The organism is Nocardioides zeae (assembly GCF_030818655.1).
GTDB classification, from domain to species: Bacteria; Actinomycetota; Actinomycetes; order Propionibacteriales; family Nocardioidaceae; genus Nocardioides; species Nocardioides zeae_A.
Genome location: NZ_JAUTAN010000001.1, coordinates 2395060 through 2625745, shown reverse-complemented (window position 1 = coordinate 2625745; position 230686 = coordinate 2395060). Strand labels below are relative to the sequence as shown.

211 protein-coding genes, 3 tRNA genes, 3 pseudogenes and 1 riboswitch (2 of these 218 running past the window's edge) are annotated in these 230686 nt (G+C 74.2%); of the genes and pseudogenes, 137 read left to right on the top strand and 80 right to left on the bottom strand.

Going from position 1 to position 230686, the window contains the following annotated elements:
• A protein-coding gene (locus QE405_RS12500; protein ID WP_307201186.1) for an ABC transporter substrate-binding protein crosses the window boundary here: on the top strand, positions 1-718 show its 3' portion. 338 nt of this gene lie to the left of the window's left edge; only the last 718 of its 1056 coding nucleotides appear in the window; its start codon lies off the left edge, out of view; its stop codon occupies positions 716-718.
• A 20-nt stretch (positions 719-738) separates the two neighbouring features.
• On the opposite strand, the gene QE405_RS12495 is transcribed toward QE405_RS12500, so the two are convergent.
• Entirely contained in the window at positions 739-1590 is an 852-nt protein-coding gene (locus QE405_RS12495) for a helix-turn-helix domain-containing protein (RefSeq protein ID WP_307201184.1), read from the bottom strand.
• A gap of 171 nt (positions 1591-1761) precedes the next feature.
• On the opposite strand from QE405_RS12495, the gene QE405_RS12490 reads away from it, so the two are divergent.
• A complete protein-coding gene (locus QE405_RS12490) occupies positions 1762-3378 on the top strand; it encodes an ABC transporter transmembrane domain-containing protein (protein WP_307201182.1) in 1617 nt (538 codons plus the stop codon).
• On the top strand, positions 3375-5120 hold the full coding sequence (locus tag QE405_RS12485; protein WP_307201180.1) for an ABC transporter ATP-binding protein: 1746 nt from the start codon (positions 3375-3377) through the stop codon (positions 5118-5120). The genes QE405_RS12490 and QE405_RS12485 overlap by 4 nt, the downstream gene beginning before the upstream one ends.
• Before the next feature lie 20 nt (positions 5121-5140).
• Here QE405_RS12485 and coaA read toward each other — a convergent pair whose 3' ends face one another.
• Complete coding sequence (coaA, locus tag QE405_RS12480; protein ID WP_307205797.1) at positions 5141-6124, bottom strand: type I pantothenate kinase; 984 nt, start codon at positions 6122-6124, stop codon at positions 5141-5143.
• 119 nt (positions 6125-6243) lie between these two features.
• Between coaA and glmS the strand changes: the two genes are divergently transcribed.
• The 6 genes from glmS to tsaE are packed head-to-tail and all read left to right on the top strand — an operon-like array spanning position 6244 to position 13194.
• Positions 6244-8088 (top strand): glutamine--fructose-6-phosphate transaminase (isomerizing), encoded by a 1845-nt coding sequence (glmS, locus tag QE405_RS12475; protein WP_307201177.1) that lies wholly within the window; start codon positions 6244-6246, stop codon positions 8086-8088.
• 4 nt (positions 8089-8092) lie between these two features.
• The gene (locus tag QE405_RS12470) at positions 8093-8449 is read left to right on the top strand and encodes a holo-ACP synthase (RefSeq protein ID WP_307201175.1); all 357 of its coding nucleotides are present in this window, start codon (positions 8093-8095) and stop codon (positions 8447-8449) included.
• Positions 8450-8477: 28 nt separating this feature from the next.
• Entirely contained in the window at positions 8478-9902 is a 1425-nt protein-coding gene (locus QE405_RS12465) for an NAD(P)H-hydrate dehydratase (RefSeq protein WP_307201172.1), read from the top strand.
• 43 nt (positions 9903-9945) lie between these two features.
• Positions 9946-11187 (top strand): alanine racemase, encoded by a 1242-nt coding sequence (gene alr / locus QE405_RS12460; protein ID WP_307201170.1) that lies wholly within the window; start codon positions 9946-9948, stop codon positions 11185-11187.
• Positions 11184-12278, top strand: coding sequence for an alpha/beta fold hydrolase (locus QE405_RS12455; RefSeq protein WP_307201168.1), 1095 nt, complete (start codon positions 11184-11186; stop codon positions 12276-12278). The genes alr and QE405_RS12455 overlap by 4 nt, the downstream gene beginning before the upstream one ends.
• Positions 12271-13194, top strand: a complete 924-nt coding sequence (tsaE, locus tag QE405_RS12450; RefSeq protein ID WP_307201166.1) for a tRNA (adenosine(37)-N6)-threonylcarbamoyltransferase complex ATPase subunit type 1 TsaE — start codon at positions 12271-12273, stop codon at positions 13192-13194. The genes QE405_RS12455 and tsaE overlap by 8 nt, the downstream gene beginning before the upstream one ends.
• Before the next feature lie 366 nt (positions 13195-13560).
• Here tsaE and QE405_RS12445 read toward each other — a convergent pair whose 3' ends face one another.
• Entirely contained in the window at positions 13561-14925 is a 1365-nt protein-coding gene (locus QE405_RS12445) for a hypothetical protein (RefSeq protein WP_307201164.1), read from the bottom strand.
• A 91-nt stretch (positions 14926-15016) separates the two neighbouring features.
• Here QE405_RS12445 and tsaB point away from each other — a divergent pair, with 91 nt between their 5' ends.
• Both tsaB and QE405_RS12435 read left to right on the top strand, forming a co-directional pair.
• The gene (gene tsaB, locus QE405_RS12440; protein WP_307201162.1) at positions 15017-15649 is read left to right on the top strand and encodes a tRNA (adenosine(37)-N6)-threonylcarbamoyltransferase complex dimerization subunit type 1 TsaB; all 633 of its coding nucleotides are present in this window, start codon (positions 15017-15019) and stop codon (positions 15647-15649) included.
• The gene (locus tag QE405_RS12435) at positions 15646-16113 is read left to right on the top strand and encodes a GNAT family N-acetyltransferase (RefSeq protein ID WP_307201160.1); all 468 of its coding nucleotides are present in this window, start codon (positions 15646-15648) and stop codon (positions 16111-16113) included. Before tsaB ends, QE405_RS12435 begins: the two co-directional genes overlap by 4 nt.
• 9 nt (positions 16114-16122) lie before the next feature.
• On the opposite strand, the gene QE405_RS12430 is transcribed toward QE405_RS12435, so the two are convergent.
• Positions 16123-17904, bottom strand: a complete 1782-nt coding sequence (locus tag QE405_RS12430; protein WP_307201158.1) for a DUF429 domain-containing protein — start codon at positions 17902-17904, stop codon at positions 16123-16125.
• Between the two features lie 25 nt (positions 17905-17929).
• Entirely contained in the window at positions 17930-18376 is a 447-nt protein-coding gene (locus QE405_RS12425; protein WP_307201156.1) for a VTT domain-containing protein, read from the bottom strand.
• A 106-nt stretch (positions 18377-18482) separates the two neighbouring features.
• Between QE405_RS12425 and QE405_RS12420 the strand changes: the two genes are divergently transcribed.
• The 3 genes from QE405_RS12420 to QE405_RS12410 all read left to right on the top strand — a co-directional run bounded on the left by QE405_RS12420 (position 18483) and on the right by QE405_RS12410 (position 21752).
• Positions 18483-19409, top strand: coding sequence for a hypothetical protein (locus tag QE405_RS12420; RefSeq protein WP_307201154.1), 927 nt, complete (start codon positions 18483-18485; stop codon positions 19407-19409).
• A 141-nt stretch (positions 19410-19550) separates the two neighbouring features.
• Positions 19551-20654, top strand: a complete 1104-nt coding sequence (locus QE405_RS12415) for a hypothetical protein (protein ID WP_307201152.1) — start codon at positions 19551-19553, stop codon at positions 20652-20654.
• Between the two features lie 123 nt (positions 20655-20777).
• On the top strand, positions 20778-21752 hold the full coding sequence (locus QE405_RS12410) for a hypothetical protein (protein WP_307201150.1): 975 nt from the start codon (positions 20778-20780) through the stop codon (positions 21750-21752).
• 41 nt (positions 21753-21793) lie between these two features.
• Here the strand turns inward: QE405_RS12410 and QE405_RS12405 are convergent, their stop codons facing one another.
• Positions 21794-22537 carry a FadR/GntR family transcriptional regulator gene (locus QE405_RS12405; RefSeq protein ID WP_307201148.1) on the bottom strand — a complete coding sequence of 248 codons (744 nt, stop codon included), beginning with the start codon at positions 22535-22537 and terminating at the stop codon, positions 21794-21796.
• A gap of 127 nt (positions 22538-22664) precedes the next feature.
• Here QE405_RS12405 and QE405_RS12400 point away from each other — a divergent pair, with 127 nt between their 5' ends.
• Positions 22665-23189, top strand: a complete 525-nt coding sequence (locus tag QE405_RS12400; protein ID WP_307201146.1) for a gluconokinase — start codon at positions 22665-22667, stop codon at positions 23187-23189.
• A complete protein-coding gene (locus QE405_RS12395) occupies positions 23186-24682 on the top strand; it encodes a GntP family permease (RefSeq protein WP_307201144.1) in 1497 nt (498 codons plus the stop codon). The genes QE405_RS12400 and QE405_RS12395 overlap by 4 nt, the downstream gene beginning before the upstream one ends.
• Before the next feature lie 28 nt (positions 24683-24710).
• Here QE405_RS12395 and QE405_RS12390 read toward each other — a convergent pair whose 3' ends face one another.
• Entirely contained in the window at positions 24711-25310 is a 600-nt protein-coding gene (locus QE405_RS12390) for a mismatch-specific DNA-glycosylase (protein WP_307201142.1), read from the bottom strand.
• Between the two features lie 103 nt (positions 25311-25413).
• Here QE405_RS12390 and QE405_RS12385 point away from each other — a divergent pair, with 103 nt between their 5' ends.
• From QE405_RS12385 to QE405_RS12370, 4 genes are all read left to right on the top strand, one after another.
• Complete coding sequence (locus QE405_RS12385; RefSeq protein WP_307201140.1) at positions 25414-26424, top strand: ABC transporter ATP-binding protein; 1011 nt, start codon at positions 25414-25416, stop codon at positions 26422-26424.
• Between the two features lies 1 nt (position 26425).
• The gene (locus QE405_RS12380; RefSeq protein ID WP_307201138.1) at positions 26426-27253 is read left to right on the top strand and encodes an ABC transporter permease; all 828 of its coding nucleotides are present in this window, start codon (positions 26426-26428) and stop codon (positions 27251-27253) included.
• 119 nt (positions 27254-27372) lie between these two features.
• Positions 27373-28593: a sensor histidine kinase gene (locus tag QE405_RS12375; RefSeq protein ID WP_307201135.1), complete on the top strand. Its 1221-nt coding sequence runs from the start codon at positions 27373-27375 to the stop codon at positions 28591-28593.
• Positions 28590-29210, top strand: a complete 621-nt coding sequence (locus QE405_RS12370) for a response regulator transcription factor (RefSeq protein ID WP_307201133.1) — start codon at positions 28590-28592, stop codon at positions 29208-29210. The genes QE405_RS12375 and QE405_RS12370 overlap by 4 nt, the downstream gene beginning before the upstream one ends.
• Positions 29211-29238: 28 nt before the next feature.
• Here QE405_RS12370 and QE405_RS12365 read toward each other — a convergent pair whose 3' ends face one another.
• Positions 29239-30483 carry a phosphodiester glycosidase family protein gene (locus QE405_RS12365; RefSeq protein ID WP_307201131.1) on the bottom strand — a complete coding sequence of 415 codons (1245 nt, stop codon included), beginning with the start codon at positions 30481-30483 and terminating at the stop codon, positions 29239-29241.
• 35 nt (positions 30484-30518) lie between these two features.
• Here QE405_RS12365 and QE405_RS12360 point away from each other — a divergent pair, with 35 nt between their 5' ends.
• Entirely contained in the window at positions 30519-31547 is a 1029-nt protein-coding gene (locus QE405_RS12360) for a glycosyltransferase family 2 protein (protein WP_307201129.1), read from the top strand.
• Between the two features lie 340 nt (positions 31548-31887).
• Here the strand turns inward: QE405_RS12360 and QE405_RS12355 are convergent, their stop codons facing one another.
• From QE405_RS12355 to QE405_RS12345, 3 genes are all read right to left on the bottom strand, one after another.
• Positions 31888-32721: an ABC transporter ATP-binding protein gene (locus tag QE405_RS12355; protein ID WP_307201127.1), complete on the bottom strand. Its 834-nt coding sequence runs from the start codon at positions 32719-32721 to the stop codon at positions 31888-31890.
• Positions 32714-33616 (bottom strand): ABC transporter permease, encoded by a 903-nt coding sequence (locus QE405_RS12350; protein WP_307201125.1) that lies wholly within the window; start codon positions 33614-33616, stop codon positions 32714-32716. Before QE405_RS12350 ends, QE405_RS12355 begins: the two co-directional genes overlap by 8 nt.
• A gap of 162 nt (positions 33617-33778) precedes the next feature.
• Entirely contained in the window at positions 33779-34372 is a 594-nt protein-coding gene (locus tag QE405_RS12345; RefSeq protein ID WP_307201123.1) for a hypothetical protein, read from the bottom strand.
• Positions 34373-34412: 40 nt separating this feature from the next.
• On the opposite strand from QE405_RS12345, the gene QE405_RS12340 reads away from it, so the two are divergent.
• The gene (locus tag QE405_RS12340) at positions 34413-34784 is read left to right on the top strand and encodes a hypothetical protein (protein ID WP_307201121.1); all 372 of its coding nucleotides are present in this window, start codon (positions 34413-34415) and stop codon (positions 34782-34784) included.
• Here QE405_RS12340 and QE405_RS12335 read toward each other — a convergent pair.
• A complete protein-coding gene (locus QE405_RS12335) occupies positions 34729-35262 on the bottom strand; it encodes a GNAT family N-acetyltransferase (RefSeq protein WP_307201119.1) in 534 nt (177 codons plus the stop codon). The two genes, QE405_RS12340 and QE405_RS12335, sit on opposite strands and share 56 nt — an antisense overlap.
• A gap of 55 nt (positions 35263-35317) precedes the next feature.
• Between QE405_RS12335 and QE405_RS12330 the strand changes: the two genes are divergently transcribed.
• Positions 35318-36505 carry a site-specific DNA-methyltransferase gene (locus QE405_RS12330; RefSeq protein WP_307201117.1) on the top strand — a complete coding sequence of 396 codons (1188 nt, stop codon included), beginning with the start codon at positions 35318-35320 and terminating at the stop codon, positions 36503-36505.
• Here QE405_RS12330 and QE405_RS12325 read toward each other — a convergent pair.
• Positions 36492-37889 carry a WS/DGAT/MGAT family O-acyltransferase gene (locus QE405_RS12325; RefSeq protein ID WP_307201115.1) on the bottom strand — a complete coding sequence of 466 codons (1398 nt, stop codon included), beginning with the start codon at positions 37887-37889 and terminating at the stop codon, positions 36492-36494. The genes QE405_RS12330 and QE405_RS12325 overlap by 14 nt on opposite strands.
• Before the next feature lie 164 nt (positions 37890-38053).
• Between QE405_RS12325 and QE405_RS12320 the strand changes: the two genes are divergently transcribed.
• The 7 genes from QE405_RS12320 to QE405_RS12290 all read left to right on the top strand — a co-directional run bounded on the left by QE405_RS12320 (position 38054) and on the right by QE405_RS12290 (position 43245).
• On the top strand, positions 38054-38743 hold the full coding sequence (locus QE405_RS12320) for an HNH endonuclease family protein (RefSeq protein ID WP_307201113.1): 690 nt from the start codon (positions 38054-38056) through the stop codon (positions 38741-38743).
• A gap of 158 nt (positions 38744-38901) precedes the next feature.
• A complete protein-coding gene (locus QE405_RS12315) occupies positions 38902-39324 on the top strand; it encodes a hypothetical protein (RefSeq protein ID WP_307201111.1) in 423 nt (140 codons plus the stop codon).
• Between the two features lie 59 nt (positions 39325-39383).
• Complete coding sequence (locus QE405_RS12310) at positions 39384-40481, top strand: FUSC family protein (RefSeq protein WP_307201110.1); 1098 nt, start codon at positions 39384-39386, stop codon at positions 40479-40481.
• Positions 40482-40601: 120 nt separating this feature from the next.
• On the top strand, positions 40602-41639 hold the full coding sequence (locus QE405_RS12305; RefSeq protein ID WP_307201108.1) for an intradiol ring-cleavage dioxygenase: 1038 nt from the start codon (positions 40602-40604) through the stop codon (positions 41637-41639).
• Positions 41640-41703: 64 nt separating this feature from the next.
• Positions 41704-41967, top strand: coding sequence for a Sec-independent protein translocase subunit TatA/TatB (locus QE405_RS12300; protein ID WP_307201106.1), 264 nt, complete (start codon positions 41704-41706; stop codon positions 41965-41967).
• Positions 41964-42740, top strand: a complete 777-nt coding sequence (gene tatC, locus QE405_RS12295) for a twin-arginine translocase subunit TatC (protein WP_307201104.1) — start codon at positions 41964-41966, stop codon at positions 42738-42740. The genes QE405_RS12300 and tatC overlap by 4 nt, the downstream gene beginning before the upstream one ends.
• Positions 42741-42747: 7 nt before the next feature.
• The gene (locus QE405_RS12290) at positions 42748-43245 is read left to right on the top strand and encodes a hypothetical protein (protein ID WP_307201102.1); all 498 of its coding nucleotides are present in this window, start codon (positions 42748-42750) and stop codon (positions 43243-43245) included.
• A gap of 10 nt (positions 43246-43255) precedes the next feature.
• Here the strand turns inward: QE405_RS12290 and QE405_RS12285 are convergent, their stop codons facing one another.
• Complete coding sequence (locus QE405_RS12285; protein ID WP_307201100.1) at positions 43256-44389, bottom strand: glutamate--cysteine ligase; 1134 nt, start codon at positions 44387-44389, stop codon at positions 43256-43258.
• Positions 44390-44463: 74 nt separating this feature from the next.
• Between QE405_RS12285 and QE405_RS12280 the strand changes: the two genes are divergently transcribed.
• Positions 44464-45795: a threonine/serine exporter family protein gene (locus QE405_RS12280; protein WP_307201098.1), complete on the top strand. Its 1332-nt coding sequence runs from the start codon at positions 44464-44466 to the stop codon at positions 45793-45795.
• Positions 45796-45903: 108 nt separating this feature from the next.
• Here the strand turns inward: QE405_RS12280 and QE405_RS12275 are convergent, their stop codons facing one another.
• Together QE405_RS12275 and QE405_RS12270 are read right to left on the bottom strand one after the other, a co-directional pair.
• A complete protein-coding gene (locus tag QE405_RS12275; RefSeq protein ID WP_307201097.1) occupies positions 45904-46443 on the bottom strand; it encodes a hypothetical protein in 540 nt (179 codons plus the stop codon).
• Positions 46440-46970 carry a DUF402 domain-containing protein gene (locus tag QE405_RS12270; RefSeq protein WP_307201095.1) on the bottom strand — a complete coding sequence of 177 codons (531 nt, stop codon included), beginning with the start codon at positions 46968-46970 and terminating at the stop codon, positions 46440-46442. Before QE405_RS12270 ends, QE405_RS12275 begins: the two co-directional genes overlap by 4 nt.
• Before the next feature lie 63 nt (positions 46971-47033).
• On the opposite strand from QE405_RS12270, the gene QE405_RS12265 reads away from it, so the two are divergent.
• The gene (locus QE405_RS12265; RefSeq protein WP_307201093.1) at positions 47034-48326 is read left to right on the top strand and encodes an O-antigen ligase family protein; all 1293 of its coding nucleotides are present in this window, start codon (positions 47034-47036) and stop codon (positions 48324-48326) included.
• On the opposite strand, the gene QE405_RS12260 is transcribed toward QE405_RS12265, so the two are convergent.
• Positions 48281-49105, bottom strand: a complete 825-nt coding sequence (locus tag QE405_RS12260; RefSeq protein WP_307201091.1) for an SDR family NAD(P)-dependent oxidoreductase — start codon at positions 49103-49105, stop codon at positions 48281-48283. The two genes, QE405_RS12265 and QE405_RS12260, sit on opposite strands and share 46 nt — an antisense overlap.
• Positions 49102-50679: a flavin-containing monooxygenase gene (locus QE405_RS12255; RefSeq protein WP_307201090.1), complete on the bottom strand. Its 1578-nt coding sequence runs from the start codon at positions 50677-50679 to the stop codon at positions 49102-49104. Before QE405_RS12255 ends, QE405_RS12260 begins: the two co-directional genes overlap by 4 nt.
• 71 nt (positions 50680-50750) lie before the next feature.
• On the opposite strand from QE405_RS12255, the gene QE405_RS12250 reads away from it, so the two are divergent.
• Genes QE405_RS12250 through QE405_RS12240 form a run of 3 tightly spaced genes read left to right on the top strand, consistent with a single transcriptional unit; the run spans position 50751 to position 53111 of the window.
• On the top strand, positions 50751-51392 hold the full coding sequence (locus QE405_RS12250) for a TetR/AcrR family transcriptional regulator (RefSeq protein WP_307201088.1): 642 nt from the start codon (positions 50751-50753) through the stop codon (positions 51390-51392).
• Positions 51393-51438: 46 nt separating this feature from the next.
• A complete protein-coding gene (locus tag QE405_RS12245; protein WP_307201086.1) occupies positions 51439-52371 on the top strand; it encodes an alpha/beta hydrolase fold domain-containing protein in 933 nt (310 codons plus the stop codon).
• Positions 52372-52403: 32 nt separating this feature from the next.
• A complete protein-coding gene (locus QE405_RS12240) occupies positions 52404-53111 on the top strand; it encodes an NUDIX hydrolase (protein WP_307201084.1) in 708 nt (235 codons plus the stop codon).
• A gap of 112 nt (positions 53112-53223) precedes the next feature.
• Here the strand turns inward: QE405_RS12240 and QE405_RS12235 are convergent, their stop codons facing one another.
• Positions 53224-53940 (bottom strand): dolichyl-phosphate beta-glucosyltransferase, encoded by a 717-nt coding sequence (locus tag QE405_RS12235; protein WP_307201082.1) that lies wholly within the window; start codon positions 53938-53940, stop codon positions 53224-53226.
• Entirely contained in the window at positions 53937-55901 is a 1965-nt protein-coding gene (locus QE405_RS12230; protein ID WP_307201080.1) for an ArnT family glycosyltransferase, read from the bottom strand. The genes QE405_RS12235 and QE405_RS12230 overlap by 4 nt, the downstream gene beginning before the upstream one ends.
• Positions 55902-56237: 336 nt before the next feature.
• Between QE405_RS12230 and QE405_RS12225 the strand changes: the two genes are divergently transcribed.
• Complete coding sequence (locus QE405_RS12225) at positions 56238-57335, top strand: IS30 family transposase (protein ID WP_307201077.1); 1098 nt, start codon at positions 56238-56240, stop codon at positions 57333-57335.
• Between the two features lie 116 nt (positions 57336-57451).
• Here QE405_RS12225 and QE405_RS12220 read toward each other — a convergent pair whose 3' ends face one another.
• Both QE405_RS12220 and QE405_RS12215 read right to left on the bottom strand, forming a co-directional pair.
• Positions 57452-58831: an MFS transporter gene (locus tag QE405_RS12220; protein WP_307201075.1), complete on the bottom strand. Its 1380-nt coding sequence runs from the start codon at positions 58829-58831 to the stop codon at positions 57452-57454.
• Between the two features lie 94 nt (positions 58832-58925).
• Positions 58926-59816, bottom strand: coding sequence for a LysR family transcriptional regulator (locus tag QE405_RS12215; RefSeq protein ID WP_307201073.1), 891 nt, complete (start codon positions 59814-59816; stop codon positions 58926-58928).
• Positions 59817-60003: 187 nt separating this feature from the next.
• Between QE405_RS12215 and mmsB the strand changes: the two genes are divergently transcribed.
• From mmsB to QE405_RS12200, 3 genes are read left to right on the top strand one after another with little or no spacing between them, the layout of a single operon-like run.
• On the top strand, positions 60004-60948 hold the full coding sequence (mmsB, locus tag QE405_RS12210) for a 3-hydroxyisobutyrate dehydrogenase (RefSeq protein ID WP_307201071.1): 945 nt from the start codon (positions 60004-60006) through the stop codon (positions 60946-60948).
• Positions 60945-62300, top strand: coding sequence for an MFS transporter (locus QE405_RS12205; RefSeq protein WP_307201069.1), 1356 nt, complete (start codon positions 60945-60947; stop codon positions 62298-62300). Before mmsB ends, QE405_RS12205 begins: the two co-directional genes overlap by 4 nt.
• 40 nt (positions 62301-62340) lie before the next feature.
• Entirely contained in the window at positions 62341-63825 is a 1485-nt protein-coding gene (locus QE405_RS12200; protein WP_307201066.1) for an aldehyde dehydrogenase family protein, read from the top strand.
• A 76-nt stretch (positions 63826-63901) separates the two neighbouring features.
• On the opposite strand, the gene rocD is transcribed toward QE405_RS12200, so the two are convergent.
• The 3 genes from rocD to QE405_RS12185 all read right to left on the bottom strand — a co-directional run bounded on the left by rocD (position 63902) and on the right by QE405_RS12185 (position 67552).
• Positions 63902-65155: an ornithine--oxo-acid transaminase gene (gene rocD, locus QE405_RS12195; RefSeq protein ID WP_307201064.1), complete on the bottom strand. Its 1254-nt coding sequence runs from the start codon at positions 65153-65155 to the stop codon at positions 63902-63904.
• Between the two features lie 140 nt (positions 65156-65295).
• Positions 65296-66837 carry a sensor histidine kinase gene (locus QE405_RS12190; protein ID WP_307201062.1) on the bottom strand — a complete coding sequence of 514 codons (1542 nt, stop codon included), beginning with the start codon at positions 66835-66837 and terminating at the stop codon, positions 65296-65298.
• A gap of 4 nt (positions 66838-66841) precedes the next feature.
• Positions 66842-67552: a response regulator transcription factor gene (locus QE405_RS12185; RefSeq protein WP_307201060.1), complete on the bottom strand. Its 711-nt coding sequence runs from the start codon at positions 67550-67552 to the stop codon at positions 66842-66844.
• Between the two features lie 120 nt (positions 67553-67672).
• Here QE405_RS12185 and QE405_RS12180 point away from each other — a divergent pair, with 120 nt between their 5' ends.
• Together QE405_RS12180 and hrpA are read left to right on the top strand one after the other, a co-directional pair.
• Entirely contained in the window at positions 67673-68050 is a 378-nt protein-coding gene (locus QE405_RS12180) for a hypothetical protein (protein ID WP_307201058.1), read from the top strand.
• 33 nt (positions 68051-68083) lie between these two features.
• Positions 68084-71953 (top strand): ATP-dependent RNA helicase HrpA, encoded by a 3870-nt coding sequence (hrpA, locus tag QE405_RS12175; RefSeq protein WP_444939698.1) that lies wholly within the window; start codon positions 68084-68086, stop codon positions 71951-71953.
• Positions 71954-72166: 213 nt separating this feature from the next.
• On the opposite strand, the gene QE405_RS12170 is transcribed toward hrpA, so the two are convergent.
• Positions 72167-73300 carry an IS30 family transposase gene (locus QE405_RS12170; protein ID WP_307198779.1) on the bottom strand — a complete coding sequence of 378 codons (1134 nt, stop codon included), beginning with the start codon at positions 73298-73300 and terminating at the stop codon, positions 72167-72169.
• A gap of 410 nt (positions 73301-73710) precedes the next feature.
• On the opposite strand from QE405_RS12170, the gene QE405_RS12165 reads away from it, so the two are divergent.
• Entirely contained in the window at positions 73711-74331 is a 621-nt protein-coding gene (locus QE405_RS12165; RefSeq protein WP_307201055.1) for a hypothetical protein, read from the top strand.
• 42 nt (positions 74332-74373) lie between these two features.
• Here the strand turns inward: QE405_RS12165 and QE405_RS12160 are convergent, their stop codons facing one another.
• Genes QE405_RS12160 through QE405_RS21080 form a run of 10 tightly spaced genes read right to left on the bottom strand, consistent with a single transcriptional unit; the run spans position 74374 to position 85202 of the window.
• Positions 74374-74895, bottom strand: a complete 522-nt coding sequence (locus tag QE405_RS12160) for a hypothetical protein (RefSeq protein WP_307201054.1) — start codon at positions 74893-74895, stop codon at positions 74374-74376.
• On the bottom strand, positions 74892-75530 hold the full coding sequence (locus QE405_RS12155) for a hypothetical protein (protein ID WP_307201053.1): 639 nt from the start codon (positions 75528-75530) through the stop codon (positions 74892-74894). The genes QE405_RS12160 and QE405_RS12155 overlap by 4 nt, the downstream gene beginning before the upstream one ends.
• Positions 75527-76741, bottom strand: a complete 1215-nt coding sequence (locus QE405_RS12150; protein WP_307201052.1) for an MlaD family protein — start codon at positions 76739-76741, stop codon at positions 75527-75529. Before QE405_RS12150 ends, QE405_RS12155 begins: the two co-directional genes overlap by 4 nt.
• Positions 76738-78141 (bottom strand): MCE family protein, encoded by a 1404-nt coding sequence (locus QE405_RS12145; RefSeq protein WP_307201051.1) that lies wholly within the window; start codon positions 78139-78141, stop codon positions 76738-76740. The genes QE405_RS12150 and QE405_RS12145 overlap by 4 nt, the downstream gene beginning before the upstream one ends.
• Complete coding sequence (locus tag QE405_RS12140; RefSeq protein WP_307201050.1) at positions 78138-79211, bottom strand: MCE family protein; 1074 nt, start codon at positions 79209-79211, stop codon at positions 78138-78140. Before QE405_RS12140 ends, QE405_RS12145 begins: the two co-directional genes overlap by 4 nt.
• Positions 79208-80176 carry an MCE family protein gene (locus QE405_RS12135; protein WP_307205795.1) on the bottom strand — a complete coding sequence of 323 codons (969 nt, stop codon included), beginning with the start codon at positions 80174-80176 and terminating at the stop codon, positions 79208-79210. Before QE405_RS12135 ends, QE405_RS12140 begins: the two co-directional genes overlap by 4 nt.
• A gap of 55 nt (positions 80177-80231) precedes the next feature.
• Positions 80232-81254 (bottom strand): MCE family protein, encoded by a 1023-nt coding sequence (locus QE405_RS12130; RefSeq protein WP_307201049.1) that lies wholly within the window; start codon positions 81252-81254, stop codon positions 80232-80234.
• The gene (locus tag QE405_RS12125; RefSeq protein ID WP_307201048.1) at positions 81251-82579 is read right to left on the bottom strand and encodes an MCE family protein; all 1329 of its coding nucleotides are present in this window, start codon (positions 82577-82579) and stop codon (positions 81251-81253) included. Before QE405_RS12125 ends, QE405_RS12130 begins: the two co-directional genes overlap by 4 nt.
• Positions 82576-83415 (bottom strand): MlaE family ABC transporter permease, encoded by an 840-nt coding sequence (locus QE405_RS12120; protein WP_307201047.1) that lies wholly within the window; start codon positions 83413-83415, stop codon positions 82576-82578. The genes QE405_RS12125 and QE405_RS12120 overlap by 4 nt, the downstream gene beginning before the upstream one ends.
• Entirely contained in the window at positions 83415-85202 is a 1788-nt protein-coding gene (locus tag QE405_RS21080; protein ID WP_444939685.1) for an ABC transporter permease, read from the bottom strand. Before QE405_RS21080 ends, QE405_RS12120 begins: the two co-directional genes overlap by 1 nt.
• 281 nt (positions 85203-85483) lie before the next feature.
• Here QE405_RS21080 and QE405_RS12105 point away from each other — a divergent pair, with 281 nt between their 5' ends.
• Positions 85484-86713, top strand: a complete 1230-nt coding sequence (locus QE405_RS12105) for a helix-turn-helix domain-containing protein (protein WP_307201045.1) — start codon at positions 85484-85486, stop codon at positions 86711-86713.
• 30 nt (positions 86714-86743) lie between these two features.
• On the opposite strand, the gene QE405_RS12100 is transcribed toward QE405_RS12105, so the two are convergent.
• Together QE405_RS12100 and QE405_RS12095 are read right to left on the bottom strand one after the other, a co-directional pair.
• A complete protein-coding gene (locus QE405_RS12100) occupies positions 86744-87280 on the bottom strand; it encodes a VanZ family protein (RefSeq protein WP_307201043.1) in 537 nt (178 codons plus the stop codon).
• A gap of 62 nt (positions 87281-87342) precedes the next feature.
• Entirely contained in the window at positions 87343-87894 is a 552-nt protein-coding gene (locus tag QE405_RS12095) for a TetR/AcrR family transcriptional regulator (protein ID WP_307201042.1), read from the bottom strand.
• A 132-nt stretch (positions 87895-88026) separates the two neighbouring features.
• On the opposite strand from QE405_RS12095, the gene QE405_RS12090 reads away from it, so the two are divergent.
• Positions 88027-89061 carry a DUF3533 domain-containing protein gene (locus tag QE405_RS12090; protein ID WP_307201039.1) on the top strand — a complete coding sequence of 345 codons (1035 nt, stop codon included), beginning with the start codon at positions 88027-88029 and terminating at the stop codon, positions 89059-89061.
• Here the strand turns inward: QE405_RS12090 and QE405_RS12085 are convergent.
• The 4 genes from QE405_RS12085 to QE405_RS12070 all read right to left on the bottom strand — a co-directional run bounded on the left by QE405_RS12085 (position 89048) and on the right by QE405_RS12070 (position 91895).
• A complete protein-coding gene (locus QE405_RS12085; protein ID WP_307201037.1) occupies positions 89048-89689 on the bottom strand; it encodes a hypothetical protein in 642 nt (213 codons plus the stop codon). The genes QE405_RS12090 and QE405_RS12085 overlap by 14 nt on opposite strands.
• Before the next feature lie 128 nt (positions 89690-89817).
• Positions 89818-90447 (bottom strand): hypothetical protein, encoded by a 630-nt coding sequence (locus QE405_RS12080; RefSeq protein WP_307201035.1) that lies wholly within the window; start codon positions 90445-90447, stop codon positions 89818-89820.
• An 86-nt stretch (positions 90448-90533) separates the two neighbouring features.
• On the bottom strand, positions 90534-91169 hold the full coding sequence (locus QE405_RS12075) for a hypothetical protein (RefSeq protein WP_307201033.1): 636 nt from the start codon (positions 91167-91169) through the stop codon (positions 90534-90536).
• Positions 91170-91250: 81 nt separating this feature from the next.
• Entirely contained in the window at positions 91251-91895 is a 645-nt protein-coding gene (locus tag QE405_RS12070; RefSeq protein ID WP_307201031.1) for a hypothetical protein, read from the bottom strand.
• Positions 91896-92127: 232 nt separating this feature from the next.
• Here QE405_RS12070 and QE405_RS12065 point away from each other — a divergent pair, with 232 nt between their 5' ends.
• The 4 genes from QE405_RS12065 to QE405_RS12050 all read left to right on the top strand — a co-directional run bounded on the left by QE405_RS12065 (position 92128) and on the right by QE405_RS12050 (position 97048).
• Positions 92128-93129, top strand: coding sequence for a hypothetical protein (locus QE405_RS12065; RefSeq protein WP_307201029.1), 1002 nt, complete (start codon positions 92128-92130; stop codon positions 93127-93129).
• Positions 93130-93281: 152 nt separating this feature from the next.
• Entirely contained in the window at positions 93282-94241 is a 960-nt protein-coding gene (locus QE405_RS12060) for an HAD family hydrolase (protein WP_307201027.1), read from the top strand.
• Positions 94242-94339: 98 nt separating this feature from the next.
• A complete protein-coding gene (locus QE405_RS12055; RefSeq protein ID WP_307201024.1) occupies positions 94340-95617 on the top strand; it encodes a helix-turn-helix domain-containing protein in 1278 nt (425 codons plus the stop codon).
• 135 nt (positions 95618-95752) lie between these two features.
• Complete coding sequence (locus QE405_RS12050) at positions 95753-97048, top strand: ABC transporter substrate-binding protein (RefSeq protein WP_307201022.1); 1296 nt, start codon at positions 95753-95755, stop codon at positions 97046-97048.
• 3 nt (positions 97049-97051) lie between these two features.
• On the opposite strand, the gene QE405_RS12045 is transcribed toward QE405_RS12050, so the two are convergent.
• Positions 97052-98377, bottom strand: a complete 1326-nt coding sequence (locus tag QE405_RS12045; RefSeq protein WP_307201020.1) for an HRDC domain-containing protein — start codon at positions 98375-98377, stop codon at positions 97052-97054.
• Positions 98374-98979, bottom strand: coding sequence for a DUF3000 domain-containing protein (locus QE405_RS12040; protein WP_307201018.1), 606 nt, complete (start codon positions 98977-98979; stop codon positions 98374-98376). Before QE405_RS12040 ends, QE405_RS12045 begins: the two co-directional genes overlap by 4 nt.
• Before the next feature lie 69 nt (positions 98980-99048).
• Here QE405_RS12040 and hemE point away from each other — a divergent pair, with 69 nt between their 5' ends.
• A complete protein-coding gene (gene hemE, locus QE405_RS12035; RefSeq protein WP_307201016.1) occupies positions 99049-100110 on the top strand; it encodes a uroporphyrinogen decarboxylase in 1062 nt (353 codons plus the stop codon).
• A 16-nt stretch (positions 100111-100126) separates the two neighbouring features.
• Here the strand turns inward: hemE and QE405_RS12030 are convergent, their stop codons facing one another.
• The 3 genes from QE405_RS12030 to QE405_RS12020 all read right to left on the bottom strand — a co-directional run bounded on the left by QE405_RS12030 (position 100127) and on the right by QE405_RS12020 (position 102785).
• Entirely contained in the window at positions 100127-100963 is an 837-nt protein-coding gene (locus tag QE405_RS12030) for an SDR family NAD(P)-dependent oxidoreductase (protein ID WP_307201015.1), read from the bottom strand.
• Positions 100960-101721 (bottom strand): SDR family oxidoreductase, encoded by a 762-nt coding sequence (locus tag QE405_RS12025; RefSeq protein WP_307201012.1) that lies wholly within the window; start codon positions 101719-101721, stop codon positions 100960-100962. The genes QE405_RS12030 and QE405_RS12025 overlap by 4 nt, the downstream gene beginning before the upstream one ends.
• Before the next feature lie 128 nt (positions 101722-101849).
• Entirely contained in the window at positions 101850-102785 is a 936-nt protein-coding gene (locus QE405_RS12020) for an MOSC domain-containing protein (protein ID WP_307201011.1), read from the bottom strand.
• A 74-nt stretch (positions 102786-102859) separates the two neighbouring features.
• On the opposite strand from QE405_RS12020, the gene QE405_RS12015 reads away from it, so the two are divergent.
• From QE405_RS12015 to QE405_RS11970, 10 genes are all read left to right on the top strand, one after another.
• Positions 102860-104593, top strand: coding sequence for an ABC-F family ATP-binding cassette domain-containing protein (locus tag QE405_RS12015; RefSeq protein ID WP_307201009.1), 1734 nt, complete (start codon positions 102860-102862; stop codon positions 104591-104593).
• A 439-nt stretch (positions 104594-105032) separates the two neighbouring features.
• A complete protein-coding gene (locus QE405_RS12010; RefSeq protein ID WP_307198779.1) occupies positions 105033-106166 on the top strand; it encodes an IS30 family transposase in 1134 nt (377 codons plus the stop codon).
• 590 nt (positions 106167-106756) lie between these two features.
• Positions 106757-107785 (top strand): rod shape-determining protein, encoded by a 1029-nt coding sequence (locus tag QE405_RS12005; protein WP_307201005.1) that lies wholly within the window; start codon positions 106757-106759, stop codon positions 107783-107785.
• 2 nt (positions 107786-107787) lie between these two features.
• Positions 107788-108852, top strand: coding sequence for a rod shape-determining protein MreC (mreC, locus tag QE405_RS12000; RefSeq protein ID WP_307201003.1), 1065 nt, complete (start codon positions 107788-107790; stop codon positions 108850-108852).
• The gene (gene mreD / locus QE405_RS11995) at positions 108849-109361 is read left to right on the top strand and encodes a rod shape-determining protein MreD (protein ID WP_307201000.1); all 513 of its coding nucleotides are present in this window, start codon (positions 108849-108851) and stop codon (positions 109359-109361) included. Before mreC ends, mreD begins: the two co-directional genes overlap by 4 nt.
• Positions 109361-111508, top strand: coding sequence for a penicillin-binding protein 2 (gene mrdA / locus QE405_RS11990; RefSeq protein WP_307200998.1), 2148 nt, complete (start codon positions 109361-109363; stop codon positions 111506-111508). Before mreD ends, mrdA begins: the two co-directional genes overlap by 1 nt.
• Positions 111505-112704 (top strand): rod shape-determining protein RodA, encoded by a 1200-nt coding sequence (rodA, locus tag QE405_RS11985; protein WP_307200997.1) that lies wholly within the window; start codon positions 111505-111507, stop codon positions 112702-112704. The genes mrdA and rodA overlap by 4 nt, the downstream gene beginning before the upstream one ends.
• Before the next feature lie 458 nt (positions 112705-113162).
• Entirely contained in the window at positions 113163-115178 is a 2016-nt protein-coding gene (locus QE405_RS11980; RefSeq protein WP_307200994.1) for a TIGR03960 family B12-binding radical SAM protein, read from the top strand.
• Between the two features lie 20 nt (positions 115179-115198).
• Positions 115199-115684 carry a GNAT family N-acetyltransferase gene (locus tag QE405_RS11975; protein WP_307200992.1) on the top strand — a complete coding sequence of 162 codons (486 nt, stop codon included), beginning with the start codon at positions 115199-115201 and terminating at the stop codon, positions 115682-115684.
• 194 nt (positions 115685-115878) lie between these two features.
• Positions 115879-117489 carry a hypothetical protein gene (locus QE405_RS11970; protein WP_307200990.1) on the top strand — a complete coding sequence of 537 codons (1611 nt, stop codon included), beginning with the start codon at positions 115879-115881 and terminating at the stop codon, positions 117487-117489.
• An 18-nt stretch (positions 117490-117507) separates the two neighbouring features.
• On the opposite strand, the gene QE405_RS11965 is transcribed toward QE405_RS11970, so the two are convergent.
• Positions 117508-118275, bottom strand: coding sequence for a DUF4190 domain-containing protein (locus tag QE405_RS11965; RefSeq protein ID WP_307200988.1), 768 nt, complete (start codon positions 118273-118275; stop codon positions 117508-117510).
• A gap of 28 nt (positions 118276-118303) precedes the next feature.
• Positions 118304-119023, bottom strand: a complete 720-nt coding sequence (locus QE405_RS11960) for a hypothetical protein (protein WP_307200986.1) — start codon at positions 119021-119023, stop codon at positions 118304-118306.
• A 72-nt stretch (positions 119024-119095) separates the two neighbouring features.
• On the opposite strand from QE405_RS11960, the gene QE405_RS11955 reads away from it, so the two are divergent.
• The 9 genes from QE405_RS11955 (at position 119096) to proB (ending at position 130868) form a co-directional block, all read left to right on the top strand.
• Positions 119096-120298 carry a winged helix DNA-binding domain-containing protein gene (locus tag QE405_RS11955; RefSeq protein ID WP_307200984.1) on the top strand — a complete coding sequence of 401 codons (1203 nt, stop codon included), beginning with the start codon at positions 119096-119098 and terminating at the stop codon, positions 120296-120298.
• Positions 120291-121013: a TIGR03936 family radical SAM-associated protein gene (locus tag QE405_RS11950; protein ID WP_307200982.1), complete on the top strand. Its 723-nt coding sequence runs from the start codon at positions 120291-120293 to the stop codon at positions 121011-121013. Before QE405_RS11955 ends, QE405_RS11950 begins: the two co-directional genes overlap by 8 nt.
• 246 nt (positions 121014-121259) lie before the next feature.
• Entirely contained in the window at positions 121260-124706 is a 3447-nt protein-coding gene (locus QE405_RS11945) for an Rne/Rng family ribonuclease (protein WP_307200980.1), read from the top strand.
• Positions 124707-124877: 171 nt separating this feature from the next.
• Positions 124878-126164, top strand: coding sequence for an O-acetylhomoserine aminocarboxypropyltransferase/cysteine synthase family protein (locus QE405_RS11940; protein ID WP_307200978.1), 1287 nt, complete (start codon positions 124878-124880; stop codon positions 126162-126164).
• Positions 126161-127237 (top strand): homoserine O-acetyltransferase MetX, encoded by a 1077-nt coding sequence (gene metX, locus QE405_RS11935; protein WP_307200976.1) that lies wholly within the window; start codon positions 126161-126163, stop codon positions 127235-127237. The genes QE405_RS11940 and metX overlap by 4 nt, the downstream gene beginning before the upstream one ends.
• Before the next feature lie 240 nt (positions 127238-127477).
• Positions 127478-127780: a 50S ribosomal protein L21 gene (gene rplU, locus QE405_RS11930; RefSeq protein WP_307205791.1), complete on the top strand. Its 303-nt coding sequence runs from the start codon at positions 127478-127480 to the stop codon at positions 127778-127780.
• A gap of 45 nt (positions 127781-127825) precedes the next feature.
• The gene (rpmA, locus tag QE405_RS11925) at positions 127826-128080 is read left to right on the top strand and encodes a 50S ribosomal protein L27 (RefSeq protein ID WP_163774770.1); all 255 of its coding nucleotides are present in this window, start codon (positions 127826-127828) and stop codon (positions 128078-128080) included.
• A 119-nt stretch (positions 128081-128199) separates the two neighbouring features.
• On the top strand, positions 128200-129759 hold the full coding sequence (gene obgE / locus QE405_RS11920; protein ID WP_307200974.1) for a GTPase ObgE: 1560 nt from the start codon (positions 128200-128202) through the stop codon (positions 129757-129759).
• Positions 129756-130868 carry a glutamate 5-kinase gene (gene proB, locus QE405_RS11915; protein ID WP_307200972.1) on the top strand — a complete coding sequence of 371 codons (1113 nt, stop codon included), beginning with the start codon at positions 129756-129758 and terminating at the stop codon, positions 130866-130868. Before obgE ends, proB begins: the two co-directional genes overlap by 4 nt.
• A 13-nt stretch (positions 130869-130881) precedes the next feature.
• Here proB and QE405_RS11910 read toward each other — a convergent pair whose 3' ends face one another.
• Positions 130882-131433 (bottom strand): helix-turn-helix domain-containing protein, encoded by a 552-nt coding sequence (locus tag QE405_RS11910; protein ID WP_307200969.1) that lies wholly within the window; start codon positions 131431-131433, stop codon positions 130882-130884.
• A gap of 59 nt (positions 131434-131492) precedes the next feature.
• Between QE405_RS11910 and QE405_RS11905 the strand changes: the two genes are divergently transcribed.
• From QE405_RS11905 to QE405_RS11885, 5 genes are read left to right on the top strand one after another with little or no spacing between them, the layout of a single operon-like run.
• Complete coding sequence (locus QE405_RS11905; RefSeq protein WP_307200967.1) at positions 131493-132668, top strand: benzoate/H(+) symporter BenE family transporter; 1176 nt, start codon at positions 131493-131495, stop codon at positions 132666-132668.
• Positions 132669-132715: 47 nt separating this feature from the next.
• Positions 132716-133882, top strand: coding sequence for a cysteine desulfurase family protein (locus tag QE405_RS11900; RefSeq protein WP_307200965.1), 1167 nt, complete (start codon positions 132716-132718; stop codon positions 133880-133882).
• A 7-nt stretch (positions 133883-133889) separates the two neighbouring features.
• Entirely contained in the window at positions 133890-135026 is a 1137-nt protein-coding gene (gene mnmA / locus QE405_RS11895) for a tRNA 2-thiouridine(34) synthase MnmA (protein WP_307200963.1), read from the top strand.
• Positions 135023-136045 (top strand): methionine synthase, encoded by a 1023-nt coding sequence (locus tag QE405_RS11890; RefSeq protein ID WP_307200961.1) that lies wholly within the window; start codon positions 135023-135025, stop codon positions 136043-136045. Before mnmA ends, QE405_RS11890 begins: the two co-directional genes overlap by 4 nt.
• Before the next feature lie 34 nt (positions 136046-136079).
• The gene (locus QE405_RS11885) at positions 136080-136625 is read left to right on the top strand and encodes a type 1 glutamine amidotransferase domain-containing protein (RefSeq protein WP_307200959.1); all 546 of its coding nucleotides are present in this window, start codon (positions 136080-136082) and stop codon (positions 136623-136625) included.
• A gap of 28 nt (positions 136626-136653) precedes the next feature.
• On the opposite strand, the gene QE405_RS11880 is transcribed toward QE405_RS11885, so the two are convergent.
• Genes QE405_RS11880 through QE405_RS11865 form a run of 4 tightly spaced genes read right to left on the bottom strand, consistent with a single transcriptional unit; the run spans position 136654 to position 140858 of the window.
• Entirely contained in the window at positions 136654-137838 is a 1185-nt protein-coding gene (locus QE405_RS11880; RefSeq protein ID WP_307200957.1) for a hypothetical protein, read from the bottom strand.
• Positions 137835-138506 (bottom strand): alpha/beta hydrolase, encoded by a 672-nt coding sequence (locus QE405_RS11875; RefSeq protein ID WP_307200955.1) that lies wholly within the window; start codon positions 138504-138506, stop codon positions 137835-137837. The genes QE405_RS11880 and QE405_RS11875 overlap by 4 nt, the downstream gene beginning before the upstream one ends.
• Before the next feature lie 46 nt (positions 138507-138552).
• Positions 138553-140196: an MFS transporter gene (locus tag QE405_RS11870; RefSeq protein WP_307200953.1), complete on the bottom strand. Its 1644-nt coding sequence runs from the start codon at positions 140194-140196 to the stop codon at positions 138553-138555.
• Between the two features lie 47 nt (positions 140197-140243).
• On the bottom strand, positions 140244-140858 hold the full coding sequence (locus QE405_RS11865; RefSeq protein ID WP_307200951.1) for a TetR/AcrR family transcriptional regulator: 615 nt from the start codon (positions 140856-140858) through the stop codon (positions 140244-140246).
• Between the two features lie 403 nt (positions 140859-141261).
• On the opposite strand from QE405_RS11865, the gene QE405_RS11860 reads away from it, so the two are divergent.
• Genes QE405_RS11860 through ligA form a run of 3 tightly spaced genes read left to right on the top strand, consistent with a single transcriptional unit; the run spans position 141262 to position 145594 of the window.
• Entirely contained in the window at positions 141262-142662 is a 1401-nt protein-coding gene (locus QE405_RS11860) for a hypothetical protein (RefSeq protein ID WP_307200949.1), read from the top strand.
• 9 nt (positions 142663-142671) lie between these two features.
• Entirely contained in the window at positions 142672-143427 is a 756-nt protein-coding gene (locus tag QE405_RS11855) for a class I SAM-dependent methyltransferase (RefSeq protein WP_307200947.1), read from the top strand.
• 40 nt (positions 143428-143467) lie between these two features.
• Positions 143468-145594, top strand: coding sequence for an NAD-dependent DNA ligase LigA (ligA, locus tag QE405_RS11850; RefSeq protein ID WP_307200945.1), 2127 nt, complete (start codon positions 143468-143470; stop codon positions 145592-145594).
• A 1-nt stretch (position 145595) separates the two neighbouring features.
• Here the strand turns inward: ligA and QE405_RS11845 are convergent, their stop codons facing one another.
• Together QE405_RS11845 and QE405_RS11840 are read right to left on the bottom strand one after the other, a co-directional pair.
• Positions 145596-146723 carry a hypothetical protein gene (locus QE405_RS11845; RefSeq protein ID WP_307200943.1) on the bottom strand — a complete coding sequence of 376 codons (1128 nt, stop codon included), beginning with the start codon at positions 146721-146723 and terminating at the stop codon, positions 145596-145598.
• On the bottom strand, positions 146716-147270 hold the full coding sequence (locus QE405_RS11840; protein ID WP_307200941.1) for a SigE family RNA polymerase sigma factor: 555 nt from the start codon (positions 147268-147270) through the stop codon (positions 146716-146718). The genes QE405_RS11845 and QE405_RS11840 overlap by 8 nt, the downstream gene beginning before the upstream one ends.
• A gap of 97 nt (positions 147271-147367) precedes the next feature.
• Here QE405_RS11840 and gatC point away from each other — a divergent pair, with 97 nt between their 5' ends.
• The 8 genes from gatC to QE405_RS11800 all read left to right on the top strand — a co-directional run bounded on the left by gatC (position 147368) and on the right by QE405_RS11800 (position 157106).
• Positions 147368-147679 carry an Asp-tRNA(Asn)/Glu-tRNA(Gln) amidotransferase subunit GatC gene (gatC, locus tag QE405_RS11835; protein WP_163773856.1) on the top strand — a complete coding sequence of 104 codons (312 nt, stop codon included), beginning with the start codon at positions 147368-147370 and terminating at the stop codon, positions 147677-147679.
• Positions 147676-149223: an Asp-tRNA(Asn)/Glu-tRNA(Gln) amidotransferase subunit GatA gene (gene gatA / locus QE405_RS11830; RefSeq protein ID WP_307200937.1), complete on the top strand. Its 1548-nt coding sequence runs from the start codon at positions 147676-147678 to the stop codon at positions 149221-149223. The genes gatC and gatA overlap by 4 nt, the downstream gene beginning before the upstream one ends.
• Positions 149220-150716 carry an Asp-tRNA(Asn)/Glu-tRNA(Gln) amidotransferase subunit GatB gene (gene gatB / locus QE405_RS11825; protein WP_307200935.1) on the top strand — a complete coding sequence of 499 codons (1497 nt, stop codon included), beginning with the start codon at positions 149220-149222 and terminating at the stop codon, positions 150714-150716. The genes gatA and gatB overlap by 4 nt, the downstream gene beginning before the upstream one ends.
• A 68-nt stretch (positions 150717-150784) precedes the next feature.
• Positions 150785-150887: riboswitch (cobalamin riboswitch) on the top strand.
• Between the two features lie 82 nt (positions 150888-150969).
• The gene (locus tag QE405_RS11820) at positions 150970-152646 is read left to right on the top strand and encodes a prenyltransferase/squalene oxidase repeat-containing protein (protein WP_307200932.1); all 1677 of its coding nucleotides are present in this window, start codon (positions 150970-150972) and stop codon (positions 152644-152646) included.
• Positions 152643-153587 carry a hypothetical protein gene (locus QE405_RS11815; RefSeq protein WP_307200930.1) on the top strand — a complete coding sequence of 315 codons (945 nt, stop codon included), beginning with the start codon at positions 152643-152645 and terminating at the stop codon, positions 153585-153587. The genes QE405_RS11820 and QE405_RS11815 overlap by 4 nt, the downstream gene beginning before the upstream one ends.
• A complete protein-coding gene (locus QE405_RS11810) occupies positions 153584-154690 on the top strand; it encodes an energy-coupling factor transporter transmembrane component T (RefSeq protein ID WP_307200928.1) in 1107 nt (368 codons plus the stop codon). The genes QE405_RS11815 and QE405_RS11810 overlap by 4 nt, the downstream gene beginning before the upstream one ends.
• Complete coding sequence (locus QE405_RS11805; protein WP_307200926.1) at positions 154687-156294, top strand: ABC transporter ATP-binding protein; 1608 nt, start codon at positions 154687-154689, stop codon at positions 156292-156294. The genes QE405_RS11810 and QE405_RS11805 overlap by 4 nt, the downstream gene beginning before the upstream one ends.
• On the top strand, positions 156291-157106 hold the full coding sequence (locus tag QE405_RS11800) for an ECF transporter S component (RefSeq protein WP_307200923.1): 816 nt from the start codon (positions 156291-156293) through the stop codon (positions 157104-157106). The genes QE405_RS11805 and QE405_RS11800 overlap by 4 nt, the downstream gene beginning before the upstream one ends.
• Positions 157107-157564: 458 nt before the next feature.
• Here the strand turns inward: QE405_RS11800 and QE405_RS11795 are convergent, their stop codons facing one another.
• Both QE405_RS11795 and QE405_RS11790 read right to left on the bottom strand, forming a co-directional pair.
• A complete protein-coding gene (locus QE405_RS11795; RefSeq protein WP_307200921.1) occupies positions 157565-158719 on the bottom strand; it encodes a PQQ-dependent sugar dehydrogenase in 1155 nt (384 codons plus the stop codon).
• Between the two features lie 62 nt (positions 158720-158781).
• Positions 158782-159747, bottom strand: coding sequence for an alpha/beta fold hydrolase (locus tag QE405_RS11790; protein WP_307200919.1), 966 nt, complete (start codon positions 159745-159747; stop codon positions 158782-158784).
• Positions 159748-159767: 20 nt separating this feature from the next.
• Between QE405_RS11790 and QE405_RS11785 the strand changes: the two genes are divergently transcribed.
• A complete protein-coding gene (locus QE405_RS11785) occupies positions 159768-161528 on the top strand; it encodes an alkaline phosphatase D family protein (protein WP_307200917.1) in 1761 nt (586 codons plus the stop codon).
• A gap of 20 nt (positions 161529-161548) precedes the next feature.
• Here the strand turns inward: QE405_RS11785 and QE405_RS11780 are convergent, their stop codons facing one another.
• The 4 genes and pseudogenes from QE405_RS11780 to gdhA all read right to left on the bottom strand — a co-directional run bounded on the left by QE405_RS11780 (position 161549) and on the right by gdhA (position 167130).
• On the bottom strand, positions 161549-162403 hold the full coding sequence (locus tag QE405_RS11780; RefSeq protein WP_307200915.1) for an EamA family transporter: 855 nt from the start codon (positions 162401-162403) through the stop codon (positions 161549-161551).
• 32 nt (positions 162404-162435) lie between these two features.
• Positions 162436-164941: pseudogene (locus tag QE405_RS11775) on the bottom strand (glycoside hydrolase family 65 protein).
• An 8-nt stretch (positions 164942-164949) separates the two neighbouring features.
• Positions 164950-165711 carry an HAD family hydrolase gene (locus QE405_RS11770; protein ID WP_307200913.1) on the bottom strand — a complete coding sequence of 254 codons (762 nt, stop codon included), beginning with the start codon at positions 165709-165711 and terminating at the stop codon, positions 164950-164952.
• Between the two features lie 86 nt (positions 165712-165797).
• A pseudogene (gene gdhA, locus QE405_RS11765) lies at positions 165798-167130 on the bottom strand (NADP-specific glutamate dehydrogenase).
• A gap of 153 nt (positions 167131-167283) precedes the next feature.
• On the opposite strand from gdhA, the gene ilvD reads away from it, so the two are divergent.
• A complete protein-coding gene (ilvD, locus tag QE405_RS11760) occupies positions 167284-169005 on the top strand; it encodes a dihydroxy-acid dehydratase (RefSeq protein WP_307200911.1) in 1722 nt (573 codons plus the stop codon).
• A gap of 335 nt (positions 169006-169340) precedes the next feature.
• Here the strand turns inward: ilvD and QE405_RS11755 are convergent, their stop codons facing one another.
• From QE405_RS11755 to QE405_RS11740, 4 genes are all read right to left on the bottom strand, one after another.
• Complete coding sequence (locus QE405_RS11755) at positions 169341-170858, bottom strand: DHA2 family efflux MFS transporter permease subunit (protein WP_307200909.1); 1518 nt, start codon at positions 170856-170858, stop codon at positions 169341-169343.
• Complete coding sequence (locus QE405_RS11750) at positions 170846-171403, bottom strand: PadR family transcriptional regulator (RefSeq protein WP_307200907.1); 558 nt, start codon at positions 171401-171403, stop codon at positions 170846-170848. The genes QE405_RS11755 and QE405_RS11750 overlap by 13 nt, the downstream gene beginning before the upstream one ends.
• Before the next feature lie 77 nt (positions 171404-171480).
• Positions 171481-172104 (bottom strand): class F sortase, encoded by a 624-nt coding sequence (locus tag QE405_RS11745; RefSeq protein WP_307200905.1) that lies wholly within the window; start codon positions 172102-172104, stop codon positions 171481-171483.
• Complete coding sequence (locus QE405_RS11740; RefSeq protein WP_307200902.1) at positions 172097-172813, bottom strand: CHRD domain-containing protein; 717 nt, start codon at positions 172811-172813, stop codon at positions 172097-172099. The genes QE405_RS11745 and QE405_RS11740 overlap by 8 nt, the downstream gene beginning before the upstream one ends.
• Before the next feature lie 162 nt (positions 172814-172975).
• On the opposite strand from QE405_RS11740, the gene QE405_RS11735 reads away from it, so the two are divergent.
• Together QE405_RS11735 and QE405_RS11730 are read left to right on the top strand one after the other, a co-directional pair.
• Complete coding sequence (locus tag QE405_RS11735; RefSeq protein WP_307200900.1) at positions 172976-173497, top strand: RNA polymerase sigma factor; 522 nt, start codon at positions 172976-172978, stop codon at positions 173495-173497.
• Positions 173494-174165 (top strand): hypothetical protein, encoded by a 672-nt coding sequence (locus tag QE405_RS11730; protein ID WP_307200898.1) that lies wholly within the window; start codon positions 173494-173496, stop codon positions 174163-174165. The genes QE405_RS11735 and QE405_RS11730 overlap by 4 nt, the downstream gene beginning before the upstream one ends.
• Positions 174166-174259: 94 nt before the next feature.
• Here QE405_RS11730 and QE405_RS11725 read toward each other — a convergent pair whose 3' ends face one another.
• Positions 174260-177502, bottom strand: coding sequence for a S8 family peptidase (locus QE405_RS11725; protein ID WP_307200896.1), 3243 nt, complete (start codon positions 177500-177502; stop codon positions 174260-174262).
• Positions 177503-177724: 222 nt separating this feature from the next.
• Between QE405_RS11725 and QE405_RS11720 the strand changes: the two genes are divergently transcribed.
• The 4 genes from QE405_RS11720 (at position 177725) to ilvC (ending at position 182174) form a co-directional block, all read left to right on the top strand.
• Positions 177725-178423 carry a VOC family protein gene (locus QE405_RS11720; protein WP_307200894.1) on the top strand — a complete coding sequence of 233 codons (699 nt, stop codon included), beginning with the start codon at positions 177725-177727 and terminating at the stop codon, positions 178421-178423.
• A gap of 329 nt (positions 178424-178752) precedes the next feature.
• A complete protein-coding gene (locus QE405_RS11715) occupies positions 178753-180519 on the top strand; it encodes an acetolactate synthase large subunit (RefSeq protein ID WP_307200892.1) in 1767 nt (588 codons plus the stop codon).
• Complete coding sequence (ilvN, locus tag QE405_RS11710; RefSeq protein WP_307200890.1) at positions 180519-181064, top strand: acetolactate synthase small subunit; 546 nt, start codon at positions 180519-180521, stop codon at positions 181062-181064. The genes QE405_RS11715 and ilvN overlap by 1 nt, the downstream gene beginning before the upstream one ends.
• Positions 181065-181148: 84 nt before the next feature.
• Positions 181149-182174, top strand: a complete 1026-nt coding sequence (ilvC, locus tag QE405_RS11705; protein ID WP_307200888.1) for a ketol-acid reductoisomerase — start codon at positions 181149-181151, stop codon at positions 182172-182174.
• An 86-nt stretch (positions 182175-182260) separates the two neighbouring features.
• Here ilvC and QE405_RS11700 read toward each other — a convergent pair whose 3' ends face one another.
• Both QE405_RS11700 and QE405_RS11695 read right to left on the bottom strand, forming a co-directional pair.
• A complete protein-coding gene (locus QE405_RS11700; protein ID WP_307200887.1) occupies positions 182261-183082 on the bottom strand; it encodes an ABC transporter permease subunit in 822 nt (273 codons plus the stop codon).
• Positions 183079-184020 (bottom strand): ABC transporter ATP-binding protein, encoded by a 942-nt coding sequence (locus QE405_RS11695; RefSeq protein WP_307200885.1) that lies wholly within the window; start codon positions 184018-184020, stop codon positions 183079-183081. Before QE405_RS11695 ends, QE405_RS11700 begins: the two co-directional genes overlap by 4 nt.
• Positions 184021-184151: 131 nt before the next feature.
• On the opposite strand from QE405_RS11695, the gene QE405_RS11690 reads away from it, so the two are divergent.
• Complete coding sequence (locus QE405_RS11690; protein ID WP_307200882.1) at positions 184152-184862, top strand: DsbA family oxidoreductase; 711 nt, start codon at positions 184152-184154, stop codon at positions 184860-184862.
• A 21-nt stretch (positions 184863-184883) separates the two neighbouring features.
• Here QE405_RS11690 and QE405_RS11685 read toward each other — a convergent pair whose 3' ends face one another.
• The gene (locus QE405_RS11685) at positions 184884-185720 is read right to left on the bottom strand and encodes a glycosyltransferase (RefSeq protein WP_307200880.1); all 837 of its coding nucleotides are present in this window, start codon (positions 185718-185720) and stop codon (positions 184884-184886) included.
• Positions 185721-185755: 35 nt separating this feature from the next.
• Positions 185756-186076 carry a DUF6907 domain-containing protein gene (locus tag QE405_RS11680; RefSeq protein ID WP_307200878.1) on the bottom strand — a complete coding sequence of 107 codons (321 nt, stop codon included), beginning with the start codon at positions 186074-186076 and terminating at the stop codon, positions 185756-185758.
• Positions 186077-186233: 157 nt separating this feature from the next.
• Between QE405_RS11680 and QE405_RS11675 the strand changes: the two genes are divergently transcribed.
• From QE405_RS11675 to QE405_RS11640, 8 genes and pseudogenes are all read left to right on the top strand, one after another.
• On the top strand, positions 186234-186488 hold the full coding sequence (locus tag QE405_RS11675; RefSeq protein WP_163773816.1) for a helix-turn-helix domain-containing protein: 255 nt from the start codon (positions 186234-186236) through the stop codon (positions 186486-186488).
• Between the two features lie 239 nt (positions 186489-186727).
• The gene (gene efeU, locus QE405_RS11670; RefSeq protein ID WP_307200876.1) at positions 186728-187606 is read left to right on the top strand and encodes an iron uptake transporter permease EfeU; all 879 of its coding nucleotides are present in this window, start codon (positions 186728-186730) and stop codon (positions 187604-187606) included.
• Entirely contained in the window at positions 187603-188796 is a 1194-nt protein-coding gene (efeO, locus tag QE405_RS11665; RefSeq protein WP_307200873.1) for an iron uptake system protein EfeO, read from the top strand. Before efeU ends, efeO begins: the two co-directional genes overlap by 4 nt.
• A pseudogene (locus tag QE405_RS11660) lies at positions 188793-189152 on the top strand (Dyp-type peroxidase domain-containing protein); the annotation flags it as partial. The gene efeO and the pseudogene QE405_RS11660, both read left to right, overlap by 4 nt.
• A complete protein-coding gene (locus QE405_RS11655) occupies positions 189047-190060 on the top strand; it encodes a Dyp-type peroxidase (RefSeq protein ID WP_307205789.1) in 1014 nt (337 codons plus the stop codon). The pseudogene QE405_RS11660 and the gene QE405_RS11655, both read left to right, overlap by 106 nt.
• A 261-nt stretch (positions 190061-190321) precedes the next feature.
• The gene (locus QE405_RS11650; RefSeq protein ID WP_307200871.1) at positions 190322-190777 is read left to right on the top strand and encodes a hypothetical protein; all 456 of its coding nucleotides are present in this window, start codon (positions 190322-190324) and stop codon (positions 190775-190777) included.
• Positions 190774-191334, top strand: coding sequence for a hypothetical protein (locus QE405_RS11645; RefSeq protein ID WP_307200869.1), 561 nt, complete (start codon positions 190774-190776; stop codon positions 191332-191334). Before QE405_RS11650 ends, QE405_RS11645 begins: the two co-directional genes overlap by 4 nt.
• Positions 191331-192188, top strand: coding sequence for a hypothetical protein (locus QE405_RS11640; protein ID WP_307200867.1), 858 nt, complete (start codon positions 191331-191333; stop codon positions 192186-192188). Before QE405_RS11645 ends, QE405_RS11640 begins: the two co-directional genes overlap by 4 nt.
• Positions 192189-192194: 6 nt before the next feature.
• On the opposite strand, the gene yczR is transcribed toward QE405_RS11640, so the two are convergent.
• Entirely contained in the window at positions 192195-193694 is a 1500-nt protein-coding gene (yczR, locus tag QE405_RS11635; RefSeq protein WP_307200865.1) for a MocR-like transcription factor YczR, read from the bottom strand.
• Between the two features lie 62 nt (positions 193695-193756).
• Here yczR and yczE point away from each other — a divergent pair, with 62 nt between their 5' ends.
• Complete coding sequence (yczE, locus tag QE405_RS11630; RefSeq protein ID WP_307200863.1) at positions 193757-194431, top strand: membrane protein YczE; 675 nt, start codon at positions 193757-193759, stop codon at positions 194429-194431.
• On the opposite strand, the gene QE405_RS11625 is transcribed toward yczE, so the two are convergent.
• A complete protein-coding gene (locus tag QE405_RS11625; RefSeq protein WP_307200861.1) occupies positions 194405-194971 on the bottom strand; it encodes an O-methyltransferase in 567 nt (188 codons plus the stop codon). The two genes, yczE and QE405_RS11625, sit on opposite strands and share 27 nt — an antisense overlap.
• Before the next feature lie 444 nt (positions 194972-195415).
• Between QE405_RS11625 and QE405_RS11620 the strand changes: the two genes are divergently transcribed.
• The 8 genes from QE405_RS11620 to QE405_RS11585 all read left to right on the top strand — a co-directional run bounded on the left by QE405_RS11620 (position 195416) and on the right by QE405_RS11585 (position 204127).
• A complete protein-coding gene (locus tag QE405_RS11620; RefSeq protein WP_307200860.1) occupies positions 195416-195541 on the top strand; it encodes a hypothetical protein in 126 nt (41 codons plus the stop codon).
• 11 nt (positions 195542-195552) lie between these two features.
• Positions 195553-196635, top strand: coding sequence for a 3-isopropylmalate dehydrogenase (locus QE405_RS11615; RefSeq protein WP_307200859.1), 1083 nt, complete (start codon positions 195553-195555; stop codon positions 196633-196635).
• A gap of 122 nt (positions 196636-196757) precedes the next feature.
• On the top strand, positions 196758-197843 hold the full coding sequence (locus QE405_RS11610; RefSeq protein WP_307200855.1) for a branched-chain amino acid aminotransferase: 1086 nt from the start codon (positions 196758-196760) through the stop codon (positions 197841-197843).
• Between the two features lie 13 nt (positions 197844-197856).
• On the top strand, positions 197857-199389 hold the full coding sequence (locus QE405_RS11605) for a M16 family metallopeptidase (protein WP_307200853.1): 1533 nt from the start codon (positions 197857-197859) through the stop codon (positions 199387-199389).
• Positions 199386-199790: an MmcQ/YjbR family DNA-binding protein gene (locus QE405_RS11600; RefSeq protein WP_307200851.1), complete on the top strand. Its 405-nt coding sequence runs from the start codon at positions 199386-199388 to the stop codon at positions 199788-199790. Before QE405_RS11605 ends, QE405_RS11600 begins: the two co-directional genes overlap by 4 nt.
• A 38-nt stretch (positions 199791-199828) precedes the next feature.
• On the top strand, positions 199829-201628 hold the full coding sequence (locus QE405_RS11595) for a serine/threonine-protein kinase (protein WP_307200848.1): 1800 nt from the start codon (positions 199829-199831) through the stop codon (positions 201626-201628).
• A gap of 231 nt (positions 201629-201859) precedes the next feature.
• Complete coding sequence (gene cimA / locus QE405_RS11590) at positions 201860-203485, top strand: citramalate synthase (RefSeq protein ID WP_307200847.1); 1626 nt, start codon at positions 201860-201862, stop codon at positions 203483-203485.
• A 54-nt stretch (positions 203486-203539) separates the two neighbouring features.
• Positions 203540-204127, top strand: coding sequence for an NUDIX hydrolase family protein (locus QE405_RS11585; protein WP_307200845.1), 588 nt, complete (start codon positions 203540-203542; stop codon positions 204125-204127).
• Here QE405_RS11585 and QE405_RS11580 read toward each other — a convergent pair.
• On the bottom strand, positions 204111-204743 hold the full coding sequence (locus QE405_RS11580) for a TetR/AcrR family transcriptional regulator (RefSeq protein ID WP_307200843.1): 633 nt from the start codon (positions 204741-204743) through the stop codon (positions 204111-204113). The genes QE405_RS11585 and QE405_RS11580 overlap by 17 nt on opposite strands.
• Positions 204744-204860: 117 nt before the next feature.
• Here QE405_RS11580 and QE405_RS11575 point away from each other — a divergent pair, with 117 nt between their 5' ends.
• Positions 204861-205409: an NADPH-dependent FMN reductase gene (locus QE405_RS11575; RefSeq protein WP_307200841.1), complete on the top strand. Its 549-nt coding sequence runs from the start codon at positions 204861-204863 to the stop codon at positions 205407-205409.
• A gap of 4 nt (positions 205410-205413) precedes the next feature.
• On the opposite strand, the gene QE405_RS11570 is transcribed toward QE405_RS11575, so the two are convergent.
• Genes QE405_RS11570 through QE405_RS11560 form a run of 3 tightly spaced genes read right to left on the bottom strand, consistent with a single transcriptional unit; the run spans position 205414 to position 207390 of the window.
• Positions 205414-206025, bottom strand: a complete 612-nt coding sequence (locus QE405_RS11570; protein WP_307200839.1) for an energy-coupling factor transporter transmembrane component T family protein — start codon at positions 206023-206025, stop codon at positions 205414-205416.
• A complete protein-coding gene (locus QE405_RS11565; protein ID WP_307200838.1) occupies positions 206022-206741 on the bottom strand; it encodes an energy-coupling factor ABC transporter ATP-binding protein in 720 nt (239 codons plus the stop codon). The genes QE405_RS11570 and QE405_RS11565 overlap by 4 nt, the downstream gene beginning before the upstream one ends.
• Positions 206742-206772: 31 nt before the next feature.
• Positions 206773-207390 (bottom strand): biotin transporter BioY, encoded by a 618-nt coding sequence (locus tag QE405_RS11560; RefSeq protein WP_307200836.1) that lies wholly within the window; start codon positions 207388-207390, stop codon positions 206773-206775.
• Positions 207391-207484: 94 nt separating this feature from the next.
• Here QE405_RS11560 and QE405_RS11555 point away from each other — a divergent pair, with 94 nt between their 5' ends.
• Positions 207485-208069: a TetR family transcriptional regulator gene (locus QE405_RS11555; RefSeq protein WP_307200834.1), complete on the top strand. Its 585-nt coding sequence runs from the start codon at positions 207485-207487 to the stop codon at positions 208067-208069.
• Here QE405_RS11555 and QE405_RS11550 read toward each other — a convergent pair.
• The gene (locus QE405_RS11550; protein ID WP_307200831.1) at positions 208059-209114 is read right to left on the bottom strand and encodes a LacI family DNA-binding transcriptional regulator; all 1056 of its coding nucleotides are present in this window, start codon (positions 209112-209114) and stop codon (positions 208059-208061) included. The two genes, QE405_RS11555 and QE405_RS11550, sit on opposite strands and share 11 nt — an antisense overlap.
• A 126-nt stretch (positions 209115-209240) precedes the next feature.
• On the opposite strand from QE405_RS11550, the gene QE405_RS11545 reads away from it, so the two are divergent.
• The 16 genes from QE405_RS11545 (at position 209241) to QE405_RS11470 (ending at position 223166) form a co-directional block, all read left to right on the top strand.
• Entirely contained in the window at positions 209241-210491 is a 1251-nt protein-coding gene (locus QE405_RS11545; RefSeq protein ID WP_307200829.1) for an amino acid ABC transporter substrate-binding protein, read from the top strand.
• 7 nt (positions 210492-210498) lie between these two features.
• Positions 210499-211383: a branched-chain amino acid ABC transporter permease gene (locus tag QE405_RS11540; protein ID WP_307200827.1), complete on the top strand. Its 885-nt coding sequence runs from the start codon at positions 210499-210501 to the stop codon at positions 211381-211383.
• The gene (locus QE405_RS11535) at positions 211367-212530 is read left to right on the top strand and encodes a branched-chain amino acid ABC transporter permease (RefSeq protein WP_307200825.1); all 1164 of its coding nucleotides are present in this window, start codon (positions 211367-211369) and stop codon (positions 212528-212530) included. The genes QE405_RS11540 and QE405_RS11535 overlap by 17 nt, the downstream gene beginning before the upstream one ends.
• Positions 212527-213303, top strand: a complete 777-nt coding sequence (locus QE405_RS11530) for an ABC transporter ATP-binding protein (protein WP_307200823.1) — start codon at positions 212527-212529, stop codon at positions 213301-213303. The genes QE405_RS11535 and QE405_RS11530 overlap by 4 nt, the downstream gene beginning before the upstream one ends.
• Positions 213296-214048: an ABC transporter ATP-binding protein gene (locus QE405_RS11525; protein ID WP_307200821.1), complete on the top strand. Its 753-nt coding sequence runs from the start codon at positions 213296-213298 to the stop codon at positions 214046-214048. The genes QE405_RS11530 and QE405_RS11525 overlap by 8 nt, the downstream gene beginning before the upstream one ends.
• A gap of 31 nt (positions 214049-214079) precedes the next feature.
• On the top strand, positions 214080-215228 hold the full coding sequence (locus QE405_RS11520) for a Gfo/Idh/MocA family protein (protein ID WP_307200819.1): 1149 nt from the start codon (positions 214080-214082) through the stop codon (positions 215226-215228).
• Positions 215225-216430 carry a dihydrodipicolinate synthase family protein gene (locus QE405_RS11515; protein WP_307200817.1) on the top strand — a complete coding sequence of 402 codons (1206 nt, stop codon included), beginning with the start codon at positions 215225-215227 and terminating at the stop codon, positions 216428-216430. The genes QE405_RS11520 and QE405_RS11515 overlap by 4 nt, the downstream gene beginning before the upstream one ends.
• Positions 216427-217338: a sugar phosphate isomerase/epimerase family protein gene (locus QE405_RS11510; protein WP_307200815.1), complete on the top strand. Its 912-nt coding sequence runs from the start codon at positions 216427-216429 to the stop codon at positions 217336-217338. The genes QE405_RS11515 and QE405_RS11510 overlap by 4 nt, the downstream gene beginning before the upstream one ends.
• Before the next feature lie 57 nt (positions 217339-217395).
• Positions 217396-218124 carry a hypothetical protein gene (locus QE405_RS11505; RefSeq protein ID WP_307200814.1) on the top strand — a complete coding sequence of 243 codons (729 nt, stop codon included), beginning with the start codon at positions 217396-217398 and terminating at the stop codon, positions 218122-218124.
• A 141-nt stretch (positions 218125-218265) separates the two neighbouring features.
• Positions 218266-220575: a PQQ-dependent sugar dehydrogenase gene (locus tag QE405_RS11500; RefSeq protein WP_307200812.1), complete on the top strand. Its 2310-nt coding sequence runs from the start codon at positions 218266-218268 to the stop codon at positions 220573-220575.
• A gap of 138 nt (positions 220576-220713) precedes the next feature.
• Positions 220714-220786: transfer RNA gene (locus tag QE405_RS11495), tRNA-Thr, on the top strand.
• Between the two features lie 56 nt (positions 220787-220842).
• Positions 220843-220919: transfer RNA gene (locus QE405_RS11490), tRNA-Met, on the top strand.
• Positions 220920-220954: 35 nt separating this feature from the next.
• On the top strand, positions 220955-221125 hold the full coding sequence (gene rpmG / locus QE405_RS11485; protein ID WP_163773774.1) for a 50S ribosomal protein L33: 171 nt from the start codon (positions 220955-220957) through the stop codon (positions 221123-221125).
• Positions 221126-221270: 145 nt separating this feature from the next.
• Positions 221271-221675: an FAS1-like dehydratase domain-containing protein gene (locus QE405_RS11480; protein WP_307200810.1), complete on the top strand. Its 405-nt coding sequence runs from the start codon at positions 221271-221273 to the stop codon at positions 221673-221675.
• A 2-nt stretch (positions 221676-221677) separates the two neighbouring features.
• Positions 221678-222100: a MaoC/PaaZ C-terminal domain-containing protein gene (locus QE405_RS11475; RefSeq protein ID WP_444939697.1), complete on the top strand. Its 423-nt coding sequence runs from the start codon at positions 221678-221680 to the stop codon at positions 222098-222100.
• Positions 222093-223166: a UDP-N-acetylmuramate dehydrogenase gene (locus QE405_RS11470; RefSeq protein WP_307200806.1), complete on the top strand. Its 1074-nt coding sequence runs from the start codon at positions 222093-222095 to the stop codon at positions 223164-223166. The genes QE405_RS11475 and QE405_RS11470 overlap by 8 nt, the downstream gene beginning before the upstream one ends.
• Positions 223167-223184: 18 nt before the next feature.
• On the opposite strand, the gene QE405_RS11465 is transcribed toward QE405_RS11470, so the two are convergent.
• Both QE405_RS11465 and QE405_RS11460 read right to left on the bottom strand, forming a co-directional pair.
• Positions 223185-223736 carry a DUF4190 domain-containing protein gene (locus QE405_RS11465; protein WP_307200804.1) on the bottom strand — a complete coding sequence of 184 codons (552 nt, stop codon included), beginning with the start codon at positions 223734-223736 and terminating at the stop codon, positions 223185-223187.
• On the bottom strand, positions 223733-224779 hold the full coding sequence (locus tag QE405_RS11460) for an adenosine deaminase (protein WP_307200802.1): 1047 nt from the start codon (positions 224777-224779) through the stop codon (positions 223733-223735). Before QE405_RS11460 ends, QE405_RS11465 begins: the two co-directional genes overlap by 4 nt.
• Positions 224780-224936: 157 nt before the next feature.
• On the opposite strand from QE405_RS11460, the gene QE405_RS11455 reads away from it, so the two are divergent.
• The 9 genes from QE405_RS11455 to QE405_RS11415 all read left to right on the top strand — a co-directional run.
• Positions 224937-225009 (top strand) — tRNA-Trp (locus QE405_RS11455).
• Between the two features lie 68 nt (positions 225010-225077).
• Positions 225078-225344 (top strand): preprotein translocase subunit SecE, encoded by a 267-nt coding sequence (secE, locus tag QE405_RS11450; RefSeq protein ID WP_307200800.1) that lies wholly within the window; start codon positions 225078-225080, stop codon positions 225342-225344.
• Between the two features lie 41 nt (positions 225345-225385).
• Positions 225386-226201 (top strand): transcription termination/antitermination protein NusG, encoded by an 816-nt coding sequence (gene nusG, locus QE405_RS11445; RefSeq protein WP_307205788.1) that lies wholly within the window; start codon positions 225386-225388, stop codon positions 226199-226201.
• Positions 226202-226313: 112 nt separating this feature from the next.
• Positions 226314-226742, top strand: coding sequence for a 50S ribosomal protein L11 (gene rplK / locus QE405_RS11440; protein WP_307200798.1), 429 nt, complete (start codon positions 226314-226316; stop codon positions 226740-226742).
• A 104-nt stretch (positions 226743-226846) separates the two neighbouring features.
• Entirely contained in the window at positions 226847-227560 is a 714-nt protein-coding gene (gene rplA, locus QE405_RS11435; RefSeq protein ID WP_307200796.1) for a 50S ribosomal protein L1, read from the top strand.
• Positions 227561-227733: 173 nt separating this feature from the next.
• Positions 227734-228171: a hypothetical protein gene (locus QE405_RS11430; RefSeq protein WP_307200794.1), complete on the top strand. Its 438-nt coding sequence runs from the start codon at positions 227734-227736 to the stop codon at positions 228169-228171.
• A gap of 59 nt (positions 228172-228230) precedes the next feature.
• Entirely contained in the window at positions 228231-228971 is a 741-nt protein-coding gene (locus QE405_RS11425) for an ABC transporter ATP-binding protein (RefSeq protein WP_307200792.1), read from the top strand.
• The gene (locus tag QE405_RS11420; protein ID WP_307200790.1) at positions 228968-230260 is read left to right on the top strand and encodes a hypothetical protein; all 1293 of its coding nucleotides are present in this window, start codon (positions 228968-228970) and stop codon (positions 230258-230260) included. Before QE405_RS11425 ends, QE405_RS11420 begins: the two co-directional genes overlap by 4 nt.
• Positions 230257-230686, top strand: the 5' portion of a protein-coding gene (locus QE405_RS11415) for a hypothetical protein (RefSeq protein ID WP_307200788.1). It continues 134 nt past the right edge of the window; the window shows 430 of its 564 coding nt (coding positions 1-430); the start codon lies at positions 230257-230259; its stop codon lies beyond the right edge, outside the window. Before QE405_RS11420 ends, QE405_RS11415 begins: the two co-directional genes overlap by 4 nt.

Here is a 230686-nt window from a genome sequence, read left to right as displayed (position 1 = left end):
CGAGGAGCTTGGCGGCGTCCTCCCCGCCGTGGACCCCTCGCTCGAGCGGGGCGAGGTCGACATCGAGTACGTGCTGGAGCAGGACCCCGACCTCGTCCTGGCCATCGGGTCCGGCATCTCGGAGGTCGAGTACGAGCGGCTCAGCGAGATCGCCCCCACCGTGGCCTACCCCGACGGGCCCTGGGAGACGACGGTGCCGGAGCACCTCGCGCTCATGGGCGAGGCGCTCGGCCGCAGCGACCGTGCCGCCGAGATCGTCGAGGAGATGGACGAGCGCCTCGCGGCGTCGGCCGCGGCCCACCCGGAGCTGGACGGACTGTCCTTCCTCAACGCGAGCATCCCGGCGGAGGACGGCAGTGTCGTGGTGTTCTCCTCGGCGGACCAGCGCACCCACACGCTGGAGGCCCTGGGGCTGGAGCCGTTGCCACAGGCGGAGGCGCTGCTCGCGGCGAACGACGGGGCGAGCAGCTTCGTGCTGGGGCTCGAGGAGCTGCGGGAGCTGGCGCCGGACGTGTTCGTCACCGTCGCCACCGACGACGCGTGGCAGGCGGCCCTCGACGCGCAGCCCGTGTTCGCCTCCTGGGCTCCCGTCGCCGACGGCCGCGCGGCGCCGATCGCCGACCCCGCCGTCGGGCTCGCGTTCTCCACGGCGACGCCGCTGGCGCTGTCGTGGGGGCTCGACGAGATCGTGGAGGAGCTGCTGGACGCCACCGACTGAACCCCGGGCGCCGCGGCCGGCTAGCGCGGGCGCGGCGCCCCGGACCGCAGGTAGTGGTGGGGCGGGCTGCCCACGGTGCGACGGAAGGCCGCGGTGAACGCGCTGACGGTCGAGTACCCGACCCGGTGCGCGACCTGGCCGACCGTCGCTCCCGAACCGAGCAGCTCGACCGCGGCGCTCATGCGGGCGCACGTGCGCCACTGGGTGAAGGTCATCCCGGTGTCGCTGCGGAACGCCCGGGCGATCGTGCGGGCGCTCATGGAGGTGCGCCACGCCCAGTCCTCGATCGAGCGGTCGTCGGCAGGGTCGGCGAGGATCGCCCGCGCCACCGCGAGGATGCGCGGGTCCCGCGGGACCGGCAGCCGGAGCGCGTGCTCGCCCTCCTCCGCCAGCAGCTCGAAGCAGACCCGCTGTGCGCGGAGCCGCTGCTCGCGCGGCATGTCCTGCTCCGCGAGGTGCAGCAGCAGCTCGCGGAGAGCGAGGTTCACCGCCACGGGCCGTGGGCCACGGCCCGTGGCGGGGGCGCCCGCGCTGCCGGACCAGGCCGACCACGCCTCCGGCAGCACGTGGGTGCAGTTCGCCGGGCTGCCCGGGGAGCGGAGGGCGGCGTGCACCGTCCCGGACGGGAGCCACAGCCCCTGTCCCAGGGACAGGCGCCACGACAGGCCGTCGACCTCGACGGTCGTCGACCCCTGCTCCGGCCAGAGCACCACGTGCTCGGGGTGGGTGTGGGGGTCGGCGCCGCACCGGTCCGGCTCCGCGTCGTCGGGGAGGTGCACGTCCAGGGTGGTCATGAGGTAGCCGTCGGGGACGGCGCGGACGCACGCGCGCACCTCGTCGGTCGCCGTCGGCTCCTCCACCGCAACGCTCATCGTCGCCCTTCCTGTCGCTGACTTAGGGTCACCTTACTTCGTGTCACGGGTGGGTGCGGACGGTGTCCGATCGGCGACAACGGGCGTCCACCCGACCGGCCCGTCCCGGCCTAGCGTCGACGTCCGTGCAGCTCCCCACCGCTCCTCGAGCCGGACGCCACCGTGCGGACCGTGCTGGCCCTGGCGCTCCGTCGCGACGGCCGTGACCGCCGCCTCGCGCTCGCCACCGCGGGGCTGGTGCTCCACCAGGCGGCCGAGGCGGCGGTGCCGGTGCTCATCGGGGTCGTCATCGACCGCGCGGTCGAGCCCGGCGATCCCCGGGCCCTCGTGCTCTGGCTCGCCGTGCTGGGCGCGGTCTTCGTCGTGCTGTCGACCAGCTACCAGCGGGCCACCCTCGGGATGGTGCGCGTCTACGGGCACGCGGAGCACGACCTCCGGCAGCTCGCGGTGGGCCGGGTCGTGCACCCGCGCGGCACCGCGGGACACCGGCCGACCGGGGAGGTGCTCTCCGTCGCGACCTCCGACACCTACCGCGTCGCCGGCGTCGCGTGGAGCATCGCGCAGCAGGCCGCCACCGTCGCGGCCGTCCTGGTCACCACCGGGGTGCTGCTGTCGATCTCGGTGCCGCTGGGCCTGGGCGTGCTGGTCGGGACCGTGCTCGTGCTCGTCGGGATGCAGGCCCTCGCTCGCCCGCTGGAGCGGATCGGTCTCGCCGAGCAGAGCTCGGTCGCCGATGCCAGCACCGTCGCGACCGACGCCCTCGCCGGCCTGCGGGTGGTCCAGGGCCTCGGGGCGCAGGCGGAGATCGTGCGGCGCTACCGCGTCGCGAGCGCGGCGTCGCGCGCCGGCGCGGTCGCCGCCTCCCGCTCGGTGCTCGCGTACGGCGCGGTGAGCTCCGCGGTGTCGACGGTCTTCCTCGGCGCGCTGGCCTTCGCCGGTGCCGTGATGGCGTCCCGCGGCACGATCACCGTCGGGCAGCTGGTCACCGTCGTCGGGCTGGCCCAGTTCCTGCAGGGGTCGCTGGAGCACGTCGGGACCTTCGGCGCCAACTGGATGCACAAGCGCGCCTCCGCCCGGCGCCTGCGCGCCCTGGTCACGGCCGAGGTGGCGCTGCCGCCGGCGCACGCCGTCCCGCCGGACGCCCCGACCGACGACGCCCCGACCGACGACGCCACGCCCGCGCTTGCGTGGCATCCGGTCGGCGGCCCGGCGGTGTGCGTGCCGCACGGCGCGCTGGTCGGCGTCCGGGTCGGCTCGGCCGAGGAGGCGCGGCGGGTGGCGGCGCGGCTGGGCTACCGCGTGCCCGTCGCACCCGGGGAGCTGCTGGTCGACGGCCGGGACGCGGTCGCGCTCGGCCCGGAGCGCTACCGGGCGCTCGTGACCGCGCCGCCCCACGACGGTGCCGTGCTCACCGGGACGCTGGCCGAGAACGTGACCCTCGGCGCGGCGTCCCTCCAGCCGCGCCTCGTGCGAGCCGCCGCGCTCGACGACGTCGTCGAGCGGCTCGGCGGGCCCGACGCGGCGGTCGGGCAGGCCGGGCGCCGCCTGTCCGGGGGGCAGCGGCAGCGTCTCCTGGTGGCCCGAGCCCTCCACGTCGCGGGCGACGTGCTCGTGCTGGACGAGCCGGCGACGGCCCTCGACGCCATGACCGAGCGCGTCGTCGCCGAGCGGCTGCGCGCGCTGCGGCGCACGATCGTCCTCGTCACGACGAGCCCGCTGCTCCTCGCGGTCTGCGACGACGTCGTCGACGTGGCCGGTCGGCGTGCCGACGCGGTGGCGGCGTCGTGAGCGGGACCGCGACGCTGCTGCCCGTCGCGTCGGCGCGCGAGACGGCCCGCGTCGTCGGACGCCTGCTGGACCGGCGCCGCGCCCGGCTCGTCGCCACCGTGCTGCTGCTCCTCCTCGCGTCGGCGACGGCCCTCGCCGTGCCGCGACTGCTCGGTGAGGTCGTCGACGCCGTCGCGCGCTCGGCCCCCACGACCGAGCTCGCGGTGCTCGGCGGGGCGGTGGCAGCAGCGGGCGGCGTCGCGGCCGCGCTCGGACTGGCCGGCGGTCGGATCCTCGTCGCGTGCCTGCAGGAGGTGGTGGCCGAGCTGCGGGAAAACGTGGTCGCGGCCGCGATCGCGCTCGACGCCGGCACGGTCGAGTCCGCGGGCAGCGGCGACGTCGTCTCCCGGGTGACCCGTGACGTCGAGGCCGTGACGGAGGCGGCCTCGGACGTGCTGCCGCAGTTCGTGCGTGCGGGGTTCACGATCGCCCTGACGCTGGTGGGCCTGGCCGTGCTGGACCCGTGGCTCGTCCTCGCGGCCCTGACCGCCGCGCCGCTCCAGGCGGGCACCACGCGCTGGTTCGTGCGTCGCTCCCGTCCGCTCTACGAGCGTCTGCGCCGCGAGGAGTCGTCCCGCGGGCAGGCGATCATCGAGACGGTCGACGGTGCGGCGACGGTGCAGGCCCACGGCCGTCAGCAGCAGCACCTCGCGACGATCGCGGAGCGGAGCCTGCGCGCCGTGGAGACGGGCCGCGACGCCACCCGCGTGCGCAACCGGTTCTTCGCGGGGCTCAACACCGCCGAGTTCCTCGGGCTCGCGGCGGTGCTCGCCGTCGGCTTCTGGCGCGCGGACGCCGGGGCGCTCACCGTCGGAGGCGTGACCGCCGGGGCCCTCTACTTCCACCGCCTGTTCGGACCCGTCGGCTCGCTGCTCGAGAGCATCGACGACCTGCAGCGCGCCAGCGTCGGGCTGGAGCGGCTCGTCGGGATCATCGGCCCGGGACCCAGCACGCGCAGTCCCGGTCCGAGCGCGGTGGTCCGGGACGCCGCGGTCGAGGTGTGCGGCCTGAGCCTGGCGTACGGCGCGGGACCCGACGTGCTCCGCGACGTCACCCTCCGCATCGCCCCCGGCACGACGACGGTGCTCGTCGGGGCGAGCGGCTCGGGGAAGTCCACCCTCGCCCGCGCGGTGGCCGGCCTGCTGCCGGTGGAGCGCGGCGAGGTGCTCGTCGGGGGTGTCCCGGCGGCCCGGGCCCGGCGTCCCGACGGTCGTCCCGCCGTCCTGCTCGTCACGCAGGAGGTGCACCTGTTCACGGGCACGGTCGCCGACGACGTGCGGCTGGGTCGTCCTGCCGCGACCGACGCCGAGGTGCGGGGTGCGTTGGACCGGGTGGGCGCCGCCTGGGTCCACGACCTCCCCGACGGCGTGGCGACGGTGCTGGGCCCCGACACCGACGAGGGCCGCGCCCAGCAGGTCGCGCTCGCCCGGGCGCTGCTCGCCGATCCCCCCGTGCTCGTGCTGGACGAGGCGACGGCGTACGCCGGGGGGAGGGGGGCGGGGCTCGACGACGCCGTGGACGCGCTGCGCCGGGGCCGCACCACCCTCGTCGTCGCCCACCGCCTCGCGACGACCCTGCACGCCGACACCGTCGTCGTGCTCGCGGACGGCCGGATCGTCGAGCAGGGCACCCACGCCGAGCTCGTCGCCCGCGGCGGTGCCTTCGCCGCGCTGTGGGAGGCGTGGTCCAGCGTGCCGCGCTGAGACCCGGGGCCACCGTGCGGCTACAGCTTGCGCAGCCGCACGTACCGCACCGAGTGGTCGCGGTCCTTGCGCAGCACGAGCGTCGCGCGCGACCGGGTCGGCAGCACGTTCTGCACCAGGTTGGGCCCGTTGATCGCGCCCCAGATCCGCGTGGCCTCCGCGACGGCGTCCTCCACGGACAGCGTCGCGTACTTCCGGAAGTAGGACGCCGGGTCGAGGAACGCGGTCTCGCGGAGGCGGAGGAACCGCTCGACGTACCACCGCTGGATGTCGGACGTCGCCGCGTCGACGTACACCGAGAAGTCGAAGAAGTCGCTGACCGCCAGGCTCGTGCGGCCGTCGTCGCGCACGATCGCTGGCTGGAGCACGTTGAGGCCCTCGACGATGACGATGTCGGGGTGGCGCACCACGACCTTCTCGTCGCGGCGCACGTCGTAGGACAGGTGCGAGTAGATGGGCGCCTCGACCTCGTCGCGGCCCGACTTGATGTCGACGACGAACTTGAGCAGCTTGCGCCGGTCGTAGGACTCCGGGAAGCCCTTCCGGGTGAGCAGCCCGCGCCGCTCCAGCTCCGCGTTGGGGTAGAGGAACCCGTCGGTCGTCACGAGCGCCACGTTGGGGTGCTCCGGCCACCGGGCCAGCAGCTCCTGCAGCACGCGGGCCGTCGTGGACTTGCCGACGGCCACGGAGCCGGCGACGCCGATGACGAAGGGGGTACGCCGCGGCTGCGGCCGCCCGAGGAACTGCTCGGTCCGTCGGTGCAGCTGGCCGGCCGACTCGACGTACAGGCTGAGCAGGCGCGAGAGGGGCAGGTAGATCTGCCGCACCTCGTCGAGGTCGAGGTGGGTGCCGAGGCCGCGGAGGCGGCGCACCTCCTCCAGGGTCAGCGGCGACTCCGTCGCGCTCGCGAGGGCCGCCCAGGCGGACCGGTCGAGCTCGACGTAGGGCGACGTGGGGTCGCGGCCCTGGTCCAGAGCGGTGGCGAGGTCGCCCGCGGCAGACATGCTCGGCATTGTTGCAGCATGCCCGGACCGGGTCGGACCAGGGACGCGCGTCACAGGCGCGCGCGCCGCCGCGCGCAGGATCCGAGGACCGCCGCCGACCGGCCGTAGACTCGGCCGCTATGTGCGGAATCGTGGGTTACGTCGGAGCTCGCTCGGCCCAGGACGTGGTGATCGAGGGTCTGCGGCGGATGGAGTACCGCGGCTACGACTCGGCCGGCATCGCGCTCGTCGCCGACGGCACGCTGGCGGTCGACAAGCGCGCCGGCAAGCTGGCCAACCTCGAGAAGGCGATCGACGAGAGCCCCCTGCCGGCCTCGACCATCGGCATCGGCCACACCCGCTGGGCGACCCACGGCGCGCCCACCGACGTGAACGCCCACCCCCACCTCGGCAGCCACCGGCGGCTCGCGGTGGTGCACAACGGCATCATCGAGAACTTCGCGGCGCTGCGGGACCGGATCGAGGACGAGGGCATCACCGTCGTCTCCGAGACGGACACGGAGATCGCCGCCCACCTGCTCGAGCTGCAGCTGGAGTCGGGCGAGGACCTGACGACGGCCATGCAGCGCGTCTGCTCGCGGCTCGAGGGCGCGTTCACGCTCGTCGCCGTCGACGCGCAGGACCCCGACCGGGTCGTCGCCGCCCGCCGCAACTCCCCGCTCGTGGTCGGCCTCGGCGAGGGCGAGAACTTCCTCGGCTCCGACGTCGCGGCGTTCATCGAGCACACCCGCGAGGCCCTCGAGCTCGGCCAGGACCAGGTCGTCACCATCACCCGCGAGGGCGTCGAGGTGACCGGCTTCGACGGCAGCCCGGCGGAGGGCACGCAGTACCACGTCGACTGGGACCTCTCGGCCGCCGAGAAGGACGGCCACGACTGGTTCATGCGCAAGGAGATCTTCGAGCAGCCCCGCGCGGTCGCCGACTCGCTCCTGGGCCGCATGGGTGCCGACGGCCTCCTCCAGCTCGACGAGGTGCGCCTCTCCGACGACGAGCTGCGCGACATCGACAAGATCATCATCATCGCGTGCGGCACGTCGTTCTACGCGGGGATGGTCGCGAAGTACGCCATCGAGCACTGGTGCCGCATCCCCGTCGAGGTGGAGCTGGCCAGCGAGTTCCGCTACCGCGACCCGATCCTCAACTACTCGACGCTCGTCGTCGCGATCAGCCAGTCGGGCGAGACCGCCGACACGCTCCAGGCGATCCGCCACGCGCGCGTGCAGAAATCGAAGGTGCTGGCGATCTGCAACACCAACGGCTCGACCATCCCGCGCGAGTCCGACGCGGTGATCTACACCCACGCCGGCCCCGAGATCGGCGTGGCCTCCACCAAGGGCTTCCTCACGCAGCTCGTGGCCTGCTACCTCCTGGCGCTCTACCTCGCGCAGGTCAAGGGCACGCGCTACGGCGACGAGATCAACCAGATCGTCCGCCAGCTCGAGGCGATGCCGGCCCACATCCAGGACGTGCTCGACCGGGCCGACGAGGTCTACGCCCTGGCGCGGGAGTACGTTGACGCCACGTCCGTGCTGTTCCTCGGGCGCCACGCGGGCTACCCCGTGGCCCTGGAGGGGGCGCTCAAGCTCAAGGAGCTGGCCTACCTCCACGCCGAGGGCTTCGCGGCCGGCGAGCTGAAGCACGGCCCCATCGCCCTCGTCGACGAGGGGCTGCCGGTGCTGTGCGTCGTGCCGTCCCGCGGGCGCGACCAGCTGCACGACAAGATGGTCTCCGGCATCCAGGAGGTGCGGGCCCGCGGGGCGCGCACCCTGTGCCTCGCCGAGGTCGGCGACACGGCGATCGAGCCCTACGCCGACGTGCTCTTCCGGCTGCCCAAGGTGCCGACGCTGCTCCAGCCGCTCGTCGCGACCGTGCCGCTGCAGCTCTTCGCCTGCGAGCTCGCGACCGCCAAGGGCCACGACGTGGACCAGCCGCGCAACCTCGCCAAGTCCGTCACGGTGGAGTGACCCGGTGCCGATCGTCGGCGTCGGCGTCGACGTCTGCGACGTGGGGCGCTTCGCCGCGTCGCTCGAGCGCACGCCCGCGCTGAGGTCGCGCCTCTTCACGCCCGTGGAGACCGACGGCCGCTCGCTCGAGTCGCTCGCCGCCCGCTTCGCCGCCAAGGAGGCGCTGGCCAAGGCGCTGGGCGCCCCGGGCGACCTGGAGTGGCACGACGCCGCGGTGCTCCGCGAGGCCGGGGCGGCGCCGTACCTGCAGTTCACCGGCACCGTGCTCGCCCGGGCGGACGCCCTCGGCGTGCGCAGCAGCCACCTCTCGCTCACCCACGACGCGGGGATCGCCACGGCCTTCGTGGTGCTCGAGGGCTGAGCGGGCCGGCGCGGCTAGGGTCGATCCCATGCGTGCCGCCCACACCGAGGCCCAGGTCCGAGCCGCCGAGGAGACGCTGATGGCGGCGCTCCCGCCGGGGGCGCTGATGCAGCGGGCCGCGACCGGGCTCGCCCACGCCGTGCTGGCGCTGCTCGACGGCGCCTACGGCCGCCGCATCACCCTCCTCGTCGGCGGCGGGCACAACGGCGGGGACGCGCTGTTCGCGGGCGCGCTCCTGGCCCGCCGCGGTGCCGCGGTCGACGCGGTGCTCCTCACCGAGACGCCGCACGAGGCGGGCCTGGCGGCGCTGGAGGCCGCCGGGGGCCGGGTACGCCGCGGGACCGCCGCCCCCCGACGCCTGCCCGACCTGGTGGTGGACGGGATCGTCGGGATCGGCGGCCGGCCGGGGCTGCGCCCCGACGCGGTGGCGGCGCTCGAGGCCCACGCGCCCGCCGGCTCCGGGGTGACCGTCGTGGCCGTCGACGTGCCCAGCGGCGTGGAGGTGGACACGGGCCGCCTGCCCGACGACGCCCACGTGCGCGCCGACGTCACCGTCACGTTCGGCACCCACAAGGTCGCCCACCTCGTCGACCCGGCCGCCCGCGCGTGCGGCGTGGTGCAGCTCGTCGACATCGGCCTGGCGCCGCACCTGGCCGCCCCCGCCGTCGAGGCGCTGCAGGCGGCGGACGTCGCGGCGCTGCTGCCGCGGCCCACCCCGTCCTCGCACAAGTACTCCCGCGGCGTCGTCGGCGTGCGCGCCGGCTCCGGGCGCTACCCGGGCGCCGGGCTGCTGGCCGTCGCGGGCGCGGCGAGCGGGCTGGTGGGGATGGTGCGCTACGTCGGCGACCCCACCGTGCTCGACCGCGTGCGGGAGGCGCACCCCGAGGTCGTGGGCGTCGGCCGGGTGCAGGCCTGGACGGTCGGCTCGGGCGGGGACAACCGCGCGGGGGCCGCGCTCCGCGCCGCGCTGGCCGACGAGGTGCCGCTCGTCGTCGACGCCGAGGCGCTCCGCCACCTCGACGCCCCGGTGCGCCGCGAGGGCGGCCGGCCCGTCGCCGCCGTGCTGACGCCCCACGCCGGGGAGCTCGCCGCGCTGCTCGACGTCGAGCGCGCCGAGGTCGAGGCCGACCAGCTCGCCTCCGCGCGCCGCGCCGCGGAGCGGTACGACGCGGTCGTGCTCCTCAAGGGCAGCCACAGCGTGGTGGCCCATCCCGACGGACGGGTGCGCGTCACCACGAGCAGCACCCCCTGGCTCGCCACCGCCGGGGCGGGCGACGTGCTCGCCGGGCTCATCGGCGCCCTGCTGGCGGGCGGGCTCGCGCCGTACGACGCCGCGTCGGTCGGCGCGTGGCTGCACGGTGCGGCCGCGACGTACGCCAGCCAGGGCGGCCCGATCGTGGCCACCCAGGTCGCGGCGGCCATCCCGGAGGTCGTCCGCGCCCTGCTGACCTGACCGCACCGGATCGGGGCTCCGCCCGCCTGCCACAATCTCCTCCGTGAACGCCGTCGACCGCCCCGAGGTCGTCGTGGACCTCGCCGCGGTGCGCCACGACGTCGCCGTGCTGCGGGCGCGCGTCGCCCCCGCGCGGATGATGACCGTGGTGAAGGCCGACGGCTACGGCCACGGCATGGTCGAGGTCGCCCGCGCCGCGCGGCAGGCGGGCACCGACTGGCTCGGCGTCGCGACGCCCGTCGAGGCCCTGGCGCTGCGGGCCGCGGGCGACACGGGGCCGCTGCTCTGCTGGCTCTCCGTGCCGGCCGACGACCTCGCGCCGCTGGTAGCCGCCGGCGTCGACCTCACCGCGTACTCGCCCGCCGAGGTCGCCGCCGTCGTCGAGGCCGCCTCCCGGGCGGGCCGGCCGGCGCGGCTCCAGCTCAAGGTCGACACCGGCCTGCACCGCGGCGGCGCGCTCCCCGCGGACTGGCCCGACCTCGTCGCCGCCGCCCGCGCCGCCGAGGAGGCGGGCGCGGTGCGGGTGACCGGCGTCTGGTCCCACTTCGCGGCCTCCGAGGACCCGGCCCACCCCGCGAACGACGCGCAGGAGGCGGTCTTCCGCGCCGCGCTCGAGGTCGTCGCCGCCGCGGGCCTCGAGCCCGAGGTGCGTCACCTGGCCAACTCGGCCGCGGCCCTCCTCCGCCCCTCGGCGCACTTCGACCTCGTGCGGTGCGGGATCGCGTCGTACGGCATCGACCCCGCGCCCGACCTCCCCGACGCCGCCTTCCCGGGCGGCCGTCCCGACCTCGTGCCGGCGATGACCGTGCGGGCGCCGCTGGTGCTGAGCAAGTCGCTGGCCGCGGGCGACGGGGTCTCCTACGGGCACACGTGGGTCGCGCCCGCGGCGACGACGGTCGGGCTGGTGCCGCTGGGGTACGGCGACGGGGTGCCCCGCCACGCCGCCGCCGGCGTCGGCACGGACCAGGCCGCCGAGGTGCTCGTGGGCGGGCGCCGGCGGCCGGTCCGGGGACGCGTGTGCATGGACCAGCTCGTCGTCGACCTCGACGGCGAGACCTTCCCGCCGGGCACCCCCGTGGTGCTCTTCGGGCCCGGCCGCGACGGCGAGCCGACGGCCCTGGACTGGGCGCGGGCCTGCGGGACGATCGACTACGAGGTGGTCACCCGGTTCCGCGGCCGCGCGCGGCGGGTCCACGTGGACAGCGCGGCGGACGGCGCGGCGGACGGCGCGGCGGACGGCGCGACGGACGGTACGGCGGACGGTACGGACGGAGGCGACCGGTGAGGATCGGACGGGTGGTCGCGGGCCTGGCCGCGGGGGCGGCCGGTGTCGCGCTGGCGGGCGGCGCCGCCGGGCTGGTGCACCAGCGCCGCGTCATCGCCCACCGCGACGCCGGCGGGGCGGTGGAGCTCGGCTCCCTGCGCTCGCCCGCGCTGACGGTCGTGGCCGACGACGGCGTGGCGCTGCACGTGGAGGTCGACGAGGTGCCGCCCACGGTCCGGGGGACCGCGCCGACGCTGGTGTTCGTCCACGGGTACGCCCTCAACCTCGACTGCTGGCACTTCCAGCGCGCGGCCTACCGCGGCCAGGTGCGCACCGTGTTCTACGACCAGCGCTCCCACGGGCGCTCGGGGCGCTCGGACGCGGAGCACGCGACGATCGAGCAGCTCGGGGCCGACCTGCTGACGGTGCTCGACCACGCGGCCCCCGAGGAGGAGGTCGTGCTCGTCGGGCACTCGATGGGCGGCATGAGCATCATCGCGCTCGCCGAGGCGCACCCGGAGCTGTTCGGCGACCGCGTCGTGGGCGTCGGCCTGATCGCGACGACCGCGGGCGGCCTCGACCCGACCCGGGCGCTGCTGCCGATGGTGCCGAAGGCGTTCGGCGGACCGCTCTCGCTGCGGTTCGTGGCCGGTCTGTCGCGGGGCCACCGCGTCGTCGACGGGTTCCGGAGGATCGGCAAGGGGCTCGCCATGGTCGGCACCGACCGGTTCGCGTTCGGCAGCGACGTGCCGGAGACCTACGTGGCGTTCGTCGACGACATGCTGAGCCGCACGCCCTTCGAGGTGCTGGCGCAGTTCTTCCCGGCGTTCGGCAGCCTCGACAAGTTCTCCGTCGTGCACGCCCTCGAGGAGGTGCCGACGACGATCGTCTGCGGCACGGGGGACCGGCTGACGAGCATCGGGCACGCCCGCAAGCTGCACGCCCACATCGGTGGCTCGCGCCTCGTCGAGGTGGAGGACGCGGGCCACATGGTGATCATGGAGCGGCACGTCGTCGTCGACGAGGCGCTCGACGACCTCATCGCGGCGGTGCAGGCCCAGCGGTCGGGCCGGTCGGGCGAGTCGAGCCAGCCGGGGCGGCACCGTGCCTGAGTCCTCGCGGCCCGTGGGTCCCGTGACGGTGCGCCGGGTCGGCCCCGAGGGGGCCGCCGCGGTGCACGCCGTCGTCCGCGCCGCCTTCGCGGCGCGCCCGGCCCTCGACCCGCCGACGGCCGCGCTCGCCGAGACCGTCGAGTCGATCGCCGACGCGCTGACCGCCGGGGGAGGCCTGCTCGCCGAGGGCGACGGTCACCCCGTCGGGGCGCTCGTCCTCGACCCCGAGCCCGCGGGGGGCCGGGTCTGGGTGCGGCGGTTCGGCGTCGTACCGGCCTGGCAGGCCCACGGCGTCGGCGCCCGCATGGTCGAGACAGTGATCGCCACGACGCCCCGGGAGGAGATCGCGGTGCTCGCCCGCGAGGAGCTGCCGCGCGCCCAGGCGTTCTGGGCGGGCCACGGGTTCGTCGAGGTGGGACGGACGGCGCCGTACGTCGAGATGGTGCGCCCCCCCTCCCTCGTCGTGCCCGACACCGACGCCATGCGCGACCTCGGTCGCCGGCTCGCCGGGCTGCTCCGGGCCGGGGACCTGCTGGTGCTGACCGGCGGGCTCGGCGCGGGCAAGACGACGTTCACCCAGGGCCTGGGCGCCGGTCTCGGGGTGCGCGGCGACGTCACGTCGCCGACCTTCGTCATCGCGCGGGTCCACCCGTCGACGGTCGGGGGGCCGGAGCTCGTCCACGTCGACGCCTACCGCCTCGGCGGCGCCGCCGAGCTCGACGACCTCGACCTCGACACCTCGCTCGAGGACGCCGTCACCGTCGTCGAGTGGGGCGCCGGCCTCGCCGAGCAGCTCGCCGACGACCGGCTCGAGGTGGTCATCGAGCGCAACGACACGGACGACGTGCGGCTCGTCCGCGTGAACGGGTACGGCGCGCGCTGGGCCGACGTCGACGTGGCGGCCGCGCTGGGCTGAGGGCGGGGCGGGGGCCGGGAATGTGCGGCTGGGGCACTCCGGACCGGCCCGGACCTGTACCAACCGCACAGTTCCCAGCCCCCGGGAGGTGCCCACCGCCGGGCTGACCGGCGTCGGGCTGGGTGAACCCTGGTCGCCGCGGGAAATGTGCGGCTGGGGCATGCCCGACCGCGTCGGACCTGCCCCAGCTGCACAGTTCAGGCCCTTCCCGACCGGATCGTCAGGGCGCGACGGGCCGACAGGTGCGGCGCGGGTCGAGCCCGCCGCGGGAAATGTGCGGCTGGGGCATGCCCGACCGCGTCGGACCTGCCCCAGCTGCCCAGTTCGCGCCCTTCCCGGCCGGATCGTGAGGGCGCGACGGCCGACTCAGGGCGCGTCGGTCATGAGGGTGACGAGGCTGATCCCGCTGTAGCCGAACTGCAGGTGCAGGTAGCGGCCGCCGACGACGTACCGCACCCACGACCCCTCCTCCGTGTCCGCCCCCTCGGGCCTGCCCCAGGCGGCGACCACGGCGTCCGCGTCGGCGTCGAGGTCGATGCCGTCGAGGAGCTGCTGCGCCCGCGGGTACTGCTTGAGCTTCACCCAGATCGTCCGCGCCCCCGCCCGGCCGAGGTCGACCTCGACCCCGCTGAGGGCGAGGTCGCGCTGGGACGTCCCCGCCGGCAGCGCGAGCAGGTAGGCGATCCGCTCCACGGCGTCGGACGTGCCGAGCGCGTCGAGCAGCACGTCCACGTCGCCGCCGATGGCGCCCTCGGGCATCCCCGCCGGCGGCTCGGCGGGCGTCGTGTCCTCGCCGAGCACGCCGTCCATCCAGGCGCTGAACTCGTCGGGCCCGCCGGACACCCACGCCCGCGGCACGTCGACGCCGAAGGTCTCCTCGACCCAGGCCCGCAGCTCGGCCGCGCGCAGCACGCCGAAGGGCGTCACGGGCGGGCCGCTGGGCCGGTCCAGCTCCTCGTAGCCCACCGCCATGAGCCGCACCAGGTCGAGCACGGAGTCGGCGACGACGAAGCGGCCGCCCTCGCTGCCCAGCGCCACGACGAGGTCGCGCCCCTCGTCGTCCCGCCACAGCGCGCCGACCGAGCCGGTCCCGTCGAGCCGCACCAGCGGCGTGAGGCGTGCGACGGCGGCGGGGTCGGTGCCCGGGGGGAACCAGCCCTCGAGCGAGCCGCCGGGTTCCACGCCGACGGCGAGGCCGCGGCGTACCAGCCAGCGGAACGTGCGGGCCAGCTCGTCGGGGAGCTCGTCGAAGGTCAGGGCGCCGTCCCGCTCCGGGGGCAGCAACGCGGGCAGGGTGGCGGACGCGGCGGCCCCCTGCGCGGTCACCAGCCACACGTCGAGGGTGTCGCCCACGGCCACCCGCAGGAGGGCGACGGCCGCGCCGTCGAGCGACCAGACGAGCACCTGCCCGGCGCCGAGGGCGACGGCGACGGCGTCGATCCAGCCGGCGTCGGTGTAGCCGTGCACCGAGTCCCGCACCACGGGCGCCCCCAGGTCGTCGCGCAGGGCGGCCTCGGCGAGGTCCGCGAACGCGGTCGCCTCCTCGGCGTCGCTCGTGCGAGCCTCGACGAGCGGGACGATCCACCCCTCGGGCGCCGCGTAGGCGGGCACGTCCTCGACCATCGCGTCGTCGTCCCACCAGCCCTCCGACGGCGTGGCCGCCACGGCACGGGCGAAGGTGCCCACGTCCTGCGGCTCGGGCTCGAACGACGACCAGTCCCGCTCGCTCATGCTGCTCCCCTCGGTGTGCACGTCTTCCCGCGGCCGCCCTCCCGACGACCGCGTGCGTCCTTCCCCCGGGCGGGTGTCCTAACCTCGTCGGGTGCTCCTCGCCTTCGACACCGCGACCCCGCGGGTGTGTGCCGCGGTCTACGACGCCGACACCGACACCGTGCTCGCCTCGGGGGTGGCCGAGCGGCCCATGAAGCACGGCGAGCAGCTCGCCCCGCTCATCGACGGCTGCCTGCGCGACGCGGGTCTCGACCGCCGCGACCTCACGGCGCTCGTGGTCGGCGTCGGGCCCGGACCCTTCACCGGCCTCCGCGTCGGGCTCGTCACCGCCCGCACCCTCGGCTACGTGCTCGACCTGCCGGTGTACGGCGTGTGCTCGCTCGACGCGCTCGCCGTCGAGGCGATCGCCACGGGGGCCGTCGCCGAGCCCTTCCTCGTCGCCACCGACGCGCGGCGCAAGGAGGTCTACCTGGCCTCCTACGACGAGACCGGCACCCGGCTGAGCGGCCCCACCGTGACCAAGCCCGCCGAGGTCGCCACCGACCTGCCGGTGGTCGGTGCGGGCCCGTCGCTCTACCCCGACGCCTTCACCCGGCCCGTCGGTCCGACCGAGCCCGACGCCGCCTGGATGGCCCGCGCCGTGGCGGGGGAGCACGTCGAGCTGCTCGACCCGGAGCCGCTCTACCTGCGCCGCCCCGACGCCGTCGCCAGCGCCGAGCGGTGAGCGACCCGACCCCGCCGGGCCCCGTCCTGCGTCCGGCCCGGACCGCCGACGTCGCCCGGGTCGCCCTGCTGGAGCGCGACCTGTTCGGCCCCGACGCCTGGAGCGAGGAGCAGGTCGGGGCCGAGCTCTCGGTGCCCGGCCGCGCGATGCTCGTGGCGGAGGACCCCACCGACCGGTCCGCGGTGGTGGGCTACGCCGTCCTGGGCGTGCAGGGCGACGTCGCGGACCTCCTCCGCATCGGCGTGGACCCGACCCAGCGCCGTACGGGGATCGCCTCCGCGCTGCTCGCGCACCTCCGGGGCGCCGCCCGTGGCGCGGGCGCGGATCGGATGCTGCTGGAGGTGAGCGACGCCAACACGGGCGCCGCGGCGTTCTACGCGGCCCGCGGCTTCGCCGAGATCCACCGCCGTCCGCGCTACTACCGCGACGGCTCCGCCGCGCTCGTCCTCCAGCTCACGCTCTGAGGACGGGCGTCAGCCCGCCAGCTTCGCCAGCCGCGACGACAGCAGCGCCACCCGATGCGCGTTGCCGGGGAGCTCGACGTACCGCTCGCCGTACGTCGCCAGCAGGTCGTCGTCGAGCCGCCGCACCGCGCCCGCGGGGTAGCGGTAGTCCATCCGTGCCGTCACCGCCTCGCTGTCGACGTCCGCCATGGCGCCGGCCAGGTCGGCCGCCGACGTGATGCCGAGCTCGGCGAGCAGACCGGCGATCCACTCGTAGTGGTCGGTGCGGGACCAGCCGGCGCCGGGGTAGCGACCGGCCAGGTACGCCGCGAGGTCGCCCGGGCTGAGCCGGTGGCGGTCCGCGCGGGTCGGGTCCCCGTCCCCGTCGGCCACCCAGGCGCCGCTGGCCGCGCCCCCGGCCACCTGGTCGCCGCGCAGCTGGTCGCGGATCGTCGAGAACTCGCGGTCGGCGAGCTCGAGCAGCCCGGCGGCGAGGGTGAAGCGCCGGTCGAGCTCGGAGGCGTGCTCGGGCGGCACCTCGCCCTTGTAGCGGATGTCGTGCTCGAACTCGGCCCACGCGTGCTGCAGCGCCGTGCGGATCTGCACCTCGATGATGCGCCCGGGCAGCGCGTCGGTGGCGGGGGTCGGCGCGACGTCCTCGGGCAGCGCGAGGTCGAGGTGCCGGCTGGAGTAGCCCCAGCGTCCGGACCGCGCCGTCTCGAGCCCCTTGTCGCGGTCGCCGAGCACGGTCAGCTCGGCCCCGAGCACGTCGGCGACGGCCTCGACGTCGGACGACAGGTAGGTCACGACCCGCACGCCGATCTGGTCGGCCATCTCGGCCAGCGCGTCCTGGTAGCGCGGGTGCCCGTCCTCCAACGAGGCCGCCTTCGCGGCGAAGGAGGCGACCGACTTGGCCCGCGCCGTCACCGAGAGGTAGTTGAGGCCCGCGTCGTCGAGCGCGGCCGTGACGAGGGCCGCCGCCTGGTCGGTGGCGTGCTGCGTCGCGGGCAGGCGCGCGGCGTACGCCTCGACCTCCTTGGCCCGCGCCCGCTCCGCGCGCGTGCGCCGCGGTGCCGGCTCGAGGCCCTCGGGCAGCGTCGGGGTGACGATGACGCCGTCCTCGACGGAGCCGTAACGGGTCAGGCGCTCGGGCTCGCGCGCCGCGAGCAGCGCGACGTAGGCGCACACCACGGCGTCGAGCCGGTCCTCGGCGAGCCGCAGCTCCGACTTGCGCTGCGCGTTCTCGACGAGCGCGACCAGCTCCTCCCACACGGGGCGGCGGTGCAGGAGCAGCGGCGTGCGGGCCCGGCCGAGCTGCTCGAGGCCCTCGGCGAGGCGGAGCATCTCGGAGCGCATCTGGGAGAAGGTGCGGTCGCGGCTCTGCTTGTACTTCAGCGTGCGGCCCAGCCGCAGCAGCGCCACGGTCGCCGCGTGCGGGTAGACCTCCAGCGCCCGGCGGCCCGTCGCGTCCGGGTCGAGGTCGAGGCCCCAGCGGGCGGCCAGCCGCGCCGCTCGCGGACCGTCGGCGAACTCGGGCTTGCCGAGGTTGGTCGGGTGGGTGCCGGCCTCGAAGGCCCGGAAGTCCTTGTTCAGCGCCGTCTCTGCGGGGCGGGTGCCCGTGGCGTTGCGCACCACCAGCGGGGCGTCGAAGGCGACGACGCACTCCCCGGCGACGTACGGCGCGACGACCTCGTCGATCTCGTCGTCCGTGGTGACGGCGGTGGTGGACAGCAGGCGTCCGCGCTCGTCGAGCACGGCGATGCCGGTGGGAGCCCGCTCGCCCCACGCGAGGTCGACGCCGACGAGGTGCATGGGCACAGCCTGCCAGTCGGGGGGCTCAGAGGCGACGACGCACGGCGCGCGCCACCACGACGGCGAGCACCGCGACCACCAGCGCGACGAGCAGCAGCTCGGGGTGGCCGCCCCACACCGCGGTGAGCACGGCGATGCCGACGGTCACGTAGATCGTCGCCCAGAGCGCGGCGCCCAGCAGGAGGGCGGGCACGTAGCGCCGCAGCGGCATCCGCAGGAGCCCCGCCGCGACGTTGACCGCCGTCTGCACGCCCACCGTGAGGAAGCACAGCGTCACCGCGGGCGCCCCGAACCGCCGCACCGTGCCCTCGGCCCGCGCCACCTCCGGCCGCGCGAGCAGGCGCGCGGCCCGCTCGCTGCGCGCCGAGGCGCCGCGCAGCGCGCGCCCGAGCCCGTACGTCGCGCCCCCGCGCAGCGTGGCGATCAGCCACAGCAGGGCGAAGGCGATCGCGACGGGTTGGTCGGAGAACACGGACCAATCGAACCAGCCCCGGCTCCTGGGTCGCGCATCGGTGGGGCAGGTCACGGGGGACCGGTGGCGCCGGGGACGTTGAGCGACGGCGGCATAATCGATCGCGATGTCTGCTGCTGCTCCACCGCCCCGTCCCCCCGACGACCCGCCCCCGACGCCGGAGAAGCCCCGCATCCACCTCGACTGGGTGACGCTGGTCGCCGGCGCCCTTGCCGCGGTCTCGTCGGCCTTCCTGCTCTCCACGCTCGGCGCGGTCGGCACCCTCGCCGGCGCGGCCCTCGGCAGCGTCATCGCCTCGGTGACCTCGACGCTCTACTCGACCTCGCTCGAGCGCAGCCGCCAGAAGGTGCTCGAGGTGCAGGTGCCGCTGCGCCGCCGCGCCGAGGGCGAGACCACCACGCTCGTCGTGGACACCCCGGCGGAGGAGATCGTCGGGACCGCGGACCCCGTGCAGCCTCCCGCGCCGGTCGACCCCCGCAGCATGCCGACGGTGACGTTCGCAGCGGTCACGGCCGCGTCCGATCCCGGGCCCGAGGCCGCGTCCGCCGCAGCGGGCACGCCGACGGCGCCGACCGGGGCCGACCGGAGCGTCGGCTCGTCGTTGCGCTCCGTGCCCTGGGGCAAGGTCGGGCTCGCCGCCGCCGGGCTGTTCGTGGCCGCCATGCTCGTGCTCACCGTCATCGAGGGCATCGTCGGCAAGTCCGCGTCCGACATCACCGGGGGCTCCGACGGCGGGTCCCGCACGTCGTTCGGTCAGCTCGTCGGCGGCGGCAGCGGGTCGGGGGACACCGACCAGCGCGACCCGTCGCCGCAGCCGACGACGGACGGCACGACGGGGACGAGCGAGCCGGGCTCGGAGGGCTCGTCGAGCCCCACGACCACGGACGACCCCACCAGCCCCACGAGCGAGCCGACCACCGGCGCGCCCACGTCGGGGACGACGAGCACGCCCACCGGCGGGCCCACCGCGACGGCACCCACGGCGCCGCCGACCTCCGCCGCGCCCGGCGCAGCGGGCACCGTCAGCCCCTGAGCCGCGCCGGGTCCTGGCCCCGGCCCCGGTCCCGGCGCCGTGGCCTCAAGCCGCCGTCAAGATTGGGTCCAGGCTGCCCCGCGGCCCTCGCCGTGGCCCTGATGCCGGGCGCACGATGACGTGTGGGAAGGGAGAACCCACATGGACATCGACGACGCTGCCCTCCACGCCTGGGCGCCGGGTCTCGCACCGGCGGTCGCCGGGTTGCCGGCCGACCGGCGCACCTGGCGCATCAACCGCTCCGGTGTGCGCGGCTTGCTGGCGGCGTCCTCCGCCGGTCTCACGTGGAGCGAGCAGGGCGGCCTCGTGACGCGCCCGTTCACCGACGTGGCCTCGCTCGAGCTCGTCGGCGTCAACGGCGTGGTGCTCCACGTGCACGGACTCCTGCCCGCACGCCTCACCTTCCCCGACGTGCGCGACCGTGACGCGTTCGCACAGGTGCTCCACGCCCAGCGCGCCGCGGGTCACGGCCCCGCGCCCGCGGCGCCCGTCGCGCCGACGGTGCTGACGGTGCCGATCGAGCAGCTGCCCCCGCTGACCGTGGTGCCCGTCGCGCCGGGGCAGGCCCTCCCCGTGCCGCCCGTGGCCGTGCCGCCCGTGGCCGCGGCGCCGGTGGCCGCGCCCGCGGCACCCGTGGCCGCGCGCGGCCGCTCGGGGCCGAGCCCCTTCGGTCCGCCCACCGCACGCTCGGCCGCCCCTCAGGTGCCGCCGGTGCCGCCGGCGCTCGAGGTCCCGGTCGCTCCCGCGTGGCCGACGAGCTCGTCGTACCCGGCCCACCCGACCTACCCGACCTACCCGGCCTACTCGGGCCCCGCCCTCCCCCCTGCGCCGCAGGCTGCCGCGCCCCACGCCCCGCAGGCCCGCCCGTCCTCGCACCCTCCGTCGTCGTCGCGGCTCCGCGCGGCGCGCCTCGCCGAGGAGCGGCGTGCCGGGATGGTCCCGGGACCGACGGCGGCGCCCGAGGCCCCGCAGCACGCCCAGCACCCGCAGCACCCCCGGAGTCCAACGGCGGCGGCGCCGTCCGGCGACCTCGCGGTCACGCGGCTGCGGGACGGGCTCCTCGTCGCCGGCTTCCTCGCCGGCGTCGGTGTGCTGCTCGCCTTCTTCTCGAGCCAGGCGGCCTCCCAGTCCGTGCAGTCGACGGGCTCCCACGTGCTGACCTACGTGGGCATCGGCCTCGTCGTCCTCGGCGTCGCCACGGCGTTGGTCACGGCCGGCCGGGCACTGGGCGGCAGCCAGCGCTGAGCAGCGCGGTGGATCGCTGAGCACCCGTCTGCTCAGCGATCCACCGCACTGGTCGTCCACAGGCGCGCCGCTGCCCGTTCCCCGCCGGGTCGAGCGGGGAACGACGAGGGGGTGCCGTCACCGTTGCCCGCCCCGGTCCTCGCCCTGCTCGCCGACCAGGACTCCGTCGTCGCGCGCTCCCAGGTGCTGGACGACCTCACGGTTCCGCCCTGGCAGCTCCGCCGCTGGCTCGCCCGGGGGGTGCTCGTGCCGGTGCACCCGGGCGTGTACGTCGCGCACACGGGCCCGCTGACCTGGCAGCAACGGGCGTGGGCCGCGGTCCTGCACGCCCGGCCGGCAGCGCTCCACGGCGTCTCGGCGCTCCGCGCGGCGGAGGGGCCGGGTCGTCGCGGTCACGACGACGACGGTCCGGTGCACGTCGCGGTCGCCCGCGACCGCCCGGTGCGGGGGCTCCGCACGGCCGGAGGCGTCGTGGTCCACCGGGTCGCCCGGTTCGACGACGACGCCGTCCAGTGGAACCGGCAACCACCCCGGCAGCGCTACGAGGAGGCCAGCGTCGAGGTCGCCCTCCGCTGCGCCACCCGCACCGACGGGCTGGCCGTCCTGGCCGCGGGGGTGCAGGCGCGCCGTACCGTCGCCGCCAAGCTCGCCGACGCCCTCCAGGCACGGCGGCGCGTGCGGGACCGGGCGTTCTGGGTCGGCGTGCTCCGCGACGTCGCGGACGGGGCCAGCTCCGTGCTCGAGCAGGCCTACGTCGAGCGCGTCGAGCGCGCCCACGGCCTCCCGGCCGCCGAGCGGCAGCAGCGCGGCACGCTGCGGTGCGGCGTGGTCTACCGCGACAACGCCTACGAGGGGCTGCTCGTCGAGCTCGACGGGCGGCTCCACCACGACACGACCCGCCAGCGCGACGCCGACATGGAGCGCGACCTCGACAGCCTCGTCGAGGGTCGGGCGACGGTACGGCTGTCCTACGGGCAGGTCCTCGACCGTGCGTGCGTCACGGCGCAGCGGATCGGCACGCTGCTCTCGCAGCGGGGCTGGGAGGGCACCGTGACGCCCTGCGGTCCCGGCTGCGCCGCGGCGCGGGCGGCCGCCTGACGGCGACCATCAGCGCGGTGGATCGCTGAGCACCCGTCTGCTCAGCGATCCACCGCGTCCTCAGTCCGGCCCTCGCGCGCGCGGGCCTGCTGCGCCTCCTGGGCCTCGGCGATGATCCGCCGCATGGCGGCGTCGGCGTCGGCGGGTCGCCCGCGGCGCACGGCGTCGGCGACGTCCGCGTGCCACTCGATGGCCGCCGGCTCGGGGTCGGGCGGCATGAGGTCGTGGTGGGTGCGTCCGGCGAGGACGGCGTCGACGACGTGGGCGAGCGCGGCGTACATCTCGTTGCCCGACGCCGCCAGCAGCGTGCGGTGGAAGCGCTGGTCGGCCTCGAGGTAGGCCTCGAGGTCCCGGGCGCGCGCGTGCACCGTCATGTCGGAGACCGCGGCGGCGAGCGTGGCCGCCTGGGCCGCGTCGGCGCGTGCCGCCGCGAGCGCTGCTGCGGCCGGTTCGAACCCGACCCGCAGCTCCGAGAGGCACCGCAGCTGCTCGTCGCGCTCGGGTCCGTCGAGGCGCCACGCGATGAGGCGGGGGTCGAGGACGTTCCAGCAGCCACGCGCGGCGACCGTGATCCCGACGCGTCGCCGCGAGGTCACGAGCCCCATCGACGTCAGCACCTGCACGGCCTCGCGGGAGACCGACCGGGAGACGGCGTACGCCGCGTCCACGTCCTCCAGCCGCAGCACGGAGCCCGGCGGCAGGTCGCCGTGGGCGATGCGCCGGCCGAGGGCGTCGAGGACCGTCCCGGTGCGGGGCCCGACCGGGCGAGAGGGCTCTCCGCTCACGCGCGCTCCTCACAAATCAGATTTCTTTTGCTTCAGCCTTGTAAACGGCTGATGAATCATCCCACACTGGAGGGCAACTGGTGTGACGGCGCGCACGTAGGTGCGGGCCCGGGAACGGAGGAAGCGCATGAGCCAGCAGGACCAGCCGCCGCTCGTCGTGGTGATGGGTGTGTCGGGGTCGGGCAAGTCGACGGTCGGCGCGGCCCTCGCGCAACGGCTCCGCGTGCCGTTCGGCGACGCCGACGACTTCCACCCCCAGGCCAACATCGACAAGATGGCGTCGGGCCACGCGCTCGACGACGACGACCGCCGGCCCTGGCTCGAGGCCATCGGCCGCTGGCTCGCCGAGCGCGCCGGCACGAGCGGGGGAGTGGTGACCTGCTCGGCGCTCAAGCGGACCTACCGCGACCTCATCCGTGAGGCGGCGCCCACCGCCGTGTTCGTGCACCTCGAGGGCAGCCGCGACGTCATCGCGCGGCGCCAGGCCAGCCGGCCCGGGCACTTCATGCCGGCCTCGCTGCTCGACTCGCAGTTCGACACGCTCGAGGACCTCGGCGAGGACGAGACGGGCGTCGCCGTCGACGTGGCGCAGTCCGTCGACGACATCGTGGCCGAGGCGGCGTCCTGGGTCACCGACGGGAGCGCCCGATGAGCGCCGCGTTCACCAGCGCCGCCACCGGCGACCTCGTCGAGCCCATCAACGGCGGCGCCCAGCTCATCGGGGCCGGCCTCGCGGGCATCGCGGTCGTCGTGGTGCTCGTCGCCGTCGTCAAGCTGCACCCGTTCCTCGCCCTCGTGCTCGGCGGCTTCACCGTCGGCGGCATCGCGTCGATCGGTTCCGACGCCCAGGTCGACGGCGTGCCCTACGACCTGGCCCACGTCGTCACCGTCTTCTCGACCGGCTTCGGGTCCACGACCGCCAGCGTCGGGCTCCTCATCGCGCTCGGCGCGATGTTCGCGAAGCTCCTCGCCGACTCCGGCGGTGCCGACCAGGTGGTCGACACCATCGTCAGCCGCTCCTCGCGCCGGGCCCTGCCGTGGGCGATGGCCGGCGTGGGCGCGCTCATCGGCCTCCCGATGTTCTTCGAGATCGGTCTCGTGCTGCTGATGCCGGTCATCTACCTCGTCGCGCGCCGGGCCGAGCTCTCCCTGGTGGCCATCGGCATCCCGACGCTCGCGGGGCTCTCCGCGATGCACGCGCTCGTCCCGCCCCACCCGGGTCCGCTGCTGGCGATCGACAACCTCGGCGCCGACCTCGGCATCACGCTGGGCCTGGGCGTCCTGTTCGCGATCCCGGTCGTCATCGTCGCGGGACCGCTCTTCGGCATCCTCGCCGCCCGGTGGGTGCCCGTGCCCGCCCCCGCCGCCGTCGGAGCGCCCGCCGGCCCCGGCACGCAGGACGACGACGGCCCGGGCAGCGAGGGCCCCGGCGGGACCGGCGCCGGCACGGCGGCGGAGGGAGCCCCGGCGGGCGCCCGCCGTCCCGGCTTCGCCGTCACGGTCGCCACGGTGCTGCTCCCCGTGCTGCTCATGATGGGCAAGGCGATCTCCGACATCGCGCTGTCCGAGGACAACCCGGCCTACCGCGTGCTCGACCTCCTCGGCACCCCGTTCGTCGCCCTCCTCATCGCGGTGCTCGTCGCCATGTGGACCTTCGGCCTCGGCCTGGGCTGGAACCTCAAGCAGGTCGGCCGCAGCGTCGAGTCCTCCCTGCCGGGCGTCGCGGGCATCCTCCTCATCGTCGCCGCCGGCGGTGGCTTCAAGGAGGTGCTCGTCTCGACGGGCGTCGGCACGCTGCTCGCCGAGTGGGCGCAGGACGCCAACGTCTCCGTCATGCTCCTCGCCTGGGTGCTGGCGGTGCTCATCCGTCTCGCCACGGGCTCGGCGACCATCGCCACGGTCACCGCCTCGTCGCTCATGGCGGGCCTCGTGGACGGCCTGAGCGCCGGGGAGGTCTCCCTCATGGTGCTGGCGATCGGTGCGGGCTCGGTCTTCTTCTCGCACCTCAACGACGCCGGCTTCTGGCTGGTGAAGGAGTACTTCCGCCTCGACGTGCCCCAGACCATCAAGACCTGGTCGGCCATGGAGACGGTGCTGTCGGTGACGGGCCTGGTGCTCGTGCTGGCCGCCGACCTGGTGATCTAGCGCTCGGGCACCCCGCCCTGCCCGGACGTCACGACGAGCCCAGCACCCCGGCGGCGCGCGCGGCGGCGGCGTACTTCTCCGCCAGCGTCGCCGGGGTGTCGTGCGCGTTGAGCCCGCTCGGGTTCGGCACGACCCACACCTCGGTCCCGCCCCACGGGTCGGCCTGCCGGCCGCCGGTCGCGCGGGGCTGGTGGAACGCGCTGCGGTACGCCGTCAACCCGGCCACCGCCACCACCCGCGGGGCCAGCCGCTCCACGAGGTCGCGGAGGCGCTGCCCGCCCTCGCGGTACTCCGCCGTGGTCAGCTCGTCGGCGCGGGCGGTCGCGCGCCGTACGACGTTGGTGATGCCGATCCCGCGCGACCGCAGGTGGTCGCGGTCGGCGTCCGTCATGCCGGCCGCGGGATCGATGGGCCGCTCGATGATCCCGGCGGCGTGGAGCGCCGGGTAGAAGCGGTTGGTCGGGTGCGCGAAGTGCGTCTGCGTCGCCGCGGTCCACAGGCCGGGGTTGATGCCCACGAAGAGCAGCCGCAGCGGCGGGTCGTCCGGGCCCGGCAGCAGGTCGGGGACCTCCTGCCCCCGGTAGGTCTCGAGCTCGGCGCGGGTGAACGTACGACGCGGTGGGGCCACCCGCCGGAGCATGACAGATGTCATCGACGACCCGTGAGGGCTGCGGGTGAACCCGTGAGGTCGTGCACTGACCGCGGGGCCGGACCGCGGCCACGATGGAGGCATGACCACGACAGAGCAGATCCGAACGGCGTCCGCCGCGGGTGCCGGGACGGGGGCCGCGATCTCGGTCCGCGGCCTGCGACGCACCTACGGCAAGGGCTCCGCCGCCTTCGAGGCCGTGCGCGGTGTCGACCTCGACGTCCCGACCGGCACGATCACCGCCCTGCTCGGCACGAACGGCGCCGGCAAGACCTCGACGCTCGAGGTGGTCGAGGGCCTGGGCCGCGCCAGCGGCGGCACCGTGGAGGTGCTGGGGCTCGACCCCGTCGCCGACCGGGCCGAGGTGCGGCGCCGCACCGGCGTGCTGCTGCAGACGAGTGGCTTCTCCGGTGACCTGACCGTCGCCGAGACGGCCCGGCTCTGGCAGTCGACGCTGTCGACGCCGCGACCCGTCGACGAGGCGCTCGCGATGCTCGACCTGAGCGCCCGCGCCACGGTGAAGGTGAGCGCGCTGTCGGGGGGCGAGCGGCGCCGGCTCGACCTGGCGTGCACGCTCATGGGCCGGCCCGAGCTCGTGTTCCTCGACGAGCCGACGACCGGCCTCGACCCCGAGAGCCGCCGCGAGGTGTGGCGCCTGGTGCGCGGCCTGCGGGCGGCGGGGGCGACGGTGCTCCTCACGACGCACTACCTCGAGGAGGCCGAGACCCTGGCCGACCGGCTCGAGATCATGCACGGCGGTCGCATCGTGCGCAGCGGCACCGCCGGCGAGATCGCCGACGGCCACCCCTCGACCATCGCGTTCGACCGCCTCGAGCGGGCGCTGCCGCACCTGGCGGGCGGCGTGGTCGACCCCGCGTCCTACGGGCAGCCCCGCACCGTCGTCGAGACCGTCGACCTCCAGGCGACGCTCACGGCGCTGCTCGACTGGGCCCGCGACGAGAAGGTGCGCCTCGAGGGCCTCGACGCCCGCAGCGCCAGCCTCGAGCAGGTGTTCCTCGCGATCGCCGACTCCAGCACCGACGACCGGCGGGACGCGCCCGCCAGCCCGTCCACCAGCCCGAAGGGGGCCTGACATGAGCACGATCGACCTGACGCCCGCGTCGTACGAGGCCGCGCAGCAGGGGGCGAGCGCTCGACCGCAGGGGTCCGCCGCGCGGCGCGTGCTGGGCATGGCGCGCGCCAACACGGTGCTCCTCGTGCGCAACCGGATGACGTTCGTCTACGCGGTCGTGATGCCGCTGGGGCCGCTCGCCCTGCTCCTCGTCGGGTCGCGCGGCGAGACCGGCGCCGGCATCTCCGCGCTCACCAACGTGCTGATGCTGGCCGCGATCTTCCCGGTCTACTACAACCTGCTCTCGCTCACCGTGACCCGCCGGGACGAGCTCGTCCTCAAGCGGCTGCGCACCGGTGAGGCGACCGACCGCGAGATCATGGCGTCGATGGCGCTGCCCGGCGTCGTGGTGCTGCTCGCCGTGGTCGCGATCAGCGTGCCGGTCGCCGCGGCGCTCGGTCAGCCCCTGCCGCACAACGGCGTGCTCGTGGGCCTCGCCGCCCTGCTGGTGGCGGCGGCGTTCGCCGCGCTGGCGTTCTGGACGGCCGCCTGGACGAAGAACGCCGAGGCCGCCCAGCTGACCTCGATGCCCGTCATCCTCGTGGCCGTCGTCGGCTCGCTCGCGGCGATCCTCCCGGAGCGCGCGCAGTCGGTGCTCGCCTGGACGCCGGGTGCCGCGCTCGACGCGCTCGTGCGGATCGGGTGGTTCGGCCAGGACGCCGACGGCGCCGCGGTCTCGTTCGGCGACTCGTTCGCGGCGTCCGCGCAGCCGCTCGTGACGCTCGCGGTGTGGGCGGTCGTGGCCGCCTCCCTCGCGGCGCGGTCGATGCGGTGGGAGCCGCGCGGCTGACCCGCCTCCCGAACGGTCCCGGGCGCGTGGGGGACGCGCGGGACACCCGCGGGGCGCGGGCGGCCATGATGGTCGCCTGCGCCCCGCCGCACGCAGACCGAACGAGGGGAGGAGGGCCGATGGCACGGTGGAACGGCTTCTGGACCCGCCGCACGGACGTGCAGCGCGTCGAGCTCTACACCAAGGTCTCGCTCTACGTCCTCGTCTGGTGGGTCGGCTTCTCCGTCGTCGTGTTCCGGCCGGAGGCGCTCGCCTCGGTCCGCACCGCGCTGCTGCTGAGCGTGGTCGTCGTGGTCACCGCGCTCGCGGCCACGGTCGGCCTCCGGGTCGCGATGGCCCAGGTGCGGCCCCGTCTCGACGACCCGGCGGTACGCCGCGCGACCGCCGCCAACGTCGTCGCCGCGCTCGTCGCGCTGGGTCTCGGGCTCGCGTTGCCGCAGGACGACCGCGGCCTCGTCGTGACGGTGGTCGCCGGCACGGTCGCGTGGGGCGTCGGCGCCGTGCGCGGCCGGGCCGCGGTCGCCATCGGCCCGGTGCTCCTCGTGGGCGGCACGCTCGTGCTGTTCGGGGCGGCCGGGTCGCCCGCCGCCGTGGCCTGGCTCGGGGTCTACGCGTTCTTCGTCTTCACCCTCCGCTCGTCGTTGTGGCTGCTCGCGGTGGTGCGCGAGCTCGACCAGACGCGGCAGGCCCAGGGCCGGCTGGCCATCGCGGAGGAGCGGCTCCGCTTCTCCCGCGACGTGCACGACGTCCTCGGGCGGCACCTGTCGACGATCGCGGTGCAGGCGGAGCTCGCCTCCCGCCTCGCCGAGCGCGGGGACGAGCGCGCCGCCGCCACGATGCTCGAGGTGCGGGCCGCCGCCCACGAGGCGCTGCGCGAGGCGCGGGCGCTGGCCCGCGGCTACCGTCCGGTGGACCTCACCACGGAGCTCGAGGGCGCCCGGTCGCTGCTGCGGTCCGCGGGCATCGCCTGGCACGAGGACCTCGACGACCTGCCGCCCCGGTGGCGGGAGCCGGTCGGGTGGGTCGTCCGGGAGGCCATCACCAACGTGCTGCGCCACTCCACCGCGACCCGGGTGGCCGTGCGCTGGGAGCGGGACACGGAGGGCGCAGGCGGCGTGGGCGGCGTGGGCGGTGCGGGCGGTGCGGGGTCGCTCGTCGTGCGCAACGACGGCGCCCGGCCCGCCGACCCGGCCCACGCGGGCACGGGCCTCCTCGGTCTCGGGGAACGGCTCGCCCCGGCGGGTGCGACGCTCACCACCGCGCGGAGCGACGACGATTTCGTGCTCCGCGTCGACTTCCCGGCCGACACCGCGGCCGGACGAGGGGAGGAGCCCGCATGATCCGGGTGCTGCTGGCCGACGACGAGAACCTCATCCGCGAGGCGCTGGCCCAGATGCTCGCGCTGGAGGACGACCTCGACGTCGTCGCGCAGGCCGCGAGCGGCGAGGAGGCCCTGGCGATGGCGCGCAAGACCAGCCCCGACGTCGCGGTGCTCGACCTGCAGATGCCCGGCCGCGACGGGCGCGGTCCCGACGGGATCGAGGTCGCGGAGGGCCTCGCCACGGCGGCCCCCGGGTGCGTGGCGGTCATCGTCACCAGCCACGGGCGGCCCGGCCACCTCAAGCGGGCGCTCGCCGCCGGCGTACGGGGGTTCCTGCCCAAGACGACCTCGGCGGCGACGCTCGCGGGGGTCGTGCGCACGGTCCACGACGGTGGGCGTCACGTCGACCCGGAGCTGGCGGCGGAGGCCATCAGCGCCGGTGACAGCCCGCTGACGCCGCGGGAGGCGGACGTGCTCGAGCTCGCGGCGGACGGGGCGCCCGTCGAGGAGATCGCCCGCCGGGCGTCGCTCTCGCCGGGGACGGTGCGCAACTACCTGTCGAGCGCCGTCACGAAGCTCGGGGCCGCCAACCGCCACGACGCCTGCGCCACCGCGCGCCGCATGGGCTGGATCTGAGTCCGGCGAGGCGGCGGTGGGGCACCCGTCAGGGGTAGCCCACCTGGATGCCGTTGGGCACGGGCCGCTTGCTGCCGTCCGAGGGCTGGTTCACGGTCACCATCCGGCCGCCGACACGGGCCAGCATCGTGGAGGAGCCGCCGCCGTCGAGGTTGAGGGCCTCGTCCGCGCCGAGCCAGAGCGCGATCTCGGCCGCCTCGAGGTGGGTGATGCCGCGGCTGCGCTCGGAGCGACCGTCGACGACGAACAGCAGCAGCCGGTGCGTGTCGCGGTCGTAGGCGACGACGGTGCGCGGGGCGAGCGTCGTGTCGCTGCGGTTCGCGACCTGCCCGTCCCGCACGAGGGGACCGCTGGCCCCGACCGCGAACGCCACGTTGCCCGGCACGGCGACGCGGGGGGTGACGAGCGTGCCGTAGGGCATCTGCGCGGCCTGCGTCGCCGCCGTGCCGCGGGCGACCAGCACGTAGCCGCCCCGCGGGACCGTGCGCACGGGCGCGGAGGAGTTGAGCACGACGCGGCCGTCGCGGACGACGACGGTGCGCACGTCGCTCGCGCCCGCGGTCACGGGGCGCGCGTCGATCGAGGTGCCCCACGCCGACGAGTAGACGCCGACGGAGTCGGCCGCGACCGCGCCCGAGTTCCAGGCGCTGACGGCGAGACCGGGGAACTCCACGAGGCGGGCCTGCAGGTCGAGCTGACCGAGACCGACGCTGCCCCCGCGGGTCATCCAGACCGCGTAGTTCCAGCCGCTCTCCCGGCCGTTGAGCACGCCGGCGCTCCGGCTGATGCCGAACCCGCGGGGGGCGCCCGTCGTGTCGATGTCGAAGAAGTCGCCGTTGATCGCGGCGACGGCGTTCGGCCCGACGAGGCGGTCGAGGGTGGCACGCGTCGCGACCTGGCCGCTCCAGGCGTGGTCGGGGCGGACCTTCGTCGACCCGCCGAGGTCGATGGCGACGAGCTTGCCGACGTACCCCCCGCGCTCGTCCACCTCGCTGAACGTCTTGAGGTAGACGCCCGTGGCGAGCCGCACGGTGTCGCCGGTGCGGAGCGGGTGCGTGGCGGCGGTGCGCGCCCGCTCGCCGGGCCGGGCGGTGGGCGGGACCGGGACGACGGACGGGTCCTCGGTGTCGGAGGAACCGTCGTCGGTCGTGGACGGGCCGGCGGTCACGGTCCACGTGATCGGCACGTCGGTGGCGGCGGGCGAGGGCGCGGCGGCGCCGAGCAGGAGGAGGAGGGATCCGACGCCGGCCGCCGCGCTGCGGCGGAGGGACATGGGAGCACGGTAGGGCGATCGGTAACATTCCGCCGGTGCATCCCGAGACTTCACCCGAGACCGCTCCGTCCCTGACCCTTCCGGGTGTCTCGGTCGTGATGCCGGTGCTCGACGAGGAGCCCTACCTCGCGGACTCGGTGGACCGGGTGCTCGCCCAGGACTACGACGGCCCCGTCGAGGTCGTCCTCGCCGTCGGGCCCTCCTCCGACGCCACCGAGGCGATCGCCGCGGACATCGCGGCCCGGGAGGCGCGGGTGCGCGTCGTACCGAACCCCACGGGACGCACCCCGCAGGCCCTCAACGCCGCGCTCGCCGCGACCACGCAGCCCTACGTCGTGCGGGTGGACGCCCACGGCTTCCTGCCCGACGGCTACCTGCGGCGCGTGGTCGAGCTGCTCGAGTCGACGGGTGCGGCCAACGTCGGCGGTCGGATGGATGTCGTCGGCGAGGACGACTTCGGCCGGGCCGTCGCCGTGGCGATGAGCTCGCGGCTCGGCATCGGCGGCTCACGCTTCCACGTGGGTGGCGAGGCGGGGCCGGCGGAGACGGTCTACCTCGGCGCGTTCCGGCGGGCGGTCCTGGAGCAGCTGGGCGGGTACGACGAGCGCTACCGCCGCGCGCAGGACTGGGAGCTCAACCACCGCATCCGGGCGGCCGGCGAGGAGATCTGGTTCGACCCCTCGATCGCCGTCACCTACCGCCCGCGCCGCAGCGTGCGGGCCCTCGCGCAGCAGTTCCACGGCTCGGGCCGGTGGCGTCGCCGCGTGGTCGAGCACTACCCGGAGACCGCGTCGCTGCGCTACCTCGCCCCGCCGGTCGTCACGGCCGCCGTCGCGCTCGGCACGGCCGCGGGTGTCCTCGGCGCCGTCACGGGCTCGCGCGTGCTGCAGGTCGGTTGGGCGGCGCCGGTGGGGTATGCCGCGGCCGTCACTGCCGCGTCCGTGCCCGAGGGCCGCGACCTGCCGCTGCGGGCCCGGGCGTGGCTGCCCGCGGTGATCATGACGATGCACCTGTCGTGGGGCGCCGGGTTCCTCCGCAACGTCGAGCGGGCCGAGCGGGCCTGAGTCCGTCCGCGCGCTCGGGGGCGAGGAAAGTGCGCGCTGGACGAAGGAAAACGCGGACCGGAGGTGGCCCGGCATCGGCGTGTCGCGGGCTCCGGTCCGCGTTTTCTTCAGCGGGGCCCGGAACGCGTCCGCGTTTTCTTCACCGGGGCGGTCGGTCCGGTGCAGGACGGTGGCGTGTCCCGCCGCACCCGGGACGTCATGCGGTCCGGTGCCCGGGGCGACCGCCGCGCATGACGTCCGACGGGCCGGAGCCGGTCCGGGGCCAGGACTGTGCGTCTGGTGCAGCTCGAACGGTGCCGGACCTGTCCCAGCCGCACATTTCCGCCCCCCGGACCGGGCCCTACTTCTTCGACGCCTCGACCTTGGCGCGCTGGGTCTCCATGTAGGCCTCGATGACCTCGTCGGGCTTGCCGTCGGCGCGCAGCACGCCCGAGTCGAGCCACAGCACGCGGTCGCAGGTCTCCTTGATGGTGCCCATCGAGTGGCTGACGAGCAGCACGGTGCCGGCACGCTCGCGGATCTCGTCGATCCGGCGCTGGGAGCGCGCCTTGAAGGACGCATCACCGGTGGCGAGGGCCTCGTCGATCATGAGGATGTCGGGGGAGGCGGCGGTCGAGATCGCGAACCGGAGCCGCGCGCCCATGCCGGAGGAGTAGGCCTCCATCGGCAGCCGCACGAAGTCCCCGATGTCGGCGAACTCGACGACCTCCTCGTAGTGCGCCGCCACCTCGTTCGGCTTCAGCCCGAGGGCGAGGCAGCCGAGGATGATGTTGCGCTCGCCGGAGAGGTTCTTGATGAGCGCGCCCGAGACGCCGAGCAGCGAGGCGACGCCGTCGGTGTAGATCGCCCCGCTCGTCACCGGCATCGCGCCCGCGACGGCGCGCAGCAGCGTCGACTTGCCGGAGCCGTTGTGCCCGATCAGGCCGATCGACTCGCCGTGGTGGGCCACGAAGGAGACGCCCTTGACGGCGTGCACGACGTCGACCGCGCCGACGCCCTGGGAGAACCCGCGCGCCCAGCCGGGCAGCCGCGACGACCCGGTACGGCGCTTGCCGCCGAACGTCTTGTACTTGAGGTGCACGTCGTCGACGACGAGCACCGGGCGCCCCTTGTCGGGGGTCGTGGGGGCCACCGGAGCGGCCGGGGTGTCGTTCTCGGGAGTCTGCTCAGCCACGGCCGTACTTCGCCTCCGCCCGCCAGAAGAAGAGGAACCCGACCACCAGGGTGACCACCGCCCACCCGAGCGCGGCGAGCCACAGCGTCGCCGACGGCTCCGCCTCGACCATGAGGCAGGTGCGCGCCAGCTGCAGGTAGACCGCCACCGGCTGGTAGGCCAGCGCGGTGCCGATCAGGCCGGAGCCGGCGTAGGTGGTGATGGAGAAGAAGACGCCGGAGAAGTACATGAGCGCCCGCATGATGAACGGGATCAGGTTCGCGACGTCCCGCACCTCGACCACGAGCCGCGCCAGCAGGAACGCCATGCCGGTGCCCCAGACGTGCATGAGCGCGATCGCCCCGGGCAGTGCGAGCCACCACCACGTGAACGGCTCCCCCGACAGCGGCACCAGCACGAGCAGCACGACGGTTGCGGGCAGGAACGTCAGGAGCTCGGTGAGCACCGTCGAGATGGGCAGCAGCGCCCGGGGGAACTGCAACGAGTTGACGAGCCCGGTGTTGCCGACGACCGCCTTCGAGCCCAGCGTGATGGCCCGGGTGATGAACTGGAAGAAGAAGATGCCGATGAGCAGGTAGGCGATGTAGTTCTCGATGCCCCGGTCGGTCTTGAGCACGTAGCCGAAGATCGCCAGGTAGACCGCCGCGTTGATGAGCGGGTTGAGGATGTTCCACGCCTGGCCGAGGTAGCTGCCCTGGTTCTGGCTGTAGGCCTGCGACTTGGCGAGCATCCACGCGAAGTGGCGCCGGCCCCAGAGGCCGGAGAGGTAGGTGCTCAGGCGCGGTCGTCCCCCGACCTGGCGCAGCCCGTTGCTCTCGGCGATCTCCTTCAGCGAGAGGCCGACCTCGTCGGGCAGGCGGCCCTGCCCGTCGGCGACGGGCTCCGCGGACGTCACGCGGGGACCTCGCGGAGGCGGCGGGTCATGCAGGTGCTCCTCGGGGATCGGGGCGGCCGGCGGCCGGGTCGTGCGGACAGCATCGGGCAGGGTACCTCCCTCAGCCGCAGGGGACGGCACCGAGACGGCCGAGCCCCTCGAGGTCCCCGGGCCCGAACTCGGTCATGGCGCCCCGCCCAGGTCGGGCTGCTCGTCCTCGTCGGCCCACAGCACGAGGACCGGCTGGGGCACGCCGGCGTCGTCGATGCGGTCGGTGTCGCGGTCGTCCGTCTCGCCGACCACCCGTAGGTCGAGCCCGGTGGCGGCGCCGACGCGGGCGAGCGCCGTGTCGACGAGGTCGCGGTGGTCGCGCGGGGCGCCCTCGGGGTTGACGAGCACCTCGACCGTCCGGCAGGGGTCGTAGCCGACGGGCGCGTCGCTGCCGGGCTGCGTGGCGAGGAACGCGTAGGTGCCCTCGCCGGCGACGTACGTCGGACGCTCGCCGTACCGCTGGAGCCCGAGGAGGTCGCGCAGCGGCGCGGCCTGCGGTGCGAGCGCCACGACGACGCCCATGAGCAGGACCAGGACCGAGGACCCCATGAGCACGGTGACCCAGCGCCGACGCGGCGGGGGCCGCCGCGAGCCGGCGGGCACGCCGTAGGGCAGCGCCCCCAGGCCGAGCGCAGCGTCGACGCGGTCGAGCTCCTCGAGACGCCGCAGCATCTCCGCCTCGCGGCGTCGGCGCTCCCGTCGCTCGCGCCTGCTCCCCTCGTGCACGCGCCCATCATGGCCGGGTACGGCGCGGCATCATAGCCACATGGCACGAATCGACCCCAAGAAGGCGGCGACCCTCGCGACGACGGGGGTGACGCTGGCCGTGAAGTACGGCCCCCAGCTGAAGCTCGCCTGGGACAAGGGCGGCAAGCAGGCCGCGCAGGCAGCGGCCCGGCGGGCCGGGCTCGTGCGCGCCAAGCGCCAGGCCCACGCCCACGCCGCGGGGCTCGTCGACGCCTCCGTGCTGCAGCTGGCGCCGGGCGGCGACACGGTCTACGTCGTGCTGAGCGGCAGCACGCCGGTCGCGGCGTACCCGCCCGTCGCGACCCCGCTCGCCGAGCTCGTCGCCCACGCGGACCTCACGCGGGCGGTGCCGCCGGAGCAGCCGCGCTCCCTGCGACGGGGCGGGTCATGAACACGCTGTTGGGGTCGGGGGCGTAGTCGGCGAACGGCCCGCACTCGACGAACCCGTGCCGCGCGTAGAACCGCCGCGCCGGTGCGAAGAACGGCTCCGCCCCCGTCTCCAGGCTCACGCGGGCCAGCCCGCGCGAGCGGGCGAGGTCGAGCAGGTGGGCGAGCAGGTGGGAGGCGACGCCCGTGCGGACGGCCGTCGGCGCCGTCCGCATCGACTTCACCTCGCCGTGGCCCCCGGGCTCGGTCGGGTCGTCGAGCTCCTTGAGCGCCCCGACGCCCAGGAGCGTCCCGTCGGCGGTGCGGGCGACGCAGAAGGTGATCGCGGGGTCCCGCAGCTCGTCGAGGTCGAGCGCGTGCACGGACTCCGGCGGCGAGACGGCGCGCATGTCGGCGAGGTGGGCCTCGAGCAGCGCCCGCACGTCGCGGGCGGTGAGGTCGGGATCGACGGACACGGTGACGGGAGGTGGGGCGGGCGACACGGTCGTCGAGGCTAGCGGCCCGTGGCGGGGGCCGTCCGCTTGGCATGATGACGTCGTGCCGGCGCCCCGCAACACCTTCGTCGAGGGCGACAACCTCGACGTGCTCGCCGGCCTGGCCGAGGGCTCCGTCGACGTCGCCTACCTCGACCCGCCCTACAACCGCGACACCGCGCTCCTCTACCGCGACCGCAGCGCCGTGGCCCGGGCCGGCGCCGCCGACCGGCACGCCGCGTGGGTGGCGATGATGCGCCCGCGCCTCGCCGAGGTACGCCGCGTGCTCGCCCCCGAGGGCGCGGTGTTCGTCAGCATCGACGACCGGGAGGTCGCGCACCTCCGGCTCCTGCTCGACGAGGTCTTCGGCGAGGCCGCGTTCGTCGCCCAGGTCGTCGTCAACCTCAATGCGAAGGGCCGCCAGCTGGGCGGCGGCTTCGCGGTGAGCCACGAGTACCTCCTCGTCTACGCCCGCGACGCCCGCCGCTGCCGCCTGGACCCGACGAGCCCCGATGCCGTCGACCCGGCCGACTTCGGGCACACCGCCGAGGACGGCCGGCGCTACCGCCTGCTGCCGCTGCGCAACACCAACAAGCGCTTCCGCCCGTCGACCGCCCCGACGCTGCACTACCCGCTCCACGGCGACCCGGGGACGGGCCGGGTCTCCTGCGTCCCCTTCGACGGCGCGACCGAGGTGCACCCGGTGTTCGGCGACGGCGCGCCCGCGGTGTGGCGGTGGTCCGCGCCCCTCGTGGCCCAGCGGTCCGACGACCTCGTCTGCCGCACGGTCCGGGGACGTCTGGGGGAGCGGGTCGACGTCTTCCAGCGCGACTGGCTCACCCCTGAGCGCCGCAAGAAGCTCACGACGATCTGGCTGGCCGAGGAGATCGGCTCGACCGACACGGCCGTCGCCGAGGTGACGGCCCTCGTGGGCAAGGCCTTCGACTCGCCGAAGCCCACGGGTCTCCTGCGGCGCGTGGTCGCGACGTACCCCGCCGACGCCCGGGTGCTCGACCCCTTCGCCGGGAGCGGTACGACGGGGCACGCGGTCGCGCTGCTCAACGCGGCCGACGGCGGCACCCGCACGTGCCTCAGCATCAACGCGGGCGAGCCCGTGCGGCCCGGGTCCGCGGCGGCGGAGGCCGGCTTCGCGACCGTCGCCGACGTCACCCGCGCCCGGCTGCGGGCGGTGGACGCGACCCTCGGCGGGGGCTACGCCGAGGGCGTCGGGGAGGGCTTCACGCCCCGGTGACGCCGGTGGCCTTCTCGAGGGCCGCGACCTCGTCGTCGAGGAAGGTGAGGAGGCGCTGCAGCCGCGGGACCGTCCGGCGGCAGCCGGTGAGGCCGAACCCGAGGCGCCCGTCGTAGGACGTGCAGGTGATGTTGAGGGCGATGCCGTGGAGCGGGATCGACAGCGGGTACATCCCCACCATGCGCGCACCGTCGAACCAGCGCGGGCCGTCCGGGCCCGGGACGTTGGAGATGATCAGGTTGAACGGTGGCCGGACCAGGCCCTGCATCCGCAGCAGCGGCAGCACGACCGCCGGCGCGAGCCCGAGCGCCGTCATCGCCAGCGCCTGGGTGTTGGTCATCGACCCCAGCGCCTCCTTGCCCTCCAGCATCGAGCGGCGCACCGAGCGCAGCCGGTCGGCCGGGTCGGCCAGGTCGGTGCCGAGCTTCACCATGACGGCGCCGACCGCGTTGCCGCCCTCGGCGGACGCCACCGCCGCCTGGCCCCGCCGGAACGACACGGGCACCATCGCGGTGAGCGTGGTGTCGGGGAGGGCGTCGAGCTCGGCGAGGTAGGCCCGCAGCGCCCCGGAGCACATGGCCAGCACGACGTCGTTGATGGTCGTGCCCGACGCCCGCCCGATGGCCCGCAGCCGCTCGAGCGGCCAGTCGTCCGCGGCGAACCGTCGGGCGCCGGTGATCCGGCGGTTGAGCAGGGTGCGCGGCGAGTAGAAGCTCACGGCGGACGTCTCGTCGCGCACGCCCCGGCTGATCGTCCGCACGAGGGAGGCGGGCATCCCGGCCGCCTCGCCGGCGACGGCGAGCGCGCCGTTGAGCGCCTGCACCGGCAGCGCCGGGCGGGCGTGGGTCGACGGGTGGGACGGCCGGTCGCGGCGGGCCCACGGCGCCGGCATGTCCCGCAGGTCGGGATCGTCGGTGAGCACGCTCTGGAGCAGGCGCATCGCCCCGACGCCGTCGAGGAGGGCGTGGTGCATCTTCGAGTACATCGCGACGCGACCGTCGGCGAGGCCCTCGATCAGGTGCCACTCCCAGAGCGGGCGCTCCCGGGCCAGGCGCGTGCCGTGCAGCCGACCACAGAGGTCGAGCAGCTCGCGGATGCGGCCGGGCGCGGGCAGCGCGTTGTGGCGCACGTGGTGCTCCACGTCGAACTCGACGTCCTCCCGCCACGTCCACGCCCCGCCGGTCGCGAGCGAGCGGTGGGGGTGCTGGAGGAACAGCGGCGACATGTCCGGGGTCGCCCGCACCCGCTGCACCAGCTCGCGCGTGAACTCCGGCCCGGCCTCCGGGGGCATCTCGAACAGCTGGAGACCCCCGACGTGCATCGGCATGCTGCGGCTCTCCGCGAAGAGGAACGCGGCAGCGGTCGGGTCCAGCGGTGCGCCCACGGGAGGCCTCCAGACGGGGTGAGGTACGACGGCGTGTCGTGGCTCACAACGTACTCGCCCCCCAGGCGTTACCCAGGTTTTCCTCCCCAGGCCTTCCGCCGACGCACACGGGCGTCGCAGGGTGGGCCCGCACACGTCGGCCACTCCATCTCGGGAGCACCACCATGCGCGATGTCGCCCACCCCTGTCCTCCTGCCGCCCACCGGGCGACCTCGTACCTCCTGGCCGCCGCGCTGGCGGCCCTCCTCGCGATCGCCAGCCTGCTCGTCGCGCCGTCGCCGGCCCACGCCGCGACGTACTCGGCGCCGGTGACGCAGGCCGTCGCCGACCTGCCGGTCGCCACCGAGAACCGCACCGGCTACAGCCGCGACCTCTTCCGGCACTGGATCGACGCGGACGGCGACGGCTGCAACACGCGCAACGAGGTGCTCCTCAGCGAGGCGGACTCGGCGCCCAGCGTCGGGTCGGGCTGCTCGCTGTCCGGCGGCCGCTGGTACTCCTACTACGACGCGACCAGCTACACGAGCGCGTCGTCGCTCGACATCGACCACATGGTGCCGCTCGCCGAGGCCTGGGACTCGGGGGCCTCGCGCTGGTCGGCGAGCCGCCGGGAGGCCTTCGCCAACGACCTCGGCTTCTACGGGTCCCTCATCGCCGTCAGCGCCTCCTCCAACCGGTCGAAGAGCGACCAGGACCCCGCGGAGTGGATGCCGTCCGGCTCGCGGTGCCGCTACGTCACCGAGTGGGTCTCGGTGAAGCACCGCTGGGGCCTCGCCGTCGACTCGGCCGAGAAGCAGGCGCTGACGTCGTACGCCGCCGGCTGCTCCCAGACCGTAAGCGTGACCATCTACTGATCGGCCCGCTACTGATCGGCCCGCTCGTCGTCCCCAGCCGCAGGGCGGGGGACCGCTGTCCCCAGGCCCCGTCCGGGTACCCCCGGGCGGGGTCGCGGCGTCCTAGCGTCGTCCTCGTCCGCACCGGAGGGTCCGGTGCGAGCAGGACGGGGGACGAGATGGCACGTCGAGCAGCAGGGATCGTGGCGGGGACGGTGGCGGGCACCGTGACGGGAGCGGCGGTGGGGGCCGTGGTGGCCCTCGGGGTCGCCGGGGGCGGCGCGGCGGCCGCGGTGGGTGCGCCCGCGCAGGCCGCCGACCGGGCACCCGGCTGGGTGCCGCCGGGCGACACCGTGGTGGCGGTGGAGGGCGACGCGGACAACGGGTTCACGATCGAGCACCACGACGGCACCACGCTGCACCCGCCCACGCTGTCGGAGGCGACGGCGGAGTGCGGGGAGTACGACGCGGAGGTGCAGGTCGCGGTGTGCGTCGCCGAGGTGGAGACGTGGTACCGGGACCTCGCCGACCTCCAGGTCGCCATCGCCTGGGCCCGTCACGACGCGGGCGGGGGAGGCCGGGGCACGGTGCACGTCGGCTGAGCGCCCCGCGGTCGTCGTCACAGGTCGGGGCAGCGCCTCCTCTGGCATGATCGGGCCTCGTGGAGGCGCTGCCCGTCGATCGGATCTGGGCCAAGGGCCGGCTGTCGGCGAGCGCCCGCGTGGCGCGGTGGCGCTCCAAGCGCTTCCAGGTCGCGCAGTGCGCGATCGCGGCCGGCGTGGCCTGGTTCCTCGCCTCCGACGTGCTCGGCCACGACCACCCGTTCTTCGCGCCCGTCGCGGCCGTCCTCGGTCTCGGCACGTCCTACGGCCAGCGGCTGCGGCGGGTGGCCGAGGTGGCGGTCGGCGTCGCGGTGGGGGTGCTCATCGCCGACCTCCTCGTGCTGCAGATCGGGTCGGGCTGGTGGCAGCTGATGCTCATCGTCGTGCTGTCGATGTCGACGGCGCTGCTCCTCGACGGTGGGCAGCTGCTCGTCACCCAGTCGGCGGTGCAGGCCATCTTCGTGGCCACGCTCGTGCCGACGCCGGGCGGCGCCTTCGTGCGCTGGACGGACGCCCTCGTCGGGGGTGCGGTGGCGCTGGTGGCCGCCACGCTCGTGCCTTCGGCGCCGCTGCGGCGGCCCCGGGAGCAGGCGGCCGTGGTGGTGCGCAAGATCGCGGCGCTCCTGCGAGCGGCCTCGGAGGTCATGGTCGACGGCGACACGGAGCGGGCCTTCGACGTGCTGGCCGACGCCCGGGCCACCGACTTCCTCATCCGCGAGCTGCAGGACGCGGCCGACGAGGGCATGTCGGTCGTGGCGTCCTCCCCGTTCCGGTTCCGGCACCGTGACGCGGTGCGGCGCATGAGCGAGCTGGTCGAGCCGCTGGACAAGGCCCTGCGCAGCACCCGCGTGCTGACGCGGCGCACGGCGATCGCGGCGTACCGCCGACGGCCGGTGCCGCCGGGGTACGCCGTGCTGTGCCGGGAGATCTCCGAGGCGGCGGAGGCCGTCGCGGGGGAGCTCGCGCACAACCGCATGGCGACCGACGCGCAGCCGCTGCTGCTCCGGGCGGCCCGCGGCTCCGCGCAGCTCGAGCGCACCGACGAGCTGAGCATCGAGGTGCTCCTGGCGCAGATGCGCTCGGTGATCGCCGACCTGCTGGAGGTCACCGGCATGGAGGCGCTGGAGGCGACGGACGCGCTGCCGCCGGTGGGGTAGCGCCGGCGGGCGGCGGGCGGCGACGCGCTCACAGGAGGCGCACAGCCGACCCACACGACCCTCCCCGCCTCCGCGGGCACGGTGTGACTCGTCCACCAGTCGCCCCGAGGAGCTCCCACCATGAGCAACACGCCCCCACCTGACCAGACGCCCGACGGCCCGGCCTACGACGGCCGGCTGCTGGCCCGCCCCGACGAGGACGTCGTCGACCAGGGTGCGGGCTTCGACGCCACCACCCTGCTGACCCGCCGCCGCGTGCTCGGCGCGGCCGGCGTCGGCGCGGGCGCGCTCGTCCTCGCCGCCTGCTCGTCCGGATCGAGCACGTCGAGCGGCGGCTCCGGGGGCTCGTCGGCGACGTCCGACGGCGGCACCGGCACGTCGACCACCATGACCGCCGACGGCGAGATCCCGCAGGAGACCAACGGTCCCTACCCGGCCGACGGCACCGCGGACCTCAACGTGCTGCAGGAGTCCGGGATCGTGCGCAGCGACGTCACCTCCAGCCTCGACGGGTCGGTCGTCGCCGACGGGGTGCCCCTGGAGATGTCCTTCGCCCTCACCGACATGGCCGGCGGTGACGTCCCGTTCGCCGGTGCCGCGGTCTACATGTGGCACTGCGACGCCAACGGCGAGTACTCGATGTACTCCGAGGGGCTCGAGGACGTCACCTACCTCCGGGGCGTCCAGGTCGCGGACAGCGAGGGCCGCGTCGCGTTCACGACCATCGTCCCCGCGTGCTACTCCGGCCGGTGGACCCACATCCACTTCGAGGTCTATCCCGACCTCGACTCGGCGACCGACGTCGAGAACGCCATCGCCACGTCACAGGTGGCGTTCCCCGAGGACATGCTGACGCCGATCTACGCCCTCGACACCTACGCCGGGTCCACGCAGAACCTGTCCCAGGTGACGCTGGAGACCGACAACGTCTTCAGCGACGGCTACGAGCTGCAGATGGGCACGTTCACCGGGGACGTCGCGTCCGGTTACGTCGGCTCGCTCGCCGTTGGCGTCGACACGACGACCGAGGCCGGCGCCGGCAGTGCCCCCGGTGGTGGGGGCGGCGAGGGCGGCGGACCCGGCGGTGAGGGCGGCCCCGGTGGCGGCCAGCCGCCGAGCGACGGCCAGACGCCGCCGGACTCGTCCGCCACCGAGTAGCGGCTGCCCCCACCCCGTCCCACCCGTCCCACCCCACGCACCCACCCACCCCAGGAGAGACCCCATGCTGCAGAACCTCACCGGATGGCACGCCCTCGTGATCCTCGCGATCGTGCTGCTCGTCTTCGGATCGTCCAAGCTGCCCGCCCTCGCGAAGAGCGTCGGCCAGTCCGTGCGGATCCTGAAGGACGAGACCCACGACGGGTCCTCGTCCGCCGCGGCCGACGCGCCGGTCGCCCCGGCCGCCCCGGTCGCGCCGGTCGCGCCGGTCGCGCCGGTCGCGCCGGTCGCGCCGGTCACCTCGGTGGCCGACCGCCGCGTGCCGTGAGCGCGACCGCCGTCGCGCCGGAGGCTCCGACCCGGGGGGCGATGCCCCTCGCGGACCACCTGCGCGAGGCCCGGAGGCGCACGATGCGCGCGGCGGCGGCGCTCGTCGTGGGGGTCGTGGTCGGCTACCTGCTCTCCGACCACGTCCTCGACGTGCTGCGCGCCCCCATCGAGGAGCTGGGGGAGTCGCGGCAGGCGAGCCTGAACTACGACACCGTCACCGCGGCGTTCGACCTCAAGCTGAAGATCGCGATCTTCGCCGGGATCGTGCTGTCGTGCCCCGTCTGGCTCCTCGAGCTGCTCGCCTTCGTGACCCCGGGTCTCACCGGGCGCGAACGGCGGGCCACCACGGGCTTCCTGCTCGCGGCGGTGCCGCTCTTCGCCGGGGGCTGCGCGTTCGGCTTCTGGCTCTTCCCCCACATGGTGCGGGTCCTGGCGGGGTTCTCCTCGACGGAGGACACGACCATCCTCACGGCGTCGTACTACGTGGACTTCGTGCTCCGGGTCGTGCTCGCGACCGGCATCGCCTTCGTCCTCCCGGTGTTCCTCGTGGCGCTCAACCTGCTGGGCGTGCTGCCCGCCCGCACCCTGCTCCGCGGGTGGCGCGCCATCGTCGTCGTCATCGTGCTCTTCAGCGCCCTGGTCACGCCCGCGGCCGACGTCATGTCGATGTTCTTCGTCGCGGCCCCCATGACCGTCCTCTTCGGCGCGGCACTCGTGGTCACCCAGGTCCACGACCGCCGAGCCGCCCGATCCCTGCCGACCAGCGAGTGAGGCCCCCGTGTTCGGACTGACCTTCGAGAAGCTCTTCGTGGTGGCGGTCGTCGCCGGTGTGCTGATCGGCCCGCAGCGCCTCCCGGCGTACGCGCACCAGGTGCGCGCGACCGTCCGCGGCTTCCGTGCGTTCGTCGAGGCCTCCCGGGCCCGCGCGCAGGTGGAGCTCGGCGACGTGCTGACCCGGGCCGAGTGGGAGGCGCTCGACCTGCGGCAGTACGACCCCCGCCGGATCGTCCGCGATGCCCTCGACGGCGCACCCGCGGTGACGCCGACCCCCGCCGACCCCGACGGCTCCGTGGAGGACGCCGCGCGCGCCGAGCTGGTGGAGCAGGCCTCGCGGGTCCGACCGGGCCAGCGCTTCCTCGTCGCCGGGTCCGCCGCGCACCCGAGGCGGGTGGCGATCGCCTCGCTCCCGCACGACGACCCCCGGCGGCTGGCCGCGGAGGGACTCCCGGAGCCGCCCGGGGACGGCGCCGTCGTCGACGCCGAGGAGGAGGGCTGAACGCGGCGCGTCAGGCGGGAGGCACGCCGTCGCGCAGCTCGCGCACGACGGAGTCGACGACCGCGACGAGGTCCCCGCCGGCGGCGGTGATGGCCCGCTGGCGCTGGTACGACGCGCCGCGCCGCGGGATGTCAGCGACGCTGCGGAGCTCGTCGGCGCACCCGAGCCGCCGGGCCACGGGCTCGAGCCGGGTCAGCAGGTCGTCGAGGTCGTCGGTCACCAGGCGCTCGTTGGAGGCCGCGTCGAGGATGATGATCGCGTCGAGGCCGTAGCGCGCGGTGCGCCACTTGTTCTCCTGCACGTGCCACGGCGGCAGCACGGTGAGGGTCTCCCCGGCGGCGAGCCGGGTGTCGAGGTCGACGACGAGGCAGTGCACGAGCGCCGTCAGCGCGGCCAGCTCGTCGAAGTTGGAGACGCCGTCGCACACGCGGTTCTCGATGGTGCCGAGGTGGCTGGCGGGGCGCACGTCCCAGCGGATCTCCGAGAGGTCGTCGATGACCCCGGTCGTCATCTGGTCGTGCGCGAAGGCCTCGAACTCCTCCCAGCGCTCGAACTGGAAGGGGAGGCCGGCAGTGGGCAGCTGCTGGAACATGAGGGCCCGGTTGGAGGCGTAGCCGGTGTCGGTGCCCGCCCAGACCGGAGAGGACGCCGAGAGGGCCTGCAGGTGGGGGTAGTAGGTGAGCAGCCCCGACAGCACCGGCATCACCCGCGCCTGCTCGGGCAGGCCGACGTGCACGTGCACGCCCCAGATGAGCATCTGGCGGCCCCACCACTGGGTGCGGTTGATGAGCTCCTCGTAGCGGTGGCCCGGCGACAGCTGCTGGGTCGACCACGACGCGAAGGGGTGCGTGCCCGCACCGAACAGGTCGGCGTCGTGCTCCGCGGCGGCGGCGGCCACGACGTCGTACGTCGTGCGCAGGTCGGCCATCGCCTCCCCGACGTCGTCGCAGACCCCGGTCACGAGCTCGACGGTGTTGCGGAGCAGCTCGGCGTGGAGCAGGTGGGGCTGCTCCAGCCGTCCGTGGGCGGTGGTGAGCACCTCCTGGGCCCGGCTGACGAGGTCGCGGGAGGTCCGGTCCACGAGGGCCAGCTCCCACTCGACGCCGAGCGTCGGGCGAGGCGACCCACGGAAGTCGATGCGCACGGGAGGAGCCAACCACAGGAGGCCCCTGGTACGCCCGTTTCGGTCGCGGGCGAGCGGCAGGCATCATGCGGGACGTGGCTGCCGAATCCCTCGACGCACGGACCCTCAACCTCACGCTGGACCTCAGCCTGCGGGTGGGGGAGGTGCTGCTCTCGTCGGGTGCGGGCGCCGCCGACGTGACGGCCACGATGCAGTCGCTGGCCCGCCACCTCGGCGTGCGGCACCCCGAGATCGACGTGACGTTCACCTCGCTCTCGATGTCCTACCAGGCCGATCCGGGCGAGCCGCCGATCGTGCAGATCCGCCAGGTGAAGCAGCGCGACATCGACTACGACGACCTCACCAAGGTCGACCGGCTGGTGACCGCCGTGCTGACCGACGAGATCGACCTCGTGGAGGCGCGGTCGCGGTTGGCCGGCATCGTCTCCTCCGGCCACGGGTCGCCGCGGTGGCTCGTCACCGTCGCCTGGGGGTTCATGTGCGCCGGGGTCACCCTGCAGCTCGGGGGCACCCTCGTGGTCGTCGGGCTCGCCCTCGTGGCCGCCGTGCTCATCGACCGGGTGCAGCTCGCGATGGCGCGGCGCCGGCTGCCGACCTTCTACCTCCAGGTCGCCGGCGGGCTCGTGGCCGCTGTGCTGGCCACGGGCATCGCCGCCGTCGTCCCCGACGTCGACGTGTCGCTCATGGTGACCGCCAACATCATCATGCTGCTCGCGGGGATCGGGTTCATGGGCGCCATCCAGGACGCCCTGACGGGGTTCTACGTCACCGCCAGCGCCCGCATCCTCGAGGCGCTGCTCGCGACGGCGGGCATCATCGCCGGCGTCAGCGGCGGTCTCACGCTGGCGTCGGTCGTGGGCGTCGAGATCACGAGCGTCGACCCCGGACGCGCGGGCTGGGTCGGCGTCGGCATGCTCGCCCTCGGGTCCGCGGTCTGTGCCGCGGCCTTCGCCGGGGCCACCTACGCGCCGCGCCGCTCGATCCTGCCGCTCGCGGTCGTGGCGTCGCTGGCGATCCTGCTCTACTCCGGCGTGCGGGAGGCCTCCGACAGCCGGGTCTGGGCCGCCGGCATCGCCGCCTTCGGCATCGGTCTCGTCGCCTACGGGGTCGCCGGCCGGGTGCGCGTGCCGCCGCTCGTCATCGTCGTCCCGGCGATCGTGCCGATGCTGCCGGGCCTCACGATCTACCGCGGCCTCTCCCTGCTCGCCGAGGGTGGCGGCTCCACCTCGCCCGGCCTGCTGGCGCTCGTGCAGGCGGCGTCGGTGGCCGTGGCCCTCGCCTCCGGCGTGATCCTGGGGGAGTACGTCGCCCAGCCCCTCAAGCGCGAGGCCGCCCGCCTCGAGAACCGGCTGTCCGGCCCCCGTCTCGTCGGGCCGCTCCGGGCCCGGGCCGCGCGTCGCGGCTGAGCGGTCAGCCCCGGCCGGCCCGGCTGAGGAAAACGCGGACCGGGTGCGCCCGGAGATCCGCGTTTTCCTCATCCTGGCCGGGCCCGGTCCGCGTTTTCTTTCCCCAGGTCAGCCCGGGGGCGGCAGGTCGGTGCGCGTCGAGCGCCAGCGCGGGTCGTGGCGCACGAGGCCGACCGCGGCGGCGAGCAGCAGCACGCCGCCTCCCCCCGCCAGGTACGGCGCGACCAGCGCCCAGCGCAGCAGCGCGGCCTGGTAGCCCGTGAACGCGAGGCCACCGGCGGCGTCCGACCCGGCCGCCCGCACCTCGCGCGCGTCCAGGGTCGCGCCCGGGCGGGGCTCGTCCCCGCCGTACCGGTTGCTGACCTCGCCCGTGACGGGCTCCCCGCCGTCGTACGCCGACCACGTGGCCGCGCAGGTCACCGGACGTCCGGGCGGGGGACCGGTGCGGCAGGCGGCGTCGGCCGGCACGGAGACCTGCACGACGTGGTGCTCCGTCCACCCGGCGGCGGTGCCGTGCATGAACCACCACACGGGCCCGCCGGCGAGGAGCAGGAGCGCCCCGAGGACCGCCACGCCCTCGAGGAGGCGGACCAGCCCGGGACGCTCCGGCGGGCGGAGGTGGACCGGCAGGTCCGGCGCGCCGCTCACCGCAGCCCCCGCAGCACCCCGAGCCAGTGCGCCACCGTGGCGCGGTCGAACGGCGGCTCCCCGTTCCGCACCGCGGCCAGCGTCGCGCTGCTCGAGGCCTCCGCGGCGGCGACGAGCTCGGCGGGGTAGCCGAAACGCACGCGGTGGTCGGCGAACTCGTCCTCGTCGTCGACGAACACCGTGCCGTCCGCCCGTCGGATGACGTCGAGGTCGAGGTCGACGGACCGCAGCACCGGCACCGCGCCGGACAGGTCCCACCGCGGCGGGGTCGCGACGTCGACGTACACGTCGCACCACAGGCCGCTGTCCAGCAGGGCCGCAACGCGGTGCTCGGCGGTGATCCGCACCACCTTGTCGACGGCCGAGTCGAAGACGGCGCCCGGGCGCTCGTGGTGGGTGCCGGCCGGCACCCCGAGCCAGGTGCCCTCGGCGTCGGAGCCCAGGATCACCGCGTCGTAGCGCCAGTGGGGCGTGCCGCCGTGCTTGCTCATCTCGACGCGCACCGCGTCGCCGGCAGCCGGGGTCATGGCTCCGTTCTACCCCCTCGGGTGCGCGCACGCTCGGGGGACCGGACAGGATGGCTCGACGTGGTGACCGACGAACGCACGCGGACCGTCCCGACCGGAGCGGTCCGACCGAGGAGGGGCGCCCTCGCCGTCGCCGTGGGGGCCGCGCTCCTCGTCGTCGTCGCCACGGTCGTGGTCCGCCTGTCGGCCACGCCGGTGGCCGCCCTCTCCGCGGCCGGGCTGCTCGCCCTCCTCCGCGGAGGCCTGCCGTGGCGGGCGCTCCGCACCCCCCTCGACCTCGCGGTCGCCGCCGGACTGGGGGCGGGCGTCCTGGCGTTCTGGATCAACGGCCACGGGGGCAGCCGGCTGTGGGCGCACCTCGCGTTCGCCCTGGCCTTCTACCTGCTCGTCGGCGTGCAGGTCGCCTGGCGACGCGGCCGCACCGTCCTCGCGCTCGCGGCGGCCGCAGCCGTCGGGACGACGGCGCTCGTGGCCGTCCTGCAGTGGGTGCTGGGGCTGGACACGGGCTACTGCCGCGCGGAGATCGTGGGCGGGGCGGACAGCTGCGAGCGCACCGTCACCGCGGTGCGGGTAATCGGCACGCTGACGAACCCCAACCTGCTCGCCCCCGTGCTGGTGCTGCTCGTGCCGGTCGGGTGCGTCGCGCTGCGGAGCACCCTCGGGCCCCGGGTCGGCCGGCGGTGGGCGCAGGCGGCGGCGCTCGCCCTGGGGGCGCTCGGCACGACCGCTCTCGTCATGACCCTGTCGCGCGGCGGCCTCGTGAGCCTCGTGGCGCTGACGGTGGCCGCGCTGGCGCTGCGGAAGCCCTCGTCGCGCACCCTCGTCGGCTCGGCGCTGGGCGTGGCGGCGGGCATCGCCGTCGCCCTCGGCACGCTGCTGGCCCGCTTCTCGCTGGGGCCGCGCACCGAGGTGTGGAAGGTGTCGCTGGAGCTGGTGCGCGAGCACCCGTGGGGCGTCGGCCTCGGCCGCTCGGGGCCGTTCATCGATGCGCGGATCCCGGGGGACCAGCGGTTCTACCACTCCCACAACCTGTGGCTGACGTGGCTGGTGGAGGCCGGGCTGCCCGGCCTCCTGGCGGCGGTGACGCTCTCCGTCGTCCTGGCCGTGCTGGTCGTGCGCGGGGCGCGCCGTCGGGACGCACTCAGCATCGCCGCCGGCGTCGGGCTGGCGGGCTTCGCGGTCATCAGCCTGTTCGACAACCCGTCGTTCCGCACGACGGTGGCGGTGCCCCTGTGGACGGTGGTGGCGATCCTCGTCGCCGGCGAGCTCGGCGCTCGCCGGCGACGGGAGTCAGCCGGTGGTGCGGTCGATCAGGGCAGCACGCGCTTGGCGCCGAACGCGAACACGTCCTGGTAGCGGGCGCCCAGCAGCTTGCCGATGTGGTGCAGCGCGTGGGCGTCGGCGCCGATGAGCAGGCGCGGCTGGTTGCGCAGCACTGCCTTCACGATCGCGGCGGCGGCGTCCTCGGGGGAGGTGCGGGCGAGCTTCTTGTCGAACAGCTTCGCGAGGGCCTCGAGGTCGTCCCCGTCGGTCACGCGACCGTTGCGCACGATGCCCGTCTTGATGCCTCCCGGGTGCACGGCGGTCACGCCGACCTTGTGCTTGCCGATGAGCATCTCCTCGCGGAGCGCCTCGGTGAAGCCGCGCACGGCGTACTTCGTCGAGTTGTAGAGCGTCTGGCCCGGCATCGAGATGAGCCCGAAGAGCGACGACAGGTTGACGACGTGGCCGTCGCCCGAGGCGATGAGGTGCGGCAGGAACTCCTTGGTGCCGTTGACGACACCCCAGAAGTTGATGTCGACGATCCACTCCATCTGCTCGTAGCTCATGTTCTCGAAGTTGCCCGTCATGGAGACGCCCGCGTTGTTGACCACGACGTTGACGCGGCCGAACTGGTCGGCCACGGCCGCGGCGTAACCGGTGATCTCCTCGCGCTTCGCGACGTCCAGCGTGTCCGAGCGCACGGCGCGGGCGCCGGCGGCCTTGACGAGCTCGACGGTCTCCGCCAGGCCGGCCTCGTTGACGTCGGAGATGGCGACGTGCGCCCCCCGACCGGCGGCGTTCACGGCCAGTGCGCGTCCGATGCCGGAACCGGCACCGGTGATCACGACGACCTTGTCGTCCAGGGACTTCATGCGGTCACGACCTCTCGATCGGGGGTGGTGGGGGTGGTGGTTCCGGTCTCCCGGGCCGGAGAGGCATCGGGAGCAGCAGTGGTGGCCGGCACCGGGCCGGTCACCGTGTAGGCGCGGGTGTCGAAGGTGCGCAGCCCGAGCCGGAAGCTGACGGTCGAGCGGGGCCAGAGGGTCGTGTTGCGGCCGTGCTCGTCGAGGTACCAGCTCGCGCAGCCGCCCGTGCTCCACACGGTGCGGCTCATCCGGCGGTGCAGCCGGCGGTTCCACTCGTCCTGCGCGTCGCGGCGGGGCTCGACCGCGGCGTACGAGTTCTGGGCCATGACGCGCAGGGCGTCGCGGATGTAGGCCACCTGCGACTCGATGACGAAGACCATGGAGGAGTGGCCGAGCCCGGTGTTGGGCCCGACGACCTGGAACAGGTTGGGGAAGCCGTGGATGGTCGTGCCCCGGTAGGCCTGCATGCCGCTCTCGGCCCAGACGTCGGCGAGGGTGCGGCCCTCCCGGCCCACGATCTGGTGCGCGATGGGCTGGTCGGTGGTGTGGAACCCCGTCGCCACGACGAGCACGTCGATCTCGCGCTCGGTGCCGTCGGCGGTCACGATCCCCGTCGGCGTGATCCGGGCGATCGGGTCGGTGACGAGCTCGGCGTTGTCGGCCGCGAGCGCCGGGTAGTAGGTGTTCGAGATCAGGATCCGCTTGCAGCCGATCTTGAAGTCGGGGGTGACCTTGCGGCGCAGCTCGGGGTCGGCGATGCCGGAGCGGATGTTGGCGCGGGCCATGAGCTCGGCCGGCTTCGCGATGTCGGGGAGCATCGTGAAGGCGGGCACGTAGGTCTCGCGGCCCCAGTAGATCGCCGTGCGGTAGAGCCGACGGAGGCCGGGGACCTTGGCCAGGGCGAGGCGCTCGAGCCCGGGATAGGTGCGGTCGTGCCGCGGGATGACCCACGGCGCGGTGCGCTGGTAGACGTCGAGGTGGCCCGCCACCTGCTGGAGCTGCGGCACGATCTGGATCGCGGAGGCGCCGGTGCCGATCACGGCGATCCGCTTGCCGGCGAGGTCGGCGTCGTGGTCCCAGCGGGCCGAGTGGAAGATCTGGCCGCCGAAGTCCTCGATGCCTGCGATCTCGGGGAGCTTGGGCTCCGAGAGGCCGCCGGCGCCGGAGACGAGCACGTCGGCGGTGAGCGACCCGGCGCTCGTCGTGACGTCCCAGCGCTGGTGGGCCTCGTCCCACGCCGCGTGCTCGAGCGACGTGGAGAACACGAAGCGGTCGAGCACACCGGAGGACGCGGCGACGCGGTCGAGGTAGGCCTTGATCTCGGGCTGCGGCGAGAACGAGCGCGACCAGTCGCCGGGGGCGAACGAGAAGCTGTAGAGCTGGCTCGGCACGTCGCACGCCGCGCCGGGGTAGGTGTTGTCGCGCCACGTGCCGCCCACGGAGTCGCCCTTGTCGACGACGAGGAAGTCGCGCCCGTCCTCGTCGAGGCGGACCGCGGTGGCGAGCCCGGCGAAGCCGGCCCCGACGACGAGGACGTCCACGTGCGCGGGGAGGGGTCCCCGGAAGCCCTGAGTGCTCATGGACCGAGCGTGGCACGCTGTTGAACGAAGGTCAATAGCCAATTGGAACGCAGTTCAGTAGAGTGCCGCCCATGTCCGCCGCGTCCGCCCCGTCCGGTTCGCCCCGCGTCCGCCTCGATCCCGCCACCCGCAAGGAGCAGCTGCTCGACCTCGGTGTCGAGCTGCTCTCGACCCGCGACCTCGACGAGCTCTCGATCGACCTCCTGGCCGAGCGGGCGGGCATCTCGCGCGGGCTGCTCTACCACTACTTCGGCAACAAGCAGGAGTTCCACGAGGCCGTCGTGCGCCGGGCCGCCGCCGACCTCATCGCCGTCACGGCGCCGGTCGAGGAGGGGGACATGGGCGCGCGCCTCCTCGTCTCCCTCGACCGCTACCTCGCGTTCGTCGAGGCCAACCACCGGGGCTACGTCTCCCTCGTACGGGCCGCCAACGGCAGCAACCCCGTCATGCGGGAGATCTACGAGGAGGCTCGCGCGGCCCTCACCGACCGCATCTTCGCGACCGCCGGCGAGCAGGGGCTCGCGGAGTTCGGGGTCGTCGACACGTCGGCCGTGCGCCTGTTCGTGCGGGGCTGGGCGGTCCTCGTCGAGGACGTCGTCATCCGCTGGGTGGAGGACCCGGCGGGCGTGGCCCGCGACGACCTGCTGCTGTCGCTGTCGGCGATCCTGGCGCAGGTGGCTGTCAGCGCGCCTCCGGTGCGACCGGAGGCCTGAGGGCCCGCGCTTCCCCGACGTCGCTCCCGGATGAGAGCCTGACGCGGTGTCCTGGCAGATGACCGCGGTCGGCGCCCTCATGCGCCTGACGCGCAAGCGCTCCTTCGCCGACCCCGAGGGTGGTGCCGCGCTCCTCGCGCGACCCAAGAGGACCCCGGTGCCGCCGCCCGCCGTCGTGCGCCGGGTCGACGTCGCCACCGAGGTGGTCGACGGGTTCGACGTCTACTCCGTGGTGCGGAGCGGCACGCCCGTCGGGCAGCGACCCGTCGTCGTCTACCTCCACGGCGGCGCCTACGTGAACGAGATCGTCAAGCAGCACTGGCAGCTCGTGGCCCGGATCGCCGAGGAGCTGGACGTCGAGGTCCAGGTCCCGATCTACGGCCTCGCCCCCCAGCACGACGCGGCTGAGGCCCGCGCGCTCGTCGCGATCGTCCTGCAGCGGCTCGTCGCGGAGGGTCGCGCGGCGTACCTGATGGGGGACTCCGCCGGCGGCGGCCTCGCGCTCGTCGGGGCCCAGGACGAGGTGGAGCGGGCGACGGCCTCGGCGAGCGCGCCCCCGTCGACGCTGCGCGGGCTGACGCTCATGGCCCCCTGGCTCGACCTGTCGATGGCGAACCCCGCGATCGACGCCGTCGAGGCGACCGACCCGTGGCTGGCGCGGGCCGCGCTGCGGGAGGTCGCGCGGGTGTGGGCGGCCGGCACGCCGCTGGACGACCCCGCGGTGAGCCCGTTGTTCGGGTCGACCGAGGGCCTGCCCCGCGTCGAGCTGTGGGTCGGCACGCGTGACGTGACCCAGCCCGACTGCCGCCTGCTCGCGCAGCGCCTCGCCGGCACGGGGGAGGTGGGCTACCACGAGGTGGCGGGCGCGATCCACGTGTTCCCGATCCTGCCGGTCCCCGAGGGGCGGCGGGCCGTGGTCGAGATCCTCGGCCACGTGGCGCGCGACCTCGGTGTCGCGGCGCCCGTCGGTCGCAGTTGACTTGTTGTCGGTCTGACAACTAGCGTCGCGGGGTGGCGTACCGCAGCGAGTTCCCCGTCTTCTACCTGACCGTCGACGTCGTGGTCTTCGCGGTGCTCGACGGTGTGCTCGCGGTGCTGGTGGTGCGCCGCGGCGAGGACCCGTACGCCGGGCGCTGGGCCCTGCCCGGCGGCTTCGTCGGCGACGGGGAGGAGCTCCTCGACGCCGCGCGGCGCGAGCTCGTCGAGGAGACCGGCATCGTCGGCGACGGCCTCGCCCTCGAGCAGCTGAAGACCTTCGGCGCTCCCGACCGCGACCGCCGGCCGCACCGCGTCGTCAGCGTCGCCTACCTGGCCGTCACCCCGCACGCGGAGGCCACGACCGCCGGGACCGACGCTGAGGAGGCCGTCTGGCGGCCAGTCGACGAGGTCGCCGGCACCCTCGCCTTCGACCACGACGAGATCCTCGCGACGGCGCGGGAGCGGGTGGCCTCCAAGCTCGAGTACACCCGCCTCGGCCGGTCCTTCCTCCCTCCGGAGTTCACGCTCGCCCAGCTGCGCGGGGTGTACGAGGCCGTGTGGGGCCTCGACATCGACCCCGGCAACTTCCAGCGCAAGCTGCGCTCGGCCCGCGACTTCCTCGAGTCGACCGGCACGTCGGCCAAGCCGGCCGGGGGCCGTGGCCGCCCCGCCGAGGTCTTCCGGCCCATCGGCGAGCCGTTCGACAAGCTCGCGACGCCCATCTTCCGCAGCGCGATGTGAGGTGGGGCGGGCGGCCCTTCGGGGGGCTGTGCGCACCCCCCAGCCCGTGTAACGCGGTGTCCGGGTCACTGTGCACGTGGTCTACCCCTTCCACAGTGACCCGGACACCGCGTTACACCCGGGGGAGGGCCGGCGCCCGCCGCAGCCGCCGCACCCCGCGCAGGTCCTCGACCGCCGTGCGCACGATGTCGACGCGGCTGTCGGGGTCGTCGACCCAGTCGACGGGCACCTCGTGGATCCGCAGCCCCGCCCGCTCGGCCAGCACGAGCAGCTCGGTGTCGAAGAACCAGGAGTCGTCCTCGACGAGCGGGAGCAGCGCCGTTGCCGCGTCGGCCCGCACCGCCTTGAACCCGCACTGCGCGTCGCGGAACCGCACGTGCAGCGCGTGACGGAGCAGGAGGTTGTAGCCACGCGAGATGACCTCGCGCTTCGGTCCGCGGCGTACCCGCGACGTCGGGCTCAGCCGCGACCCCACCGCCAGGTCGGAGTGCCCCGAGACGAGCGGCGCGACGAGGGGGAGCAGGGCGCGCAGGTCCGTCGAGAGGTCGACGTCCATGTAGGAGAGCACGGCGGCGTCGGACGCGCTCCACGCGGCCTTGAGCGCGAGCCCCCGGCCCTTCGCCTCGAGGCGGCGGTGCCGCACCCCGGGGTACGCCGCGGCGAGGCCCGCGGCGACCTGCGGCGTGGCGTCGGTCGACGCGTTGTCGACGATCGTCACCCGCCAGCTCCACGGCAGCGTCGCCAGGTGGGCGGTGAGCTGCGCGACGGCCCGGGGGAGCGCGCGCTCCTCGTCGTGCACGGGCAGGACCACCTCCAGCAGCGGGCTCACCGGACCCCGCCTGCGAGGTCATAGAGGGTCACGCCGTCCACGGTCGTGGCAGTGAAGTTCTCCTCCACCCACGCGGTGATCGCGCTGGCCGTGCTGTCGGTGTCCCCACCCCCGGCACCACCGCCGGCAGCACCGCCGGGACCTCCGCCGAGCCGGCCGCCGCCCGCGACGAACCAGTGCACCTGGCCGTTCGCGACGTACGTCTGGAACTCCTCCAGCGTCGGGCTCGGATCGGTGCCGTTGAACCCGCCGATGGCCATCACCGGCTCCTCGCTCGCGAGCTGGTAGCCCGACGCCGAGTTCGAGCCCACCGTCGCTGCGGCCCAGGTGAAGGCGTCCGCGTCCTGCTGGAGCAGCGCGGTGACGGCCGCCGTCGGCTCGCTGCCCTCGAGCAGGCCGCCGACGGCGCCGCCGCCTCCCGCGCCGGTCCTGCCGCGTCCGGCTCCGGGGCCCGTGCCGCCCGCCGTCGCGGGGCCGGCCGTGACGATGGAGCCGGTGTGGGGGGTGCCTGCGGTCGCGACGGAGTACGCCGCGGGCCCGGCCAGCGCGGCGACGACGGCGACGCCCGCCACGGCCGTGGCCACCCGACGGGGCAGGTGCCGCGCGCCGACGACGAGGAGCGCGGCGGCGAGGCCGACGACCGCCACCGTCCAGCGCAGCCACGGCATCCAGCCGCTCCGCTCGAGCAGCACGAACGCCCAGGCCGCCGTGAGCGCCAGCGTGCCGCCGAGCACGCCCGCCGCGACGAGGGAGGCGTGGGCCCGCCAGAGGACCCAGGCGCCGACGGCCGCGAGGAGGGCGACGGCGGGCGCCAGGGCGACGGTGTAGTACTCGTGGAAGATGCCCTGCATCAGGCTGAACGTGGTCCCGGTGACGAGCAGCCAGCCGAGCATGAGCACGAGCGCGGCCCGCACCGACCGCGCGCGCTCCAGCCCCCGCGCGAACCACAGGCCGGCGACACCGAGCACGAGCGCGGCCGGCAGCAGCCAGGAGGCCTGGTCACCGAGGGCGTCGGTGAACAGGCGCAGCGGGCCCGGTGTGCCCCAGCCGCCGCCCCCGCCGACGGATCCCTCCTCGTCGCCGTCGAGGCGGCCGAGCCCGTTGTAGCCCAGGGCCAGCTCGAGGATCGAGTTGTCCTGCGAACCGCCCACGTAGGGCCGCGACCCCTCCGGGACGAGCTCCACGATGGCGATCCACCAGCCACCCGCGACCACCATCGCGGCGAACGCCACGAGCAGGTGCCCGACCCGCTTCCACCAGGGCACGGTGGCGAACAGCGCGTACGCCGCGGCCAGTGCCGGCAGCACCAGGAAGGCCTGCAGCATCTTGGCGAGGAAGGCCAGCCCGACGAGTGCCCCACCGAGCGCGAGCCAGCGCACGGGGTGGGCGCTCTCCAGGGCGCGCAACGTCGCGCAGGCCGCGGCCAGCAGGAGCAGCACGAGGGCGGCATCGGGGTTGTCGAAGCGGAACATCAGGGTGGCGACCGGCGTCAGGGCGAGGGCCGCGCCCGCGAGCAGACCGGCCCCCGCCGAGCCGGTGGCCCGCCGGACCGTGGCGTGCAGCAGCGCCACGGCGCCCACGCCCATGAGAGCCTGCGGCACGAGCAGGCTCCAGGACGACAGCCCGAAGAGCCGGATCGAGAGGGCCATCGGCCACAGCGACAACGGCGTCTTGTCGACGGTGATCGCGCCCCCGGCGTCGGAGGCGCCGAAGAAGAACGCGGACCACGACTCCGAGCCGGCCTGGGCCGCCGCGGCGTAGAACGAGTTGGCCCAGCCGGACGCGCCCAGGTCCCACAGGTAGAGCAGCGCCGTCCCCACCAGCAGGACGGCGAGGCCGAGGCGCTCGGCGGTGCGGCCCGAGATCGGGCGGGTGGCCGTGCGGGGGACCGGGTCGTGCCGGGTCTCCGCGGGATCGGCCGACCGTGCGGCGAGGCCGGGCGAGGTGGCGGTCGAGTGCATGGCCCCGACCCTCGGGGCCCGTGCTGGGTGCCGCGTGGGCGCGGTCTGTGGGGAGGCTGTGAGCCGCGTGCGGCGTACGGGGGCGGTCGGCCCGAGGCGAGGAAAGTGCGCGGGGGTACGGCGCGGGCGAAGGAAAACGCGGACCGGAAGGCCTGCCTGGTCGGGGCGGTTTCTAGTGGTCGGTGCAACACGGCTGTGGGGGTTGTGTTGCGGGATCAAGAAGCGGCGCGTGCGCGGGGTCTGGGGCTGTTGGCGGCCGGGGTCCCGGCGAAGCAGGTGTCCGAGTTGCTGGGGTGGGATCGAGACACGGTGGCTTCATGGGCCACAGTCGCTGGCATGCGACTGCGCAAGGGCCGCCACGGCGGTGTTGTCGGTGCCCATCCACCCCCGCTGGACGGTGACTGGGTCGATGAGCACGGCCGGTTGAGCCAGGCCGGGCGGGCCTTGATCCAGATCCGTCGCAGCGAGGGACGGTGTCCAGCACGGATCGCTGCCGAGCTCGGGGTGCACCGCAGCACGGTGGGACGCGAACTGGCCCGCAACACCCGCCTGGGTCGCTACCACGCTGCTGCAGCGCAGGTGATGACCGAGCAGCGCCGGCCCCGGCCCCGCCCGTCCAAGCTCGCAGTTCGTGCAGACACCGGCGTGGATGCGGGTGTGGATGCGGGTGTGGATGGGGGTGCCGGTGAGGTGCTGCGCGCAGCGGTGCTGGTCCGGTTGAACAACCGGTTCTCACCCGTGCAGGTCAGCCAGGATCTGCGGCGGTGCTATCCGGGGCGCGACGATATGCAGGTGAGCCACGAGACGATCTACCAAGCGCTCTACGTGCAGGGCAAGGGATCGCTGCGTGAGGAGCTGAAGGTCGAGAAAGCGTTGCGCAGCGGCCGCACCAGCCGTCGGCCCCGCTCGGCGCTGCCCCCACGGTCCAACCGGTCCTGGATCGGTGCCGAGGCCCACATCAGCCACCGCCCACCCGAAGCCGCCGACCGCGCCGTACCCGGGCACTGGGAGGGCGACCTCGTCATCGGCGCCGGCGGGCGTTCGGCGTTGATCACCCTGGTCGAACGCTCGACCCGCTACGCCCTGATCCGACGGCTGCCGCTGACCCACGACGCCACCACCGTCGCAGCTGCCCTGGTCACGATGATGACCAACCTGCCCGAGTCGTTGCGCCGCTCGCTGACCTGGGACCAGGGCAGCGAGATGGCCGCGCACACCACCTTCACCCTGGCCACCGGATGCCCCGTCTACTTCGCCGACCCCCACAGCCCCTGGCAACGCGGCACCAACGAGAACACCAACGGACTCGTGCGCGACATCCACTCCCAAGGGCACCGACTTCAACCACGTCAGCGACGCCGACATCACCGAGACCGAACGCCTCCTCAACATCCGCCCCCGCCAAACCCTCAACTGGGACACCCCCGCCGATAGGCTCCAACAACTACTCAACGTTGCACCGACCACCTGAAGCCGCCCGGCGTGTCGCGTCTTCGGGTCCGCGTTTTCTTCCTCCGAGGTCGGGCGGCTCGCGCCGGCCCGGAGCTACCTCACCGGTCGATGTCGAGGTTCCGGGTGTCGCGGCCGACCGCCAGGGCGAGCAGCGTGATGAGACCCATCGCCGAGAGGTAGACCCCGACCAGGAACGGGCTGCCGTCGGCGGCACCCCACAGCCACACGGCGATGAACGGGGCGACGGCGGCGCCGAGGATGGAGCTGACGTTGTAGGACAGCCCCGAGCCCGTGTAGCGCACGTTGGTCGCGAAGAGCTCCGGCAGCAGGGCGCCCATCGGGCCGAAGGTCAGGCCCATCAGGCTGAACCCGAGCAGCAGCCAGGCCATGACGCCGACGTCGCCGGCCTCGAGGAGCGGCACCCAGCAGAGGCCGAAGACGATGATGCCGGTCGTCACGACGAGCAGGTGGGCGCGGCGTCCGAAGCGGTCGGCGACCGGGCCGGAGACCATGGTGAAGATCCCGAAGAAGACCACGCCGACGATCATCATGAGCACGAAGCCGTTGTAGGTGTAGCCCAGACCGGGCACCTCGGCGTCGGTCGCGGCGCGGCCGTAGCTCAGCGAGAACGTCGTCATCAGGTAGAAGAGCACGTAGGTCGCGAGCATGTAGAACGTGCCGAGCACGAGCTCGCGGCCGTGGGTGCGGACGACCTCGCCCAGCGGCAAGCGGGTGACGGTGCCCTTGTCGACGGCCCGCTGGAAGGCGGCGCTCTCGACGAGCCGGAGGCGCACGTAGAGGCCGACGACCACCATGACGGCCGAGAACAGGAACGGGATCCGCCAGCCCCACGACAGGAACATGTCGGACGGCGTCGACGGGTCGTCGGACGGCATGGCCGCGGCGATGGCGAGGAACAGGCCGTTGGCGAGGATGAACCCGAGGGGGGCGCCGAGCTGGGGGAAGGTGCCGTACCAGGCGCGCTTGCCCTCCGGCGCGTTCTCGGTGGCGACGAGCGCCGCACCGCTCCACTCACCGCCGATGGCGAAGCCCTGCGCGAGGCGCATGAGCACGAGGAGCAGCGGGGCGAGCCAGCCGACGAGCGCGTACGTCGGGAGCAGGCCGATCGCGAAGGTCGCGATGCCCATCGTCAGCAGCGACGCCACGAGGGTCACCTTGCGGCCGCGACGGTCGCCGAGGTGGCCGAAGAAGACGGCGCCGAGGGGGCGGGCGACCATCGCGGCGCCGAACACGGCGAACGAGGCCAGCAGCGCGGTCGTGTCGTTGCCCGCCGGGAAGAAGAGGTGCGGGAAGACCAGCACCGCCGCGGTGGCGTAGATGTAGAAGTCGTAGAACTCGATCGTCGTGCCGACGAGGCTGGCGACGAGCACCCGCGAGCGCGGGTTGGCGGGCTCGGACGTGGCGTCGGAGGCGCGCTCGGGGGTGGGCGGGGTGGCGGACTGCTGGGCGGTGGTCATCGTTCTTTCCGGCCGGGGAGGGGACCGGGGCACGCTACGCCCGACGTCTCGCTGAGCGGGAATCCGGTCTCGTCGGGCGACGGACCCGACCGGGTCAGGCCCCGCCCAGGTCGTCCAGCTCGTCGCGTCGCTCCGCCATCTCCCGCACGAGGGCCGACATGAACGCGATCGCCGCGGGACGTCGCAGGGCCCGCGGCGGCAGCAGCGCGACGAACGTCTTCGTCATGCGCACCTCGTCGGGGAGCAGGCGCACCAGGCCCGGCGTCGCGCGGGCGAGGAAGTCGGGAAGCAGGCCGACGCCGCCCCCGGCGACCGTCAGCTCGTGCTGCACCAGCACGCTCGTCGAGCCGAGCCGCACGGCGTCGACGGGGATGCCGGCCTCGGTGAGCCCGAGCTCGTCCACGCGCTGGAGGGCGTCGATGTAGTAGACGATCGGGTGCTCGGCCAGGTTCGCCGCGGTCACCTCGCCGGCGCGCTCGAGGTAGGACGGCGCGGCGTAGAGCGAGAGGCGGTAGTCGGTCAGCGGCGTGACCTCGAAGCCCCGCGACGGCGGCGTGCCCACCCCGATCTCGACGTCGACGCCCGTGGCCTGGCCGAGCGGGCGGGTGGCGGCGACGAGGTCGAGGCTCACCCCGGGGTGGGCCCGCTGCAGGCGCGCCATGGCGGGCGCGACGAAGACGGCGGCGAAGGCCTCGGTCGAGGCGATGCGCACGTGTCCGGCCACGTCCCGGTCCGGACGCGCGGCCTGGGCGGCGGCGTCCATGGCCCGTGCCACCTGCTCGGCAGCCGGCAGGATCGCCCGGCCGAGCGCCGTCAGCTGCACGCCCGAGAGCGACCGGTCGAGCACCCGGTCGCCGAGCTCCTTCTCGAGGCTGCCGATGCGCCGGGAGACGGTCGTGTGGTCGATGCCGAGGGCCACGCCGGCCTGCACGAACGAGCGCGCGCGGGCCACCTCGAGCAGGATCAGCAGGTCGTCGGCGCGCACGGTCCGGACCCTAGTCGAGGCCACCGGGGGTCGTGCATTTCCGCACAGGCACCCCGCCCGACCCGTCATTGCGCCCCCGTCGCGGAGCGCCCAGCATGGGCCGTCGAGTGGTCCGCGTCACGCGACGTCCGTCACGTCGCGGACCACCTCCACCCCCGTACGACAACCCTCGTAGAAAGCAGCACGCATGCGCATCGGCTGGATCGGACTGGGCAACATGGGCGCCCCCATGAGCGGGCGGCTCGCCGCCGCGGGCCACGACGTCCACGGCTACGACCTCGTGGACGAGGCACGCGAGGCCGCCGCCGCGCTGGGCGTGACGGTCGAGGACACGGTGGCCGCGACGGTCGCCGGGGCCGACGTCGTCGTCACGATGCTCCCCCACCACGACATCGTCCGCGCCGTCCTCGACGGCCCCGACGGCGTGCTCGCGCACGCCGAGCCGGGCGCGGTCGTCATCGACTCGTCCACGATCGACATCGACGCCGCGCGCTCCCTGCACGCGTCGGTCTCCGCCGCCGGCTTCCGCTTCCTCGACGCCCCGGTCTCCGGCGGCATCTCGGGCGCGGCCGCCGGCACGCTCACCTTCATGGTCGGCGGCGACGTGGCCGTGCTCGAGGAGGTGCGCCCCGTCATCGAGGTGATGGCGGGCCGCATCTTCCACACCGGCGGACCGGGCAACGGCCAGGCCGCCAAGCTGACCAACAACATGATGCTCGGCATCACCCTCGCCGCCACGGCGGAGGGCGCGGTGCTCGCCGAGCGCCTCGGCCTCGACGCGCGCACCTTCTGGGAGATCGCGCAGGTGTCCTCGGGCGACAGCTGGGCGCTGCGCACCTGGTACCCGGTGCCCGGCGTCGTCGAGACCGCCGCCGTCAACCGCGACTTCACGGGCGGCTTCGCCACCGCGCTGCTGCGCAAGGACCTCCAGCTCGCGCTCGCCGCGGGGGAGTCCACCGCGACCGCCCTCCCGTTCGCCACGGCCGTCCGCGACCGGATGGACCAGCTCGTCGAGCTCGGCCTCGCCGACCGCGACTGCTCCGTCCTCGTCAAGCTCGTCGGCGGCGAGCTGTCCTCCCCGGCGCGCGACGAGGCCGTCGCCGCCACCCTCAGCCAGGAGACCACCGCGTGACCACCAGCACCACCCCGACCAGCGCACCGAACGTCCCCCCGGCCGGTCGCTCCAACCTCCGCAAGGTCGTCGCCGCCTCCATGGCCGGCACGATCGTCGAGTGGTACGAGTTCTTCGTCTACGCGACCGCGGCCATCCTCGTCTTCCCCGCCCTCTTCTTCCCCGAGAGCGACCCGACGGTCGGCACGATCGCCGCCCTCGGCACCTACGCGGTCGGCTTCATCGCCCGCCCGATCGGCGGCCTCGTCTTCGGTCACTACGGCGACAAGTTCGGCCGCAAGCGCCTGCTCCAGCTCTCCCTCGTGCTGGTCGGCGTCTCGACGTTCCTCATGGGCGCACTGCCGACCCACGCCCAGATCGGGTACGGCGCGGCCGTGCTCCTCGTGCTGCTGCGCTTCGTGCAGGGCTTCGCCGTCGGCGGCGAGTGGGGCGGCGCCGTGCTCCTTGTCGCGGAGCACGCGCCCGACAACCGCCGCGGCTACTGGGCCAGCTACCCGCAGGCCGGCGTGCCGGTCGGCAACCTCATCGCCACGCTCGTGATGCTCGGCCTGTCGGCGGCGCTGAGCGAGGAGGCGTTCCTCAGCTGGGGCTGGCGCATCGCGTTCTTCGCCTCGGCGATCATCGTGCTCGTCGGCTGGTACGTGCGTACCAAGGTCGAGGACGCCCCGATCTTCAAGGCCGCCGTCGAGAAGGAGGAGGCCGAGAAGGCGTCCCGCTCGACCGTGCTCGACGCCATCAAGTACCGCCCGAAGCAGGTCGTCGTGGCCATGGGCCTGCGCTTCTGCGAGAACATCATGTACTACATGGTCGTCACGTTCACGATCTCGTACCTGCGCCAGGACCACATCGGGTTCGACGTCCAGCACGTCCTGCTGCTCCTGCTCGTCGGCCACCTCTCCCACGTGTTCGTGGTGCCGACCGTCGGCCTGCTCTCCGACATCTACGGCCGGCGCCCGGTCTACCTCGTCGGCGTGCTCGGCACCGCCACGTGGGGCTTCTGGGCCTTCCCGATGATGGACACCGCCAACGACCTGCTCGTCGTCGTCGCCATCGTCGGGGGCCTCGCCATCCAGGGCCTCATGTACGCCCCGCAGCCGTCGCTGATGTCGGAGATGTTCCCGACCCGCATGCGGTACGCCGGGGTGTCGCTCGGCTACCAGGTGACCGCGATCGTCGCGGGCTCGATGGCGCCGATCATCGCCGTCGCGCTGCTCGACGAGTACGACAGCACCACGCCCATCGCGATCTACCTCGCCGCCGCCGCGCTCGTCAGCCTCGTCGCGCTCGCCTTCGCGCAGGAGACGAAGGGCAGCTCGCTCACCGCCCTCGACGACGAGTACGACGCGCGCTGAGCGCTCCCGACCACCGATCCCGAACGACCCAGGAGTGAAGATGACCCAGACCATCGAGACGCCGTCCGGCGACCACCTGATGCTCATCGGCGGCGAGCGCGTCGCGGCCGCCGCCGGCGAGTGGATCGACGTCACGTCGCCCGGCCGTCGCGGCCTCTCGCTCGGCCGGACGCCCCGGGCCCGCGAGGAGGACGCCGACCGCGCCGTACGGGCGGCCCGCGCCGCCTTCCCCGCGTGGCGCGCGACCCACTTCAAGGACCGGCAGCTCGCGCTGCTCAAGGCGGCCGACGCGCTCGAGGCGGCGGCCGAGGAGCTGGCGCAGCTCACCGCCATCGACACCGGCAACGCGCTGCGCCCCCAGGCGCGCCCGGAGTCGCAGACGCTCGTCGCGCTGTTCCGCTACTTCGGTGGCGTGGCGGGCGAGTTCAAGGGCGTCACGCTCCCGGCGGGCGACGACCAGCTGCAGTACACGCGCCGCGAGCCGCTCGGCGTCGTCGCGGGCATCCTGCCGTGGAACTCGCCGCTCATGATCGCCGCCATGAAGGTGCCGGCGGCGCTCGCGGCCGGCAACACGATCGTGCTCAAGGCCGCGGAGGACGCGCCGCTCACCATCATCCGGATGGCGGAGCTCGTCGCGCCGTACCTGCCGGACGGCGTGCTCAACGTGCTCACCGGGTACGGCGCGGAGGTCGGCGAGGCGCTCGTGCAGCACCGCGGGGTCGACAAGGTCTCGTTCACCGGGTCGAGCCGCGTCGGCCACCACGTCGCCTCGGCGGCGGGGGAGCGGCTCGCGCACGTCTCCCTCGAGCTGGGCGGCAAGAGCCCCAACATCGTGTTCCCCGACGCGGTTGCGGGCGACCGCCTCGCCGCCACGGCGACCGGCGTGCTCACCGCGATGCGCTTCACCCGCCAGGGCCAGTCGTGCACCGCCGGCTCGCGGCTCTTCGTGCACCGCGACGTGTACGACGCGTTCCTCGCCGAGCTGGTCTCCCAGGTCGACCGGCTCGTCGTCGGCGACCCGCTGGACGAGGCGACCGACATGGGCGCGATCATCAACCAGAAGCAGTTCGACCAGATCAAGTCGTACATCGCGGACGGCCGCGCGCAGGCCGGCGTCGAGGTGCCGCTCGACCGGTCCGAGCAGGTGCCGGACGGCCTCGACGGCTTCTACCAGGGCCCGACGATCTTCTCGGCGGTCTCCAACGACTGGCGGATCGCGCAGGAGGAGATCTTCGGCCCCGTGCTCGTGGCCATCCCTTGGTCCGACCGCGACGAGGTCGTCCGGATGGCCAACGACTCGCACTACGGGCTGGCGGCCTACGTGTGGAGCCAGGACCTGACGGCCGCGCTCGACACGGCCCACCGGATCGAGTCCGGCTGGGTGCAGGTCAACCAGGGCGGCGGCCAGATGGTCGGCCAGAGCTACGGCGGCTACAAGTCGTCGGGCATCGGGCGCGAGTTCTCGATCGAGGGCGCGATGGAGTCGTTCACGCAGATCAAGCAGGTCAACGTGAAGCTGGGCTGACCCCGCCCCGCCCCGCGTGGGACCGTCACCGGCCCGCGGCCGCCCTCCGGGGCGACCGCGGGCCGGTGGCGTCGGGTCAGCCGCCCGTGACGACGGCCTCGAGCTGGTCGAGGCCCCAGTGCAGGTCCTCCTCGGAGACCACCAGCGGCGGCGCGAGCCGGATGGTGGAGCCGTGGGTGTCCTTCGCCAGCACGCCGCGGGCCAGCAGCGCCTCGCACACCGCGCGGCCGGTGCCGACGGTCGGGTCGATGTCGACGCCCGCCCAGAGGCCTCGCACCCGCACCGCGAGCACCCCGCGGCCGACGAGGGACTCGAGCCGGTCGCGCAGCACGAGGCCGAGGCGCTGCGAGCGCTCCTGCGGCTCGCCGCTCGCGAGCATCTCGACGACCTTGGTGCCGACCGCGCAGGCGAGCGCGTTGCCGCCGAAGGTCGACCCGTGCTGGCCCGGGTGCAGCACACCGAGCACCGCGCGGTCGGCCACGACGGCGGAGACCGGGACGATGCCGCCGCCGAGCGCCTTGCCCAGCACGTAGAGGTCGGGGACGACGTCCTCGTGGTCGCACGCGAAGGTGCGGCCCGTGCGGCCCAGGCCGGCCTGGATCTCGTCGGCGGCGAAGAGCACGTTGTGCCGCGTCGTGATCTCGCGGACCGCGCGCAGGTAGCCCGCCGGCGGGATGACCACGCCGCCCTCGCCCTGGATGGGCTCGATCAGCACCGCCACCGTGTTGGGCGTGATGGCGGCCTCGAGGGCCGCGGCGTCGCCGTACGGGACGCTGGTGAAGCCCGGCGAGAACGGACCGAAGCCGTCGCGCGCGTCGGGGTCGTCGGAGAAGCCGACGACGGTGGTGGTGCGGCCGTGGAAGTTGCCGGTCGCCACGATGATCTCGGCGCGGTCGACCTCGACGCCCTTGACGTCGTAGCCCCACTTGCGGCTCACCTTGATGGCGGTCTCGACGGCCTCGGCGCCCGTGTTCATGGGGAGCACGAGCTCCTTGCCGCACAGGTCGCCGAGCGCGGCGCAGAACTCGCCGAAGCGGTCGTGCACGAAGGCCCGGCTGGTCAGCGTGAGCTGGTCGAGCTGGGCGTGGGCGGTGGCCAGCAGCTCGGGGTGGCCGTGGCCGAAGTTGAGGGCGGAGTAGCCGGCCAGCATGTCGAGGAAGCGCGTGCCGTCGACGTCGGTCATCCAGGCGCCCTCGGCGTGGGAGACGACGACGGGGAGCGGGTGGTAGTTGTGCGCCGTGCGCTCCTGCGCCTGCTGGAAGAAGGCCTGGCTGCGCGGCACGCCGTTGCCGTCGGCGGTGGTGCGGCCCTCGTCGATCGTGCTGGTCATGCGTCGCCTCCTCTGGTTGCGGCAGGTCCGGATTGTCGGACAATCGGACCGGCGCTCACCCTAGCGTCTTCGCGCCGGAGCGCCACCTCCACCGTCGCAGGACCACGCGTGAAGTCAAGCCGGGGGCCGTGCGGGAGCGGTCAGCGCGGGAGGGCGACCGTGATGGTCGTGTCGCCCGGACGGCTGTCGAGGGCGACGGTGCCGCCGTGCGCCTCGACGATGGCGCGGACCAGGGCGAGCCCCAGCCCCGAGCCGCCGGCGGCACCGTCCTCCGGACCTCCCCCAGGGCCGTCGCCACGGACCCGGGCGGTGTCGCCGCGGACGAAGCGGTCGAACGCCGACGCCGCCAGCTCCGGGGAGAAGCCGGGGCCGTCGTCGTGCACGCGCAGCACGACCCGGTCGGCCTCGAGGGCCGCGGTGACCGTCACGGTCGTCCCGCCGGGCGTGTAGCGCCGCGCGTTGGACAGCAGGTTCGTCACCACCTGGTGGAGGCCGTGCCCGTCGCCCGTCAGCTCGACGGCCGCGTCGGGCAGGTCGAGCCGCCACCGGTGGCCGGGCGCCAGCACGCGGGCGTCCTCGACCGCCTCGAGGAGCAGCATCGTGAGGTCGACCGGCTCGGCGCCGAGCGGACGTCCCGCGTCGAGGCGCGCCAGCATGAGGAGGTCCTCGACGAGCCGGCGCATGCGGCCCGACTCGCCCTCCACCTTCGCCAGCGCCGTGCGGGCGGCGTCGGCGTCGTCGGGCCGTCGGCGGGCCAGCTCGGCGTACCCCACGATGGTCGCCAGCGGCGTGCGGAGCTCGTGGGAGGCGTCCGCGACGAACTGCCGCACCTGCTGCTCGCTGCGGTGCCGCGCCGCCATGGCGGCGTCGACGTGCGCGAGCAGGGTGTCGAGGGCGGCGCCCACCTGGCCCACCTCGGTGCGCTCGTCCCGCAGGTGGGCGGGCACCCGCCCGGCGAGGTCGACCTCGCCCTCGGCCAGCGGCAGCGTGGTGACCTCGTGCGCGGTGGCGGCGACGTCGCGGAGGGGGCGCAGCTGACGGCGTACGACGACGGTCGCGGCCCCGCCCGCCAGCAGCACCGCGGCGAGCCCGATGAGGAGCTCGTAGCCCACGAGCGAGCGCACGGCGTCGTCGACCGCGTCGGTCGGGAGGCCGGCGACGACCACCGTGCCGTCGTCCGCGCGGGTCGCGACCACGCGGTAGGAGCCGAGGGCGACGAGGTCGACGGCGTGGACGGCACCGTCCGCCGGCACGTCGGCGAGCTGCTCGAGCGCCGCCGTCGCCAGCGTGCGCTCGCCGCACACCTGCTCGGTCAGCACCCCGCCGCGCGCGCCGTCGGCCGTCGCGCTGCCGTCCGGCAGCACCGCGAGGAGCGTGCCGGGCCCCTGGTTGCCGGGCACGAAGCGGTCGCAGCCACCCGTCGTCGACCCCGCCGTCGACCCCGCCGTCGCACCCGGCGGCCGGTCGCCGTCCGGCGGCCGGAAGCTGCCGCCGCCCGCCCGCGGCACGACCGAGGTGACCTCGTCGTCGAGCCGGTCGGTGAGGTTGGCCCGCATCGCCAGGGTCGTCGCCGTGCCGATGGCGAGGGCCAGCAGGGTGGTGAGCAGCACCGTCGCGAGCACGAGCCGCGAGGTCAGCGTCGCGAGCCGGCGCCGCACCGGGGCCGGCGAGGTGGTGGGCACGGGCTCAGTCCGCCGGCTTCAGCACGTAGCCCGCGCCGCGCATGGTGTGGATCATCGGCGCGCGCCCGGCATCGACCTTCTTGCGCAGGTAGGAGATGTAGAGCTCGACGACGTTGGCCTGGCCGCCGAAGTCGTAGTTCCACACGCGGTCGAGGATCTGCGCCTTGCTCAGCACCCGCCGCGGGTTGCGCATGAGGAACCGCAGCAGCTCGAACTCCGTGGCGGTCAGCGCGATCTCGGTGCCGTCGCGCCGCACCTCGTGGCTGTCCTCGTCGAGCGTCAGGTCGCCGACGCTCAGCACGTTCTCGCGCTCGGCCGCGCGCGCCCCCGCGCGGCGCAGCAGCGCGCGCAGCCGGGCGACGACCTCCTCGAGCGAGAACGGCTTCGTGACGTAGTCGTCCCCGCCCGCGGTCAGGCCCGCCACGCGGTCCTCGACCGCGTCGCGCGCGGTGAGGAACAGCACGGGGACGTGGGGGTCGCCGGCGCGCATCCGGCGCAGCACCTCGAGGCCGTCGAAGTCCGGCAGCATCATGTCGAGCACCACGACGTCCGGCCCGAACTCCTTCGCCGCCGCGACCGCCTTGGCGCCCGCGTGGGCCATCCGGGTCTCGAACCCCTCGTAGCGCAGCGCCATCGCGACCAGCTCGGCGAGGTTGACCTCGTCGTCGACGACGAGGACGCGCAGGGGGGATCCGTCGGCGCGGGTGAGCTCCATGGCACGGGAGCCTGCCGGACGAACGTGTGAGTTTCCTGTGCGTCGCCTGTGGGTGGGTCCACAGTTCCTGCTGCCGGGACGCACAGCCGCAGCACAGCCACCGTCCGCACCGTCGTCGGCATGGACGACCAGCACCGCACCGCCCCGCCCCCGTACGCCGCCACCCCGCCCCCGCCGGGCCCGCAGCCCTCGCCGTACCCGCCCCTGCCGCCGGTGCCCGCCGCGACCCCGCCCGCCGCCGACCGCGCCCCCCGGCGACTGGGCCTCGTCGCGACGGCCGGCGTGGCCCTGGCCTCCGTGCTGCTGGGCGCCGGCGGAGCGCTCGCGCTCGGCGCCCTGAGCAGCGGCTCCGCGGCGGACGACGGGGGACCCGGCGGGTTCGGTGGTCCCGGCGGCTTCGGCGGGGCGGGCGGGCCGGGCGGCGGGTTCGCCCCGGGGCAGGTGCAGCAGGGGCAGCAGGGGCAGGTGCCGGGCCAGGTGCCGGGCCTGACCGGGTGATCGGTTCGCGGCCGCGTGGGGCCCTGGGGGATGATGGTCGGCGCTGTGCGCATCGACTACCCACCCCAGCTGCCGGTCTCGGCCCGCCGTGACGACATCGCGGCCGCGATCCGCGACCACCAGGTCGTCATCGTCGCCGGTGAGACCGGGTCGGGGAAGACCACCCAGCTGCCGAAGATCTGCCTCGAGCTGGGCCGCGGCCAGGTCACGGAGCACACGGGACGGGACGGGAAGGTACGCCGCCGGGGCGGCCTCATCGGCCACACCCAGCCCCGCCGGATCGCCGCCCGCTCGGTCGCGGAGCGCATCGCCGAGGAGACCGCGACCGAGCTGGGCGACCTCGTCGGCTACCAGGTGCGGTTCACGGACAGGACGTCGCGCAGCAGCCGGGTGAAGCTGATGACGGACGGCATCCTGCTCGCCGAGCTGCAGCGCGACCGCGACCTGCGCCGCTACGACACGATCATCATCGACGAGGCCCACGAGCGGAGCCTCAACATCGACTTCCTGCTCGGCTACCTCAAGCGGCTCCTGCCGCGGCGGCCCGACCTGAAGCTCGTCATCACGTCGGCGACGATCGACCCGGAGCGCTTCGCGGCGCACTTCAGCGACCGGCACGGGAAGCCGGCGCCGATCATCGAGGTCTCGGGCCGCACGTTCCCGGTGGAGGTCCGCTACCGCCCCCTCATCGAGCTGCCCGAGGAGGACGAGGACGGCGAGGCCGTCGTGCGCGACCAGACCGAGGCGATCGTCGACGCGGTGCAGGAGCTCTCCGGCGAGGGCCCCGGCGACGTGCTCGTGTTCCTGCCCGGCGAGCGCGAGATCCGCGACACCGCCGAGGCCCTCGGCGACCTGGCCAAGGTGCAGGGGCCGCGGGGCATCGACGTGCTCCCGCTCTACTCCCGCCTGTCCTCCGCCGAGCAGCATCGCGTGTTCTCGCCGACGGGCTCGCGGCGCCGCATCGTCCTCGCCACCAACGTCGCGGAGACGTCGCTGACGGTGCCGGGCATTCGGTACGTCGTCGACTCCGGCGTCGCCCGCATCTCGCGCTACTCGGCCCGCACCAAGGTGCAGCGCCTGCCGATCGAGCCCATCAGCCAGGCGAGCGCCAACCAGCGCTCGGGCCGCTGCGGACGCGTCGCGGAGGGCATCGCGATCCGGCTCTACTCCGAGGAGGACTTCGAGAGCCGCCCGGAGTTCACCGACCCCGAGATCCTCCGCACCAACCTGGCGAGCGTCATCCTGCAGATGACGAGCCTCGGGCTCGGCGACATCGGGCGCTTCCCGTTCGTGGAGCCGCCGGACAAGCGCAACATCACCGCCGGCACGCAGCTGCTGGAGGAGCTCGGTGCCCTCGGGGAGGGCCGGCTCACCGACGTCGGCCGCCGGCTCGCCCGCCTGCCGATCGACCCCCGTCTCGCGCGGATGATCCTCGAGGCCGAGCAGCGCGGCTGCGTGCGCGAGGTCATCGTCATCGCCGCCGCGCTCAGCCTGCAGGACCCCCGCGAGCGCCCCGCCGAGCAGCAGGCGCAGGCGGACCAGGCCCACGCCCGGTTCAAGCACGAGTCGGGCGACTTCCTCACGTGGCTGCAGCTGTGGCGCCACCTCAAGCAGCAGCAGCGCGACCTCTCCGGCAGCGCGTTCCGCCGGATGTGCAAGGCGGAGTTCCTCAACTACGTGCGGGTGCGGGAGTGGCAGGACTTCGAGTCCCAGCTGCGCCAGGTCTGCAAGGAGATGGGCGTCGAGATCGGTCAGCCCGCCGACCAGCCCGACGCCGACGGGATCCACCAGGCGCTGCTGTCCGGCCTGCTCTCGCAGATCGGCCTGCTCGAGGAGCGCGACAAGGAGGCGTCGCGGCCGAAGGGGCGTCGTCCCGGCGCGCGGGAATACCTCGGCGCCCGCTCCACCCGCTTCGCCATCTTCCCCGGCAGCGTGCTCAAGGGCCGCAACCCGCAGTTCGTCATGGCCGCCGAGCTCGTCGAGACCGGGCGGCTCTGGGCGCGGCAGGTCGCCGGCATCGACCCGCTGTGGGCCGAGCGCCTCGGCGCGCACCTCGTGAAGCGCACCTACGCCGAGCCGCGCTGGTCGAAGAAGCGCGGCAGCGCGGTCGCGAACGAGCGGGTGACCCTGTACGGCGTGCCCCTGGCCGCCGACCGCACCGTGCAGCTCGGCCGGGTCGACCCCGAGCTCGCCCGCGAGCTGTTCCTCCGCCACGCGCTCGTGCACGGCGAGTGGGGCGCCGCCGAGACCGGCCGGCACCGGTTCCTCGCCGAGAACCAGCGGCTGCTCGAGGAGGCGGAGGCGCTCGAGCACCGGGCGCGCCGCCGCGACATCGTCGTCGACGAGCACACCCTCTTCGACTTCTACGACGCACGCGTGCCGGCGAGCGTCATCAGCGCCGCGCACTTCGACCAGTGGTGGAAGCGCGAGCGCCAGAAGCGCCCCGACCTCCTCGTCTTCGACCCGTCGATGCTCACCCACGACACGGCGGCCGAGATCCAGGCCCAGGACTACCCGGAGGAGTGGCGCGCCACCGGCGCGGGCGGCGGGCACCTGACCTTCCCCATCAGCTACCACTTCGAGCCCGGCGCGGCCGACGACGGGCTCACCATCGACGTACCGCTGGCGTCGCTCAACCAGCTCGAGCCCGGGGACTTCTCGTGGAACGTGCCCGGGCTGCGCGAGGAGCTCGTGACGGCGCTGATCCGGTCGCTGCCCAAGCACCTGCGGACGTCGCTCGTGCCGGCGCCCGACCACGCGCGGCGCTTCCTGGCGGAGACGCCGCCGGGGGAGGAGCCGCTGCTGGACGCGCTGGAGCGGTACGCCCGCCACGCGTCCGGCGCGATCGTGCCGCGGGAGGCGTGGGACTGGTCGAAGGTGGCGCCGCACCTGCGGCCGACGTTCCGGGTCGTCGACCCCGACGGCGGGGAGGTGGCGCGCGGCAAGGACCTGGTGACGCTGGCCGAGCCCCTGCGGCCGTCGTTGGAGCAGGCGATCGCCGACGTCGCCGCCGACGCCGGGCAGACGGTGACCGGCGCGACGACGTGGGTGTTCGGGGCGATCGAGCCGTCGTTCACGCAGCAGCGGGCCGGCCACGAGGTGCGGGGCTTCCCGACGCTCGACGACGAGGGCGCGAGCGTCGCGCTGCGGGTCGTCGGGTCGAAGGACGAGCAGGAGGCGCGACACCGGCTCGGCGTGCGGCGACTGCTCCTGCTGGCGCTCGCCGCCGAGCAGCCGGGCCTGCTCAAGCGGGTGGCCGACGCGTTGAGCACCGCGGACAAGCTGGGGCTGGTGGGCTCGCCGTACCCCTCCATCCCCGACCTGCTCGAGGACTGCCGCACCGCCGTCGTCACCGAAGCCGTCGACGCGCGGCCCGCGGTGCGGGACGAGCAGGCCTTCGACGCGCTGCTCGCGGTGGTCCGCACCGACCTGGAGGCGCGGGTGCGGAGCGTCGTCGCCGACGTCGTGCGGGCGCTGGCCGCGCACCGGGCGGTCGACAAGCGGCTCACCGGCCGGGCCGAGATCCACCTGCTCGACGCGCTCACGGACCTCAAGGAGCAGCTCGCGGGGCTCGTGCACGTCGGGTTCGTGGCCGAGGCCGGGCCGGCGCAGCTGCGGCGCTACCCGACCTACCTGCGGGCGATGGAGGAACGGCACCAGCGCCTCGTCACCGGCGGGGTGCCGGCGGTGCAGAAGGACCGCCAGCTCATGGGCCAGATCGTGGACCTGCAGGGCTCGTGGGCCCACCAGGTCGCGGCGCTCCCGCCCGGCCGCCCGCCGGGCAAGGCGCTGCGGACGGTGCGGTGGCTGCTGGAGGAGTACCGCGTCTCCCTCTGGGCCCAGCAGCTCGGCACCGCCGTCGCCGTCAGCGACGCCCGTATCCGCAAGGCGCTCGCCGGCTGAGGTTGCGTCGAGTTGGGTCGAACGGCGCGGCTGGTGCGTCGAGTTTGGTCGTACGGCGTGGCGTGGGCGTCGAGTTGTCATGTACGCCGCGGCCGAGCCCACGGCGGGACCTCCGCGCTCGGCGGGCTCCCGCCCGGGGGAGGAAAGTGCGACAGGCGCCCGACCCGGAGAAAGAAAACGCGGACCGGAGGGGCCGCCCCCCTCGGGGCGGCTTCAGGTGGTCGGTGCAACGTTGAGTAGTTGTTGGAGCCTATCGGCGGGGGTGTCCCAGTTGAGGGTTTGGCGGGGGCGGATGTTGAGGAGGCGTTCGGTCTCGGTGATGTCGGCGTCGCTGACGTGGTTGAAGTCGGTGCCCTTGGGGTGGATGTCGCGCACGAGTCCGTTGGTGTTCTCGTTGGTGCCGCGTTGCCAGGGGCTGTGGGGGTCGGCGAAGTAGACGGGGCATCCGGTGGCCAGGGTGAAGGTGGTGTGCGCGGCCATCTCGCTGCCCTGGTCCCAGGTCAGCGAGCGGCGCAACGACTCGGGCAGGTTGGTCATCATCGTGACCAGGGCAGCTGCGACGGTGGTGGCGTCGTGGGTCAGCGGCAGCCGTCGGATCAGGGCGTAGCGGGTCGAGCGTTCGACCAGGGTGATCAACGCCGAACGCCCGCCGGCGCCGATGACGAGGTCGCCCTCCCAGTGCCCGGGTACGGCGCGGTCGGCGGCTTCGGGTGGGCGGTGGCTGATGTGGGCCTCGGCACCGATCCAGGACCGGTTGGACCGTGGGGGCAGCGCCGAGCGGGGCCGACGGCTGGTGCGGCCGCTGCGCAACGCTTTCTCGACCTTCAGCTCCTCACGCAGCGATCCCTTGCCCTGCACGTAGAGCGCTTGGTAGATCGTCTCGTGGCTCACCTGCATATCGTCGCGCCCCGGATAGCACCGCCGCAGATCCTGGCTGACCTGCACGGGTGAGAACCGGTTGTTCAACCGGACCAGCACCGCTGCGCGCAGCACCTCACCGGCACCCCCATCCACACCCGCATCCACACCCGCATCCACGCCGGTGTCTGCACGAACTGCGAGCTTGGACGGGCGGGGCCGGGGCCGGCGCTGCTCGGTCATCACCTGCGCTGCAGCAGCGTGGTAGCGACCCAGGCGGGTGTTGCGGGCCAGTTCGCGTCCCACCGTGCTGCGGTGCACCCCGAGCTCGGCAGCGATCCGTGCTGGACACCGTCCCTCGCTGCGACGGATCTGGATCAAGGCCCGCCCGGCCTGGCTCAACCGGCCGTGCTCATCGACCCAGTCACCGTCCAGCGGGGGTGGATGGGCACCGACAACACCGCCGTGGCGGCCCTTGCGCAGTCGCATGCCAGCGACTGTGGCCCATGAAGCCACCGTGTCTCGATCCCACCCCAGCAACTCGGACACCTGCTTCGCCGGGACCCCGGCCGCCAACAGCCCCAGACCCCGCGCACGCGCCGCTTCTTGATCCCGCAACACAACCCCCACAGCCGTGTTGCACCGACCACTAGAAACCGCCCGGCGTGTCGCCGACCGTGATCCGCGTTTTCTTTTCTCCGTGCCGGAACCCGTCCGCGTTTTCTTGCCCGAGCCCCGTACGCCGCGCCGTTCGACCCATCTCGACGCGTCCGCCGCGCCGTACATGACAACTCGACGCCCACGCCGCGCCGTACGACCCAACTCGACGTCCACGCCGCGCCGTACGACCCAACTCGACGCGCGACCCCGCTCGGAGCCGGGGCGTAACCTCGACGGCGATGCCTGAATCGACCACGCCTCGTCACCACCGTCCGACGCGTCCCGGGTCCGCGTTCTTCGAAGCACGCACCGGGGGCGTCGATCCCGCGCAGCTCGGCGCCGCCGCCGAGCGGGCCGCGACCGCCCTCGTGCGGGGGCCGCGCGAGGCGGAGGGGGAGACCGCGGCGCTCGCCGAGCGCGTCGTCGGACTGGCGGAGACGGAGGGCCTCGAGACGCTCGCCGAGCTGTGGTCGGGTGCCCCGGCCGACACGCTGTCGGGGTGCCTGTGGCGGCTCTACGTGCTGCGCGCCTGGGTGCACGCGGACCCGCACGAGGCGGCGCGGCAGTTCGAGGCGGGACGCCGCCTGGCCCCGGTCGCCCGCGTGGTGGCGGGGGTCGCCGAGCCCCCCGGTCCCGACGAGCTGCGCCGGATGATCGACGACGTGCTGCGCGGCATCGTCGAGCGGGAGTTCGCCGACGTGCTGCTCCGCGCCGCGGCGTTCGCCCGCGTCGTCGCCGCGGGACGCACCGAACCGGGCCACACCGTGCCCGGCGCGGCGTCCGAGGTCGAGCGCGTGCTCCTGATGTCGGAGCAGCTCGAGCACGCCGGCCACCTCGAGCTGGCCGGCGCGCTCGCCTGACCCGCCCCCCGCGCGGGTCAGGGTCTCGGGGAGCCCCGCCACTCAGAGCGGCGTGAGCTCCGTGACGGTCCAGCCGGAGCCGTCGCGCTCCAGCCCCACCGACAGCTGCGCTGCCGAGACGCTGGTCTCGGCGTCGCCCGCCCGCTGGCTGGTCTGGTCGAGGAACACGAGCACCCGGGCCGCGTCGTCGGTGAGCTCCTGCACGGCGACCGACGACACCCGCGCGGTCAGCACGAGCTCCTGGCCGGGCGCCTGCTCGGCGAGCCCGGCGTAGAGCACGTCGAACTCGTCGCGGGCCGCTCCCCGGAGCAGCTCGTCGGCGGCCGCGGTCGTGGCCTCGGGCGCCGCGTGGTCGTAGCTGAGCACCCGGGTCAGCGTCTGCGTCGCCGCGGCCTGCACCTCCGCCGTGCCGGTGGCGTCGACGAGCGCGTGGTTCTCGGCTGCCGGCGTCGAGCGGAGGCCGTCGGCCTGCGTGAAGGCGTAGACGCCGAACGCGACGAGCAGCACCGCCGCCACCCACGGCCCGAGCAGCGCCACGCGCTTCCCGATCGTCGCGGCGTTCACAGGGTCACCGCCACCTGCTGGAGGTTCTCCAGCAGCCAGGCGCCGTCCACCTCGCGGAGGTCGGCGGCGAAGCGGTTGCGCTTGATCGTCGGCTCGGTGCCGGCGTCGTCGTTCTCGGTGACGGTCACCTCGACCGACACGAGCACGGTCGCCGTCGCGCCGTCCAGCTCCAGCACCGCCGCGTCGACGACGCGTCCCACCGACGTCGTACCGAGCTCGCCGAGCATCCCGCGGCTCCCGTCGTCGACGTCCGTCATCTGGTCGTGGAGCATCCCGGTGGTCGCGGCGCCCCACGCCTCGAGGCCGCCGGCCACGTCGCGGCTGTCCATGGTGGTCAGCGTCGCGACGTGGGTGCGGGCCGCGACCAGCACGGCGTCCCGCTCCGCCGCGCGGTGCAGCCCGTCGTCGTGCTCCGCCAGCCACCACGACCGGCCGCCGAGGGCGGCGACCACGACGGCCACGACGAGCACCAGCCAGGGGAGACCGGCGAGCAGCCGCTGCCGCGTCCGCGCCGCGCCCCCGGGAGAGGCGGGACCCGCAGCCGTCCCCGAGTCCGTCCCCGAGTCCGCTTCCGAGTCCGACTCCGGGACCGTCTCCGGCTCGGCCTCCTGCTCCGTGCGCGTGTCGAGGGTCATCCGATTCCTCCCATGAGGTCCTCCAGGCTGGTGGCGTCGCGGATCACGACGGGTGCGCCCCCGGTGGGGCGCGCCGTACCGGGGTCCACCGGCACGGCGAGGTCGTCCAGGTTGCTGGGCACGGCACCGGGGCCGCGCACGTTCGACGGCCCGCTGGTGAGCGTGCAGCCGGCGTCCGTGTCGAACGCGCCGCCCCCGGTGGCGTCTCCGGCGCGGCGGGGCGTGCCCTCGTACCCCGTCGTGCAGGGCAGCGGGTTCGCGAAGTTGGGCACGAGCGACAGGTTCAGGCTGCCGGTGCTCGTGACGGCCCAGCCGGCGCTCACGGCGTCGGGCAGGCGGATCATCAGGTCCTCGACACCGGCGCTGTTGACGCCGAACACCTGGGCCGGTGTCACCAGGTTGGTGAGCAGCAGGCCGAGCGGACGACCGACCTCGGCGACGAGGTCCCGCAGCTGGAGGGCGGCGGGCGGGGTCGCCCCGATGAGGGCGCGCAGGTCGCCGTCGGAGTCGCGCAGGGTCGCGGCCAGCAGCTCGAGGTCCCCGCTGAACGACCGGATCGCGTCCGCGGAGGCGAGCTGGCGGTCCAGCACGGTCGCCGAGCTCTCGATGAGCCGCGTCGTGACGAGGAAGTTCGCGTCGGCGGTCTGCGCCCAGGCGAGCGACGTCTCCACGAGCTGGGCGACGTCGGGCGACACGCCGCGGGCCGCCAGGTAGGTCTCGTCCACGACGGTCCGCAGCGCGTCCTCCGGCACGGAGGCCACGAAGTCGCGCCCCGAGCGCAGGACGGCGTCGAAGGCGGGCGGCACCGTGGCGTCCGTCGCGACCACGCGGTCGCCGTCGGCCAGCACGGCGCGGTCGTCGTCCCCGGCCTCGCGAGGCACGAGGTCGAGGTACTGCTCGCCGATCGCCGACCGGTTCGCCACCGTGACGTCGACGTCGGCGGGCACGGGCGGCGCGTCGGCGTCGAGCACGACCTGCACGTCGGTGCCCGTGTCCGTCACCTCGAGCTCGTCGACCGTCCCGATCGACACGCCGCGGTAGGTCACCTCGCTGCCCTCGAAGAGCCCGGAGGCGTCGCTGAGCTCGACGGTCACCCGGGTGTCGTCGCGGAGCGGGTCGACCCCGACGTAGGTGCGCAGCAGGTAGCCCGTCGCCAGCAGCCCCAGCACGAGGAAGGCGACGACCTTGACCTTCACGGCGGTGGTGATCACGGCTCGCTCCTCGGCGTCGTGGGGGCGGTCGTCGGCGCCGGTCCGCCGGTGGGCTCGCGGTCCGGCGAGGTGGGTACGCCGGTGGGCCCGGTCGTCGAGGGCGCCGTCGGCGAGCCCGTGGGCCCGGTCGTGGGAGCCGAGGGGGAGGCCGACGGCGATGCCGACGGGGAGGCCGACGGCGAGCCGGAGGGGGAGCCCGACGGCGGAGCGGTCGTGGCGTCCGGGGTCGGCACGGTCACGGTCGGCGACGGCAGCCCGGGGGTGGCCGAGCTCGTCGGGGGCAGCAGGTAGGGGCGTCCCGCCGCGCCGCCGTCCGGTGCCGGGGGCTCCAGCGACGGCTGCGGCCAGGCGCAGCCCATGGCGTCGCAGTCCTCGGGCACGCTCGCGAACGCGGTGGTGACGAAGACGTTGAGGTAGTCGCCCCGGATCGCGCCCGTCACCGCGTCCGGGAACGGGTAGGTCAGCAGCAGGCCCAGCGCGTCGGGGAGGTCCTGGCCGGCGGCGGCCAGCTGCTCGAGCACGGGCGCGAGCGTCTGGAGGTCGGCGACGATGTCGTCCTGGGCGGCGTCGAGGGTGTCCACCGCGACGTCGGAGAGGCTGTCGAGCGCCTCCAGCATCGCGACGAGCTGGGGACGCTGCTCCTCCAATGCGGCGAGACCGGGGTGGAGGCCGTCGAGCGCGGTGGTGATGCGCTCCTCGTCGGCCTCGAGGGTCGTCGACAGGTCGGCGAGCGAGTCGATGGCCGCGGTGATGGACTCCTTGCGGGCGTCGAGCTGGCTGACGAAGCCGCCCAGCTGCTGGATGAAGGTGCGCACGCGCTCGGGGTCGTCGCCCGAGATCGCCTGCAGCTCCGTCGAGATCTCCTGGAACTGGGCGATCCCGCCGCCGTTCAGCACCATCGACAGCGCGCCGAGCACCTGCTCGACCTGCGCCGCCTCGTCGCTGTCGGCCCGCTCGATGGTGTCGCCGGAGACGAGCCGTGCACCCGACGAGCCCGAGCCACCCGACGAGCCCGAGGAGCCCGCCGGGCGCACGAGCGCGACGTACTTCTCGCCGAGCAGCGACGTCTGCTGGAGCCGCGCGGTCGTGCCGACGGGGAGCGCGACGTCGCCGTTGACGAGCAGGTCGACCTCGGCGCCGAGGCCGTCGTCGGCGAGCCGGACCGCGGTGACGCGGCCGACGGCCACCTCGTCGACCTTCACGGCCGACTGCGGCACGAGGTCGAGCACGTCGGTGAACTCGACGGTGAGGGTGACGGGGTCGTCGCCCACGTCGGCGCCACCCGGCAGCGGGGCCTCGTAGATCCCGTCGTCGAGGATGCCGCAGCCGGTGAGCCCACCGGCGGTCAGCGCCGCGCCGAGCGCGACGCCGACGGCCCGGGCCGCGAGACCGCGCCTCATCGGTCCGTCTCCCCGATGCCGGGCAGCAGCACGGGCGGTGCGTCGCTGGAGGAGCGGGCGCTGAGGCCGTCGGAGCTCCACAGGTTGGCCTCGTTGAGGTTGGCGCGGCCCTGCAGGCTGCCGGTCGCGGGGTCGTAGGCCTGCAGGAAGTTCTGCAGCGTCAGCGGCGCCATGCGCAGCAGCTCCTCGAGCGACGCGCGCTGGTTGACGAGCGTCTGGGTGGGGCCGACGAGGTTGTCCACGCTCGTGCGGAGCGCGGAGCGGTTGTCGGCGATGAAGTCGTCGAGCACGGCGAGCGCGGCCCCGAGCTCCTGCACGGCGGTGGCGAGGTCGTCGCGGTCGGCGGCGAGGTAGTCGGCCACCTCGGCGAACCGGGACGTGGCGGAGCCGACGGTCTCGTCGTTGACCTCGAGCATCTCGCTCAGCTCGGCGAGGTGGCCGATGGTCGCGAAGAGGTCGGCGTCGACCCCGGAGACCGTGGCGGAGAGGTCGCTGAACTCGCTGATCATCGTGTTGAGGTCGGCACCGGTGCCGTCGAGGTTCTCGGCCGCGACCTCGAGGAAGGCGGAGAGCGCGCCGTCGGCGTTGGCGCCGTTGGGACCGAGGCGGGTGCTGACGTCCTCGAGGCTGGTGTAGAGCTCGTCGATCTCGACGGGCACCGCGGTGCGGTCGGCGTCGATGACCGCCCCGTCGGCGAGCGCCGCGCCCTCGGTCCACGGCTCGGTGAGCTGCACGTAGCGGTCGCTCACCACGGTCGGCGCCACGATCACGGCGGCGGTGCCGGCCGCGACCTTGCGGCCGGGGTCGAGCCGCATCGTGACGCGGACGGCCTCCACGCCCGGCTCGATGTCGGTCACCTCGCCGACGGGGACGCCGAGCACCTGCACGTCGGACCCCACGTAGAGGCCGACCGCGGAGTCGAAGTCGGCGACGACGGTGGTGCTCCGCCCGTCGACGTACGCCGATCGTGCGGTGACCGCGAGCACGACGGCCGCCAGGGCGAGCAGGAGGGCGCCGCTGCGGAGCAGCCGCGCGCGACGGTCGCGGGAACGCTGGGCACGGGTGCTCACGAGCCACCTCCGGCGGTCGGGGCGCAGGTGCGCTCGATGTCGTTGTCGAGCTGGGGCGAGCCGTCGGCGGCGTAGAGGCCGCAGACGTAGGCGTCGACCCAGCGGCCGTTGCCGGTCGCCGAGGCGAGCAGGCGGTAGTAGGGACCGAGCCGCGCCAGCGACGCGTCGAGGCCCTCCTGGTTGCGGGTGAGGATCTCCGCGACCGCGTCGAGCTGCGCGAGCGCCGGGGCCAGGGTCGCCTCGTTGTCGGCGACGAGGCCCTGCAGCTGCTCGCCGAGCTGGGTGGTGCCCTCGAGCAGGGCGCTCACGGTGGCCCGCCGGGCGGCGAGCTCCTCGAGCAGCAGGTCGCCGTCGACCAGCAGGTCGGCGATCTCCTCGTTGCGGCTCGCCAGGGTGCCGGTGACCTGCTCGGCCGCCTCGAGCAGGCCGGCGAGCTCCTCGTCGCGGCTCGACACGGTGCGCGAGAGCTCGGCAAGCCCGGTCACGGTCGCGCGGACCGCCTCGGGGGTGTCGGCGAAGGCCGTCGTGAGCGCCTCGAAGCTGGCCTCGAGCTGCTCGGTGTCGATCTCGCCGACGGTCGTGGAGAGCTGCGAGAAGGCGGCCGTCACGTCGAAGGGGGTGCTCGTGCGCGCGACCGGGATGGTCTCGTCGAGGTCGCCGCGCCCCGCGGGCTCCACGGCCAGGTACTTCTGGCCGAGCAGCGTCTTCACCTTCACCGCCGCGCGGGTCTCGGAGCCCAGCTCGACGTCCTTCACGCGGAAGGTGACCTCGACGACGTCGCCGTCGAGCTCGAGGCCGGTGACCTCGCCGACGCGCACGCCGGCGACCCGCACCTCGTTGCCGGCGCGCAGCCCGCCCGCCTCGGCGAACTCCGCCGTGTAGGTGCGGCCCCCGCCGACGAGCGGCAGGGCCGCGGCGTTGAAGGTGAGGAGGAAGACCCCGACCAGTGCGAGCACGCCGACGATCGCGACGACGACGCGGTTGCGCTCCGCGAAGGCGGTGGGGTGGCGGCGCGCCGCATCACCGGCACCTCGCTGCCACCGGCTCGATGCCCAGGTCGCCCGTGTAGCCCTCCGGGAGGGGGATGAGCCCCTGCACCGAGCAGGCGTAGAAGTTGAGCCACGAGCCGTAGCTCCCGACCCGGCCGAGCGCGTCCAGCCGCCCGGGCAGGTTGGCGAGCAGCGTGTCGATGGTGTCGCTGGCGTCCGCGAGGTTCCCGGCGAGGTCGCCGAGCCCGACGATCGACTCCTGGAGCGGCGCCCGCCCCTCCTCGAGGAGGTCGGCGACGCTGACCGAGAGGGAGCCGAGCCCGTCGAGGGTGGCGCCGATCGTGTCGCGGTCGGCCGCGAGCCCGCTGACGAGCTGCTGGAGCGTCACGATCGTGGCGTCGACCTCGTCGGTGCGGCTCTCGACGGTCTCGAGCACGGATCCGAGGCTGGTGATGAGCTGGCCGATCACGGCGTCCTTCTGGGCGAGGGTGGTGGTGAGGCGTCCGGTGCTCTCCAGCAGCGTGTCGACGGAGGCGCCGTCGCCCTGGAAGACCGCGAGCACCTGGCCGGACAGGGCGTTGACGTCCTCGGGGTCGAGGAGCCGGAACAGCGGGTGGAAGCCGTTGAAGAGCAGCGTGAGGTCGAGCGCGGGCGAGGTGGCGTCGATCCCGAAGGCGTGGCCCGGGGCGATCGGGTCGCCACCCTCGGGCGTGGTCGGCGGCTGCAGCGCGATGTAGCGCTGCCCGACGAGGTTGCGGAACCGCAGCTCCAGCGTCGTCCCGGCCGGCACCTGGACCGCGTCGTTGACGGTGAAGGTGACCTCCGCGAGACCGTCGTCGGCGACCTCGATGTCGCGCACCGCGCCCACCTTCACGCCGGCCATGCGGATGTCGTCGCCCTCGTTGAGGCTCGTGGCGTCGGTGAACCGCGCGGTGAACTCCCCGCCGCCCCCGCTGCCGTTGCGGATCGTGGCGGCCAGCGCGAGCGTGGCGAGCACGGTGACGAGCGTGAACACGATGCTCTTCACCGCGATCGGGCCGAGTCCGTTCCTCATCGCAGCACCACCTCCGCGCCCCGGAGCGAGGGGCCGAGCAGCAGGCTCGCCCAGTCGGGGTACTCGTCCGGCGCCAAGCCCTGGCCGGGGGCCACGAGCTCGGCGATCAGCTGGTTCTCGGCCGGCGAGTTGGCGTCGCCCAGCCCGACCGCGAGGGCCTGCTGGGCCCGGCTCGCCGAGCCCTCGCCCGCGACGTACGACTCCAGGAGGTCCGCGGTCGGCGGTCGCACCCGGGCGGGCTCGGACCCGCCGGTCGCCGGGGCGGTCGACCGCGAGGAGACCGTGTAGGGGCAGCGCGGCTGCCCGTCGGTGCGGTAGGTCGGCCGGTCGACCCCGCGCTGGTAGGCGCCGCTGACGTCGCCGATGCTCAGCGTGACCTTGACGCCGGGCTCGGCGGTCCCCACCCCGAGCACCTCCTCCATGACCGGCTCGAAGTCGGCGACGGACCGCAGCACGCAGGGGAACTGCGCGGCGTACGGCGCGACCGCGGCCAGCGCCTCCCGGCTCTCCTCGGCGAGCACGACGATGGTCTGCTGGTTCGCGGTCAACCAGGCGTCGGTGCTGGTCGCGGCGCCCGTCACCCCGGCGTACAGGTCGTCCAGGGTCGTGCGCTCGTCAACGAGGGTGGTCGCGGTGACGGTGAGGTCCTCGAGCGCGGCGAGCAGGTCGGGCGCGGCGACGTCGTAGACGTCCGCCACCTCGGCGAGCCGCTGGAGGTCCTCGGTCAGGGTGGGGACGTACGGCGCGAGCTCGGTGAGGTAGGACCCCCACCGCTCCATCGACTCGCCGATCGAGGCGCCCTGGCCGCGGAGCGCCAACGTCAGCTCGCCGAGCGTCGCGGCGAGCTTCTGGGGCTGCACGGCCTGCAGCACGGGCAGGAGCTCGTCGAGCACCTCCTCGAGCTCGACGGCCTCGTCGGAGTCGTCCTGCCGGATGGTCGCGCCGTCGGCGAGACCGCCGCCGGTGCGGGCGCCCTTCGCGAGCAGCTGCACGTAGCGCTCGCCGAAGAGCGTCTTCGGCAGGAGCCGGGCCACGGTGTCCGCGGGCAGCCCGTCGGCGACGTCGGGCTCCAGGGCCAGCACGAGGCGGGCCCCGTCGTCGGTGGCCCGCACCTCGGTCACCTCCCCGACGGGCACGCCGTTCAGCTTCACGTCGGAGCCCTTCTGCAGCGCGTTGCCGACCGAGCCGGTCGTCAGCACGACCTCCGTGCGCGAGGTGAAGGCCTGGTCGTAGGCCAGCACCACGCCGCCCGCGCCGAGCGCGACGACGAGCAGGAGGACCAGGCCCAGCACGAGGTCCACGGGGCGGCGGGCGTTGTCGTTCATCCGGCCACCCGCACCGTCGTGGTGGTGCCCCACAGCGCCATGGAGAGCGCGAGGTCGAGGATCGCGACCGTCACGATGCTCCGGCGCACGGCGGTGCCCACCGCGACGCCGACGCCCGCGGGGCCGCCCGTCGCCGTGAAGCCGAGCCGGCAGTGGATGAGGATGATGAGCACGGCGAAGACGACGACCTTGACGAACGAGCCGAGGATGTCGGCCGGCGGCAGGAAAAGTCCGAAGTAGTGGTCGTAGGTGCCCGCCGACTGCCCGTAGAAGTAGACCGTCACCGCGCGGGAGCCGGCCCACGAGACCAGCAGGCCCACCACGTAGAGCGGCACGATGGCGACGACCCCGGCGATGACGCGGGTCGTCACGAGGAACGCGAGGCTCGATACGCCCATGACGTCGAGCGCGTCGACCTCCTCGTTGATCCGCATCGCGCCGAGCTGGGCCGTGAACCCGGAGCCGACCGTCGCCGAGAGCGCGAGCGCGGCGACGAGCGGCGCGATCTCGCGGGTGTTGAAGTACGCCGAGACGAAGCCGTTGAGGGCCGCGGTGCCGATCTGGTCGAGCGCCGAGTAACCCTGCATGCCGACGACCGTGCCGACGAAGAGGGTCATGCCGACCATCACGCCGATCGTGCCGCCGATGACGGCCAGCGCCCCGGTGCCGAAGCTGACCTCCGAGAGCAGACGCACGATCTCCTTGAGGTGGTGGCGCAGCGTGCGGGGCACCGAGGCCAGCACGGTGAGGTGGAACCGCAGGCCGGCGCCGAGCGACGCGAGCCGGTCGAGCGGCGTCGTGACCACCGAGGTCAGGGGGCCGAGGGAGAGCGCCATCAGGCCCCCTTGCCGGGCACGAGCTGCAGGTACAGCGTCGTGATGACGAAGTTGACGAAGAAGAGGAGCAGGAAGGTCACGACGACCGCCTGGTTGACCGCGTCGCCGACGCCCTTGGGCCCGCCGGCCGCGTTGAGGCCGCGGTGGCACGCGACGATGCCCGCGATGAAGCCGAAGATGACGGCCTTGAGCTCGCCCACCCACAGGTCGTTCAGCTGGGCCAGCGCGGTGAAGCTCGACAGGTAGGCGCCCGGGGTGCCGCCCTGCACGATCACGTTGAAGACGTAGCCGCCGATGACGCCGACGACCGACACGAGCCCGTTGAGCAGCACGGCGGCGAAGATGCAGGCGATGACCCGGGGCACGACGAGGTGCTGCACCGGGTCGACGCCCATGACCCGCAGGGCGTCGATCTCGTCGCGGGTACGGCGCGCGCCCAGCGCCGCGCAGATCGCCGCACCTCCGGCGCCGGCGATGACGAGGGTCGTGACGATCGGGGCGGCCTGCTGCACGACGGCGAGCACGCTGGCCGCGCCGGTGAACGACTGGGCGCCGATCTGGCGCGTCAGGGTGCCGAGCTGGAGCGCGATGACCGCGCCGAACGGGATCGCGACGAGCATCGCGGGCACCCAGGAGACGCTGACGACGAACCAGAACTGCTCGAGCAGCTCCCGCGCCGCGAAGGGCCGCCGGAAGGTGGCGCGCACGGTGTCGAGGGCCAGCGCGAACAGGTCGCCGGTCGTGCGGAGCGCCCGGGTGACCGCGGCGCTGCGGGGGAGGAGCGGCGGTTCTCGGTCGACCTCGTCGTCGGGGGCGACGTGGAGCCGGGCGGCACCGGAGTCGATGCGCTCGCGGTGGCGGGTCGTCGCCGCGCGGGGGAAGCCCGTGCGCGAGACCAGCTGCCGCGGCAGCACCTCGATCGAGCGCGCGCCGGCGTGGCGGGAGAGCAGCGCGGTGCCCGTCGGCCCCCCAGGCCCGACGGGTGCCGCGGGATAGGGGTCCGTCGTGTCGGTGCGGCGGTGGTCGGCCTCCTCGCTCATCCCGATCGGACCGTCCGGGTCGCCGCTCATGAACTGCGAGACGACGGGGTGGTCGGTGAGCAGGAACTGCTCGCGAGGGCCGAACATCACGAGCTCGCGCCGGTAGAGCATCCCGAGGTTGTCGGGGAGGGTGCGGGCGAGCTCGATGTTGTGGGTGACCACGAGCATCGTTGCGTCGGTGGCGGTGCTGACCTCCATCAGCAGCTGCGCGAGGTTGGAGGTGCGCACCGGGTCGAGGCCCGAGTCGGGCTCGTCGATGAGGATGATGGACGGGTCGGTGACCAGCGCGCGCGCCAGGCCGGCGCGCTTCTTCATGCCGCCGGAGATCTCGCCGGGCACCTTGTGCTCCTGGCCGACGAGGCCGACCATGTCGAGCTTCTCGAGCACCCGCTGCCGGATCTCGCGCTCCGGCAGCTTCGTGTGCTGGCGCAGCGGGAAGGCCACGTTGTCGTAGACGTTCATGGAGCCGAACAGCGCGCCGTCCTGGAACAGCACGCCGAAGCGGCGGCGCAGCTCGAGGCGCTGGGACTCCTTGGCGGAGACCATGTCGACGCCGTCGACGAGGATGCGGCCCGCCTCCGGTCGCACGAGGCCCATCACCGACTTGAGGAAGACGGACTTGCCGGTGCCCGACGGGCCCAGCAGTGCGGTGATCTCCCCGGGCTCGAGCGTCAGGCTCACGTCGCGCCAGATGTTCTGGCGTCCGTAGCTCTTCGTCAGTCCGGTGACCTCGACCGTGCCGCCCATCGCGGTTCCCCCTGTCGTCCTCGCGCCGCGGCCAGGGGGCCGCAGCGCGGCGAAACTATGTGTGGTGCCGGTCACCTGTCACCGCCCGGAGCGAATTGGAGGCGCCACCGGGGGCAGTCCGGGAAGAAGTTGTCACGGGCCTGACAACTTCTGCTCCGCCACCGGGTCCGTCGGCCCCCACCGGCGCCTCGGGGCTGGACCCACCGGTCCACCGACCGTTCACTGCGGACGTCAGGGGGAGCGCAGGTCGACGACCGCGCCGGGGGAGCAGGGGAGGTGCCGTGGTCGACGGTGACGCGGCGCCGTGCCCGCTCGCGCGCGCCCACGGCCTCGCGCCGGGGCTCGCCGCGGCGTACCGGCCCCGCGTGGCCGACTTCAGCCGCGGCCTGGCCGAGCAGGTGGTCGAGACGGTCGCGGGCTTCGCCCACCCCACCCTGCGCCCGGTCGTCACCGAGGCGGTGGTGCTGGCCGTGACGGCCTTCGTCGACGCGCTCGCGGGCGCGCCGGTGCGCACCGGCGAGCTGGCGCGCCACTTCGACCGGCTCGGCCGGCTGGAGGCCGCGGCGGGCCACGACCTCGACGCCATGCAGGCCGCCCACCAGGTCGCCACCCAGCAGGGCTGGACCGAGCTGCGCCGCCGCGCCGCCGAGCTCGCGGCGCCGTCGGCGCTGGTGGACGGGCTCACCGGTGTCCTCCTCGCCTACCAGCGGTGGCTGCACGACCAGGCGGTGCGCGGGTACGTCGAGGAGCGGCGGGCCGCGGCGCCCCGGGTGGCGGCGGAGGAGCCGCGCACCCGCCTGTTCGCGGCGCTCCTCGCCGGCGCTACACCCGCGCGGCTGGGCACGCTGGCGCAGGAGGCCGGGATCTCCTGGCCGCCCCCGGGCCCGCTCGTCGCCGTCGTCACGGAGACCGGGCAGGGGGCCGCGCGTGCGGCCCAGGTCGCCGCCGTCGAACCCTTCCGTGACGACCTGCTGGCCGGTGTGCTGCGCGGGCGGGCCGTCCTCGTCGTCGCGCAGCGGGCCGCGGCGGACGTCGCCGCGGCGCTGGCGCGGCGCGGTCGACGGCCGGTGGCCCTCGGGTGGGGCGGGCGGCCCGACGAGGTGCCGCACGGGGTGCGGTGGGCCGTGCGTGCGCTCCGTCTGGTGCGCAGCGGCGTGATCCCGCTGCCGCCCGACGGGGTCGTGCGCTGCGCCGAGCACCGCGAGACGCTGTGGCTGCACGCCGACGAGGCGTTGCTGGAGCAGGTCACCTCCGACCTGCTGGCGCCGCTCGACGCCTGCAAGCCCGCCCAGCGCGACGCGCTCGCGGAGACCCTCCTCGTGTGGCTGCAGACGAGGGGCAGCGCCCCGGTGCTGGCGGAGCAGCTCGGGGTGCACCACCAGACGGTGCGCCACCGGATGCGCCGGCTGCGCGAGCTCCTCGGCGACGCGGTCGACGACCCGGCGACGGCTTCCGTGCTGCTCCCGGCCCTCGACGCGGAGCGTGCGCGCGGGGGTGCCCGGTCGGGGTGAGGCGCCGGACGTGCGGGTGGATCGGCCGGCTCAGCGCCAGGCGAACCGGTCGTGCACCCGCGCCACCGCCGGTGCGCGCACGGCCAGTCGCAGCAACGCCCAGCCGAGCACACCGCCCACCACGTTCCAGAGCAGGTCGTCCACGTCGGCGACGTGCCCGCCGGCCAGGGTGCGGGCCGTGACGTACTGCGTCACCTCGATCGTCAGGCTGATGAGCGCCGCGACCGCGAGCACCCGGCCCCACGACGGACGGGCCAGGATCAGCGACGCGAGCACGCCGATCGGCACGAACACCGCGACGTTCATGAGCGCGTCGGCCACCTCGTAGTCGTGGAACGGGACGAGGGCGAGGCCCGCGTGCCAGGGCGAGGGGGAGGTCGGCTTGTCGAGGTAGACCGGGAAGACCGTGTTCGCGACGACGCCCGCGACGTACACCGCCAGGGCGAGCGCCACGCTCGCGCGCGGCAGGTCGAGCAGGCCCCGGCGACGCAGGTGCAGGAGGAGGCCGACGAGCACGAGGGCAGCGATCGGCACGACGACGGGGAGCACGGGGACCTGGCGGAACACGGTCCGACCGTAGGCAGCGACGCGCCTCGGAGGCCTCGTCCGCAGGTGCCGACCCGCCGCCCTCAGGTACCGCGTCGCTGGTCCACCAGGTAGCCGACGACGAGGTCGGTCAGGTCGGTGACGAGCCTCGGCTCGACGGGCTCGGAACCGGCCGAGCGGAACAGGAGCGTGCCCACCACGAGGTCGAACGCGGTCGCGGCGGACGCGGGGTCGACCCCCCATCCCTGTGCCAGCGCCGCGACGAACGGCGCCCGCACCTGGGCGCGCAGCTCCGAGCGCAGCTCCGAGTCGGTGGTCTCGGCCAGCACGCCGAGCAGGAGGGCGTGGACGTCGGGCCGGCTCGCTGCGCCGGCGAGCCAGGCCACCGTCGCGCGCAGGTCGCTCTCGCCCGTCACCCCGGGCAGGTCGCCCAGCCGGTCGAGGAGCGCGGCGGCGACGAGGGCGCCCTTGGACTCCCACCGGCGGTAGACCGTCGTCTTGGCGACCCCCGAGGCGCGGGCGATGTCGTCGAGCGAGGTGGCGCGGTAGCCGTCGCGCGCGACGAGCTCGACGGCGGCGTCGAGCACCGCGCGGCTGATGCCGGCGCGGCGGGGCCGGCCCGCGGTCCTGCTCACGGCTGCCCCTTCCGACGGTCGCCGGCGGCTGTCGCCGACGTCACCAGCCTATATCGCTACCCAGAGTTTCGGAATCGCGGGCGGCGGCGTACCGTCGATTACGAAACTGCTGGTAGCGCAATGGAGGACGACATGACCACGACTCGATCGGCGCGGGGCCGCGCCGCCCTGCGGACCTTCCGTGACGCCGTACCGCTGCGGTCCGTCGGGCTCGTGCTCGGCGTGCTGGTGCTGCAGCTGGCGTTCGTCGCGTCGTACGTCGGTGCGTTCCACGACCCGACGCCCCACGAGATCGAGGTCGGCGTGGTGGCGCCGGACGGCGTGGCGACCCAGGTCGTCGACCGGTTGAACGACATCGACGGGTCCCCCCTCGCTGCGACAGCGACGAGCGAGTCGGCCGCGCGGTCGCAGGTGCAGGACGGCGACCTCGCCGCGGCCCTCGTGGTCTCCGCCGACGGCACCGAGGACACGCTGCTCGTCGCCTCGGGCGGCGGGTCGTCCGTCGTGACCGCCGTGCAGTCGGTGCTCACGCAGGCGGAGGCGTCCCAGGGACGCACGCTCACGACGGAGGACCTCGTGCCCCTCGAGGGCGGTGACGCCCGCGGGCTGACCGGCTTCTACCTCGTCGTCGGGTGGATGGTGGGCGGCTACCTCGTCGCCTCCCTGCTCGGCGTCGCGCGTGGCAGCCGGCCCGCCACGCCCCGCCGGGCGGCGGTGCGGCTCGCCTCGCTGGTGCCGTACGCCGCGGCCTCGGGCCTCGGCGGCGCGCTCGTCGTCGGTCCCTGGTTGGGTGCCCTGGACGGGCCGGTCTGGGTGCTGGCCGGCATCGGGACCCTCGTGGTGCTCGCCGGCGCCGCGATGACGGTGGCCCTCCAGGTGCTGCTGGGCACGGTGGGCATCGCCGTCGCCATCCTGCTCTTCGTCGTCGTCGGCAACCCGAGCGCCGGTGGTGCCGTGCCTTCGGCGCTGCTGCCGACCTTCTGGCGCACGGTCGGGCCGTGGCTGCCCAACGGCGCGGCGACGGAGGCGGTGCGCAGCGCGGTCTACTTCGACGCGGCCGGAATCGGTGGTCCGGTGCTGGTCATCGCGGCCTGGGCGGTCGCCGGCGCCGTGCTGACGATGGGTGCGTCGTGGGTGCTGCACCGGCGGGGCGTCACGACAGGTTGATGGCGCCGTCGGGGGACGTGACGTTCAGGGTCGCGACCATGTTCATCGGGTTGCCGTTCTGCAGGGCGCCGAGGCACCCGACGACGCCGGAAACGGCGAGGTTGCCGGTGTAGCCGGTCTCGCTGATCTTGAGCTGCTGGGTGGCCTCGTCGAACGAGATACGCGGTTGACCGGTGACGGTGAAGCGGCAGATGTTCGGGTTGGACGACGTGCGGAGGCTGGCGTTCACGTTGCCCACCTGGCCGGCGATGGTCTCGCTGCCGGTGGTCGCGTTCGATCCGGTTCCGGAGACGCTCCACGTGCCGTTCTGGGTGATGGTCATCGCGCCGAGGAAGGTGCAGCCCGTCCACGTCGTCGAGGTGATGGAACCGATGGGGTTCACGCCCGTGCCCGAGGTGACCGTGCCCGACCCGGTGATGGACGAGCAGTTCATGTTGTAGATCGTCCCGGAGCTGTTGCGCATGGAGAACGTGACCGTGCCCGAGCTGGCGGCGCTGACGCTGTGGCTCGCGGCCGCGCTGCTACCCCCGACCGACACCGTGTACGGCGGCCCCGCCGCGAACGCCGGGCTCGAGACGATGACGAAGGCGGTCGCGGCTGCGCCGGCGGCGAGGGTCCTGAGCTTCACGGGTGTCTCCTGGGTTCGCGGGCAGACAGTCAGAGGGCGTCGGGCGTCGTAGTCCCTGACGTTCCGCACCGTGTCGCGCCGGTTGCCCGGCGTGTCGCGTGCAGAACGTCAGGGACTACACGCGTCGGTCAGAGGAACCGGCCGTTGGAGACGTCGATCTCGACGGTGTTGCCGGGTCCGGGCACGAGGGCGTTGATCAGCCCGGTGTTCGCCCCGCAGTCGGCGAAGTCGCCGATGGTGTACTCGCCGACGAGGCGTCCGCCTGCGGTGAGGTCGAAGCCGACGCCGGGTTCGGTGCCGACGGGGATGGTGACCGGGGTGGTGGTCTGGCACTTGGTGCCGGTGAAGGTGGGGAAGCCGAGGATCTTGATGTTGGAGAGCTTGACGTTGTAGGTCGCGGTGGCGTCGACGGAGGCGATGTCGCCGGAGAGGTTGATGAAGCCGGTGACGGGGGCGACCTCGACGAAGGCGACGTCGGCCTGGACGGGGAGGAACCCGGCGGCCTTGAAGCTGGTGCGGGTGCCGGGCAGGGGCAGGGAGCCGGTGAAGTTGCCGGTCTCGACGTCGAGGTCGGTGCTGAGGGTGGTGGGGCCGAGGCCGACGTCGGAGCCGGTCTTGGCGATGGTGCTGGTGCCGACGGCGTCGTACTCGATGGGGACGATGGTCGCGGCGTGGGCGGCGAGCGGGATGAGGGCGACGGCGGCGCCGACTCCGGCGGTGGTGAGCGCGCGACGTACGCGACGGGTGGTGCTGCTCATGGGGCGTCCTGACGTGCTGGAGGTGGGAGGGACAGGAGCGGGCGGCCCGGGGAGAGGTCGGCCCGCCCGCTCCGAGAGGCCATCGATCAGAGGAAGCGGCCGTTGGAGACGTCGATCTCGACGGTGTTGCCGGCGCCCGGGACGAGCAGGTTGATGAGGCCGGTGTTGAGGCCGCAGTTCGAGAACTTCCCGATGGTGTACTCGCCGACGAGGCGTCCGCCTGCGGTGAGGTCGAAGCCGACGCCGGGTTCGGTGCCGACGGGGATGGTGACCGGGGTGGTGGTCTGGCACTTGGTGCCGGTGAAGGTGGGGAAGCCGAGGATCTTGATGTTGGAGAGCTTGACGTTGTAGGTCGCGGTGGCGTCGACGGAGGCGATGTCGCCGGAGAGGTTGATGAAGCCGGTGACGGGGGCGACCTCGACGAAGGCGACGTCGGCCTGGACGGGCAGGAGGCCGGCGGCCTTGAAGCTGGTGCGGGTGCCGGGCAGGGGCAGGGAGCCGGTGAAGTTGCCGGTCTCGACGTCGAGGTCGGTGCTGAGGGTGGTGGGGCCGAGGCCGACGTCGGAGCCGGTCTTGGCGATGGTGCTGGTGCCGACGGCGTCGTACTCGATGGGGACGATGGTCGCGGCGTGGGCGGCGAGCGGGATGAGGGCGACGGCGGCGCCGACTCCGGCGGTGGTGAGCGCGCGACGTGCGCGACGGGTGAGCGTGCTGGCGGTCATGCGGGCGGTCTCCTGACGTGGGGTGGGGTGGAGCAGGGGAGCAGGCGGGCCGGGGGAGGGGCGCGGCCCGCCCGCTCGAGGTCACGACAGGTTGATGGCGCCGTCGGGCGACGTGACGGCCAGGTTCGCGACCATGTTGGCCGGGTTGCCGTTCTGCAGCTGTCCGAGGCAGCCCACCACGTTCGAGAGGGTCAGGTTGCTCGTGTAGCCGGTCTGGCTGATGCTGAGCTGCTGGGTGGCCTCGTTGAAGGAGCCGTTCGCCTGGCCCGTGACGGTGAAGCGGCAGATGTTCGGGTTGGCGGTGGTCTGGACGGAGGCGTTGGCGCCGCCCACGTAGCCGGCGACCGTCTCGTTGCCGGTGGTCGCGTTGGTGCCGGTGCCGGTGATGTTCCACGTTCCGTTGTGGGTCACGGTGGCGGCGCCACCCGGGATGCTGCACCCCGTCCAGGTCGTGGACGTGATCGCTGCGACGGGGTTGACCCCCGTGCCCGAGGTGACCGTGCCCGCACCGCGGACGGACGTGCAGTTCATGTTGATGACGGTGCCGCCGGCGTTGCGGGCCGAGAACTGCACGGTGCCGGTGCTCGCCGCGGTGATGGCGTGCGATCCGGAAGCGCTGCTGCCGCCGACCGAGACGGTGTAGGGCGGTCCCGCGGCGAAGGCCGGGCTCGAGACGGTGATGACGGCGGCGGCGGCAGCAGCGGCGGCGAGGGTCTTGAACTTCATCGTTCCTCCTAGGTTTCGAGCGTGTGACGGCTGTCACGGGCACATCAAGCCCCGCCGTCGTCGACCGGGTCCAGGGTGCAGGCGTTCGGAGCTCGAATTGGGGCGCTGGATTGTCACGCGCGTGACAACGCGTCACGCCGACTTGTCACCTGGGTGACAAGTTTTCGGAGTGGGCCCCAGGTCGCCGGGTGAAGCCTGGCTGTCCCGGCGCGGCCGCTGTCACAGTGCGCCGGTGAGGTTCTCCCTGCGATCCCGTCGTGCCCTGGTCGCCGCAGCGCTCGCGGCGCCGCTGCTGTTCCTGCCCGTGGCGGGCAGCGCCCAGGAACAGGGGCCCTACGACGGCCTGCCCCTCATCACCACCGGCAACGATCCGGCGACGCGCAACACCTACGGCTGGTTGGGTGTGGCGCAGGTGGGCCGTGCCTACTCGCCCGTCTCCCAGCAGTGGGGCCGGGTCCCGGTCGGGCTCCTCGCCACGAACATCGAGTTCGCTACGACGGAGCGGACGGACGAGAACGGTGACCTCATCGTTGACGGCGACTTCGACATCCATGCCTACCTGCAGCCCACCGGGGGCGGTGGCGACCAGTACGGGCTGTCGCCCGAGATCGTGATCCGCACGGTCGCCTTCGGGTCGATCCCGACCGAGGTACGTCTACAGCTCCGCCAGCGGCGCGACGAGGCCGATCTTCCGGTGGGTTTCTACATCCGCACCAGGCTGACGAACAACTACACCCGTCAGCTGCAGATCTACCCTCCGACGGGCCTGGAGGATCTCGTGGACGTGGCCGTCGTGGGGCTCACGGTCGATGACGTCGCGGTACCGCTCGAGGACTCGTGCGCGACGGGTCCGACGGCTCGCATCGAGCTCGCCAGTGAGGCGGTGGTGATCGACCAGGCGGCGGGTGAGCAGTTCGTGCAGGACCGAGGGTTCTCGGGTGCGGAGGGTGGCACCCTGAACGGCACGCTCGACATCCCTGCGTTCGCTGGCTGCACGACGACCGACGGGGACGACCTCTCGGCCGTCCTGACCTCGCTCGTCTCGGGACCGGACAACCCGGTCACGGTGAAGCTGGGCATCCTCGGGTGCTACTACGCGTTCGACGACCAGACCTATGCCCCGCTGCCGCCACAGCCCGACACCGCCATCGCGGACGCCGGGTGCGCCCCCGACCTCCGGGACGGCGTCGAGGGGGTCCCGTCCCCGCTCCCGCTGCCCTCGACGCCGCCGTAGGAAGCCGGCGTGGCAGGCGGGTGCCCGTATCCGGTACGGCAGGAGGGCGTTGACGGACGACCCACCCGGCGGCTCTACTGTGACCGCAACCACACTGACTTATCGGGGAGTGAGTGCGTGGACGACGTCCTGCGTGGGACCGGCCGACCGGCATGAGCGCCGTGCTGCTCGCCGTCGGTGCCGTCCTGCTGCTCGTCTCCGCCCTCCTCGTCGTGCTGGCCGACACCCTCGCCCTCGCCCCGCTCCGGGCGGACGGCGCCGTGGTCCCGCGCGGCGGCGTGCTGCTCGCCGCCGCGCGCCACGGGGACGTCGTCGTCGCCGAGGCCGGCGGCTTCGCGACCGACGGCGAGCTGCAGGTGGTGGCGGTCGAGCCGGTCGAGCCGGACCACGACCGCAACTTGCGCTGGTTCGCCGGGGCGCTGGAGCACCAGGGCGACGGCCCGGTCTCGCGGGCGATCTCGCGTCTGGCGGGCAGCGGCCGGGTCACCGACGTACGTCGCGTCCCCGGCGCCGGCATCGAGGGCTCGGTCGACCGCCACCCGGTGCGCGTGGGCGACCCGCGGTGGCTCGGGGTGGCCGCGCCGACCGCCACCCGCGGGGGACGCACCGTGGCGGTCGAGGTGGACGGCCGGATGCTCGGCTCCATCACGGTCGCCGACCGGGTGCGGCCCGAGGCCACGGGAGCGCTGACCCGGCTCGCGACCGACGGCTGGACGACCACGATGGTGACCTCCGCCGGCGAGGTCGAGGCCCAGCGGCTGGCGGCGGAGACCGGCGGGGACGTCCGTGCCGTCGCGGACGCCGACGGGCGACGGGCGCTGGTCGCGGAGCTCGCGGACGTCGGCCGGTCGGTGGTCTGGGTGGCGGGGGGCGCCGGGACCGTCGCCGTGCCCGCCGGCGCACGTCTCGCGCTCACCGACACGGCCGGCGCCGCGGCGGCGCGCGCGGGTGACGTGCCCGTGGTCGTGCTGCCCGACGTGGCGGTCGACCGCGTGGAGGTGCTCCTCGCGAGGCTGCGGGGACTGCCGGGGCGGCTGCGCGCCGTACGGCTCGGAAGCGGGGCGACGGCACTGGTGGGGGCCGTGCTCGTCGTCGCGGGGGTGCTGGTGTGAGCGGGAGGGCCGCACCGGCTGCAGGAAGGGACGCGCCGCGCGTGCGGCGGGCCCGCTCGACGAGGGAGGGAACGCATGGGGGAGCAGTCGTGGGTGCGGTGACGTTGCCCATCAGGGCGGAGGACGCCGAGGCGGCGGCGCGGTTGACCAGCGCCGTGCGCTCCGTGGCGCCCGAGCTGGCACTGGAGATCGCCGACGAGATCCAGGCGAAGGTGGCGAGCTACGCCGGTCACCCGGAGGGTCGTCGGCACCAGCTGATCGAGGGGGCGGTCGCCGCGGCGATCGAGCACCTCATGGCGGTGGCGGAGGGGCGCCCGTTCGCGAACGCGCGCGTCGACGACCTCTTCCGCCAGATGGGCCACGGGGAGGCCTGGGAGGAGGGCGACCTCGACGCCACGCAGGCGGCGTTCCGCGTCGCCACCCAGGACGCGTGGCGGCACCTGCGCGACCTCGCGCGCACGCACGGCCTCTCGGCCCACGCGCTCGGGGTGCTCGGCGACCGGATGTTCGCCTACCTCGACCACCTCGTGGAGCAGACCCGGATCGGGTACGACGTCGCGCGACGCCGGCTCGAGGCCGACCGCGGTCGGGCCCGGCGCCGGCTGCTCGACGCGCTGCTCCGCGGCGTCGACGGCGAGGCCCTGCGGTCGCTGGCGAGCGCTGCCCAGTGGCGCGTGCCGGAGCGGCTCGTCGTGCTGGGCCTCGAGCACCGCGAGGTCACCGTCGCCGACGAGCAGTCGGCCGTGCTGCGCCAGCAGGTGCGGGAGGTGCTGGCCGCCGGGGGCGTCCTCGACCGGGTGCTGGTGCGCCCCGACGGGTCGGGGCTCGTGCTGCTCGCGCCCGCGCCGGAGGTCGACGAGGTCGTCGAGGTGCTCGAACCGCTGCTCGAGCAGACGGGCCACCGGGTCGGCCTGGGCTGGCCGGTCGGGCCGGCCGAGCTGCGCGACGCCCTGCGCTGGGTGCGCAAGATGCTCACGCTGGCCGGGTCGGGGATCGTGCCCGACGGCCCGCTGCTCCGCTGTGCGGAGCACCGCACGCAGATCTGGCTGCACGCGGAGCCGCTGCTGCGCCAGGGGCTGGTGCAGGACCTGCTGTCGCCGCTGCTGGCCGAGACGCCGAACTCGCGGGAGATCCTGTCGGAGACGCTTCTCGCGTGGCTCGAGTCGCGCGACAGCGCGCCGGCGATCGCGGCGCGTCTGGGGGTGCACGCCCAGACGGTGCGCTACCGCTGGAAGCGCATCAACGAGCTCTTCGGGGAGGACCTCCACGACCCGGAGTTCGTGGTGTCGCTGACCATGGTGCTCAAGGCCAGCGTCCCGTTGTGGAAGGCGGGCGACCAGCGCGACTTCGAGCGCTTCCACCGGGCGACGGGCTGAGGAGGGTCCCGCTCCCGCCCGGCCGGCCGGGGATGACCCACGGGTATCGTGACGGCGCGCCCCGGCACCGGGGCCACGGAGACGAGCGGGGGGAACGTGGAGCGTCGGAGAGCTGCGGTCGGAGCGGTCGCGTCGGTGGCCCTGCTGGTCCCGACCCTCGCGGCCTGCCAGGGCGATGGCGAGCCGACGCCCGAGCCGACGCCCCCGACGACCGCCGCGGCCGCCGACCTCACGCTGGGCACCTACGGGATGCCCGAGGCCGAGGTCGAGGCGCTCGTCGCCGAGACCACCGAGCTCAACGAGGCCACCGAGACCCGCCAGGTGGAGGTGCAGCCCTCGGACTCCTCCCTGCGCGACGCCGTCGCGGCGGGCGAGGCCCTGCCCGACCTCTTCTTCGCGTCGAACAGCGACCTGGCCTACCTCGACGGGCAGGACCTCATCGAGCCGGTCGACTCCTACATGGTGGACCGCAACGTCGACTTCGGCGACACGCTGTCCTACGACGGGGTCAAGGCCTTCACGGTCAACGACCGTCTCGCGTGCATGCCCTACTCGATCGACCCGCTCGTGATCTTCTACAACACGGCGCTCGTCGACTGGGAGGCCATGGAGGCCGAGGGGCTGCCCGTGCCGAGCAGCGGCCGCTGGGGCCTCGAGGAGCTGGAGGCCGCGGCCCGGTTCGCGTCCGACCCCGAGGCGGGCACGAAGGGTCTCTACGTCGGTCCGACCCTCGAGCAGCTCGCTCCGTTCGTGCTGTCGGGCGGCGGCAGCGTGTTCGACGACCAGACGCCGCCGACCTCGACCGCGCTGTCGGAGGAGTCCTCGGTCAGCGCGCTCACCCAGGCCCTGCAGGTGCTGCGCGAGCCGCAGATCACCCTCACCGCCGACGAGCTGGCCCAGGCCGACGCCATGGAGTGGTTCACCTCGGGCCGCCTCGGGATGATCATGGCGCCGCGCTCCGCGGTGCCCGAGCTGCGTGCCGTCGAGGGTCTCGACTTCGACGTCATCTTCCCGCCGTCGGTGGACGAGCGCGCCACGGTCGGCACCGCCGGCGGCATCTGCATGTCGCTCGACTCCGACGCGAAGGAGGCGGCGGCCGACACCATCGTCGACCTCACGAGCCCCGACGCGATGGCGGGCGTCACCGAGGCCGGCTACATCGTGCCGGTGCTGCTCGAGGTGGCCCAGTCCGACGCCTACCAGCAGCCCGACCAGCTGCCCGAGTCCGCGAGCGTCTGGACCAACAACCTGCGCTACACCTACTTCCTGCCGGCCGTGCCGGACCAGGCGGCGCTCGACGCCGCGGTCGCGCCGTACCTCGACGCACTCCTCAACGACGCCATCCTCAACGAGGAGACGATCTCCTCGACCGTCGCCGAGCTCGACGAGGCCTCGCGGCTGCTGCTCGGCGGCAGCACCGAGGAGGAGTAGGTCTCAGCCCTCGTCCGTGGGATCCGCGGCGGGGGCAGGCTCCGGGTACGGCTCCACGTCGCCGGCGAGGACCGCGTCGGCGAGCAGGGGTGCGGTGAGCTCCACCTGCCAGGGCCGGGCCCCGTACGACGCGAGCTGCGCCCCCACGGCCTCCACGAGCTCGGCACGGTCGCGCGTGCGCGGGGGTGCCCACAGCAGCCGTCGGAGGTAGTCCGGCGTCAGCAGGTTCTCGACCGGGACGGAGCGCTCCTCCGCGAGGGCGGCGACCGCGTCGCGACCCACGGCGTGGCGGCGGGCGGCGGCGGGGTCCTTGTCGGCCCAGGCCCGCACGGGCGGGGGTCCGTCTCCGCGCAGCGTGCGCGCCGGCAGGGCGGACTCGTCGAGGTCGAGGGCCTCCTGGACGGCCTCGACCCAGCGCGCGGCGTACCGGTCCGCTCCCCGGCCCTTGAAGCCCGGCGTGGCGAGCAGCGCGGCGCGCGTGGTCGGGAGCGCCTCGGCGGCGGCGATGATCGCGGAGTCGGGCAGCACGCGGCTGGGCGTGGTGTCGCGGGTGCGGGCGATGTCGTCGCGCGTCGTCCACAGGGCGCGGACCGCGGCGAGGGCGCGACGGCCGCGCAGCTTGTGGGTGCCGGACACCCGCCGCCACGGGTCGACCCGCACGGTGGGGGTGAAGGAGAGCAGGTGCTCGAACTCCTGGCGCGCCCACTCCGTCTTGCCCTGCTCCTCGAGCTCGTCGACGAGGAGCGCGCGGAGCTCCACGAGCACCTCCACGTCGAGCGCGGCGTAGACCAGCCACGGCTCCGGCAGGGGGCGGCGCGACCAGTCGACGGCGGAGTGCTCCTTGCGCATCCGCCGGCCGAGCTGGCGCTCGACGAGGCTGGCGAGGCCGACCCGCGGGTGGCCCAGCAGGCGCCCGGCGAGCTCGGTGTCGAAGAGCCGGGTGGGGTGGAGCCCGACCTCGGCGAGGCACGCCAGGTCCTGCGTCGCGGCGTGGAGGATCCACTCGGCGTCGCCGATGGCCTCCTGCAGCGGGGCGAGGGACTCGAACGCGATGGGGTCGACCAGCGCCGTGCCGGCGCCCTCGCGGCGCAGCTGGATGAGGTAGGCGCGGTTGGAGTAGCGGTATCCCGAGGCGCGCTCGGCGTCGATCGCGACCGGGCCGTCCGCGGCGGCCAGCGCCGCGCAGTAGTCCGCCAGGGCCTCTGCGGTCTCGATGACGGGGGTGAGCCCGTCACGCAGCTCGAGCAGCGGGGCCTCGGGAACGTCGGGGGCCTCCGGGGTCCCGGGCTCCTGCGCGTCGTCGGGTCCCGTCGACGGGGCGTCGGTCACGAGCGGCCCCGCTGGCGCCGGCTGGGGAGCAGCGCGACGCCGTCGGGCAGCGGCGGGAGGCCGGCGGCCTGGCACATGAGCTCGGCCCAGGCCTCGGTGTGCCGGTCGAGGGCGAGGTCGCCGGGGGACCACGAGGCACGGATCTCGATCTGCGCGGTGGTCTCGTCGTCGGACATCTGGCCGAACCCGCGGGTGGTCACGCAGGTGACGGTGCCGGCGGCCGCGCCGTACGTGGCGCCGTGGGCCTCGAGGGCCTCCCGCAGCCACGACCAGCCGACCTCGGCGAGCATGGGGTCGCTGGCGAGCTCGCCCTCGATGTCGGCGCGCACGTAGGTCACGCAGCGGAAGGTGCCCTCCCACGCGTCGTTGCCGTCGGGGTCGTGCAGCAGGATGAGGCGGCCGGTCGCGACCTCCTCCTCGCCCTCCTCGACGTCACCCGTCACGGCGGCCGCGTACGGCGCGATCCGACGTGGCGCCGGCATCTCCTCCAGGTGCACCTCGGGTCGCACGCGTGCCCCCCGCATCGCCGCCACGGCGTCGCGGAAGGCGCTCGGGACGAGCCCGGCGTCGGTGCCCGGGCGCGCGTCATGTCCAGCGGCCATGGGCCGAGGGTAAGCCGGGGCGTCCGGGTCGGCCGTGCGCCACGCCGCCTGACCTGCGAGGATCGGGGGGTGTCCGCGCCCCAGTCCGTCCAGCAGCCCGATCCCCGCCTCGCCGACTCGGTCTTCCTCAAGGCCGCGCGCGGGGAGCCGGTGCCGCACACGCCGGTCTGGTACATGCGGCAGGCCGGGCGCTCGCTGCCGGAGTACCTGCGGGTGCGCGAGGGCATCGGCATGCTCGAGTCGTGCATGGACGCCGACCTCGTCACCGAGATCACGCTGCAGCCGGTGCGCCGGTACGGCGTGGACGCGGCCGTCTTCTTCTCCGACATCGTGCTGCCGCTCAAGGCGGTCGGGGTCGACCTCGACATCAAGCCGGGCATCGGCCCGGTCGTGGCGAACCCGGTGCGCACCCTGGCCGACGTCGCCGCGATCCCCGACCTGACGCCGGAGCACGTCCCCTTCATCACCGAGGCGGTCCGGCGGCTGGCGGGCGAGCTGGGTGGCACACCGCTGCTCGGCTTCGCGGGCGCGCCGTTCACGGTGGCGTCCTACCTGGTCGAGGGCGGTCCCTCGAAGGAGCACGCGCGCACGAAGGCCATGATGTTCGGCGCCCCCGACGTGTGGGCGGCCCTCATGGAGAAGATCGCCGGCATCGCGGCGGCCTTCCTCGAGGTGCAGGTGCGGGCCGGCGCGTCCGCCGTGCAGCTCTTCGACTCGTGGGCCGGCGCGCTGACGCCCGCCGACTACGCCGCCCACGTGCAGCCCCACTCGGCGCGGGTGCTCGCCGCGATCGGCGAGCTGGGCGTGCCGCGCATCCACTTCGGCGTGGGCACGTCGAACCTGCTGGGCCTCATGGGCGAGGCCGGGGCCGACATCGTGGGCGTCGACTGGCGCACGCCGCTGGCCGACGCGATCGGTCGCGTCGGCGGCCGGGGGGTGCAGGGCAACCTCGACCCGACGCTCGTGTTCGCGCCGACCGAGGTGCTCCTCGCGCGGGCCGCGGAGGTCATCGAGGCCGGCCGTGCCGCGCCCGGCCACATCTTCAACCTCGGCCACGGCGTCATCCCGTCGACCGACCCGGGCCAGCTCGAGCGGCTGACGGAGTTCGTGCAGACCTACGCGCTGGACTGACCCGGGTGCCCGGGGCTCAGCCCCGGTCCAGCTTCGCCTGGAGGCGCTGCATGCCCGCGAGCCAGCGGTCGGTGTCGGTCGCCCGCGCCGCGTAGTAGTCCGCCACCTCGGGGTGCGGCAGCACGAGGAACCGCTGCTCGTCCAGCGCGCGCACCCAGGCGTCGGCCACGTCGGAGGGCTCCAGCGCCGAGTCGCGCGAGAGCAGTCCCGTGAGCGGACCGGCGTTCTCGAGCATGGCGGTCCGCACGCCCTGCGGGCACAGCGCCTGCACGGCGACGCCCCGGTGCCCGTACGTCGCGCTCAACCACTCCGCGAACCCGACGGCGGCGTGCTTCGTCACCGAGTACGGCGCGGAGCCCAGCATCGTCAGCAGCCCGGCCGCCGAGGCGGTGACGACGAAGCGTCCGCCGGTGCCGCCGGTCTCCTCGGCCCGGGCGAGCCAGCCGGGGACGAGCTCGCGGGCCGCCCGCACGTGGGCCATGACGTTGACGTCGAGCATGCGTGCCCACGCCTCGTCGGAGGTCGCGAGGCTGGGCGCCTCGTCCACCATCCCGCCGGACGTCGAGTCGATGCCGGCGTTGGCGAGGAAGACGTCCACCCGGCCGAGCTCGGCGACGGCGGTGGCGAGCACGCGGCGTACGCCGTCGGTGGTGGCGACGTCCCCGGGGGCCGCGGCGCCGCCGACCTCCGCCGCGACGGCGGCGGCCGCGTCCGGGTCGAGGTCGTTGACGACGACGCGGGCACCCTCGGCGGCCGCGCGCACGGCGAGGGCGCGGCCGATGCCGCGCCCGCCGCCGGTGACGACGACCCCGAGGCCGGCGAGCCGGTCGGCGGGGGCCGGCGACGTGCTCACACGCCGCCCGTCAGCGTCAGGCCGCCGTCGAGCACGAGGGTCTGGCCCGTGGTCCACGAGGCGTCGTCGGAGAGCAGGTGGGCGACGGCGCCGGCGATGTCCTCGGGGACACCGAGGCGCTGGAGGGGGTAGGCCGCGGAGACCTCCTCCTCGCGACCGGAGTAGAGCGCCTCGGCGAAGCGCGTCTTGACGACGGCCGGCGCCACGGCGTTGACCCGGATGCCGGGGCCGAGCTCGACGGCGAGCTCCTCGGTGAGGTGCACGAGCAGCGCCTTGGAGGCGCCGTAGAAGCCGATGCCCGGCGCCGGGCGTAGGCCCGCGACGGAGACGACGTTGACGATGGCGCCGCCGTGCTCGGCCATCCAGCCGCCGACGACCTTCTGGGTCCAGGCCAGCGTGCCGATCGCGTTGACCTCGAGGATCTTCCGCGCCGCGTCGAGGTCGATCTCCATGAGCGTGCCGTAGGTGGGGTTGATGCCCGTGTTGTTGACGAGCAGGTCGAGGCTGCCGAAGGTCTCGACCGCGCGGGCGACGACGTCCGCCTGGTGCTCCTCGTCGTCGGCGCGGCCGGCGATGCCGAGCGCCTTGGACGGTCCGCCCAGCTCGGCCACCGCCGCCTCCAGCGCGTCGACCTTGCGCGCGGTGATGACGACCCGGGCGCCCTCGTCGACGAGCCGCTGGGCGATGGCGAGGCCGATGCCGCGGCTGGCGCCGGTGACGAGGGCGGTCTTGCCGGCGAGGCCGGGGGATGCGGGCATGGCGGTGCCTTCCTGTTGCGGGACCTGCGGGACGCGGTGTGACCTGGGCCATGCCTACCAGATCGGCGCCGACCCGTCCGGGGTGCCCGTCAGGCGGGCTTGTCGAGCGGGCTCGTCGGGTGGGCTCGTCAGGCGGGCGAGCGGAGGGGGCCGCCGCCGGCGGGCACCCGCTCGAGCACCTCGACCTCGTCGCCGAGCCGGATCTCGGGGGCGGGTGCGCCGGGGGAGGTCGCGCCGGGGGAGGGCGTGGGCACGTCGGGCACGAGGTTGACGCCGAACCAGACACCCCCGTCGTACCGGCGCAGCCGCGCGAGCGTGCGCGTCGGCTCGTGGCCGCGCTCGCCCGTCTCGGGGTCGAACGTCGTCATGACGCAGCGCGCGCAGCCCTTGACCGCGCGGAAGGTCACGTCGCCGACGCGGATGCGCCGCCAGTCGTCCTCGGCCCACGCCGGCTCGTCACCGGTGAGCACGAGGTTGGGGCGGAACCGGGCCATCGTGAGCGACTCCGCGGCACCCTCGGTGTGCTCGAGGAGGGCGTCGTTCACCGCCGTGAGGGACGCGGTGGTGGTCACGAGGAGGGGGTAGCCGTCGGCGAACGAGACACGGTCGTCGGGGTGGGAGAACCGCGGGTCGGTCGGACGCCGGGTCGGGTCGTCGAGGTGGACGAGGTGCACGGGCCGGCCGAGGAGATCGCCGAGCCAGGCGTCGGCGGCCGGCTGCGGGGCCGCCGTGAGGTGGGAGCCCCACACCTCGACGGGCACCTGGGGGGCCGGGTCCGGGACGCGCACCGTGATCGAGGACGACGCGGCTCCGGTGCCCGTGGTGAGCTCGAGCGCGTCGTACCCCTCCGCGAGGAGGCGGGCCCGCACGAGCAGCAGGGCCGGATCGGTGCGCGCCGACACGAAGTCCCCCGGCTGGCGGCCGCCCCGGCCCTCCGCGGCCTCGACGACCATCCACCGCCGGTCGCCCGCGAGGCCCCAGGGCTCGACGGTCGCGACGTCGAGGTCCTCGGCGTGCATCGACTTGACCGGGTAGCGGTGCAGGGCGGAGACGGTGAGCGGCACGCGAGGAGGGTAGTCGGGGGCGGCCCCGGTAATCGGCTGGCGCAGCGCGGCGGGGCACCGGATGATGGCTCCCCGTGGGTCACGTGGACGTCGCCGGGGTGCGCTACGAGCTGCCGGACGGGCGGGTGCTGCTGGCCGACGTCTCGTTCCGGGTCGGCGACGGGCAGAAGGTCGCGCTCGTCGGCGCCAACGGCGCGGGCAAGACGACGCTGCTGCGCATCGTGACGGGCGACCTCGTGCCCCACGAGGGCGCGGTGACGCGGTCGGGCGGGCTCGGCGTGATGCGGCAGTTCGTCGGGCAGGGCGTCGTGCGCACGGGTGCGGACGGCGACGACGCGGAGGTCACCGACCCGACGGTGGGCGACCTGCTCGCCTCGGTCGCCCCCGAGCGGGTGCGCGCGGCCCTCGCCGCGGTCGACCGGTGCGAGCTGGCGCTCATGGAGACCGACGACGAGCCGACGCAGATGCGGTACGCCACGGCCCTCGGCGAGCTCGCCGACGCCGGCGGGTACGAGATCGAGGTCGTCTGGGACACGTGCGCCGTCGCCGCGCTGGGGATGCCGTGGGAGCGGGCACGGAACCGCCTGCTGCGCACGCTGTCGGGCGGCGAGCAGAAGCGGCTCGTGCTGGAGTACCTGCTCCGCGGACCCGACGAGGTGCTGCTCCTCGACGAGCCGGACAACTACCTCGACGTACCCGGCAAGATCTGGCTCGAGCAGCGCATCGCCGCGTCGTCGAAGACGATCCTGCTCGTCAGCCACGACCGCGAGCTGCTCGCCACCACCGCCACGCGGGTGGTGACGGTCGAGCTCGGCAGCGCGGGCGCGGGCAACTCGGTGTGGACCCACGTCGGCGGCTTCGGGAGCTACCACGACGCGCGGCGCGACCGGTTCGAGCGGTTCGAGGAGCTGCGGCGGCGCTGGGACGAGGAGCACGCCAAGCTCAAGGCCCTCGTGCACCGGCTGCGGGTGAAGTCGGAGTTCAACGACGGGATGGCGGGCGCCTACAAGGCGGCGCAGACCCGGCTGTCGAAGTTCGAGGAGGCCGGCCCGCCCACCGCGCAGCCGCGCGAGCAGCAGGTGACGATGCGGCTGCGGGGCGGGCGCACGGGCAAGCGCGCCGTCGTCTGCGAGCAGCTGGGGCTCACGGGGCTGATGGACCCGTTCGACCTGGAGGTCTGGTACGGCGAGCGCGTGGCCGTGCTCGGGTCCAACGGGTCCGGCAAGTCGCACTTCCTGCGCCTGCTGGCCGGCGGCGGCACCGACCCCGACGTCGAGCACCGGCCGGTGGGGGAGACCCCGCCCGCGCCGGTGCCCCACACGGGACGCGCGCGCCTCGGCGCGCGGGTACGGCCCGGGTGGTTCGTGCAGACGCACGAGCACCCGGAGCTCGTCGGACGCACGTTGACGGAGATCCTCCACCGCGGCGACGGCTCGCCCCACGGACGGGCCGGCATGGGGCGGGAGCAGGCCGCCCGCGTGCTCGACCGCTACGAGCTCGCGGCGAGTGCCGACCAGCCCTACGAGTCGCTGTCCGGCGGCCAGCAGGCGCGCTTCCAGATCCTGCTGCTCGAGCTGTCGGGCGCGACGCTGCTGCTGCTCGACGAGCCGACGGACAACCTCGACGTCGCCTCGGCCGAGGCGCTCGAGGAGGGTCTGGCAGCCTTCGAGGGCACGGTGCTCGCGGTCACCCACGACCGCTGGTTCGCGCGCGGCTTCGACCGGTTCCTCGTGTACGGCGCCGACGGCACCGTCTACGAGTCCACCGAGCCCGTCTGGGACGAGGGGCGCGTGGCGCGGGCGCGGTAGGTCGGCGCGTCGAGTTTGGTCGGACGGCGCGGCGGGGGCGTCGAGTTTGGTCGGACGGCGCGGCGGGGGCGTCGAGTTTGGTCGGACGGCGCGGTCAGCGCGTCGAGCTGGCAGCCGGCTGCGTGGTCGCTGGGCGGGCCGGCTGCAACTGTGCCGATGGTGCGTGGTGGCCCGGCGTCGCCCGGGCCTTGGAGCGCCGAGCAGGAAAGTGCGCGCGGCGCTCAGCTCGGAGAGAGAAAACGCGGACCGAACGGGGCCGGCCCTCGGGGCGGTTTCTAGTGGTCGGTGCAACACGGCTGTGGGGGTTGTGTTGCGGGATCAAGAAGCGGCGCGTGCGCGGGGTCTGGGGCTGTTGGCGGCCGGGGTCCCGGCGAAGCAGGTGTCCGAGTTGCTGGGGTGGGATCGAGACACGGTGGCTTCATGGGCCACAGTCGCTGGCATGCGACTGCGCAAGGGCCGCCACGGCGGTGTTGTCGGTGCCCATCCACCCCCGCTGGACGGTGACTGGGTCGATGAGCACGGCCGGTTGAGCCAGGCCGGGCGGGCCTTGATCCAGATCCGTCGCAGCGAGGGACGGTGTCCAGCACGGATCGCTGCCGAGCTCGGGGTGCACCGCAGCACGGTGGGACGCGAACTGGCCCGCAACACCCGCCTGGGTCGCTACCACGCTGCTGCAGCGCAGGTGATGACCGAGCAGCGCCGGCCCCGGCCCCGCCCGTCCAAGCTCGCAGTTCGTGCAGACACCGGCGTGGATGCGGGTGTGGATGCGGGTGTGGATGGGGGTGCCGGTGAGGTGCTGCGCGCAGCGGTGCTGGTCCGGTTGAACAACCGGTTCTCACCCGTGCAGGTCAGCCAGGATCTGCGGCGGTGCTATCCGGGGCGCGACGATATGCAGGTGAGCCACGAGACGATCTACCAAGCGCTCTACGTGCAGGGCAAGGGATCGCTGCGTGAGGAGCTGAAGGTCGAGAAAGCGTTGCGCAGCGGCCGCACCAGCCGTCGGCCCCGCTCGGCGCTGCCCCCACGGTCCAACCGGTCCTGGATCGGTGCCGAGGCCCACATCAGCCACCGCCCACCCGAAGCCGCCGACCGCGCCGTACCCGGGCACTGGGAGGGCGACCTCGTCATCGGCGCCGGCGGGCGTTCGGCGTTGATCACCCTGGTCGAACGCTCGACCCGCTACGCCCTGATCCGACGGCTGCCGCTGACCCACGACGCCACCACCGTCGCAGCTGCCCTGGTCACGATGATGACCAACCTGCCCGAGTCGTTGCGCCGCTCGCTGACCTGGGACCAGGGCAGCGAGATGGCCGCGCACACCACCTTCACCCTGGCCACCGGATGCCCCGTCTACTTCGCCGACCCCCACAGCCCCTGGCAACGCGGCACCAACGAGAACACCAACGGACTCGTGCGCGACATCCACCCCAAGGGCACCGACTTCAACCACGTCAGCGACGCCGACATCACCGAGACCGAACGCCTCCTCAACATCCGCCCCCGCCAAACCCTCAACTGGGACACCCCCGCCGATAGGCTCCAACAACTACTCAACGTTGCACCGACCACCTGAAGCCGCCCGGCGTGTCGCGGTCCGGGGTCCGCGTTCTCTTTCCCCCGGACGGGGCCGCGTCCGCGTTTTCTCCCCCGAGCTGGCCCGGGCATGTCGTCCGCCTCGGCGACGAGTGCTCAAGCACTTCGTACAGTTCGGCGCCCCCGCCGCGGCGTACATGACAACTCGGCGCGCCTGCCGCGCCGTTCGACCCACCTCGGCGCGCCTGCCGCGCCGTTCGACCCACCTCGGCGCGCCTGCCGCGCCGTTCGACCCACCTCGGCGCGCCTGCCGCGCCGTTCGACCCACCTCGGCGCGCCTGCCGCGCCGTTCGACCCACCTCGGCGCGCCTGCCGCGCCGTTCGACCCACCTCGGCGCGCCTGCCGCGCCGTTCGACCCACCTCGGCGCGCCTGCCGCGCCGTTCGACCAAACTCGACGCCCCCGCCGCGCCGTCCGACCCAATTCGACGCGCGCGGCCCCACCCACCGGCGTGCCTCCCCGCTGAGCCCCGGGGACGCTCCTACGCTCGGGATCCGGGCTCGGCTGCTCGTCGACGCCCTCCTTCCCCATCGGACCCGCACGGGTCCTACCCAGAGCGAGGCACACCGGATGATGAGAGGCGTCATCGGCCGCGACATGGCGGTCGACCTGGGCACCGCGAACACGCTCGTCTACGTGCGTGGCAAGGGCGTGCTGCTCGACGAACCGTCGGTCGTCGCCCTCAACACGATGACGCAGGAGATCGTCGCGGTCGGCCACGAGGCCAAGCGCATGATCGGCCGCGCCCCCGACACGATCATGCCGATCCGGCCCCTCAAGGACGGCGTCATCGCTGACTTCGAGGCCTGCGAGCAGATGCTCCGGTTTTTCATCCAGGCGGTGCACAAGCGTCGCTACCTGGCCAAGCCGCGCCTCGTCGTCTGCGTGCCGAGCGGCATCACCGCCGTGGAGCAGCGCGCCGTCAAGGAGGCGGGCTACCAGGCGGGCGCCCGCCGGGTCTACATCGTCGAGGAGCCGATGGCCGCCGCGATCGGCGCCGGCCTGCCGGTCCACGAGGCGACGGGCAACATGGTCGTCGACGTCGGCGGCGGCACGACGGAGGTCGCCGTCATCTCCCTCGGCGGCATCGTGACGTCCCTGTCCATCCGCACCGCCGGCGACGACCTCGACCAGGCCGTCATCGCGTGGATGAAGAAGGAGCACTCGCTGCTGCTGGGCGAGCGCACGGCCGAGGAGATCAAGACGACGGTCGGCTCGGCCTTCCCGTCGTCGGCCGAGACCGACGTGGAGGTGCGCGGCCGCGACCTCGTCTCCGGTCTCCCGCGCACCGTCAGCGTGAGCACGTCCGAGATCCGCCACGCGCTCGAGGAGCCGGTGCACGCGATCGTCGACGCCGTGCGCGTCACCCTCGACCAGACGCCGCCCGAGCTGGCCGGCGACATCATGGACCGCGGCATCGTGCTCACCGGTGGCGGCGCCCTGCTCCACGGCCTCGACGAGCGCATCCGCCACGAGACCGGCATGCCGGTGCACGTCGCGGAGAGCCCGCTGACGTCGGTCGCCCTCGGCGCGGGTCGCTGCGTGGAGGAGTTCGAGGCCCTCCAGGCGGTGCTCGTCTCCGACCGCCGGAGGTACTGACGGTGGCCCTCCGCACCCCCCTCCCGCCGAGCGGCCCCGACACCGGCGGCCCGGGCGGTCCCGTCGGCCCCGGCGACCGCACCCCCCGCCCCGGCAAGGACGACCGGCTCGGTCGCACGGGCCGTCCCCGTGGCCTCGCCCGCCTGCGTCGCCTCCCGCTCACCGTGTCGTGGGCGCCCGGCGAGGCCCAGGAGCGGCGCCCGCCCCGTGCCCTGGTGGCGGCGCTCGCCATCACCGGCCTCTCCCTCATGACCCTCGACTACCTCGGCGGCGACAGCTCGCCCGTCGAGCCCGCGCGCACCGTGGTGGGCGAGGTCGTCGGACCCCTCGAGACCGTGGCGGACGCGGTGGTCCGCCCCGTGGCGGCCGTCCCCGCGTGGTTCCGCACGCAGTCGTCCCTGCGCGACCAGCTCGCGACCGCGGAGGCGGAGAACGCCGAGCTGGAGAACCGGCTGGCGACCGACCCGCTCGACCGTGCGCGCCTGGCCGAGTACGACGGCCTCCTCACCGCCGCCGCCGCCCAGCAGGTCGACCTCGTCCCCGCCCGGGTCGTCGCGTACGGCGCGGCGCAGACCTTCACCCGCACCGTCACCATCGACGCCGGCACGTCGTCGGGCGTGCAGCCCGACATGACCGTCATCGCCCCGGCGGGCCTGGTGGGCCGCGTCGTCGGCGTGACCCGCACGACCGCGACCGTGCTCCTCGTGGTCGACGCGGACTCCACCGTCGGTGCCCGGGTGGGCAGCTCCAACGAGGTCGGCTTCCTCTCGGGCGGCGGCTCGTTGTCGGAGCCGAGCCGCCTCGACCTCGACCTGGTCGACACCACCGTCGTACCGGCCGAGGGCGACGTCGTCGCGACCTGGGGGAGCGGCAACGCCGGTCCCTACGTCGCGGGTGTGCCGATCGGCACCGTCACGGAGCTGTTCTCGACGCCGCGCGACACCACGAAGCGCGCTGTCATCAAGCCGTTCGTCGACTTCAGCCGGCTCGACACGGTCGGCGTCGTCGTGCCCCCCGACACCGAGAGCGACCGCGCTCTCATCGGACCCGATGGGATCCGCCGATGAACGCCGCCCGCACGGCCGTGACCGCCCTCGCCGTCCTCGTCGCCGTGGTGCTGCAGGCTGCGCTGCTGCCGGAGCTGTCGTGGCGCGGTGTCGTGCCCAACCTCGTGCTGCTCGTGGTCGTCGCCGGCGCCCTCACCCGCGGTCCGAACGTCGGAGTGATCCTCGGCTTCTGCGCCGGGCTCGCGCTCGACCTCGCCCCGCCGGCGGACCACCTGGCGGGCCGGTGGGCGCTCGCGCTCATGGTCGTCGGGTACGTCGCGGGCAGCGTCCGCCGCGACGAGCGGCCCACGCTGCCCGTGGTGCTCGTGACCGCCGCCGTCGCGTCGTTCGTCGGGTCGTCCGTGTTCGCGCTGCTCGGGGTGGTCATGCAGGACCCGGCGACGTCCGTCGGTGACGTGCTCGCCGCGGTGGGGGTCGGCCTGGTGAGCGACGTCGTCGTGGCCCCGCTGGTGCTGCTGCCCCTCCTCGTGCTGCTGACGAGCTTCGAACCCCAGCGACGGTTCGCCTGATGGCCGCCTCGCTCACGCGCCGCGCGACCCCGGAGAGCCCCGGCGCGAAGCGGAGCCGGCTCCGGCTCATCGTCGTGCAGGCGCTCGTGCTGGCGCTGTTCGGCACGCTGCTCGCGCGGCTCTGGTACGTCCAGGTGCTCGACGGCGAGCTCTACCAGGCGAAGGCCGCGTCGCAGTCGGTGCGCGACATCGTCGTGCAGCCGCAGCGCGGCCTCATCGTCGACGCGCAGGGCCGGCCGCTCGTCGCGAACCGCACGGCCTGGGTCGTCGCGGTCGACCGCAGCGTGCTCGGCCGGATGGACGAGGACGCCGCCGAGGTGCTCCGCGACCGGGTGGCCACCGCCGTCGGCCTCGAGCGCACGGCCCTCGACGCCGCCCTGCTCGACTGCGGCGACGCGGGCTCGGTCGAGGGCACCTGCTGGAACGGCTCGCCGTACCAGCCCGTGCCCATCGCCGTCGACGTCGACCGCGAGGTCGCGCTGGCGATCCGCGAGCAGCCCGAGGACTACCCGGCCGTCGTCGTGGACGAGCAGACGGTGCGGGACTACCCCGCGCCGTACGGCGTCAACGCCGCCCACCTCCTCGGCTACCTCAGCCCCATCACCGAGAGCGAGCTCGACGCGGCGGAGGACGCCGACGACGCGTCCGTCAACGGTGCGTCCGTGGTGGGGCGCGCCGGCATCGAGCAGGAGTACGACGCGTGGTTGCGCGGCATGCCCGGCTACCGGCGCGTGGCGGTCGACTCCATGGGCCAGGTGATCGGGGACGACTCGGAGATCGAGGCGACGCCGGGCGACACCCTCGTGACGTCGATCGACGCCCAGGTGCAGTCGGTCGTCGAGCAGCAGCTGGCGTCCACGATCGAGACGGCGCGGAACACGCGGGACACCGTGACGGGCCGCAACTACGTCGCGGACTCCGGCGCCGTGGTCGTCATGGAGGCCGACACGGGCCGGATCGTGGCGATGGCGAGCCAGCCGACCTACGACCCGGGCGTGTGGACGGGCGGCATCTCGCAGACGGACCTCGACCGGCTCTACTCGGAGGAGGCCGGCACCCCGCTGCTCTCCCGCGCGACCCAGGGCCAGTTCGCCCCCGGGTCGACCTGGAAGCCGTTCATGACGGCGGGGGCGCTCGAGAACGGCTACACCACCGACAGCCGCCTCGACTGCTCGTCGAGCCTGCGGGTCGGCAACCGCGACTTCAAGAACTACGAGTCGGGGGCCTACGGCTCGATCGGCTTCGCGAAGGCGCTCGAGGTCTCCTGCAACACCTTCTTCTACCGGATCGGCTACGACTTCTGGGCCACCTACGGCTCCGACGTCGAGGACGTCGACGCCTTCGACCCGCTGGTCGACGAGGCGAAGGAGTGGGGCTTCGGCACCGCGACGGGCGTCGACCTGCCCGGCGAGGCGTCGGGTCGGATCGCCGACCGTGCCTGGAAGCGGGAGTACTACGACGCGCAGAAGGACTTCTACTGCGACCTCGCCGAGGAGGACGGCAACGACTTCCAGCACCGGTTCGCCCGCGAGTTCTGCGCGGAGGGCTACGCCTACCGGGCCGGCGACGCCGTCAACTTCTCCATCGGGCAGGGCGACACGATCGTCACGCCGCTGCAGCTGGCCGACGCGTACGCCGCGCTCGCCAACGGCGGCACGCTCTACGAGCCCCGGGTCGCGAAGGCCGTGGTCTCGCCCGACGGTGAGCTGGTCCGCGAGATCGAGCCCGAGGTCAAGGCGACGGTCGACGTGCCCTCCGACGTGGTCGACTACATCGACGGGGCGCTGCAGGGCGTGACGCGTGAGGGCACCATGGCCTGGCGCATGGGCGGCTTCCCGCTCGGCGACGTCGTGGTGCGGTCCAAGACCGGCTCCGCGGAGGTCTACGGCAAGCAGTCGACGTCGTGGGTCGCGTCGTACTCCGACGACTACGTCGTCGTCATGATGGTGTCGCAGGGCGGCACGGGCTCGGGTACGTCGGGTCCGGCGGTGCGCGCGATCTGGGAGTCGCTGTACGGCGTGGAGGGCGACCAGGTCGTCCCGACCGCCGCGGCGATCCCGGGCGTCGTCGCCGGCGAGGAGCTGCCGACGTTCACGCCGGACGGCTCCATCCTCCCGCCGGCCCGCGACCCGCAGGAGGGCTCGTGACCGTCACCCCGCTGCGCCCGCTCGGCGCCCGGCCGCTCGGCGGCCGGGGGGCGGCCGCCGCCACGACCCGCACCCGCATCCCCGGCCTCGACTGGGTGCTCCTCGGCGCCGTCGCGGTCCTGCTGGTGGTCGGCACGCTGCTGGTCTGGTCGGCCACGGCCACGCGCGCCTCGCTCGTCGGTGACGACTCGACCGCCTTCCTGCGCCGCCAGCTCGTCAACGTCGCGATCGGCGTGGTGCTGGCGGTCGTCGTCGTGGCGACCGACCACCGCTGGCTGCGGATCGTCGCGCCCCTGGTCTACCTCGTCTCCGTGGTCGGCCTCGTGCTCGTGCTCGTCATGGGCTCGACCATCAACGGGTCCCGGTCGTGGCTGCGCATCGCCGGCATGTCGATCCAGCCCGCCGAGTTCGCCAAGCTCGCGGTCGTCGTCGGCATGGCACTCCTCGTCGCGGAACGGGCCCAGGCGTCGTGGCGCCGCTCGGTCGGCACCCGCGAGGTCGTCGGCCTGCTCGCGATCGCCGCGGTGCCCGCCGTGCTGATCCTGGGGCAGCCCGACCTGGGCACCATGCTCGTGCTGAGCGCGACCGTGCTCGGCGTGCTCGCGATCGCCGGCACGCCCCGGCGCTGGCTCGTCGGGCTCGTGGGCGCGGGTGCGGGGGCCGCCGTCGCGGCGGTGGGGGCCGGGATCCTCAAGCCCTACCAGCTCGACCGCTTCCTGGCGTTCCTCGACCCCAACCGCGACCCCCTCGGCGCGGGCTACAACACGGAGCAGGCCCGCATCGCCATCGGCAACGGCGGGCTCTTCGGCCAGGGTCTCTTCAACGGCTCGCAGACGCGTTCCGGCTTCGTGCCCGAGCAGCAGACCGACTTCATCTTCACCGTCGCGGGGGAGGAGCTGGGCCTCGTCGGCGCCGGCCTCATCGTCGCGCTCCTGGCGCTCGTCGTCTGGCGGGCCCTGCGGATCGCGTCGGCCTCCGACGACGCCTTCGGCCGCGTGGCCGCCGGTGGCATCGCCTGCTGGTTCGGCTTCCAGGCGTTCCAGAACGTCGGCATGTGCCTCGGCATCATGCCGGTCACCGGCGTGCCGCTGCCGTTCGTCTCCTACGGCGGCTCGTCCCTCTTCGCCGTCATGCTCGCCGTCGGGGTGCTGCAGAGCATCCACCTCCGCAACGGCACGCGGGGCGAGGCCGGCTGAGCGCTTCGCGTCGGCGTCCGGCAGCCTCGTCGGACTCAGCCCGCTCGGACTCAGCCCGCTCGGACTCAGCCCGCTCGGGATCAGGGAAACGCGGACGCGGCGAGCGTGGCGGAGAAGAGTGCGCGGCTGGCGGGAGTCGGAGAAAGAAAACGCGGACGGGCGCGAAGGTTGCCTCGGCGTGTCGCGGCTCGGCGTCCGCGTTCTCTTTCACCCGCGCAGGGCCGGCCCTGGGGCGTTCCGCGTTTTCTCTCCCGGGACGACGCACGCCGTTCCCGGGACGGCGCCCGCCAGTGCCCGGACGGCGTCCGCCGCTCCCCGTACGTCGCCCGGTCGGGGCCTCGACCCCACGCCCGGCCCCGCGCCCGCAGCCGACCCGCGTCGGCCGCCGGAGTAGGCCCGGGCCGGGGGCGCGCCGTACCCTGGGACGTCGTCCTGCCCCCGACCACCGAGGTGTCCTCGTGCCGTCCCCCGTGACCGACTCCGCCCCCGAGTCCGTCTTCGCCCGTCTCGAGCCGAAGCTCGCGGGCGTCTCCAAGCCGATCCAGTACGTCGGCGGCGAGCTCAACTCGACGGTCAAGGACTGGGACTGCGGCGAACAGGCGGGCACCGGTCCGACGGTTCGCTGGGCGCTCATGTACCCCGACGCCTACGAGGTCGGCTTGCCCAACCAGGGCGTGCAGATCCTCTACGAGGTGCTCAACGAGCGGGACTGGATCGTCGCGGAGCGCACCTACTCGGTGTGGCCCGACATGGAGGCCGTGCTGCGCGCCGGTGACGAGCGGGGACCGATCCCGCAGTTCACCGTGGACGCCCACCGTCCCGTCGGCGCGTTCGACGTCTTCGGCCTCAGCTTCTCGACCGAGCTCGGCTACACCAACATGCTCACCGCGCTCGACCTCGCCGGCATCCCGCTCCACGCGGTCGACCGCGGCGCGGACGACCCGGTGGTGCTCGCCGGCGGCCACGCGGCGTTCAACCCCGAGCCGATCGCCGACTTCCTCGACGCCGCCGTGCTCGGCGACGGCGAGGAGGTCGTGCTCGCGATCTCCGAGGTCGTGCGGGAGTGGAAGGGCCAGGGGCGTCCCGGCAACGACGAGCTCGGCCTGTCCGGCCGCGACGAGCTGCTCCGGCGCCTCGCGGTCACCGGCAACGTCTACGTCCCGAAGTTCTACTCCGTGGCGTACGGCGCGGACGGCACCATCACGGCCTACGAGCCCGCGCTGCCCGGCGTGCCGCACCGCGTCCGCAAGCACACGCTCATGGACCTCGACGCCTGGCCCTACCCGGCGAAGCCGCTGGTGCCGCTCGCCGAGACCGTCCACGAGCGCTTCTCGGTGGAGATCTTCCGCGGCTGCACCCGCGGCTGCCGCTTCTGCCAGGCCGGCATGATCACGCGGCCGGTGCGCGAGCGGTCCATCGAGACCATCGGCACCATGGTCGAGAACGGCATCCGCAAGTCGGGCTTCGAGGAGGTCGGCCTGCTGTCGCTCTCGAGCGCCGACCACACGGAGATCGGCGAGGTCGCGAAGGGGCTGGCCGACCGCTACGAGGGCTCGAACGTCTCGCTCTCGCTGCCCTCGACCCGGGTCGACGCGTTCAACATCAACCTCGCCAACGAGTTCTCGCGCAACGGTCGCCGCTCCGGCCTGACCTTCGCGCCCGAGGGCGGCAGCGAGCGGATGCGCAAGGTCATCAACAAGATGGTGACCGAGGACGACCTCATCGCGACGGTCGCCGCGGCGTACTCCCACGGGTGGCGGCAGGTGAAGCTCTACTTCATGTGCGGCCTCCCCACCGAGACCGACGAGGACGTGCTGCAGATCGCCGACCTGGCCAAGCGCGTCATCGCGAAGGGCCGCGAGGTGTCGGGCCGCAACGACGTGCGCTGCACCGTCTCCATCGGCGGGTTCGTGCCGAAGCCGCACACCCCGTTCCAGTGGGCGGCGCAGCTCGACCACGAGACCACGGACGAGCGGCTGAAGAAGCTGCGCGACACGGTGCGGGCGGACAAGAAGTACGGCCGCGCCATCGGCTTCCGCTACCACGACGGCAAGCCCGGCACGATCGAGGGACTGCTGTCCCGCGGCGACCGCCGGGTGGGTCGGGTCATCGAGGCGGTGTGGCGCGACGGCGGCCGGTTCGACGGCTGGAGCGAGCACTTCTCCTACGACCGCTGGGTCGCCGCTGCGGACGCGGCGCTCGACGGCACCGGCGTCGACCTCGCGTGGTTCACGACGCGGGAGCGGGAGTACGACGAGGTCCTGCCCTGGGACCACCTCGACTCCGGGCTCGATAAGGACTGGCTGTGGGCCGACTGGGAGGACGCCCTCGCGGTGGCCGACGGGTCGTCCGACGTCGAGGTCGAGGACTGCCGCTGGACGCCCTGCTACGACTGCGGCGTGTGCCCCGAGATGGGCACCGAGATCCAGGTCGGCCCCACCGGACGCACGCTGCTGCCGCTCTCGGTGGTGTGAGCGGCGGGTCGGTCCCTGCCGTGCTGGTACGTCGCGTCGACGGCCGCGTCGCCGCCGACGTGGCCGCGGCGCGGTCGCTGCGCCGGGCCTGGTCGGAGGAGGACGCCGGCCGCCCGCTCGACGACCCCACCTTCGCGGAGCGGTTCGACGCGTGGTGGGCCCGCGAGCGCGACCAGCGGATCACCTGGCTGGCGGTCGGGCCCGAGGCGGGTGCGCTCGGCATGCTCAACGTGCTCGAGTTCGAGCGGATGCCGACGCCGCGACGCGCCGATCGGGTCCGCCCGACCGCCTGGGGCTACCTCGCGAACTTCTACGTGCGCCCCGAGGCGCGCGGACGTGGTGTGGGGGAGGCGCTGCTGGCCGCCTGCACCGCCCACGCCGACGCCGCGGGCTGGGCCCGGATCGTGCTGAGCCCGTCGCCGCGGAGCGTCGCGCTCTACGCGCGCCACGGCTTCACGACGACCGACGGCCTGCTCGTGCGGCGCGCGGCCGACGACGTGCGCTAGGTACAGCTGGGCGCCGCCCGTCGGCTCCGGGTCAGCCCCCGACCGAGGCCCGGAACTGTGCGGCCGGGACAGCTCGGACCAGGCCCGGACCGCCCCACCCGCACAGTTCCCCGACCGGGATCCGCCGTTCTCCTCCGGTTCGCCCCCTCCCTGCCGACCTTCACCCCGAGGACCCTCGACTCGGGAGGCACGACATGCGGGCACGGACGGGCGTCGCGGCAGGCGCCACGGCGGTCACGGGCACGGTGGTGACCGTGCTGGCCGCCCTGGCGCTCGCCGGCGGTGGGGCGCCGGCGACGGCGGGCGACCCGGCCACGGTGCGGCCGGCCACGCCGACGTACGTCGCGTGGAACGCCGTCGAGGTGCCCAGCGTGCCCGGCGTGAGCTACGTCGACGAGGGCGGCTCCCCGGTCACGGGGCGCCTGGCGGTCCCGGCCGCGTCGGGGGGCGCGACCGGGACCGTCTACCTCAAGGCGGTCGCCACGGCGGGGCACACCCTGGCGGAGCCGGACGAGCTGTCGTGGGAGTGGTACCTCGGCCCCGCCCGCGCCCAGGACCTCGTCACCACCACGGTCACCGGCTGCGACGTCACGTTCACGAGCCGCTTCGCGGAGCCCGTCGAGGTGTACGTCGACGGTGCGGCCGGCCGCGACCCCGCGACCGCCCTCACGCTGTCGGGCGCGGGCGCGACGGCGACGGTCCGCGCCGGGGGTGCGACCGCGACGTACGACGCCCGCAACAGCGCCGACCCCGCCGCCGCCTGGTGGGACAGCGCGCCGCTCGACACGTTCGACTGCGTGCTCGGCACGGCCACGCGGGGCACCACGACGACGGTCGACGGCTGCACCGTCCGCTGGGCGCCGACGGCCACCGACGTGCGCCTCACCGACGTCTCCTACCGGCGCGGCGACGGCACGCGGTCCTACACGGGCGTGCGCCAGGTCGAGGGCGGCACGATCGACGGGTGGACCGCCACGGCGCCCGCCGCGTTCGACTTCTCCGCCCTCGGCGTCAGCAACGTGACCGTGCTCTGGAGCGAGACGAGCCGCTCGGGGAGCACCGACCGGAGCTACCACGGCAGTGTCGTCGCGTGCCCCGGCCCGACCACGCCGCCCACCACCGAGCCGACCGCCGAGCCGACCGCCGAGCCGACCGCGGAGCCCACGCCGACCACCGAGCCGTCGACCGCGCCGACGAGCCAGCCGACCGGTACGCCGGTGCCTCCGGTCGCGCTCACGTTCGCGGGCTCGACGGGGCAGCGCTACGCGACCACCACCTGGGTGGGCGTCAGCGTCAGCGGGGTCGCGGACGGAGCCGGGACGGTGACGCTCACCGGGGTCGGCGCGCGCCAGACGGCGACGGTCGCCCACGGCCGTGCGTCGTTCCGCGTGCCCGCCGCGCTCGCTCCGGGTCGCTACACCGCGACCTTCGTGCTCGCGACGGACGGCGCCGGCAACGGCACCCGTCAGACGAGCGCGTTCACCGTCCACAAGGGCGCCACGGTCCTGGGCAGCTCCATCAGCCGGATGCCGACCCCGCGGGCCACGGGCACGATGCTCGTCGGCGCCGCGTTCACCGGCAACGGCACGGCCGCGGTGCCCCGGCCGGCCGGGTCGGTGGGCATCCGGATCTACCGGGCCGACGGACGCCAGGTCTGGTACTCCGGTGCCCGTGCCCTCGCGGGCGGCACCCACCGCACCGCGCTTCCCGCCCTGGCGCGGGGGACCTACCGGATGACGGTGGGCTACTCCGGCGGGGCGCTCGCCCTCGGGGCCAACCAGGAGCGCACGATCACGATCCGCTGACCCCGAGGGAGGGGCGGGTCAGCCGAGCAGGGATCCCTCGAGCTTCTCGCCGTCGGAACGCTCGACGTAGCAGAAGAACGCCTCGTCGCCGCTGGGCGAGGTGTCCTCGGTGACGATGCCGTAGCGGAGGTCGTCGTCCGCCTCGTCGAGGGTGGAGGCGTCCTCGGCGGGCATCAGGTCGGTGCAGACGCCGAAGGAGATGCCGGCGTCCGTGAGGTCGTCCGGGTTCGACGGCACGAACTGCGAGTCCTCGATCTCGTCGAAGGTGCCGACGTAGGCCACCTCGAGGTCGTGGCGGTCGCCGCAGTCCTTCGACGTCATCGTCACGGTGTCGCGGTCCTCGCTGAGGATGTTGCCGCACTCGCCGACCTCGGCCTCGCCGGGAACGATGGCGCTCGTGCCGACGAACACGGCGACCACGATGATGCCGATCGCCGTGAGCGTGCCGAGGGCACCGATCACGATCGCGGAGACGGCCGCCCAGCGTCCCTTGCGCCGGTTGTCCTTCGTGCGGCCGAGACCGACGAAGCCGAGGATGAGACCGACGAACGACAGGCAGCAGGTCAGGCTGAGCACGAACGCCGTGATCGAGATGCCGTCGGTCGTCGTGGGCTGCTGCGCGCCGTACGGGCTCCCGCCCCACTGCTGGCCGCCGTAGGCCGGGTAGCTGGGACCGTACTGCCCCTGCGGAGGCTGACCCTGCGGACCCGGGCCGCCCTGGCCCCACGCCGGCTGCTGCGGCTGGTCGCCCGGCTTGCCGAGGTCGGGCTCGTAGGGGTTGCTCATGAGGGCTCCTCGTCCGTGTGCTGCCTGGTCACCGCTGGGCGAGCGGTGCGGTGAGCTGGTCGTCGGCGCCCTCGACGAAGCACCCGACGACGTCGCGTCCGGAGGGATCCTCCCAGTCCGAGAGGAAACGAGCACGCACGTCGTCGCTCCCGAGCGCGTCGCCGTAGCGCTCCGGGGCGAGGAGGGCGCACGCCTCCCGGCGCTGGTCGCCCGACGCCTCGTCCTGGTCGACGCCGAGGAACGCGAACACCTCGTCGACCTCGGCCTGGTCGGTGAGGGCGACCATCTCGCCGTCGTGGGGCTCGTCGCAGTCCCGGGGGGCCAGGAGCGGGACCGAGCTGGAGTCCTCGAGCCAGCGGTCGTAGCAGTGGCCGACCGAGGTCTCCTCGATGAGCTTGGTGTTGCCGAAGAGCCAGAAGCCGCTCACGACCGCGCCGACCATCCCCAGCGTGCCGAGGCCGCCGACGACGATGGCGGACACGGCGGCCCACCGCCCCTCCCGCCGGCCCCGACCGGTGCGCGCGAGCCCGACGAGGCCCAGGATGACGGCGACCGGACCGAGGCAGCAGGTGAGGCTCAGGAAGAAGCCGGTGAGGGAGACGCCGTCGCGTCGCGCGGGCTGGTGCGCGCCGTACGGGCTCTGCGGTGCCCACTGCGCCGGTGCACCACCGGGGTGGACCTGGCCCCAGGGCGGTTGCTGCGGCGGCGGGTAGGGGCTCGAGCGGTAGGGGTCGTGCGGGTCGCTCATCGCGGGACCAGCTCCATCGGCAGGGGGCATCTCGGGCTGCACCCGTCGTCGGGGGTGCGCCATGATCCCACCATGGTCCGCACCGTCACCGATGCCGAACGCCGCACCCGGGTGGCGCAGCGGCACGGCGTCGCGCCGCAGCACCGGTACGACGACGTGCTCGCCGCCGTCCGGGCGATGACGGTGCTCCACGCGACCGAGCCCGCCACCGTGCACCTCGCGCTGCACGCCCGGGTGCGGGACCTGGCCCTGGCCGACGTCGACGCCGAGCTCTACGGGACCCGTGCCGTCGTCAAGCAGCTGGCCATGCGGCGCACGCTCTTCGTCTTCCCCCGCGACCTCCTGCCGGCGGCGTGGGGGAGCGCCAGCGCGCGGGTGCTCGCCGCGGAGCGCAACCGCGTCGCCAAGGACGCCGTGGCCCTCGGCGTCGCCCCCGACGGCCACGCGTGGCTGGACGACGCCCGCGGCCGGGTGCTCGACGCCCTCGCGAGCGCGCCCGGGGGCCTGACCGCGCAGGACCTGCGCCCCGTGCTGCCCGAGCTGACGGCCGCCGGCGCGCCCGCCGAGGTCCGTCAGCTCGCCGGCCGGGTCGTCACCAACCTGGGCCTCTCCGCGCACGTGGTGCGGGGCACCAACACCCAGCACTGGCGCCTGTCGCGGCCGCGCTGGACGGCGATCGCGGACTGGCTCGGCGAGGTCCCCGCTCCCCTCGATGCCGCCGCCGGCTGGGCCCGGCTCGTCGCCGCCTGGCTGGGCACGTTCGGCCCCGGCACCGAGGACGACGTCGTCTGGTGGCTGGGGGCGACCAAGGGCGTCGTACGGCGCGCGCTCGCCGACGTCGGAGCGGTGCAGGTCGCGCTCGAGGACGGACGTCCCGCCTGGGTGGCCGCCGACGACCCGCTGCTGGACGGGGCGCTCGCGACGGCAGAGCCGTGGGCCGCGCTGCTGCCGGTGCTCGACCCGACCGTCATGGGTTGGAAGGAGCGGGACTTCTACCTCGGGGGACACCGCGCGGCGATCTTCGACCGCAACGGCAACGCCGGCACGACGGCGTGGTGGGACGGCCGCGTCGTCGGGTGCTGGGTGCAGGACCCCGAGGGCGTGGTGGAGGTGCGGCCGCTCGAGCCGCTCGGCGCCGACGCCGCGGCCGCACTCCGGGTCGAGGCCGCGCGGCTGACCGCGTGGCTGGACGGCACCCGCGTCGGCACCGTCTACCCGTCGGCGGCGATGCGGCAGGAGGCGGCGGACTGTCCGTACCCTGTCCTCCGTGCGTGACCAGCCCGAGCAGCAAGCCCCGCCCGTCCAGCGGCTCCGCATCCGCTACACCAAGCGCGGCCGGCTCCGCTTCACCAGCCACCGCGACTTCAGCCGCGCGTTCGAGCGGGCGGTGTTCCGGGCGCGGATCCCGATGGCCTACTCGTCGGGCTTCAACCCGCACCCCCGCATCTCCTACGCCAACGCGGCCCCGACGGGCTCGGCGAGCGAGGCGGAGTACCTCGAGATCGCCCTCGCCGCCGTCGTCGACCCCGCCGAGGTCCACGCCCTCCTCGACGAGGCACTGCCCGACGGCCTCGACGTCGTCGAGGTCGTGGAGTCGCCCGGCGGGTCCCTCGCCGACCTGCTCCAGGCCAGCCACTGGCGCATCGAGACCACGACCCCGCGGGCGGAGCTCGAGGCCGGCGTCGCCGCCTTCCTCGCGGCGGGCGAGGTGCTCGTCGAGCGGATGACGAAGAAGGGCGTCCGCTCCTTCGACTGCCGTGCCGCCGTCGTGCGCCTGGTGGTTGTCGAGGACGCCGCCGGTACGCCGCAGCTCGACCTCGTGCTGCGGCACGGCGTGCCCGCGGTGAGGCCCGACGACGTGCTCACCGGCCTGCGCGCCACGAGCGGTGTCGAGCCCGGCGAGTCGCCCCGGCTGACGCGGCTGGCGCAGGGTCCGTTCGACGAGGGGTCGGCCGTGGTCGGCGACCCGCTCGCCCCCGCCGTCGGCTGAGGAACCGGTCTCCGGCAGCGGCGTGTGCGATACTCGCGGACGGTGAGCGTGCTCGGTCGCGCCGCCGCGACGTGGCTCGGAGGTCGGTGACAGCGGCCCCGCGTCAGCGACCGCGGCAGCACGACGACCGCCCGCCGCGCACCGCCACCGGCGGTGCGACGACAGGCTTTGCGCCCGCGCAGGGGGAGACCCCGGCTGCGGCGTACCGACTCGCCCTGCGCTCGCCGTGGGGCCGACAGGAGCACCGTGCTCGACGAGAACCCGACCGACCAGCCCAGCGAGACCACGGCCGCCGAGGCCCCGGCGCCCCGCAAGCGGGCCCCGCGCAAGACCGCGGCGAAGAAGACGGCGGCCGCCGAGCCCGCCGCCGAGCCCGCCGCCGAGCCCGCCGGCACGCAGGGCGACCCGGTCGCCGACGAGGCCGCGGCCCCGGCGCCGGCGCCGGCGAAGAAGACCACCCGCAAGCGCGCGGCGAAGAAGACCGCCCCCGCCGCGCCCGCCGCCGAGCCTGCTGCCGAGCCGATCGGCACGCAGGGCGACCCGGTCGCCGACGAGGCCGCGGCCCCGGCGCCGGCGCCGGCGCCGGCGAAGAAGACCACCCGCAAGCGCGCGGCGAAGAAGACCACCCCGGCTGCTCCGGCCGAGCCCGCCGTCGAGACTGTCGTCGAACCGGCCCCGGAGGCCGCTGCCGAGCCCGTCGCCGACGAGGCCCCGGCGCCCGCCAAGAAGACCACCCGCAAGCGCGCGGCGAAGAAGACCGCGCCGGCTGCTCCGGCCGAGCCCGCCGTGGAGCCCGTCGTGGAGCCCGTCGTCGAGACCGCCGCCGAGCCCGTCGCTGCGCCCGCGAAGAAGGCCGCGGCCAAGCGGTCCGCGGCGAAGAAGACCACCGCGAAGAAGGCTGCGGCCACGAAGACGGCCCCGCCGGCCGAGGCCGCGACGGTCGCCGCCGACGCTCCCGTCGACCTGCCGAGCGAGCCCGAGACCCCGGCGGGCGGCGCGGTCGCCGTACCGCTGTTCCAGGCGCCCGAGCCGACCCCCGCTCCCCGTCGCCGCACCCGCAAGGCCGCCGCGCCGGCACCCGCCGTCGAGGCGGAGGAGCCGACCGAGGAGACCCCGGGCGACGAGGAGGAGGGGACCGAGGTCGCCGCCGACGTCGTCGAGGCCCCGGAGGCCGAGGCTCCGGAGACCGCCGAGGACACCGCGGACAGCGACGACACCGACACCGACAGCGAGAGCGACACCGACACCGACACCGACAGCGAGACCGACGGCGACGACGACTCCGAGTCGTCGGGCGCCGGTCGTCGTCGCCGCCGTCGGGGCGGCCGGCGCCGTCGCCGGGGCGGCAACGGCGGAAACGGCGACAGCGACGACGACGCCGAGTCGTCGGCCGGCGAGGACGCCGAGACCTCCACCGACGACGCCTCGGACGACGCGACCGACGCGCAGGGGGAGGGCGGCGAGCGTCGCCCCAACCGCGGCGGCCGCGGCCGGGGTCGGGGCCCCAAGCAGGACGACGCGTCCGACAAGGGCGACGAGTCCGGCGACGACGCCGAGGACGCGACTGACGCCACCGACGCCGACGCCGAGGGCGAGGAGGGCGGCGGCTCGTCGTCGCGTCGCCGTCGCCGCCGTCGCCGCTCGGGCGACGCGTCCAGCGGGACGAACGACGACCCGGACAACACCGTCACGAAGGTGCGCCAGGGCCGGTCGATCGAGGACGAGATCACCGCGGTCTCGGGCTCCACGCGCCTCGAGGCGAAGAAGCAGCGCCGCCGCGAGGGCCGCGAGGCCGGTCGCCGTCGCGCCCCGATCGCGAGCGAGGCCGAGTTCCTCGCCCGCCGGGAGTCCGTCGAGCGGGTCATGGTCGTCCGCCAGAAGGAGGACCTGACCCAGATCGCCGTGCTCGAGGACAAGGTGCTCGTCGAGCACTACGTGGCCCGCGAGTCGCAGACGTCGCTCATCGGCAACGTCTACGTCGGCCGGGTGCAGAACGTGCTCCCCTCGATGGAGGCGGCGTTCATCGACATCGGCAAGGGCCGCAACGCGGTGCTGTACGCCGGTGAGGTCAACTGGTCGAGCCTCGGCCACAAGGACGGCCAGCCGCGCAAGATCGAGTCGGTCCTCTCGTCGGGCCAGACCGTCCTCGTGCAGGTCACGAAGGACCCGGTCGGCCACAAGGGCGCCCGGCTCACCAGCCAGGTCAGCCTCGCGGGCCGGTTCCTCGTCTACGTGCCGGACGGCACCACGAGCGGCATCTCGCGCAAGCTGCCCGACACCGAGCGCGCCCGGCTCAAGGCGCTGCTCAAGGAGATCGTCCCGCCGAGCGCCGGGGTCATCGTGCGCACGGCCGCCGAGGGCGCCACGGAGGAGGAGCTGACCCGCGACGTCGAGCGGCTCAAGGCGCGCTGGGAGGAGATCGAGGCGAAGGCGTCCGGCAAGGGCGGCGCCCCGCAGCTGCTCTACGGCGAGCCCGACCTCACCCTCAAGGTGGTCCGGGACCTCTTCACGGAGGACTTCGCCAAGCTCGTCATCGAGGGCGAGGACGCCTGGCAGACCGTGTCGACCTACGTCGACCAGGTCGCCCCCGACCTGGCCGAGCGGCTCGAGCGCCACGTGCCCGACCCGACGGCCAACATCAGCAAGGACGTCTTCGAGCGCTACCGCATCGACGAGCAGATCGCGAAGGGTCTCGACCGCAAGGTCTGGCTGCCCTCCGGCGGCTCGCTCGTCATCGACCGCACCGAGGCGATGACGGTCGTCGACGTCAACACCGGCAAGTTCACCGGCTCCGGCGGCAACCTCGAGGAGACCGTCACCAAGAACAACCTCGAGGCAGCCGAGGAGATGGTGCGCCAGCTCCGCCTCCGCGACATCGGCGGCATCATCGTCATCGACTTCATCGACATGGTGCTCGAGAGCAACCGCGACCTCGTGCTGCGCCGCCTCGTCGAGTGCCTGGGGCGCGACCGCACCCGCCACCAGGTCGCCGAGGTGACCTCGCTCGGCCTCGTGCAGATGACCCGCAAGCGGATCGGCACGGGCCTCGTCGAGGCCTTCAGCGAGAACTGCACCCACTGCCAGGGCCGCGGCATCGTGCTGCACGACCACCCGATCGAGCCCAAGGGCGGCGGGAACGGCGGCGGCAACGGCGGCGGCAATGGTGGCGGCAACGGTGGCGGTCGTGGCAACGGCGGTGGCAACGGCGGCGGTGACCAGGGCGACGGCGAGCGCCGCTCGGGTCGTCGCCGTGGACGCGGCCGCGGCGACGGTGACGCCTCCCCGGCCCCGACGCCGGCCCCGGTGGCGAAGCCGAACCCGGCCGAGATCGCCGCGGTCGCGCGCATCGCCGCGGCCTCCGGCCACGCCGCGCCCGTGGTCGACGAGCCCGTGGTCGACGAGCCCGTGGTCGACGAGCCCGCCGAGGAGACCGCCGCGGCGGTGGAGCCGGTCGAGCTGTCCGCGCCCGAGGCGGAGCAGCCCGAGCAGCCCGAGCCCGAGCAGCCCGTGGTGCGCTCGGTCCAGCGCACGACGCGTCGGGCGACCGTGGTGACGACGCGGGAGGCGGTCGTGCTGACCGTCGATCCCGCGGAGGAGGCCGCGGCACCGGTGTCCGCGCCGTCGGCTCCGGCCGTCACCGTGGTCACGCGCACCCGGCAGCCGGTCGCACCCCCGACGACCACCGAGGACTGACCCCCTCCCCGAGTCAAGGCCCCAGCGCAGCGGAAAACGCTGCGCTGGGGCCACGACTGCGTCAAGGCCGTTTCGCTGGGTGGGCACCCCGGAGACGGGCTGACAAACGTCATTAACTTGGTGCACATTGCCGGACGCCGCAGAGCAGCGGCCCTCCCGAAAGGTGCAGCCATGACCTACCGTCCCGAGACCCTCGCCGTCCACGCCGGGCAGGAGGAGCCGGACCCCGCGACCAACGCGCGGGCGGTGCCGATCTACCAGACGACGTCCTACGTCTTCGACGACACCGAGCACGCCGCGAACCTGTTCAACCTGTCGGTCCCCGGCAACATCTACACGCGGATCATGAACCCGACGCAGTCGGTGTTCGAGGACCGGATCACCCAGCTCGAGGGCGGCGTCGGCGCGCTCGCCGTGGCCTCGGGCTCGGCGGCGATCACCTACGCGGTGCTCAACCTGACCTACGCGGGCGACAACATCGTGGCGCTCTCGACCCTGTACGGCGGCACCTACGCGCTCTTCGCCCACACGCTCCCGCAGTTCGGCATCGAGGTGCGCTTCGTGGACGCCGACAAGCCGGAGGAGCTGGCCCAGCACGTCGACGCGAGGACCAAGCTCGTCTTCGCCGAGACGATCGGCAACCCGCGCCTCAACGTCGTCGACGTGCGCGCCTGGGCCGACGCCGCGCACGACCACGGCCTGCCGCTCGTCGTGGACAACACCACCCCGACGCCGTACCTCGCGCGGGTCTTCGACCACGGCGCGGACGTCTCGGTGCACTCGGCGACGAAGTACATCGGCGGCCACGGCACCTCCGTCGGCGGGGTCATCGTCGACGCCGGCACCTTCGACTGGGCGGCGCACGCCGAGCGATTCCCCGGCCTCACGCAGCCGGACGCGGCGTACCACGGTGTCGTCTGGACCGAGGCCGTCGGCAACCTGGCCTACATCATCCGGGCGCGCACGGTGCTGCTGCGGAACACGGGCGCGGCGGTCGCCCCCCTCAACTCGTGGCTGTTCCTCCAGGGCCTGGAGACGCTGCACCTGCGCCTCGAGCGCCACAGCGCCAACGCCCTCGCGGTGGCGCGGCACCTGCAGGACCACGAGGCGGTGGCCTGGGTCAGCTACCCGGGCCTCGAGGGCGACCCCTCGAAGGAGGTCGCGGACCGGATCTTCACGGGCAAGGGGTACGGCGGTCTCGTCAGCTTCGGCGTGAAGTCGGGGCGTGACGGCGGCAAGCGCTTCGTCGAGGCGCTCGAGCTGTTCAGCCACCTCGCCAACATCGGTGACGCGAAGTCGCTGGCGATCCACAACGCGACCACCACCCACAGCCAGCTCACCCCCGAGGAGCTCGAGGCGGCGGGCGTGCCGGAGGACCTCGTGCGGCTCTCGATCGGCATCGAGAACGTGGAGGACCTCATCGCCGACCTCGACCAGGCGCTCGCCCAGGTGAAGTGAGCCGAGGACCGGGCCTCGGCCTCGTCGCCACGCGGCACGCCGTCGTCGCGACGCCGGAGCACCCGCTCCGGCTGACCGGCGGCGGCGTGCTGCGGCACGTCGAGGTGGCCTACGAGACGTACGGCGAGCTCGCCGCCGCCCGCGACAACGTCGTGCTCGTCGCGCACGCCCTCACCGGCGACGCCCACGCGGCCGGCCACCACGGCGACCCGGCCCGCCGGGGGTGGTGGGACAACCTCATCGGACCGGGCCGCGCGATCGACACCGACCGGTTCTTCGTCGTGTGCCCCAACATCCTCGGCGGGTGCCGCGGCACGACCGGGCCGTCGTCCGTCGATCCCGCGACCGGCCGGGCCCACGGCCCGGACTTCCCCGAGCTGCACGTCGCGGACCTCGTCGCCGTGCACCGCCGGCTCCTCGACCACCTGGGGATCGGTGCGGTCCACGCGGGGGTCGGTGGCTCCCTCGGTGGCATGCAGGTGCTCCAGTGGCTGGCCGAGGAGCCGGAGCGGCTGCAGCGGGCCGTCCTCGTCGCCGCCACGGCGCGGCTGACGGCCGAGAACATCGGGTTCTCCTCCGTCGCGCGGGAGGCCATCACCGCCGACCCGGACTTCCACGGCGGGCGGTACGCCGAGCACGGCGTCGTGCCCGCCCGGGGGCTGAAGGTGGCGCGGATGATGGCCCACATCACGTACGTCTCGGCGCAGGGGCTGGAGGAGAAGTACGGGCGCGCCGGGATCGAGGGCTACCTCCAGCACCAGGGGGACGCGTTCGTGCGGCGCTTCGACGCGAACTCCTACCTCGTGCTGACGCGGCTGCTCGACCGGTTCGACCCGTTCGCCGACCCGGCGTTCGCGAAGGCCGTCGCGTCGGGCGACCCGCGGGTCCTGGCCATCAGCTTCGACTCGGACTGGCGGTTCGGCACGTCGCACTCGCGGTTCGTCGTCGACGAGCTGGCCGCGGCGGGGCTGGACGTCGCGCACCACGAGCTCGCCTCGCCCTGGGGCCACGACTCGTTCCTGCTCGAGCCGCCGGGCTACCACGCGCTGGTGGCGGAGCACCTGCGGTCGTGACCCCGGATTGGCCGTCGGCGCCGGCGTGGGGGAGGATGGCACCTGCGTCACCGGAGGCCCGGCCGCACCGTTTTGCCGAAGCGGCGTGGCTTCCGTAGTATCGACCCTCGGTGTGCTCGCTGCGCACCGTTCTCTGCGTGGCGCCGCCCTAGGCGTACGGCTCCCGGGTCCTCCGGAGGTCGCGCTGTGCGGTGCACCAGCAGACAGAAGCGTGAAGAAGCAATGACGAAGGAGACCGCGGTGTACGCGATCGTGCGCGCAGGCGCCAAGCAGCAGAAGGTTGCCGTCGGCGACGTCATCGAGATCGACAAGACCGAGGTCGCGGTCGGCGAGTCGCTGACCCTGCCGGTGGTGCTGGTCGTCGACGGCGAGACCGTGTCGTCGACCGGTCTGGACAAGGCCTCCGTGACGGCCGAGGTCGTCGGTGCCACCAAGGGCCCGAAGATCATCATCCAGAAGTACAAGAACAAGACCGGCTACAAGAAGCGCCAGGGTCACCGTCAGAAGTACACCCAGGTCAAGGTCACCGGCATCTCGCTCTGAGCGACCCGAGCCCCCACCGCTCTCCTCCACCGAAGGACTGAACTCATGGCACACAAGAAGGGCGCCGCGTCCACCAAGAACGGTCGCGACTCCAACGCGCAGCGTCTGGGCGTCAAGCGCTACGGCGGCCAGCTCGTCAACGCCGGCGAGATCATCGTCCGCCAGCGCGGCACGCACTTCCACCCGGGCAACGACGTCGGCCGTGGTGGCGACGACACGCTGTTCGCCCTCGCGGCGGGCAAGGTCGAGTTCGGCACGCGCCGCGGCCGTCGTGTCGTGAACATCGTCCCGGGCGAGTGAGCTGACGCTCACCCACCCCGCAGCATCCGAGTGAAGGGCGTCCCGGTCACGGGGCGCCCTTCCTCTTTTCTGGCACCACCCGTCCGCCGCCGTCTGCGGCGGCTCATCGAGGAGCACCCATGGCCGTCCCCACCTTCGTCGACCGCGTCACCCTCCACGTGGCGGCGGGCCGGGGCGGCAACGGCGTCGCCTCGGTGCACCGCGAGAAGTTCAAGCCCCTCGGCGGCCCCGACGGCGGCAACGGCGGTCCGGGCGGCTCGGTCATCCTGCGCGTCGACCCCGGCGTGACGACGCTGCTCGACTACCACCACAGCCCGAAGCGCCGCGCCGAGCACGGCGGTCACGGCGCCGGCGCGCACCGCAACGGCGCCCACGGCGGCGACCTGGTGCTCCCGGTGCCGGACGGCACCGTCGTGCGCGGCGAGGACGGCGAGCTGCTCGCCGACATGGTCGGCGCCGGCACCGAGATGGTCATCGCCCAGGGCGGCCGGGGCGGCCTCGGCAACGCGGCCCTCGCCTCGGCGAAGCGCAAGGCCCCGGGCTTCGCGCTGCTCGGCGAGCCCGGTGACGAGCTGACGATCAGCCTCGAGCTGAAGGTCGTGGCCGACATCGGTCTCGTCGGCTTCCCGAGCGCCGGCAAGTCCTCGCTCATCGCCGCCATGTCGCGGGCGCGGCCGAAGATCGCCGACTACCCGTTCACGACCCTCGTGCCCAACCTCGGCGTCGTCACCGCGGGGGACACCGTGTTCACCGTGGCCGACGTGCCGGGCCTCATCGAGGGCGCCAGCGAGGGACGCGGTCTCGGCCACGACTTCCTCCGCCACATCGAGCGGTGCGCCGCGCTGGTGCACGTCATCGACACGGCCAGCATCGAGCCGGGCCGCAACCCGGTGGACGACCTCGACGTGATCGAGAACGAGCTGGCGCGCTACGGCGGGCTCGAGGACCGGCCCCGGCTGGTCGCGCTCAACAAGGTCGACGTGCCCGACGGCTCCGACATCGCCGACATGGTGGTGGAGGACCTCGTGGCCCGGGGGCTCGACGTCCACCTCGTCTCGGCGGCGTCGGGCGCGGGCGTGCGCGAGCTGACCTTCGCGATGGCCCGGATCGTGCAGGACGCGCGTGCGGCGCGTCCCGTCGTCGAGGCCACGCGGATCGTGCTGCGCCCGGGCGGTGCCGACGGCGGCGACGAGTTCACCGTCACGGAGACGGGCGAGGGCTGGCGCGTGCGCGGCACGAAGCCCGAGCGCTGGGTGCGGCAGACCGACTTCAGCAACGACGAGGCCGTGGGCTTCCTCGCCGACCGCCTCAACCGGCTCGGCATCGAGGAGAAGCTGGTCAAGCTGGGCGCGGTCGAGGGCGACACGGTGCTCATCGGCCACCCCGACAACGCGGTGGTCTTCGACTTCAAGCCGGGCATCGACGCGGGCGCCGAGATGCTCGGGCGCCGCGGCGAGGACCAGCGCTTCACCGAGGAGCGGCCGGCGGCCGCGCGTCGCCGCGCGATCGACGAGGGCTTCGAGGACCGCGCCGAGGGCGAGGCCCGTGCCGACGTGGCCCGCCGTGTCGACGGCCCGGTGTCCTACGAGATCGGCGGAGCCGACGACCCGGACGCCGAGCCCGTGCCCGAGGACCTGGGGTGGAGCGAGGACGACCCGTCCCGCAGCGAGGAGCGGTGAGCCGGCCCGAGGTGACGGCGGCGCGTCGCGTCGTCGTCAAGGTCGGTTCCTCCTCGCTCACGACGGCGGAGGGCGGCATCGCGCCCGAGCGTCTCCAGGCGCTGGTGACGGCGCTGGCCGCCGTGCGAGCCCGCGGCGTCGAGGTCGTGCTGGTCTCCTCCGGCGCGATCGCCGCCGGTCTCGCCCCGCTCGGTCTCAAGCGCCGCCCGAAGGGCCTCGCCGCGCAGCAGGCCGCCGCGTCGGTGGGCCAGGGCCTGCTGGTGGCGCAGTACACGGCGGCGCTCGCGGCGTACGGCGTCACCACGGGCCAGGTGCTCCTCACCGTGGACGACGTGGTCCGGCGCTCGCACTACCGCAACGCCCACCAGACCTTCGCCAAGCTCCTCGAGCTCGGGGTGCTGCCGATCGTCAACGAGAACGACACCGTCGCCACCCAGGAGATCCGCTTCGGTGACAACGACCGGCTGGCGGCGCTCGTGGCGCACCTCGTGCACGCGGACCTGCTCGTGCTGCTGTCCGACGTGGACGGGCTCTACGACGGCAACCCCGCCCTGCCGGGCACCTCGCTGCTCACCGACGTGCGCTCCGACGCGGACCTCGCGGAGGTCGAGATCGGGTCGGTCGGCTCCGCCGGGGTGGGCACGGGCGGGATGGTGACGAAGGTCGAGGCGGCGCGGATCGCGACGGGCGCCGGGATCCCCGTCGTGCTGACGTCGGCGCCCAACGCGGCCGCGGCCCTCGCCGGCGACCCGATCGGCACGCTCTTCCACGCCACCGGTCGCCGCCGCCCGACGCGGCTGCTGTGGCTGCGCCACGCCACCGAGGGCAAGGGCGCGCTGCTGCTCGACGCGGGGGCGGTGCGGGCCGTGCTCGGCCGGCGCGCCTCGCTGCTCGCCGCCGGCGTGACCGGCTCCGAGGGCACCTTCCACGCGGGCGACCCGGTCGACCTCGTCGGGCCCGACGGCGTCGCGGTCGCCCGCGGGCTGGTCAACTTCGACGCCGAGGAGATCCCGCGGCTCGCGGGCCGCTCCAGCGCCGAGCTCGCCGCCGCCCTGGGCGCGGAGTACGAGCGGGAGGTCGTCCACCGGGACGACCTGGTCCTGCTCTGACGGAGCGGGACCCTCAGCTCCGGCCGGTCCTGATGGTGTCGACGCCCGCGGCGCCGTCGGGTCCCGCGGCGTACCCGTGCGGGACGTCGGCCCGCCAGGCGTGCGCCTCGCCCGGGCCGAGCGTGGTCGGGACGCCGTCGACGGTGACGACGAGGGACCCGCGGACGACGAGCACGTGCTCGACGGCGCCGCCGGCGTGGGGGATGGACGCGCGCCGTCCGCCGGGCGGCAGCTCGATCCAGTAGACCTCCGTCGTCGTCCCGGGATCCCGGTCGACGTGGAGCAGGCGGGCGACGAGCCCGGGGTCGCCGGGGTCGCCGGCGTCCGCCACGACCGCGCCGGGCGCGTCGCCGAGGAGCGCCACGAGCGGTACGCCGAGGGGTCCGGCCACGGCGTACAGCGTCGCGAGCGTCGGGTTCCGCCGCCCCTGCTCGAGCTCGGAGAGCGAGGCCTTGCCGATCCCCGCCGCACGGGCGAGCGCGCTGAGGGTGAGACCGCGGTCGGACCGCAGCGCGCGCACCCGGGCGCCGACGGCGGCGGCGGTGGGGTCGCGGGTCTCGTCCACCGGGACATCATGACGGAACCGGGTTGTTCCGTATACGGAACGAGGCGTACCGTGCGCGCGTGCCCAGCGTCGACCGCTCCCTGACCGCCCCCGTCCTCGCCGGCGTCGTGACGGCCGTCGTCGGGTTCACCTCGTCGTTCGCCGTGCTGCTGGCGGGGCTGCGGGCCGTGGGTGCGACGGAGCGCGAGGCGGCCTCCGGGCTGCTCGCCGTCACACTGGCCTTCGCGGCCGGCATCATCGGGCTGGCGCTGTGGCACCGCATCCCCCTCACGCTCGCCTGGTCGACCCCGGGCGCGGCCCTGCTGGTCGGCACGGGCGTGGTCGACGGGGGCTGGCCCGCGGCCGTCGGTGCCTTCCTGGTGACGGGGCTGCTGTTCGTGGCGACGGGGTACGTCGGGTGGCTCGGCCGGCTCGTCGCCCGGATCCCCACGGGCGTGGCGCAGGCGATGCTCGCCGGGGTGCTGCTCCCGCTCGTGCTGGCGCCCGTCGAGGCGGTGGCGGACGTCCCGGCGCTCGCCCTGCCCGTCGTGCTGGTGTGGCTCCTCGTCGTGCGGTGGGCGCCGCGCTGGGCGGTCCCGGCGGCCCTCGTCGCCGCCCTGGTCGTCATCGCCGTCCACCTGACGCGCACCGGCACCGCGGTCACCGGCTCCCTGGCGCCGGCCCTGGCGTGGACGACGCCCGCGTTCACGCCCGCCGCGCTCGTCGGCATCGCGCTCCCGCTCTACGTCGTGACGATGGCCTCCCAGAACGTGCCGGGCGTCGCGGTGCTCCGCTCCTTCGGGTACGACGCGCCCTGGCGCTCCACGATGACGGTGACCGGCGTGGGGACGGTCGTCGCGGCCCCGTTCGGCTCGCACGCCCTCAACCTGGCGGCGATCTCGGCCGCCCTGGCAGCGGGGGACGAGGCCGGTCCCGACCGGGACCGTCGCTGGATCGCGGCGGTGAGCGCGGGCGTGACCTACGTGGTGCTCGCCCTGTCCTCCGGGGCGCTCGCGAGCGTGACCGCGGCGGCCCCCGGCGGCCTGGTGGAGACCGTCGCGGGACTGGCGCTGCTCGGCGCGTTCGGTGCCGCGGTGGCCTCGGCGCTCGCGGACCCGGGGACCCGCACGAGCGCGGTGGTCGCCTTCGTCGTGGCCGCCGGCGGACTGGGCTTCGCCGGCATCGGTGCGGCGTTCTGGGCGCTGCTCGCCGGGCTCGTGGTGCGCGTCGCCGTCGAGCGCCCGGTCCGTGCCTGACCGGGAGGCCGGTGGTGGCGGCATCGCGGCGTACGCTTGTCCGCGCCATGCCCGCCTACCTCGACCACGCCGCGACCAGCCCGCTGCGCCCCCAGGCCCGCGACGCGCTGCTCGCGCACCTGGGCGCGACGGGCAACCCGGCGTCGCTGCACGGCGCGGGCCGCGACGCCCGCCGGGTGCTGGAGGAGTCGCGGGAGAGCGTGGCCGAGTCGCTCGGCTGCCGGCCCAGCGAGGTGGTCTTCACCTCCGGCGGCACGGAGTCGGACAACCTGGCGATCAAGGGCGCCTACCGTGCGCGCCGCGCCGGGGACCCCGCCCGCCGGCGGGTGCTCGTCTCCGCCGTCGAGCACCACGCCGTGCTCCACGCGGCCGCGTGGCTCGAGCAGCGGGAGGACGCCCGGGTCGAGCTGCTGCCGGTCGACGCCGAGGGACGGGTCCTGCCGGACGCGCTCGAGGCGGCACTGGCCGGTGACGACGTCGCCGTCGTCTCGGTCATGTGGGCCAACAACGAGACGGGCGTGCTGCAGCCGGTCGAGCGGCTCGCGGCCCTGTGCCGCGCCCACGGCGTCCCGTTCCACACCGACGCGGTGCAGGCCGTCGGCGCCGTCCCCGTGTCGTTCGCGGAGTCCGGGGTGGACCTGCTGACCGCGACCGCCCACAAGGTCGGCGGCCCCCACGGCGTCGGTGTGCTGCTGGTGCGGCGCGGCATCCAGGTCGCGCCGCTCCTCCACGGGGGCGGGCAGGAGCGCGACCTGCGCAGCGGCACGGTGGGCGTCCCGGCCATCGCGGGTCTCGCCGCGGCGTACGAGATCGCGGTGAAGGAGCAGGCCGCGGCGGCGCTGCGGCTCGAGGCCCTCCGCGACCGCCTCGTCGAGGGCGTGCGCGACCTCGTGCCGGGGGTGGTCGTCCACGGCGGCGGCGCCGACCGGCTCCCGGGCATCGCCAACCTCGGCTTCGGCGGGTGCGAGGGCGACTCCCTGCTCATGCTGCTCGACGCGCAGGGCGTCGAGGTCTCGACGGGGTCCGCGTGCTCCGCGGGCGTGCCCCAGCCCAGCCACGTGCTGCTCGCGATGGGGATCGACGAGCAGGAGGCCCGGGAGGCGCTGCGCGTCTCGCTGGGCCACAGCAGCACCGAGGCCGACGTCGACGCCTTCCTCGCGGCGATCGGGCCCGCGGTCGAGCGGGCGGGAGCCGCGCGGCGGGTGCGCCGGTGAGGTCCCGATGAGGGTCGTCGCCGCCATGTCCGGGGGCGTCGACTCGGCGGTCGCGGCGGCACGCGCGAAGGAGGCCGGCCACGACGTGACCGGCGTGCACCTGGCGCTGTCGCGCAACCCCGCGTCGTACCGCTCCGGCGCCCGCGGCTGCTGCACCATCGAGGACAGCAACGACGCCCGTCGGGCGGCGGACGTCATCGGCATCCCGTTCTACGTCTGGGACCTGTCGGCGGAGTTCCACGAGGACGTCGTCGAGGACTTCATGGACGAGTACGCCGCGGGCCGCACCCCCAACCCCTGCCTGCGCTGCAACGAGCGGATCAAGTTCGCCGCCGTGCTCGACCGCGCCCGCGCGCTGGGCTTCGACGCGGTCGCGACGGGCCACTACGCCGACCTGCGCCCCGGCTCCGGAGCCAGCGCCGGTCTCGTCGAGCTGCACCGGGCGGCGGACGCCGCGAAGGACCAGTCCTACGTGCTCGGCGTGCTCGACCAGGACCAGCTCCGGCACGCGCTGTTCCCGCTGGCCGGCACCCCGAAGCCGGAGGTGCGGCGCGAGGCCGCCGCCCGGGGGCTGCTCGTCGCCGACAAGCCCGACAGCCACGACATCTGCTTCGTCGCCGACGGCGACAACGCGGGCTGGCTCGCCGAGAAGATCGGCGACCGCTCGCCGCAGCCGTCGGGGGAGTGGGGCGGCGACATCGTCGACGACGCGACGGGCGAGGTGCTGGGGCAGCACACGGGCACCTACGGCTACACGATCGGCCAGCGCCGCGGGCTGCGCATCGGCCGCCCGGCCCCCGACGGCAAGCCGCGCTTCGTGCTCGACATCGAGCCGGTGAGCGGCACCGTGCGGGTGGGCCCGCGGGAGGGGCTGCGCATCGACGGGCTGAGCGGCATCCGCCCCCGGTGGTGCGACGCCGCGCCGGCGCGCGACGTGCCGCTGACCTGCACGGTGCAGCTGCGCGCGCACGGCGCCGAGCACGCGGCGGTGCTGACCGTGCGCGACCCCTCGGCCGAGGGTTCCGTCGAGGTGGAGCTGCTCGAGCCGGCCGAGGGCATCGCCCCCGGCCAGGCAGCGGTGTTCTACGACGGCACCCGCGTCGTCGGCTCCGCGACGATCGCGACGACGAGGCGGGCGGCATGACCTTCGCAACCGGTACCGGCTCCCACCCGGGGGCCGACCAGGCGGCGTACGACGAGGCGCTGCGCCAGGTGCTCGACGTGCTCGGCGGGGACGGCGACGCCGGGCCCGGTCTGCCGTACGTGCCCGAGGTGCCCGGCCGGGGCGCCGGGGCGGCGATGACCGGACGGGCCCTCGCCCTGCAGACCGGCCTCGACGTGGACCTCCAGCCGGCCGGCTGGCGGCTGACCGGCACCTCCGGGTCGCCCGGGGTCGATCAGCGCCGCGCGCGCAGCCTCCTCCTGCAGGATCTGGACGCGCTCGAGGAGCGGGTGCAGGGCTACGCCGGTCCGTTCAAGGTGCAGGTCGCGGGACCGTGGACGCTGGCCGCCACGACCGAGCGTCCCCGCGGGGACAAGGTGCTGGCCGACCACGGCGCCCGCCGCGACCTGGCGCAGGCGCTGGCGGAGGGCGTGACGGAGCACGTGGCCGAGCTGCGCCGCCGGGTGCCCGGGTGCACCCGGGTGGTCGTCCAGGTCGACGAGCCGGCACTCGTGGCCGTGCAGCAGGCCCGGGTGCCGACGGCCTCGGGCTGGGGCCAGCACCGGTCCGTCGACCGACCCGAGCTCGCCGAGGTCCTCGGCTGGGTCCTGTCCGCGGCGGCCGCCGCCGGTGCGGAGCCGTGGGTGCACGCGTGTGCCGCGGACGTGCCGTGGGCGCTGCTGCGGACCGCCGGGGCGCAGGGGCTGCTGGCCGACGCCGCCCTGCTGGGCGCGGGCGACCTCGACCAGCTGGCCGAGGCCCGCGAGGCCGGGGTCGCGGTCGGGCTCGGCGTCGTGCCGACCCACCCGGCACCGACCGTGGCCCCGGCGGAGAAGCAGCTCGCCGAGCGCGCCTCGCGCTGGCTCGACACCCTCGGGCTCGTCCCGGGCGAGCGGTTCGGTCTCGTCCCCGCGTGCGGGCTCGCGGGCGTGCCCGCCGCGGTCGCGCCCCGGGTGCTGCAGGCGCTGCACGACGCCGCGCGGCGGGTCGACGAGGCCTGAGCCGCCCCTTCGGGTCTCTGCCTAACCTCGAGGGATGAGCACCCAGGGAGAGCTGACCGGACGACGCATCGCGATCGTGGCAGGGGACTACTTCGAGGAGGTCGAGCTCACGACGCCGCGCGACGAGCTGCGCGCGAAGGGCGCCGAGGTGCACGTCTTCTCGACGACCGGCGAGTCCATCCAGGCGATGGAGGGCGACACGGAGAAGACGTCGAAGGTCGAGGTCGACGGTGACCTGTCCGGCGTCGACGTCGCGGGCTACGACGCGATCGTGGTGCCCGGTGGCACCGTCAACGCCGACCACCTCCGCACGGACGAGACCGCGCAGAGGATCGTGACCGACGCCCTCGCGGCGGAGAAGGTCGTCGCGGTCATCTGCCACGGTCCGTGGCTGCTGGTCTCGGCCGGCCTCACCCAGGGCCGGCGCCTCACGAGCTTCCCGTCGCTCGCCGACGACGTGCGCAACGCCGGCGGCGAGTGGGTCGACGAGGAGGTCGTCGTCGACGGCACCCTCGTGACCAGCCGCAATCCCGACGACCTCCCCGCGTTCGTCGGGGCGATCACGGCGCAGCTGGCCTGAGGGCCCACGCAGGACCCCGCGGGCTCCCTCAGTCCGCCTCGACCGGCTCGGTGATCCAGCCGGAGAAGGCGGGGAGGGGGCCCGCTGTCGTCCGCACGGTCGCCACGACGGCGTACGGGCGCGCGAAGCGGGCGGTCCCGTGGCGCACGCGGCCCCGGGCCGACATCCCGCCCGCCGCCCGCATCAGGGCGGTGACGGCAGCGGCCTCGAAGCCCTCGCGGGAGTAGCGGGCGACGCACTTCTGGACGGCACCGGTGCGGTCGGTGGGCGCCGTCGGCAGGAGGTCGGCCAGCGCCGCGAACGCGGCGTCGACCCCGGACGGCACCTGCTGGAGGTTCACCTCCGTGTCGGTCGCCCAGGCGGGCAGCAGCGCGTCGGTGCTGTCGCCGCCGAACCCGTCCTCCTCGACGACGCTCCACACGGGGCCGTCCCCGAGGGGGAGCTCGGCGAGCGGCACGTCCGTACCACCGCCGAGCGCCACCGTGTGCGCCGCGGCGACCACGTCGGCGGGCACGGCGTCCTCGCGCTCGGCGACGACGCTGAGCACGGTCATGTCGCCGCTGCTCGCGGCACGGTGCACCGCGTAGCGCTCGCCGTCGACGTCCACCGCCCCGACGGGGTGCTCCTCGGGGCTGCGCAGCACGCGCGCGACCGTGCCGGCCCAGGCGCCGCCGAGCTCGGCCGCGGGGACCGCGGTGAACGGCTCGGCCCAGGAGATGCGGGTCATCACCGCGCTCGCCAGGAGCACGCTGGTCGTCGGCGGCACCTCGGCGGGGAACCGCGGGATCATGCCGCCGGTGTGCTCGTCCGCCCAGGCGTCCAGCTCGGCCTGCGGGGGAATCGGACCGGTGCCCGCGGAGCGGGGCAGGCTGCGGGACCACACGTCGTACGCCGCGGGGTCGGCCCCGTCGCGCGCGGCGTCGGCGACCCAGGCGCCGACGGCGAGCCGCAGCTCCGCGGGGGCGGCGTCCACGAGCGCGCGGGTGGCCCCGGCGGCGTCGCGGGGATCGAGGCCCAGCACGTCGGCGATCCGCGCCTGCGTCTCCGCACGGGTCGCGGCGGTGCCCGCGAGGGCCAGCACGAGCCAGACGCCGAGGGGCGAGACCACGTGGTGGGTGCCGCCGAGGGCGCGGTGCAGGCGGTCGGCGTACGTCGCTATCGGACGCGCGAGGTCGACGTCGGGGCGGAGGGTTCTCGTGCTCTTCCTGGTCACCTCTCCGAGTCTGACAGCCCCCGGTGTGCCGCCGCCAGGAGCTCCAGCGAGCGCTCCCGCGCGAACGTGTTCCAGCGCGTGACGTGGGTGAACATGTAGTGCCCTGCGAGCCCCGCGCTCACGAAGGTGGCGTCGGCGCCGACGGCGGCCGCACGCTCGACGTACGCCTGCGACGCCCGCGCCGAGGTGATCCGGTCGCGGGCGCCGTGCATGACGCGGAGCGCACGGCCGGGCAGGGCGGCGACGCTCTCCCCGGGCGGGAACCAGGGGGCGAGGGCGACGACGCCCGCCACGGTGGGGTGGTCGGCGACGTGCACCGCCGTGCGCGCACCCATCGAGTGCCCGAGCAGCACCACGGGCAGTCCGGGGAGCTCGGCGTCGGTACGGCGCAGGGCGGCCTCGGCGTCGACCACCGGGGCCCCACCGTTCCAGCCCCGGAGCCGGTAGCGGAGCAGCCAGGTCGCGTAACCGGCCTCGGCGAGGGTCGGCGCGATGGTGCGCTGCATCGCCGCGGCACGTCGCCAGGACGCGCTGCGACCGTCGACGGCACGGTCCGAGTGCTCCTTGCCGCCGTGCAGCATCAGGACCACCCCGCGGGTCTCGCGGTCGTCCGGGACGTCGACGCGGGTGAGGGCGTGGTCGGGTGCGAGGTCGCGTGCGGTGTCCACGCTGTCCCTTCGTACCCGGCCACGCCCTCGGATGGGTCGGCCGACCTCAGCCGACGTGGACGCCCTCGGGGGCGTCCGTCGCGAGCTCCTCGTGCTTGACGTCGACGAACAGCCAGACGACGACGGAACCGATGAGGACGAGACCGGTGCCGACGAGGAACGCGGTCGTGCTGCCGTCGGCGAACGCCGCCAGCTGCGTCGCGCCCTGGGCGAGGGACGCGCCCTGCTCCGCGGGCACGCCGGCGCCGGCGACCGCCTGTCCGGCCTGCGGGCCGAACGTCTCGGCGCTGTTGGTGGCGACGTGGCTGGCCACCGTGGCGAGGGCCGCGAGACCGAGCGCGCCACCGACCTGCTGCATCGTGTTGAGCACGCCCGAGCCGATGCCGGAGTCCTCGGCGCGCACGTGGTGCACCGCGGTCAGGGTGAGCGGCACGAACGTGAGGCCCATGCCGAACGACATCAGCAGCAGGTAGGGCAGCATGCTCGACACGTAGTCGATGTCGACCGCGGAGCCGCCCGACGCGAGGGAGGAGACGACGTCGCCGGCGGCGAGGTCGGAGGGCAGCCGGGAGAAGCCGAAGAGGGCGATGGCGGCCAGGACCGTGCCGGTGCCGGCGATGAAGCGGGGGTCGATGCGGTTGACCAGGTTGGACGACAGCGTCGCGCCGACGATGATGCCGATGGAGAACGGGAGGAACGCGAAGCCGGTCTCCAGGGGGGGCTCCCAGCCGCCGAGGTTCTGCACGTAGAGGCTGAGGAAGAAGAACATCGCGAACATCGCGGCCGGCACCATCATCATCGCGACGAAGCTCGCGGCGCGGGTGCGGTTGGCGAAGATGCGGATCGGCATGAGCGGGTCCGAGACGCGGGTCTCGATGACGATGAACGCCGCGAGCAGCACGACGCCGGCGACGAGGGACGCGATGGTGCCGGTGTCGCCCCAGCCGTGGGCCTCCTCGCTGGCGCGGGTGAGGCCGAAGACGATCCCGAGCAGGCCGAGCGTGCCCGTGGCGGCGCCGGGGACGTCGAGGCGACCGGCGTGGCGGGCCGACTCGGGGAGGAAACGCGGCGCCAGCAGTGCGGCGACGATGCCGATCGGCACGTTGATGAGGAAGGTCATGCGCCAGCCCTCGACGTCCACGCCGAAGAACGAGCTGTGGCCGGTGAGCCACCCGCCGAGGATCAGGCCGAAGGCGGCTCCGATGCCGGACATGGCGGCGTAGATCGCGAACGCCCGGTTGCGGGCCGGACCGGCCGGGAACGTCGTCGTGATGAGCGCGAGCGCGGCCGGGGAGGCGAGCGCCGCCCCGAGGCCCTGGAGGCCACGGGCGCCGAGGAGCAGGCCCTCGTTGGTGGCGAGACCACCGAGCAGCGAGGCGACCGCGAAGATGACGAGGCCGGCCATGAGGACCCGGCGGCGACCGAGGAGGTCACCGAGGCGGCCACCGAGCAGGAGGAGACCGCCGAACGCCAGGGCGTAGCCCGTGACGATCCACGACAGGTTGGCCTCCGCGATGTCGAGGTCGGCGCCGATGTAGGGCAGCGCGATGTTGGCGATGGTCGCGTCGAGCACGACCATCAGCTGGGCGACGGAGATGAGCACCAGCGCCCAGCCGAGGTGGCGGGTGGCCGGCGGGGCGGCGTCCTCGCCCTGCGCGGGGGCAGGGGAGGCCGGGGACAGGTCGGTCATGGTGATCCTTGGGTGGGACGGACGGAAGGGCGTGGCGGGGGGGCCGGTCAGGGCGTGCGGACGGGGTCGTCCGCCCGGCGGGTGGCGGCCGGCAGGATGATCTCGTCGATCACGCGCACGACGAGCTCCCGCGTGGGGGGCTCGCCGAGCACGAGGGCCCGGTGCATGACGATGCCCGGGAGGGCGGGCTCGAGGAGGTCGAGGTCGAGGTCGGCCCGGATCTCGCCGCGCTCCTTCGCGCGGGCATAGATCTCGTGGCTGATGACGAGCTTCGGGCCGAGGAACCGCTCGCGGAAGCCCGCGGCCAGCTCCTCGTCCGTGGCGATGGCGGTGAGGACGCTCGAGAAGATCGTCAGCGCCTTGTCGTTGACGAAGCCCGTCGGGGCGCCGAAGGCGGCGATGAGGTCGCCGCGCAGCGATCCGGTGTCGATGGGCGTCTCAGGACCGGCCTTGAGGGTGCAGAGCGTGTCGAGCACCAGGCTGGCCTTGGTCTCCCACCGGCGGTAGAGCGTCGCCTTGGAGGCCTGGGCGGCCTTCGCGACGGCGTCCATGGTGAGACGGTCGTAGCCCACCTCCGCGAGCACCTCCGCCGTGGCGTCCCGGATCTCCTGCTCGCGGTCCCCCTCGACACGGGGGCGGCAGGCGGGACGGCGCAGGCTCATGGGTTCCTCGAGGTGGTGGATGAAACGGAACGGTTTCGTTCCGTCGAGGACTGTAGACCCCTTGTGCTATGAAACCAAGTCGTTTCATCGGTGGTGTGGGCCACGCTCGGGATGCGCCGAGTTGTCATGTACGGCGCGGCGGGGGCGTCGAGTTGGGTCGGACGGCGCGGCGGGCGCGTCGAGTTGGGTTGTACGGCGCGGCGGGGGCGTCGAGTTGTCATGTACGGCGCGGCGGGGGCGTCGAGTTGGGTTGGACGGCGCGGCGTGCGCGTCGAGTTGGGTTGTACGGCGCGGCGTGCGCGTCGAGTTGTCATGTACGCCGCGGCGGGCGCGTCGAATGGCCAGTTGTTGGCCTGTGGATTCGCGGTCGCGGGGGTCGGTGGACGGACGTAGAATCGCACACATGTTCGACCACCTTTCGCCTCGTGAGCTGCTGGATGCAGCGGCTGAGGCGGTGCGCGCCCGCCGCCTGGCGGAGGTGGCCGACCTGGAGGTGATCGCGGCGTGGGCTGCGGTGCACTCGGGTGAGCCGACCGATCCCGGGCGCCGGATGAATCCGTTGGTGGACGTGGGTGGGGAGGGTACGCCGCGGGTGCAGGACCACGCCCTCGGGGAGATCGCCCTGGCGCGGGGTGCGGGCGTGGTGGCCACGATCAACGCCCTCGCGGACGTGCTGGACCTGCAGCACCGCCTGCCGTTGACGTGGGCGGTGGTGCGGCAGGGGACCGCGGAGGTGTACGTCGCGCGGAAGGTCGCCCGGATGTCCCGGCATCTGCCGCGTGCGGTGGTCGGGATCGTCGACTCTGCGGTGGCGCGGATGATCGCCACCGAGGCACCCGGCCGCGTGCTGACCGTGGCCGAGGGCAAGGTGATCGAGGCCGACCCCGCCCTGCACGAGGAGCGGGTGGAGGAGGAGAAGCGCCGCCGCTACGTCGGCCTGGGACGCACCGACGAGTACGGACTCCGCACCTTGATCGCGCGTCTCGACGCCGGGGATGCGGCGTGGGTGCAGGCCACCGTCACCCGCGTCGCGGAGATCCTCACCCCCGGTCACCCGGATGCGACCGCGGACGAGGTCCGCGCGATCGCGCTGGGCTACCTCGCCCGGCCCGCCGAGCTCCTCGCCCTCCTCGTCGAGCACGAGACCGCCGAGACCGCTGTTCCCGCGCAGGCCGGTCCCGTCACCGACGACGAACCCCTCGCTCCCTCACGCGCGACCGCGCTCCCCGCCGCCGTGCTCGACAAGCTCCGCACCACCGACCTGACCAAGCTCCGCCCCAAGGCGGTCCTCTACGTCCACCTCCACGAAACCACCCTCCTCAGCACGAAGGGCGTCGCCCGCGTCGAAGAACTCGGCCCCCGCACCCTCGGCGCCCTCCGCCAGCTCCTCGCCACCACCCAGGTCACCGTCAAACCGGTCATCGACCTGGCCGGCGCGGTCCGCACCACCGCCTACGAACACCCCGAAGCCATCAAGGAACGCGTCCACCTCACCACCGGCGGTGACTACTGGCCCTACGCCACCTCCACCAGCCGCAACATCGACTACGACCACCCCACCCCCTACGACCCCAGCACCGACAACCAACAGACCGGCACCCACAACTCCGGCCCCCTCGTCCGCCGCCACCACCGCTGGAAGACCCACGCCGGCTACCAAGCAAGACAGAGAGCGCCCGGCCACTACGTCTGGCTCACCCCGAACGGTCTCGGCTTCACCACCGACCCAACCGGCACCCACCCCTGCTCCGAGAACGAGGCCCGCCTCTTCATCGCCCTCGCCGACCGACGCGGTCGTGGGTAGCGTTGCGGCATGCCGGACCCGATCTTCGACCATCCCCGACTGGCGCGGGTCTACGACGCTCTCGAAGGTGACCGCTCGGACCTGGACGCCTATGTCGACCTCGTCCGGGACGACGGGGCGCGGAGAGTGCTCGATGTCGGGTGCGGCACGGGCACGTTCGCCTGCCGCGTCGCGGCCGACGGCATCGCCGTCGTCGGTGTCGATCCGGCTGCAGCCTCCGTCGCGGTGGCCCGCGGCAAGCCGGGTGGGGACGCAGTCACCTGGATCGTGGGCACGGTGCCGGACGTGGCTGTCGACGCGTCGTACCGCGCCTGGTTCGATCTCGCCACGATGACCGCGAACGTCGCCCAGGTGTTCGTCGAGGACGTGGACTGGCTGACCACGTTGCGGGCGGTCCACCGCTGCCTGCGCCCCGGCGGGCTCCTGGCCTTCGAGACGCGCAAGCCCGCAGATCGGGCCTGGGAGCGATGGACGAAGGAGAGGTCGCACCAGGTCGTCGACACCGCGGAGGATGGCGCCGTGGAGGACTGGGTGGAGGTCACCTCGGTGGACGGGGCGCTGGTCACGTTCGAGTCGCCGACCGTCTTCCGCGCAGACGGGGAGCGCATCGAGTCGACGAGCACCCTGCGGTTCCGCGACGAGGACGAGCTGTGCGCCACGCTCGTCGCCGCAGGCTTCGTGGACCTCGACCTCGGGGACCTGCCCCGGGCCCCCGAGCGCGGGTGGCTCGTCCGCGCGCGCTCGGCGCCGCGACCTGGGGCCTGAGCCCCCAGACCTGTCGCACCCGCACGGCAAGATGGTCCCCATGAGCGATGCCGAGGTCCCCGAGCCCGCGCCGGTGACGCCTGCGTCGGAGGACGCCCGGGAGCGTCACCGTGAGCTGGCGGAGCAGGTGGAGGACGCCCGCTGGCGTTACTACGTGCTGGACCAGCCGACCCTCTCCGACGCCGACTTCGACGCCCGCATGCGCGAGCTGGAGTCGCTGGAGGAGGCACACCCCGAGCTGCGCACGCCCGACTCGCCCACCCAGCGCGTCGGCGGAGCGGTCTCGACGGAGTTCACGGCCGTCGACCACCTCGAGCGCATGATGAGCCTCGACAACGCGTTCACGCTCGACGAGCTGGCGTCGTGGCACGCGCGTCTGGGTCGCGACGGCGTCGAGTCGCCCGCGCTGCTCTGCGAGCTGAAGGTCGACGGCCTCGCCATCAACCTGCTCTACGAGGACGGTCGCCTGGTGCGGGCCCTCACCCGCGGTGACGGGCGCACGGGCGAGGACGTCACGCCCAACGTGAAGACGATCGACTCGATCCCGCACCGCCTGACGGACACGGACGAGTTCCCGGTGCCGGAGCTCGTCGAGGTGCGGGGCGAGATCTTCCTGCCGGTGGACGCCTTCGAGCGCCTCAATGTCGCGATGACCGAGGCGGGCAAGCAGGTGTTCGCCAACCCCCGCAACGCCGCCGCGGGGTCGCTGCGCCAGAAGGATCCCCGCGTCACCGCCACCCGGGCGCTCGGCATGGTCTGCCACGGCATCGGCGCGCGCCGCGGCTTCGAGCCGGTGACGCAGTCGCAGGCCTACACCGCGCTCGCCGCCTGGGGTCTCCCCGTCTCCCCCCGGGTCGAGGTGGTGCCCGACCTGGCGGGTGTGCAGAAGTACGTCGAGAGGTACGGCGCGGAGCGGCACTCCGTCGAGCACGAGATCGACGGCGTGGTGGTCAAGGTGGACGACGTGGCGCTGCAGCGCCGCCTCGGGTCGACCAGCCGTGCGCCGCGCTGGGCGATCGCGTTCAAGTACCCGCCGGAGGAGGTCAACGCCAAGCTTCTCGACATCCTCGTCAACACGGGTCGCACAGGTCGGGTCACCCCGTTCGGCCTCATGGAGCCGACCCGCGTGGCCGGGTCGACCGTCGAGATGGCGACCCTCCACAACGCGCACGAGGTGCGCCGCAAGGACGTGCGTCCCGGAGACACCGTCATCCTCCGCAAGGCGGGCGACGTGATCCCCGAGATCGTCGGCCCGGTCCTCGACCTCCGTCCGCCGGACCTCCCGGAATGGGTGATGCCGACGAAGTGCCCCGCCTGCGGCACCCCGCTCGCCCAGCAGAAGGAGGGCGACAAGGACCTCCGCTGCCCCAACCACGAGAAGTGCCCCGCCCAGGTGCGCGAGCGCGTCTTCCACGTCGCGGGCCGGGGTGCGTTCGACATCGAGGGGCTGGGATACGAGGCGGCGATCGCGCTCCTCGGCGTGGACGGGTTCACCAACGAGGGCGACGTCTTCCGCATCGACGAGGCGCTGCTGCTGCGCACCGAGCTCTTCACCCGCGCACCGAAGAAGGGGGAGGAGGGGCGTCAGCTCACCGCCAACGGCGTGAAGCTCCTCGCCAACCTCGACAAGGCGAAGGACGTGCCGCTGTGGCGCGTGCTCGTGGCGCTGTCGATCCGCCACGTCGGGCCGACGGCGGCCCGGGCCCTGGCCACGGAGTTCGGCTCCATGGAGGCCATCCGCGCCGCGAGCCTCGAGGACCTGGCGGCGGCCGAGGGCGTGGGTCCGACGATCGCCGAGGCCGTCATCGAGTGGTTCGGCGACGCCGACGACCCCGACAACTGGCACGCCGCGATCGTGGACACGTGGGCCGCCGACGGCGTCCGCATGGCCGACGAGCGCGACGAGTCGACGCCCCGCACGCTGGAGGGCCTCACGGTCGTCGTCACGGGGTCGCTCGTCGACTTCAGCCGCGACTCCGCGAAGGAGGCGATCCTTTCCCACGGCGGCAAGGCCGCGGGCTCGGTGTCGAAGAAGACCGACTTCGTCGTCGTGGGCGAGAACGCGGGCACGAAGGCCGAGAAGGCCGAGCAGCTCAAGGTGCCGATCCTCGACGAGGACGGCTTCAAGCAGCTCCTCGCCGAGGGCCCGGGTCCGTTCCGCGCCTAGCTCACCCGGCGTTCACCACATCGGGCATGACGACCATCCCGTCGATCCGGTCGAGGCCGTCGAGCAACGTGGTGCACCCGGAGGCCCGGCACACGACGACCGTCGAGCCCGCCAGACCGAGGAGACCCCCGTCGGGCGTCCACGACGTCGGCGAGGTCGCGACGTCGAGCGGTGTCTCCGTGCCGGTGGCCACGTCCACGAGCACGGCCTCCCGGGCGGAGCCGTCGGGCGTGCCGGGGACGTAGAGCGTGCGGCCGTCGGGGGAGAGGCTGACCTCGCCGGCACCGGACCCCACGTCCACGCTGCGGACGACCTGCCCCGTGGCCTGGTCGACCGCGGCGTACTCGGCCTGTCCGGCCCCGCTGCTTCCCTGGTAGGCGAGTCGCAGCCGTCCCGCCACCTCCGCGGGCGCCTCGCCGACGGGGAGCAGGTCGCCGGTCCGCCACTCGAGCCAGCGGGACCCGCCCAGGGTGCCGTCGACGAGCAGCGCGTCGCCGCTCAGCTCGAGGGGGCGGCCCTTGCCCTCCTCGGCGGCCGGCGGCACCGCGCCGCGGCCGACCTCCTGGTCCGTCTCGACGTCCCACACGTGCACCTCGCCGCCCTCGGGGGTCTCGTCGACCCAGGCGATGTACGGCGCGTCCGGCTGGGAGGCGAGGGACCCGGCGTCGATGGAGGCATCGAGGTCGGTGGTCGTCCCGTCGGGTCGCACGAGCACCACCCGCCGCTCGGACGTGGCGGTGGCCTCGTAGGTCGTCAGCACCACGGCCCCCGCCGAGGTCTGGGCGACGTAGGAGACGTCCCGCCCGATCGTCACGGCCCGGTCGCCGCCGATGATCACGTCCTGGCCGACCGTGAAGGCGCCGTACGTCGCGTAGAGGGTCGCCGCGTCCGCGGCCGTCGACCGGTCGGAGGTGCTGGCCGGAGGCGGGTCGGGCTCGGGCCGCAGGTCGCCCACGAGCACGCCACCGGTGCCCACCGCGAGCACCGCGGCGGCCGCGACGAGCGCCGTACCGGCACGGCGGCGGCGGCGCAGCGCGCGGCCACGGGCGAGCACGGCGGCGGGGTCGGGGGCGGGCACGCGGACGGCATCGGCGTCGGCGTGGAGCAAGGTGGACAGGTCGTCAGGCACGGGAGTCCTCCGGGGTCGAGGGGGCCGAGGGCGTGGGAAGGCTGGCGAGGGTCGCGGGCAGCGCGGCCCGGAGCTTGTCGAGCGCGTGCGAGGTCTGGCTCTTGACCGTGCCCTCGCTGATCCCGAGCACCGCGCCGGTCTCGCTGACGGAGAGGTCCTCGTAGAACCGCAGCACCACGACGGCTCGCTGCCGACGGGGGAGCGTGGCCAGGGCGGCGACGAGGTCGAGCCGCTCCTCGACGCGGCCGTCGGCACCGGCCTGCTCGGGGAGCACGTCGGTGGGGGTCTCGCCGCGGAAGCCGCGACGACGGAACCACGTGGTCGCGGTCGTCACGACGACCCGGCGCGCGTACGCCGGGGCCGCGGCCACGTCGCGCACCGAGCCCCACCGGGCGTAGGTGCGCGCGAGCGCCGTCTGCACGAGGTCCTCGGCCTGGCCGTGGTCGCCCAGCAGCAGGTAGGCGGTGCGGTAGAGCGACGGCCACGCGGTGCGGACGAGGTCGCTGAACTCCTGGTCGGACGGTGCCCGAGACGTCCCTGGTGGCATGGGTCCCCCTTCGTCGACGATCCTCGTGGATCGACAGGGAGGACGACGTGCCCCCGCCGTTCGGTTGCACGTCGGCGCCGTCACTAGGATGACGGCCATGCCCGACACACCTCCGTCGCTGACGCGTGAGGACGTGGCGCACCTCGCCGACCTCGCCCGCATCGACCTGTCCGACGCCGAGCTCGACCACCTGGCGCCCCAGCTCTCCGTGATCCTGGAGTCCGTGGCGTCGATCCAGGGCGTGGCCGGCGACGACGTGCCGCCGACGTCGCACCCCATCCCGATGACCAACGTCTTCCGCGAGGACGTCGTGGTCCCGGGCCTCACGGCCGAGCAGGCGCTCTCCGGCGCGCCGGCCGTGGAGGAGCAGCGCTTCAGCGTGCCGCGGATCCTGGGGGACGAGCAGTGAGCGCCGCGACCACCGACTGGACCCGCCGTACCGCGGCCGAGCTGGCCGACGCGCTGGCCGCCGGCGAGGTCACCTCGGTCGAGCTGACGCAGGCCCACCTCGACCGGATCGCGGCCGTCGACGGCGACGCCTCCTCGGGTGTCCACGCCTTCCTCCACGTCGACGCCGAGGGCGCCCTCGCGCAGGCCCGCGCCTCCGACGAGCGCCGCGCGGCGGGTGCCCCGCTCCACGCCCTCGACGGCGTGCCGATCGCCGTGAAGGACGTGCTCGCGACCACCGGCCTCCCCACGACGTGCGGCTCGCGCATCCTCGAGGGCTGGGTGCCGCCGTACGACGCCTCGGTCGTCGCCAGGCTGAAGGCCGCCGGCCTGCCGATCCTCGGCAAGACCAACATGGACGAGTTCGCCATGGGCTCCTCCACCGAGCACTCGGCCTACGGCCCGACCCGCAACCCGTGGGACCTGACCCGCATCCCGGGCGGCTCGGGCGGCGGCTCGGCGGCCGCGGTCGCGGCGTACGAGGCCCCCCTCGCCATCGGCACCGACACCGGCGGCTCGATCCGGCAGCCGGGCGCGGTCACGGGCACGGTGGGCGTGAAGCCGACGTACGGCGCGGTGTCGCGCTACGGCCTCGTCGCGCTGGCCAACTCGCTCGACCAGGTCGGTCCGGTGACGCGCACGGTGCTCGACTCGGCGCTGCTGCAGGACCTGATCGGCGGCCACGACCCGCGCGACTCCACGAGCATCCCGCAGGAGCTCCCCAGCCTGGTCGACGCCGCCCGCCAGGGCGCCACCGGCGACCTGACCGGCCTCAAGGTCGGCGTCGTGAAGGAGCTGAGCGGCGACGGCTGGCAGCCCGGCGTGAAGGCCCGCTTCGACGAGACCGTCGCGCTGCTGGTGGACGCCGGTGCCGAGGTGGTCGAGGTGAGCTGCCCGAACATCGTGCACGCCATCGCGGCCTACTACCTGGTGCTCCCCGCGGAGTGCTCGTCCAACCTCGCGAAATTCGACGCGATGCGCTACGGCCGGCGCGTGCTGCCCGAGGGCGTCGATGCGCCCAGCGCCGAGGAGGTCATGCGCGCGAGCCGCGACGCCGGCTTCGGCGACGAGGTGAAGCGCCGCATCATCATCGGCACCTACGCGCTGTCGTCGGGCTACTACGACGCCTACTACGGCCAGGCGCAGAAGATCCGCACGCTCATCGCCCGCGACTTCGACGCGGCGTTCGAGCAGGTCGACGTGCTCGTCAGCCCGACGGCGCCGACGACGGCGTTCAAGCTGGGCGAGAAGCTGGACGACCCGCTGGCGATGTACGCCGGCGACCTCGCCACGATCCCCGCCAACCTGGCCGGCATCCCGGGCATCTCCGTGCCCGCCGGTCTCGCCGACGAGGACGGCCTGCCGGTCGGCTTCCAGGTGCTGGCGCCGGCGATGGCCGACGACCGGGTCTACCGGGTGGGGGCGGCGGTCGAGGCACTGCTGGCACGCACGTGGGGCGGGGCCTTGCTCGCGCAGGCCCCCGAGCTGGAGGAGGTCGCCCGATGAGCGCCGACACCCTGGTCGACTTCGACGAGGCGCTGACGCGGTACGAGCCGGCGCTGGGCCTCGAGGTCCACGTCGAGCTCAACACGGCGACGAAGATGTTCTGTGGCTGCCCGGCGACCTTCGGCGGCGAGCCCAACACGCAGGTCTGCCCGACCTGCCTCGGCCTGCCGGGCGCCATGCCCGCGGTCAACGGCAAGGCCGTCGAGGCCGCGATCCGGATCGGTCTCGCGCTCAACTGCGACATCGCGGAGTGGTGCCGCTTCGCCCGGAAGAACTACTTCTACCCGGACATGCCGAAGAACTTCCAGACGTCGCAGTACGACGAGCCCATCGCCTTCGACGGCCACATGGACGTCGACGTGGACGGCGAGACGTTCCGGGTCGAGATCGAGCGCGCCCACATGGAGGAGGACACCGGCAAGTCGACCCACGTGGGCGGCGCGACGGGCCGCATCCACGGGGCCGACCACTCGCTGGTCGACTACAACCGCGCCGGCATCCCGCTCATCGAGATCGTCACGCGGCCGATCCTGGGCGCGGGCGACAAGGCCCCCGCGGTGGCGCGGGCCTACGTGCAGCAGCTGCGCGACCTCATCCTGGCGCTGGGCGTCTCCGAGGCCCGGATGGACCAGGGCAACCTGCGTGCCGACGTGAACCTCTCGCTCGCGCCCGCCGGCTCGGGCACGCTCGGCACGCGCAGCGAGACGAAGAACGTCAACTCGTTCCGCTCGATCGAGCGGGCCGTGCGCTTCGAGGTCTCCCGCCACGCCGCGGTGCTCGACGGCGGCGGCACGGTCGTGCAGGAGACGCGTCACTTCCACGAGGACACCGGCATCACCACGTCGGGCCGCGAGAAGTCGGACGCGGAGGACTACCGCTACTTCCCCGAGCCCGACCTGGTGCCGGTCGCGCCCAGCCGGGAGTGGGTGGAGGAGCTCCGTGCCACGCTGCCGGAGAACCCGACGGCCAAGCGCGCCCGCCTCCAGGGCGAGTGGGGCTTCACCGACCTCGAGATGCGCGACACCGTCGGCGCCGGCGCGTTCGGCCTCGTCGAGGCGACGATCGCGGAGGGTGCCGCTCCCCAGGCCGCGCGCAAGTGGTGGGTCGCCGAGCTCGCCCGCCGGGCGAAGGACGCGGGCGTCGAGCTCGCCGAGGTCGGCGTGACGCCCGCCCAGGTCGCGGCCACCCAGGCGCTCGTGGACGCCGGCACGATCAACGACAAGCTCGCCCGCCAGGTCTTCGACGGCCTCCTCGCCGGCGAGGGGACGCCGGAGGAGGTCGTCGCGGCCCGTGGCCTCGCGATCGTCTCCGACGACGGCGCGCTCGGCGCGGCGGTCGACAAGGCGATCGAGGCGAACCCCGACGTGGCGCAGAAGATCCGCGACGGCAAGCACGCCGCCGCGGGTGCCCTCATCGGTGCCGTGATGAAGGAGATGCGCGGCCAGGCCGACGCCGGCCGGGTCCGCGAGCTGGTGCTCGAGCGGCTGGCCTGACCCCACCCGCGCGGACGGGTCCTCTCAGCCCGATCTCAGCTACAGTGACGAGCGCCCGCCGGTCGGCGGGCGCTCGCTCACGTCGCGTGCAGGGGAAGCCGGTCCGAATCCGGCGCTGACCCGCAACCGTAGGCCGGCTCCTCCGGGGTCCGGCGAGCCGGAACACCTGCCGCGAGGTACCTGACACCACGCTGTCGCGGAACGCGGCGGGGGTCCCCCGGGGGTCTCCGTGCGCTGCAGCGGAGAGGAACCCATGTCCCTGCGTCACCTGATCGGCCCCCGAGCCGGCGCGCTCGCCGTCGCCGCGGTCGCGGCCACGGCCACCACGGCGGCCCTGCTGCCCCCGCTCACGGCGTCCGCCGCCACCCCGGCGGTCACCGCCGTCACCGAGGACGGCTACGACACCGCGCCCGCCGAGGCGGCCGCCGCCTGGCTCACCGCCCAGCTCGCCGAGGGTGACGGGGTCCTCCAGACCAGCTACGGCCCCAACACGAGCGCCACGGTCGACGCCGGCCGCAGCTTCTACTACGCGGGCGACGACGAGGCGGTCGCCGCGGTGACCGACGCCGTCGAGCCGCTCGCCGCGTCGTACACCGGCGACAACGGCTTCGGCACCCTCGTCAGCGCGGGCGGCACGGCCAAGCTCCTCACGCTGGTGCAGTACGCCGGGGGTGACGCGACGTCGTACGGCGACGTGGACCTGGTCGAGCGCCTCGAGGGCCAGGTCACCGTCGACGGCCCGGCCGAGGGCCGCATCTTCGACACGTTCGACCCCGAGAACGAGTTCGCGGCCGACTACGCCAACGGCTTCGGCCAGGCGTTCGCGGTCGAGGCGCTGAACAGCGCCGGCAGCGACCTCGCGCCCCTCGCCACCGCGTTCCTGCTCGAGCAGCAGTGCGCCGACGGCGGCTTCCGCCTCTACTTCTCCGACCCGGCCGCCGCCGACCAGTCCTGCGACGCCGCCGGCGGGGAGGGCAGCACCGACGTGACGGCGCTCGCGATCCTCGCGCTGCTCGACCAGTCCGCGGACGAGGTCAACCAGGAGGCGATCCTCGGCGCGGTCGACTTCCTCGCGGCCACGCAGGGTGACGACGGCGCGTGGGGCGACGGTGGCGAGATCGGCGCCAACGCCAACAGCACCGGCCTCGCCGGCCTCGCGCTCGGCGTGCTCGGCGAGCTCGACGAGAACCCCGCCGGCATCGGCTTCGAGCCGGAGGCCGCGGCCGCCTGGCTGCGCCAGCACCAGGTGAACGAGATTGCCTCGTGCCGCTCGCAGCTGAACGGCGACCAGGGCGCGCTCGCCTACGACGACGCCGCGCTCGCGGCCGGCCGCACCGACGGCATCACCGAGGACACGACCTACCAGTGGCAGCTCGCCACCGCCCAGGCGTTCCCGGCGCTGCAGTGGACGCTCGCCGCCGAGGGTCGTCCCGGCATGCGCGCCGACTCGGGTCGTCAGCGCTCCGGCGGCACCATGTCGGTGCTCGTCGCGGGGCTCGCCCCGGGCGAGACCGGCTGCCTCGTCGGTGGTCAGCAGCCCGTGTTCGTGACGGCCGACCTCGACGGCCAGACCACGGCCACCGTCCGCGTGCCGGTGGGCACCGCGCTGCGCAACCTCTACCTGGGCACCACCGGCCGCTCGTCGGTGAAGATCTCGTACTGGTCGCTCGCCGCCAAGCGCTTCGGCCTGACGTCGACCGCGACCGTGCGCCAGAACGGCCAGGTGGCCGTCAAGGTCAGCGGGCTCGCGCCCGGCGAGCCGTTCACGCTCAGCTACCACGGCCGCGTCCGCGGCACCGGCAAGGCGGACGCCAACGGACGCGCCTCCTTCGCCTTCCGCGGCGGCAGCACGCTCGGCCGGTGGGAGTTCGCGATCGTCGGCCAGTACGCGGACCGCTTCGTGAAGTCCACCTTCACCGTCGTCAGGTGAGGTTCGCCCGCTTCGTCGCCGCCACCGCCCTCGCGGTGGCGGCGACGCCCGTGCTCGGCGGCGTCACCGCCGCCCCCGCCGAGGCCGCCGGGTGCACCGGCGCCGGCGGGGTGACGGTCGTGGTCGACGGCACGACGCTGCCCGCGGGGGGCGGCGTCGACGCGCGCTGCGTCGGCTCCGGCGGCAACGCCGACGACCTGTTCGCCTCGGCGGGCTTCTCGATGGGCTTCCACCCGGGGCAGCCCGGCTACGTCTGCACGGTCGACGGCGCCCCCACGACGCGGTGCGGCGACGACCAGCGGGCGAAGAACTACTGGAGCCTGTGGTGGTCGGACGGCTCGTCCGGCTGGCAGTACTCGGGCGTCGGCGTCACGGGGCTCAAGGTCCCGGACGGCGGCTACGTCGCGTGGACCTGGCAGAACGCCGGGTCGATGGACCGGCCGCGGATCGCCGCGACCGACCGTTCGGCGGGCTCCGGCAGTGGCTCCGGCTCCAGTCCCTCGGCGCCCTCGAACCCCGGCAGCGGCTCGGGCGGCGGCGCGGCCGGCTCCCCGAGCGGCGGCGCGTCCCGCGGCACGGCCCCCGCGACCACGCCCGGCGGCGATGGTGCGCCGAGCAGCGGCGTACCGGGGTCGGCGACGACCGACCCGACCGACGGCCCGTCGGGGACGCCCACGACGGGTGCGACCACGGAGGCCGGTGCGCCGACGACGGAGCCCACCGCGGCGCCGACCAGCGGTGCGCCGAGCGCGGGGGAGACGCTCGCCTACGACGAGGGCGCGACCGTGGCCTCCGAGGGCAGCAGCGACGCGGCCGACGAGGCCGCGGGCGGCAGCGTGCCGTGGTGGGCGCTCGGGCTCGTGGCCGTGGTGCTGGCCGCGGGTGGTGGCGGTGTCGCCCTCGCCCGGCGGAGGAGGTCGGAAGCGGGTCCGCTGCTGTGAGCGGGCGGGCGGCGGTCGCCCGCCTGCCCCGTGAGCTGCACCCGCTCGCGTGGTGGGGCTGGGCCGTCGGGCTGGCCGCGGCGGCGTCCACCACGTCGAACCCCTACCTCCAGCTGCTGCTCGTCGCGGTGGCGTGCGTCGTGGTGGTGGCCCGACGGACCGACCACCCGTGGGCACGCGTCTTCCACCTCTACCTCGCCGTCGGGGCGCTCATCGTCGTGCTCCGGGTGCTGTTCCGGCTGCTCGTCGGGGGCGCCTACGGCACGCGCGTGCTCGTCGACCTGCCCGAGATCCCGCTGCCTGACGCGGTCCTCGGCATCCAGCTCCTCGGGCCCGTCACGCAGGAGGCGCTGCTCGGCGGGCTCTACGACGGCCTGCGCCTCGCGACCATCGTCATCTGCGTCGGCGCCGCCAACGCCCTCGCCAACCCCAAGCGGCTGATGGCCTCGATGCCGGCGGCGCTCTACGAGGTCGGCACCGCCCTCGTCGTCGCCGTCAACGTGATGCCCCAGCTCGCGCAGTCGGTACGCCGCGTGCGCGCCGCCCAGCGCCTCCGCCCGTCGCCCGCGGGCCGGGCGCGGCGGTGGACGAGCATCCGACGGGTGCTCGTGCCGGTGCTGGAGGACGCGCTCGACCGGTCCCTGGCCCTGGCGGCCGGGATGGACACGCGCGGCTACGGCCGGTCCGGCACGGCGACCCGGGCGCAGCGCCTGCGCACCGGGGCCCTCATGCTGGGAGGCATGGTCGGGATCGGCGTGGGCGTCTACGGGGTGCTCGACCTCACCGCTCCCCGCTGGCTGGCGCTGCCGATGCTGGCGCTCGGCGTGGCGCTGGCGGTGGCCGGCATGGTCGCCTCGGGACGGCGGGTGGGACGCACGCGCTACCGACCGGCGCCCTGGCGGTGGCCCGAGGTCGTCGTCGTGGCGACGGGCGTCGCCGTGCTGGCCGCCTTCCTGGTGCTGCGGGGCACCGAGCCGCGCGTGCTCGAGCCCGACCTGCTCGCGGCCCCCGTGGTGAGCGTCGCGGCCCTGGCGGCCTCGCTGCTGGGGCTGGTGGCGCTGCTCGCGCCGCCACCGCCCGGTCCCGACGGGGGTGCGCGGTGATCGAGCTGCGCGGGATCACCTTCACCTACGACGACGCGTCCTCCCCGGTGCTCGACCGGGTGGACCTCGAGGTCGACGAGGGCGAGCTCGTGCTCGTGGCCGGGCGCACCGGGGTCGGCAAGTCGACGCTGCTGGGCGTCGTACCGGGGCTCGTGCCGCGGTTCACCGGCGGCACCCTCACCGGTGACGTGCTCGTCGACGGGGAGAGCATCGTGGACCTGCCGCCGCGCGAGCGGGCGCACCTCGTGGGCTACGTCGGGCAGGACCCCGTCGCCGGTTTCGTCACCGACACGGTGGAGGAGGAGCTGGCCTACGGCATGGAGCAGCTCGGGCTCACGCCGGCGACGATGCGACGCCGCGTCGAGGAGACGCTGGACCTGCTCGGCATCGCCGACCTGCGCGCGCGGGACCTGCGGGCGCTCTCCGGCGGGCAGCAGCAGCGGGTCGCCATCGGCGCGGTGCTCGCCGCCCACCCGCGGCTGCTGGTGCTCGACGAGCCGACGTCGGCGCTGGACCCGACGGCGGCCGAGGAGGTGCTGGCGAGCCTGACCCGGCTCGTCCACGACGTCGGCCTGTCGGTGCTCCTCGCCGAGCACCGGCTGGAGCGCGTCGTACCGTTCGCCGACCGCACCTGCCTGCTCACCGGCGACGGCCACGTGCGCGTCGGCGACACCGCCGACGTGCTGCGCGAGGCCCCCGTCGTGCCCCCGATCGTCGAGCTCGGCCGCCGGCTGGGCTGGGAGCCGCTGCCCCTGACCGTGCGTGACGCGCGGCGACGGGTGCGCGGGCTCGGGCTGCCCGCCGCGCCGACCGGCCCCGATCGTCCGCCCACGAGCGCCGGGCTCACGGGCCGCGGCGTGACCGTCGCCCACGGGCGGCGGGCGGTCGTGCGCGAGGTCGACGTCGACTTGCCGGGCGGTGTCGTGACGGCGCTGATGGGACGCAACGGTGCCGGCAAGTCGAGCCTCATCTGGGCGCTGCAGGGCTCGCGGAAGCGGTACGCCGGCCGGGTCACCGTCGACGGCGTCGACCCGGCGGCGGTGTCGGCGGAGGAACGGGTACGGCGCGTGGGACTGGTCCCGCAGACCGCGGCCGACCTGCTCTACCTCGAGACGGTGCGCGAGGAGTGCGCCGCCGCCGACGCCGGCGCCCGGGTCGACGCGGGATCGTGCGCCGCGCTGCTCGCCACGATGGTGCCGGGGATCGACCCGGAGCAGCACCCGCGCGACCTCTCCGAGGGCCAACGGCTCGCGCTGGTGCTCGCGATCGTGCTCGTCGCCGAGCCCCCGGTGCTGCTGCTGGACGAGCCGACCCGCGGTCTCGACTACCCGGCGAAGGAGGCCCTCGCGGTGACGCTGCGGCGTCTGGCCGACGCCGGCCACGCCGTGCTGGTGGCCTCGCACGACGTGGAGTTCGTCGCGCGGGTCGCCGACCGCGTCGTCGTGATGGCCGAGGGCGAGGTGGTCTCGGCCGGCACCGTGCGCGACGTGCTCGCCGAGTCGCCGTCGTTCGCCCCGCAGGTCGCGAAGATCACCGGCGCGGGCTGGCTGACGGTCGACGAGGTCGTCGCGGCGGCGGAGCGATCGGCAGGGGAGACCCCGTGAGCGCGGTCGGCACCCCGGTGCCCATCGGCCGGCGCTCGGCACTGGTGCTCGGCGCCGCCTCCGTCGCCGGCCTCATGATGCTCGTCTGGCCATTGCTCGTGCAGGCGGAGGCCGGGGCGCGGGTGCAGCCGCCCTTCCTCTTCCTCGTGCTGCTGCCCGTCGTGCTCGCCGTGGTCGTCGCGGAGCTCAGCGAGGGCGGCCTCGACGCCCGGGCGCTCGCCGTGCTGGGTGTGCTGACGGCGGTCAACGCCGTGCTGCGCGGCATGGGCGCCGGGGTCGCGGGGCTCGAGCTCGTCTTCTTCCTGCTCATCCTGGCCGGCCGGGTGTTCGGGCCCGGGTTCGGTTTCGTGCTGGGGGCGCTCTCCCTCTTCGCGGGAGCGCTGCTGACGGCGGGCGTCGGACCGTGGTTGCCCTACCAGATGCTCGTCTCCGCCTGGGTCGGCCTCGGCGCCGGCCTGCTGCCGCGGCGGGTCCTGGGCCGACCGGTGACCGGGCGGTGGGAGATCGCGCTGCTCGCGGCGTACGGCGTCCTCGCCGCCTACCTCTACGGCCTCCTGCTCAACCTGCAGGGCTGGCCCTACCTGCTCGGCATCGGCATCCCGGGCGTCGACGGCCAGGGGCTGATGTTCGTGCCGGGGGACCCGCTGCACGAGAACCTGGGCCGCTTCCTCGTCTACACGCTCGTGACCTCGACGACGAGCTGGGACACCGGCCGCGCCCTCACGACGGCGCTCGCCCTCGTGCTGCTCGGCCCGTCGGTGCTCGTGACCCTGCGCCGGGCCGCGCGCCGCGCGCGGGTGGTCCGGGCCTGAGGCGCCCCGGCCCGCACCGGCCCGGGGTCGCGAACTGTGCACCTGGGGCAGGGTCCGGCCGGCACTGACCCGCACCAACCGCACAGTTCCGCGCCTCTGGCACCCACCCCGCCGCCCGCGGCGCGCTCGTGTCCTGAGGGAGGAGCGGCCGCGTCGGAGGAGCGCAGCGGGGGAGGCGTGGTCGGGATCGACCGAAGGGCGGGAGCCTGCAGCGCCGCGGGCACGGCCGAGCGGAGCGAGGCCCGAAGGCACCGCGACGTGTTCTGCGGAACGGATGCATCCTGCCCGCTCGCCGGAGTGCGTCCGTTCCGCAAGATCGGCCGGGGTCGCGAACTGTGACCCTGGGGCAGGGTCCGGCCGGCTCTGACCCGCACCAACCGCACACTTCTGCACCCCTGGCACCCCCCCGACGCCCGAGGGAACGCACCGGCCGAGCGGAGCGAGGCCAGAGAGCGCAGCTATCCCAGCCGCAACCGCACGACCCGGTCGTCGCCGTCGCGCGGCGTGACGCGTCCGTCGGTGTTGTTCGTCAGCAACCACAACGTCCCGTCGGGCGCGGGCGTGACCTGGCGCAGTCGCCCGTAGTCGCCCTCCAGGTACGCCGTGGGCTCACCCACCACGGCACCCCCGTCCGCGGCCAGGTCGATGCGCCAGAGCCGCTGCCCGCGGAGGGCGGCCATCCAGAGCGAGCCCTCGGCGTACGCCAGCCCGGAGGGCGAGGCCTCGTCGGTCGTCCAGGTCGCGACGGGGTCGACGAAGCCCTGGCTCTCGCCGCCGGTGCCTTCGACCTCGGGCCAGCCGTAGTTCCCGCCGCCCTCGATGAGGTTGAGCTCGTCGAACGCCTGGTCGCCGAACTCGCTGGCCCACAGCCGCCCGGCCTCGTCGAAGGCGAGGCCCTGCACGTTGCGGTGCCCGAGGGAGTAGACGGGGGAGGCGGGGTCGGGGTTGTCCGGGGCGGGGTCGCCGTCGGGGGTGATGCGCAGGATCTTGCCCGCGAGCGAGTCGGGGTCCTGGGCGAGGTCGGGCTGGCCGGCGTCGCCGGTGGCGACGTAGAGGTAGCCGTCGGGGCCGAACTCGGGGCGCCCGCCGTCGTGGCGGTTCGAGCTGGGGATGCCCGTCAGCACCGCCTCCTGCTCCCCGAGGGTGCCGTCCTCGGTGAGGGTGCGGCGCACGACGCGGTTGTCGTCGGCGGTCGTCAGGTAGAAGTACAGCTGCCGGTCCTGCGCGAACTCGGGCGAGACCGCCACGCCCAGCAGGCCCGCCTCGTCGGGGCCCTCCGCCTCGGGGAACTCGCCGGCCTCGACGACGGTGCCGTCGTCGTACACGATCTTCACGAGCCCCGTGTCGCGCTCCGGCACGACGGCCGCGCCGTCGGGCATGAAGGCGACGTCCCAGGGTGCGTCGAGCCCGGTCGTGACGTCGCCCGCGGCCTCCGGCACGCGGGGCGTCGGTGGCGTCGTCGCGGTGGACGTGGTGGGCGCCGGTGCCGAGGACGAGGAGGACGGCGCGGACGGCGACGGTGCCGCCTCCCCGTCCGCGTCGGGCTCGTCCGTGCCGCAGGCGGCCAGCGCGAGCAGGGCGGAGGCGGTCACGACGGCGGCGGTGCGGCGCATGGCCCCACCGTACGCACGCGCCCGACAGCGCTCCCGTCAGTCGGACCCGTCGGTCGGACCCGTCAGCCGGGCCCGTCAGCCGAGCCCTCGCGCTCCGCCACCCGCGCGAGCAGCTCCCGCAGGAGCCGGTGCACCTCGGCGGGCTGCTCCATCGCGATGAAGTGCGAGCCGCGGAGCTCGACGTACGTCGCGTCCGCCATCCGCTCCGCCGCCGAGCGCATCGCGTGGGAGCCGGCGAGGATGTCGGCCGAGCCGGCGACGAACAGCGCGGGCGCGTCGATCGTGCTGAGGGAGACCCGCTGGTGGCGGGCGGCGTGGAGCGCCAGGTGGAAGTACCAGTCGAACGGCGTCGTCAGGAACTCGCGCACGGCCACGGCGGCGTTCTCGCGGTCCTCGATGGGGAACATGAACCCCGTGCGGCCGAGCACCGAGATGGTGCGCGGAGTGACGGGCACGGCCTGCGCGACGGCGCTGATCGCGGGCCCGAGCAGCCGGGCGACGCGGGTCGTGCCGACGGCGAGCCCGCGGCGTACCGGCGCCGGCAGGCGCGTCGGCTCCAGCATCGTGGAGAAGGTCGCCCCGGGCACCCCCGCCAGCGCGAACAGGCCGGAGACCCGGTCCGGGTGCAGCGTGGCCAGCTCGAACTGGGTGTTGACGCCCATCGACCACCCGATGGTCGGCGCCCGGTCGAGACCGGCGTCGTCCATGACGGCGACCGCGTCCTCGACGAGCGAGTCGATGCCGATGTGGCAGCGGTCGACCGGCCGCTCCGAGCCCCCCACGCCGCGGTGCTGCCAGGACACGACGCGGATGTCGCACGCCGGGTCGAGGAGGAACGGCCACGTGTAGGGGTTGGTCCCCAGCCCGTTGCACAGCAGCACGGTGGGGCCGGGGAGGGCGCGGTCGGGGTCGTTGGTCCAGGCCCGCAGCCGGGTGCCGTCGGCACTCGTGACGTCGTGGTAGGTCAGCCGGACGGGGCTCTCGGACGGGCTGGCGTCGCCGTCGACGGCCCGGAGGGAGGGAGGCACAGCACCCGATTGTGCACGACGTGTCGACTGTTCACCTCGCCGTTCACCTCTCCGTCGCCCGGGTGGCCGGCGCCCGTCGACCGCGGGGCGTGGGCTCGGGAGCCGTGCACCCATCTCGGAGAACTGTCCTGGGGGCCGGCGCCGTCCTGGCGCCCGCGCTCGCCCTGCCCGCCCTCCCCGCGTCCGCCGCGGCGAGGCCCGATGCGCGGCCGACCGCCGCCGCTCGCACCCCGCTCGCCGACCCGTTCACCCTCGGCGTCGCCTCGGGCGACCCCGCGCCCGACGGGTTCGTCGCCTGGACCCGCCTGGCCACCGAGCCGCTCGCCGCCGACGGCGCGGGCGGCATGGCGTCGCGCCGCTTCCCCGTGCGCTGGGAGGTGGCGCAGGACGCCGGCTTCCGCCACGTCGTACGGCGCGGGACGGTCAGCGTCGGACCGGAGTCCGGGCACGCCGTCCACGTCGAGCTGACGGGTCTGCGGGCGGGCCGGGAGTACTGGTACCGGTTCGCGCTCGGTCCCCACCGCTCGCCGGTGGGCCGCGCCGTGACGGCGCCCGCGCCGTGGGCCCTGCCCCGCGAGCTGCGGATGGCCTTCGCCTCCTGCTCGAACTACCCCGTCGGGTTCTTCACCGCCTACCGCCACCTCGCCGACGAGCAGCCCGACCTGGTGCTCCACCTCGGTGACTACCAGTACGAGGGCGCGGCCAACCCGGCCCACCTCCGTCCCCACGCGGGACCCGAGACGACGACGCTGGCCGGCTACCGGCAGCGGCTCGCGCAGTACAAGACCGACCCCGACCTGCAGGCCGCCCACGCCGCGGCGCCGTGGCTCGTCGTCTGGGACGACCACGAGGTGGACAACAACTACGCGGCCGGGGTGCCGGAGAAGCCCGCCGAGCAGGGCGGGTTCCTCGAGCGCCGCGCCGCGGCGTACCGCGCCTACTACGAGAACATGCCGCTGCGCCGCACCTCCGTGCCCCGCGGCCCCGGCCTGCAGCTGTTCCGCCGGGTGACGTGGGGGCGGCTGGCGAGCTTCCACATGCTCGACACGCGCCAGTACCGCTCCGACCAGGCCCAGGGCGACGGCTGGAAGGAGAGGGGCGGCGGCTATGACGACCCGGCCCGCACCCTCACCGGCCGGGCCCAGGAGCGGTGGCTGCTCGACGGGTTCGCCCGCTCCCACGCGCACTGGGACGTGCTCGGCCAGCAGGTCTTCTTCGGCGGCCGGCGCAACGCCCAGGGGGCGCGGGAGACGGTGTCGATGGACTCGTGGGACGGCTACCCGGCCTCCCGCGAGCGCATCCAGCGCGGCTGGGTCGACGCCGGGGTGCGCAACCCCGTCGTGCTCACCGGCGACGTCCACACCCACTGGGCGGGGGATCTCTACCTGGACTACGACGCGCAGGACGCACCGATCGGCTCGGAGCTCGTCACGACGTCCATCACGTCGGGCGGCAACGGCTACGACGAGCCGTCGGGCAGCCACCCGTGGTTCTACGACAACCCGAACCTGAAGTTCTGGAACAGCCTGCGCGGCTACGTCTCGACGACGATCACGCCGGACGCCCTCACCGCGGACTTCCGCTGCGTGCCGGCGGTGACGACGCCGGGGGCCGACGTGTTCACGCGGCGCTCCTACGTGATCGAGGACCGGGTGCGCGGTCTCCAGCAGGTGGCCGACACCCCGCTCGCGGGCGCCGGCCCGGGGATCGCGACCCGGCGGGCGCGCCCCAGCGACGCGCAGATCGTGGAGGACACGATCCGGGAGGAGACGGGCTCCTAGCGCGACCGCGCCGCGGCGCCTCAGTCCGGGGCGGGCCCGGAGTGCACGGGTCCGCCCCGCGACGTCGCGGTCGCGCCGGCCACCGCCGCAACGACGCAGGCGATGGCCGCGACCTGCAGCGCCGTGAGCAGCTCGCCGAGCACGACGAGGGCGGCGACGGCGGCGGCGGCCGGCTCCAGGCTCATCAGGATCCCGAACACCGACGGGGGCAGGGTCCGGAGCGCCACGAGCTCGCAGCTGTAGGGGATCACCGAGCTGAGCAGCCCCACCGCGAGCCCGACGAGCAGCACCCGGGGGTCGAGCAGCACGTCGCCGTGGACGGCGAGCACGTGCGGCGTCAGCGGCAGCACCGCGACCAGGCTCGCCACGGCGAGCCCGTCGAGACCCTCCCAGCGCGCGCCGGTGCGGGCGCTCAGCAGGATGTACGCCGCCCACGCGGCCCCGGCGAGGAGCGCGAACCCGACGCCCACCGGGTCGAGGTCCGCCGGCTCCGCCCCGAGCAGCACCACGCCGGCGGCCGCCAGGCCGACCCACACGAGGTCCCGGACCCGACGCGATCCCAGCAGGGCGAGGGTGAGCGGCCCGACGAACTCGATGGTCACCGCGATCCCGATGGGGATGCGGGCGAAGGACTGGTAGATGGCCCAGTTCATCAGCCCGAGGCTGAGCCCGAAGCCCACCACGACGTACCAGTCGGCCCGGCTCCGTCCCCGCAGCGACGGGCGGATCCACAGCAGGAGCACGAGGGTGCTCGTCAGCAGCCGCAGCCAGACGATGGTGGTCGGCGACACCTCGCCGAAGAGCCCCTTGGCGAAGGCGGCGCCGATCTGCACCGACGCGATGCCGACCAGGACCAGACCCACCGCACGTCGCACGCGCCGATGCTAGTGCGGTGGGTCCGGTGGGCTCAGACCGGCAGCTCCTCGTCCGGGCCGACGACGGGGCTCGGCACGCCCGCGGTGATGACGGTGCCGTCGGCGCGGTGGCCGCCGATGAGCGGCCGGTCGCCGAGCAGGCCGTCGATGCGCGGGCCCTGGCCGTCGAGGTCGACGACGACGTCGTGACCGGGGTGGGCGACGTGGTCGGTCCCGCGCACGCGGAAGGGGAACGTGCCCTCCTCGCCGCGGACCGCGACGGTCATCGTCTCCTGGGTGACGGTGATGTCCGCCGTGACGTCCTGCCAGCGCAGCGGGAACGACAGCGACGGCCAGTCGACCGGCAGGCGCGGGTCGAAGGAGAGCCGTCCGCCGTGGTCGCGCATGCCGCCGAACCCGCACACGAGCGTCTGCCACACACCGCCCATCGACGCGACGTGGAGGCCGTCGACCGTGTTGCCGTGCAGGTCGGCGAGGTCCACGTAGAGCGCCGAGCGGAAGTACTTCATCGCGGCCTCGTGGTAGCCCACCTCGGCCGCCATCACCGACTGCACGACCGCCGAGAGCGTGGAGTCGCCCGTCGTGATGGGGTCGTAGTAGTCGAAGTCGGCCTTCTTCTCCTCCGGCGTGAACCGGTCGCCCTGGAGGAACAGCGCCAGCACGACGTCGGCCTGCTTGAGCACCTGGAACCGGTAGATCACCAGCGGGTGGTAGTGCAGCAGCAGCGGACGCAGCTCGATCGGCGTGCGCGAGAGGTCCCACACCTCGCGGTCGAGGAAGTGCTCGTCCTGCGGGTGGATGCCGAGGGTCTCGTCGAACCGGGATGGTCATCCCGGCCGCGCAGCGGGCCCACTCCTCGACCTCGTCCGGCTGCAGCCCGGTCCGCGCGACGATCTGCGTGTACGCCGCGGGGTCGCTCACCGCGACCTCGCGCACCGCCTGCACGGCCTGCTCCAGGTTGTAGCGCGCCATGACGTTGGTGAACAGGTTGTTGTTGACGACCGTCGTGTACTCGTCGGGACCGGTCACACCGTGGATGTGGAACGACGCGGCGCCGTTGGTGCGCCAGAACCCGAGGTCGGCCCACATCCGGGCGGTCTCCACCAGGATGTCGATGCCGTCGCGCACCAGGAACCCCGAGTCGCCCGTGGCGTCGACGTACTTGCTCAGGGCGTAGGAGATGTCGGCGTCGATGTGCACCTGGGCGGTGCCCGCGGCGTAGTAGGCCGACGCCTCCTCACCGTTGATGGTGCGCCAGGGGAAGAGGGCGCCCTCCTGCGCCATCTCGCGGGCCCGCTCGCGCGCGGCGGGCAGCATCCGGCAGCGGAAGTGCAGGGCGTTGCGGGCCGCGTCGGGCTGCGTGTAGGTGAGGAACGGGAGCACGTAGATCTCCGTGTCCCAGAAGTAGTGCCCCTCGTAGCCCGACCCCGTCACGCCCTTCGCGGGGATGCCCTGCTGGTCGGCGCGCGCGCTGGCCTGCGCCAGCTGGAAGAGGTTGAAGCGGATGGCCTGCTGCAGCTCCGGGTGCCCCTCGACCTCGATGTCGGCGTCCGCCCAGAAGCGGTCGTACCAGGCGCGCTGCTCGGCGTGGAAGTGGGGGATGCCGATGCGGCGGACCCGGTCGAGCGTGCGGTCGCAGCGGTCGGAGAGCTCGCGCACGGGCACGCCGCGCGACGAGTGGTAGGCGACCGCCTTCTCCAGCGTCACCGTGTTGCCCTCGGTGGCGTCGACCCGGACGACGTACTTGGCCGAGTCCTCCTCGGCGCTGTGGATGATCTCGTAGGTGTCGTCGCACGTCAGCACGTGGTCGGCGGCGACCGCGACCGTCATCCGCGACCGGGCGCACACGTAGCCGAGCATCATGCGCTGGTCGGTGGAGTAGTGGGCCCGGGGGAGCAGCACGCGGTGGTCGAAGCCGGCGGCCTTGCGGGGGTCGATGCCCTCGCCGAGCGCGGCGTCGGCGACGTGGTACTCGTCCTTGCCGTCCTGGCGGTTGAGCATCTGCGAGGAGATGACGATCGGCGCGTCGCCGTCGAGCATCGTGACCTCGAGGCTGAGCAGCGCCAGGTGGCGCTCCGTCATCGACACCATCCGGGTCGAGACGACCCGCACGCGCTTGCCCGCGGGGGTGCGCCACACGAGGGTGCGGCTCAGCACGCCCGACGCGAAGTCGAGGCTGCGCTCGTAGTGCTCCAGGTCCGCCGTGCCCAGGTTGAGCGGCTCGTCGTCGACGTAGAGCTTGAGCACCTTGACGTCCGGCACGTTGACGATCGTCTGACCGGTGCGCGCGAAGCCGAAGGCGCTCTCCGCGTGCTGGATCGGCCAGGTCTCGTGGAAGCCGTTGATGAAGGTGCCGTGCGCGTGGGCGTCACGGCCCTCGGCCGGGTTGCCGCGCATGCCCAGGTAGCCGTTGGAGACGGCGAACAGCGTCTCGGTCAGGCCGAGGTCGCCGGGGTAGTGGTCGGTCTCCACGAACCGCCACGGGTCGACCGGGAACCGGCCGCGGTCGAGCGGGTCCTCGGGGATGTCCTTGGTCATGGTGGCCATCAGGCGTCGCCCTCGCCGTCCGCCGAGCCGGGCACGAGCTCGGCCAGGTCGTCGACCACGAGGGTCGCCCCCGCGGCCGTGAGCGCCTCGGCGCCGGCGCCGCGGTCGACGCCGACCACGTCCGCGAACCGTCCGGTCGCGCCGGCGCGGACACCGGAGACGGCGTCCTCGATCACGACGCTGGTGGCGGCGGTCGCGCCCAGCACCTGCGCGGCGTGGAGGAACGTGTCGGGCGCGGGCTTGCCCGGCAGGCCCAGCTCGTGCGCGACGGCACCGGAGACGACCGTCTCGAACCGGTCGAGGAGCCCGGCGGCCTCGAGCACCGCCGGCGCGTTCGCCGAGGAGGAGACGACGCCGAGCCGCACCGGCAGGGTCGCCAGGTGGTCGAGCAGCGCCACGGAGCCCGGGTACGCCGTCACCCCGTCGCGCTCGAGCACCGCGTTGAAGGCGTCGTTCTTCCGGTCGCCCAGCCCGCGCACCGTGTCCGTCTCGGGACCGTCCGACTCCTCGCCCTCGGGCAGCGGGATGCCGCGGGAGGCGAGGAAGTCGCGCACCCCGTCGTACCGCGGCTTGCCGTCCACGTGGTCGAAGTAGTCCTGGTCCGTGTAGGTCGCGGTGTCGCCCTCGCCCTCCCAACCGGCGAGGAAGTCGTTGAACATGACCTCCCACGCCCGCATGTGGACCTCGGCGGTCGGGGTGATCACCCCGTCGAGGTCGAAGAGCACGGCGGCACGGTCGCCCCAGTCGATCTGTCGCGTCACGGCTACAGGCTAGGGGCCCGGTCGGGCGGGCGGGGGAGGTGCGTCGTAAACGACCGGTGACGACCGCATCTCACCCCCGCCCCGGCTCAGATGACCCCGAGCGCGAGCATCGCGTCGGCGACCTGGATGAAGCCGGCGATGTTGGCGCCCGCGACGTAGTCGCCCGGCGTGCCGTAAGCGTCGGCCGTCGTCAGGCAGCGCTCGTGGATGCCGCGCATGATCTCCGCCAACCGGGCCTCGGTGTGCTCGAACGACCAGGAGTCGCGGCTCGCGTTCTGCTGCATCTCCAGCGCGCTCGTCGCGACGCCTCCCGCGTTGGCCGCCTTCCCGGGGCCGAAGGCGACCCCCGCCTCCCGCAGCACGTCGACGGCCTCGGGCGTGCAGGGCATGTTGGCGCCCTCCGCCACCAGCAGGCAGCCGTGGTCGGCGAGCCGCCGGGCGTCGGCGGCGTCGAGCTCGTTCTGCGTGGCGCAGGGCAGCGCGATGGTCGCGGGGACGCTCCACACGGAGCCCGGTGCGGTAGTCCAGGCCCCGTTCCTCGGCGTACGCCGCGAGGGAGGCGCGCCGCTGCTCCTTGACGTCGCGGAGGAGGGCGAGGTCGATGCCGGCCTCGTCGACGACGAAGCCGCCCGAGTCGGAGCACGCGACGACGGTGCCGCCGAGCTGGTGGACCTTCGCGATGGCGTGGATGGCGACGTTCCCCGAGCCGGAGACGACGACGCGCCGGCCGTCGAACGACGTGCCCCGGTGGGCGAGCACCTGCTCGGCGAAGTGGACGAGGCCGTAGCCGGTCGCCTCGGGACGCACCTGCGAGCCGCCCCAGGTGACGCCCTTCCCGGTGAGCACGCCGGACTCGTAGCGGTTGGTGATCCGCTTGTACTGACCGAAGAGGTAGCCGATCTCGCGGCCGCCCACGCCGATGTCGCCGGCCGGGACGTCGGTGTGCTCGCCGATGTGGCGGTAGAGCTCCGTCATGAAGGACTGGCAGAACCGCATGACCTCGCCCGGCGTCCTGCCCTTCGGGTCGAAGTCGGAGCCGCCCTTGCCGCCGCCGATGGGCAGGCCGGTGAGCGCGTTCTTGAAGATCTGCTCGAAGCCGAGGAACTTCACCGTCCCCGCGAGCACGGTCGGGTGGAAGCGCAGGCCGCCCTTGTAGGGGCCGAGGGCCGAGTTGAACTCCACCCGGAAGCCGCGGTTGATCTGCACGCGGCCCGCGTCGTCGACCCACGGCACGCGGAAGACGATCTGGCGCTCCGGCTCGCAGAGGCGCGTGAGGATGCCGGCGTCGGTGTACTCCGGGTGGCGCCCCACGACCGGCCCGAGCGAGCCGAGGACCTCGCGCACGGCCTGATGGAACTCCAGCTCACCGGGGTTGCGGCGCAGCACCTCGGCGTAGGTGTCCTGCAGGTGCGGGTCCAGCTCGTCCGTCACGGTTCGTCCTGTCGTCGTCGCTCGTCCGGGGGTTCGGATCGGCGGTGACGCTAGCGAAACGACGAAACCAGGGTTTCAGCGGGGCGGTCGGTCCCGCGGGACGCCGTACGACGCGGGAACCGCCGGGTCTACCCTTGCGCCATGACCGGTGGCACGCCCTCGACCCCTGCCGCGCCCGCGGCTCCCAGCACCCCCGACATCAAGCCGCGTTCCCGCGACGTGACGGACGGCCTCCAGGCGACCGCCGCCCGGGGCATGCTCCGTGCGGTCGGCATGGGGGACGACGACTGGGTGAAGCCGCAGATCGGCGTCGCGTCGTCGTGGAACGAGATCACGCCCTGCAACCTGCCGCTCGACCGCCTCGCGAAGGCCGTGAAGAACGGTGTGCACGCGGCCGGCGGCTACCCGCTGGAGTTCGGCACCATCTCGGTGTCCGACGGCATCTCGATGGGCCACGAGGGCATGCACTTCTCGCTCGTCTCCCGCGAGGTCATCGCCGACTCGGTCGAGACCGTGATGATGGCCGAGCGCCTCGACGGCTCCGTGCTGCTCGCGGGCTGCGACAAGTCGCTGCCCGGCATGCTCATGGCCGCCGCGCGCCTCGACCTGGCGAGCGTGTTCCTCTACGCCGGCTCGATCATGCCCGGCAAGGTCGACGGGCGCGACGTCACGATCATCGACGCCTTCGAGGCCGTCGGCGCCTGCCTGGCCGGCAAGATCTCGCAGGCCGAGGTCGACAAGGTCGAGCGCGCGATCTGTCCCGGCGAGGGTGCGTGCGGCGGCATGTACACGGCCAACACCATGGCCGCCGTCGCCGAGGCCCTCGGCATGTCGATCCCCGGCTCGGCCGCGCCGCCGGCCGTCGACCGCCGCCGTGACGGGTTCGCCCACAAGTCGGGCGAGGCCGTCGTCGAGATGCTGCGACGCGGCATCACGGCCCGCCAGATCATGACGAAGGAGGCGTTCGAGAACGCCATCACCGTCGTCATGGCGCTCGGCGGCTCCACCAACGCGGTCCTCCACCTCCTCGCCATCGCCCGCGAGGCCGAGGTCGACCTGACGCTCGACGACTTCAACCGCGTCGGCGACAAGGTGCCGCACCTCGGCGACCTCAAGCCCTTCGGCAAGTACGTGATGTACGACGTCGACCAGAAGGGCGGCATCCCCATGGTGATGAAGGCCCTGCTCGACGCGGGTCTCCTCCACGGCGACTGCCTGACCGTGACCGGCAGGACGATGGCGGAGAACCTCGCCGACATCGCCCCGCCGCAGGTCGACGACGACGTCATCCGCAAGATCGACCGCCCGATCCACGCCACGGGCGGCCTGACGATCCTCCACGGCACGCTGGCGCCCGAGGGCGCCGTCGTGAAGTCGGCCGGCTTCGACGAGTCGGTCTTCGAGGGCACGGCCCGCGTGTTCGACGGCGAGAAGGCCGCGATGGCGGCGCTCGCCGCGGGCGAGCTGAAGCCGCGGGACGTCGTGGTCATCCGCTACGAGGGCCCCAAGGGCGGCCCGGGCATGCGCGAGATGCTCGCCATCACCGGTGCCATCAAGGGCGCCGGCCTCGGCAAGGACGTCCTGCTCCTCACCGACGGCCGGTTCTCCGGCGGCACGACCGGCCTCTGCGTCGGCCACGTCGCGCCCGAGGCCGTCGACGGCGGTCCCATCGCCTTCGTCCGCGACGGCGACCCGATCACGCTCGACGTGGCCAACCGCCGCCTCGACGTCGCCATCGACGACGAGGAGCTCGAGCGCCGCAAGGTGGGCTGGGAGCCGCTGCCGCCGAAGTACACGCGCGGCGTCCTGGGCAAGTACGCCCGCACCGTCGGCTCGGCCGCCCACGGCGCGGTCACGGGCTGATCCGCTGCCGACCCGCTCGGCCGCCCCGGAGGAGCACCCCCCGTCCGCGGCCGAGCTCGACGCGTGGCACCCGCTCGCGGCGCTGGTCCGTCCCCGTCCCGGTGACGACCCGCTCCGCGGGCCGGTTCCGCGCGCGCCCGCCCGGCTGGCCCGGCCCCCGGCGGAGGCCCGGCGCCTGATGGTCGGGGCCCGTGGTCGGCGGTGACCCGACCCGGTAGAAAGAAAACGCGGACGCATCCGGGCCCGGACGAGGAAAACGCGGACCTCTCAGCACCTCCGGTCCGCGTTTTCCTCACCCGGGTGCCCGGACCCGGCCGGGCCCCGGGCGCCCAGGCCTACTGAGCAGCCCGCTCCGACGCCCCACCCGCGCGCGCGAACGCCGGCCGCGCGAAGAACAGCACGAGCACGACCCCGAGCGCCATCGCGGCCGCGGGCAGCAGCACGGCCTGGGCCATCGCGTCCGAGAACTGCGCCGCGACCTCGGGCGGCATCGCCCCGGTGCCCGTGCGGACCTCGTCGACCGAGCCGCCCGCGCCGGGCAGGTTCGCCGTGAGCCGGGCCTGGATGAGGGCTGCGACGGCGGCACTGCCCAGGACGGCACCGATCTGCCGGGTCGTGTTGTAGACGCCCGACCCGGCGCCCGCCGACGACAGCGGGAGGTTGCGGGTGGCGGTGGCCGACAGGGGCGCCCAGAGGAACGCGCTGCCCGCACCGAAGAGCGCGAGGGGCAGGAGCACCTGCCACACCGGGCTGTCCGGCGTCATCACGCGGCTGAGCCACGCGAGCGCGACGGCCGAGAACAGGAACCCGGCGGCGGTGATGCTGCGGGGGTGGACGCGGTCGACGAGCCGGCCCACGAGCGGAGCCAGGAAGCCCGTGGCCAGGGCCATCGGCACCAGGAGGAGACCGGTCTCGGTGGGGGACCAGCCGCGCGCCGCCTGCGCCCAGAGCGTGACGGGGAAGCTGAACGCCGTCACCGCGAACGCCACGAGCGTGATGCCCCCGTTGGCCAACGAGAAGTTGCGGTCGCGGAAGAGGCCGAGCGGCACGAGCGGCTCACGCTCGATCCGCGCCTGCCAGCCGACGAAGACGGCGAGCACGACGAGGCCGCCGACGATGAGGAGCGGCACCGAGATGATCCCGGTGATGGTGCCCCAGTCGTACTTCTCGCCCTCCTGGATCCCGAACACCAGCAGGAACATCCCGACGGCGCTGAGCGCCACCCCGACCCAGTCGAAGGTGTGCGCGTGGGTGGGCAGCGCGGGCACGAGGCGCAGGGCGAGCACGAACGCGACGACGCCGACCGGCACGTTGATGAAGAAGATCCACTCCCAGCCGGGGCCGTCCACCAGCACGCCGCCGAGGATCGGTCCGACGAGCGTGGCGACGCCGGCCGTCGCGCCCCACAGCGCCATGGCCGGTCCGCGTCGGGCGGCCGGGAAGGTGCGGGTGATGACGGCCATCGTCTGGGGCGTCATCATCGAGGCGCCGAAGCCCTGGAGCACCCGCGCCACGATGAGGCCCTCGATGGTCGACGTCAGCCCGCACCACAGGGAGGCGAGGGTGAAGACGCCGAGCCCGACGAGGTAGATGCGCTTCGGGCCGACCCGGTCGCCGAGCCGGCCCGTCACGAGCAGCGGGACGGCGTACGCGAGGAGGTAGGCGCTCGTCACCCAGATGACGTTGTTCACGTCGGTGTCGAGACCGGTCATGATCGCCGGTGTCGCCACCGACACGATCGTGGTGTCGACCAGGATCATGAAGAACCCGATGACCATGGCCCAGAGCGCCGGCCAGGGATTGGTGTCGGGGGCGTCCGTCGTGGAGGTGGGAGAGGCGGTCACGTCGGCCATGGCAGATCTCCGTCGGTGAGTCGGGTGATGAGGGTGTCGAGCCAGGCGATCTCGGCGCGACGCAGGTGGAGCGCGCGGTCCGCCTCGATCCAGTAGGCCTCCAGCACGTCGTGCTCCCGCACCGAGGCGATCAACCCGGCGAGCACGGCGGCGTCCGCCCGGAGGGCGTCGAGCTGCTGGGACAGGTCCGCGAGCACGTCGACCCGCGGCAGGTTGTGGGCCTCGGCGAGGCCGAGGGCCGCCTCGGGGTACGCCGCGGCCGGCGCCCGCAGCAGGTCGCGGAGCCGCGCGGTGAGGGCGCCGCGGCCCGTGTCGGTGATCCGGTACGTCGTGCGCTCGGGCCGGTTGCCGTCGCGCTCGGTGCCCGCGACCTCCGCCAGCCCGGCGGCGGCGAGGCGTTCGACGGCGTGGTAGAGCGAGCCGGGCCGCACCTTGACGACACGGTCCTCGTGGCGGTCGAGCAAGGTCTGGAACATCTCGTACGGGTGCATCGGACGCTCCGCGAGCAGCGCGAGCGCGGCGACGGCGATGGGGGTGAGTCCCATGGGTTCTCCTTTGTCCCGCGCCGAATATTCCGCACGGAACAATAGGCCGCGATGAGCGCGTCGTCCAGCCCCGGTCCTCAGGGGCGGGCGAACACCACGTGGTTCTGGGTGTAGCGCCCCGCGGCGCGGTCGTAGGGCCCCGTGCACGTGATGAGCCGCAGCTGGTCGTCCGCCGTGGCCCCGAAGACGAGCTCGGTGGGGAACCGGTCCTGCTCGACGGCCTCGGCCCGCTCGACGACGTAGGTCACCGCCCGTCCGTCGGCGCGGTGGACGACGACCGTGTCGCCCGGGTCGAGCGTCGCGAGGTCAGCGAACACCGCCGGCCCGTCGGTGGCGTCGACGTGGCCGACGACCACCGTGGGGCCCCGCTCACCGGGGCGACCGCCGCCGACGTACCAGCCCACGTCGTCCGGGTCGGACGGCACCTCGAGCTCACCGTCGTCGCCGATGCCGAGGTCGATCGGCGCCGCGTCGACCCCGAGGGCCGGGATCTCGACGCGGACCGGTCGCGAGCCGTCCTCGGACGGAGCGGACGGGGTGCCCGAGGTACCAGCCGAGGCCGACGGACCGGCCGAGGTCGACGGGGGAGCGGTGGGCGGCGCCGAGGACGCGGCACCGCCCCCGCCCCCGCCGCAACCGGCGAGTGCCAGCGCGGCGAGGACGAGGGCGAGCGACCGGTACGGCGCGGCGTGCTCAGGCACGCCGGCGCGCGATCACGAGCCCCCCGCCCGCGGCCGCGACGGCGATGCCCGCCAGGCCGGCCACCGCCAGCGCCGTACCGGTCCCGTCGGTCCCGACCTCGGTCACCGTGCCCCCCAGGCCGGTGTCGACGCCGCCGACGGGGATCTCCTGCAGCTGGCCGCGCACGGCGCCCGCCGTGAACGCCGCCGTGTGGGTGTCCGCCGAGAAGGACGACGGGTCGGCCTCGAGGTCGGCCAGCGTGAAGCCGGTGCCCGTGTCGTTGCCGTCGTCGCCCTCGATGCCGGTCGTGAACGGGCCCTGCATGCAGCCGCTGGACGTGCGGGTGTCACCGTCGCCCTCCGGGTCGGGGAACGCGATCCGCGGCGGTCCGCCCTGCCCGGCCGGCGCCGCGTGGATGTGGGTCGCGGTGCGCGCGGGGCTCTCGTACTCGCCCGTCACGCCCGTCAGCGTGATGTCGTAGCAGATGACGTCCTCGTCGGCGTTGACCATGAACGTGAACGTGCCGGTCGCCCCCTCCTCGCCCGGGACGGACGCGCCCTCCGCGTTGATGATCGTGTCCGGGGTGGCCATCACGGTGTAGGCGCTCGTGAACGACGCCGGCCGGGGCACCTCCTCGTCGGCGGCCGCGGGCGCGACAGCCGCGGCCAGCCCCAGCGGGGCAGCCACGGCGAGGGCGGCGAGACGGATCGGCGTGCGGTTCGTGCTCATGCGTGCTCCTTCGTCGGGGGCGCCCACGCAGCGCCCGTCACGAGGGGGTACGTCGTCCGCGGCGGCTCCGTTCACCGCGATCGAGAATTTCTCGGTACGGCGCTGAACGGGCCCCGCTCGCGCGTCGTACCCCCTGTCATGACGACGGCTAGGGTCGGTGCGATGTCCGACCTCGACCTCGCGGAGGCCCACCGCCTGCACGCGGGCGAGCTGCTGGGCTTCGCGGTCAACGCGCTGCGCGACCGCGGCGCGGCGGAGGAGTGCGTGCAGGACACGTTCACGCGGGCCTGGCAGGCCCGCGCCACGTACGACGCCACCCGGGCCTCGCTGCGGACCTGGCTGTTCGCGATCGCCCGGAACGCGGTGGTCGACCACCTGCGGGTCCGGGAGCGGCGCCAGCGGCGGGCCGCGGCGGCGGCCGACCAGGTGGGGCTCGAGGCGCGGGTGGTGCCGCTCCACCGGTCGCCGGAGTCGGCGGCGGTCGAGGACCGCCTCGAGCTGGCCTGGGCGCTCGCCCAGCTCAGTCCCGCGCACCGCCGCGTCGTGGTCGCCGTCCGGCTGGAGGGGCTCACCTACGATGCCCTGTCCGCCCGGGACGGGGTGCCGGTGGCGACGCTGCGGACGCGGATGTACCACGCCCTGCGCGCACTCCGCGCGCTGCTGGACCCGGAGGGGGAGTCATGAGCACGTCGTCGGAGCGTCGCGCCGAGCTGATCGCCGGTGCCGTCACCGGCCACCTCGACGAGGTGGAGCAGGCGGAGCTGGACGCGCTCGTCCGCGCGGACCCGACGGTCGCGGTCGAGATCGAGGAGCTGCGGGCGGTGTCCGAGCGGATCGGCGCGCTCGGGGCCTGGGAGGAGGCCCCGGCGCCCGCCGTCGCGGGTGCCCCGCGGCGGCGACGGCTCCTGGCCGCGGCCGCGGCCGCCCTGGTGGTCGGCACCGGCCTCGGTGTGGCCGGCACCCTCGTCGCGCAGCAGGCGGGCGACGGGCCCGACCCGTCCGACCCCTCCGGCCCGCCCGGAACCCTCGGCGTTGCCGAGCCGGTGCGGTTCGAGCCCGTGGCCGGGAGCCCGGCCGCCGAGGCCGAGGTGCGCGCCGAGGTCATCCCGCACACGTGGGGCACGGAGGCCGTGCTGGACGTCGACGGGCTCGCCGTCGGGCAGACCTACGACGTGCTGTTCCTCGACGCCGACGGCTCCCCGGTCAGCGCGGGCGCCTTCCTCGGCTCCACGGTGGAGATCCACTGCAGCCTCAACGCCGCCGTCCTGCGCGAGGACGTCGTGACGCTGCAGATCGTGGGTCCGGACGGGGAGCTGGTGCGCTCCGCCGACCTGCCGACCGTCGCGGGCTGAACGAGCGGTCCGGCAGGGCCCGGAACGGCCGACGGCCGCCGCCCCCGAGGGGACGACGGCCGCCGGCGCTGGTGCGGGTCGTGCTGGTGGTGCGTCAGCCCACCGCGGGGATCGGGACGATCTCGCCGCGGCGGCCCGGCGCACCGTAGAGGTGCAGGACCAGGGCGTCGGCACCGCCGGCGCCGAGCAGGTCGATCGTGGCCCCGTCGGTGTCCTCGAACACCGGGCCCTCGGTGCGGATGCGGGGGGTGCCCGCGTCGTACTCGACCTCGCCGGTCGCGTCGGTCGTGTCGCCCACCGCCGCGTCGTACACACCCGCCACGTAGGTGATGGGCGCGCTCGTCGTGCCGTTGGTCGGGAGGCCGATGGCCGCCTTGCGCACCGGGAGCAGGACCACGTCGGTGTCGAACACGTTGGTGTCGACGTCGGCGTCGAAGAAGTTCACCGGCTGCTGGTCGACGGTGTCACCCGACTCCAGGTCGACGGTCACCGAGTACAGGACGTCCGAGTCCGGGAAGAACTGGAGGTACGTCTCGTAGTCGGGGGTGCCGTCGCCGTTCACGTCGTAGTCGACGAACGGGATGCTGAGGCGGCCCATGGTCGCCCAGTCGCCCCAGGTGTCGATGCCGAACCAGAGGTGGGTGTTGGAGGACCCGGCGCCGACGGACTGGAGGTCCATCCCGCGGTCCGAGCCCTGGTCGACGCAGCCGACCGTCTGGGTGCCGGTGCAGATCGGCATCTGGCCGCTGCGCGCGCCCAGCTCGAGCACCGAGACCACGGAGCGCTGGCGCGCCGTGCCGTCACCCTGGTCGACCCCGTTGCCGTCCAGCACCAGCTGCTGGTTGGCGACCGAGGCCGTGGTCGTGGAGTTGACCCGCGCGACACCGTGGACCGGGACGCGCAGCGGCGTCTTGTTGGGTGCCGTGATGGTCAGGCGGCCGGAGGCGGCCGAGACGAACTGCCGCGGGGTGTCGAGCTGCTCGACGTCCATGGTCGGGTCGATCTGGCGCTGGACGGCGCTGGGCGTGACGACCATGGTGAGCGTCACCGACCGCTCCGAGCGGGCGGGGACGGTCACCGAGGTGGCCGACAGCGTGTAGCGGACGCCCGGCTGGTTCGTCGCGCCCTGCCAGCCCAGCTTGTAGGTGACCGAGGTGGACGAGTTGTTGCGCACCGTCACCGTCTTGGAGCGGGTGGCGTTGGCGGAGCCGGCCGCCACGTTGACGACGCCGAAGGTGGCGGAGACCGGGTTGTTGGTGCCGTTGGTCCACGCGAGCGTGGTGGTCTCCGTCGCCGAGCGGGCGTCGATGCGACCGGCGCCGACGCGGGCCGGGCCGTACTTGGCGCCCGTGCGGCCCTCGTCGGTGAACAGGTCGTTGGTCGCGGTGTTCATGACGGCGGCCTTGACCTGCAGCGGGGTCCACTCCGGGTGCTTGGCCACGACGAGCGCGGCGACACCGGCGGTGACCGGGGCGGCCATCGACGTGCCGGAGAGCGAGGCGCTCCGGCTGCCGGTGCCGACCGCGGCCGAGCTGATGGTGTCGCCGGGGGCGGCGACGTCCGGCTTCACGCCGTTGTAGGTGCCGTGGCCACCGCGGGAGGTGAAGCCCGAGACGGTGTCGGTGATGGCGTCGTCGTAGGTCGAGATGCTCTGCGCGAGGTCGCCGTCGAAGGTGATCGCGAGGGTGCCGGCGGCCGCGGCCGAGCGGAGGCGCTCGGTCTCGGTGCCCGTGAGCTGGATGACCGGGATGTCCGGGTCGCCGGAGATGCCGGCGCCGAAGACGTCGAGCTCGCTGGTGAAGATGGCGCCGATGGCGCCGGCGGCCTTCACGTTCGCGGCGCGGGCGATGGAACCACAGCGTCGCGTGGCGTCCACGTCGTCCCACTCGAGCCAGGCGATCTTGCCGTTCACCTTGGCGGCGTCCGCCGTCGAGAGCGCCTGGCACCCGTCGGCGTTGCTGCCGGGGATGGCCGCGACCGTGCCCGAGACCGGCGGCTCGCCGGCGAAGTCGTAGGCCTGGGAGAACTGGCCCGCGGCGGGGCCGGCGAGGGCCGACGGAGCGGTGACGGTGACCGCGTCGCGGCGCTGCATCGAGTCGACGCTGCTGGCGACGGCGAGCGAGCTGGTCGCGCTGCCGGGCGAGCCGCCGGCGTCGGTCAGGTCGCCCTCGTTGCCGTTGGAGGCGACCGTGAGGACCCCGTGGCGGGTCAGCGAGTCGATGACCGTGTTCTGCGGGTCGTCGGCGGGCACGAACGCGGAGCCGAGCGACAGGTTGATGATGTCGAGGCGGTCGGAGAAGTCACCGTCGCCGTTGGGGTCCAGCGACCAGTCGAGCGCGGCGATGACCTCGTTGGTGCTGCCGCCGCAACCGAACACGCGGAGCGCGTAGATCTCGGACTCGGGCGCCATGCCGGGACCGATCTCGAGCGCGCGGAGCGTCTTCGGGCCGACCGAGGCGTAGTTGCCGGCGAAGGTGCCGCCGCCGGGCAGCACGCCGTACCCGCCCGCGCTGCCGGCCACGTGCGTGCCGTGGCCCTCGCAGTCGAGGGGGTTGGGGTCGGGCGCGGTGACCGGGTTGTAGGTCGGCGACGTGGGGTCGGCGTTGTAGTCGTCGCCCACGAAGTCGTAGCCGCCCGCGATCTTGGCCTGGCCGCGTGCGGGGAGCGCCTCGCGCCAGCCGTCCTCGGTGGACGCCGCGTTCGCCGCCTCGAAGGCCTCGACCGTGCCGGGGCCGCCGAAGGTGGAGTGGGTGTAGTCGACGCCGGTGTCGATGACGCCGATCTTCACGCCCTTGCCGGTGTTGGCGCCGAGGTTCCAGACCGTGTTGGCGCGGACGAGCGCCGCGGCGCTCGAGTTGTCGAGCGTGCGCTCCGCGATGCGGGAGACCTTCGCGACGCCGGGCTCGGCGGCGAGGGCCTCGATGGCGGCGGTCGTGCCCGTGATGGACACGCCGGGCACCGCGTTGCTGACGGTGAACGACGAGGTGGCGCCCGAGTCCGCCGCCTGCGCGACGTCGAGAAGGTCGTCGGCGGTGGCCTCGACCTGCGCGCGGCGCTGCGTGGCCTGCGTGCGGGCGGAGCTGCCCGAGCGCTGGGCGGCCGCGTCGGCGGCGCCCGCGCCCGTGATCTGCACGAAGACGGTCTGGCGTGCGTCGGTGTCGAGGTCGACACCGGGGGCGATCTTGGCCCGCTCGACCGAGGGCGCGGTGGCCTCCGGGATCGGCAGGGGCGCGTCGCCGTCGCCGGGGGCGGCTGACGCGGGGGAGATGGTGAGCATGGAGGCGCCGAGGGCGGCGACGGCGAGGCCGACCCATCGACGTGGTGGTGTGAGGTGCACCCGAGATCTCGCTTTCCGAGCCCGACCCGACGCGTCCACGGGCCCGATCCCGCGGCCGGAAGACGTCCGGTGGTGCGAGCACTGTAGGTCCGAACGGCGTCGTCGACCACGGGTCGCGACGAGGAATTTTCCAGACCGTGACCTGCGCCGACGCGCCGTGACCCACGCCGTGCCGTCCGCGGGCCCTCGTCCTCGTCGGTGCCGGGTGCTGTGATGGGGGCCATGAGCGAGAGCAGCAGCACCGACCCCCGCGCCCTCCTGGGCGGCGACGACGTCCTGGCCGCCGACCTCCCCGACTGGCGCCTGCTGCTGCGGTCGTTGCACGCGCGCTTCGAGCTGGAGTACGGCGCTGCGCTCGCCCTCGTCGCGGCGATCGGTGCCCACGCGGCCGAGGTCGACCACCACCCCGACATCGAGCTGCGCTACGACGCGGTCCGCGTCGTGACGCAGAGCCACGACGTCGGCGGGGTGACGGCGCGCGACGTGGCGCTCGCCCGCCGCGTCTCGGAGCTGGCGCGCGAGCACGGCGCCCGGCCGGCACCGGCGAAGGTCCAGGCCCTGGAGATCGCGCTCGACACCCCCGACCTCGCCCGGATCAAGCCGTTCTGGCGCGCGGTGCTGGGGCTCGCGGACAACCCCCGCGACGGCGACGAGCTCGCCGATGCGCTCGGCACGGGGCTCCCGGGGTTCTGGTTCCAGACCAGCGAGCCCACGGAGGAGGACCGCGCGGGCACGCCCGCGGGCCGCATGCGCTTCCACCTCGACATCACGGTGCCGCACGACGTGGCCCTCGACCGGGTGGAGGCCGCGCTCGCGGCCGGCGGCCGCCTCGTGACCGCCGAGCACGCCCGGTCCTTCTGGGTGCTGGCCGACGCCGAGGGCAACAAGGCGTGCGTGTGCACCTGGCAGGACCGCGGCTGAGCGGAGCGGTCCGGCGACCGTCATGCGAGACCGACGTACCAGGATGTGGGACTCGATGGCAGACTGGTTGACGTCGTCCGGTCCTGACGGCGACCGTAGGCGCATGCGCATTCTTCTTGTACGCACGCGACGCGTGGACTGAGCCCGGAACCACTCCGAGCGCGTCCCCGCGTCACCCCTCGTCGCCATCAGGCCCGAGGGGTTTTTTGTTGGGCCGAGGCAGGTGGCGGACACTGTTCCCGCCGGTCACGGGCCGACGAGCCGCAGCGCACGACCGATCGAGACCGCACCCGCGACGACGCGGGAGCAGACAGGGAAGAACCGAGCCGATGAGTGAGCAGAGCGAGGCGTCCACGCCGACCGTGACCGGGGCGCAGAGCCTCGTCAAGTCGCTGGAGAGCGCCGGGGTCGACACGATCTTCGGCATCCCGGGCGGGGCGATCCTCCCGGCCTACGACCCCCTGATGGACTCCACGCAGATCCGCCACATCCTCGTGCGCCACGAGCAGGCCGGCGGCCACGCCGCGCAGGGGTACGCCGTGGCGACCGGCCGCGTCGGGGTCTGCATGGCCACGTCGGGCCCGGGTGCGACGAACCTCGTCACGCCGCTGGCCGACGCCCACATGGACTCGGTGCCGCTCGTCGCGGTCACGGGCCAGGTCGGCGCGTCCATGATCGGCACGGACGCCTTCCAGGAGGCGGACATCCGCGGCATCACGATGCCGATCACCAAGCACAACTTCCTCGTCACCGACCCCGCCGACATCCCGGTCAAGATCGCCGAGGCGTTCCACATCGCCTCGACCGGCCGCCCCGGCCCGGTGCTGGTCGACATCGCGAAGTCGGCGCTGCAGGCGTCGACCACGTTCCGCTGGCCGACGGAGCTCCACCTCCCCGGCTACCGCCCGGTGACGCGCCCCCACGGCAAGCAGATCCGCGAGGCCGTCAAGCTCATCCTCGAGTCCCGCAAGCCGGTGCTCTACGTCGGTGGCGGCGTCATCCGCTCGGGCGCCTCCCGCGAGCTCCGCCGCCTGGCCGAGTTCACGGGCATGCCCGTCGTCACCACCCTGATGGCGCTCGGCGCCTTCCCCGACAGCCACCCGCAGCACATGGGCATGCCCGGCATGCACGGCACGGTCGCGGCGGTCGCGGCGCTCCAGAAGAGCGACCTCATCATCAGCCTCGGCGCGCGCTTCGACGACCGCGTCACCGGCAACCTCGACTCGTTCGCGCCGAACGCCAAGGTCATCCACGCCGACATCGACCCGGCCGAGATCGGCAAGAACCGCCACGCCGACGTGCCCATCGTGGGCGACGCGCGCGAGGTCATCGACGAGCTCCTGGCGCTCCTGACGTCGCAGGCCGACGCCGGCCACACGGGTGACTACGAGGGCTGGGCCGCGTTCCTCTCCGGGGTCAAGGGCCGCTACCCGCTGGGGTACGACACGCCCCCGGACGGCGCCCTCGCGCCGCAGTACGTGCTCGAGCGGCTGAGCGACATCGCCGGTCCCGACTCCATCTACTGCTCGGGCGTCGGGCAGCACCAGATGTGGTCGGCGCACTACGTGCAGTACGAGCACCCGCGCACCTGGATCAACTCCGGCGGCCTCGGGACGATGGGCTTCTCGGTGCCCGCCGCGATGGGCGCCAAGGTCGGCCGTCCCGACACGACCGTCTGGTCCATCGACGGCGACGGCTGCTTCCAGATGACCAACCAGGAGCTGGCGACCTGCGCGATCGAGGGCATCCCGATCAAGGTCGCGGTCGTCAACAACGAGTCGCTCGGCATGGTGCGCCAGTGGCAGTCGCTGTTCTACGAGGGCCGCTACTCCAACACCGACCTGCACTCGAAGCGCATCCCCGACTTCGTGAAGCTCGCGGACGCCTACGGCTGCGTCGGCCTCTCCTGCGAGACGCCCGACCAGGTCGACGCGACCATCGAGAAGGCCATGGAGATCAACGACGTGCCCGTCGTCGTCGACTTCCGCGTCCACCGCGACGCGATGGTCTGGCCGATGGTGGCCGCCGGCGCCAGCAACGACGAGATCAAGTACGCGCGGGACCTCGCGCCCACCTTCGACGAGGACGATCTGTGATGAGCGACAAGCACACCCTGTCCGTGCTGGTGGAGAACAAGCCCGGTGTGCTCGCGCGCATCGCGGCCCTGTTCAGCCGCCGCGGCTACAACATCGACAGCCTCGCGGTGGGCCCGACGGAGCACCCCGAGATCTCCCGCATGACGATCGTCGTCGACGTCGAGACGTCGCCGATGGAGCAGGTCGTCAAGCAGCTCAACAAGCTCGTCGAGGTCATCAAGATCGTCGAGCTCGACCCGACGAACTCGGTCAACCGCGAGCTCGTCATGGTCAAGGTCCGCGCCGACGCGGAGACCCGCGGCCAGGTGCTCGACACCGTGCAGCTCTTCCGCGCCAAGGTCATCGACGTCGCCCCCGACGCCGTGACCATCCAGATCGCGGGCAACGCGGGCAAGATCGCGGACTTCCTCCGCGTGCTCGAGCCCTTCGGCATCCGCGAGCTCGTGCAGTCGGGCATGGTCGGGATCGGCCGCGGTTCGCGCTCCATCACCGAGCGCACCGTGCGCCCGGTCCCCGTCCCGGTCCCGGCCCCGGCGGCCGGCTGACGCCACCCTCGGGGGCGCGGGTCCTCGCTCGCGCCCACCAGCGACGTACCACTCGAGAAGTCAACCCAGAAGGAGTAGCCCCCAGTGGCTGAGATCTACTACGACGACGACGCCGACCTGTCCCTGATCCAGGGCAAGAACGTGGCCGTCATCGGCTACGGCAGCCAGGGGCACGCCCACGCCCTCAACCTGCGCGACTCCGGGGTCGACGTCCGCGTCGGCCTCGCCGCGGGCTCGAAGAGCCGCGCCAAGGCGGAGGAGGAGGGCCTGCGGGTCCTCGACGTCGCCGCCGCGGTCGAGGAGGCGGACGTCATCGTCATCCTCACGCCCGACCAGGTGCAGCGCCACGTCTACGCCGAGTCGATCCAGCCCCACCTCGCCGCGGGCGACACGCTGGTCTTCGGCCACGGCTTCAACATCCGCTTCGGCTACATCCAGGCGCCCGAGGGCGTCGACGTGATCCTCGTGGCCCCGAAGGCCCCGGGCCACACCGTGCGCCGCGAGTACGTCGCGGGCCGCGGCATCCCGGACATCATCGCCGTCGAGCAGGACGCCTCCGGCGCTGCCTGGGACCTGGCGAAGTCCTACGCGAAGGCCATCGGCGGCACCCGCGCCGGCGTCATCAAGACGACCTTCACCGAGGAGACCGAGACCGACCTGTTCGGTGAGCAGGCCGTGCTCTGCGGTGGCGTCTCGCACCTCGTGCAGGCGGGCTTCGAGACCCTGACCGACGCGGGCTACCAGCCGGAGATCGCCTACTTCGAGGTGCTCCACGAGCTCAAGCTGATCGTCGACCTCATGTGGGAGGGCGGCATCGCGAAGCAGCGCTGGAGCGTCTCCGACACGGCGGAGTACGGCGACTACGTCTCCGGTCCCCGCGTCGTCGACGCCGGCACGAAGGAGCGGATGCAGGGCATCCTCGCCGACATCCAGGACGGCACCTTCGCCAAGCGCTTCATCGGCGACCAGGACAACGGCGGCGAGGAGTTCCAGCGCCTGCGCGAGGAGGAGGCCGGTCACCCCATCGAGAAGACGGGCAAGGAGCTCCGCGCCCACTTCTCGTGGCAGCAGGCCGACGCCGACTACACGGAGGGCTCGGCCGCGCGCTGACCCCCTGAGCGGTACGACGAGACCCCCGGGACCGTGTGGTCCCGGGGGTCTCGTGCGTCAGGAGGCAGCCGGTCGGTCCGGCCGTCTCACTTCACCTCGGAGCGCCGCAGCAGGAGCAGGCCGACGGCGAGGGGGAGGAGGAGCCACGGCACCGAGGCGGTGGCCAGGTGCGCCCACTCCTGACCGGTCGGCCAGTCCTCGAAGAGCGCCGTCTGGGCGTAGTTGAAGTCCAGCCAGGGCTGCAGGTCGGCCCACCAGTCCTGGTAGGCGGCCAGGGTGTAGCTGAGGGTGCTGAGCACGAAGGAGTAGACGAAGTAGCCCACGATCGCGGCCGGTGAGCTGCGCAGGAGGACGCCGAGCATGAAGCCGACGGCCATGCCGAGCAGGTTGGCGATGACGATCGAGGTGAACTGGGCGACGGTCACGTCCCAGACGGGGTCGATGCCCGCGACGGCGGAGCCGAGCAGGGTGCCCACCGCGCCGACGCCGAGGGCGACCAGCATGGAGACGACACCCACGACGGCCGCCACCGCCGCCTTCGCCCCGATGACGCGACCGCGCTGGGGCACCATGGTGAACGTGGTGAGCCCGCTGCGCTGGCTCCACTCGCTCGTCACGGACAGGATGGCGAGCACCGGCAGGATCACCGCCATGGGCGTGCCGATCGCGCCGGCGAACTGGCCGTAGTCCAGGTCCGCCTGCGGGGCGAAGGCGATCACCGCGCCGGTCGCGACGAGCGCGAGCAGCACGATGCTGACGCAGAGCCACAGCCCCGCCCGGGTGTCGAACGTCTTGCGGGCCTCGACGACGACGAGGCGGCCGAACGAGGGGCGTCGCAGGTCGGCCCGAGCGGATCGGGATGCGCGGGCGGGGGCGGTGACGGGGCCGGCGTCGACGGTCGTGCTCATGCCGCCCTCCCTTCGGTGGTGGTGGCGGCGGTGGTGGCGGGGGTCTCCCGCTGGGTGTCGGCGGTGAGCTGCAGGAACATCTCCTCCAGCCCGGTGCCGCCCGCGGGCTGCAGCTGGGCGAGCGGCACACCGACCTGGTGGGCCAGCCGCCCGACGACGGGGCCGTCGGCCTCGACGCGGAGCGACCCGTCGCCCTGACGGGTCACCGCCAGCCCGGCGGCGGTGCAGGCCCGCACGAGGGCGGCGGCGTCGGAGGTCTCGGCGGGCGCCACGACGGTGCCGGCGCGCTCGAGGAGCGACGCCTTCGTGCCCTCGGCGACGATGCGTCCCCGGCCGATGACGACGAGGTCGTCGGCGATGACCTCGATCTCGTGGAGCAGGTGGCTGGACAGCAGCACCGTGCCGCCGTCCGCGGCGAACCCGCGGAGCAGGTCGCGCATCCACCGGATGCCGGCCGGGTCGAGCCCGTTCGCCGGCTCGTCGAGCACGAGCACCTCCGGCTCGCCGACGAGGGCGACGGCGATGCCGAGCCGCTGGCGCATGCCCAGCGAGTAGTTGCGCACCCGGCGGTCGGCCTCCTCGTCGGTGAGGGACACGAGGTCGAGCATGGCCGTGGCGCGGCTGCGCGGCAGGCCGGCCGTCATCGCGGCGAGCGTGAGGATCTCGCGACCGGTGCGACCGGCGTGCTGGGCGGAGGCGTCGAGGAGCACGCCGACCTCGCGGGGCGGGTTCGGCAGGTCGGCGTACGCCGCGCCGCAGATCCGCGCGGTGCCCGAGGTCGGGGGCGTGAGGCCGACCATCATCCGCATGGTCGTGGACTTCCCGGCGCCGTTGGGGCCGAGGAAGCCGGTGACGCGGCCGGGGCGGGCGGTGAGGCTCACGTCGTCGACGGCGCGGTGCGCGCCGTACGTCTTGGTCAGTCCGTTGACGTCGATCATGGTCCGAGCCTCGCCCGATCGGGTGCCGGGCGGCATCGGGGACGGACCCTGGGGCGACCCTGGCCGACCCCTCGGCCCGGCCAGGGTCGGGGGCGGGGAATGGGAGCGGTCCCCTCGGGGTTCAGAGCGGCGTGCGCATCGAGATCTGGTCCGACGTCGTGTGTCCGTGGTGCTTCATCGGCAAGCGCCGGATGGAGACCGCCCTGGCGTCCTTCGAGCACGCCGACGAGGTCGAGGTGGTCTACCGCTCCTTCGAGCTGGACCCCACGGCGCCGCGCAACGGCACGGAGCGCACCGTCGACGCGCTGACGCGGAAGTACGGCCCCCAGGCGCCCCAGATGATGGCCCAGGTCGACGGCATCGCCCGCCAGGAGGGGCTCGACTTCCACCAGGACCGCACGGTGCACGGCAACACCGTCGACGCCCACCGCCTGCTCCACCTCGCGCTGGCCGAGGGCGGCCCGGCGCAGCAGGTGGCCGTCAAGGAGGCGTTCCTGTCGGCGTACTTCGAGCACGCCCGCAACCTGTCCGACCCCGCCGAGCTGCGAGCCGTCGCCCTCGAGGCGGGGCTGCCCGCCGAGCGGGTGGACGAGGTGCTCGCGAGCGACGAGTACGCCGACGCGGTGGCCGCGGACGTGCAGCAGGCGCGCGCCTTCGGGGCCACCGGTGTGCCGTTCTTCGTCGTCGACCGCGCCTTCGGGGTCTCGGGGGCGCAGTCGGTCGAGGTCTTCACGCAGGTGCTGGAGCGGGCGTGGGCGCAGTCGCACCCGTCGCTGGTGCAGGTCGGCGGGGACGACGCGGACGCGTGCGGCCCCGACGGTTGCGCGGTGCCCGGGGCCTGACGCTCCTCCGGGCCGCGCGGGTCAGCGCGGTCGGGACGGCCGACGGCTGCTGAGCACGCGCCAGGCCCAGCGCAGCCGCGCGGGTCGGAGCACGAGGCGGCGCGCCACCCGGGCGAGGTCGGTGACGCGGGCGGCGAGCAGGGCGACGGGACCGATCGGTCGCGGGTCGATGCGGACGTCGAAGCGCTCGAGGACGGTGGGGGACACCCGGATGCCGTGGACGGCGTTGACGAGGTTGTCCCCGTGGATGTGCTGGATCCACATGGGCGGTCCCTCCAGCTGGCGCACGGGGGCGACCTCGCCGGCCCGGGGATGGCGCACGGCGTAGACGGTGGTCGCCTCGTCCCGCCGCTCCGTGCGGGTGAGAAAGGCGTTCGAGGGGTCGCGGAGCCGGTGGACGGCCCCCTCCGCCGTCACCTGCAGCCCGGAGGCGAAGTTGAGGAACTCGGCCGTGGGGCGGAGGGCCGCGCGCGTGCGGGCGACGAAGTCCCGGGCGAGGGCGTCGTCGTTGTCGAGCCGGGTGGTGGCGACCCAGGTACCGCTGCTGTGGCGGCGGACGTGCTCGGCGTAGACCGACATCGGCACCTCGCCGGGCAGCCACACCGGCTCGAACATGCCTGCCCCGAGCTCGTGCACGACCTCGCGCAGCCAGCCGGGGCTCCCGCTGTCGAAGAACACGAGCCAGCCCGTCGGTGGCTCCGACTGGCCGGCCACGGAGGGCAGGCAGACGCGGGTGAAGAGGCGTACCCGCTCCCGCAGCCAGGGGTCGCCCGCGGTGCGCCCCCGACGCTTCACGTTGAACCTCGTCAGCAGGAGGAGGTCGATGGGCGCGGCGTGGTCGGGATGGGGCTCGGTCACCCGAGCACCATATATAAATGCACATTACGAGATGGTCATCGTGGCGCGATCCGCGACAGGAGCAGGCCGAGGTCGCGCGCGGTCGCGAGCGTGACCGTCAGGCGGTGCCGGGCGCCCTCCGTCTCGCGCACCTCCACCCAGGTGGTCGTGCCGCCGACGGGGCGCATGACCTGGATCACGAGGTGGGCCGGCTCCTCCTCGAACTCGGTCGGCACGGCCCCGTGGGCGAGGAAGCCCGCCAGGGTCGTGCTCGCGCCGCGGTGCACGCGGTCGTCGGGATGGTCGTCCTGCCGGTGCTCCGCCACGCACCAGTGCGGGCACGGCTCCCTGAGCCAGGTCGGTCGTTCGTCGTGCATCGGCAACCCCCGTCGTCGGTCTGCTCGGAACCTAGGTGCCACCACCGACGACCTCGCCGCGCGACGGGACGTCCTCCACAGGCCCGTGGTGTGATCCCGAGATTCACATATATTGATGGTCGTAGCGAGGTGGCCGCGCGGCGATGGTGGAGCGGTGATGGAAGACGAGTGGAAGACGTTCTCCCGCGAGGTGGGCGTCCGGCTGCAGCAGGCGCGCCAGCGCAAGGGCCTCAGCCAGGAGCGGGTGGCGCACCTGGCCGGCGTCGCCGGGTTCACCTACCAGAAGTTCGAGAAGGGCGAGTCCCGACCGGGCGTGGCCATGAACCCGCGCCTGCAGACGCTGCTCGCGGTCTGCGAGGTGCTCGAGATCGACGTGGCGACCCTGCTCGAGGGCGCACCCCGGCTGACCTGACCGCGGGGGCGGTCGGGAGCTGGTCGGGGCGGGATCATCGGAAGGCTGCTCCTGGTCTCGACGGCGGTCCGGGTGCTGCCGGAATCAGCACCATTTATAAATGCCCACCAAAGGGTGGTCAAGCACCTGTGTCGTGTCCCGCACTCCGGCGGTGGCCGTGGCCGGGGCGGCGGGCTCTTGGTCAATTCTTGCCGGTCAGGTGAGGTGAACCTAACTCAACGGGTCTATATTCAGCGCTCGTGCTCGCCAGCTACCTCATCGGTCTGCGGGAGGGGCTCGAGGCGGCGCTCGTCGTGAGCGTCCTCGTGGCCTACCTCGTCAAGACCGGCCGCGCCGCCCTGCTCTGGAAGATCTGGGTGGGCGTGGGCCTCGCCGTCGCCGTCAGCCTCGCGTTCGGCGCCGTCCTCACGTTCGGCCCCCGTGGCCTCACCTTCGAGGCCCAGGAGGCGATCGGCGGCAGCCTCTCGATCGTCGCCGTCGGCTTCGTCACCTGGATGATCTTCTGGATGGCGGGCAACGCCCGCTCGCTCGCGGGCGAGCTGCGGGGCCGGATCGACTCCGCGGCGGGCGGCAACCCGGCCGCCCTCGTCGTCATCGCCGTCCTCGCCGTCGGTCGCGAGGGCCTCGAGACCGCCCTGATCGTCTGGTCGACGACGCGCTCGGTCACCGGGACGGGCACCGTCGACGGCCTCCCCACCTGGGAGCCGCTGGTCGGCGTGGCGCTGGGTCTCGCGACCGCCGTCGTGCTGGGCGTGCTCATCTACAAGGGCGCCGTCACCCTCAACCTCACCGTCTTCTTCACCTGGACCGGCGCCTTCCTGGTGCTCGTCGCCGGCGGCGTGCTGGCCTACGGCGTGCACGACCTCCAGGAGGCGCGCTTCCTGCCCGGCCTCCACGACCTCGCGTGGGACGTCACGAGCTGGTACGACGCCAGCTCCGTCTACGCCGCCGTCCTCAAGGGCGTCTTCAACTTCTCGCCGCAGACGACCTGGCTCGAGGCGACCGTCTGGGTCCTCTACGTCGTCCCGGTGATGTTCCTCTTCCTCCGCGCCGTCCGTCGGCGCCCGACCGGTGCCGTCCGCCCGGCCGACCCCACTCCCACGAAGGAAACCGCATGATCCGCACCCTCTCGTCCCGCCGCGGCCGCGTGCCGCTGGCCGTGCTGGCACTGGCGCCCCTCGCGCTGGCGGCCGCGTGCACGGAGAACGCCGACCCGAGCGACAGCGGCGACCCCCGGGTGCTCGCGGTCGCGTCGTCGGCCGACGGCTGCGAGCTCTCCTCGACGGAGGCGCCGGCGGGCACGCTCACGTTCGACGTGACCAACGCGGGCGACGACGTGACGGAGTTCTACCTGCTCGACTCCGACGGCCTGCGCATCCTCGGCGAGGTCGAGAACGTCGCGCCCAACACCAGCGCGAAGCTGACCGTCAACGTGGCGGCCGGTGACTACGTGACCGCCTGCAAGCCGGGGATGGTCGGGGACGGCATCCGGGGCGACTTCACCGTCGCCGCCTCCGACGACGGCGGGTCCGGGGCGTCCGCCACCGACAGCGAGCTCGTGGAGCAGGCGCAGACCAACTACGCGGCGTACGTCGAGGACCAGGCCGACCAGCTCCTCACCGGCACCACCGAGTTCGCCGCCCTGGTGACGGCCCGCGACGACGACGCGGCACGGGCGCTCTACCCGCAGGCCCGCCAGCACTGGGAGCGCATCGAGACGGTGGCCGAGTCGTTCGGCACGCTCGACCCCGAGATGGACCTCCGGGAGGCGGACCTCGAGCCCGGCCAGGAGTGGACCGGCTGGCATGTGCTGGAGAAGGACCTGTGGCCGGAGGACGCCTCCGACTACACCCCGCTCACCGACGACCAGCGCGCCGCGCTGACCGACAAGCTCGTGGCCGACACCGAGACGCTGGTCGAGCTGGTGAACGCGCCCGACATGACCTACCCGATCGACTTCATCGCCAACGGCTCCCGTGGGCTGCTCGACGAGGTCGCGACCGGCAAGATCACCGGTGAGGAGGAGGCCTGGTCGCACACCGACCTGTGGGACTTCCAGGCCAACGTCGACGGGGCCCGGGTGGCCTACGAGGGCGTGCGCCCGATCGTGCTGGAGAACGACGCCGACCTGGCGGCCGAGCTCGACGAGGAGTTCGCGGACCTGCAGACGCTGCTCGACGCCCAGCGCGAGGGTGACGGCTTCGTCTCCTACGACACCGTGGGCGAGGACCAGCGCGGCGAGCTGTCCGACGCGGTCAACGCGCTGTCCGAGCCGCTCTCGCGGCTGACCGCGGCCGTCGTCGCGTGAGCGCGGGCCTCTCGCGACGCGGCCTCCTCGGCGGGGGTCTCGCGGCGGGGGGCGTCGCGCTGGCGGCCGGGGGGTACGCCGCGGGTCGCCTCGGCGACGACGCGACGGCCGCTGCGGGCGAGCCCGCGTCGTACCCCTTCCGGGGGGAGCGGCAGGCGGGGATCGTGACCGCGGCGCAGGACCGCCTGCACTTCGCGGCCTTCGACGTCGTCACCGACGACCGCGACGAGCTGGTCGAGCTGCTGCGACGCTGGACGGACGCTGCCGAGCGGATGGTCCAGGGCCAGTCGGCGGGGCCGGTCGGCGCCGTCAACGGTGCCCAGAACCTGCCGCCGGACGACACGGGGGAGGCCCTCGACCTGCCGCCCTCGCGGCTCACGATCACGATCGGGTTCGGGCCGGGGCTGTTCGAGCACCCCGACCTGGGCGCGACCGGTTCGGGCTGGCCGACCGGCGGCCCGCCGCGCTCGCCGACCTGCCGCACTTCCCCGCGGACGTGCTGGACCCGGCGCGCTCGGGGGGCGACCTCTGCGTGCAGGCCTGCGCGGACGACCCCCAGGTGGCCGTCCACGCCGTGCGGAACCTGGCGCGGATCGGCTTCGGCACCGTCTCGGTGCGGTGGTCGCAGCTCGGCTTCGGCCGCACGTCGACGACCACGACGAGCCAGTCCACGCCGCGCAACCTGTTCGGCTTCAAGGACGGCACGATGAACGTCCGCGCGGAGGAGGGCGCCGCGCTCGACGAGCACGTGTGGGTCGGGGCCGACGACGACGCGGCGGGCTCCTGGCTCGCCGGCGGCAGCTACCTCGTCGCGCGTCGGATCGCCATGACCATCGAGGTCTGGGACCGCCAGCAGCTCGGTGAGCAGGAGCAGTCGATCGGCCGGTTCAAGGGGTCCGGGGGACCGCTGTCGGGCGGTGCGGAGGACGCCCAGCCCGACTTCGGGATGCAGGGCAGCGACGGCCCGGTCATGCCGGTGGACTCGCACGTCGCGGTCGTGCACCCCGACCGCTTCGGAGGCGCGCGGATGCTGCGCCGGGGCTACAACTTCGTCGACGGCAGCACCGACGTCGGCGGGTTGGACGCGGGCCTGTTCTTCATCGCCTTCGTGCGCGACCCCCGCACCCACTTCATCCCGCTCCAGACGGAGATGGCGCGCAACGACCGGTTGATGGAGTACCTGCGGTTCACCTCCTCCGCGCTCTTCGCCGTGCCCCCGGGTGCGCGCGAGGGCGAGTTCGTGGGGCAGGCGCTCTTCGCCTGAGCCTGGCGCGGACCGGGCGGGTCTCGGCTCGGGTCGGGCTGAACCCGGGGCCGGCACTGTGCGGTTGGTGCTCGTCCGCCTCACCCGGAAGCGCACCAGCCGCACAGTGCTGCCCCCCAGGGACCCGCCCCCGCCTCGACCACCCACGCGCGACGGGTTATCCACAGGTCGGAGGAGGGCGCCTTCCGCCGGAGCGGCCGCCGGGCCACCCTGGGACGACGGCGACCGGACGGCGGTCGCCCGAGATGACCAGGGGGAGACATGAGGAGTGGGGGACCGACGTTCCGTGGTGCCGACGAGGCCCTGGACGCCGTCGACGCGATCGTCGCGGGAGCAGCGGCCGAGGCCCGGCGTGCGGAGCAGTACGCCGCGGCCGTCGACGGGCTGCGGGTGCACGGCCGCCCGTCGGACGGCAGCGACGTGACCGTCACGCTCGACCACGCCGGGGGCCTCGTGCACCTGGCCGTCGGCGAGCGGGTCGCCGCGCAGGGCGGCGCGGCCGTGGCGCGGGCCGTCCTGGCGGCGAACGCCACGGCCCGGCGTCGTCTGCCGGCGGTGCTCGGCGGACTGGCGCGGGAGGCGTTCGGTGCGGATTCCGCCACCACCGCCCACGTCGTGCAGCACGCGGAGCGGATGTTCGCCGCCCGGGCCGGCGCGTCGGACGCCGCCGGGGAGCGTCCTGCGGGCGTGAGCGTGGGGGCGGGGGTCCTGCGATGAGCGTCCTGGGGATGGACCCGGCCGAGCTGCGGCTGCACGCGGCCCGGGTCGACGTGCTGGCCGAGGAGCCCAGGTCGGCCCTCGAGGCGGCACGCACCACGGCGGCCGACCACGATGCGTTCGGCGTGCTCTGCTCGTTCCTCGTCCCGCTGCTCGCCGGGACGCAGCTGACGGGCATCGCCGCCTGCGCGACGACGGTCGGGTCGCTCGCGACCGCTGCGACGGAGGTCCGTTCGGTCGCCGCCGGGATCGAGGCCACCGACGTCGCCGTGGCGGCGACGGCGACCGGCCTGTCCCGCACCGTCGACGGCGTGCGGGAGCAGGCCTGGCCGGCGGCCGCGGGCGTGGTCGAGACGGTGGCGGGGGCCGCGCAGGCGACCGGCGAGGAGCTGGTCCGGGGGACCGTCCGCCAGGCCGTCGGTGCGGTGGTCGAGGCGGCCGCGTGGCTCGACCGCCTCGAGGGGTCGCCGGTCTCCCCGGTGGCGCCCCCGGCCGTGCCGGTCCCGGTGGGGGTGCCGGTGGGGGTGCCGGCCCCGGGGGCGGAGGTGGCGCCGTGAGCGTCGAGGTGGTGGAGGAGGGCGACACCCGCACGTGGCACACCGGCGGGGCGGTCGTCGACACCCTGCTGTCGACGGGGGAGGCGCTGGCGCGGGGCGACTGGGCCGAGGGCGGGCTGCTGACCCTGTGCGGCGCCACCGAGGTGGCGGGCGTCCTCAGCGACCCCGTCGGGACGCTGGTGGGCGCGGGCATCGGCTTCCTCCTGGAGCGCATCGAGCCGCTGCACCGGTTCCTCGACCACCTCGCGGGCAACCCCGACGCGGTGCTGGCCCAGGCGGCGACCTGGGACGCGGTGGCGCGGGGCCTCGCGGCGACGGCGGCGGGCTACGAGGGCGAGGTCACGACGGTGACGGCGGACTGGGAGGGCGCGGCGGCTGCGGCGTACACGACGTATGGCCTCGGGCGCAGCCTCGCCGTCGACGCCTGCGCCGTCGCGGCCACGGGCGTGGCCGCCTCGGTCCAGCTCGCGAGCTCGCTGGTCGCCGGGGTGCGGCAGGTGGTGCGCGAGACCATCGCCGACATCGTGGCCTGGCTCGTGCCCATGGCGCCGGTGCTGATCTCCGGGGTGGGCACGGGGCCGACCCTGGCCGCCCTGGGGATGCGGGTGCGCTCGGCCGCCCAGCGGATCGGCGAGCTGGCGCAGCGGCTGGTCGCCTCGGTGCAGGGTCTCGGCGACCGCCTGCAGGAGGTCGGGGCCCGGCTCGACGAGGTCGCGGCAGCGGTCACGGACGGCGGTCGGGCCCTCCGGGTCGTGGTCGCGCCCGGCAACCGGGTCGAGACGGTGGTCGCGGGCGGGGTGCGCCACGCGGCGGGCTACGACGATGCGCCGCACGGCGTGGGGGTGCCGGCCTGACCGGGGTCAGGCCACGAGCACGGTGCCCTCGCCGCTGCGCCGGCCCCTCGCGGACCCGTCGGTCCCGCCGGTGACCCGGTCCCAGGCGGCGGCGAGACGCTCGACGGCGAGGTCGAGCTCGTGCGGCGGGCGCGTCCACGGCAGCCGCACGAACCGGTCGAGACCGCCCCCGGTGGCGAACTGCGGCCCCGCGGCGATGGCCACGCCCAGGCGCTCCGCCTCGTCGGCGAGCCGGCTGGCGACGGGAGCCGGCAGCTCGCACCACAGCACGAGGCCGCCCCGCGGCACCTCGAAGCGCCAGGAGGGGAGGTGGCGGCGGAGGGCGGCGACGAGGTGGTCCCGCTGGGACCCCATGCGCTCCCGCTGGGCGTCCTCGGCGGTGGGGTCGGCGAGGAGCCGGGCGAGCACGAGCTGCTCGAGCACGGGGGCGCCGAGGTCGAGCCCGAGCCGGGCCTCGACGGTCGCGGCGACGGACGCGCTCGGCAGCCGCATCCAGCCGAGGCGGAGGCCGCCCCACAGCACCTTGCTGGCGCTGCCCACGCTGACGGCGTCGGCGGCGAGGGAGGCGAAGGCCGGCGGCATCGCGGTGGCCTCGACGTCGAGCCGGAGGTGGCGCAGGGACTCGTCGACGAGGGGCACGACGTGGGCCCGACGCAGCGTGTCGGCCAGTCGCTCCCGGTCGTCGACCCCGAGGAGGTGGCCCGTCGGGTTCTGGAAGTCGGGGATCACGTAGGCGACCCGCGGCGCCGCCTGGCGGACGGCCGCGACGTAGGCGTCGAGGTCCCAGCCCTCCCGGCCGACGGGGGCGGTGGCGATGCGGGCCCCGGCCCGGCGCAACGCGTGCACGGCGTTGGGGTAGACCGGGTTGTCGACGAGGGCCCGGTCACCGGTGCGGACGAGGGCCGAGGCGGCGATGGCCGTCCCGGCGAGGGCACCGGCCGTCACGACGACCTGGTCCGGCGTCGTCGGCAGCCCGTCGGCCTCGTAGCGGGCGGCGATCGCCTCCGCGAGCTGGGGCAGCGCGGTGGGGAAGTAGCCGTGACCGCCGAGGTAGCCGGGCAGCTCGTCCGCCGCCGCGGCGTACGCCTCCGCGATCCCCGGCGGCGCCGGGCAGGCGGCGCAGACGAGGTCGACGAGGTCGTCGTCGCCCAGACCGCCGGCGTCGCCCCGGCCGTCGGCCCGCGGTACGACGCGGGTCGGGCGTGGCGTCAGCGCGCGGTCGCGGGCGCGTGCGGGCCCGCCCGGCACCTGGGCGAAGGTGCCGGCACCACGGCGGGCGGCGGCGTACCCCTGCTCGACGAGCAGCGCGTAGGCCCGCGTCACCGTCGTGCGGGAGACGGCGAGCACGCCCGTGAGGTCGCGCTCGCTGGGGAGCCGCGCGCCGTAGGGCACGCGACCGTCGCCGATCGCGAGCCGGAGGGCGGCGGCGAGACCCTCGTACGCGGGGGAGCGGTCGAACCCGTCGACGAGGGTGGCTATGCGCGAGGCGGTCACGGTGGCGCTCATGCAGGCCACTCTTCCAGAAGTGGCTATGGATGAGAAGGCCAATGCGGGTCGAGACTTGTCGCATGAGCACGCCCCTCGCCTCCCGCACCCTCCAGGACCTCGGCCCCGTCGCCCAGCTGCGCGCGGGCCACCTGCCCCGCCGCCTGGTGCAGATGACGGTCGGCCTGGTCTGCTACGGCGTCTCGCTCGGCATGATGGTCGGCGGCGCGGTCGGGCTGGCGCCCTGGGACGTGCTGCACTCCGGCATCGCCACCCACGTCCCGCTGAGCCTGGGCCAGGTGCTCATCCTCGCCAGCTTCGTGGTGCTGCTCGCCTGGGTCCCGCTGCGGGAGCGCCCGGGGCTCGCCACGCTGGCGAACCCCTTCGTGCTCGGTCTCAGCGCGGACGCCACCATCGCCCTGCTGGGCCGGGTGGACGGCCCGCTGGACCGCGTCGCCCTCATGGTGGGCGGGGTGCTGCTGTGCGGGTTCGCCTCGGCGCTCTACATCGGCGCCCAGCTGGGGCGCGGCCCCCGGGACGGGCTCATGACCGGGCTCGCGCGGCGGACCGGGCTGTCCCTCCGGCTGGTCCGCACCGGCATCGAGGTGACCGTCGTGCTGGGCGGTCTCGTCCTCGGCGGGATCGTCGGGGTGGGGACCCTGCTCTACGCGCTGGCGATCGGTCCGCTGACCCAGGCCATGCTGCCGTTCTTCACGGTGGACCTGGGTGGGTCAGCGGCGGGTCGCGACGACCGCTGAGGCGTCGGAGGCCACCATCACCTCGACCGCGGTGAAGCGCTCGTCGGTCAGCCACTGCTCGCGGAGCACGTCCACGCGGCCGTAGGTGATCGGCGGCCACAGCTCGCACGGCACGAAGTCGTCGAGCACGACGATCCCGCCGGGCTCCACGAGGTCGGCGATCTTGTCGACGGCGACCGACGCCGGGTCCCCGGAGTCCAGGAAGAGCAGCGAGAAGGGGCCCTTGCCGCCGAGGGTCGACCAGTCGGCGGCCAGCACCTCGACCTGGGGGTCGTCGACGAAGATCTCGGCGGCCGCGTCGGCGAGGCGCTCGTCGAGCTCGGCCGTCAGGATGTGGGCGTCGCCCCGCATGCCGCTGCGCAGCCACGCGGTGCCGACCCCGCAGCCCGTGCCGAACTCGGCCATGACGCCGCTGCGCGTCGCCGCGAGCATCGCCAGCAGGCGCCCCGTCTCGTTCCGGCAGAACGAGACGTAGCCCGCCCGCCGCGACACGTCGAAGGCTCGGGTGACGACGTCGGGCAGCTCGGGCGGGGCACTCACAGGACCGAGTCTGCCATTCCGGGCCTCTCGTCTCAGATGGTGAACGGTTCGCCGCAGGGTCTCCCGCGGGCTGCGGGCGCGGCGTACCGTCGTCGCACCATGCGGAGCGTGATCGTACTTATCGTTCGCCGCGGCGAGGCCCACTGAAGGTGAGGCCACCTCGCCGCGGTGTTCGGCGTTGTGCTCCCTCCGGCCTCATCGGATCCCCGCATCCGCTCCTCGCTCCCACCCCTGAGCCAGCGCACGCGATGCGGGCACGACACCCCGCGGCGGCGCACGGCACCTCACGCGCGATCCGCTGACCCGCTCGAGTCCTCCTGGTGATCCCGGTCCGGACCCAGCCCCGCCCGGGGCGTCGCACACGCAGCGCAGCTGCAACCCGCACCGACCGACACTCACCACCCCCGGCGACCACCCGGTCCCGGCGACCAGAGGAGACGAGCCATGTACGACATGTATCCCGAGTGGGGACCCGCCAGCCACGACCCGCAGAACCCCCACAGCCGTGAGGCCCTGCAGGCGGCGCTCGACCTGCGGGACACCCGCGGCGACCGCCCCGACGACAACTAGGCTCACCCGCCATGACCGACTCCTCCACGACGTCCGCCGCTCCCGGCTCGCTGAAGCTCGCCGTCATCCCCGGCGACGGCATCGGCCAGGAGGTGACCGCCGAGGCCCTCAAGGTGCTCGAGGTCGCCGCTCCTGCCGGTGTGAAGTTCGAGCCCACCCGCTACGACCTGGGTGCGGAGCGCTACCTCGCGACCGGCGAGGTGCTGCCGGACGGTGTGCTGGAGGAGATCCGTGCGCACGACGCGATCCTGCTCGGAGCCGTGGGCGGCAAGCCCGGTGACCCCAACCTGCCGCCCGGCCTCCTCGAGCGTGGACTGCTGCTGCGCCTGCGCTTCGAGCTCGACCACTACGTGAACCTGCGACCCTCGCGCATCTTCCCCGGCGTGACCTCGCCGCTGGCCGACCCGGGCGACGTCGACTTCGTCGTCGTCCGCGAGGGCACCGAGGGTCCCTACACGGGCAACGGCGGCGCCATCCGCGTCGGCACGCCCGCCGAGACCGCCACCGAGGTCTCGATCACCACCGCCTTCGGCGTGGAGCGTGTCGTGCGGGACGCCTTCGCCCGCGCCGAGCGCCGCCCCCGCAAGAAGCTCACGCTCATCCACAAGACGAACGTGCTGACCTACGGCGGTGCGGTGTGGAGCCGGATCGTGAAGGAGGTCGGCGCCGAGCACCCGGACGTCACCGTCGACTACCTGCACATCGACGCGGCCACCATCTTCATGACGACCGACCCGTCGCGCTTCGACGTGATCGTCACCGACAACCTCTTCGGCGACATCATCACCGACCTGGCCGCTGCCGTGACCGGTGGCATCGGCCTGGCCGCGTCCGGCAACGTGAACCCGGACCGCACGACCCCGTCGATGTTCGAGCCCGTGCACGGCTCCGCGCCCGACATCGCGGGCCAGCAGAAGGCCGACCCCACGGCGGCGATCCTGTCCGCCGCGCTGCTGCTCGACCACCTCGGGCACCACGCCTCCGCCGCGACGATCGAGGAGGCCGTGATCGCGGACCTCGCCGGTCGCGCGGGCGCCGAGCCGCGCCGTACCGCCGCGGTCGGCGACGCCATCGCCGCGCGAGTAGCCGGGTGAGCCCCGCTCCCTGACGACTCGTCACGACGCCGGGCACCCCGTGGGTGTGCCCGGCGTCGTCGCATTTCCGACCCGCCACCGACCTGCCACCCGCCCCCGAGGAGTGGACTACCGTGCCCCCCATGCAGATCAGCACCACCCCCAACCCGACCCCCGTCGACGACGCGCGCCTGGCCGGGATCCTGGCCTCGCCGGGGTTCGGCGTGCACTTCACCGACCACATGCTCACGGTGGAGTGGACGCCCCAGGAGGGGTGGCACGCGGCCCGCATCACGCCCTACGGCCCGCTCACGCTCGATCCCGCCACCGCGGTCCTGCACTACGCGCAGGAGATCTTCGAGGGCATGAAGGCCTACCGGCACGCCGACGGCTCGGTGTGGCTGTTCCGTCCCGAGGCCAACGCCGAGCGCATGGCGCGCTCCTCCGCGCGCCTCGCGCTGCCGGTGCTCGACCCCGCCGACTTCGTCGAGACCGTCGACGCGCTCGTGCGCGCCGACGAGCGCTGGGTGCCCGACGCCGAGGGGGAGAAGAGCCTCTACCTGCGACCGTTCATGTTCGCCTCCGAGACGTTCCTCGGGGTGCGGCCGTCCCAGCACGTCACCTACATGGTGATCGCCTCGCCGGCGGGGGCCTACTTCCGCGGCGGCGTGAAGCCCGTCAGCCTCTGGCTGACGGAGGAGTACACGCGGGCGGGCCGCGGCGGCATGGGCGCGGCGAAGACCGGCGGCAACTACGCCAGCTCGCTCGTCGCCCAGCAGGAGGCCTCGGCGCACGGCTGCGACCAGGTCGTCTTCCTCGACGCCCAGGAGGGGCGGTACGTCGAGGAGCTCGGCGGCATGAACATGTACTTCGTGCACGCCGACGGCACCATCTCCACCCCGGAGACCGGCACGATCCTCGAGGGCATCACCCGCAGCTCGATCATCGAGCTCGCCGGCAAGCTGGGCCACCAGGTCGTCGAGCGGAAGTTCACGATCGACGAGTGGCGCGACGGTGTCACCAGCGGCGACATCGTCGAGGTCTTCGCCTGCGGCACGGCGGCGGTCGTCACGCCCGTCGGTGCGCTCAAGTGGGCCGGTGGCGAGGTGCCGTCCGCCACGGGTGACGCCGAGGGCGGCCCCGTCACGACCACGATCCGCCAGGCGCTCGTGGACATCCAGTACGGCCGCGCCGAGGACACGTTCGGCTGGATGCACCGCGTCGTCTGACGCGGGTCCCCCGATGGAGCTCCTGCCCGTCACCGTTCCCGGTCCGTTCGACGGCGAGCGGGCCGGGGTGCGTGCCCGCTGGCTCGACCTGCCCGGGACGGTCGTCGGCACCTGGACCTTCGGGGTCGGTGCGGCGGACGAGCCGCCGCACCTCGCGGGGATCACGCACCTCGCCGAGCACCTGCTCTTCCGCACGATCGGTGAGGTCGGCCACCGCGCCAACGGCGCCACCGGCCCCGACACGGTCACCTTCTACACCGCCGGTACGCCGCAGGAGGTCGCCGCCTTCCTCGAGGCCGTCGCGGGCGCGGTGCGGGACTGCCGGTTCACGGTCGAGGACCTGGTCCGCGAGCTCCACGTGATCCGTGCGGAGCGGCCCGGCGGGGACGCGGCCGATCCCGGGCTCCTCACCTACCGCTACGGTCTCGGCGGCCTCGGGGTGACGGGCGCCGGCTGGCCGGCCCTCCCGTCGATCACGGTCGACGAGGTGCGGGACTGGGTGCGGCACTGGTTCGTCGCGGGGAACGCCGTGCTGACCTCGACCGCGCCCCTGCCCGAGGACCTCGCGGGCGGGTTGCCCGTGGGGCAGCGCCCGCGCCGTACCGTGCCGGAGCCGCTGGTGCGCGTCCCGACGCTGGTGGAGTCGCCGAAGAACGGGGTGGCCGCCTCGCTGCTGGTGCCGGCCGTGCACGCCACCGTGCTGCGGGAGTGCCTCGAGCGCGAGCTGTACGACGAGCTGCGGGGCGCCCGCGCGCTGATCTACACCGTGCAGACCCACGCGACGCCCGTCGGTGCCGCCGAGGTGCAGCTCGACCTGGTGCTCGACCCCGTCGTCGACGACGTCGCCGCGACCGTCGACGCCGTCGTCTCTACGCTGCGGCGGCTGGCCGAGCAGGGGATCCGCGCCGAGGTGCTGGCCCAGGCCGTGGCGACGATCGCCGCCCGCCGGCACTGGTGGTCGGACCCGGTGGACCAGCTCGACGCATGGGCGGAGGCGACCCTGCTGGGCCGCGCCGCCCCGCGCACGCCGGACGAGGAGGTCGCGCACGCCCGCACCGCCACCGTGGAGGGGCTGTCCCGCATGCTGGCGGCGGCCCTGGGGACGCTCGTCGTCGTCCACGAGGAGGGCCCGGACCTGGTGTCCCGCGCCTCCGTGCTGGGCCTCGAGCTCGACGAGGGCCTGCCGTGGCACGCCGCGCCGCGGACGCATCGGGTCCCGCGATCGCTGCGCTGGCACCGGGGGCGCCGCGAGGCCCGTGGTGCCCGCATGGCCGTCGACGGCGCCGACCTGTGGGGACGGATCGGTGACGACCTGCGGTGGCTGCCCCTCGCCGACGTGGTCGTCGTCGCCCGGGACACCGCCGGCGCGGTCCAGCTCGTCGACCGGCGGGGGCGGGGCTGGACCATCGACCCGGCGGACTGGCGCCGGGGCGACGAGCTCGTGGGCGCGGTGCTCGCCGGTGCCTCCCGCGCCGTGGTGCGCGACGCGACCTGGCCCGACCGTGGCCGCTCCGCCTTCGGGCGCCGGCCGGAGGGTCGCGCGTGACGCCCCACCCGATCATGTTCGACGACGCCGACCCGTGGCTCGGACGGCTGCGCGCGGTGGCGCTGGCCTACCCGCGGGCCGAGGAGGTCGTCTCCCACGGCCGCCCGACCTTCCGGGTCGGCAAGATCTTCTGCCTCTTCGGCAGCGAGGAGAAGCTCGCCGACGGGTCGCGCCGCCCGCACCCGGCGGCCGCGGTGGTCAAGGCCGAGCCGTCCGAGCTCGCCGCCCTCGACGAGGACGGGCGGTTCTTCCTCCCGCGCTACTGGGCCTCCTCCGGCTGGCGGGGGATCGACCTCGACACCGGCCTGGTCGACCTCGACGAGGTCGCCGAGCTGGTGGACGCGTCGTACCGGCTCGTCGCCCCGAAGCGCGCGCTCGCCGAGCTGGACGCGCGCGCCTGAGGCGGTTCGCGGGGCCCGTCGCGGGTACATTCGCTGCCGTGTCGACGACCGCTCCCGAGCCGCAGCGCCCGCCCGCCGGGCTGCGCGTGGGGGAGTACCGGCTGCTGACCCGCCTGGGCGAGGGCGGCATGGGCGTCGTGCACCTGGCGCAGAAGCCCGGCGGTCCGCGGGTCGCGCTCAAGGTGCTGCGGCCGCACGTCGTGGGCGACGACGAGGCCCGCGCGCGGCTCGCGCGCGAGGTGAACTCGCTGAGCCGTGTGCGCAGCCGGCGCGTCGCCGAGATCATGGACGCCGACCCCTGGGCGGAGATCCCCTACGTCGCGACCCGCTACGTGCCCGGCCTCAGCCTCCACGACCACGTGCAGGAGGAGGGGGCGATCGACGAGCGCGACATCGTGCACGTCGCCTCCGAGCTCTGCGCCGCCCTCGACGCGGTGCACCGGGTCGGCGTGCTGCACCGCGACGTGAAGCCGTCGAACGTGCTCATGGAGGGCCGCAACCCGATCCTCATCGACTTCGGGCTCGCCCGGGTCGCCGACGACCCGCGCCTGACCCACACGGGCTGGCTGCTCGGCACGCCCGGCTACCTCGCGCCCGAGATCCTCCACGGCGAGGACGCATCGCCGGCCGCCGACGTGCACGCGCTCGCCTCGACCATCGCGTTCGCCGCGCTCGGGCGCGCCCCGTTCGGCCGCGGTCCGGCGATGGCGGTCATGGACCGGGTACGCCGCGGGGAGCACGACCTCGAGGGCGTGCCGGCCCGGCTGCGCGGGCCCCTCGAGCGTGCCCTCGACCCCGACCCCCGTCGCCGCCCGACCCTCACCGAGCTCCGCGCCTGGATCGACCCCGACAGCCTGGACGGCGCGACCCGGGCCCGCGTGGCCCTGACGGGGGCTGCGGCGGGGACGGGAGCGGGGGCCGGAGCGGGGGCCGACGAGACGGACCTGGCCGCCGCCGGTGCCGCCACCGCCGTGCTCCCGGCCATCGAGGACCCGCCGCTCGAGGGCGGCACGCGGGTCATGCCGCCGGAGCGCGAGCCCTACCAGCAGCCGCCCCCGCCGCCGTCCCCGCCGCCGTCCCCGCCGCCGCGGCCGGTCGCGCGGCCGGTGGCGCCTCCGGTGCAGCCGCCTTACCCCCCGCCGCAGCAGCTCCCGCAGCAGGTCCCGCAGCGGGACCCGCGTGCGGCGTACCCGCCGCCCTGGCCGGCACCGGCGCCCCGGCGGGGCGCGGGCGCCCGGTTCCGCTCGGGCGTGCTGGTGCTGCTCCTCGGGTCGTGCGTGACGGCGGCCGGCATGCTCGCGCCGTGGGTGACCGCGGGCGTCGTGGCGGTCCTCGTCTGCGTGCTCCGCGCCGCGTCGCTGGGCGCCAGCACGCGGCGCGAGCGGCGGGAGCGACGGGGGCGTGCGCACTGGAGCGACGGCCCGCTGGCGGTGCTCGGGTTCCCGTGGTTCCTCCTGCTCTCGTTCCTCGGCTCGGTCGCCCTCGTGCTCTGGGGCGTGCTGCTCGCGCTGAGCGCCGGGCTCCTGGCCCTCGCGCTGGGCCTCACGACGACGGTCTGCCTGGCCCTCGGTGCCGGTGTCCTCGCCGTCGCGCTGTGGACCGGGCCGGGCAGCTCCCGGCTGCGGGGCCCCGTGCACGCCGTCGTCGACCCGGTCGCCGACCCCGCGCTGCTGTGGCTCGTGTTCGCCGCGCTCCTGGCCGCGACGGCCGGCGGCACGGCGCTCGCCGCCGACGCGCAGGGCGTCTCGTGGGCCCCGGCCCAGGACGCGCCCGCGACGCCGCCGGCGCCGGACGCGCTCTGGGACGACGTGCGCGACGCCGTGCTCTTCTGGCGCTGACGGCCTCGGCAGCGTCGGCGACGCTGGCGCCGATCGCGCGACGCGTGCCACACTGGCCTGGTGCACCGTGCTGTCGTCGCTGGTCTGATCGGCATTACGTAGCGCGTCCGGAGCTCCGGGCGCGCCGACCTCTCGTTCACCCGAGAGGTTTTTTTGTGCCCGGGACCCGCCGGGACGGTGCGTCGGAGTCCGTCCTCAGCCCCGTCGTACCCCCGCCGAGAAGGATCCCCGATGAGCATCGCCGAGCAGCCCCTCGACCTCCAGGGCGCGTTCCACGTCTACGACACGACGCTGCGCGACGGTGCGCAGCAGGAGGGCCTCAACCTGTCCGTCGGGGACAAGCTCGCCATCGCGCGGCTGATCGACGAGCTGGGGGTCGGGTACGTCGAGGGCGGGTGGCCCGGCGCGAACCCGAAGGACACCGAGTTCTTCCGCCGCGCCCGCACCGAGCTCGACCTCAAGCACGCCCGGCTCGCGGCGTTCGGGTCGACGCGGCGCGCCGGCGTCGCCGCCGCGGACGACCCGCTGGTCGCCGCGCTGCGGGACTCGGGGGCGGGCACGGCCTGTCTCGTCGCCAAGTCCCACGACCGGCACGTCGAGCTGGCGCTGCGCACGACCCTCGCCGAGAACCTCGCCATGGTGCGCGACACCGTCGCCCACCTGCGCGGCGAGGGCCTCGAGGTCTTCGTCGACGCCGAGCACTTCTTCGACGGCTACCGCCGCAACCGCTCCTACGCCCTCGACGTGCTCGGGGCGGCGTTCGAGGCGGGCGCGGAGCTCGTGGCGCTCTGCGACACCAACGGCGGGATGCTGCCGCCGTGGGTGGGCGAGATCGTCGCGGACGTCGTCGCGACGACCGGGGGCCGGGTCGGCATCCACGCGCACAACGACACCGGTTGCGCGGTCGCGAACTCGGTGGCCGCGGTGCAGGCCGGCGCGACGCACGTGCAGGGCTGCATCAACGGGTACGGCGAGCGCACCGGCAACGCCGACCTCGTCGCCGTGGTCGCGGCCCTCGAGCTGAAGCTGGAGCGCCCGGTGCTGCCGCCGGGGGCGCTCGCCGAGGCCACCCGCATCGCCCACGCCGTCGCCGAGGTGACGAACGTGCCGCCCGCCTCCCGCCAGCCCTACGTCGGCACGTCGGCCTTCGCCCACAAGGCGGGGCTCCACGCCAGTGCCATCAAGGTCGACCCCGACCTCTACCAGCACATGGACCCCGCCGGCGTGGGCAACGACATGCGGCTCCTCGTGTCCGACATGGCCGGCCGCGCGTCGATCGAGCTCAAGGGGCGGGAGCTGGGCTACGACCTCTCGGTGGACAGCCCGGAGGGCAAGGAGCTGGTCACCCGCATCACCGAGCGCGTGAAGATCCTCGAGTCGCGCGGCTACACGTTCGAGGCCGCCGACGCCTCCTTCGAGCTCATGCTGGTGGAGGAGGTGAGCGGCCGGCGGCCGGCCTACGTCGACGTCGAGTCGTGGCGCGTCATCACGGAGAGCCGCGCCGGGGGAGAGGCCCTGTCGGAGGCGACGGTCAAGCTGCACGCCGACGGCACGCGCATCGTGGTGACCGGCGAGGGCAACGGCCCCGTCAACGCCCTCGACCAGGCGCTGCGCACCGCGATGGGCCAGGCCTACCCGGAGGTCGGCCGGTTCCGCCTCATCGACTACAAGGTCCGGATCCTCGACCAGGGGCTCGGCACCGATGCGATCACCCGCGTGCTCATCGAGACGAGCGACGGCGAGTCCTCGTGGGTCACGGTGGGCGTCGGCGCCAACGTCGTCGAGGCCTCCTGGGGAGCGCTGCTCGACGGCGTGACCTTCGGGCTCCACCGCGGGGGCGTGCGCCCGGTCGGCTGAGCCTCCACCCCGCCTGCGCGCACGGCGCGACCGGGGGGCTGGCAGGATGCGCGCATGACCCTCTTCGGTGCCCACGAACCCGAGCGAGAGCCCACCCCCGAGGTCTTCGGTGTCGATGCCCAGGCATCGCCCGGCTGGCTGTCGCAGGAGGGGCTCGCGGAGACCCGTGGACGCGTGCCGATCCTCTACGTCGAGGCCGTCCCCGTGCGGGTCGACCACCTCGGCCAGGTGGAGAAGGTCGGGCTGCTGCTGCGGGGCTCGATGGACGGCCGCATGTCGCGCAGCTTCGTCTCCGGGCGCGTGCTGCTCGGCGAGACGGTGCGCCGCGCGCTGCTGCGCAACCTGGAGAAGGACCTCGGTCCCGCGGCGTTCCCGCGCATCCCCGCGAGCCCGGTGCCGTTCACCGTGGCGGAGTACCTCCCGCTCCCCGGCGTCACCGCCCTGCACGACCCGCGCCAGCACGCGGTGTCGCTGGTCTACGTCGTGTCGGTGACGGGCGACTGCCAGCCGCGCCAGGACGCGCTGGAGCTGACGTGGCTGACGCCCGCGGAGGCCCTGGCCCCCGAGGTGCTCGCCGACATGGAGGGCGGTCGCGGCGTGCTGCTCACGCAGGCGCTCGCCCACCTCAACGCGCTGGGCTGACCCCCACGACGCGGCTCGCCACGTCGATCCAGGCGGCCGTGAGGCGCTCCACGGGGAGGTGCTGCACCTCCAGCTGGGCGCGCAGCAGCGGCACCTCGAGCGGCGCGAGCACGGCGGCGGCGAGCAGGGGCAGGTCGCCCTGGACGCCGAGCTCCGCGAGCAGGTGCCGCACGTGCAGCAGCCCGAAGCTGTACGCCGCGTGCGACCGCCCGCCGCCCGCAGCCTCCAGCAGGTCGATCCGCTGGACGCTCTCCTGGAACCGGGCGACGCCGAAGGCGATGAGGCGCTCGTAGGGCGGGGCGCCCGGACCGAGGGGCGGCTCGCCGCGCATGACGCGCGCCTGGAAGTCGGCCTCCGACCCGTCGAGCAGCGCCGTCATCAGGCCGGCCCGGTTGCCGAAGCGCCGGAAGATCGTGCCCTTGCCGACGCACGCCTCGGCGGCGAGCCGGTCCATCGTCACGGCGGCCGCGCCCTCCTCGGCGACCATCCGCGCCGCGGTGCAGAGCAGGGTGTCGCGGTTGCGCGCCGCGTCCGACCGCACGCGCGGCGCCTCGGCCATGGGCAGCAGCGCCAGGACCGGGTCGGGGTGCCCGACGGGCGCGGAGTGCGGGGTCACGGGGTCCAGGGTAGACGACGCGACCTGATGCGGACTATGGTCCGGAATGGAATCGGACCGTGGTCCGTTCATTGCGCCAGACCTCACCCACCGACTCGCGTCCCCTGGAGGACCACCATGACCGCTCCCGTCCGCGTCGCCGCCCTCGTCGGCAGCGTCCGCACCGGCTCCGTCAACCGCCGCCTGGCCGAGGCGCTCCGCGACCGCGCCCCCGAGGGCGTCGAGGTCGACATCGTCGACGGCCTCGGCGACCTGCCGTTCTACGACGACGACGTCGACGCCGCCGGTGCGCCGGAGGCCGTGCAGCGCGTCCGCGAGCGCATCGCCGCCGCCGACCGCGTGCTCTTCGTGACGCCGGAGTACAACGGCCGCATGCCCGCCGTGCTCGCCAACGTCATCGACTGGGCCTCGCGGCCCTACGCGGCCGGCGCCATCAAGGACAAGCCGTTCGCCGTCGTCGGCGCCTCCTTCGGCCGGTACGGCGGCGTGTGGGCCCACGACGAGGCCCGCAAGTCCGCCGTGATCGCCGGCGGGCTCGTCGTCGAGAAGGGGCTGTCGGCCACGCCGACGACCCCGGACCTGTCGGGGGACGACCAGCTCGTCGTCGACGCGCTGGCCGTGCTGACCGAGCTCGTCGAGAACGCTCCCGCGGCCGCCGTCGCCTGAGTGCTCAGTCGCCGAGGCCGCGGGCCTGGAGCGCGTCCCCCGTCTCCTGGGCGCGGCCGACGACCCGCACGACGAACGGCGTGAGATAGCTGCGTGGATGCCGTCCGAGCCCCCGGGCCCGGGCGGCATCACGCGTCTCGAGGGCCAGCTCGACCATGCCCGGCAGGGCGGCGATGGCGAGCGCGAACGCGAGGGAGACGCGCTCCGGCACGACGCCGAACCGCCGGAACGGCCCGAGCCAGCGCACGACCGCGTCGAGCATCGCGTTGACCGGTGTGCTCGCCGTGAGGCACAGCGCCAGCACGGCGAGCGCGACGAGGTCGACCAGCGTCTCGATCGCCTTGTCCCGGCCGTAGAACCACCACTGGAAGGCGGCGACGACGACGGCGGCGACGAGCACCGGTCGCGTGCTGCGCACCAGCAGGCGCAGGCTCACCCCGGTCAGGAGCGCGAGGCCCAGCGCAACGGCGAGGAAGCCGAAGGACGCCGGCATGCTGCGCACCGCGACGATGGTGACGCTGGCGACGGCCAGGCCCACCACCTTCGGCCCGGGGGGCAGGCGGTGCAGCGGCGTCGCGCCCGGCTGGTAGAGACCGACGGCGATCCCGCGGCTCACCGGCCGGACCCGCCGACCTCGCCCGCCTCGACCGACGCGACGTACGCCGCGATCGACGCCTCGGCCGGCCCGTCCGCCACGACGGCGCCGTCCTCGACCACGAGCACGCGCTCGCAGCGGGCGGCGAGGTCGAGGTCGTGGGTGACGAGCACGAGCTGCACGTCGAGGTCGAACAGGGTCGTCGCCACCAGTCGGGTGTTGCGCAGGTCGAGGAGGGTCGTCGGCTCGTCGGTGACGAGCACGTCGGGCCCGGTGGCGAGCACCCCGGCGAGCGCGAGCAGCTGGCGCTGACCGCCGGAGAGCGCGTGGACGCTGACGTCGGCGAGGTGAGCGAGGCCGAAGCGGTCGAGCACGTCCATCGCCGCGGCCCGTCGGGCGGCGCGGTCGCGGACGGTGCGCCGGAGGGAGAGCTCGACGTCCTCGACGCAGGTCGGCATCACGAGCTGGGCCGCGGGATCGGTGAAGCAGAACCCCACCCGCCGCCGCACCGCCGCGCCGCGGCGGGCGACGTCCAGGTCGTCGAGGAGCACCCGCCCCGTGGTCGGGGCGACGAGCCCGTTGAGCAGCCGCACGAGGGTCGACTTGCCCGAACCGTTCCCGCCGACCACGCCGATGCGACGTTCCGTCAGCTCCAGCGACGTGGGCGCGAGGATCGTGCGCTCGGCGGGCGGGCCCGGCACCGTCACGCCCGCGGCGTCGAGCCGGATCAGCGCCACCGCGGTCGCTCCCTCCCGTTCGGCCCGGCCGTCAGCGACCGCGGAGGAGACGCGGGAAGGCCCGGTGCACCTCGGCGGCGATGAGCGCGACGAGCGCGGTCTTCAGCAGGTCGCCGATCCAGTAGACCACGTCGATCTTGAAGGCCTCGACGAAGGTCATGTCGAGCTGGACCATGAGGCCGACGATGCCCATCGGGTGGATGACGAGGACGCTCGCGGCCAGCGAGCACGCGAACACGACGAGCGCGCGGGTCTTGCCGGCGTTCCCCGCGGCGTACGTCACCAGGAGCCCGCCGACCAGGGCGGCCAGCGGGAAGGAGAGCAGGTAGCCCGCGCTGGGCTGGGAGAGCACGCCGATGCCCCCGGTGTGCTCCGCGAAGACGGGGAGGCCGACGAAGCCGAGGCCCAGGTAGAGCAGCACCGCGAGGAGGCCGCGGACCGGGCCGAGGAGGCAGCCGGCCAGCATCACGCCGAAGGTCTGCAGCGTGACCGGCACGCCGGCGCCGCCGACCGGGATCGCGCCGAGGTAGGTGAGGGCCGCGATGAGGGCGGCGAACGCGGCGATGAGGGCGAGGTCGGTCGCGGTGCCCCGCGGTGTCCGGGCGGACTCGTGGGTCGCGTCGGCGTTCGTCGCGGCGTCGGTCGTCATGGGCGTGCTCCTGGGGCTCCTGACCCGGCCCGTGGCCAGGTGAACGGCGTTCAGGTTAGGGTCGACCCGCAGTCCGGTCAACCGAGGGGGAGAGATGGCAGCAGTGCGCTACCACCGCGAGACGGTCGTCGCCCGCGCCGTCGAGGTGCTGGACCGGTTCGGCCTCGCCGACCTGTCGATGCGTCGCCTCGGCACCGAGCTGGGCGTGCAGCCGAGCGCGCTCTACCACCACTTCCCGAGCAAGCAGGCCCTCCTCGCGGCGGTCGCCGACGAGATCCTGGAGCGCACGCTCCTGCCGACCGCTCCCGACGCGCCGTGGGACGAGCAGGTCGCGGGCATCTGTGCCTGGGTGCGCGACGCCACGCTGGCCTACCGCGACGGCGCGGAGCTGGTGGCGACGGTGTGGTCCTTCGGCCTCGGTGCGTCGACGCCGTACGAGGCCCTCGTCGCCGCGCTGCGCCGCGCCCCCGGCGCGGACACCGGGGTCGAGCGGCACGAGCTGCCCGAGATCGGGGCGCGCACGCTGCTCCACTTCGTCTTCGGGCACGCCACCGACGAGCAGACCCAGCTCCAGGCCGCCAGCGCCGGCGCGATCGAGGACCTCCCGCGCGGTGGCGCCGACTTCGCCGTCGGGCTCGGGATCATCCTCGACGGGCTGCGGGCACGCGTCAGGGCGTAGCCGCTCCGGCCGCCGCCGGAGCCGTGACGGCGGTCGACCCGCGCACGACCAGCTCGCCGACCACGTGGTGGCGGCGGGGCCGCGACGTCGGCTCCTTGAGCGCCAGGGTGAGGGCGGCCTCGCCCATCTGTGCCATGGGCAGGCGGAACGTGGTGAGCGACGGGTTGAGGTCGACGGCGACGGCGACGTCGTCGAAGCCGGTGACGGCCATCCGGTCGGGCACCGCGACCCCCGCCTCGCGCAGCACCGAGAGGCAGCCGATCGCCATGTCGTCGTTGAGGGCCAGGATCGCGGTGGTCCCCGGGTGCTCGGCCAGCACCCGCCGGGCGCACTCGCGGCCGCCGTCCCGGGTGAAGGGTCCCTCCACCACCGGCGCGGCGGCCGGGTCGAGACCGGCGTCGGCGAGCGCGGCGTGCACCCCGGCGAGCCGGTCGGCGACGGTGGTGAGCACGGGGGAGCCGGTGATGACGGCGATCTGCCGGTGGCCCAGCGCGAGCAGGTGCTCGGCGACCGCCCGCCCACCCTCCTCGTTGGGCGGGAGCACGGCGTCGGCCCCCAGGTGGTGGCGCCCGATGACGGCGACACGACCGCCGTTCGCGGCGTAGCGCTCGAGCTCGCGGCGCGCGGGCTCCTCGACGGCGGCGTCGACGAAGCCGGAACCCGCGACGACGATCGCGGCGACCCGGTGGGCCACCAGGGTGCGGATCTGGCGCAGCTCGGCCCCGGGGTCGCGGCCGGTGTGGCAGATCTGCAGCGAGAGGCCCTCGGTGTCGGCGAGCCGCAGGAGGCCGCTCGCGATCTCGGAGAAGTAGGGGTCGCCGATCTCGTGGACGACGAGGCCCACGGTGCGGCTGTGGCCCCCGGCGAGCGTGCGGGCGTGGACGTTCGCGACGTACCCCAGCTCGTCGGCCTGGCGCCGCACGGCCTCGGCGACCGCCGGCCGCACGCCCGGGGTCCCCGCCAGTGCCCGCGAGGCCGTGGCGATCGAGACGCCCGCGGCGCGCGCGACGTCGATGAGCCGTGGTCCGCCCTCCGTTGCCGCCATCGCCCTGCTCCTCTCGTGCTGCGTGCCGAGAATTCTGCGGTGTGACCCTTGCCACAGGCACGCGGCCCCGCCTAGTTTACCGTAAGCGCTTACGTAAGCGCTTTCATCGACGAAGGGCTCACCACCATGAGGCTTGGACCGACGAGGCGACCCGCCCGTGCGCACCTGCGGCGCACGGGGGTCGCCGCCACCTGCGTCGTACTCGCGTCGACGCTCGCCGCCTGCGGCCTGGACAGCGGATCGGGCGACGCCGACGACGACGAGATCGTCATCGGCATCTCCCTGCCGCTGACCGGCGACTTCAGCGAGCCCGGCAAGGGCGTCCAGCGCGGCTACGAGGCCTGGGCGGAGCACGTCAACGAGACCGGCGGCCTGCTGGGCAAGGACGTGCGGCTCGTGATCCTCGACGACCAGTCGAACGCGGACCGCGTCGCCTCGGACTACGAGCGGCTCATCAACCAGGAGGGCGCCGACCTGATCTTCGGGCCGTTCTCCACCCGGCTCGTCGTCCCGGCCGCCCAGGTCGCGCAGGACTACGGCTTCCTGTTCGTCGAGCCGGCCGGCGCCGCCGACGAGGTGTTCGAGCAGGGCTTCGACAACCTCTTCTACGCCGCCCCGGCCGTCGCCGACGACCACTACAACCTGCTGGCGGAGCAGATCCTCGCGATGCCGGAGGACCAGCGGCCCCGGACCGCGGCGTACGCGACCATGGACGACCCCTTCGCGCAGGGCACGGCCTACGGGCTGCGGGACAAGCTGGCGGCGGCCGGCGTCGAGACCGTGGTCGACGAGGTCTACCCGCCCAACACGACCGACTTCTCGAACATCGCGGCGCAGATCGCGGACTCGGACGCCGACATCGTGGTCGGCGGCACGCAGTACCAGGACGCGGTCAACCTCATCGTCGCGCTGCAGCAGCTCGGCTACCAGCCCGACCTGGCGGCGTTCTCGACCGCTCCGACGAACCCCGAGTTCCCGTCCGCCATCGGCGAGAAGGTCGACGGCATCGTCTCGCCGACCGGCTACACGCCCGAGGCGCAGTTCGCGGAGAACCAGGAGTTCGTCGAGTTCTTCACCGAGAAGCACGGCCACGCACCGAGCGAGGACGAGGCCAACGCCTGGACGACGGGCGAGGTCGTCGCGGCGGCCGTCGAGGCCGTCGGCTGCGCCGACCCCTCGGCCGACTGCCAGCAGCAGCTCATCGACTGGCTGCGCGACAACGAGGTCCCGACCGTGGTCGGACCGCTCAGCTGGGACGCCCAGGGGCGTCCCGAGAGCGCGCACCTCATCCAGCAGTACGTCGACGGCGAGATCCGCATCGTGCTGCCGGGCGACCTGGCCGAGGCGGAGTTCGTCTACCCGAAGCCGGCGTGGTGAGGCGCGCGTGTCCGGATCGCTCCTCCTCCAGACCCTGATCCTCGGCGTCCTGCTCGGCGGTCTCTACGCCCTGCTGGCCGCCGGTCTCACCCTCTACTTCGGCGTGATGCGGGTCGTGATGATCGCCCACTCGGCGTTCCTCATCCTCGCGGCGTACCTCGCGTGGTTCTTCCACCGCGAGACCGGCCTCGACCCGCTCCTGTCGCTGCTGGTGACGGTGCCGCTGTTCTTCGGCGTCGGGTACGTCATGCAGCGCGGTCTCGTGGCCCGCCTGCGGCCCGCGACGCTGACGATGATGTCGGTGCTCCTCACCTTCGCGATCGCCCTCACGATCGAGGGCCTGCTGGGCTTCTTCTTCTCCGGCACCCAACGGCGCATCAACCTCGGCTACTCGGGCTCGAGCATCGAGGTCCTCGGTGCGCACGTGGCGGTGGTCAAGCTCATCGCCTTCGGCCTCGCCGCCGCCGCCCTCGCCGGCCTGTTCCTGCTGCTGAAGATGACCCGGTTCGGCCAGGCGCTGCGCGCGACGATCCAGCACCCCGAGGCCGCCCGCCTGCTCGGCATCGACACCGACCGCATCGCGGGCTTCGGGTTCGGGCTCGGGCTCGCCACCGCCGCCGTCGGCGGCACCGCCCTCGCGCTGGACTCGACGATCTACCCGTCGCTGCACTGGCACTGGATCGGCCCCCTGATGGCGATCATCGTCGTCGGCGGCCTGGGCAGCATCCCCGGCGCCGCCATCGCCGCCCTCATCCTCGGCGTCGGCCAGAGCCTGCTGCAGATCCCGATGGGCACCACGTGGGCGCAGACGGTCTTCTACGTCGCGCTCTTCGCCACGCTCCTCGTCCGCCCCCAGGGTTTCTTCGGAGGTCGTCTTGCCCAGCGCTTCTGACACCACCACCGGCACCGCCACCACCGGCACCGGCCGGTCCACGTTCGACCGGGTCCTGCTCGGCGCGCGCGTCGTCGTGCTGGCGGCGGTGGCGGTCCTCGTCCTGGCCTTCCCGTCGATGGCGGCCGACCCGTTCATCCTGTCGGTGGGCGTCGTCATCGCCAGCTACGCGGCCCTCGCGGTCTCGTGGAACTTCGTGGGTGGCTTCACCGGCTACATCTCGCTCGGCCACGCGGCGTACTCGGGTCTCGGCGGCTACGCCACGGCCCTCCTCATCACGCGGGCCGACCTCAACCCCTGGATCGCACTGGTCGCCGGCGCGCTCGTCGTCGGCGTGCTCGCCGTGCCGATCGGCATCGCGTCGCTGCGGGTGCGGGGCGCGTCCTTCGTCATCGTCTCGATCGCGCTCGTGCTGATCCTCCTGCTGGTCGCGCAGTCGTGGGCCTCGCTCACCGGCGGCGCCCAGGGCCTGCGGGTGCCGCGCCCGTTCGGTGCGGACGTGCTCCGCCCCGAGCAGCACGAGCGGTTCTTCTACCTCCACGTCGCCTTCGTGGCGGTGGCGCTCCTGCTGTGGTGGGCCATCGACCGCTCGCGCTTCGGCATGGGGCTCAAGGCCATCCGCGAGGACGAGGACAAGGCCCAGGCGCTCGGGGTGCCCACCGGGGCCTACAAGCTGACCGTCTTCGTCATCTCCGCCTTCATGACGGCCATGGCGGGCGGCCTCTACGCGCTGTGGTTCGGCTACCTCGACCCGATCTTCCAGTTCTCGATCCTCATCGGCTCCTACATGGTGCTGATGAGCCTGCTGGGCGGCATCCGCAGCCTCTTCGGGCCGGTGCTGGGCGCGGTCGTCGTCGGCTACTCGCTGGAGTTCTTCAAGGTGCACTACGGCGACTCGCAGTTCCACCTCGTCGCCCTCGGCCTGCTGCTCGCGGTCGTCGTGCTCTTCATGCCCGACGGCGTGCTCCCCGCCATCGGGTCGCTGGTCGACCGGTTCCGCCCCGACCAGCGCACGTCGATCCGGGAGATGACGGCGGAGGAGCTCCTCGAGCACAACCAGCGGCTCGAGCGGAGTCAGGCGGCCCCGGCCGCGGCGCCGCACGAGCGCGACCTCGAGACCGTCCCGTCCACGGAGGAGAAGCGATGACCGAGACCGTCACCAGTCCCGCGGGAGCCCCCGGCGCGTTCGTGCCGTCGCTGGCCACCCGGGGCCTCACGAAGAGCTTCGGCGGGGTGCGTGCGATCGACGGCGCCGACGTCACGTTCCACCGCGGCAGGATCAACGCGCTCATCGGCCCCAACGGCTCCGGCAAGACCACGTTCTTCAACTGCGTGACCGGCATGATCAAGCCCGACGCCGGCACGGTGACGCTGGACGGCCGCGACATCACGGCCAAGCCGCCGCACCGCATCGCGGCCGCCGGCATCGGGCGCAGCTTCCAGCTGTGCCGCATCTTCCCGCGGCTGACGGTGCTGGAGAACATGCTCGTCGGCGTGCGCTCGCCGTCGGTGCTCCACCGGCTCGCCGGCGCACGCAACGACGGCGACATCGCGAAGGCGCGGGAGCTGCTGCGCCGGGTGGGCATCGACCACCTCGAGCAGTCCGAGGCCCGTGACATCTCCTACGGCCAGCAGAAGCTGCTCGAGCTGGCCGGGGTGCTCATGGTCGACCCCGACACGATCATGCTCGACGAGCCCGCCGGCGGCGTGAACCCGGCGCTCGTCGGGCGCATCGGCACCCTCGTGCGGGAGCTCAACGCGGAGGGCCGCACCTTCGTCATCGTCGAGCACAACATGGACATGGTCATGAGCCTGTCCGACCACGTCGTCGTCTTCGACCGTGGTCGCCCCATCGCGGAGGGCCCGCCCTCCGTCGTCCAGCACGACCCCCGAGTCCTGGAGGCCTACCTTGGTGTCTGACGCCCCCCGCCCGCTGCTCGAGCTGATCGACGTCGAGGCCGGCTACGGCCGGGCCGCCCTCGTGCTCCGCGGCCTCACCGTGCGGGTGCCCGCCGCGAGCATCGTGTGCCTCGTCGGTCCCAACGGCGCCGGCAAGTCCACCGTGCTCAAGGTCGCGAGCGGCATGCTCACGCCCCGGTCGGGCCGGATCCTGGTCGACGGCCAGGACGTCACCCGCAACGGCCCGCAGGACATGATCCGTGCCGGTCTCTCCCACGTGCTCCAGGGCCACTCCGTCTTCAAGGAGATGACCGTCGCCGAGAACGTCGGGCTGGGCGCCTACACGGTGCGCGACAAGGCCCTCGTCGCGGAGCGCGTCGACTTCGTCAAGACGCTGTTCCCCATCGTGGCCGAGCGTTGGGACGACCTCGCCGGAGCCCTCTCGGGCGGCCAGCAGAAGCAGGTCGAGTTCGCCCGCTCGCTCATGGTCAGCCCCAAGGTGGTGCTGCTCGACGAGCCCAGCATGGGCCTCGACCCGAAGCGCACCTCCACGATGTTCGAGCAGGTCGTGCGCATGCGCGACGCCGGCATCGCCGTGCTCATCGTCGAGCAGAACGCCCGCCGCGCCCTCGAGACCGCCGACATCGGCTGCGTCCTCGACCTCGGCACCGTCCACATCACGGGGCCCGCCCCCGACCTGCTGGCCGACCCGCGCCTCGCCGAGCTCTACCTCGGCGGACGCCCCGCGGTCGCCGCCGGCCCCTGACCCTCCCCGCTCCGATCGGAGAACGAACGACATGACCGTCCACACCCGCCGCATCATCATGAACGGCGTCACCGGCCGCATGGGCTACCGGCAGCACCTCCTGCGCTCCATCCTCGCCATCCGCGACGACGGCGGCGTCCTGCTGCCCGACGGCGACCGCATCCAGGTCGAGCCCGTGCTCGTCGGGCGCAGCGCGGAGAAGCTGCAGGCCCTCGCCGCGCAGCACGACGTCGCCGACTGGACCACCGACCTCGACGAGGCGCTGGCCGACGACACGGCTACCATCTACTTCGACGCCCAGGTCACCGTCGAGCGGAAGAAGGCCATCCTCAAGGCGTTGTCCGCCGGCAAGCACGTCTACACCGAGAAGCCGCTTGCGGAGAGCGTCGACGAGGGCCTCGAGATCGCCGAGGCCGGGGCCGCCGCCGGCACCGTCAACGGCGTCGTGCACGACAAGATCTTCCTGCCGGGCTTCGTCAAGCTGAAGCGGCTCATCGACGGCGGGTTCTTCGGCCGGGTCCTCTCGGTCCGCGGCGAGTTCGGCTACTGGGTGTTCGAGGGCGACTGGCAGCCCGCCCAGCGACCCAGCTGGAACTACCGTGCCCAGGACGGCGGCGGGATGGTGCTCGACATGTTCTGCCACTGGAACTACGTCTTCGAGCACCTCTTCGGTCGCGTCGACGCGGTGATGGCCAAGGCCGTCACCCACATCCCCGAGCGCTGGGACGAGCAGGGCCGCCGCTACGACGCCACGGCGGACGACGCGGCGTACGGGCTCTTCGAGATCGGCGACACGATCGTGTCGATGAACTCGTCGTGGGCGACGCGCGTCGAGCGCAAGGAGCTCGTCGAGCTCCACGTCGACGGCACGCACGGGTCCGCGGTCGCCGGTCTCTTCGGCTGCCGCATCCAGCCGCGCGAGCGCACCCCCAAGCCGGTCTGGAACCCCGACCTGCCCACCGACCTCGACTTCCGCGCGCAGTGGGACGAGGTGCCCGACAACCAGCAGTTCTCCAACGGCTTCCGCGCGCAGTGGGAGGCCTACCTCGCGGACGTGCACCACGGCCGGCCCCACCCCTGGGACTTCATGTCGGCCGTGCGGGGGCTCGAGCTGGTCGACGCCGGCCTGACCTCGTCGGCCGAAGGTCGGCGCGTGGTCCTCGAGACGAGGACGTCGTGAGCACGACGGCGGTGGCGACGGCGGAGCGGACGGTCGGATCCGGGGGACCCCGCGTCCTCCTCCCGCGCCGGGACGGCTCGCTCACCCCGCTGACCCTCGGTGCGCCGGGGGAGTGGGCCGACCACCCGGGGACGTACGCGTCGCGCGCGGTGTTCGCCGCCGCCCACGTCGCGGCCGACCCGTTCGGGGACAACACCCCGGGGGCGCCCGCGGCGATCGACTGGGACGCCACGCTCGCCTTCCGCCACGAGCTGTTCCGCTACGGCTTCGGCGTCGCCGAGGCCATGGACACCGCGCAGCGCGGCATGGGCCTCGACTGGGCGGGCACGCAGGAGCTGGTACGACGGTCCGCCGAGCAGGCGCGCAGCGTCGGGGCACGGATCGCCTCGGGCGCCGGCACCGACCACCGCGACGACCTCGCGACGCTCGACGACGTGCTCGCGGCGTACCTGGAGCAGGTCGCCTTCGTCGAGGGCTGCGGCTCGCAGGTGATCGTCATGGCGTCGCGGCGGCTGGCCGCCGTCGCGCGGGACGCGGACGACTACGCGCAGGTCTACGGCGCCGTGCTCGGCCAGGTCGCGGAGCCCGTCGTGCTGCACTGGCTGGGCGAGGCCTTCGACCCCCGGTTGCGGGGCTACTGGGGGAGCACCGACGTCGCCGAGGCGACGGCGACCTTCCTCGCGCTGGTCCACGAGCACGCGGACCGGATCGACGGCGTGAAGGTCTCGCTCCTCTCGGCCGAGCACGAGCGCGGCCTGCGGGCGGCGCTGCCCGCGGGGGTGCGGCTCTACACGGGGGACGACTTCAACTACCCCGAGCTCATCCGCGGGGACGGCACCCACCACTCCGACGCTCTGCTCGGCGCGTTCGCCGCCGTCGCGCCGGCGGCGTCGGCGGCCCTGGCGGCGCTCGACGCCGGCGATACGGCGGGGTACGACGCGGCCATGGCCCCGACCCTGCCGTTGTCGCGCCACCTGTTCGAGGCGCCGACGTTCCACTACAAGACGGGCATCGCCTTCCTGGCCTGGCTCAACGGCCACCAGCGGGGGTCCACGATGGTCGGCGGGCTGCACGCCGGCCGGGACGCCGTCCACCTCGGCCGCGTCGTCGAGCTCGCCGACGCGGCGGGCCTGCTGCGCGACCCGGACCTCGCCGCCGCGCGGTGGGGTGCCTACCTGCGCACGGTCGGGGTCGACGCGTGAGCGCCCCCGCCGCCGAGCGGGTCGTCGTCGACCAGCCGAGCGGAGCCCCGGCGCGCGTGCCGACGCCCGAGCCCGGAGACCCGCGGCTGGCGCGCCTCTCGCTCAACCAGCGCACGACGGCGGAGTGGTCCCTCGAGGAGGCCGTCGACGGCTGCGTCGCCGCCGGTCTCCCGGCCCTGGGCGTCTGGCGGGAGCCGGTCGCCGAGGTCGGCCTGGAGACCGCGGTGCGCCTCGTGCGCGACGCCGGGCTGCGCGTGTCGTCGCTGTGCCGCGGCGGCTTCTTCACCGGCCCCGCGGCGAGGGCGCGCGAGGCGCACGACGAGAACCTCCGTGCGCTCGACGAGGCGGCGGCGCTGGGGGCGCCGGTGCTGGTGCTGGTGCCCGGCGGGCTGCCCCCCGGCGACCGGGACCTGCCCGGTGCGCGTGCCCGGGCCGCCGAGGCCGTCGCGGCCCTCGTGCCGGAGGCGCTCGCCCGCGGCGTACGGCTCGGGATCGAGCCCATGCACCCCATCTACGCCGCCGACCGCGGCGTCGTCTCGACGCTCGCGCAGGCGCTCGACCTCGCCGAGCAGCACCCGGCGGAGGCCGTGGGGGTCGTCGTCGACACCTTCCACCTGTGGTGGGAGCCCGACGTGCTCGCGCAGGTGGCCCGGGCGGGGGAGCGCATCGCCTCCTACCAGGTCGCGGACTGGATCACGCCGCTCCCGCCCGACGCCCTGCTGTCGCGGGGCATGCCCGGTGACGGGCACGTCGACCTCGGCGCCTTCACGGCCGCCGTGGCTGCCGCGGGCTACACGGGCGACGTCGAGGTCGAGGTCTTCAACGCCGACGTCTGGGCCGCCCCGGGCGCCGAGGTCGTCGCCACGCTGGCGCGACGGCACGTGGAGCTGGTCGCCCCGCACCTGTAGCGCGCTGCTCCTTACGCCGGGCCGCCGCGGCCCGGCGGTCTCTCGGGAAGGAACCGCATGAACGGCACCCCCGCCCCGGCGTCCGTACGCCGCCGCACCGCCCTCCTCGCCCCCGCCGTCGCCCTCGGGCTCGCGGGGGCGGGAGCCACCACGTCCCCCGCCGTCGCCTCCGCGCCGGCGGCGGGGGGCCGCTCCACCGCCGTCGTGGTGCCCCGCGCCCGGGCCGCCGACTGGTCCCCGGTCACCCCCGCCAAGTGGGCCTTCACCGGACGGGACGTCGTGCTCGTCGAGCGGGGCGACCCGCCGGTCGGCCCCCGGCGTCCGTTCGAGTACGCCACCGTGGCGCGTGGCCCGGCGCTCGCCTCGTTCCACCTGACGGCCGAGGTCCGCATCGACGAGCCGGTCGCGCGCACCGACCGCGACGTGGTGCTCGTCTGGAACCACACCTCGCCGACACGGTTCCACTACGCGCACCTATCGCAGGACAACACGATCTACCCGCACAACGGGATCTTCCGCGTGGACGACGCCGACCGCGTGCGCATCGACGACCAGTGGGACGGGACGGTCGGCGCTCCGCCGGCCATCGACGACACCGACTGGCACCGCGTGCTGCTCAGCGTCGACGTGCGCAGCGGACGGATCGCCGTCCGCCTCGACGGCGCCCGGGAGCCGCTGCTCACCGCCACGGACCGCACCTTCACGGGCGGCCGGGTCGGCTTCGGCTCCTTCGACAACCACGGCCGCGTGCGCGGCCTCCTCGCGCTCGGCACCGTCGCCGCCTGAGCGGCACGGTCCCGACGCCCCGAAGCACGCCGCCCCCGCCCGCAGCAGCGGGCGAGGGCGGCGAGGCTGCCGGCGGCCACCGGCAGCGGTCTCATCAACCAGCCCCCACGGTAACGCGGGGAGACGAAGGAGCACCCTGAGATGAGAAGCACCCGACGGTGGGCCGCGGTCGCGGCCACCGCCCTCGTCGTGGGCCTGATCGGGCCCGCGACCGGCGCCGGGGCGGACCCCGACGACCGCATCGCCGATCCCGTGCCCGAGGACCCCGCGCCGTCGTCGCTGGGCCTCGTGCTCGAGGAGCACCACCAGTTCCCCGCGACGGAGGCCGTGCCCCCGGCGACGGACTACCGCCTGCAGCGGCACGCCCGCATCAACCACATCGGCGACGTGCCCGACGGCTCCGGCCGCCAGTTCGTCCCCGACCTCAACGGGCCGCTCTACCTGCTGGAGGACGGGGAGGAGCACGTCTACCTCGACGTCCGCGCCCAGTTCCCCGACTTCTACTCGGGTCGGGGGATGGGCAGCGGTTTCGGCTTCGTGGCCTACCACCCCGACTACGCCGACAACGGGCTCTTCTACACGGTCCACACCGAGCAGTTCGGTGCCATCGGCACCAAGCCGTTGACCTACCCGGGCCAGAGCCGCGAGTTCTCCCACTCGGTCGTCACCGAGTGGACGGCCGAGGACCCGGCGGCCGCCACGTTCAGCGGCACGCGCCGGGAGGTCATGCGCCTGGGCTTCTACTCCCAGATCCACGCCATCCAGCAGATCGACTTCAACCCGACGGCCGGGCCCGGGTCGCCGGACCGCGGCCTGCTCTACCTGGCGGTGGGCGACGGCGGCGAGGGCCTGGGCACGGGCGTGCCCCAGGACCCCGCGACGCCCTACGGCAAGATCCTGCGGATCGACCCGGCCGGCACGGACGGGCCCAATGGGCAGTACGGCATCCCCGACGACAACCCGTACGTCGGGGACACGGGCTGGATCGGCGAGATCTATGCCCTCGGGCTGCGCGACCCGCACCGCTTCTCGTGGGACGCGCGGGCACCGCACCGGATGTACGTCGGGCACATCGGCCAGCGGGCCGTCGAGGCCGTCTACGAGGTGCGCCCGGGCGACAACTTCGGCTGGAGCGAGCGCGAGGGCCGGTTCCGCTTCGACGCGACCGACGAGTGCGCGCTCTACCCGCTGCCCGAGGACGACGACGAGCACGGCTACGTGTACCCGGTGGTCTCGTACGACCACGACCCGCCGGCGGGCTGGCCGTGCGCCGCCGACTCCGGCCACGCGCTGGGCGGTGGCTACGTCTACCGCGGCAGCCGCCTGCCGCTGCTGCGGGGCAAGTACGTCTTCGGCGACATCGTCGACGGCCGGGTCTACTGGGCCGAGGCCGCCCAGATGCGGCAGGAGACGGGACGCGACGCGCGGCTGCACGAGATGCAGGTCTTCGACACGGCGGGCAACCGCCTGCGGATGACCGACCTCGCCGGTGACACCCGCGTGGACCTGCGGTTCGGCACCGACGCCGCTGGTGAGCTCTACCTGCTGGCGAAGGCCAACGGGAAGATCTGGAAGGTGGTCGGGACCAAGGTGGTGCCGCGGATCGACCCGGTCTCGCCCGGCATCGCCGACGCGGTGGTGGCCCGCTACGACGCCGAGCACCCGCTCGCGGTCGACGGCACGCGCGAGGAGGACGCCGGTGCCTCCGGCACGCTCCTGCAGCTGGTGGGCGGCGGCAAGCAGCAGCGCGTGCGCGACCTGGCCTTCCCGGGCAGCACGGCGGCGCTGCGCACCGGGCAGCGGGGTGGCCCGGCGGACGAGGACTGGCGCGCCGGCGTCTGGAACCCCGACGGCGTGGAGAGCCTCGGTCGCTTCGCCGGCGCCGAGGAGATCACGGTCATGGGCTGGTTCAAGATGAGCGGCGACACCTACCCGCTGCCCAACACGAGCACGGCGGCGCCCGACGACCGCTACAACGCCGTGGGCCTCGCCGGGCTGCTCAGCGGGACGTCCGACGGCCACGGGGTGCGCGCGCTGCTCGAGCTCATCGACGTGGGCGGCGAGCTGAAGCTGGTCGCCCTCGGTCGCCGGCTCGACGACGGCGCGTCGCAGACCCTGGCGGCGGACGCCGACTGGCGCAGCCTGCTGCCGGCGGACGAGTGGGTGCACCTCGCGGCCACGTTCGACTACACCACCGGGCAGATGCGCCTGTTCCGCAACGGTCGGCCGCTCGCCGCGACGTACACGTCGACCGGCGACCCCTGGCAGGTGGACGGCACGGGCACCAGCGACACCCTCCCGCGGGGGATCAAGATCGGCGGCTCCTACCCCCAGGGCGGCCGGGAGCAGAACCCCTGCAACTGCACGATGGACGAGCTGGTGTTCCTCGACGAGGCGCTCTCGCCGGGGCAGGTGATGGCCCAGTTCGTGCGCTACCGCATCGCGCGCTGACGCGGTGACGACGTCGCTCCCGACCCCCTGTCGAGGGGCCAGGAGCGACGCCGTAAGGTTGCTCCGCAGCCACGGAGGACGCGGGTTCCGGCCCGATTTCTCGTGCGTGTCGAGGATGTGTATGCTTCCTCGTCGCTTGCCCCTTTAGCTCAGTCGGCAGAGCGTCTCCATGGTAAGGAGAAGGTCTACGGTTCGATTCCGTAAAGGGGCTCTGGGAAACGGGCCCGGCACCGGTCGCGAGACCGGGGTCGGGCCCGCTCCCGGAATGGCGGGGTAGCTCAGACGGTTAGAGCGCACGACTCATAATCGTGAGGTCGCGGGTTCGATACCCGCCCCCGCTACCAGCACGACTCGCAGCATCCAACGACAAGGAATCACCGTGGCCAGCAAGAGCTCTGACGTTCGCCCGAAGATCACGCTCGCCTGCGTGGACTGCAAGGAGCGCAACTACATCACCAAGAAGAACCGCCGCAACGACCCCGACCGCATGGAGCTGGCGAAGTTCTGCCCGCGCTGCCGGACGCACACGGCGCACCGCGAGACCCGCTGACGCGGACCGCACCCAGCACGGCCGAACGGCCCACCCGAGCGTATCGGGTGGGCCGTTCGTCATGCGGTGGGGTCGTGCGCCCGAGCGGATCCCGTCCACCCGGCCGACCCCGGCCGACGCACCGGTAACCGCTAGCGTTCTTTTCATGAGCCTCGACAGCACGTTGGTGGGACGGACGTTCCCCGCGACGGCGCCCTACCGGGTGAGCCACGAGAAGGTGACCGAGTTCGCGCGGGCCACGGGCACGCCGTACGCCGCGGACGGCCCCGTGCCGGCGACCTTCCCGATCGTGCTCGCGTTCGCCGCGATGAACGACTTCCTCGACACCGTCGGCGTCGACCTCAGCCGCATCGTGCACGGCGAGCAGAAGTTCGCCTACGAGCGCCCGATCCGCACCGGGGACGTGCTGACGACCGCGCTGACCGTCGCCTCCCTGCGCCAGATCGGCGGCAACGACATCATCGGCACCCGCAGCGACGTCACCGACGCCGACGGCTCCCTCGTCTGCTCGACGAGCGCCGTCCTCGTCCACCGAGGAGGCACCGCGTGAGCATCCCGAGCAGCATCGAGGCGGGCACCGCCCTGGAGACCCGCACCTACCCGGTCACCCGCGCCGACCTGGTGCGCTACGCCGGCGCGAGCGGCGACTTCAACCCCATCCACTGGTCGGACCGCGTGGCCGGCGCCGTCGGGCTGCCCGGCGTCATCGCCCACGGCATGCTGACGCAGGCGCTGGCCGCCCGCGCCGTCGCCGAGTGGACCGCGGACTGGGCCGACGGCGCACCCGCGCAGGTCGTCGAGCTGGGCGCGAAGTTCACCAACCCCGTCGTCGTGCCCGACGACGACACGGGGATCGACCTCGTCGTGGCCGGCACCGTCAAGGCCGTCGACGGCGACCTGGTCACGCTGGCGCTCGAGGTCACGGCGGGCGGCACGAAGGTCCTGGGCAACCCGCGGGCGGTCGTGCGTGCCTGACGACCCCACGGCGACGCCACGGCTCGCCGACCTCACCACGCTGCGGCTGGGCGGCCCGGCGGGCAGGTACGTCGCGGCGACGACCGAGGCGGACCTCGTCGCCGCCGTCGTGCGGGCCGACGCGGCGGCCGAGCCGCTGCTGCTCGTGGCGGGGGGCTCCAACCTCGTCGTCGCCGACGCGGGCTTCCCCGGCACCGTCGTGCACGTCGCCACCACCGGGGTGCGCGCCGACCACGACTCCGACGACCCGACCTGCGGCGGTGTCCTCGTCACGGTCGCCGCCGGCGAGCCCTGGGACCCGTTCGTCGCCCACGCGGTGGAGCGCGGCTGGGTGGGCGTCGAGGCCCTCTCGGGCATCCCGGGCGCCGTCGGGTCGACCCCGATCCAGAACGTCGGTGCCTACGGCCAGGAGGTCGCCGACACGATCGCGACCGTCCGCACCTGGGACCGCGTCGCGGGGGCGCAGCGCACCTTCGCCGCGGCCGACTGCGGCTTCGGCTACCGGCACAGCCGCTTCAAGGCGGAGCCCGACCGGTACGTCGTGCTCGACGTGACCTTCCAGCTCGGGGTCGGGGGTCCCGACGCGCTCGGCGCGCCCGTCCGGTACGCCGAGCTCGCGCGCACCCTCGGCGTCGCGGTGGGGGAGCGGGCGCCGCTGGCGGACGTCCGGGCGGCGGTCCTCGGGCTGCGCGCGGGCAAGGGCATGGTGCTGGACACCGAGGACCACGACACCTGGAGCGCCGGCTCCTTCTTCACCAACCCCGTGCTGGACGCCGCCACCGCGGCGACCCTGCCGCCCGAGGCGCCCCGCTTCCCGCAGCCCGACGGCACCGTCAAGACGAGCGCCGCCTGGCTCATCGACCACGCCGGCTTCGGGAAGGGGTACGCGCTCGCCGAGGACGCCGCGGTGAGCCTCTCGACCAAGCACCCGCTGGCCCTGACGAACCGGGGGGCCGCCACGACCGACGAGCTGCTGACGCTCGCGCGCGCCGTGCGGGACGGGGTGGAGCGCGCCTACGGCGTGCGGCTGGTCAACGAGCCGGTGACCGTCGGCTGCGCGCTCTGAGTCGCGCCACGGGCGGGATCAGGGGGAGGTCGACCCTGCGGTGAGCACCAGCGCAGTGATGAGGCCGGCCAGCGCCAGCACGCCCAGGCCGAGCAGCACGGTGCCGACGATGCCCATGATCTTGCCGGCCCGCGCGGCGGACGCGCCGCCGATGCGGCCCTGCGACGCCTCGATCTCCTTGAGGGCGCCGGAGCCGATCGCCCACGCGAACGGCGAGAGCAGGAACCCGATGCCGGTCGAGAGACCGATGAAGAGGCCCACGGCGCCGAGGATCATCGACGTCATCGCCCGCGGGTGGTCCGGCGGGGGGAGCAGGTGGGCGGGGATGGGCGTCGGCGACGGCTGGTACGGCGCGGGACCGCCCGGGTACGCGCCGTACGGCTGCTGCCCGTAGGGCTGTCCGTAGGGCTGCTGGCCCTGGGACGGGCCGCCCTGCGGGAACGGGGTCTGCGGGTAGCCCTGGGAGTAGGGCTGCTGCTGCGCCGGGGGAGGGCCCCACGATCCCGCACCGGGGGTCGGCTCGGGGTCGGGGTTCTTCTCCAGCGACGGGCGCTGCGGTTCGTCGGTCACGGGATCCAGTCTTCCACGGGGGAGCCGAGCCACGCGTCGACATCGGCGAGACACGTGGCGCGCAGGTGCTCGGGCATCCGGGCGGCGCGGAAGGACATCCGGGCGAGCTCGGCGAGCGTGGCGTCGTCGAGCCCGTGGGCGGCGCGCATGGTCGCGTACTGGCCTGCGAGGCGGGAGCCGAAGAGGAGCGGGTCGTCGGCGCCGAGGGCGACGGTGGCGCCCGCCGCCAGGAGGGTGGGCAGCGGGACCGAGGTGAGGTCGCCGAACACCCCGAGCGAGACGTTGGAGGTCGGGCAGACCTCGAGGGCCACCCCGGCGGCGACGACGCGGTCGAGCACCCGCGGGTCGTCGGCGGAGCGCACGCCGTGGCCGATGCGGTCGGCCCCGAGGTGGTCGAGCACCTGCGTGACGGAGTCCGGTCCCAGCAGCTCCCCGCCGTGGGGGACGAGCGCGAGGTCCGCACGCCGGGCGATCTCGAAGGCGCGGGCGAAGTCGGCGGTGGTGCCGCGCCGCTCGTCGTTGGAGAGCCCGAAGCCGACGACGCCCCGCCCGGCGTACTGGGCCGCCAGGCGCGCCAGGGCCCGCGCGTCGAGGGGGTGCCGGGTGCGGTTCGCGGCGATCACGACGGCCATCCCGAGCCCGGTGGCCGCGGACGCCTCGGCCACGGCGTCGAGCACCAGGTCGGTGAAGGCGGTCATGCCGCCGAAGCGGGCGCCGTAGCCGCTCGGGTCGACCTGGATCTCCAGCCAGCGACCCCCGTCCCGCACGTCGTCCTCGGCGGCCTCGCGCACGAGCCGCCGGACGTCGTCGGGCGTGCGGAGCACCGACCGCGCCACGTCGTAGAGCCGCTGGAAGCGGAACCAGCCCTTCTCGTCGTCGGCCGCGAGCTGCGGCGGCCAGTCGCTGACGAGGGCGTCGGGCAGGCGGATCCCGTCACGGGCCGCCAGCTCGAGCAACGTGCCGTGACGCATCGAGCCCGTGAAGTGGAGGTGCAGGTGTGCCTTCGGCAGCTCGTCCAGGGGGCGCGGTGCGACGTCGGCCATGGGGACACCGTAGTGTCGGGACCTCGGCGTGGCGGCCGGGTGCGGTGCGGAGCATTTGGACGTTGATCCACACCTACCCGTACACTCGTCGGCTGGTGGTCCACCCCGTGGTGGAGCGCGCCCGGGTTCCGGGATCGCTCACGGGACGGAGCGCCGAAGGGCACTAGCTCAACTGGCAGAGCATCGGTCTCCAAAACCGAAGGTTGGGGGTTCAAGTCCCTCGTGCCCTGCGAGACAGACCCCGTGGTGCCGATCCTCGGCACCACGGGCCTCGATCAAGCGACGAAGGGTGGACAGCGTGTCGGACTCCCGCGCGGTGCGGAGCTCGAAGGACGACGACGCTCCCGGTGACGACAAGACCGTCCGCACCGGCCCGCTGACCTTCTACAAGCAGGTCGTCGCCGAGCTCCGCAAGGTGGTCTGGCCGACCCAGTCGCAGCTCGTCACCTACTTCGCCGTCGTGCTCGTCTTCGTGGTCGTGATGATCGCGATCGTGTCGCTGCTCGACCTGGCGTTCGGCAAGCTCGCGTTCGAGGTCTTCACGACCACGAGCGGCGACAGCTGACGGCCTTGCCGCCCGTCCCCCGACCAGCAGTCCAGCAGATGATGGAGCACAACGTGCCGGAGCAGTACGACGCCCTCGACGCCGAGGAGACCTCGGCCGACCTCACGGAGACGGCCGACGACGCCCTCGAGGCGGACGCCGTCGCCGAGGAGGCCGAGGAGTCGTCCGACGCCGAGGCGACCGTCGAGGAGCCCGTCGACGACGAGGCCGCCGGCGAGGAGCCGGCCGACGAGGACCCCCTCGAGCAGTTCCGTCGCGAGCTGTGGGCCAAGCCCGGCGACTGGTACGTCGTGCACACCTACGCGGGCATGGAGAACCGGGTCAAGGCGAACCTGGAGAACCGCGCCGTCTCCCTCAACATGGAGGACTACATCCACGAGATCGTGGTCCCCACCGAGGAGGTCGCGGAGATCAAGAACGGCCAGCGCAAGCTGGTCCGTCGCACGGTCCTCCCCGGCTACGTCCTCGTCCGCATGGACCTCACCGACGAGTCGTGGTCGGCCGTGCGCCACACGCCGTCGGTGACCGGCTTCGTGGGCCACAGCAACTCGCCGGTGCCGCTGAGCCTCTCCGAGGTGGAGAGCATGCTCGCGCCCGCCGTCGAGGCCAAGGCCGTTGCGGACGCCCAGGCCGCCGGTCAGCCCGCGCCGGCCGGCACCACCGCGGCGAAGACCCCGGTCGAGGTCGCCGACTTCGGCGTGGCCGACTCGGTCATGGTCGTGGACGGCCCGTTCGCCACGCTGCACGCGACGATCACGGAGATCAACGCCGAGTCGCAGAGGGTCAAGGCCCTCGTCGAGATCTTCGGCCGGGAGACCCCGGTCGAGCTGAGCTTCAGCCAGATCCAGAAGGTCTGACCCCCGGTCGACCCGCTGGTTCCGGCCCGGAGCCCGCAACACAGGTGGCAGAGCGCGTCCTCGCTGAGGGCGCGCTCGTCATGACCACGAGAACAGAAAGAGGATCCAGGACATGCCTCCGAAGAAGAAGATCGCTGCACTCGTCAAGGTGCAGCTGCAGGCCGGTGCCGCGACGCCGGCCCCGCCGGTCGGTACCGCGCTCGGTCCGCACGGCGTCAACATCATGGAGTTCTGCAAGGCGTACAACGCCCAGACGGAGTCCATGCGCGGCAACGTCGTCCCCGTCGAGATCACGATCTACGAGGACCGGTCGTTCACCTTCATCACGAAGACGCCGCCGGCCGCCGAGCTGATCAAGAAGGCCGCGGGCCTCAAGAAGGGCTCGAGCGTCCCGCACAAGGACAAGGTCGCGCACCTGTCCAAGGACCAGGTCCGCGAGATCGCCACGACCAAGCTGCCCGACCTCAACGCGAACGACATCGACGCCGCGATGAAGATCGTCGAGGGCACGGCTCGCTCGATGGGCATCACGACCGACTGACCACGCCGTCGCGCTGCCCGACGGGCAGCACCCCGGCCCCACCGCACCCGTGGCAGAGCCGCGCTGGCTCACACGACCACACCTGGCAGGAAAGAGATCCAGACATGCAGCGCAGCAAGACCTACCGCGCAGCGACCGAGGCGTTCGACGCCGACGAGCTGCACAGCCCGCTCAAGGCCATCACCGTCGCCAAGTCGGTCAGCAAGAAGAAGTTCGACGAGACCGTCGACGTGGTCATGCGCCTCGGCGTCGACCCCCGCAAGGCCGACCAGATGGTGCGCGGCACCGTCAACCTCCCGCACGGCACCGGCAAGACCGCCCGCGTCCTCGTCTTCGCGAACGCGGACAAGGCCGAGGCCGCCCGTGAGGCCGGCGCCGACCACGTCGGTGGCGACGAGCTGATCGAGAAGGTGAACGGCGGCTGGCTCGACTTCGACGCCGTCGTCGCGACGCCCGACATGATGGGCAAGGTCGGCCGCCTCGGCCGCGTGCTCGGCCCCCGTGGCCTCATGCCGAACCCGAAGACGGGCACGGTGACGCCCGACGTCGCCAAGGCCGTCTCCGACATCAAGGGCGGCAAGATCGAGTTCCGCGTCGACCGCCACTCGAACCTGCACTTCATCATCGGCAAGGCGTCCTTCACCGAGCAGCAGCTCGCGGAGAACTACGCGTCCGCGCTCGAGGAGGTGCTGCGGCTCAAGCCGTCGGCGTCCAAGGGCCGCTACATCAAGAAGGTCACGTTCTCGACGACGATGGGCCCTGGCATCCAGGTCGACCCGAACCGCGTCAAGAACGTCGCGGTGGACGACGAGGCCTGAGCCTCCCACCACCCTGCTGGCACGAGCCGGCACCCGCGCCCCCGGGCGTGGGTGCCGGCTCGTCCGCTTTCTGCGAGAAATCTGTGGAGAAGCACCACCTATAGATGGCAATCTGCGGTACGATCGACCTGTTCGATCTCATCCACATCTCGGGGGTACACAGCATGAACAGGTTGACGCGTCTCGTCCTCATCGTCTGCGCCGCGATCGCCGTCGTCGGGGCGGCGCAGCCGGCGATGGGCGCCTACTGGGGGAGCAAGGACTCCCCGCTGGAGGGTGGCGGCGGTGGCCAGGGCTACGGGAACTTCTACGACAACCGCGGGATCTACGCGGCCAACTCCTCGCACCGCCGGGACAGCAACGGCGGCGGCGGCATCTACGTCGAGACGCAGTTCTACTTCTACTACGACGGCGGTTCGGGCCAGGGCTACCAGGCCGGCGGCCGCGCCCAGACCGAACGCACCGGCTCGCGTGACTGGCAGTACAAGACGGTGACCCGCAACCTGCACCCGAAGGGCACCTCGGCACGCGGCGTCATCCGCGTCTGCGAGGACCGCAACTGGGCTCCCGACGGCTGCTCGGAGAAGTCCACGCGCACCTTCCGGTACTGAGGCCGGGGTGTCGCTGGTCGTCGGCGAGGAGGTCCGGGTCCTCCACCAGGGGCGGCGCGGTGCTCGACGGGGTCTCGCTCTCCGTCGACACCGGCATCACCGGTCTCCTCGGCGTCAACGGCGCAGGCAAGTCGACGCTGCTGCGGGCGCTCGCCGGCGTCGCCCCTCCCCGGGGCGGCGCCGTGCGGATCGGGGGGCACGACCCCTACGGCGCGGACTCCCGCCGCTCGGCGCTGCGCCTGCTGGGCTACGTGCCACAGCAGCTCGAGGCCCCGCCGACCTTCTCGGTCGCGGACCACCTCCTCCACCTCTGCTGGTTGAAGGAGGTCCCCCGACGGGAGCGGGCCGACGCCGTCGGCCGCGCACTGGCCGCCGTCGACCTCACCGACCGCGCGTCGGCCCGGCTGGGCACGCTGTCCGGCGGCATGCGGCAACGTGCCTCCATCGCGCAGGCTCTGCTCACCGACCCGCAGGTGCTCCTCCTGGACGAGCCCACGACCGGCCTCGACCCGCACCAGCGGGCCGAGCTGCGGGCGCTGGTGCAGCGGCTGGGTGCGGACCGCACGGTGCTCCTCGCGACCCACATCGTCGAGGACGTGGAGTACGTCGCGGACCACCTCGTCGTGCTCCACGGAGGCCGCGTGCGCTTCGACGGGCCGACGTCCGAGCTCGCCGCGAGGGTCGAGGCCGGTGACGGTCCCAGTGACGGTCCCAGTGCCGGTCCCGGCGCCGGACCCGGCGGTGGTGCGGTCGGGGGTCGTCTCGAGCGCGCGTTCCTCCGCCTGGTGGTGGGCGGGTGACGGCGGCGCTCCGCAGCTGCGCCGCGGCGCGGCTGCTGCCGCTGCTCCTGCTCGTGGCCGTGGGGGTCGTCCTCTCGCGGGGGACGCCGTGGCTGGGGGAGCCGTCGTGGACGGTGATCCGCATCGCGGGCAGCGTGATCGTCCTGGGTCCCGTGCTGGCCGGGCTCGCCGCCATGGACGCGGCACGCTGGAACGAGGAGCACCTCACCGCCACGTTGCGGTCCCTGCCCCGGTCCGCGGTCGCGCGGTGGCCCGTGGTGCTGGCCAACGCCGTGGTCGGCATCGGCGTGCTGCTCGTCGTGCAGGCCGCGGGATACGTGGCGAACCTGGCCGTGGGGGTGGGGTACGTCGCGTCGCCCGGCTCGGCGCTCCTCCTCGTGCTGGGTGCGTGCGCCGTGCTCCTGGGGTCGGCGGCGGTCGGCGCGCTCGTCGGGCTCCTCTGGGGGTCGGTGCTGGCGGCGCCGCTGGCCGCGGCCGGGCTCTACGGGCTCGCGCTGCTCGCCCTGAGCCTGGACTTCCCTTCCCTGTTCGCGATCATGGGCGGCGCGGGCGGCATGGTCGGGCTGCGCGCGGGCACGACGGCGTTCGTCACCCTGGTGGGCTTCCACGTGCTCCTGACGGCGGCGGTGCTCGCGGCGTACGCACTGCGGGACGGGGTCGTGCGCCGTCGCCCTGCGGCCCTGCTGCTCGCCGCCGCCGCCGGCGGCGCGGTCGCGGTGACGACGTGGACGGTCGTCGCCGACCCCGAGCAGGTGGTGGTGGACGATCGCCCGGTGGCGTGGGTGTGCGCCGGCGACCAGCCCCGGGTGTGCCTCCCGAGGGAGAGCCCGCGTCAGCTCGACTGGCTCGCTGCGGAGATGCACGACCTGGCCGAGCCCCTCGCCGCGGCGGGGGCGACCGTGCCGGGGACCTACCGCCTGGAGGTCCCGGGGCACGACCGCGACCTGGCCGAGGGCAGCTTCGCGCCCCTCGACACCGGTCGCCTCACCCGGCCGGAGGGCGAGCCGGAGGATGTGGCGGCCTACCTGAGCACCCCGGCGCCGTGCGCTGCGTACTCGGACCCGGCGGGTCCGCCACCGGCGGTCGTGCACGAGACCCGCGAGCTCCTGCGGGTCTGGCTCCTCGTGCGCGCCGGGCTGGCCGACCCGGCGGACTTCCGGGAGGCGTGGTTCGGGCCCTGGATCGCGGCGCCCGTGGCGGAGCAGGAGCCGTGGGTCCGCACGACGTACGAGCAGCTGCGCTCCTGCGACCTGGACCGGTTGGCCCCGCCGGTGCTCGCCGAGCGGTGAGGGCGTCCGCGGTCGGTCTGTTCGTCCGGCGCTGGTCGGTGCTGCCGGCGGTCGGGGCGGCCGTCGTCCTGGTGGTGGCGTTGATCGTCTGGGCCGATGCCGTCGTCCCGCTGCCGGTGGCGGACGGGCGCCTGCCCGTGTGGACCTACCTCCCGGCCGCGAGCGCCCTCGCGGCCGGGGGAGTGGTGGCCGCGCCGCTCACCGCCGCGGAGCGGGCGACCCCGCGTGGTGGCCGGCAGGTGCAGCTGCTCCGCGCGCTGGTCGCGGTGCCGGTCGCCCACCTCGGCCTGCTGGGCGCCGCGCTGGTCGTCGACCCGCGCCACGTCGCGCTGGCCACGGCCGGCTTCACCGGCCTCGTGCTGGTGGCGGCCGCCGTGGTCGGGCGGTACTGCTGGCTGCCCGTGCTCCTGGCGGCGGTGGGGTACG

Coding starts and splice junctions, on each gene's coding strand:
- ligA (WP_307200945.1), top strand. CDS start 143,468: ATGAGCGATGCCGAGGTCCCCGAGCCCGCGCCGGTGACGCCTGCGTCG.
- yczE (WP_307200863.1), top strand. CDS start 193,757: ATGAGCACGCCCCTCGCCTCCCGCACCCTCCAGGACCTCGGCCCCGTC.
- gatB (WP_307200935.1), top strand. CDS start 149,220: ATGAGCGCCGACACCCTGGTCGACTTCGACGAGGCGCTGACGCGGTAC.
- QE405_RS11715 (WP_307200892.1), top strand. CDS start 178,753: ATGAGTGAGCAGAGCGAGGCGTCCACGCCGACCGTGACCGGGGCGCAG.
- QE405_RS12170 (WP_307198779.1), bottom strand. CDS start 73,300: ATGCGACTGCGCAAGGGCCGCCACGGCGGTGTTGTCGGTGCCCATCCA.
- QE405_RS12395 (WP_307201144.1), top strand. CDS start 23,186: ATGAGCGCCGCGTTCACCAGCGCCGCCACCGGCGACCTCGTCGAGCCC.
- QE405_RS11865 (WP_307200951.1), bottom strand. CDS start 140,858: ATGAGCCTGCGCCGTCCCGCCTGCCGCCCCCGTGTCGAGGGGGACCGC.
- QE405_RS21080 (WP_444939685.1), bottom strand. CDS start 85,202: ATGGGCGGCACGGTCGAGGTCACCGGACTGACGAAGAGCTACGGACGC.
- QE405_RS11860 (WP_307200949.1), top strand. CDS start 141,262: ATGTTCGACCACCTTTCGCCTCGTGAGCTGCTGGATGCAGCGGCTGAG.
- QE405_RS12315 (WP_307201111.1), top strand. CDS start 38,902: ATGGCACGTCGAGCAGCAGGGATCGTGGCGGGGACGGTGGCGGGCACC.
- QE405_RS11940 (WP_307200978.1), top strand. CDS start 124,878: ATGACCTACCGTCCCGAGACCCTCGCCGTCCACGCCGGGCAGGAGGAG.
- QE405_RS11620 (WP_307200860.1), top strand. CDS start 195,416: ATGTACGACATGTATCCCGAGTGGGGACCCGCCAGCCACGACCCGCAG.
- QE405_RS11530 (WP_307200823.1), top strand. CDS start 212,527: ATGACCGAGACCGTCACCAGTCCCGCGGGAGCCCCCGGCGCGTTCGTG.
- QE405_RS12250 (WP_307201088.1), top strand. CDS start 50,751: ATGTCCGCCGCGTCCGCCCCGTCCGGTTCGCCCCGCGTCCGCCTCGAT.
- QE405_RS11820 (WP_307200932.1), top strand. CDS start 150,970: ATGTCCCTGCGTCACCTGATCGGCCCCCGAGCCGGCGCGCTCGCCGTC.
- QE405_RS11545 (WP_307200829.1), top strand. CDS start 209,241: ATGAGGCTTGGACCGACGAGGCGACCCGCCCGTGCGCACCTGCGGCGC.
- QE405_RS11520 (WP_307200819.1), top strand. CDS start 214,080: ATGACCGTCCACACCCGCCGCATCATCATGAACGGCGTCACCGGCCGC.
- QE405_RS11695 (WP_307200885.1), bottom strand. CDS start 184,020: ATGATCGACGTCAACGGACTGACCAAGACGTACGGCGCGCACCGCGCC.
- QE405_RS12075 (WP_307201033.1), bottom strand. CDS start 91,169: ATGACCGCCAGCACGCTCACCCGTCGCGCACGTCGCGCGCTCACCACC.
- QE405_RS12400 (WP_307201146.1), top strand. CDS start 22,665: ATGAGCCAGCAGGACCAGCCGCCGCTCGTCGTGGTGATGGGTGTGTCG.
- QE405_RS12225 (WP_307201077.1), top strand. CDS start 56,238: ATGCGACTGCGCAAGGGCCGCCACGGCGGTGTTGTCGGTGCCCATCCA.
- QE405_RS11840 (WP_307200941.1), bottom strand. CDS start 147,270: ATGCCACCAGGGACGTCTCGGGCACCGTCCGACCAGGAGTTCAGCGAC.
- QE405_RS12430 (WP_307201158.1), bottom strand. CDS start 17,904: ATGCACCTCGTCGGCGTCGACCTCGCGTGGGGCGAGCGGGCTCCCACC.
- QE405_RS11960 (WP_307200986.1), bottom strand. CDS start 119,023: ATGAGCGACCCGCACGACCCCTACCGCTCGAGCCCCTACCCGCCGCCG.
- QE405_RS12025 (WP_307201012.1), bottom strand. CDS start 101,721: ATGCCCGCATCCCCCGGCCTCGCCGGCAAGACCGCCCTCGTCACCGGC.
- QE405_RS12465 (WP_307201172.1), top strand. CDS start 8,478: ATGCGTGCCGCCCACACCGAGGCCCAGGTCCGAGCCGCCGAGGAGACG.
- QE405_RS11855 (WP_307200947.1), top strand. CDS start 142,672: ATGCCGGACCCGATCTTCGACCATCCCCGACTGGCGCGGGTCTACGAC.
- QE405_RS11750 (WP_307200907.1), bottom strand. CDS start 171,403: ATGGGACTCACCCCCATCGCCGTCGCCGCGCTCGCGCTGCTCGCGGAG.
- QE405_RS11460 (WP_307200802.1), bottom strand. CDS start 224,779: ATGGCCGACGTCGCACCGCGCCCCCTGGACGAGCTGCCGAAGGCACAC.
- QE405_RS11560 (WP_307200836.1), bottom strand. CDS start 207,390: ATGACGACCGACGCCGCGACGAACGCCGACGCGACCCACGAGTCCGCC.
- QE405_RS11730 (WP_307200898.1), top strand. CDS start 173,494: ATGAGCACGTCGTCGGAGCGTCGCGCCGAGCTGATCGCCGGTGCCGTC.
- QE405_RS12145 (WP_307201051.1), bottom strand. CDS start 78,141: ATGAGGCGCGGTCTCGCGGCCCGGGCCGTCGGCGTCGCGCTCGGCGCG.
- QE405_RS11735 (WP_307200900.1), top strand. CDS start 172,976: ATGTCCGACCTCGACCTCGCGGAGGCCCACCGCCTGCACGCGGGCGAG.
- QE405_RS12040 (WP_307201018.1), bottom strand. CDS start 98,979: ATGGCCGCTGGACATGACGCGCGCCCGGGCACCGACGCCGGGCTCGTC.
- mrdA (WP_307200998.1), top strand. CDS start 109,361: ATGGCCGCCTCGCTCACGCGCCGCGCGACCCCGGAGAGCCCCGGCGCG.
- QE405_RS12255 (WP_307201090.1), bottom strand. CDS start 50,679: ATGAGCACTCAGGGCTTCCGGGGACCCCTCCCCGCGCACGTGGACGTC.
- QE405_RS11675 (WP_163773816.1), top strand. CDS start 186,234: ATGGAAGACGAGTGGAAGACGTTCTCCCGCGAGGTGGGCGTCCGGCTG.
- QE405_RS11870 (WP_307200953.1), bottom strand. CDS start 140,196: ATGACCGACCTGTCCCCGGCCTCCCCTGCCCCCGCGCAGGGCGAGGAC.
- QE405_RS11740 (WP_307200902.1), bottom strand. CDS start 172,813: ATGAGCACGAACCGCACGCCGATCCGTCTCGCCGCCCTCGCCGTGGCT.
- QE405_RS12090 (WP_307201039.1), top strand. CDS start 88,027: ATGACCACGACTCGATCGGCGCGGGGCCGCGCCGCCCTGCGGACCTTC.
- QE405_RS12120 (WP_307201047.1), bottom strand. CDS start 83,415: ATGGCGCTCTCCCTCGGCCCCCTGACCTCGGTGGTCACGACGCCGCTC.
- QE405_RS12300 (WP_307201106.1), top strand. CDS start 41,704: ATGCTGCAGAACCTCACCGGATGGCACGCCCTCGTGATCCTCGCGATC.
- QE405_RS12155 (WP_307201053.1), bottom strand. CDS start 75,530: ATGACCCTCGACACGCGCACGGAGCAGGAGGCCGAGCCGGAGACGGTC.
- rpmA (WP_163774770.1), top strand. CDS start 127,826: ATGGCACACAAGAAGGGCGCCGCGTCCACCAAGAACGGTCGCGACTCC.
- QE405_RS12220 (WP_307201075.1), bottom strand. CDS start 58,831: ATGACCACCGCCCAGCAGTCCGCCACCCCGCCCACCCCCGAGCGCGCC.
- QE405_RS11680 (WP_307200878.1), bottom strand. CDS start 186,076: ATGCACGACGAACGACCGACCTGGCTCAGGGAGCCGTGCCCGCACTGG.
- glmS (WP_307201177.1), top strand. CDS start 6,244: ATGTGCGGAATCGTGGGTTACGTCGGAGCTCGCTCGGCCCAGGACGTG.
- QE405_RS11500 (WP_307200812.1), top strand. CDS start 218,266: ATGAGAAGCACCCGACGGTGGGCCGCGGTCGCGGCCACCGCCCTCGTC.
- QE405_RS11605 (WP_307200853.1), top strand. CDS start 197,857: ATGGAGCTCCTGCCCGTCACCGTTCCCGGTCCGTTCGACGGCGAGCGG.
- QE405_RS12070 (WP_307201031.1), bottom strand. CDS start 91,895: ATGAAGTTCAAGACCCTCGCCGCCGCTGCTGCCGCCGCCGCCGTCATC.
- QE405_RS12080 (WP_307201035.1), bottom strand. CDS start 90,447: ATGAGCAGCACCACCCGTCGCGTACGTCGCGCGCTCACCACCGCCGGA.
- QE405_RS12445 (WP_307201164.1), bottom strand. CDS start 14,925: ATGAGCGAGCGGGACTGGTCGTCGTTCGAGCCCGAGCCGCAGGACGTG.
- QE405_RS12420 (WP_307201154.1), top strand. CDS start 18,483: ATGTCTGCTGCTGCTCCACCGCCCCGTCCCCCCGACGACCCGCCCCCG.
- rplK (WP_307200798.1), top strand. CDS start 226,314: ATGCCTCCGAAGAAGAAGATCGCTGCACTCGTCAAGGTGCAGCTGCAG.
- QE405_RS11615 (WP_307200859.1), top strand. CDS start 195,553: ATGACCGACTCCTCCACGACGTCCGCCGCTCCCGGCTCGCTGAAGCTC.
- rocD (WP_307201064.1), bottom strand. CDS start 65,155: ATGACCAGCACGATCGACGAGGGCCGCACCACCGCCGACGGCAACGGC.
- QE405_RS11610 (WP_307200855.1), top strand. CDS start 196,758: ATGCAGATCAGCACCACCCCCAACCCGACCCCCGTCGACGACGCGCGC.
- QE405_RS12125 (WP_307201048.1), bottom strand. CDS start 82,579: ATGAACGACAACGCCCGCCGCCCCGTGGACCTCGTGCTGGGCCTGGTC.
- mnmA (WP_307200963.1), top strand. CDS start 133,890: ATGAGGGTCGTCGCCGCCATGTCCGGGGGCGTCGACTCGGCGGTCGCG.
- QE405_RS12370 (WP_307201133.1), top strand. CDS start 28,590: ATGATCCGGGTGCTGCTGGCCGACGACGAGAACCTCATCCGCGAGGCG.
- coaA (WP_307205797.1), bottom strand. CDS start 6,124: ATGTCTGCCGCGGGCGACCTCGCCACCGCTCTGGACCAGGGCCGCGAC.
- QE405_RS11720 (WP_307200894.1), top strand. CDS start 177,725: ATGAGCGAGAGCAGCAGCACCGACCCCCGCGCCCTCCTGGGCGGCGAC.
- QE405_RS12365 (WP_307201131.1), bottom strand. CDS start 30,483: ATGTCCCTCCGCCGCAGCGCGGCGGCCGGCGTCGGATCCCTCCTCCTC.
- QE405_RS11885 (WP_307200959.1), top strand. CDS start 136,080: ATGAGCACCCAGGGAGAGCTGACCGGACGACGCATCGCGATCGTGGCA.
- hrpA (WP_444939698.1), top strand. CDS start 68,084: ATGGTCGGCGCTGTGCGCATCGACTACCCACCCCAGCTGCCGGTCTCG.
- QE405_RS12415 (WP_307201152.1), top strand. CDS start 19,551: ATGGACATCGACGACGCTGCCCTCCACGCCTGGGCGCCGGGTCTCGCA.
- ilvN (WP_307200890.1), top strand. CDS start 180,519: ATGAGCGACAAGCACACCCTGTCCGTGCTGGTGGAGAACAAGCCCGGT.
- efeO (WP_307200873.1), top strand. CDS start 187,603: ATGATCCGCACCCTCTCGTCCCGCCGCGGCCGCGTGCCGCTGGCCGTG.
- QE405_RS12200 (WP_307201066.1), top strand. CDS start 62,341: ATGACCCAGACCATCGAGACGCCGTCCGGCGACCACCTGATGCTCATC.
- QE405_RS11585 (WP_307200845.1), top strand. CDS start 203,540: ATGACCCTCTTCGGTGCCCACGAACCCGAGCGAGAGCCCACCCCCGAG.
- QE405_RS12270 (WP_307201095.1), bottom strand. CDS start 46,970: ATGACCCCGGCTGCCGGCGACGCGGTGCGCGTCGAGATGAGCAAGCAC.
- QE405_RS12305 (WP_307201108.1), top strand. CDS start 40,602: ATGAGCAACACGCCCCCACCTGACCAGACGCCCGACGGCCCGGCCTAC.
- QE405_RS12185 (WP_307201060.1), bottom strand. CDS start 67,552: ATGGAGCTCACCCGCGCCGACGGATCCCCCCTGCGCGTCCTCGTCGTC.
- QE405_RS12495 (WP_307201184.1), bottom strand. CDS start 1,590: ATGAGCGTTGCGGTGGAGGAGCCGACGGCGACCGACGAGGTGCGCGCG.
- gatC (WP_163773856.1), top strand. CDS start 147,368: ATGCCCGACACACCTCCGTCGCTGACGCGTGAGGACGTGGCGCACCTC.
- QE405_RS11955 (WP_307200984.1), top strand. CDS start 119,096: ATGGTCCGCACCGTCACCGATGCCGAACGCCGCACCCGGGTGGCGCAG.
- QE405_RS11890 (WP_307200961.1), top strand. CDS start 135,023: ATGACCTTCGCAACCGGTACCGGCTCCCACCCGGGGGCCGACCAGGCG.
- QE405_RS11650 (WP_307200871.1), top strand. CDS start 190,322: ATGAGGAGTGGGGGACCGACGTTCCGTGGTGCCGACGAGGCCCTGGAC.
- QE405_RS11755 (WP_307200909.1), bottom strand. CDS start 170,858: ATGGCCGACGTGACCGCCTCTCCCACCTCCACGACGGACGCCCCCGAC.
- QE405_RS12180 (WP_307201058.1), top strand. CDS start 67,673: ATGGACGACCAGCACCGCACCGCCCCGCCCCCGTACGCCGCCACCCCG.
- QE405_RS11795 (WP_307200921.1), bottom strand. CDS start 158,719: ATGCGCCGCACCGCCGCCGTCGTGACCGCCTCCGCCCTGCTCGCGCTG.
- QE405_RS11505 (WP_307200814.1), top strand. CDS start 217,396: ATGAACGGCACCCCCGCCCCGGCGTCCGTACGCCGCCGCACCGCCCTC.
- QE405_RS11575 (WP_307200841.1), top strand. CDS start 204,861: ATGACCGCTCCCGTCCGCGTCGCCGCCCTCGTCGGCAGCGTCCGCACC.
- QE405_RS12385 (WP_307201140.1), top strand. CDS start 25,414: ATGACCACGACAGAGCAGATCCGAACGGCGTCCGCCGCGGGTGCCGGG.
- QE405_RS12320 (WP_307201113.1), top strand. CDS start 38,054: ATGCGCGATGTCGCCCACCCCTGTCCTCCTGCCGCCCACCGGGCGACC.
- QE405_RS11480 (WP_307200810.1), top strand. CDS start 221,271: ATGAGCCTCGACAGCACGTTGGTGGGACGGACGTTCCCCGCGACGGCG.
- QE405_RS12230 (WP_307201080.1), bottom strand. CDS start 55,901: ATGCACTCGACCGCCACCTCGCCCGGCCTCGCCGCACGGTCGGCCGAT.
- QE405_RS12130 (WP_307201049.1), bottom strand. CDS start 81,254: ATGAGGAACGGACTCGGCCCGATCGCGGTGAAGAGCATCGTGTTCACG.
- QE405_RS11965 (WP_307200988.1), bottom strand. CDS start 118,275: ATGAGCAACCCCTACGAGCCCGACCTCGGCAAGCCGGGCGACCAGCCG.
- QE405_RS11970 (WP_307200990.1), top strand. CDS start 115,879: ATGCGGGCACGGACGGGCGTCGCGGCAGGCGCCACGGCGGTCACGGGC.
- QE405_RS12380 (WP_307201138.1), top strand. CDS start 26,426: ATGAGCACGATCGACCTGACGCCCGCGTCGTACGAGGCCGCGCAGCAG.
- QE405_RS12375 (WP_307201135.1), top strand. CDS start 27,373: ATGGCACGGTGGAACGGCTTCTGGACCCGCCGCACGGACGTGCAGCGC.
- mmsB (WP_307201071.1), top strand. CDS start 60,004: ATGCGCATCGGCTGGATCGGACTGGGCAACATGGGCGCCCCCATGAGC.
- QE405_RS12260 (WP_307201091.1), bottom strand. CDS start 49,105: ATGAAGTCCCTGGACGACAAGGTCGTCGTGATCACCGGTGCCGGTTCC.
- QE405_RS11700 (WP_307200887.1), bottom strand. CDS start 183,082: ATGAGCACGACCGTCGACGCCGGCCCCGTCACCGCCCCCGCCCGCGCA.
- nusG (WP_307205788.1), top strand. CDS start 225,386: ATGGAGCACAACGTGCCGGAGCAGTACGACGCCCTCGACGCCGAGGAG.
- QE405_RS11645 (WP_307200869.1), top strand. CDS start 190,774: ATGAGCGTCCTGGGGATGGACCCGGCCGAGCTGCGGCTGCACGCGGCC.
- QE405_RS12010 (WP_307198779.1), top strand. CDS start 105,033: ATGCGACTGCGCAAGGGCCGCCACGGCGGTGTTGTCGGTGCCCATCCA.
- QE405_RS11900 (WP_307200965.1), top strand. CDS start 132,716: ATGCCCGCCTACCTCGACCACGCCGCGACCAGCCCGCTGCGCCCCCAG.
- QE405_RS11550 (WP_307200831.1), bottom strand. CDS start 209,114: ATGGCGGCAACGGAGGGCGGACCACGGCTCATCGACGTCGCGCGCGCC.
- mreD (WP_307201000.1), top strand. CDS start 108,849: ATGAACGCCGCCCGCACGGCCGTGACCGCCCTCGCCGTCCTCGTCGCC.
- yczR (WP_307200865.1), bottom strand. CDS start 193,694: ATGAGCGCCACCGTGACCGCCTCGCGCATAGCCACCCTCGTCGACGGG.
- obgE (WP_307200974.1), top strand. CDS start 128,200: ATGGCCGTCCCCACCTTCGTCGACCGCGTCACCCTCCACGTGGCGGCG.
- ilvD (WP_307200911.1), top strand. CDS start 167,284: ATGACCGGTGGCACGCCCTCGACCCCTGCCGCGCCCGCGGCTCCCAGC.
- rplA (WP_307200796.1), top strand. CDS start 226,847: ATGCAGCGCAGCAAGACCTACCGCGCAGCGACCGAGGCGTTCGACGCC.
- cimA (WP_307200847.1), top strand. CDS start 201,860: ATGAGCATCGCCGAGCAGCCCCTCGACCTCCAGGGCGCGTTCCACGTC.
- QE405_RS12005 (WP_307201005.1), top strand. CDS start 106,757: ATGATGAGAGGCGTCATCGGCCGCGACATGGCGGTCGACCTGGGCACC.
- QE405_RS12165 (WP_307201055.1), top strand. CDS start 73,711: ATGCCTGAATCGACCACGCCTCGTCACCACCGTCCGACGCGTCCCGGG.
- QE405_RS12340 (WP_307201121.1), top strand. CDS start 34,413: ATGGCACGAATCGACCCCAAGAAGGCGGCGACCCTCGCGACGACGGGG.
- QE405_RS11555 (WP_307200834.1), top strand. CDS start 207,485: ATGGCAGCAGTGCGCTACCACCGCGAGACGGTCGTCGCCCGCGCCGTC.
- QE405_RS12060 (WP_307201027.1), top strand. CDS start 93,282: ATGAGCGCCGTGCTGCTCGCCGTCGGTGCCGTCCTGCTGCTCGTCTCC.